Source organism: Pseudomonas sp. Van50 (assembly GCF_055390755.1).
Genome location: NZ_AP024343.1, coordinates 1,656,114 through 1,886,799 on the forward strand (window position 1 = coordinate 1,656,114; position 230,686 = coordinate 1,886,799).

Consider the following 230,686-nt stretch of genomic DNA (forward strand, 5'->3'; position numbering starts at 1 on the left):
GATCATCGCCGCAGAACAGGTCGCTGATGGTCTTGGCCCCATGCTGGATCGCCCAGTAGTTGAGCAGGTCGTAGTTGGTGGTGAACACCGTGCGGTAGCGGCTCAGCTCCTGGTTGAGCGTTGCCAGGGTCGACGGTTGCACCAGCCGCCACGGGATGTGCACCGCGTGCACGGTGTTGATCAGCGCTTCCTTGATCGCGTAATAGCGGTTACGCGGGGCGGCGGAACTGACGGCCAGGGCCTTGTTGACCCGACTGGTGGTTTTCAGCGCCCCGAGCACCTGTTCGAAACTGCGCGTCTGCATCGCGTCGAACACGCTCAGTTCCGACGGGCTCAAGGGTTTCTCCTCGACGGTGCGGGCGTTTTCGAACAGCGAGTCATAGCCGAAATCGTCCCACACCGCGCGGCTGGCCCCATTGCCCACCAGCAGGCCGCTGAAGGCGGTATCGGCGCGCACGGCCTCCCAGTCTTCGAGCCGGGTGTCGTATTCCTGGAAATCGGTCATCGCAAGGATCATCTCAAAACGTGGCAAAGGCAGGCCGCGACTTTATCACGCCCCAGTCTTGAGCCAGATCAAGATACGTCGTGACTACTGGGTCATTCTGTAGGTCCCGCCGATCCGGCCTCTACCAGGAGTGTGACCCCATGAGCAGTACTTTTTTCATTCCCGCCGTGAACATCATGGGGCTGGGTTGCCTGGATGAAGCGATGACCGCCATCCGCAACTACGGCTTTCGCAAGGCGCTGATCGTCACCGACGTGGGGCTGGCCAAGGCCGGTGTCGCCAGCAAGGTGGCCGAACTGCTGGCGCTGCAGGACATCGATTCGGTGATTTTCGACGGTGCCAAGCCCAACCCGAGCATTGCCAATGTCGAGCTCGGCCTGGGTTTGTTGATGGAGAACCGGTGCGATTTCGTGGTGTCCCTGGGCGGCGGTTCCCCCCACGATTGCGCCAAGGGCATCGCGTTGTGTGCCACCAACGGCGGGCAGATCAGTGACTATGAAGGCGTCGACCGTTCGAGCAAGCCGCAATTGCCGCTGATCGCCATCAACACCACGGCCGGCACCGCCAGCGAAATGACCCGCTTTTGCATCATCACTGACGAGACACGCCACGTGAAAATGGCCATTGTCGATCGCAACGTGACCCCGCTGATGTCGGTGAACGACCCGGCGCTGATGGTGGCGATGCCCAAGGGCCTGACGGCTGCCACCGGCATGGATGCGCTGACCCACGCGATCGAGGCTTATGTGTCCACCGCAGCCAATCCGATTACCGATGCCTGCGCCCTGAAGGCCATGACCCTGATCAGCGACAACCTGCGCCTGGCCGTGCGCGACGGCAACGATCTGGTGGCGCGGGAAAACATGGCCTACGCGCAGTTTCTCGCGGGGATGGCGTTCAACAATGCGTCGTTGGGGTTCGTGCACGCCATGGCCCATCAACTGGGTGGTTTTTACGACTTGCCTCATGGCGTGTGCAACGCGGTGTTGTTGCCCCATGTACAGAGCTTCAACGCCTCGGTGTGCGCCGCTCGCCTGAGCGACGTGGCCCATGCCATGGGCGCCGATACACGTGGCTTCAGCCCGGAAGAGGGGGCCCGGGAAGCTATTGCGACGATCCGCAGCCTGGCCCATGACGTGGACATTCCGGCCGGTTTGCGTGACTTGGGCGTGCGCCTCAACGACGTGCCGTTGCTGGCCGCCAACGCCTTGAAAGACGCGTGCGGCCTGACCAACCCACGGGCGGCGGACCAGCGGCAGATCGAAGAGATTTTCCGCAGCGCGTTCTAAGCGACCCGGGGCGGTACGAACCTCACACAGAGCATCGCCGCCGCCCCCAGCAGCGCGCACAACGCCGCCAATGGCCAGGCCTGTTGGCTCAACAACAGGCTGGCCATGGCGCCGATCACCGAAGCCATCAGTTGATGCAGGAATCCGCTCAACGCCATGGCATAAGCGCCGGCCACCGGTGAGCCTTCGTTGGCCAGGGACAGGCTGATGGGGTAGATCAACGATTGACCAAACACCGCGAAGCAATACGGCAGCCAGAAGAGCAGCGCGATGCTGCTCAGGGTGAGGCTGCCTGCCAGCATGGTCATGCTGCCGCCCAGCACCAGTACGATGCCCCAGCCCATCATTCGCCGTTGACCGGTGCGCAGCACAAACGCGTTCACCGCCAGCGCCCCGAACAGGTACGCCGCACTGATCGGCCAGCCCAGCAGGCCGTATTCGATGGCCGACCAGTGGAAGCTTTCCTGCAGGATCAGCGGCGCGGCGGTATTGAAGGCGACGATTACGCCGTACCCCAGCCCACCGGCCAAGGCCGGCAGCAGGAACGCGCGTTGCCGGACTATCTGCCCATAGATCCCCCACGCCGATTGCCCATTGCTGGCGTGCACCAACATCGGGAACCTGGCCCGGGACACCGCCGCTGCCATGGCCAGGCTGATGGCACCCAAACCCTGGAAAATCGCCTCCCAGCCGAAAGCGGCCTGGATCAGCGAGCCCAGGTACTGGCCGATACCGAGGGCAATCACAAAGGCGATCGATATCCAGGACAGGGCCTTGGCCAGCAGGTCGCCGCTGAAACTGTCGCGAATCAAGACCCGCGCCATCACCGAAATACCGCTGGCACCAATGCCCTGAATCAACCTGAGCGCCAGGAACGCCTCCACGCTTGTGCCCAGCGGCAGGGCCAGGTTGCCCAGGCCATACAACCCCAGTGCCGCCAGCAAGACCGGTTTGCGCCCCAAGCGCTGGCTCAGGCTGCCCCACAGCAACATGGGCAGCGCCATGCCGATCAGGTACACCGACAGGCCCCAGGAAACCTGGGACGCATCGGCACCCAGGTCCCGGGCGATAGCGGGCAGGGCCGGCAAGTAGATGCTCATGCCCAGTTGTGCCAGGAAAACGGTGGTGCAGGTAAGGATCAGGGTTGTACGGTTCTTCATCGAGCGTCCTGTCTCAAGGGCGGAGGTCACGCCCGTGGGTCAGCAGCAGTTCGGTGATCGTTTCACAAAACGAGCGAATCACGTCCGGCTCCATGTCGGCGCGCAGGGTAATGCGGATGGCAGCCTTGCCTTGCGGCACCACGGGAAAAAATACCGCCGAGGTGAAATACCCCCGTTCGGCCAGTTCGACCGCCAGGCTGTTGGCCAGGGCCGCTTCACCGCAAGGCACCATACGGATCGCCATGGGGGTGCCGCGCTGTCCGGTCCGCACGAGGCTGTCGAAGAGGCGGATATTAGCCTGCAAACGCTCCTGCAAGGCACTGAATTCGCGGCTGCGGTGCAGGCGGATCGACGCCATGCCGGCACCGATGGCCGCCGCGTTCAGGCTCTGGGACCAATTGCTCGGCCCACCGTAGCGCTGCACCAGCGCCTTGTACCGTTCACAGCCAAACATGACCAGCCCGCCGCTGGCACCGAATGACTTGGCCAGCGAGGCGACGATCAGGGTGCGCTCGTCCACTGCCGGGATGCGCGAACGGACCAGGCCGGCGCCGGATTCCCCGACGGCAGACAGGGCGTGGGAGTCGTCCAGGTAAAGAAACAAGCCATAGCGCTGCTTGAGATACATCAGGCTGTCCAGGTCCGCCATCCCGCCCATGCTGTAGGCGCCGTCGGCCACATACGCCACATCGCGCTGGCGTTTGCACACGTCTTCGATGAAATCCATGTCGTTGTGCGGGCAGGTGATGACCTGGGTTTCATCGGCGCAGGCAGCCTTGCTGTGGTTCATCGAATAATGGGCCTGTTTGTCGAACACCATGACGGGCGCGCGATGGTCGGTGAATGCGCCGCTGGCCAGCAACGGCAGGATCCCGGCGCTTGCCGCACTGCAAGACAGGGCACTGAGGCAACTGGCGCCGAACAGCTCCGACAGTTGGCTTTCGTACTGGTCCAGGATCGCCAGCTTGCAGCGATTCCTTGAGTTGGCGACCCGCAGGGTCCCGGTTTCCCACAGGGCGGTCATGGCCCCGTCCAGCAGCGCGGGGTGATAGTCCAGGCCCAGGTAGGACGTGGTACAGAAGTGATGAAAGGTCCGACCGTATTGGTCGACCAGCACGTTGGGTGTCTTGACCTCGACATTCAGCCCTGAGATTTTTCCGGCCTCGGTGCCCTGCCAATCCTGGTCAGCGAGGGAAATGAGCTTGCGGTAGTTGGTGAAGTAATGAGGTGGTTGAGCAGTCTGGTCCATGGCGCGATTACATTCCTTGGTTGATGGTGCTGTCCGTGGGTGTTGCGAGAGTGGTGTGTTTCCAGACTTTACAGATTGTTGTGCAGGGCTTTGAATCGGCTGTTTCCGGCATGTTTGAGTGTCACTGGGGATTTCCACGTAGGACTTTGCCTAGGACCCTGGCCGGGGAATCCATCGGCACTGTCGGAGCTTGGGAACACCACGGATTTGCCCCAGGCCCGCTGGGTTATCACGCTTTTCTGAAGGTTGCTTGCTGATGCTCTCAGGCCTCGATCATCTGACCCTTGCGGTCACCGATCTGGATCGCAGTGTGGTTTTTATGGCGACCTGGCGTCGCGGCTGAAGACCTGTCGACAGGCACCGTATGCCGGCATGGTGTTTTTTACGGAGCCGTGATGGGCTGGGTCGAGTCGAGTGGCAGCGCCTGCCAGGCGTTTCATCCCCTTAAGTGTGATCGCCTGCGCTATCCTCATCGGTATTGGGCGCGTCGGTCTCGCTCGCTGTACGGCGTCACGAACTGACCATTGCCCGCTTCGCTCACCGTTGCATTATCCGGATGACCTCCAGCCCCATGGACACTTCAAGTTCCGCGCCGCTGGCCAGCTACATCGACCTTCTGCTGGACGCCGTGTGTGCCGTCGACGGTCAAGGGCGTTTCGTGTTTGTCAGTGCCGCCTGCGAGCGCATTTTCGGCTACACCCCGCAGGAGCTGATCGGCCAGCCGATGATCGATCTGGTGCACCCTGCCGATCGCCAGCGGACCCTCGAGGCGGCGCGGGAGATCATGGAGGGCGAGCCCAAGCTCAATTTCGAGAATCGCTACCTGCGCAAGGACGGGCGGGTGGTACACATCCTGTGGTCGGCGCGCTGGTCGCCGGTGGACCAACTGCGCATCGCCGTGGCCCGGGACATCACTGAACGCAAGCAGGCCGAGTCCCGCCAGGCGGCGTTGTATGCGATTTCCGAGGCGGCCCATGCCGCGGCTGACTTGCTGGCGCTGTTCAAGCGCGTCCACCTGATTATCGGTGAGTGGCTGCCGGCGCTGAATTTCTCGGTGGCGCTGTATGACGAACAATGTTCGCAGCTGAACTTCCCCTATCACGTCGATGATCGGGAAGGTCAGCCTGAGTTGCCGGGCACGGTCACCGGGCGTTTGTGCGCCGAGGTGATTCGCAGCGGCCAGCCGATCCTGCTGACGCCCGGTGGCAACTCGTTGCCAGCGGGGTTCGACGACCTGGTGGCGCAGCCGGACGCACCGTGTTGGCTGGGCGTGCCGCTGAATTCGCAGAACGGCACGATTGGCGCATTGATCGTCAAGAGTGCGCCGGACAACGAGCGCTACACCGAACAGGACAAGGAACTGCTGCAATACGTCTGCGCACAGATCACCATTGCCATCGAGCGCAAGCAGTTGCACGCCCGGTTGCAGCACATGGCTCAGTACGATCAGTTGACCCAGGTGCCCAACCGCGAATTGCTCCGTGAACGTTTCAAGTGCGCACTGGCGACCGCCCGCGCTGCATCCGGGCGCATGGCTTTGCTGTATATCGACCTGGACCGTTTCAAACAGGTCAACGACACCTATGGCCACGGAGTGGGCGACATGCTGTTACAGGCGGTGGCCAATCGTATCAAGGGCTGTATCCGCGACACCGACACCGTGGCGCGCATCGGCGGAGACGAGTTCGTGGTCCTGCTGCACAGCATCCAGGCCTTGGAGGATGCCCACAGCGTGCAGGAAAAAATCCACCATGCACTGGCCCAGCCGCTGCGCCTGGACGGGCACTGCCTGAGCATCGAGCCGAGCATCGGCGTGGCCTGTTTCCCCGACCATGGCACTGAAGATATCGCGCTGTTCCGCCACGCCGACGAGGCGATGTACGCCGCCAAACGCCACAATCACCGGGCGTTTGGTATTTGATCGTGCGTCACCGTTCGTCGTGGCGCCAGCACCTTTCTCAAACCTTCAGCGCGTATCCCATTCGAATACAAGACGGGGCCTGCGTGCCCGGCATTAACGAATAAGGAGGGCTGAACCATGCCTGGTTCAAGCAATGTTTATCCGACAAACATTGCTCATGATCGAACGAAGGTGTCTGAAGCAGGTCGCAAAGGTGGGAGAACCACCATCACGACCGTCGATAGAATCCCGTCGAAAGCCGGGTCGGACGTCTCGCTGAATATTCATGGCTGGTTCTGATTCAACGGTGGATAACCCACCAGAACTTTTATTAGAGGAGGGCGCGACCATGAGCCGTATGGCCAGCTTTTTTCGCACCACCAGTCTCGTCGTGCTGATGGGCCTGGGTGCCAACAGTGCCTGGGCCCAATCGCCTGCCGAATTCATCGACGATGCTTCTGCCAAGGGCATGGCCGACATCGAGACAAGTCGCATGGCCCACGCAAAAGCCGAATCCAGGGAGGTCAAGGACTACACCATTATGGTGATCAACGACCGCACCACCGCCAATCAACATCTGGCGAAGATCGCCAAGAAGCTCGACTTGCCTGTCGCCCCCCGGGAGGAAGTGGCCGACAAGGCCAAGGCGTTGATGCCACAGGTCACGGAAGGCGAGTCGTTCGAAGCCGCGTATGCCGCCAGCCAGGTCAAGGCTACCGAGGAGGCCATCGCGCAAATCCAGCAGCAGGCCCAGACCACCGAAGTACCAGAGATCAAGGCCTTCGCCGACGAAACCCTGCCCAAGTTGCAGACCCATCTCGAAATGGCCAGGGCGCTGCAGGCCAGCCGTTGATCTGCCGGATCTGCTTTTACATTCAGGACCGGGGCGCCAGCGTCCCGGTTGATTTTGCCCGCCGAAAAAAGGTCTGACAGCACGCGTGCACAGGCATCAGCACTGGTTCAGGTCGATCTTGTTTTTTTGTTCCAAGCCGTCAAGGCTCTTGGCCTCGTCTTTGCCCATGTCCTGGTAGTGCTTTCTCAGCGCTTCCAGTTGCTTGAGGTCCAGCGACTCGAGGCCGAGCATTGCGTTCTGCGCATCCTTGGTCGCCCGCAATAATTCGTCGACCTTGAGATGCAGGATGTCCGTATCGCGGTTCTGCGTATTCTGGATCAGGAACACCATGAGGAAGGTGATGATGGTGGTCGAGGTGTTGATGATCAATTGCCAGGTGTCGTTGAAACCGAAGAAAGGTCCGCTGGCTGCCCACAGTGCCAACAACACGATGGCCCCCAGGAATGTCTTGGGGCTCCCCGCCCAGAGGGCCAGTTTTTGAGCGATTTTTGCGAACGCCATTGCCGTGTTTCCTTATTGGATGCACCTGTCTGGTGTGACAGCAACGAGGCGGTGAAAATTCTACTTACATTTCAGTCGCCAGCATCCGTCGACGTTCATCGTCCGGCACGATGACCGTCGCAACCATTGCCGCTCTCGCAGGTCACTGCTCAAAGCCCTCGGCATCGGAGTACAACATGAATCTCGCCCGCACTTTTTGCCTTGCCTGCTGCTTGTTCGCCCTGCAAGGCTGTTTCGACAACTCGGATAACGAGACCAAGGACAACACCGACGGCACCAAGTCTTCGGTGCAGATGCAAGAGTCGGGGGCTGAGAAAAAATAGCCCTCTGGCTGAGTCCTGTGGGAGCGAGCTTGCTCGCGATGGCGTCAGATCAGCAGCATCCATGTTGGCTGACAGGGCGCTATCGCGAGCAAGCTCGCTCCCACATACATTCACCGCCCTTAGGACGTCAGCAGCACGCTATCCCTAGGTACCGGACACTCTTGTGTAACGAGATATTGTCGTGCTATCACTCAACGCAAGGACGCTCAGTGCCCAGTTAACTTCCCAATAGGGAGAAGGACCTTGGATGGAGCTCAGCATGGAAGGGCTGCGCCAGCACGCAATTAATCGTAAAAAAATCAACAGATCCCGTTTTTTCAGATCGGGCGGTTGTGCCGTGCCTGAAATTTAATAAATGACACCTTAATCGCCTATTTTTCCAGACGAAATCTCCGCTCAAGCTTCACTGGCCGCAGCCGAAAAGCACCGCAGAGATTCTTGCTTCAGTTTTGTCAACAAACACCGATTTTACGAGACCTCCTCTACCATCCTTAAGCAGGGAAGAAAAAATGGCCGTTATCAATGGAACAGCTGGCGCAGATGCACTAATTGGCACCGCAGGGGATGATGAAATCAACGCTCTGGGCGGCAACGACGTCATCAAGGGTACTGCTGGCGCAGACAAAATTGATGGCGGTGCCGGTTTAGATACTGTTGATTATTCGGCATCGACTGAAGGTATCAGTATAGATTTGCGCCAGGGAACTGGACTTGTTGGACGGGGTGGCGACGCAGAGGGGGATACGCTCATTGGTATCGAAACCGTCATAGGCTCTGCCTTCAACGACGTGCTCTCCTCTGGCCCGTACACCGTAATCCCAACGGTACGGCTGGAAGGGGGGGCAGGCGACGACATCTACAACATCAATCTGGGGCTGACCCCCTACATCATCGAACAGGCCGGTGGCGGCAACGATGAAGTCCGCGTGTCGGTGATCAATGCCAGCGGCACGGTCCTGGCGGCAAACGTCGAGCGCCTGACCTATGTCGGCACTGGCGCATTTACCGGTTACGGCAACGACAGCGACAACATCATTACCGGCGGTTCGGGCAACGACATACTGCACGGCGGCGGGGGAGCGGATCAGCTCATCGGCGGAGTTGGCTACGACGTAGCGGGGTATATCGATAGCAAAGAAGCTGTGACCATCAACCTCAAGACGGGCGTGCATTCCGGGATCGCGACAGGTGATACCTACACCGGTATCGAGGCGATCAGAGGATCGAATTTCAACGACACCTTCGTTGGCGATGGTAGCGGTATGGATTTCGACGGCGGTGCCGGGATCGACACGGTTGACTACTCGGGCTCGACTGCCGGGGTAAACGTCGATATCCGTACCGGGACAGGAACCGCAGGAACGGGCGGAGATGCAGAAGGCACCATTTTAGCGAATGTCGAAACCGTCATAGGCTCTGCCTTCAACGACGTGCTCTCCTCTGGCCCGTACACCGTAATCCCAACGGTACGGCTGGAAGGGGGGGCAGGCGACGACATCTACAACATCAATCTGGGGCTGACCCCCTACATCATCGAACAGGCCGGTGGCGGCAACGATGAAGTCCGCGTGTCGGTGATCAATGCCAGCGGCACGGTCCTGGCGGCAAACGTCGAGCGCCTGACCTACGTCGGCACTGGCGCATTCACCGGTTACGGCAACGACAGCGACAACATCATTACCGGCGGTTCGGGCAACGACATACTGTACGGTGGCGGGGGAGCGGATCAGTTCATCGGCGGAGTTGGCTACGACGTAGCGGGGTATATCGATAGCAAAGAAGCTGTGACCATCAACCTCAAGACGGGCGTGCATTCCGGGATCGCGACAGGTGATACCTACACCGGTATCGAGGCGATCAGAGGATCGAATTTCAACGACACCTTCGTTGGCGATGGTAGCGGTATGGATTTCGACGGCGGTGCCGGGATCGACACGGTTGACTACTCGGGCTCGACTGCCGGGGTAAACGTCGATATCCGTACCGGGACGGGAACCGCAGGAACGGGCGGAGATGCAGAAGGCACCATTTTAGCGAATGTCGAAACCGTCATAGGCTCTGCCTTCAACGACGTACTCTCCGCTGGCCCGTACACCGTAATCCCAACGGTACGGCTGGAAGGGGGGCTGGCGACGACATCTACAACATCAATCTGGGGCTGACCCCCTACATCATCGAACAGGCCGGTGGCGGCAACGATGAAGTCCGCGTGTCGGTGATCAATGCCAACGGCACGGTCCTGGCGGCAAACGTCGAGCGCCTGACCTATGTCGGCACTGGCGCATTTACCGGTTACGGCAACGACAGCGACAACATCATTACCGGCGGTTCGGGCAACGACATACTGCACGGCGGCGGGGGAGCGGATCAGCTCATCGGCGGAGTTGGCTACGACGTAGCGGGGTATATCGATAGCAAAGAAGCTGTGACCATCAACCTCAAGACGGGCGTGCATTCCGGGATCGCGGTAGGCGATACCTACACCGGTATCGAGGCGATCAGAGGATCGAATTTCAACGACACCTTCGTTGGCGATGGTAGCGGTATGGATTTCGACGGCGGTGCCGGGATCGACACGGTTGACTACTCGGGCTCGACTGCCGGGGTAAACGTCGATATCCGTACCGGGACGGGAACCGCAGGAACGGGCGGAGATGCAGAAGGCACCATTTTAGCGAATGTCGAAACCGTCATAGGCTCTGCCTTCAACGACGTGCTCTCCTCTGGCCCGTACACCGTAATCCCAACGGTACGGCTGGAAGGGGGGGCAGGCGACGACATCTACAACATCAATCTGGGGCTGACCCCCTACATCATCGAACAGGCCGGTGGCGGCAACGATGAAGTCCGCGTGTCGGTGATCAATGCCAGCGGCACGGTCCTGGCGGCAAACGTCGAGCGCCTGACCTACGTCGGCACTGGCGCATTCACCGGTTACGGCAACGACAGCGACAACATCATTACCGGCGGTTCGGGCAACGACATACTGTACGGTGGCGCGGGAGCGGATCAGTTGATCGGCGGTGTTGGCTATGACATAGCGAGCTATCTCGACAGCCAAGAAGCCATGACCTTCAACCTCAAGACGGGTGTGTATTCCGGGACCGCGGCAGGTGATACCTATACCGGTATCGAAGTGATCAGGGGATCGAATTTTAACGACGTTTTCTATGGCGGTAGTTCCTCCATGATGCAGGATGGCGCGGGTGGCGTGGATCTAGTCACTTATGAACAGTCTGACAGCGCGGTGACGATCGATCTGACCAACGGTACTGACACAGGGGCGGCTGCTGGCCACACCTACGCCAACATTGAGTTTTTTCAAGGCAGCAATTTTAACGATACGCTATCAGGCTCTGGTCTGAAGGAGATCTTCATTGGTGGAGCCGGGGCAGATGTAATCGATGGTCGCGCAGGTTTCGACAGTGCTTTTTACATTACAAGCACAACAGGCGTCTCGATCAACTTGCAGACTCAAACCAATCAAGGTGGCGATGCCGAAGGTGATGTATTGCTTAACATCGAACACGTGTTGGGCAGTCATTTCAACGATGTCCTGGTTGGAAACACGGGTGTTAATTATCTGGAGGGTGGATTGGGCAATGACGTCATCGACGGCGGGGACGGCGATGATTTCCTCTATGGTGGGCTGACCTCGTGGATAGAACCTTTCAAAGTCGATAGCTCGGCGAATGGGCCACAGGCAGACATCTTGTACGGCGGCGGCGGTAACGACACCATCGTCACGACTGCCAGCGATGAGGGGACTCAAGCCTACGGTGAGGCCGGAAATGACACGATTACTGTGATACATGGCATGGCTGATGGTGGAGAAGGCAACGACCTGCTGACCGGTAGAGGCGTGGGCTTTTCACTGTCAGGAGGTCAGGGGGATGACAGACTGATATTGCAGACCGGCGGTTTTGCTAACGGTGGTGAGGGTGACGATATCTACACCGTCGATACTCCAAAGTTAGTGACGATTCAGGACGACGGTATCAGCAGCGGCGACAAATTGGTTTTGTCATACATCAGCAGCTCTGAACTGTTGACTGATCGCATCGGTGATGACCTTTATCTGCACCGATCAAGTTTCACTCCAGGACAGACACCGCAAGAAGGTGTGCGCCTCAAGGATTGGTATGCAGGTTACGACACTATCGAACAGATCCAGACAGCTGATATGCAACTCGTCAGTCTGTCGGGCATCAAGGGGTTTGCCGATGATCTGTTTGCCTAAACAGCTGAGTCGGCATTTCTTGCCGTTTCATACTGGTCACGGTAGGAAAATGCATTCAATGGCAAACACGCTTTCATAACGAGTCTTGAATGTGTCGCTTTTGCCCGGTATTGCTTGAGCCGGGCAAAAGTGTTCAACCCTCCACCCTGGAGAGAAACGTCGCCCGAATTGACTACAGCGGTGAAGACACACGTTTGAAGACAGGCTGCGGCAGGAAACCAGATGACCTTCCTGATCCCAATACCAAAGGCGATGGTCTAATCGTGGGGTAAGACACAAGCGGGCAAGCTCGCTCCCACGAAGGCTTCAGCGCCCTTGCTGCAATACCTTGAGAGCGGCAGAAGCGAGGAACCCTGACCGGCTTTTTTCTTCAGGGTGGTGCAACACATACTCATCAATGCGATTCAGCAGATAGCCTGGCAACGTGATGTTGAGCTTCTGGGCCTTGCCCAGGTACTTGGTGACATCAATGTCCACCAGCGCCCAAGTGCAGCCGGCATACTTGGGATTAGCCGCATGCAGGGTGACGGTGTTGGCTGGCGGAATTGCCGAACCGTCCTCGGCCAGAATCTCGAAGTGCCCCTCAATGGCCTCGCGGGCCATCGCCATGGCGTCGTCCAGATCGTCGCCTGCGGAGAAGCAACCGGGAATATCAGGCACTTCAACACCCCAGGCGTGCTTGTCATCGCCCAAGGAAATCGCAATCGGGTAAAGCATATTCATCGTCCTCCGGGAACGTCGCGCAATGGGCCGTCTGAAGCAGCGCCTGTTGCAAAATACTGATGGCCGTTTTCTTGAGCAGATCCTTCTTCGGATGAGGAACCGTGACCAACCCCGGTTTGGTCGGGTGCTTGAAGTGATGATGACTGCCCCGAACCCGCACCAGATACCAACCGTCTGCAATGATCTGGCTTATCAAGAATCGGCTATTCACAACACCTCCGCGTGGTGTGCTTGGTGGGTACTATACCTACTGAAATTTAATGATCAACACTATAACCACCAGGAGCGACACTGGTGGGTAGGTGAGCTGATTGGACAGAAGTGTAGAAGCCGCGCCCGGCAAGGGGAGCGGCTAGGTGAGTGGGGATATTTCGGGATGTGAGGAAGGGTAAAAAATATGACCGTGGCGAGGGAGCTTGCTCCCGCTGGGCTGCGTAGCAGCCCAAGTTTCAGCCCAGTTCGCTTCGCTCCAGATCCCGTCCGACCAGATTATCCACAGGCACTAGGCCTGCTGCACAAACGTCAGCCGCACCGCAAACCCAATCAAAAGACTCCCAAACAACCACTGCTGTACGCGCTGGGCCGAAGGGGAGCGTTGAAGCCAGCGCCCAAGCGCGACACCCACCAACGCGTAGGCGCTATCAAACAACAAACCCACGCTGACCAACACCACGCCCAGGGTCGCAAACTGCTCCAGCACCGGTCCGCCCTGTGGATCGATGAACTGCGGCAACAACACCGAGCAAAACAGCAATGCCTTCGGGTTGAGCAAATTGGTCAGCAGCCCACGCCGAATCGCCTGATACCAACGCCGCTTTCCGGCCTCGATACCGGCTCCTTCAAAACTCGGCAACAACGTGGTCCTCAGGCATTGAAAACCGATCCATAACAGGTAGGCAGCCCCGGCCAGGCGTACCGCGTCAAAGGTCCAGGGCGCAGTCTTGAATAATGCCGAAAGCCCCAATGCGGCCAGCGCGACATGACATCCCCGGGCGACGCCCAGGCCCACCGCCGTCGCCAGCGCCGCGCCCTTGCCCTGACGGGCACCGGTTTGCAGCAGCAGGATCATGTCCGGCCCAGGCAGCACATACACCACCATCAAGGCCATCAGGAACAACCAGAGCTCTGCCATGCCACACCCCTTCATAGACGATTCGGTCGTGCCAGTCTATGGCCGAAGGGCTGGGCAGGTGGTTGCGAAGTCAGCTTCTAAAGCTCAGGAAATTGGCATAACCTGCTATGCAATCGTGTTATTCCATTGGGAAATGCCAATACATGAAACTGGATGCCTTCGACCGCAAAATCCTCGCCGCTCTGCAGCGCGATGGTCGCCTGAGCAATGTGCAACTGGCCGAAGAAATCGGCTTGTCCCCGTCACCCTGCCTGCGCCGCGTGCGAATGCTCGAAGACGCCGGTGTCATTCGCGGTTACCAAGCCATCCTGGACCGCGACGAAGTGGGCCTCGGGCTGACGATCTTTGTCGGCGTGAAGGTCGAACGACACAACGACGAACAAGCCGAAGCGTTTCGCCAGGCGGTCACGGCATTGCCGGAGGTGATCTCGGCGTTCCTGGTCTCAGGGGAATCGGATTTTCTGTTGCAAGTGGTGGTGCCGGATCTACGAGCCTACGACCGGTTCCTCACCGGGCGGCTGCTGAAGTTGCCGGGGGTGAGTGACATCCGGAGCAATTTTGCGATTCATACGGTGAAGACGCCGGGAGCGTTGCCGTTGGGGCATTTGCCGGGGGCTGAGCAATGAACGACACAAGTAGGCAGCCAAGACACAAAAAGCCCCGTTGCGAAAAACGCCGAGGCTTTTTGTTTTGTCGTTAGGTGGGAATCTTTGCTGCGAGGTACGCATTGTCTAGCTCCCGTGAAGCGCGGTTGCATGACTCACGTGTTCCCAAGCCCGATCGCTGATTTGCAGCGACGTCTGGAGACGTAGCCATCGAAGGACAAGGGCGACAAGGCAAAAACTCGCCGAAAAGTAAGGTAAGCGCACCCCCTACGCAGTTTTCGGATTCTGCCTACAAATCTCCCGGGGCGTACGCAACTCTCTGAGTTTGCCTACAAATTCAGGGGAGCCGCCCGCTATCCACAACTGCGCGGATAGGAAATAGTGCTCCGTAGACGGACTATTCGATTGGCATTGCGATTGACGTCCGACAGATTTTGCCGGCTGCGTAGAAAGCGACGCTTAGGGCGATGGCTTAAACCCTGGAAGGATGATCAATGCTTCAGAACGACCGCGATAATTTAGAGCTCGATAAACTATTGATCGAAACCCGAAAGTTGTTGGCTGAGACTCGCAAGCTTACGGCCGAAGAAACTAAGCTGAAGCACGAAGCCTTCTGGTACCCATACGCAGTAGGGGCTGGGGTAGTGACCGCCATAGTCGCCTTTACGAGTGTTTGGGTTAAAATCTGAGTGCTGGATCGCAACAATGCGTCAATCTCACACGGCTCAGGATTGCTAGATATGTTTCACTGACCCAGCAGGGCCCCGCGACCTCGGAGGAGAAAAAAGACATGTCCACACATCGAAGTCATCAAGCAAGCATTGAGCAATTGCATCAAGAGGTAGAGGCTTTGGCAGAAGAAATGAGGCGCCCGGCCCCGACCACATTTCGCGTTACGTGGTTGCCGTTCAGCATCGGTGCAGCGTTCGCTCTGACCGTATTTGTCGTCGTCGCTTTTGTCGCTAAGCATGTTTGATGCTCTATCAGCTGAAGTACCTTTTTTTGACGATGCTGAGCGGTAGCCGGCTCAAGGCGTATTCGGCTTGCAAGAGGGGGCTTTCTCGATGACATCGAGGGTGTGGAAATGGGGACGTATTTATTTTGGACGTAGACGGGGAGCCATCTATCTACGCTCGGAGATCACCTCACACTTCCCCGAATATCAGCCATAAAAAACCGGCCACCATGGGCCGGTTTTTTAATCCCCCGTCAAAAAACATACGACGCGGGACCAGAATTCGATTGGAGCGGGTGAAGGGAATCGAACCCTCGTTATCAGCTTGGGAAGCTGGAGTAATGCCATTATACGACACCCGCTCAGAGCGGCTGACTTTGTACCAGATGTGGCCACGGATTTGAAGTTTTTCTTTACGTGCGGCGAGGTCACTCGTCTACGCAAGGCTCAAACCAGAGCGGTCGTTGGCGGGCAAGCCCCTGTGCTGATGGGGGAAGGGGCTTGCTCGCCAGGACTCGGTTTCAGATAGCCAGTGCATGGTAGCCCTGCACGTAGCTATAGCGCGGTCGGCTTTCGTGGTGTTCCGGTGTGAGGAAACCCAGCAAGGCGTTGCGGCTGTCGCGGCAGGCGGCTTTGTGTTCCATGTCCAGGAAGTGCCCGGTGGCTTGCAGCGTGCTGAAGGTGCTGTGCTCGACGTGGTTGGCGAACAGCCTGGCGTCGACGGCCGAGGTGTATTCGTCCCATTCGCCGTTCAGGAACAGTACCGGCACGTTGATTTTCCTGGCCGCGTTGACGTAGCACTGTTGGTCGCTGTGGAGCACGTCGGTGATGTGGAAGTGCATCTGCCCGTACTCATGCTCGGCCAAGCTGCTGACGTGGCGATAGTTGAAGCGCTTGAACAACGGCGGCAAGTGCTTGCCGATGGTGCTGTTGACCAAGTGCCCGACACGGTCGCCGTCCAGGCTGCCCAGGTAATCCACGCCGCGTTCCAGGTAGTCGCGCATCGGCGCGTTGAGCACCGGTGAGAACGAGCTGATCACTGCTTTTTCGATGCGCCTTGGCCGATGGGCCAGGGCGCTCAGCGTGGCGGCGCCGCCCCAGGAAAACGACAGCACGTGCTCGGCGGCGAAGTGATCGATCAGCTCCAGGAGGATCTGCCCTTCGATCTCCTTCGTCAGCATTTTCTCGTGGCGATTGTGAGCCTTGGACTTGCCCGCGTAGGGTTGGTCGTACAGCACGACATTGAATTGCGGGTAGAGGTTTTTGGCGGTCTGTGCAAACGACGCAGTGGTGGCCATTGAGCCGTTGACCAGGATGATGGTCTTTTGTGCGGCGTCTGCGCGATAGAACTCCGTGTAAACCCGATACTGACCCTGTATATCCAGCACAGCGATTTCTGGCCTCATGTCATAAGACTCCTGGCAAGCGGGTATGCGCGCAATGAGATTGCACGGGCAATGTGACAGGTAGGCATACGCCTGGAAGATAAGGCCCATGTCGATCCAAGGAAGACGGTCGACGGGTGTTGTTATAGGCGGGCAGTTTGCCGGGCGGACAAGGCGGAACCTGAGGGTTCCCGCCGGCAAAAAGTTTCTTGGAAGTATGTGGTGACTCATCGGTCACATTTCGGCCGACGGTTTGATTCAAGCAGGGGGCGACCGTTGCGCAAGTACCTGTCGGAAAATTGTTCGACACTTCTGCCGAGCGGTAGCGGGATCAGATGAGCTGGACTTCCTCAGGGCTCAAGGCGCGGTATTGGCCCGGCTCGAGATGGCCGTCCAACGTCAGTGGGCCCATGCGCTCGCGGTGCAGGCGCAGCACCTTGTTGTTGAAGTGGCCGAACATGCGTTTGACCTGGTGGTAGCGCCCTTCAACGATGCTCAAGCGCGCCGATTTTTCCCCCAACAGCGTCAGTTCTGCCGGCTGGGTGGTGAGGTCTTCGAAGGCGAAATACAGGCCTCGGGCGAAGGTGTCGGCGTATTCGGCGGTGATGGTTCGCTCGGTTTCGACGTAGTAGACCTTGGGCAGCTTGGTCTGCGGTTGGGTCAGGCGCCGCGACCAGCTGCCGTCATTGGTGATCAGCATCAGCCCGGTGGTGTTGAAATCCAGGCGTCCGGCGATGTGCAGGTCGTCCTTGTCCGGTTCGTCCAGCCAGTCGAGGACAGTGGGGTGTTGCGGATCGCGAGTGGCACTGACGCAGCCGGGCGGCTTGTGCAGCATGAAGTAGCGCGCCGGTCGGCCGGCTTGCAGCACTTCGTCGTCGACTTCGACGCGACTGAATTCACGTACCGGGGCATGGGGATCGTTGACGGTCTGGCCGTCGATTCGCACCCGGCGCTCCACCAGCAACAGGCGCACTTGTTGGCGATTGAATCGCGGCAGATTGCTGAGGAAACGGTCGACGCGCATGGGCAGTTCAGGCAGGGCAGCGGAGGGTGGGCATCTTACGCGATCGGCTGGGGCTTGGCGCGCAACTGGGCCTGGACCTGGGCGCAGCGTGGGCACAGGCAGGACTGATCACGCAGTTCGGCCGGCAATGCTTCAAGCACGGCCGGATCGATGCTCACGCCATAACACCAGCAGGCCCGGTCGGCGGTTCGTGGGTCGGCCAGGGTGCAGTCGTTGGTGCCGCCGCAGGCCGGGCAAAGGTCGGGTTTATTCATAACTGGAGTGAGGCATGTCCACGCAGGTTCGGTTGCACCCGGTCTGCCGGGCGCGTTGCAACGCATGATCGGTCCGTGACAGCAAGCTGTGCAAGGTATCTTCGTCCTGCAAGGTGGTGAGGCCGAGGCTGACGGTGACCAGCAATTGTTTACCGCTGCAGAAATAGCGCTGCTTTTCGATGTGCTGACGAATTTTCTCCGCGATTTTCAGACCGGTCTGGCCGTCGGTGTCCTTGAGCAGGACGACAAAGGCTTCGGCGCTCCAGCGACAGACGATGTCCGAATGCCGCAGGCTTTCAGTCAGGCTGCGGGCGAACCCGGTCAACAGTTGATCGGTGGCGATATGACCGTGGGTGGTGTCCAGCCGCTTGAAGTCGTCCAGTTCCACCAGCAGCGCCGTCAAGGGTCTGGGCTCGCGCTGGGCTTCGTGCAGGGCTTGCACGGCCAGCAGGTCGAAGCCACGGCGGTTCGGCAATTCGGTCAGGCTGTCGAGGGTGGCCTGGGCGTCGATGCGTTGCTGGTAGTTGTTGATCAGCCGACAAAGAATGGCCAGGACCGCCAGCGTCACGAGCAGGCCGACCAGCAGGTTCACATACAGCGTCTTGAGAATGTGATCGCGTATCGAGGTATGGGCGGCGTAATAGCCCAACAATGAAATGATCAGGAAGCTTGTACCAAGCAACGCCACCACGACCAGCAGCGGCTTGCGCTGGGAATACAACGGCGAACGAAGCGACATGGCGATTCCCTTGGCTAGGACCCAATGGAGTCAGTTTAGTGGCCTTGTGGGAAAAGACAGTCGAATTTGCAGGTTTGTAGGAACGTGGCGAGGGAGCTTGCTCCCGCTGGGCCGAGAAGCGGCCCCGAAAGCGTCTGCTTCGCAGCCGAGCGGGAGCAAGCTCCCTCGCCACCCATCAACGCTATTTCAGACTCTGTAAATAAGCCCGCCATCCTCCCATGTGACTGATGTCCCGTGCGCCCTCCAAACCATACGAATCACAGATGAATCCGCTCTCCCAGCGCCCATCGGCCAGTTGCACCTTGCCCAGTCCCAACGGTGCGGGAATGCCCGTCAGGAACGAGCCCAGTTCACTGCTCGGCAGCTCCCAGACTTCGACCTCGATCGCCACGCCACCTTCACGAACCCGAACCATGCCGGGTCGCAAGGGTGGGCCGCCGGCCAAGGCATGGAGGCGGTAGTGCGGCGAGCTTTGGGTGGCCTCGATCAGCCGGGCACCGCGTTGCTTGAGCTGCCAGTTCAGCGCCAACCCGTCCAGGTGTGCGCCGCACACGACCAGTCGCGCCCGGTCGTGGCGCGCCGGGTGGGCGGGCACGGGCAAGGTCTTGTCCTGTTGACGCTGCAAGGCATCGGCCAGGCTCAAGAGGTATTGATCGGTGAAGGCTCGACCGAACAGCGTCACACCCCAGGGCAAGCCGTTGGTCATGAACGCGCTGGGAACGGCGACGGCGGCGTAGTCCAGCAGGTTCATGAAATTGGTGTAGTAACCCAGTTCCGAGTTGCGTAGCACCGGTTCGGCGGCCAGTTCGGCGAGGGTCACTGGCCGGCCAATGGTCGGTGTGAGTACGCAATCAAGCGCGTCCATGGCCCGGTCGCATTGGGCTTTGAGCGTTTGCAAACGGTAGCGGGCGCGGAAGGTTTGTACGCCATCTACCGTAGGCGCTTTCGCCAATACGGCGCGGATGACGGGCAGTACGGCGTCGGGTTCGTGCTCCATCAATGGGCCGGCAACGCTGTAGCGTTCGGCCACCCACGGGCCTTCATAAAGCAGCCGTGCGGCTTCCAGGAACGGCGACAGGTCCAGTTCCACGGCTTCGCCGCCCAGACGTTCGAGTCGCTCGATGGCCTCCAGAAACAGTTGCGGACCTTCAGGACAGCCGAAAAACGCCAGGTCCTGCTGGCGCGGCACACCGAAACGAAAGCGCCGAGGCGCGCCGAACGAAGAGCCGTCGTTCCACTGCGGGTTGTGGCGGCTGTAGTCGTCTCGAGGGTCTGGACGGGCCGTCAGCGCCAATAGCTGGCTGGCTTCCTTGGCCGTCGCCGTGAAGGTCGTGACGCAGTCCAGCGTGCGACAGGCCGGGACCACGCCCGCCGTGGAGATCAAGCCCAGGGTGGCTTTCAATCCCACCAGATTGTTCAGCGCGGCGGGCACCCGACCGGAGCCGGCGGTATCGGTGCCCAAGGCAAAACTCGCCACCCCCAGGGCCACGGCCAGCGACGAGCCGGCGCTCGAACCGCCTGCCGGATAGTCGGGCAACACGCTGTTGCGGCAGGCGCCGTAGGGCGAGCGGGTGCCATTGAGCCCGGTGGCGAACTGGTCGAGGTTGGTCTTGCCCAGGGGGATCGCGCCCAGTGCCAGCAACTGCTCGACAATGGTCGCCGAGCGTGGCGGCACATAGGCAAACGCCGGGCAGGCTGCCGTGGTCGGAATGCCGGCCAGGTCGATGTTGTCCTTGATGGCAAAAGGTACGCCATACAGGGGCAAGCTTTCCAGGTCGCGGCCTTCCAATGCGGCCAGGTAGGGCTCCAGTTCCTCGACCGTCAGCAGGTGGATGAACAGGTGATAGTCCGGGTTCAGCGCCGCGGCTTTTTCCCGCAGGTCCAACAGCAATTTGCGAGGCGTCAGTTCGCCGCTGCGATAGGCATCGCGCAGGTCGTCCAAGCGAAGCGAAAGGTTCATGGTGTTAATCCTTTGATTGAGTTCAGTCACGTTCCAGCACCACGACGCGCTGTCCGGCGCGCACCGCCGAACCGGCCTGGACGCGCACCTCGCGCACCACGCCGGCCGAGGGCGCAAGCAGCGGGATTTCCATCTTCATCGACTCCAGGATGACCAGCACATCACCGGCGGCCACCCGCGTGCCCACGTCGACCTGCACTTGCCAGAGGTTGCCAGCGATGTGGCTGTCGACGCTCAGTTGACCGTCAGTCAGCTGCGCATCTTCACTTGGCGAGATGGCCGGTTCTTCACTGTCGAAGTGTGCCTGGCCACTGGCGATCCAACGCTCGCGCTCGGCCTCGAAGGCACCTTGTTGCTGGTGGCGGAACGCGGCGATGCTGTCGGCTTCCTGCACCAGGAAACGCTGGTAGTCGGCGAGGTTGAGCTGGCTGTGCTCGATCTTCAGGTCGAAGCGGCCCAGGGGGAATTCGCGGCGGATGTGCAGCAACTCATCGGCGCTGACCGGGTAGAAGCGGATCTGATCGAAGAACCGCAGCAACCAGGGTTTGCCGTCGAATGCGGCGACCTCCCGATAACGATTCCACATCTGCAATGTGCGCCCGACGAACTGATAGCCGCCAGGCCCTTCCATGCCGTACACGCACATGTAGGCGCCGCCGATGCCCACCGAGTTTTCCGCGGTCCAGGTCCGGGCCGGGTTGTATTTGGTGGTCACCAGTCGATGGCGTGGGTCGAGCGGTGTGGCAACCGGCGCGCCGAGGTAGACGTCCCCCAGGCCCATGACCAGGTAGCTGGCGTCAAACACCGTGCGTTGCACCGCGTCGAGGTTGGGCAGGTCGTTGATGCGTCGAATGAACTCCAGGTTGCTCGGGCACCAGGGTGCGTCCTTGCGCACGGTGGTCATGTATTTCTCGATGGCCAGCTGACAGGCCGGATCATCCCAGGACAGCGGCAGGTGGACGATGCGCGACGGCACTTGCAGGTCCTGGGCGGCGCACACGGCGTCCCACTCACCAGCGATGATGCTCAGTAGAGCGGCCAGGGGCAATTGTTCGGGTTGATAGTGCACTTGCAGCGAGCGAATGCCTGGCGTCAGGTCGATCACACCGTGCAATTGTTTGTGTTCCAACGCCTGCATCAAGGCGTGGGCACGAAAGCGCAGCACCAGGTCCAGTTCGGGGGCGCCGATTTCCAGCAGCAGATGAGTGTCGCCGGCCAGGCGAGCAACCAGGCGGGTATCGTCCTGCCCGATATCCAACACCACAGGCGACACAATCCTCTGTGGGAGCGAGCTTGCTCGCGATAGCGGCGGGACATCCAACATCGAAGTCACTGACTGACCGCTATCGCGAGCAAGCTCGCTCCCACAGGGGGCCCATTTCAGGGCCAGTGAGCGCGCGGTCGATATATCCACCGGCACGAATCGCACCTTGTCCCCGGCCTTGAGCTGCCCCAACTGCCAGAGATCCGCTTCGATCACCGTCACCGGACAGACAAAACCGCCCAGGCTCGGTCCGTCGGGACCGAGGATGACGGGCATGTCGCCGGTGAAGTCCACGGCGCCGATGGCGTAGGGGTTGTCATGGATGTTGGAAGGATGCAGCCCGGCCTCGCCACCGTCGGCGCGTACCCATTCAGGTTTCGGCCCGATCAGTCGGACGCCGGTGCGGCTGGAGTTGAAGTGCACTTCCCAGGCAGTGTCGAAGAATGTCTGGATGTAGCGCTCGGTGAAATATTCGGGCGCGCCGTGGGGGCCGTAGATCACGCGGATCTGGCGCACGCTCGGCAGTTCGAGGATCGGCGCGCTGGTTGGCGGCAGCGTCGTGTGCTCATCCAGTGGCGCTAGGTGCAACACGTCGCCGGTACACAATGCTCGTCCGCCATGGCCGCCAAACTGGCCGAGGGTAAACGTGCTTTTACTGCCCAGGTAATCCGGCACTTGTACGCCACCCTGCAGGCACAGGTAGCTGCGCGCCCCGGCACCGGAAATGTTGCCGATGGCGAGGGTGGCGCCGGCAGCGATCGACAGCGGGGTGTTCATCGGTACGGCTTCACCGTCGAGCGTGAGGGCAATCGTCGCACCGGTCACCGCCACCCGGGCATCGCAGTTGAAACGCAGCAGCGGCCCGTTCATGGTGATTTCCAATGCCGCCGCACCTTCTTCATTGCCCAGCAGGCGGTTGCCCAGGCGCAACGAACGGCTGTCCATCGGTCCTGACGGCGGCACCCCCACCGCCCAATAACCGAGGCGGCCGGGATAGTCCTGGACGCTGGTCTGGGTGCCGGGGCTGAGCACTTCAACGGTGTTGGCACGGTAGACCAACGCGTCCAGGCAGCGAGTCCAGGGCTGGCCGTTGGCAAACGGTGCATCGAGGAGAATCTGTTGCAGGTAGGCGCGGTTGGTTTCGACGCCGTACAGCAGGCTTTCGTCCAGCGCTTGGTGCAAGCCCAGGCGGGCCTGTTCGCGGGTTGGCGCCCAGCGAATGACCTTGGCGATCATCGGGTCGAAATAGGGCGGGATCTGGCAACCGGCCTCGACCCAGGTGTCGATGCGCAACTGTTTGCCGTCGGCCTCGGGGAATTTCACGGCGGTCAAAAGCCCAGGGCTTGGCTGGAAGTCCCGGCCTGGATCCTCGGCGTACAAGCGCGCCTGGATCGCGTGGCCCTCGGCTTTTAAACCCTGGCTCAACTCGTTCAGCGGCGGGAGGTCTCCGGCAGCCAGTTGCACCATCCAGCGCACCAGGTCCACGCCCCACACCTGTTCGGTGACACCGTGCTCCACTTGCAGGCGGGTGTTCACTTCCAGAAAGTAAAAGCGCCCGGCGTCGCTGTCGAACACGAATTCCACGGTGCCGGCGCTGCGGTAGTTCACCGCCTGGGCCAGTTGGATCGCCGCTGCGCAGAGTGCGTCGGCCATGCCTTCGGGCAGGTTGGGCGCCGGGGTTTCCTCGAGGACCTTCTGGTTGCGCCGTTGCACCGAGCAATCGCGCACGCCCAGGGCGATCACCTGGCCCTGGCCGTCGCCGAACACCTGCACCTCCAGGTGCCGGGCCTTCTCGATGTATTTCTCGATGAATACTCCGGCGTCGCTGAAGTTGTTCTGGCCCAGGCGCTTGACCGCTTCGAAGGATTCGCTCAGCTCGGCGGCGCTGCGGCACACGCGCATGCCGATGCCGCCGCCGCCGGCCGTGCTTTTGAGCATCACCGGATAACCGATCCGGGTGCCGGCCAACAGTGCGGCGTCGAGGCCGTCCAGCAGTTCGGTGCCTTCGAGCAGGGGCACGCCGTGCTGCCGCGCCAGGTCGCGGGCGGTGTGCTTGAGACCGAACACGCGCAGTTGTTGTGGCGTCGGACCAATGAAGGCGACACCGGCCGCTTCGCAGGCTTCGGCGAAGGCTGCGTTTTCCGAGAGAAAGCCGTAGCCGGGATGAATCGCCGTTGCGCCGCTGCTTTTGGCAATCGCCAGGAGCTTGTCCACCGCCAGATACGTATTGGCCGCCGCGCCTTCGCCCAGGCTGTGGGCTTCGTCGGCCTGCAAGATATGCAGGCTGGCGGCGTCGGCTTGGGAATACACCGCCACGCCGTGGACCTTCAGCTCGCCCAGGGTCCGCAGGATGCGGCAAGCGATGGCGCCACGGTTGGCGATGAGGATTTTTTCGAACATGGCATTGCCCCCTCAGGCATGAGTGCTGCCTGAACTGGGATGCGGGCCGTCCCGCAGTTGTCGATGGCCACCGGGGTCGTCCCAGGTGGCAAACCTCCAAACATCACTGCGCCCCTTGTGGGAGCGAGCTTGCTCGCGATAGCGATGGTCCATCCAACATCGATGTGCCTGACAGACCGCTATCGCGAGCAAGCTCGCTCCCACAGGGGATCAGGGCGTTACTTGATGCATTGCCCCGATCGGCTCTGGCACAGCGTGAACAGCCAGCGACGCAGGCGGGTGAGTTTCAGTTCCATATCAAAAGCTCCGCTGGCGTGGGGTTGTAGGCGTTGCACGGGTTATTCAGTTGCGGGCAGTTGGAGATCAGCACGATCACGTCCATCTCGGCCCGCAGGTCGACGTATTTGCCTGGCGCCGAGATCCCGTCTTCAAAGGTCAGCCCGCCATCGGCGGTGACCGGCACGTTCATGAAGAAATTGATGTTCGGCCCGATATCGCCCTTGCCCAGGCGACCATCGTGGGCGCAGGCCCGCAGGTAGTTGTCACGGCAGCTGTGCATGTAGCGTTTTTCCAGGGCGTAGCGCACGGTGTTGCTTTCCTGGGCGCAGGCGCCGCCGAGGGTATCGTGGCGTCCGCAGGTGTCTTCGACGATGGTCAGCATCGGGTGGCCGAGGTTCGAATAGAGCACGCTGCCGGTGCTCAAATAAACGCTGTTTTGCCGGCGCAGGGTGCGCTGTACGTCGTAGCGTTCCTTGGGGTTGGCCAGGCTGTAGAACAGCGTATCGACCGCCTGGTTGCCTTCCAGGTCGAGGATGCGCAGGGTCTGGCCGGCCTTGACCTCCACCAGCCAGGGTTCCCCGGCGGGAATCGTGGCACGGTAGACAGCGGTGTCGGGTTGCTTGTGTGCGGTGGCGATGGCGAGTGACATGGCAGCGATCCTCAGGCGAACAGGCGGTCGGTGTTGATGAAGCCGCGCTGGTTTTCCGGGCGCGAAAGACGGCAGTGCTCGGCGACGCTGGCGTCGGCATTCATCCAGCTGAGCTTGAGCGGTTGCGGGGCGTATTGCGGGTTCGGGTCCATCGGGTGTTGCAGCGCGGTCAGCACCACCAGGGTGTCCATTGGCGCGTACAGCTCGATGTAGTCGCCAGTCAGGGAGTTGCCCTCGACGAAGTGAAAATTTCCCGCCTCATCGACATCGACCCGGCTGAACAGGTTGAGGGTCATCAGCAGGTCGGACAGGCCCAGGCCCCATTTGCCCAGTTCCACCAACAGGTTGTCGGTGCCGTTGCGAAAGAAGCCGTTGCGCAGTTCCTGGTAGCGACCCTGACCGTATTTTTGTGCGACTTCCTCGGCGCAGAGCACGCCACCCAGGCTGTCGCTCCAGCCGCAGGTGTCGGCGGTGATGGCCGCCAGTACCCGGCCCATGTCCGAGTAGAGGCAGTGGCCGGCGGTGAGCTTGGCGGTGTGTTGGCATTTGAGGCTGTCAGGCAGGTTCAAGCGTTCGGTTTTCTCGTTGGCATTGAGTAGGGTCAGGCTCACGTTGGCCCCGCCGCGCAGATCGGTCAGGCGCAGCAGCTGGCCGCGCTTGAGCACGAACGAACGGTGGCCACCGCCGGGCAGCAGTTCTTCGGCGAAGGGCGTAAACAAGCGGGTCGAGTCGGGCATGGAAAAACTCCTTTCAAGCGATACGCAATGTGCCGGCCAGTTCGGCGGGCAGGGCGTCGACGGCGGCACGGGCGGTGCGGCGGTCGCTGTTCAATGGAATGTCGTAGGTGATGCGGGCGCCATAGGCGCCAGGGGCGTGGGGGTCGACACGGACTTTGTCGAACACCAGCAGGCGCGTGCCGAGGCTGAAACCTTCGGACAGGTCGTGGGTAACCATGAACACGGTCAGGCGGGTTTCGCGCCACAGCTCCAGCAACAGGGCGTGCATGTCCTTGCGAATGCCCGGGTCGAGGGCGCCGAAGGGTTCGTCCAGCAACAGGACCCGGGGCTTCATGATCAGTGCCTGGGCGATGGCCAGTCGCTGCTGCATGCCGCCGGACAGTTGCGCCGGGTATTTATCCAGCGCATGGCCGAGTCCGACCTTGTCCAGCAAGTGTGCGGCGTCTTCCCGGGCCTGGCGCTTGGCACTGCCGAACAGACGGCCCAGCAGCGACGAGCGTGGCAACTCCAGGCCCAGGGCGACGTTGTCCAGCACGGTCAGGTGCGGGAACACCGAGTAACGCTGGAACACCACGCCCCGGCTGGCATCCGGCTCGCCGGCCAAGGGCTCGCCATCCAGGAGAATCTGTCCGCGACTGGCGCGTTCCTGGCCCAGCAGCAAGCGCAGGAAGGTCGACTTGCCGCAACCCGACGCCCCCACCAAGGTGCAGAACTCACCCTCGGCGACGCTCAGGTTCAAGCGCTCGAGCACCACCTGATCGCCGTACTGTTGCCAGACATTGTTCACGGTAATGAAACTCATGCCTTCGCCCCCTCATACCAGGGGAACGCTTGCCGGGTCAGGCGCTTGAGGCCCCAGTCCATCAGCCAGGCGAGCAGGGTGATCCACACCACGTACGGCAAGATCACGTCCATCGCCAGGTAACGGCGCACCAGGAAAATCCGATAGCCCAGCCCATCGGTGGAGGCGATGGCTTCGGCGGCGATCAGAAACAGCCAGGCCGAACCGAGCATCAGTCGCAGGGAAATCAACAGGCGCGGCAGTAATTGCGGCAGCACCACCCGCAGCATCAGGGTCCAGGTCGAAGCGCCGAGAGTCTGGGCCTTGATCAGCAGTTCGGGCGGAATTTCCCGAGCGCGCTGTTCCAGGTCCCGGGCCAGGCACGGTGTGATGCCAATCACGATCAGCATCACTTTCGACAACTCTCCCAGGCCGAAGACGATGAACAGGATCGGCAGGATAGCCAGCGGCGGCACCATCGACACCACGGTGAGCAGCGGCGATAACGGCGCGCCCAATAGCGGCAACGTGCCGGCGGCAATGCCCAGGCACAGCCCGGCCAGGGCACTGATGCCCAGGCCGATGGCCAACCGGCGCAGGCTTGAGGCGGTGTCCTGCCAGAGCAGGTATTCGCCGCTGCGGGCGTCAGCGGTGAAGGCCAGGCGCTTGACCGCATCGGCCATTTGTACGGCGCTGGGCAGCAGTTTGTCGTTGGGGTTGTCCGTCAACCGTTCGGCCGAGCCCATGAAGTAGGCGAACAACACCAGCGCGAATGGCAGGATCACCAGCAACAAGCGGCTGGGACGATCCGGGTAGCGGTTGATCAGGCGCATGCCAGGTCCTCCGGTTTACAGCTTGGCGTCGGCGGCCAGCTGTACGTAGGTCGGGTCAAAGCGCAGCTTGAGGTTGGCCTTGTCGCCGCGGGTCACGCCATTGGCGAACGCCATGCCCACCGCGTTCGTGTCCTTGGCGCCTTCGCCCAACAAGCCGTGCTGGAAGGAGAATTCGGCGACCTTGCCCATGGTGGCGGGCAGTTGTTCGCTGGTGGCAAAACCGAGGGCTTCTTTGGGCGTGGCGAACAGCTTGGTGGTGTCCAGTTGCGCCTGGAAACCTTTGAGGTCGGTGCCCGAGGCTTTGGCCATGTGTTCCAACGCGGCCTGGCTGGCTGGGTTTTTCGCATTCATCAGCGCCACCACTTCAAACCAGGCGCCGGTCAACGCTTTGCCCAGGGCCGGGTTGTCCTGCAAGGTCTGGGTGTTGACCACCATCATGTCCATGATCTCGCCGGGAACCTGGCTGGAATTGAACACTTCGCTCACGCCGGGCTGGGCCTTGATGTCCGAGAGCATCGGGTTCCAGGTGGTGACGGCCTTGACCTGATCGGTGTTGAACGCGGCGGAGATGTCGGCGTCGGAGGTGTTGACGACTTTCAGGTCCTTTTCGGCAAGGCCGACGGAATCCAGGGCGCGGGCCAGCAGGTAATGGGACACCGACAGTTCCACCAGATTGACGTCCATGCCCTTGAGGTCGGCCACTTTCTTGCCCTCGCCCTTGAGGACGATGCCGTCGTTGCCGTTAGAGAAATCGCTGACGATCAGCGCGGTGCTGTCCACGCCACCGGCGGCGGGAATGGTCAGGGCGTCCATGTTGGTCATGGTGCAGCCATCGAACTGACCGGCGGTGTACTGATTGATGGACTCAACGTAATCGTTGAGCTGCACGACATCGATCTTGATGCCGTATTTTTTCGCCCATTTGTCGACGATGCCCTGGCTGCCGGCGTATTCCCAGGGCATCCAGCCGGCGTAAATGGTCCAGCAGACGCTGAAGTGGTCTTTTTGTGCGGCGGCGGATGAAAAGCTCACGAGGGCCGAGAGGGCGGCGAGGAGCAGGGCGGACAGACGAAGCTTGAGCATGGTGGTTCTCCAGTTGATCAAGGGCGGGCAGGAGCAACGCGGCACCGCGAACGGTGGCTTGTCTCCCGGGCTTTTGTCCCGCCGTGTAACCTCAACTGGAGGTCGCCAACTCTCGGACCAGCCACTCGCCAGAAGCGAGCCGGAACCCTAGTCAGCCATTGCAAATTGTGGTGCCGCGAACCTGTGATGACTCCTGCACGGAGTTTGTTAAAGCGAGAGCCGTGCCAACTCCGGCAAAGCCCCGGGCCAGAGAGGGCAGGTGTTGGGGAAGGAGGATCGAGGGCGGATTTGTGCTTGCTTGTGGTGCTCGCGCGCACCGGAAAAGAGCGACGAGGGACATGTTTCCAGTTGTTGCCAGGTCGCACCAGATTCCGATTTTGCTGTCTGAGTAGTTGTCAGTCACACCCTGTTGACTGCCGCCCATCAGCGTCGCTGATGTGGCCCATCCGCGGTCCAGGAGGCCGCCATGTATCGACGACTGCTGCTCATTGCGTTTCTCGGTTTGACTCTTTCGGCCTGCGTGCCTTATTACGACGGAGACTCGAGCTACTACCGTTCCGAGGTCTACACCTCACCGGCGCCGGTCTATTACGGTGGCGGGAGTTATTATTCGGCTCCGCGTGGTTATTACGCCCCGCGGTATTACCAACCGGCGCCGCGCTATTACTCGGCACCGCGTTACTACCAACAAGGCCCGCGCTACTACTCGCCACCGCGAGCGGCGTATCGGTCTTATCCGAATCGGGGCGGCTGGGACGGCCGTGACCGGGGCGGTTGGAGTGACGACCGAGGCGGTCGAGGCGGACGTGATCATCGGGGACGCGGTGGTCATGACGGAAGGGGCGGTCACCGCTGATCCTGGGGCAACAGAAAGCGGCGCATATAGCGCCGCTTTTTTTGTACCTGTCATAAAACCGATGGGATAGCTCTTGTGGGAGCGAGCTTGCTCGCGATAGCGTCGGGTCAGCCAGCATTGATGTGTCTGATATGCCGCTATCGCGAGCAAGCTCGCTCCCACAGGGAGTTGTCCCTGGCTCGTTATTCGTTGGACAAATCCGCCAGCGGATGTCGACCTTCCCACGCCTTGTGAAAGTGCGCTTCGACTGCCGCTTTGGGAACGTGATTGATATCCGGCCAATGCCAGCGTGGCTTGTGGTCCTTGTCGATCAATCGTGCCCGCACGCCTTCGCTGAATTCCGGATGACGACAGCAGTTGAGGCTCAGGGTGTATTCCATCCGGAACACGCCGGCCAGGGACAAATGCCGAGCCCGAGCGATCTGCTCCCAGACCAGATGAGCGGTCAATGGCGAGCCTTCGCTCATGGTCTTGGCGGCCCGGGCGATCAGTGGATCGGGGTGGTCCACCAACAGGCTGAGGGCTTTCCAGGCGCAGCGCACATCGCTGACATCCAGCCACTCATCGATTTTCGGCCGCCGCGGCAGCCATTGGGCCTCGGGCAGTTGGGCGACGGCTTCCTGCTGCAGGGCCTTGAGCAGGCTGTTGAGTTGCATCTCGGTCTGCTCCTGCCAGTTGAGTTGCAGCAGGCCTTCGATCAGGTCGTCCTGTTGTTCATCCAGCAAGAAGCGGTCGGCCAGGCCCAGGTCGATGGCGTCCCGGGCATTCATGTGAGCGCCGGTCAGGCCGAGAAACAGCCCGAGCTTGCCGGGCAGGCGTGACAAGAACCAACTGGCGCCGACATCCGGGTACAGGCCGATGCTGATTTCCGGCATGGCCAGGCGGCTGCTTGGCGTGACGATGCGGGTACTCGCGCCTTGCAGCAGCCCCATGCCGCCGCCCAGGACATAACCGTGGCCCCAGCACAGCAAGGGTTTGGGGTAGGTGTGCAGGTTGAAGTCCAAGCGGTACTCCGCCGCGAAGAATTGTGCCGCCAACGGCGGTACTTCGCCGGGATGAGCGCGGCAGGCCTCCACCAGGCTGCGCACTTCACCGCCGGCGCAGAAGGCCTTGGCGCCATTGCCACGCAACAGCACACAAACGACCTGCGGTTCCCGAGCCCAGGCATCGAGGCGATCACGCAAGGCGTTGATCATCGGCAGGGACAGGGCGTTCAGGGATTTTTCGGCATCCAGGGTGGCGATGCCGATGCGGGCACCGTCGATGCCGGTGAGCTCTTCGAAGTGCAAATTCATCGTGACCTCGATCAGAAATTTGAATGTTCAGTATGACCGCTATGTAGGAAAGTGCCGGTTCTGCGTCAGATCAATTGACAAGCCCTGTAGGCTTTCCTAGGGTGCGCCCATTGTTTTTACCGGATGCAACCATGACTGCTGACGACCGTATCAAACTCGAACCGAGCTGGAAGCAGGCCCTGCGTGCCGAGTTCGACCAGCCCTACATGGCGGAGTTGCGTGAGTTCCTACGCAGTGAATACGCCGCTGGCAAGGAGATCTATCCGCCGGCTTCGCTGATTTTCAACGCCCTCAATTCCACGCCGCTGGATAAGGTCAAGGTGGTGATTCTCGGCCAGGATCCTTACCACGGTCCAGGCCAGGCCCATGGCTTGTGCTTCTCGGTACAGCCGGGCGTGCCGACACCGCCGTCCCTGGTGAACATCTACAAGGAATTGAAGCGCGACCTGAACATCGACATCCCGAGTCACGGCTACCTGCAAAGTTGGGCCGACCAGGGCGTGTTGCTGCTCAACACGACCCTGACCGTGGAGCGCGCCAATGCCAACGCCCACGCCAAAAAAGGTTGGCAGCACTTTACCGACAGGATCATTGAAGTCGTCAGTGAACACCAGCCGCACTTGGTGTTCCTGTTGTGGGGCGCCCATGCCCAGAGCAAGCAGAAGCTGATCGATGCGACCAAGCATTTGGTGCTGACTTCGGTCCACCCATCGCCGCTGTCGGCCCACCGAGGTTTCATCGGTTGCGGGCATTTCAGCCGGACCAACAAGTTTCTCCAGCAGCAGGGCGAGACGCCGATCGATTGGCGGTTGCCGCCAGTTTGAACGGTCGGCAATGAGGGCCCCATCGCGAGCAAGCTCGCTCCCACAGGGTTCAGGGCAACACAACCCCCTGTGGGAGCGAGCTTGCTCGCGATGAAGGCGCCGCGGACGATCAGGCCGAATTCGGCTGGCGCGTCCAATACCTGAACAACGGCTCCGCCAGAAACAGCACGAACAGCAATCGCATCACCTGCAACGCCGTCACCAATGGCACCGACAGTTGCAGCGTCTCCGCCGTCAGGCTCATTTCCGCGATGCCGCCGGGCATCATGCCCAGCGTCAACGAACGCAGATCCAGATGGGTCAAGGTGCTCAAGCCTAGGGCGGCAAGCGTGGCGATCAGCATCGTCAACACCGTGCCAACCAACGTGCGGCCCATGAACGACGGTGCCCGACGAAAGAACTGCCGGTTGAAATGGCAACCCAGCCCGCTGCCGATCAGCCACTGGCCGATCTGGCTGGCGCCGTTGGGCAGGCCGATGTGCAGGTCCCAACCGACGCTCACCGCCGCGCTCACCAGCAACGGCCCGAACAACCACGGGTTGGGTTGGCGCAAGCGTTCCCAAACCCAGGCGAGCAGGGCGCCCGCCGGAAACAGGAGCGCCAGCCACAGCCAGTCCACCGTGGTGGCGTGCTGCGCCGGGGTGCCTTCGCCCAGCAGGTACTTGAAGGCCGCCGGCACGCACAGCACCACTACCAACACCCGCAAGCTCTGGCCCGCGGCGACACGGCTGAGGTCCGCGCCGTTGCGGGCACCGAGGTTGACCATTTCGCCGGAACCGCCGGGCATGCTCGAGAAAAACGCGGTAGCACGGTCCTCGCCGGTGCGACGCATCAGCCAGACACTTACCACGCTGGACACGCTGGTGATCAGCGCGCCGAAAAAAATCAAGCCGAAGTGGCTCAGGACCTGTTCCATCACCACTGGGGTGAAGTGCAGGCCGATACCGATGCCCACCACCCATTGGCCGCATTTACGGCCGCCGGGGATTTCCGCCAATTGCCACGGCGTCAGGCAGCGCACCAGGATGATCGCCAGCAACGAGCCGACCATCCAGGGCAAAGGCCAGCCGATCAGGCTGGCCAGGTAACCGCCGGCCAGACCGACCAGCGGTGTTCCCCACCATTGTTTGAACGTCGCTTCAGACATTGGCCAGGGCGCGACGTTGTGCGACGCGGCGACGCCAGATCCGCAGCAATGGCATGAACAGCATGATCGCCGTCAGGATCCAGCAGCCGAAGGTGATCGGGCTCGACCAGAGGATTTCCAGCGCACCGTTGGAGATCGACAGCGCACGACGCAGGTTCTGTTCCATCAGACCGCCGAGAATGAAGCCCAGCAGGACCGGCGACAGCGGGAAATCCAGCTTGCGCAGGATGTAGCCGAAGATACCAATGCCGATCATCAGGAACAGGTCGAACGTCGTGGCATGTACTGCGTAGACGCCGATGCCGGTGATGATCGCGATGACCGGTACCAATGCCCAGTTCGGCACGGCCAGGATGCGGGTGAAGATGCGGATCATCGGGATGTTGAGGATCACCAACATGATATTGGCGACGAACAACGAGGCAATCAGGCCCCAGACAATGTCCGGCTGTTGCTGGAACAGCAGCGGACCCGGCGTGATGTTGTACAGCGACAGTGCGCCGATCATCACCGCCGTGGTGCCCGAGCCGGGAACACCGAGGGTCAGCATCGGCACCAGCGCCCCGCAGGCTGCGCCGCCAATGGCGGTTTCCGGAGCGGCGAGGCCACGTTTGTCACCCTGGCCGAACTTGCCACTGGCACCGGCGATGCGCTTCTCGGTCATGTAGGCTACGGCACTGGCCAGGGTCGCCCCGGCACCGGGCAACACGCCCATGATGAAGCCGAGTACGCCGCAACGCAGGTTCACGACGAAGACCGACGCCGCTTCCTTGAAGTTGAACATCATCCGCCCAGTGGCTTCCACCGCTTCCTGGCCGCGATGGGTTTTCTCCAGCAGTAACAGGATTTCACTGATGGAGAACAAACCCAGCACCAGCACGACGAACTGGATGCCATCGGTCAGATGGATGTTGTCACCGGTGAAGCGGTAGACGCCGCTGTTGGCATCGATCCCGACACTGGACAGGAACAGACCGATCAGCGCCGCAATGAACGTCTTGAGCGGTCGGTCACCGGCCATGCCGCCGAGGCAGACAATGGCGAACACCATCAGGACGAAATATTCCGCCGGTCCGAACGCAATCGCCCATTTGGCCAGCAACGGCGCGAACAGCACCATGCCGCAGGTGGCGATGAACGCGCCGATGAACGAACTCCACGCCGACAGCGACAACGCCACCCCGGCCAGGCCCTGGCGAGCCATCGGGTAGCCGTCGAGGGTGGTCATCACGGTGGAGGCTTCCCCCGGGATGTTGAGCAGGATCGAGCTGATGCGCCCGCCGTATTCGCAACCCAGGTACACCGCCGCCAGCAGGATCAGCGCCGACTCCGGCGGCAGGCCCAGGGCGAAGGCGATCGGGATCAGCAGCGCTACACCGTTGATCGGGCCCAGGCCCGGCAGCAGGCCGACCACCGTGCCGATCAGCGTACCGCTCAATGCGGTGACGAGGTTGTAGGGGGTCAGTGCAACGCCAAAACCCTGGCCGAGATAATTCAGGGTATCCATATCAATTCTCCAGGACGTCGAGCAGGCCCAGGGGCAGCGGCACGTCCATCAGCTTGTCGAACAACAGATAAAGACCGATGGCCATCAGGCTGATGATCACCACGCTCGGCACCCAGCGCCCGCCATACAGGCGCGCCATCGGCACGCCGATCAGGATGCTGGCGACAATGAAGCCCAGGGGTTCGAAGGTCCCGGCGAATACCAGCAACAACGCCACACAGATGCCGATCTTCTGCAGGGTTTCACGGTCCAGTTGCGGGTCTTCGTCGCTGTGCACGATAGGGGTCGGACGAAACAGCATGTACAGCAGCGCCAGGCCCATCAGCCCCAGCATCAGCAAGGGAAAGGCGCGCGGGCCGACCGGTTCGTAGGAAAAAGCGGCCTGATACGGCCAGGCCATCAGCGCGAGGCCGATGCAAACCAGCAGCAGCACCGCGGCAAAAATACGTTGGATGGTGAGCATGACTAACTCCTGGGCGGCGCCGGTGATGCCAGCGCCGCCACGCGAACAGAGACGGTTACTGGATCAGGCCGAACTCTTTGGCCAGCACCTTGTAATCAGCCACTTGCTTCTTCACGTAGGTGTCCAGCTCCGGGCCGGTCATGGCAAACGGGAACAGCTCGCGCTGGTCACGCAACTTGGCGAACTCTTCGGAAGCCAGCAGCTTGTCGAACGCGTCTTTCCACCAGGCGTAGTCTTCATCGCTGACTTTTGGCCCGAGGTAGAAACCGCGGACCACCGGCCAGACGATGTCATAGCCTTGCTCGCGGGCGGTGGGGATGTTTTTCATCTCCGGCTCGTCGATGCGCTTCTCGGCAAACACCGCCAGCAGGCGCATGTCGCCGCTCTGGATGTGGGGCATGGAGTCGGAAATATCGGTACTGCCGACCTGGATGTGGCCGCCGAGCAGCGCGGTGGCGATCTCGCCGCCGCCTTCGAGGGCCACGTAACGCAGGTCGCGGGGGTTGATGCCGGCGGCCTTGGCGATCAGGGCGGTCTGCATCCAGTCCTGGCTGCCGACGGTGCCGCCGGAACCGATGACCACCGACCCCGGATCTTTCTTCAGGGCCTGTACCAGATCGTCGAGGTTCTTGTAGGGCGAATCGCTTTTCACCGCGATGGCGCCATAGCTGGTGCCGACCGCGGCCAACCAACGCACGGCGCTTTCATCGAAACGACCGAACTTGCCCTGGGCCAGGTTCAGCAACGAGCCGCTGGACCAGGCCACCAATGTGCCGGCGTCGGCCGGACGCTGGGCGACCACTGCGTTGTAGGCTACCGCGCCGACGCCGCCGGGCATGTAGGTGACGCGCATTGGCTTGGTCAGCAGTTTCTGGTTGACCAGCGCGCTTTGCACCAGCTTGCACGTCAGGTCGAAGCCGCCGCCAGGGGAAGCCGGGGCGATGCATTCGGGGCGCTTGGGTTCTTTGGACGGATCAGCGGCGAGCAACTGCCCGGCGAACATCAGGCATCCAGCGGCCAAGGCTATTTTACGCAGTGATAGATTCATCATCGTCTCCACAGGAGTTGTTGTTGTTGTGTGTGGTGCAAATTTGGTGTCGATGGGTTCCCGGCCTGGTCGTCGCTGATAGCGGACGCAGGTTGTTGCCAGGGAGTTCGGGATTGAAGGCGTAGGAAGACGCTGGACCGAGGAGCGGCGGCATCGGCCACGCGGGTCTGATTGAAGCGGGAAGGGCGAGCAGGCATTGGGGCCTGGAGCTGTAGGGACAGCATGGTGAATACTCCGCTTTTATTGTTCTTATTTGGCGAAAACGCTTCGAGGCGTTTTTCGTTCGCGATGTGCGTCGCGGCGGGCAGTCGAAACCGTCCGTGGGAGGACTCTAACTGTCCAACCTTTCGCTAACCTTTCAGTAGGCTTTCATGATTCTTTTGCCTTCACAGCGGCGGACTCGGCTGTAAACTCCGCGCCAAAGAATGGCGTCGACCATCCCTGAATCGAGGAATAACCCATGCGTGTTCTGCTCGTCGAAGACCATCTGCAGCTCGCCGAAAGCGTTGCCCAGGCGCTCAAGAGCACCGGTTTGACCGTGGACGTGCTACACGACGGCGTCGCGGCCGACCTGGCCTTGAGCAGCGAGGAATATGCCGTGGCGGTGCTCGATGTCGGGCTGCCGCGCATGGACGGTTTCGAGGTGCTGGCGCGCCTGCGGGCTCGCGGCAAGACTTTGCCCGTGCTGATGTTGACCGCCCGCAGCGACGTCAAGGACCGCGTCCATGGCCTCAATCTCGGTGCGGACGACTACCTGGCCAAGCCATTCGAGCTCACTGAGCTGGAGGCCCGGGTCAAGGCCCTGTTGCGGCGCAGCGTACTGGGCGGCGAACGCCAGCAGCGCTGCGGCGGGCTGGTCTATGACCTGGACACCCGCCGTTTTACCCTCGACGATGAATTGCTGACCCTGACATCCCGTGAGCAAGCGGTGCTGGAAGCGTTGATTGCCCGACCGGGGCGGGTGATGAGCAAGGAGCAACTGGCGGCCCAGGTGTTCGGCCTGGACGAAGAAGCCAGCCCGGACGCCATCGAAATCTACGTCCATCGCCTGCGCAAGAAACTCGACGGCCATGCGGTCGCGATCGTGACGTTCCGCGGCTTGGGCTACCTGCTGGAAAACCGCAATGCATAAGCCCGACAGCCTGCGCTGGCGGCTGCTCTGGAACCTGGCGTTGCTGCTGGTGGTGCTGATGCTCGCCAGCGGCCTGAGCGCCTACTGGAACGGCCGCGAAGCGGCGGACACCGCCTATGACCGGACCCTGCTGGCCTCGGCCCGGACCATCGCCGCAGGCCTGTCCCAGCGCGACGGCAGCCTCAGCGCAGATGTGCCCTACGTGGCCCTGGACACCTTTGCCTACGACAGTGCCGGACGCATTTATTACCAAGTCAATGACATCGACAAGAAGTTGATTTCCGGCTACGAAAACCTTCCCGGCCCGCCGCCCGGAACACCCCGCACGGACGATTACCCGGCGCTGGCGCGCTTCTATAACGCCCAATACCAGGGGCAGAGCGTGCGGGTGGTGAGCCTGCTCAAGGCGGTGAGCGAGCCGAACATGAATGGCATGGCGGAAATTCGCGTGGCCGAGACCGAAGAGGCGCGGGTCAGCATGGCCCGTGGCCTGATGGCCGACACGCTGTTGCGCCTGGGCATGCTGGCCGTGGGCGCGCTGCTGTTGGTGTGGTTTGCGGTCAGTGCGGCGTTGCGCCCGTTGGAGCGCTTGCGCACGGCGGTGGAGGAGCGCCAGCCGGACGATCTGCGGCCGTTGCCGCTGGTGGAGGTGCAGCACGAATTATGGCCGCTGGTGCGGGCCCTCAACCATTTCACCGAACGCCTGCGCGGGCAGTTCGAGCGTCAGGCTCAGTTCATCGCCGATGCCGCCCATGAACTGCGTACACCGCTGGCCGCGCTCAAGGCGCGCCTGGAGCTGGGGTTGCGCGCCAGCGAGCCGGCGACCTGGCGTGAAACCCTGGAAACCGCGGCTCAGGGGACCGATCGATTGACCCACCTGGCCAACCAGTTGCTGTCCCTGGCGCGGGTGGAAAATGGCGCCCGGGCCATTGCCGAGGGCGGCGCACAGTTGCTCGATCTCAGCCAGTTGGCCCGTGAGCTGGGCATGGCCATGGCCCCGCTGGCCCATGCCCGAGGCGTGGCACTGGCCCTGGAAGCCGACGAGCCGGTATGGCTGCGGGGCGAGCCGACCTTGTTGAACGAGCTGTTGAGCAATCTGGTGGACAACGCCCTGGCCCACACACCGTCCGGCGGCAACGTGATCCTGCGGGTCACCCCACCGGCGGTCCTGGAAGTCGAGGACGACGGGCCAGGCATTCCGTTGCATGAGCGGGACCGGGTGTTCGAGCGCTTCTATCGACGCAACCAGCAAGTGGCCGGTTCCGGGCTGGGGTTGGCGATCGTCGGCGAAATCTGCCGCGCGCATCTGGCGCAGATCACCTTGCATGACGGGCAGGAGCGCGGGCTGAAGGTGCGGGTGAGCTTTATTCCTGGATCAGACTGAGCCAGAGCAGAACGCCGTTGTGGCGAGGGAGCTTGCTCCCGCTGGGTTGCGCGCGGCGCTAAAAGCCTTGCGCCTGCTGCGCAGTCGAGCGGGAGCAAGCTCCCTCGCCACAAAAGCATCTGCTGACCACAGCATGCTCGGAGACGTCTACATGGCCTCAGACGTCTCTAATAAAACATCGACCGCGCTTCTTCGATATCCGCGCACCGGGCCTTGTTCTCCGGGTCGATGCCCAGTTTCTTGAAGGCTGGGACGCCGAATACATCAATCTTGCTCAGAGGATGGTCGGTGTCCTTGTAGCAATACAGCGCAGCGACCTGCACCAGGTCGACATAATCGATTTGCTTGGAGTCGCGGTTGAAATCCAGATACAACCCCGGCAGCTTCACCAGCCGCTCCGGAAATTCCCAGACGCTGAGCAATTTGTCCCCCAGCACCGGGTGAATCGTTTCGATGACATGGTTGAGGCTGACCGGATCCGACAGTAACTCATTATTGTCCTGTGCATACGTGAGGATCGGCAGCACGCCGATCTGATGCACCAGCCCACCCAACGCGGCCTGGTCGGGCTTGAGTTGGGTGTAGCCGCGACACAACGCATAGCTGACGCCGGCGATCTCCAGGCTTTTGCGCCAGACTTCGCGCATCTTCAGTTCCACCACCTCGGAACGGGCATGGAAAATCTGCTCCATCACCAGGCCAATGGCCAAGTTGCTGCTGTAGTTGACGCCCAGTCGAGTGATGGCCGTGTGCAGGTCAGTGACTTCCTGGGTGGCGCGCAACAGCGGGCTGTTGACCACTTTTATCAGGCGTGCCGAAAGGGCTGTATCGCGGCCGATCACTTTGCTCAGGTTGCTGACGCTGATTTCCGGGTCTTCGGCGGCCCGGCGAATCTGCATGGCCACTTCCGGTAATGTTGGCAGAACCAGGTCATCGTTATCGATGGCCTGCACCAAATCCCGTTGGACCTTATCCGCCAAATCGCTCATTTCGGTTCTCTAGGGTGTTGCGACAAATGCTGCGATCAGCGCTGGATTTCGCGGTCGCGGTCCAGTTCGTAAGGCAGGTCCAACAATTGAAGGCGAGGGCCTTCCAAGGCACCGAGGTGCAGATTGTTATCTTCTGCAGCTTCGGCCTGTAATACCGCCAGCAGTTCAATGTTTCCTTCGCCGCGGGCGGCAATCACCACTTCGCCGATGGAACTGCCATGAGTGGGGGAGAACAGCGCCGTGCCAGGTTCCGGCAGTTCGCTGGCGTCCAGTTGCAGGCGATACAGGCGCCGCTTGAGCTTGCCCAGGTATTGCATGCGGGCGACGATTTCCTGGCCGGTGTAGCAACCTTTCTTGAAGCTGACGCCGCCGACGGCTTGCAGGTTGAGCATCTGTGGGATGAACAGTTCGCGGGTGGTCGGCATGACCTGGCCGATCCCGGCACGGACCTGGCCCAGCAGCCAGGGGTTCAGGTCCGCCTCGGCCAGTTCGGCGCCCAGGCGGGTTCGCAGTGCCTGTGCCTGTTCGGCGGGGGCCCACAGCTCGGCGCGGCCGGGAGAAACGCGGATGGCGATCAAGGCTTCATGGCGCACCACGCTGTCGGTGTCGCTCGGCAGTTCGAGGCCCAGGCCAGCCAGGGCATTGTCGGCATTTTCCAGGCCGAAGCGAACCCAGGCGGCGCTTTCGTCGGTGAGCTTGGATTTGGAGAACACGGCGTATTTTTTCAGGTCCGCCAATTGCGGTTCGAGCAGTTGGGTGGCCATGGCCATCAACACACCGTCGCCTTCGAGCAGGATGCGGAAGCTCGATTGCATCCGGCCTTTCTGCGTGCAGCGGGCGCCGAGGCTGGCCCGGCTGTCGCTGAGGTAGTCGAGGTTGCAGGTCAATTGGCCTTGCAGGAATTTGCTGGCATCCACGCCGCGGACCGCGAGGACGCCTTCGTGGGACAGGGTGCAGAAAAAAGCGAAATCAGCCATGGGTCATCGCAGGGTAAAAAGTCTGGTAGACATCATAAGGGGACGCCCTTGAAATGGGTAGTTCACAAAGGATCGGTGGTGCCAGACCAAAGCCGTCTGTTGCGCTGTGGCGAGGCCTGTATACTTGCGCTCTATTTGAGGAGCGCTCCATGGTCGAAGATGTTGAACTGAATCGCCTCTACTGGCACAGCCGCCGCGGCATGCTTGAACTGGACGTGTTGCTGGTGCCGTTCGTGAAAGAGGTTTACCCCCATCTCAATGAAGTGGACCGTGCGTGCTATGTCCGCCTGCTCGAATGCGAGGATCAGGACATGTTCGGCTGGTTCATGGAGCGCAGCGAATCCGAAGACCCCGAGTTGCAGCGCATGGTCCGGATGATCCTGGACCGTGTCCAACCCAAGTAATGACTTCGAATGCCGCTGGCAGGCCTCTGGGCAACTGCTGGCGGCCTATCTGCTGGCCCAGGTGTTCGCCCTGGGTTCGTTGTTGCTGTTGTCCATCGCGTCCTGGTGCGCCGCGCTTGGCATTATCGTGTGCCTGGCCCATGGCGCCTGGGTGATCCCCCGACATGTCGTGCTGACCCATCGCCGGGCCTTTTGCGGGTTGCGTCGCAATGCCGCGGGCTGGCAGCTCTGGAGCCGGGCCGATGGCTGGCGGGCTGTGCAGTTGCGCCCCGATAGCCTGGCGCTGCCGCTGATCATCGTGCTGCGTTTCCGATTGCAGGGTGAGCGGCGGGTCCGATCGCTGTGCGTGCTCCGCGACGCGCTGGCGCCGGATGTCCATCGGCGCCTGCGGGTGCGGCTCAGGTTCAGTCGGCGTAGGTGGGCGGCACCAGGATAGTGTCCAGTGCCTCGGGTAGCAGGTTCGGGTAGTCGAGGGTGTAATGCAGCCCCCGGCTTTCCTTGCGTTCCATGGCCGAGCGAATCATCAGTTCCGCCACCTGGGCCAGGTTGCGCAGTTCGATCAGGTCGCGGCTGACTTTGTAGTTGCTGTAGAACTCGTCGATCTCATCCAGCAGCAAGCGCACCCGGTGCTGTGCCCGTTGCAGGCGCTTGTTGGTGCGCACGATGCCCACGTAGTCCCACATGAAGCGCCGCAGTTCATCCCAGTTGTGCGCAATGATCACGTCTTCGTCCGAGTCGGTGACCTGGCTGGCGTCCCACGAGGGCAGGGCGGCCGGAATGGCGATCTGCGGCAATTGCTCGAGGATGTCTGCCGCCGCCGAGCGGGCGTAGACGAAACATTCCAGCAGCGAATTGCTGGCCATGCGATTGGCGCCATGCAGGCCGGTGAAGCTGGTTTCGCCAATGGCATACAGGCCAGGCACGTCGGTGCGGCCGTGTTGGTCGACCATCACGCCACCGCAGGTATAGTGCGCCGCCGGCACCACCGGGATCGGTTGCTTGGTGATGTCGATGGAAAACTCCAGGCAGCGCTCGTACACCGTCGGGAAGTGGCTCTTGATGAAGGCTTCAGGCTTGTGGCTGATGTCCAGGTAGACGCAATCGATACCCAGGCGCTTCATTTCGTGGTCGATGGCCCGGGCGACGATGTCACGCGGCGCCAGTTCGGCACGCGGATCGAAACGTTGCATGAAGCGTTCGCCGTTGGGGAGCTTCAAATGGGCCCCTTCGCCACGCAGGGCCTCGGTCACCAGGAAGCTCTTGGCCAGCGGGTGATAGAGGCAGGTGGGGTGGAACTGGTTGAACTCCAGGTTCGCCACCCGGCAACCCGAACGCCAGGCCATGGCGATGCCGTCGCCGCAGGCGCCGTCGGGGTTGCTGGTATACAGGTAGACTTTCGCCGCGCCACCGGACGCCAGGACGACGAAGCGCGCGCCGTAGGTGTCGACTTCGCCGGTGCCGCGATTGAGCACATAGGCGCCGAGGCAGCGGTCACCGTCCAGGCCCAGGCGTTTTTCGGTGATCAGGTCGACCGCGACGCGCTGTTCCAGCAATTCGATGTTCGGCCGTAGTCGCGCCTGGGCGAGCAGGGTCTTGAAGATCGCCGCGCCCGTGGCGTCGGCCGCGTGGATGATGCGCCGATGGCTGTGGCCGCCTTCGCGGGTCAGATGGAACTCGAAACCGCCGTCTTCGGTGCCCGATTGTTCGTCACGGGTAAACGGCACGCCCTGGTCGATCAGCCACTGGATGGCTTCCCGGCTGTGCTCGACGGTGAAACGCACCGCTTGCGGATCGCAAAGGCCACCGCCGGCGTTGAGGGTGTCGTCGACATGGGATTCAATGGTGTCGGTATCGTCCAGCACGGCGGCGACACCGCCCTGGGCCCAGAAGGTCGAACCGTTGGCCAGGTCGCCCTTGCTCAGCACTGCGATGCGCAAATGCGCAGGCAAGGTCAGCGCCAGGCTCAATCCGGCGGCTCCGCTGCCGATTACCAGAACATCGTGTTGAAACTGTTGGCTCATTCGAATGGTTTCCGCTCAAGGCGACCCGGGTCGGGGTTGGCGCCAGACACCGCTTCAACGGGTCGGGCAGCCACGCAGCCCACTAGTATATAGAGGGGGGGATCGGCACAATAGCCGGGCCTTCATGGCAATGTGAAACCAGTGTGACAGGAAAGCGACACGCTTCGTCGGATCATCCTTTTGGCTTTGAGTCGACAAAGGCGGCCGTTTCGAGGACAGAACGCTGTTTATCGCGGCATGGTTGCCTGAAATTCAGTTCATGGCGATGTAAATAGCGGGAACTTTTGCCAAGCGCCTACGTTCAATAGACGGTTGTCTGCAAAAGGGAGCAGCGTCGGGTTGGTGCAATATTTCGATTGAAATCTCTGCCGACAGACCCGATGACAGATTATTCGCGCAGCCGGGGAATCTCCTGCTGCGTTTTTCGTGCGTGCCGAGATCAGAGCGCGCCGGAAACTTGCTTGGAAGGGGGAGAACTTTTGCGAAAAGCCCGAGTCTATGTTTGCAAGCCCGGTCAATTAGTAATGCAAGCCTCCTTCGAGCTTATCGAGGAGTGTTCATGCTAACCCAGGAAGAGGATCAGCAGCTGGTCGAGCGGGTCCAACGCGGCGACAAGCGAGCTTTCGATCTGCTGGTGCTGAAATACCAGCACAAAATTCTCGGGTTGATCGTGCGTTTTGTGCACGACACCCATGAAGCGCAGGATGTTGCTCAGGAAGCCTTCATCAAGGCCTACCGCGCACTTGGTAATTTCCGCGGGGACAGCGCGTTTTATACGTGGCTTTACCGCATCGCCATCAACACGGCGAAAAACTATCTGGTTTCACGCGGCCGCCGGCCGCCGGATAGCGATGTAAGTTCTGAAGATGCCGAGTTCTATGATGGCGATCATGGCCTCAAGGATCTCGAATCACCGGAACGTGCGTTGCTGCGGGATGAGATTGAAGGCACCGTCCATCGAACCATCCAGCAATTGCCTGAAGATTTGCGTACGGCTTTAACTTTACGTGAGTTCGACGGTCTGAGTTACGAAGACATTGCGAGCGTCATGCAATGTCCTGTGGGCACCGTGCGCTCCCGGATTTTCCGCGCTCGGGAGGCCATCGATAAAGCCCTGCAACCCTTGTTGCAGGAAAACTAGAGACAGCGGCGACAGCCAAGAGAGGAACGCCATGAGTCGTGAAGCCCTGCAGGAATCGCTGTCCGCAGTTATGGACAACGAAGCGGACGAACTTGAATTGCGTCGGGTATTGAATGCCTTCGACGATGTTGAAACACGTGAGACCTGGGCTCGTTACCAGATCGCCCGGGCTGTCATGCACAAGGATTTGCTGCTTCCACGCCTGGACATCGCTGCGGCCGTTTCTGCTGCATTGGCTGACGAAGCCGTACCGGCAAAAGCTTCACGCGGACCATGGCGTAGCCTGGGACGTCTGGCGGTAGCCGCGTCGGTCACCGTTGCCGTACTGGCCGGTGTGCGCCTGTACAACCAGGATGAGATTGCCGGCGTGCAAATGGCGCAGCAGTCCAACCAGCCTGGCTTGGTCGCTCCACAGGTCAAGGGCCCAGCGGTATTGGCCGGCTACAGCGAAGGTTCGGAAACCGCAGGCCCGATGGTCAACGGTGTGCTGCAAGGCCAGCCTGGCTGGCATGATCAGCGTCTGCCCAACTACCTGCGTCAGCATGCCCAGCAAGCTGCCTTGAAAGGTACCGAAAGCGCGCTGCCTTACGCCCGTGCCGCCAGCCTGGAAAACCGTTAATAAGGAAAACCATTGCGCGCCATACCTCTATTCACGCTTCTGCTTGGTGGCTGGTGTGCGATTCCAGCCCATGCCGATGAGGCTCAGGACTGGTTGAGTCGCCTGAGTCAAGCCGAGCAACAGCAGAGCTTCCAGGGCACTTTCGTTTACGAGCGCAACGGTAGTTTTTCTACGCATAACATCTGGCATCGCGTCCAGGATGGCAAGGTCCGCGAGCGGTTACTCCAGCTCGACGGCTCGGCACAGGAAGTCCTGCGCATTGATGGGCATACTCAATGCGTCAGCGGCTCCTTGATCGCGGGGTTGGGCAATACGCCGGACGGCACTTCACGTGCGCTCGATCCGCAAAAACTCAAGAATTGGTATGACCTTGCCGTCATAGGCAAGTCGCGCGTGGCCGGGCGTCAAGCGGTCATCGTGGCGTTGACGCCCAAGGACCAGCATCGTTATGGCTTCGAGCTGCACCTGGACAAAGAGACCGGCCTGCCGCTCAAGTCCTTGTTGCTCAACGACAAGGGCCAGTTGCTCGAACGTTTCCAGTTCACTCGCCTGAACGTCGCCGTGCCCACGGACGGTGACCTGCAAGCCAGCGCCGAATGCAAGGCTGTCGCGCAGGAACCCGGCAAGGCCGTTGCGGTGAAAGCCGCCTGGCACTCGGACTGGTTGCCGCCCGGCTTTGAACTGACCAGCAGTGCCATGCGCAAGGACCCGGACACCCAGATCCAGGTCAGCAGCTTGATGTACGACGATGGCTTGGCGCGCTTCTCGGTGTTCCTGGAGCCGTTGAACGGTGCCAACGCCACCGATACCCGTACTCAACTCGGTCCGACGGCTGCCGTCTCCCGCAGGCTCACCACGCCCCAAGGCGAAATGATGGTCACGGTGGTCGGCGAGATTCCTATCGGTACGGCGGAACGGATCGCGCTTTCCATGCGCTCCGACGTCACTGCGACTCAATAGCCGGCTGACGGCGCGGGTGGTTCGATTGTGCGAGAGGCTGATGACGCCAGGGCTTGATCGAAATGCCGAAACTTCCTGTCAGCATTTTCATTTGCAAAACCCCAGCTTTTTTTCTATAGGTCAGAGCCGCTCGGCTCTGGCCTTGTCTGTTCCCGGAACAAAAATACCGGCGTATCTTTCCCTGGTATTCCTTGCTCCATATCGCTTAACCATGCTCGTCGTAACGGGAGCCGTATGTCGATACCACGCTTGAAAACCTATCTCTCCATTTTTGCCACCGTGCTTGTGCTCGGCCAGGCCGTTCCTGCCGTGGCGGTCGAATTGCCTGACTTCACACAACTGGTCGAGCAGGCTTCACCCGCCGTGGTGAACATCAGCACGACCCAGAAGCTGCCGGATCGCCGCGTATCGGACCAGCAGATGCCAGACCTGGAAGGCCTGCCGCCGATGCTGCGGGAGTTCTTCGAGCGTGGCATGCCACAACAGCCCCGTTCACCCGGCGGTGGTCGTCAGCGCGAAGCCCAGTCCCTGGGGTCGGGCTTCATCATTTCACCTGATGGCTACATCCTGACCAACAACCATGTGATCGCCGATGCCGACGAAATCCTGGTTCGCCTGGCCGACCGCAGCGAGCTCAAGGCCAAGCTGATCGGCACCGACCCACGTTCCGACGTGGCGCTGTTGAAAATCGAGGGCAAGGACCTGCCGGTGCTCAAGCTGGGCAAATCCCAGGACCTGAAAGCCGGCCAATGGGTCGTTGCCATCGGTTCGCCGTTCGGCTTCGACCACACCGTGACCCAGGGTATTGTCAGCGCCATCGGTCGCAGCCTGCCGAACGAAAACTACGTGCCGTTCATCCAGACCGACGTACCGATCAACCCGGGTAACTCCGGTGGCCCGCTGTTCAACCTCAACGGTGAAGTGGTCGGCATCAATTCCCAGATCTACACCCGTTCGGGCGGCTTCATGGGCGTGTCCTTCGCGATTCCGATCGACGTTGCCATGGACGTGTCCAACCAACTGAAGAGCGAAGGCAAGGTCAGCCGTGGCTGGTTGGGTGTGGTGATCCAGGAAGTGAACAAGGACCTGGCCGAGTCGTTCGGGCTGGATAAACCCGCCGGTGCGCTGGTGGCGCAGATCCAGGAAGGTGGCCCGGCTGCCAAGGGCGGTCTGCAAGTGGGTGACGTGATCCTGAGCATGAATGGTCAGCCGATCGTCATGTCCGCCGACCTGCCGCACCTGGTGGGAGCCCTCAAGGCTGGCGCCAAGGCCAATCTGGAAGTGATTCGCGAGGGCAAGCGCAAGAATGTCGAGTTGACCGTCGGCGCCATTCCTGAAGAGGGCAAGGAGCTGGATTCGCTGCCCAAGTCCGGCGTCGAGCGCAGCAGCAACCGCCTGGGCGTGGCGGTGGCCGAGCTGACCGAAGAGCAGAAGCGCACCCTGGAGCTCCAGGGCGGTGTGGTGATCAAGGAAGTGCAGGACGGTCCTGCCGCGTTGATCGGTCTCCAGCCGGGCGACATCATCACGCACCTGAACAACCAGGCCATCGGTTCGGCCAAGGAATTCACCGACATTGCCAAGGCATTGCCGAAGAATCGTTCAGTGTCGATGCGAGTCCTGCGCCAGGGGCGTGCGAGCTTCATCACCTTCAAGCTGGCCGAATGATCGGTTAGCCGCTGAAAAAAACCGCCTCGAAAGAGGCGGTTTTTTTATGCCTGGCGAATGCTCAGCCCATCATGTCCTTGACCATGCGTTCCTGCTCCATGAGTTCCCGCTGGCGGGCATCGATGCGCGACGACAGGGGGAAGTTGGTGCCGGCGCGTCGTTTGGCGAAGTCCAGTTGTTGAATGGCCTGACGGTAGTCGCCCACCAGGGCGAAGTACTCGGCACGGGCCTGATGCAGGCCAATGATGTTGCCTGACAGCCCGCGGGTCTCGGCCACCATGTACCAGACGTCCGGATCGTCCGGGCGCGACTTGAGCAAGGTTTCCAGGGCTTTCTCGGCATCGGCGGGGCGGTTCTGCTTGAGCAGCAGGTCGACGCGTACCTGGTTCAGCGGATAGTTGCCGGGGTACTGGCTCAGCATCCGGTCGACGCGGGATTGAGCGTCGGCCAGTTTGTTGCTGGTGATGTCCAGGTCCACCTGGGCGAGGTTGTAGATGATCTCGTTGGGCGATTTGGCCAGCAACGGCTTGAGATTCTCCCGTGCGTCATTCAACTGGCCGCCCTTGATTTGCGCGATCGCCAGGCCATAGCGGGCCACGTCGTTCTTCGGGTTCTCATCCAGCTGTGCCCGGAAGCGCTTGGCGCCCAGGCCCGGGGTTTCTTCGTAGGTCAGCTGGACCCGCGCGCGAATCAGTTGATAGCGCACACTGTCTTCGATGCCGCCCGGCTTGGCCTGTTCGGCGCGGTTGCGGGTATCGGCGATCCGCGATTCGGTCACCGGGTGAGTCAGCAGGAATTCCGGCGGCCTGGCGTCGAACCGGTACTGGCGCATCAGGCGCTCGAACATGGTTGGCATGGACCGAGGGTCGTAGCCGGCCTTCTCGAGGTTCTGGATACCGATGCGATCGGCTTCCTGTTCGTTCTGGCGCGAGAAGCGCCGTTGTTCCTGAATGGCGGCGGCCTGGGTTCCGGCGATGGCCGCGATCCCGGCGTCACCGCCACCGGCGGCGGCAATCACGATGCCAGCCAGCAGTGCCGCCATCATCGGCACCTGCATGCGTTGCTGGGCTTCGACGCCGCGGGCGAAGTGGCGCTGTGACAAGTGCGCCAGTTCGTGGGCCATGACCGAAGCGTATTCGCCTTCGGTCTGTGCGTTGAGGAACAGGCCGCCGTTGACCCCGACGATGCCGCCCGGTGCGGCGAAGGCGTTGAGCTGCGGGCTGTTGATCAGGATGAATTCCAGGCGCCGGTCGTTGACCTGGCTGGTTTCCACCAGCTTGTAGACGCTGGTTTCGACGTAGTCCTTGAGCTGTGGATCGTTGAGCTGTGAAACCTGGCTGCGCAGCAGGGCCAGCCAGGCGCGGCCCAGTTGGTGCTCCTGTTCTGGCGAGACGATGGCAGAACTGGCATCGCCAAGTGACGGCAAGTCGTCGGCGAAGCCCGGTGAGGCAAGCAGGCAAGCGAGCGTCAGCAGGGTGGGGCGCAGAAATGTCATGCACGAAGCCTTAGTTGACAAAGACCCTACTGTAGCCGGACACCGGGCCCGGGACCAGATATTCTAGGCCGCTCAACGACCTGCCGCGGAGCGAACCCATGACTGATGCTGTAGCCCACGATGCCGAACTGGACGCCAGCGGCCTGAATTGTCCGTTGCCGTTGCTCAAGGCCAAGCTGGAACTCAACCGCCTGGCCAGCGGCAGTGTGCTCAAGGTCATCGCCACGGATGCGGGCTCGCAACGTGACTTTCGCACCTTCGCCCGATTGGCCGGTCATACGCTGCTGCGTGAAGAAGACGAAAACGGCGTCTACCGTTACTGGCTGAAAAAGGCCTGAAAAAAACCGATAGCGTCTCTTAAGGATTTTTAATGTTCAAAGTGCTACGCGATTGGATTCAGCGCTACTTCTCCGATGAAGAGGCGGTGGTTCTGGCAGTGCTGCTGTTCCTGGCGTTTACCGCCGTGCTTACCTTGGGCGGCATGTTGGCGCCGGTGCTGGCGGGAATGGTGCTGGCGTATCTCATGCAGGGGCTGGTCACGACGCTGGAGCGCTTGCGGCTGCCCGGCACTGCGGCAGTCGGGCTGGTGTTTGCCCTGTTCATGGGCGTGCTGGTGGTGTTTATCGTGGTAATCGTGCCGTTGCTCTGGCACCAGTTAGTGACCTTGTTCAACGAGTTGCCGGGGATGCTCGCCAAGTGGCAATCCCTGCTATTGCTGCTACCTGAGCGTTATCCGCACCTGGTGTCCGATGAGCAGGTGTTGCAGACCATCGAAGTGGTGCGCGGCGAGATTGGCAAGTTCGGCCAATGGGCTCTGACGTTCTCGCTGTCCAGCCTGCCGCTTCTGGTCAACATCATGATCTACCTGGTGCTGGTACCGATCCTGGTGTTCTTCTTCCTCAAGGACCGGGAAATGATCGGGCGTTGGGTGCGTGGCTACCTGCCTCGTGAGCGGGCGCTGATCACCCGAGTGGCCCAGGAGATGAATCGGCAGATCGCCAATTACATTCGCGGAAAAGTCATCGAGATTTTCATCTGCGGCGGCGTGACCTATATCGGTTTCGTGACCATGGGGCTCAATTACGCCGCCCTGCTGGCGCTGCTGGTGGGCATTTCAGTGGTGGTGCCTTACGTCGGCACCGTGGTGGTGACCGTGCCGGTGGCCTTGATTGCGCTGTTCCAGTGGGGCTGGAGCGATCAGTTCATCTACCTGATGGCGGTCTACGGGATCATCCAGACCCTGGACGGCAACGTGCTGGTCCCGCTGCTGTTCTCCGAGGCGGTGAACCTGCATCCGGTGGCGATCATTTGTGCGGTGCTGCTGTTTGGCGGGCTGTGGGGGTTCTGGGGGTGTTCTTTGCGATTCCCCTGGCGACGCTGTTCAAGGCGGTGCTGGATGCGTGGCCGAGCAAGGAGCCGGTTGTCGCGCCGTTGTTGTAGCTTTGACTGATGGGGTGAGGCGGATGGCCTCATCGCGAGCAAGCTCGCTCCCACACGGGATAAGTGGTGTTACTCAATCCAGTGTGGGAGCGAGCTTGCTCGCGATAGCGCCAGTAAAGGCAGCGAAAGTTTCAGCCCTTGTTGAGCGCCTGGGCCGCCGCCAACACCGCATCCACATGCCCCGGCACCTTCACGCCACGCCATTCCTGGCGCAGCACGCCGTTCTTGTCGATCAGGAAGGTGCTGCGGTCAACGCCCAGGTATTCCTTGCCGTAGAGCTTTTTCAGCTTGATCACGTCGAACAGCTGGCAGACCGCCTCGTCCTTGTCGCTGATCAGTTCGAACGGGAACTCCTGCTTGCACTTGAAGTTCTCGTGGGACTTGAGGCTGTCCCGGGAGACGCCGAACACTTCGGTGTTGGCGGCCTGGAACTGCGCGTACTGATCGCGAAAGCCCTGGCCTTCGGTGGTGCAACCGGGAGTGCTGTCCTTGGGGTAGAAATAGATCACCACCTGCTTGCCCTTGAGGGCGGCGAGGCTGATGGTCTGCCCGCTGGTGGCGGGCGCCTGGAAATCGGTAACCGGCTGGTCGACGGCAACGGCCATGAACGCTTCCTTACATTGGGTTTTGTGGGCGCCACGGTTCGATCAGGGCATCCAGGTTCATCGCATCGGCGAAGTCCAGGAACTGATCGCGCAGCCAACTGATCTGGGTGCCGGCGGGCAGGGTCACGGTGAACGTGGCGTTGAGCATGGTGCCGCCGGTCTGCGGGGCCTGGTAGGTGTCGCAGGTCAGGTTTTCCAGCTCGACGTGATGGTCCATGAAGAACTGGCACAGCTCGTTGATGATGTCCGGACGGTAGGCCGAGCTCACGTAGGCCACGTAGGGCAGGGCCTGTGGACGGTTCTCCAGGGCGGCGCTGCGCACGACGTTGACGGTAAAGGCATGCTTCTTGGCCAGCACCGGCAGGCCGCCTTCCAGGCGCGCCAGGGCGTCCCAGCTGCCGGAGATCTCCAGCACGAGTGCACTGCATTCGCCATGACGGGTCAGGCGTGAGGTTACGACGGCGCAGCGATTTTCATGGCTGGCGCGGCACAGGACGTTAGTCAGCTCCATGGGGTTGGCGCCAAGGGCACTGATAACAAGGAATTGTTCGCGGACTGTGGGGGTGGACATGCAGCATTCCTAAAGCGATGAGCGGTCGGTACCTTTGCCGCTCGACACAGCGCCCGGCCCGGGAAAACGAACGGCTCAAGCCTTTTGTCCGGGGTTGCGCTGCATTCCGCGACAGCGGGAATGCACCAGGACAAACCCGGGATCGGGGCTTGTGGCGTCGAAAACGGAGGCTGGAAACCGGCGTATGAGCTTGTCGGTACCGATCAAAGCCTGAAGGGTAGCGAAAACCATCGCCCAGGGGAATGGTAGTTCGCTTGTACAAGCATCTTGGCGCCAGTACCATTACCGCTCTCTTTTTCCGGCAGGAGCGGTTTCATGATTGCGGGCAGTATGGTGGCACTGGTCACACCCATGGATGCACAAGGGCATCTTGACTGGGCCAGCCTCAGCAAACTCGTGGACTTCCACCTTGAGAACGGCACCCATGCCATTGTCGCCGTCGGTACCACCGGCGAGTCGGCAACCCTCGACGTCAATGAGCACATCGAAGTCATCCGTGCCGTGGTCAAGCAGGTCAACGGTCGCATCCCCGTCATCGCCGGTACTGGCGCCAACTCGACTCGCGAAGCCGTCGAGCTGACCCGCAACGCCAAGGAAGCCGGTGCCGACGCCTGCCTGCTGGTCGTCCCGTACTACAACAAGCCGACCCAGGAAGGCCTGTACCAGCACTTCAAGCACATTGCCGAAGCCGTCGACATCCCGCAGATTCTCTATAACGTTCCCGGCCGCACCTCCTGCGACATGCAGGCCGAGACCGTGATCCGCCTGTCCACCGTGCCGAACATCATCGGCATCAAGGAAGCCACCGGCGACATGAAGCGCGCCAAGGCCATCCTCGATGGCGTGAGCAAGGACTTCATCGTGCTGTCCGGGGATGATCCGACAGCGGTCGAGCTGATCCTGCTGGGTGGCAAGGGCAACATCTCCGTCACCGCCAACGTTGCCCCGCGCGAAATGGCCGACCTGTGCGAGGCCGCGCTCAAGGGCGACGCCGAGACCGCACGGGCCATCAACGAAAAACTGATGCCGTTGCACAAGGACCTGTTCATCGAGGCCAACCCGATTCCGGTGAAGTGGGCCTTGGTCGAAATGGGCCTGATGCACGAAGGCATCCGCTTGCCACTGACCTGGCTGAGCACCCCCTGTCACGAACCGCTGCGGCAGGCCCTGCGCCAGTCCGGCGTCCTGGTTTAATTGAGGAAGTACAACGCATGAAGCGAATGGCCGGACTTTCCGCACTTGCCTTGATTATCTCCAGCACCAGCGGCTGCGGATGGATCTGGGGGCCGGAAGGTTACTTCCGCGACCGTGGTAGCGATTACCTGCAAGCGCAACAGACTGCACCGATGCAACTGCCGCAAGACGTCAACATCGCCAAGCGCCTGGATCCGCTGCTGCCGATTCCGCGCAACGTCGCGGACGACAGCGTCAAGGGCGAGTACATCGTTCCACGTCCGCAGCCGCTGTCGGCCGTGGCCGACGCCAGCGACTACACCCTGCAGAAGAGTGGCGATTCCAGCTGGGTCATGGGCCAGCATCCGCCAGCCGAAGTCTGGCCGGTGGCGATCCAGTTCTTCCAGGACAACGGTTTCCGCCTGGACGAACAGCGCCCGCAAACCGGCGAGTTCACCACCACCTGGCAGCGCTCCGATGAACTGTCCGCCGCCATGGCCAAGCGCCTGAGCGCCGCCGGTGTCGCGGCCGACAGCGAAACCCGCGTGCGGGTGCGTATCGAGCCGGGCGTGCAGCGCAACACCAGTGAAATCTACGTGGTCAGCGCCGAGCGTCCTGCCGGCAGCACCGCCGACGTGGCCTTCACCAACCGTTCGGTCAATACCGGCCTCGACGCTGCCCTGGTGGACGACATGCTTGCCAGCATGAGTCGTACCGCGGAGCAGGGCGGTTCGGTCTCGATGCTGGCGTCCAAGGAATTCGATGCGCCGAGCCGCGTCAGCCTGAGCGAAGACGGCAGCGGCAACCCGGTGCTCAACGTCGGCTCCGACCTGGACCGTGCCTGGTCGAGCGTTGGCCGTGCGCTGGAACAGGGTGAGTGGCGCGTTGAGGACATCAACCGCAGCCTGGGCCTGTACTACATCAACCTCGCCGAGAAGGCCGAGAAGAAAGACGACAAGCCCGGCTTCTTCAGCGGCCTGTTCGGCAGCAAGCCGGACAAGGAAGAGATCGAAGCCCGCGCCGAGCGTTACCAGGTTCGCCTGAGCAAGGTCGGCGAAAGCGTCCAGGTCACTGTCGAGAAGAACATCAACACCGTGGCGCCGGCCGATGTGGCCCGCAAGGTATTGAGCGTGATTCAGGATAACCTGGGCTGATCCGATGCGTTTCGCCGTTCTCGGCAGCGGTAGCCAGGGCAACGGCACGCTGGTCGCCAGCGCTGGTACGTACGTGTTGGTCGATTGTGGTTTCTCCCTGCGGGAAACCGAGAAACGCCTGTTGCGCCTGGGTGTGCACCCGGCGCAACTGAGCGCGATACTCGTGACCCACGAACATGCCGACCACGTGCATGGCGTGGGTTTGCTGTCTCGGCGCTACAATCTGCCGGTGTACCTGAGTCGTGGGACACTGGCAGGCCTGCGCAAGCCCATCGAGCCAGCCGGCTTCGTGGTCGGTGGCGAGCAACTGCGTATCGGTAGCCTGGACATCAGCGTGGTCAGTGTGGCGCACGATGCCCGGGAACCGACGCAATATGTGTTCAGCGATGGTGAACGACGTTTCGGGTTGTTGACCGACCTGGGGTCGTACTGCAACAGGGTGATGGACAGTTACCGGGACCTCGATGCATTGATGATCGAGTCCAACCACTGCCGTGACATGCTGGCCCGTGGTTACTACCCGTACTTCCTCAAGCAGCGGGTCGGCGGGGAACACGGACATTTGAACAACCACCAGGCCGCGTTCCTGGTGGCCGAGTTGGGCTGGCAAGGCCTGCAACACCTGGTCCTGGCCCATCTGAGCAGCAAGAACAACCTGCCGCAGCTGGCCCGGCAATGTTTCGTCGACACCCTCGGGTGCGACCCGGACTGGCTGCAACTGGCCGATCAAGATTCAGGGCTCGACTGGCGACATATCGCCTAGCCCACTACTTAGCAAGCGGAGCCCATCATGGAAAAACGTGAAGAACTCTACCGCGGCAAAGCCAAGTCGGTTTACAAGACCGACGACGCTGACCGCTTGATCCTGCTGTTTCGCAACGACACCTCGGCGTTCGACGGCAAGCGCATCGAACAGCTGGACCGCAAGGGCATGGTGAACAACAAGTTCAACGCCTTCATCATGCAAAAACTCGAAGCCGCCGGCGTGCCGACCCAGTTCGACAAGCTGCTGGGCGACAACGAATGCCTGGTCAAGAAGCTGGACATGATCCCGGTCGAATGCGTCGTGCGTAACTACGCCGCCGGCAGCCTGGTCAAGCGCCTGGGCGTGGAAGAGGGCATGAAGCTCAACCCTTACACCTTCGAGCTGTTCCTGAAGGACGACGCCAAGGGCGACCCGTTCATCAACGAATCCCACGTCGTGGCATTCGGTTGGGGCACCACCGAGCAACTGGCCCGCATGAAGGAATTGTCCCTCAAGGTCAATGAAGTGCTGACCAAGCTGTTCGACGACGCCGGCTTGCTGCTGGTGGACTTCAAGCTTGAATTCGGCGTGTTCAGCGACGGTTCCATCGTCCTGGGCGACGAATTCAGCCCGGACGGCTGCCGCCTGTGGGACAAGGACACCAAGAAGAAGATGGACAAGGACCGCTTCCGCCAGGGCCTCGGTGACGTCATCGAAGCCTACGAAGAAGTCGCCCAGCGCCTGGGTGTACCGCTGTAATCGACGCAAGCATCTGATAGCACGGAAAAAATTTCGCTCGGGGGTTCGCTTCCGGCGAATGTGCTGGTATGATGCGCGCCACTGGAGAGATGCCGGAGTGGCCGAACGGGACGGATTCGAAATCCGTTGTACTGGCGACAGTACCTAGGGTTCAAATCCCTATCTCTCCGCCATTATTGAATACGACTAAGCCCCTGAAATGGTTGAACATTTCAGGGGCTTTTTCGTTTCTGGCGTTTTGTCGCGTATGGCGAACGCGGCGACATGGATTGTGCGGCAGTACTGCGAGCGTGAACGTCGGGGCGCGGATCGCCTGACCTATGATTTGCGCCGCGATTTAAAGACTGGGACAGGCCACAGTTTTGAGTTCACTCATCATCAGATCGTGATCTGTTCCCATTTCTTCCCCCCCCCGGATTGAGAATACGGAGGGATGACCGGCATCAGTATCTTGATTTCTAGTATCCAACTGGATACGGTCCGCCGATTAATTATCTCATTCAGCAAACGCAGACGTTTACTGCTTGGCATTCATCGGTTCGTGATCTGCGAGCAAAAATCGCTATCGCCCCCCGCATTGATCGTGCCGCAGCGGGTCACCTGGGCGATGTGAAACCTGTCGGTGATGGTGTTTCAGAGTTGCGTGTGGATGTAGGCGCTGGCTACCGGGTCTATTTCACCCTGCGCGGTGGAGTGGTCATCGTGCTACTGGCTGGGGGCGACAAGTCTTCACAGAGTGCTGATATCCGGCGAGCGAAGAAATTGGCAAAGGAGATTTGAGCGTGAGCCAACACCTGACGACATTTGACATGGCCGCACTACTCGATAGCGACGAAGCGATCAGTGAATACCTTTCCCAGGTGTTGGCTGATGGTAATAGCGAGGAGTTTCTCCGAGCGATCGGCTATGTAGCCAAGGCCCGAGGCATGGCGCAGATCGCTAAAGACTCCGGCATGGGACGAGAAAGCTTGTACAAGGCGTTCGCCCCCGGATCAAAACCGAGATTCGATACCGTACTCAAGGTCATTCATGCGCTAGGCATCGATCTTCATGCGCAGCCTGGGCATGCGGCTAATCATTCACCTGTCTGAAGAGTGGATTAGAGCGGAGACTGGGAACAGACCACGATCGTGAGTTCATCTGTAATCAGCCTGCCTCTAATCGTGGTCTGTCCCCGCTTTCTTTCTGCTTTCTTGCCGCTTTCCTCAGTGGGTTACCAAGCCCTGTCGCTGAATGTTCAGCGACATTCAGAGCGTAACGCGACAGAAAATCTCCGGCGAGAGGCTTAGGACCAGAATAGTTCTTTTGGTGGGGGGCAGAAGTTTCTACGTGAGGACTGAATGGTCGGATAGGGCATGGCATCGGAACGCTCAGCGTTGCCTTGGTTTAATCCTTGCCTGGCTCTCCTTATATTTCGAACTGTTTGGGTATCCAGCATGGACGAAAATCCAGTATCGAGCCAACCTAACAAAGTAGTAGCGTTAAGCCTCTATTGGCCCATTCGGGAAAATGGCTACGGAGCTAGGAAATGGAATTTATAGAACGCTTGAACGCAATGTCGGCGAAGGTGAATCAGTTAGCATCAACAATCCAAACTGAGGAAGCGACTAAGACTGCTTTTGTAATGCCATTCATTCACACGGTGCTTGGCTATGACGTTTTCGACCCATCCGAAGTCGTGCCCGAATATATATGTGATATTGGTACAAAAAAAGGCGAAAAAATTGATTACGCGATCTTAAAAAATGGCCAGATTCAGATTCTTATTGAGACTAAAAAAATTGGCGAGTCGCTAAATATAAATCATGCTAGCCAGTTATTCAGATATTTCCATGTCACTACCGCAAGGATATCGATTTTAACAAACGGCAGATTCTACAGATTCTTCACTGATTTAGATGCTCCAAACAAAATGGATGAAAAACCATTTTTGGAGATAGATCTTTTAGATGTCGACGAACACGTGATACCTGAGCTGCAAAAGCTTACAAAATCAGCGTTTGACGTTGAGTCAATCATTAACGCGGCAGGCGAATTAAAGTACGTAGGACAGATAAAAAGAGAGATGGCCTCTCAGTTCACCCAGCCCGACGATGATTTTGTGCGGTTCTTTGCTTCTCGAATCTATGAAGGTGTGATCACTCAAAAAGTAAGAGAGCAGTTCGCGCTTCTTACCAAAAAGGCTGCATCTCAGTTCCTAAACGACCAAATTAACGATCGCCTGAAGTCCGCAATCAGCGGCGTTCCGCTACCGACTCCGGCGGAGCGGGTTGTATCCGAGAGCCAGCCCGAAACAAATGATGCGCCTGAAGATCGAGTCCTTACTACGATGGAGGAGCTGGAGGGCTTTCATATCATAAAAGCGATAGTGCGAACAGTAATCGACTCGAAACGGATCGCACACAGAGACACTCAGAGCTACTTTGGGATCTTGTTGGACGATAACAATCGAAAGCCAATCGCTAGACTCCACTTTAATAGAAGCCAAAAATATTTAGGTGTTTTTGATAGGGACAAAAATGAAACTCGACATCCTATTGATTCACTCGATCAAATTTATGACTTTTCGGACTCCTTAAAAGAGACGATTACTTATTATCACGGGCAGTCTTGAAATAATAAATTCCAGTTTTTTGCCTAAAGCCAAGGACTGGAATATACGATTTACGCCGATGACTGTTTGAGGAACAGACGCATAGCTGTGGTCGGTCCCCGTTTTCCATTTTTTCAAAAAAGGCAGAAGTTTTTACGGGTGGTAACCAGGCCTTTGTATAGGAAACTTGCCAGTGATTACAAATTTATCGAACACTTTTTGACCATCACGTGCAGCTTGCCGAACGTCAAGAAATGTCAGCTCATCGTGTGTGACTTTCTTGTGCGGTTTGTCGACTTTTTTGTAGTAGTCATCGGAGCCTCCGAGATATGTGTATTCATGCTGATCGGCTTATGTGATTAATCGAGTCCGGGCAAACTGGAGGGTTTTGGTGCCATCGAACCGTGCTAGTCTCGACGAAATGGGCCTCGTGAGAGGCCCTTTGAACTAGGCCGGCTCTGCGTCCAAGCGTCGGGCTATGACATCGAGTACGTCGCAACCATCCCTCAATGGAATGCAGCACAGTTGTGCAAAGTCCTGGAGGACCACTGAGTCACTCGGAATGTCTCCTCGCATGGCGAGGTTCTCTAACAGCTGAGTGACCGCGCGAATTCTATAGCCTGCCGTATCAAGCAGGATGTGCAAGGGGACGGAGGTATCGACGAAGAGGGGTTGATCGTCGGCATTACTGGTAAGAGCCATGTATCTATTCATTTTTTAAATTCCATTTGATTGATGACCTTCTTAGTCGTCGCCAAACGAATAAGGTGGTAGCTGTACGCAGGTTGGCGAACCGGACAAATAGAAAAACCGGTAGATCCGAAGATCTCCCACGCACAGCTACCGAAAAGCAGCATATTGCGCACGGTAGCGTTCCGCAATCCGCGAGAGGTTCCTGCATATTTGTCATGGGTCGCCAAACCCAAGCCGCTCTTACGAACGACACTTGGACTATAGAGCCCTTCTGGAGAAATCATCAATCAGATGATGAGTCAGAAAATTCTTTAAATTATGTGGGCGAGAAATGTCAGAAAATTCCCCGCAGCAGTTGCCTTCCCCCGCCTTTTTTATCCCGCCCAACCCCCTCCGCGATCTGCATAACCTCGGTGTCTGCCAGGCCCAAAGCTTTGTAACAATTAGACTAATGGTCTATAGCTGAAGACAAGGCTGCCGATAGGCAGGTATTCCCCGTGTAAGGAGTGACACCATGCTGCGGTTTTTTGCCGATCTGGGCTTTCGCTGGAAAATCACCCTTCCGATCGCATTCCTGGCTGTGTTGTTGGTGTTGATGGGGTGGTCGGGCATGCGTGGTATCGGTCAGGTGACCGAATCGAGCACGCAACTGACCAAGCGTTATCTGCCGGCGATCAGCCTGTTGCTCAACGCCGACCGTGATCTTTATCAGGCTTTCGTCGCCGAGCGCAGTCTGCTTGATGGTCATGCAAGCGAGCATTTGAAAGCGCTGAGCGCCAGTCATGGCGAGAATGCGAAGCAGGCTTATGACCGCGTGCAAAAATATGCCGCGATGCAACCCGGTGCCGAAGCACAGGCATTGGTCAGTCAGTTCAATGACAGCTTCGGGAAATGGATGCAGGTGTCGCGACGGGTCCTCGAGCTGTCTGTAGGCGATCCGCAGGGTGCCAGCGCGCTGAGTTTTGGTGATAGTGAGCGCCTGTTCGAAACCATGCGCGACTCCATCGACAAGCTGGGTGAGCTGGAAGATGCGGCGTCGCATCGCGAAGGCGACGCCGCGATCGATAACGGCAAGGCAGTTGGGATGCAACAGGGTGCGATTCTGCTGGTCGGCCTGCTCAGTTGCATCCTGGTGCTTTTCGTTCTGCCACTTGTGGTGCTGAGTCCAATGCGTCGACTGCTGCACCGCGTCGAGCAGATTGCCGAGGGTGGTGGCGATTTGAAAGGGCGTCTGGAGGTACGTTCGGCCGATGAGTTGGGTCAGCTCAGCGGAGCCTTCAACCGTTTTCTCGACAAGCTGCAACCGTTGATCGCCGAAGTTGGGCGGGTCACCGGGGAGGTTGACTCCGCAGCGCGCGCCATGGCTGATATGGCCGCCACGAATGACCGGTTGATCAGCAGCGAGCATGCGGCGCTCGATCAGGTCAGTACCGCCGCCACCCAGATGAGCGCGGCGGTGCACGAAGTGGCGCATAACGCGGCGAACGCCTCGGGCGCCGCGCAACAGGCGAGCAGTCAGTCTCGTGACGGCGCCGAGGTGGTCAGCAGCACCATCGAGTCGATCCGCCAGTTGGCCCAGGAAGTGGAGAGCGCTTCGGGCACGATCGAGGCACTGGCCCAGGAAACTTCCAGTATCGGTGCGGTGCTCGAAGTGATCCGTGGCATTGCCGAACAGACTAACCTGTTGGCGCTGAACGCTGCCATCGAAGCCGCGCGGGCCGGTGAGCAGGGCCGTGGTTTTGCCGTGGTGGCCGACGAAGTGAGAGCGCTTGCGGCGCGCACACAGGATTCGACCAAGGACATCCAGGTTCGCATCGAGCGGTTGCAGAGCGGTGTCGCCAAGGCTGTACAAGCCATGCATGTGGGCAGCAGCAAGGCCCGGGACAGTGTCGAACGAGCCGCGGGCGTCGATCAGGTGCTCAGCGGTACCGGCGGTTCGATCCAACGGATCAACGACATGGCCGCGCAAATCGCCAGTGCATGTGAGGAGCAGAGCAGCGTCACTGAGGAAATAGCCCGCAATATTTCTGACATCCGTGATCTGTCCAACGAAGCGGCATCCAATTCTGCCCAGAGCATGCAGGCCAGCCAACAGCTGTCCAGCCTGTCGAGAAACCTGGCAGAACTGACCGGCCGTTTCCGCACCTGAAGCAGGGTGTCGTGTCCACTGACGAGCAACTGCAAGCCCTGCATCAGGACGGGGTCGTCCTGATGCCCGGCGTGTTGAATGCCCGGCAGATCGCCGACCTGCGCCATGCCATTGACCAGTTGAAGCCCCTGCATTGGGACTACAGCGGCGTCATCGATCATTACAAATGTGTGTTCAATCGCGATCCGTTCTGGCTGCCCTTCCTGGATGTGGCCGGGGTGATCGAGCTGGCCGAGGCGGCCCTGGGCGATGATTGCCATGTCATCGGCCAGACGGCCTGGCGCTGCCATCCCGGTTTACCGGGGCGCCGTTGCACCTGGATTATCTGGCGATGCAATTGCCGCCAGGGCTGTTGGCCGACCCTGCCTTTGAACTGCCTATACAGGTTTTTACCGCGCAGTTTTACCTGGATGACATCGACGCCGACTTGAGCCCGACACAGGTCATTGCGGGCAGCCACAAGGCCGGCCGGGCACCGGTGAAGGGCGAAACGCAGTGGCAAGGGCACCCCGCGCAGCCGGTGCTGTGCCGGGCGGGCGATGTGTTGATACTGCGCAGTGAGTTATGGCACGCCGGCAGCGACAACCGGACCGCCGACCGTACGCGATACATGCTCCAGGTGCACTACGGTCGGCGGATGGTCGCGCAGAAGTTCTCGCCCTATCTGCACTGGCAGTTCAACCCTGTGGTCTTGGCCGCCGCGACATCTCGTCAGCGGCGGTTGTTGGGCCACCACCAGGAGGCTGAATACGATTGAGCCTGGCTCAGTCAGATCCAGACATCGTTGACCGCCGTTCGCTCATTGGTTTCTTCGCCGGTATTGATCACGCCGCGAGGCTCGATCAACAGCAGCTTCACTTCCTGGGCGGCGCTGGGCTTATGCTCCACACCTTTTTTGACCACGTACATCTCGCCCGGGCCAATCGTCACCGCGCCGTCGCGAAAGTCGATACGCAGTTCGCCCTCCAGCACGATGAAGGTTTCATCCGTATCGGCGTGGGCGTGCCAGATGAAGTCGCCTTCGAGCCGGGCGATCTTGAATTGGTAGTCGTTCATTTCGGCCACGACTTTCGGCGTCCACTGTTCCTGGAACAGGGTGTATTTCTGGGCGAAGTTGATGGGGGCGTAACGGGTCATCGAGGCATCTCCTTGGTGGGGTGGTGCGTCCTACTTTATGGTTCGAGCCAGTGTGCGTATTGGATGATCGTGCAGCTTTTTGCGCCGCGCAGTCGCTGTCCTAGCGTCGCATGTTCAGCCAGCGTGCCGGTGAAATACCGAAGGCTTGTGTATGCAACCGGGTCATGTGGCTCTGATCGAAAAAACCACAGGCCAGGGCCACTTCGCTCAGTGGCGTACCGTGGAAGGCCAGGCGTCGGGCTTCGCTCAAGCGGCGCTGGGTGATGTAGCGATAGGGGCTGGTGCCGTACAGCGCCCGGAAGTCCCGGGACAGACTCCATCGGTCCCTGCCGCTTGCCTGCACCAGATCGTCCAGGGTGATCACCTGGTCGAGGGCATCGTGGATGAACAGGCGGGCACGTTCTGCCGCCGGGTAGTCGATCAGCCGCCGTCCGCGCCTGTTGCCCGCCGCAACGTCGAGGGCCTGGGCCACATCGTAGATGGCGTCCTCTTCCTCCAGCGGGTCGAGGGGATGATCCAGGCTGTTCAACAATCGACGGGTCGCGATGTTGAGGCGGGGATCGCTGGACAATCCACCTTCGATGAAAGGCAGCGGCTTGCCCCCCAGCACCTGCTGGATCACCGACGGTTCTATATAGAACATCCGGTAACGAAAGCCATCGCGGGTCCCCGCTTCGCCATCGTGCACTTCGTCCGGGTGCAGGACGATGGTGCCGCCGGGCTGGCTATGACGCTTGCTGTGGCGATAGTTGAAGCTCTGGACGCCGGAAAGCGTGATGCCGATGGCGTAGGTGTCATGGCGATGGGTGGTGTAGCCATGCCCACTGAAATAAGCCTCGATGCGTTCCATTTTCCTCGATTCGGGCGCCCGCACCAGCCAGTCGCGGTTGTGGGTGGATCGAGTCATTGCACCGGCCTCCTGTTTTCGTCCGTATACCCTACCTGCCTGGCAACCATCGTCACAGCAAAAAGCAGAAGCGATGTAGGCGCTGTCGAGTGCAACGAGGCTGCGATCTTTCTCCAGACACTTGAATCTCAAGCGAAAGATCAAGATCAAAAGATCGCAGGCTTCGCCAGCTCCTACAGACCCCGCTTGGCGGTGCTCAGATCTCTTTCACGGGCGTCTCGTCATGGACGTTCTTGATCAACCTGACGGCATGAAGGCAGTCACTCTTGTTCACATAGGCTTCGCCACTGGCGATCGTTTCGTGGTTGCCGGCTCTCAAGCGCCAGCGCCATTGGCCTTTTCCGGTGCTCGGGTTGCCTCGGGTCTGTCGATAGATTTCAAAATACATCGGTTCGCTCCCTGCGATTCATTCACTCAAGACATGCGTTGAACATGTGGCTGCAAGCCTAGCCAAGTGGTTGGTTTTGGCTATGGGAAATTCGTTTCCATTGGTTATCAAATATTGCTGGGCATGAGCGCTGGCCGGGAATTTGACCGTTACAGTGTGAAAAGTCATGTTGCGAATATGTGGTCGGCTTAAGTTCTGACTGGATCCTTGCGTTGCCCTGCCTGGTCCTGCTTAATACGGTTCGACGCCTAGGGCCGGAAGCCCGATGGGACTGAAAACACTATAAGAAAAAGAGCCATCAAGTGACTGAATATCCAGGAGCGGATCTGCAAGGTCGTCTAGCGCTTTCGCTTGTCATTCCGGTCTATAACGAAGCCCAGTCCATCGATTTGTTCATGGCCAGGATCGACCAGGTCTTTGCCCATGAATCGCTGGTGAGCCTGGAACTGGTGTTCGTCAACGACGGCAGCGTGGACGATACGTTGGCGCTGCTGCTGGACAGGCAGAAGGCCGACCCGCGTATCCGCATCGTCGACCTGAGTCGCAACTTCGGCAAGGAGGCAGCGTTGAGCGCGGGCCTGCAAGCCGCCCGTGGCCAGGCGGTGGTGCCGATCGACGTCGATTTGCAGGATCCTCCCGAAGTGATCCTGGACATGATCGCCCATTGGCGCAACGGCGCCGAAGTGGTGCTGGGGCATCGGATCAATCGCGATTCCGACTCCTGGGCCAAACAGGTTTCCGCCAACGGGTTCTACCGGCTGCACAATAAAATCGCCGACCACAAGCTGCCGGAGAATGTCGGCGATTTCCGCTTGATGGATCGCTGTGTGGTCGATGCCCTTCTAACCCTGCCCGAATCGCGCCGCTTCATGAAAGGGCTGTTTGCCTGGGTGGGGTTCCGGACCACCCACGTGGACTACGTCAGGCCGGAGCGGTCCGCCGGTGAAAGCAAGTTCAATGGCTGGCGCCTGTGGAATTTTGCCCTGGAAGGCATCACCAGCTTCAGCACCGAACCGCTGCGTATCTGGACGTACCTGGGGCTTTGCGTCTCGCTGGTGTCCTTTGCATTTGCCATGTTCATCGTGTTGCGGACCCTGATTTCCGGGGTCGACCTGCCGGGCTATGCCTCGCTGATGGTCGCGGTCACGTTCCTGGGCGGACTGCAACTGATCGGCATCGGCGTGTTGGGGGAATACCTGGGCCGCACCTATATCGAATCCAAGCGTCGGCCGGTTTTCCTGGTGCGGCGCATCTATGACGCCAAGGACTGACCATGGATCTCAAGGAAACCGACATCCTCGGTCCCGATATCGAGCAGCATTGGTACTACCGATCGAAAGCGCGGGCCATGCTCCACATGCTCAAGGGCACCTCGGCCAGTACGTTGCTGGACGTGGGCGCCGGCTCGGGCTTTTTTTCCCATCACCTGCTGACCCATACCCCAACGGCCCAGGCCTGGTGCGTGGACATCAGCTATCCGGCCGACTCCGACGCCAGCACCGCCGGTAAACCGGTCCGCTACCGACGCGCCATCGACACGTTGGACGCCGACCTGGTGTTGCTGATGGACGTGTTGGAGCACGTGGATGATGATGTGGGCCTGCTCAAGGCCTACGTCGACAAAGTGCCGTCCGGTAGCCGCTTCCTGATCACCGTGCCGGCGTTCCAGTTTCTCTGGAGCGGGCATGACGATTTCCTCGAGCACAAGCGCCGCTATACCCTCAAACAACTGGAAAGCGTCGTGGCGCAGGCCGGTTTGCAGGTCCAGCAAGGGGCGTATTACTTCGGCCTGGTATTTCCCATTGCCGCCGGCCTGCGCCTGTTGCAGCGCAAAACCTCCGGGGCACCGGCCAAGTCGCAGCTTGCGCGGCATCATCCGCTGGTCAATGGCGTGCTGAGGACCCTGTGCAGCCTGGAGCGTCCATTCATGGGGGCCAATCGTATCGCCGGCCTGACGGTGTTCTGCCTGGCGCAGAAGCCGTGACCTGGACGCACTCGCCGCTGCTGCGACGTGCCTTGCGCTTTGCCATGACCGGCCTGCTCGTCACCGCGGTCCATGTGGTGGCTGCCGTGCTGTTTGTGCACTTGATCCTGGCCAACCCGCCACTGGCCAACGGTTTCGCCTTTGTCGTGGCGACCGTGGTGTCGTACCTGATCAACACCCTCTGGAGCTTTTCCAGCCGCTTGCATGGCCGCACCCTTGGCCGTTTCGTCGTGGTATCGATCGGCGGGTTCGGGCTGGCGATGCTGGTGGCCTGGGTAGCCCAACGTGTCGGCCTGGATTACCTGGCGGGCATCGCGGCCGTGGCGCTGATCATCCCCGTGTTCACCTTCATCCTGCATAATTTCTGGACGTATCGATGACCGTTCGCGGCAAGCATCACCTGGTTTCCTTGTTGCCCATACTGCTGGGTACGCTGGCGTTCCTGCTGGTGATCGGCCCGCGGGTGCTGGACCCGACGAACATCGCCTGGTTGGGGGAGGGGGATGCGGCGACCCATTACATGGGCTGGGCGTTTTTCCGCAGTTCGCCCTGGACCTTTCCGTTGGGCACGAACCCTTCCTATGGGTTGGAATTGGGCAACGGCATCATTTTTTCCGACTCCAATCCGCTGCTGGCATTTGTGTTCAAACCCTTCAACGCATGGCTTCCCGAGACGTTCCAGTATTTTGGCCTGTGGTTGCTGGCCTGTTTCATCCTGCAAGCCTGGTTCGGCTGGAAACTGGTCGGCCTGCTGACGCCGTCGCTGTGGATCAGGTTGTTGGGTACCGGGTTGCTGGTGTTTTCGCCGCCGATGTTTCTGCGCATGGGCGGGCATCTGTCGCTGTCCGGGCATTTCCTGATCCTGGCGGCCTTGTACCTGGCGCTGCGGCCCGGTGTGCAAAAACGCCGCCTGGCCTGGGGCGGGCTGTTGGCCGCCACAGCGCTGGTACACGCTTACCTGTTGGCCATGGTGGCGTTGATCTGGCTGGCCGACCTTGCCAGTCAGGCCAGCAAGGGCCGAGTGTCCCGGCGCGATGCCTGGATCGAGCTGGGTGGCTTGTTTTTGCTGGTTGCGTTCTGTTGCTGGCAGGCGGGTTATTTCAGCGTGGGTGGCGGGACCGTGGCGGGGGGTTATGGATTGTATCGCTTGAACGTGATGTCGCTGGTCAACCCCAGCGGCTGGTCACACACCTTGCGCGACATGCCCCAGGGCCCGGGGACTACGAAGGTTTCAACTACCTGGGATTGGGTGTCCTCATGCTGGCGATCTGCGCTGGCGTGGCATTGCTGCAAGGCAACACCGGTTTGGCGAATGCCGTGCGCCACAGGCGACTGTTGCTGTTGGCATTGATCGGGCTGACGCTGTTTTCGCTGACCAACCACGTCGGCATCGGCATGCTGAATATGCACTACTGGCTGCCCAAACCCCTTGAACTTCTGGCAAACGTCTTTCGCGCGGCCGGTCGAATGTTCTGGCCCGTGTTCTACGCCATCGTATTTGTCGTCATCTTCGCGGTGATCCGCGGCAACAAGCCACGGGCAGCGGTGTGTCTGCTGGCCATCGCCCTGGTGGTGCAAGTGCTGGATACCCGCGCGGGATGGGCCGGCCTGCGCCAGAGCCGGATGGTGCCGGCGGCCTCGAGTTGGCCCACGGCCATGAACGATCCGTTCTGGGCCAGCGCGGCCGGTCATTATTCGAAAGTCCGGACGCTGTTGCCGCAGAACCAGCCGGACAACTGGCTGCTGACCAGCCAATACGCCCTGGCGCATGGCCTGGAAACCGATGGTGTGTACCTGGGACGCATGAGCGACCGGGCGATCGAGCGAGCCCAGCGACACGCCGATCAGATGCTTGCCAGCGGCCAGTACGCAGCCGATTCGTTGTACATCCTCGACCCTCGCGCCGCGCTCCAGGCGGCGAAAACCGTCAACCGCCAAACCGACCTGTTGACCCGTATCGACGGCCTCGTGGTGTTGGCGCCGGGCTGGAAAACCTGCGCCCAATGCCCGCCGGTTGCCGACGAGACGCTGGACGTGCAGGTCAAGCTCGGTGAGCGCCAGGTGTTCAGCCGAATCAATGCCATGTTGGCCGAGGGCTGGGGGCGCGTCGAAGAGTGGGGCACCTGGTCGGAAGGGCCTGAGGCTGAGGTTGTTTTGCGCATACCGCCAGAAGCGCGGGCCATTTCGATCGAAGCGGCGGCGTTCGTGCAGCCCTCGCACACGCGCCAGCGGGTGGAGGTCTTGATCAACGGTGTTGAAGCGCTGTCGACGCAGTTCACGCGCTTGCAGGACAACACCCTTGAACTGCCCCTGACACCGCTCATTCGTGAAGCGATTGGCGCGGATGGGCGGTTGCGCGTGCATTTCCAGTTGCCTGATGCCATCAGTCCCAAGGCGCTGGGGCTGGGGAGCGACGAGCGAGTCATGGCGCTGGGGCTGAAATCGCTGATTGTGAGGTAGGGCTTTTTCATTGTGGCGAGGGAGCTTGCTCCCGCTCGGTTGCGCAGCAACCGCAAAATCTTGGGGCCGCTTCGCAGCCCAGCGGGAGCAAGCTCCCTCGCCACAAAAGCAGGGTGCCTCTCCCAATTTCTTCGACGGTATTGCACAGGCGCTTCGCCTTTTTGCGCATAGACGTGCAGCCCCCGGCGTTTCTACACTGCATCCAGTCAAGGAATCGGGGGGCAGGGGATGAACCGCAACGAATTGCGCAAGGCCGACATCAACCTGATGGTGGTTTTCGAAACGTTGATGCTTGAACGCAACGTGACGCGGGTGGCGGAAAAATTGTTCCTGGGCCAGCCGACCATCAGCTCGGCCCTCAATCGCTTGCGCAAGATGTTCAACGACCCACTGTTCATTCGCGTCGGCCACCGCATGGAGCCGACGGCCCGGGCCGAGGAAATCATCCAGCATCTCTCGCCGGCGCTCGATTCGCTGTCGGTGGCTTTGAGCCTGACCCACGATTTCGATCCCGCCAACAGCACCATGACGTTTCGTATCGGCCTGTCGGACGACGTCGAGTTCGGCTTGTTGCCGCCGCTGTTGAGCAGCCTGCGGCAAGAGGCGCCGCAAATCGTGTTCGTGGTCCAGCATGTCGATTACTGGCGCATCCCCGATTTGCTGGCGTCAGGCGACATCACCGTGGGCATCAGCCAGACGCGCGGCCTGCCGGCCAACGCCAAGCGCAAACTGTTGCGACACATTCAACCCCGCGTGTTGCGTGCCGATGCATCGGACACGCCGCTGACCCTGGACGAGTACTGCTCGCGACCTCATGTGCTGGTGTCCCATACCGCCAACGTCGCCGGGTTCGCTGATGAATGGCTGGCCGAGATCGGACGCACGCGCCAGGTCGTGCTGTCGGTGCCGCAATACAGCGCATTGCCGGCGTTGCTGGCCGGCACCGACTTGATCGCCAGCCTGCCGGACTATACCGCCGCTGCCATGGCCGCCTCGGGGCAACTGTTCAACGAGCCCTTTCCCTTCAAGACCCCGACCCTGGATTTGTCCATGGTCTGGCTGAGCCATGTCGACAGTGACCCGGCCGAGCGCTGGTTGCGATCGCGCCTGGAGGCCTTCATGGGCGAACGCGTGCCCCTGGCAGAGCCCTGACACCGGCCTGGAGCGAAACAAAACCTGCCTGAACGCATAAAGTCGAGGTAAGGTTGTGACGACTGAAACCCCCTCGTCATATTTTCGAAACGGAGTCGAACACATGCCTCACCTGCACATGGAATACACCGCCAACCTGCCCGAGCTGAAGGCCGAGGTCGCACTGCTGCGCCTGAACAATGCACTGGTGGCCTCCGGTCAGTTTTCCGCCGAGCACGACATCAAGAGCCGGGCCGTCAAGCTCGAGACTTTTCGAGTGGGCACAGGAATAGGCGAGCGGGGTTTCGTGCACGTGAAGCTGGCCTTGCTCAGCGGACGCTCGCCGGAAATCAAGAAACAATTGGCCGATAGCCTGCTGGCGGTGATCCAGGACCTGGGGCCATGGCCGGCCGAAGTCAGCGTGCAACTGTGCGTGGAAATCCTCGACATCGATCGGGAGCCGTATGCCAAGGCCTTGATCGGTCAATGACGATCAGGTGTCGCGTGGGGCGCAGGCCTTGATGATCTGTTCGCGTAGCCAGGCGTTGGCACTGTCCTGATCGAGGGCCAGGCTCCACTGCATGTTCAAGGTAAACCCTGGCAGCCCCCTGGGCGCTTCGTGGTGATTGAAAATCGCCTCGTTGGCCAGCAGTTTCTGGATGCGGCGGGGCAGGGTCAGGATGAAGTCGGTGCCGGTGATCATCTTCAGTGCGGCACTGTAGCTGTTGGCGCGAGCGGCGATTTGCCGGTGATGCGCCTGCTGCGACAGCCAGCCATCCACCATGTTGGTCGCTGACGTCCAGGGTGTCGGAAACACGTGTCGGCGCTGTACGAACGATTGAAGGCTCAGTTGCGTCTCAAGCGGCGTCGCCCGTTTATCCACGACGCAGACCAGGTCCTCCTGCAACAGCTGCCGGGATTTGAAATCGGTATGGTTGCTGTGGAAGTTCGGGCCGAAGCAGATCACCAGGTCCAGGCTGCCGTCCCGTAGCTCTTCGGCGGGAATGTCGGCTTCGAGCTTGTGCACGTTCACCACCACCGGCAGATTGGCGTAATCGAAGCCTTGCAGCAGTTGCGGCAGGATCAGGTGTTCGAAATATTCCGGTGCGCAGATATTGAAGGTAATGGCTTGCCGGGCCGGATCAAAGGTTGGCCTACCGGCATGGCACAGGTTGATGCTTTGCAAAATGCCGCGCACATGATCGTACATGCCCTCGGCCTTGTAGGTGGGGCGCATGCCAGTGCGGGTGTTGATAAACAGTTCGTCTTCGAAACAGGTTCGCAGTTTCTTGAGGCAATAACTGACGGTTGACTGGCTGACGCACAATGCCTCGGACACGCCGGTGACACTGCTTTGCTCGTACACGGCGCTAAACACCATGAGGTCCTGCATGTCGAGCTTTCTGAGGGAGTTACTGTTCAGCATCCGTTCTGTCTCTCGCTGTGCTCCTTGCGCGGATCTTGCGCAAACCAGGCTGACGATCCTAACGGAACGATGGTGCCAAGAGAATGCCGGGCAGGCGCTTTCATGGTCGGGAACGGGACAGATAATGTAGGGAACACGACGTGTCGATCAACGACCGATTCGTTTGCCTATGTTTAGTTTGCGCCGATCCAAGCTCCAGCAAATCCAGGTTTAACCGTCCAGGGGGCCGTGGGACGCTTGTTCGATGTGTTTCCTGTGATGCGCTCATGGACGGTTCGCCCCTGGCATTCCAATACCCTTCATACGCCGCAGTCGATCCGGTCGGCCGGTTCACGCCTGCCATGGCCCCAGCCCTGAGTGCGCTGCCTTCCGAGCTGGCCTTTTGGGCGCTCTGGCATTGCCGGCATGCGCGCCCTCCAGATACTCGAGTTTCCTGTTGATCACTCATCGTGCTCGCACAACGGCGAGCACGCATTGACGGCGCTTTGTCGCCCGTCCGACATGGAAATACGAGCCTTCCCATGAGCCTTGCGAAAATTTCTTTTGCACCCGTGCAAGACGCCCAGGCGTTCCTCGCGCAGAACCCCGATATCGAGCTGTTCGAGTTGTTCATTCTCGATAACAACGGCGTGCCTCGGGGCAAGTTGTTGCATCGGGACGAGTTGCTGGCGGTCTACGAAAGTGGCCGGCCACTGCCCAGTACGATTCTCGGGCTGACCATCAATGGCGACGATGTGGAAAACTCCGGGCTGGTGTGGGACGTCGGTGACATCGATTGCCGCGCCTATCCCATCAGTGGCAGCTTGCAACGCATGCCGTGGCGATTGATTCCCACGGCCGCGGTGCAGGTCAGCATGCATCCCCAGGAAGGTGGACCGGCGACCATCGCCGATCCGCGTTATTTGCTCAGCCAGGTGATCGAGGCCCTGCAGGCCGACGGTTATTACCCGGTGATGGCAGCGGAACTGGAGTTCTATCTGCTGGATGCGCACCGCGACAACCAAGGCCGGCCGCAGCCAGCACGGGACGCCGACGGTGGACGACCGCATGCCACCCAGGTTTATGGTTTGCGCGAGCTGGAGCAGATCGAGCCGTTCCTGGCCGACCTGTACGCCGCATGCAAACTGCAAGGCATCCCGGCCCGGACCGCCATTTCCGAATACGCACCCGGGCAAGTGGAGATCACCCTCGAACATCGCAGCGATGCCTTGCAAGCCATGGATGAAGCGGTGCGCTACAAACGACTGGTCAAGGGCGTGGCCCACAAGCACGGCATGCAGGCGTGTTTCATGGCCAAGCCATTCGATCACTTGGCGGGCTCCGGCATGCACATGCATGTCAGTCTGGCGGACCGTGATGGCCACAACCTGTTTGCCAGTGAAGCCGGCGACGGCACGCCGTTGCTGCGCCATGCAGTGGGCGGGATGCTCGACACCTTGCTCGATTCGCTGCTGATGTTTTGCCCGAACGCCAACTCCTACCGGCGATTCCAAAGCAACAGCTACGCGCCGCTGGCGGCGACCTGGGGCGTGGACAACCGCACCGTGAGCCTGAGGGTGCCGGGTGGCCCGGCATTCTCGCGGCACATCGAGCATCGTATCTGCGGCGCCGATGCCAACCCTTACCTGGCTGCGGCGGCGATATTGGGCGGCATTCATCACGGCATACGTGAACAGTGCGATCCCGGGAAACCTGTGGAAGGCAACGGCTATGCCCAGGTGATCGAACCGCTGCCCACCGACTGGCTCACTACCCTGCGTGCTCTCGAGACTTCGGCCTGGGCGCGGCAGGCGTTTGGCGAGGCGTTTCTGGATGTTTATCTGGCGGTCAAGCGCGCCGAATACCGTCAGTTCATGGGGGAAGTCGGCGAGCAGGATTGGCGCTGGTATCTGCATCAGGCCTGAAACAGGTGCCTGGCGGGATCCTTAAATAATTATTTAATAGCAACTTTTTCACGAAAAATTGATGGTGGGCTACCTAAAGTTTGTGTTGCCGTAGGAAACGATTTTTTCATGTTTACTGCGGCACTTCTTTTTAAAAGAGCAACTTCAGGAAACCGTCAACCATCATGCTGACTATTAAAGCCGTGCGCCCCGAGTGGGTGACGCTGGCCGCCAGTGCCTTTTTGTTAGTGGGCTTCAACATCGTGCTCTGGCAACACTTGCTGGCGATCACCACGGCTGACGCTCGGGGCCTGCTGATGTGCGCGGCGTTTGGCCTGATGATTTTCTGCGCGTTCAACCTGGTGTTGACGCTCGTGGCCTTCCGTCCGCTGCTCAAGCCCGTACTGATGCTGCTCTTCCTGATCAGCGCTGGCGTGGCATATTTCATGGCCCAATACGGTGTACTGATCGACGCCGGCATGTTGCGCAACTTCGCTGAAACCAATGCCACGGAAGTCCGTGACCTGTTGTCGCTGAAGTTGTTTGTCTATATCTGTTTGTTGGGTGTCTTGCCATGCTGGTTGTTGTTCAAAACCCCAATCAACTACCGTCGTTGGCCCAAGGAATTATTAAGTAAGTTGCTGGTCGGCGTGGCTTCGGCCGCCGTGATCGGCCTGGTCGCCCTGGCCAACTACCAAGGCCTGTCTTCATTGTTTCGTAACCACCACGAATTGCGGTTGATGGTCGTGCCGAGCAACTACATCGGTGCTTCATTCGGGTACTTGCGTGAGCAGGTCGCGTCGGCCAAGCAGCCGTTCATCACCGTGGGCGAAGACGCGAGCCGCAACCCGGCCTGGCAAACCCACGGTCGCAAATCCCTGACTGTCCTGGTGGTGGGCGAAAGTGCCCGGGCCGAGAACTTCGGCATCCTCGGCTATAACCGCGACACCACGCCGACACTGGACAAGGAGGCCGGCCTGATCGCCTTCACCGACGTGCATTCCTGCGGCACCGAAACCGCCGTGTCGGTGCCCTGCATGTTTTCCAACATGGGACGCAAGAACTACGACGCCAGCAAGGCCAGGAATGAAGAGGGCTTGCTGGACGTGCTCAAGCGCGCCGGGCTGGAGGTGATCTGGCGAGACAACCAGTCCGGCTGCAAGGGCACCTGCGATCGGGTCACGCTGCAGGATCTCAGCAATCTCAAGGACCCGGCCTTGTGCGCCAACAGTGAATGCCGCGACGAGATCCTGCTCCAGGGCCTGCAGCACTTCATCGATACGCTCGACAAGGACACGGTCCTGGTGCTGCACCAGATGGGCAGCCACGGGCCGGAGTACTTCAAGCGCTATCCCAAGGAGTACGAGCATTTCACCCCGGTGTGCGAAAGCAACGCGCTGAACAATTGCAGCCGCGAGAGCATCGTCAATGGCTACGACAACACGCTGGTGTACACCGATCACGTGCTGTCGACCCTGATCGACCTGCTGCGGGCCAACCAGGACAAGGTCGATACGGCCATGCTGTACCTGTCGGACCATGGCGAGTCCCTGGGCGAATACAACCTGTTTCTCCATGGCACGCCCTACATGCTCGCCCCGGAGCAACAGAAACACGTGGCGATGCTGGCCTGGTTCTCCGACAGCTACCAGAAGTCTTTTTCGGTCGACACCCATTGCCTGCAACTGAGCCGGGAAAAGCCCTTGAGCCAGGACAACCTGTTCCACTCGATGCTCGGGCTGCTGGAAGTCAACAGCCAGGTCTACAACCGGGACCTGGACCTGTTCGCCAACTGCCGCGGCGCGGTCATCGACGGCGTGCTCGCCCGGGAATGATCGCTTCCACCTTTTTTTCACGCCGGGTTGTTTAACCTGTTCCCATTCATTCCCCAAGAGCCGTTTGTATGTCCGGGCAGCCCCCTTCCACCGTCGAGCTTGAGTTCGCCAGGCAACACGACCGGGAACACGCACAAGTGTGCTGCCAGCCGGCGCCTCGGCGTTTGCGCCTGGCGTTCTGGCGCGACGAGCACATGGTGCGCAATGCCCTGAAGGTGGCGGGCGAGCCGGGGCTGGTGCTGGATGTGGCCTGTGGGGCGGGGCGGTTCTGGCCAGTACTGGCCGAGCATGCCAACCGAGTGATCCTGGCGGCGGACCCGTCGCCGGACATGCTCGAACATGCGCTCACCCACCATGGCGGCGCATTGCTCCAGCGGGTCAAGACCTTTCCGAGTTCGGCGTTCACCCTCGGTCTGTCGGCCAACGCGGTGGATTGTATTCTCTGTCTGCAACTGTTTCGCCACGTCAGTGCCAGCGAGCATCGCCTGGCGCTATTGCGCGAGTTTCATCGGGTCAGTCGCGACACGGTGATCGTTTCGGTGCAAATCGAAGGACGCCTCAAGATCGGCCAGGCCCCGCGACGGAGCCTGGCCGACAAGGCTGATATCGAAGCCGAGTTCCGCCAGGCCGGTTTCAGCGTGCTTTGGTACCAGGATTTCCTGCCCGGTTTTGCCCTGACGCGTGTTTATGTGTTGCGTAAGACCGGTTAACTCTTGATGTAGGACTATTCTTGCTTTTTCGCAGGCGATTTCTCTCAGGCGGCTGCTCTATGGATGCTCGCAATCGCCAGCGGCGATATATACTGCGCGCCATTCTTCAAGGGAGAGCCGTGTGGCCATCGATATTCACTGGATTCGCGACAACGATAGCCTCGGTCAGTTTTGCGCCGAGTGGCAGCAGTTGCCATTCGTCGCCCTCGATACCGAATTCATGCGGGTCGACACCTTTTATCCCATTGCCGGTTTGCTGCAGATCGGCGACGGCAAGCGTGCCTACCTGATCGACCCCTTGACCATCGACAATTGGCAGCCCTTGGCCGCCCTGCTGGAAAACCCGGCGGTGCTCAAGGTGCTGCACGCCTGTAGCGAAGACCTTGAAGTGCTGCTGCGCCTCACTGGCAGCCTGCCCGCGCCGCTGTTCGATACTCAACTGGCCGCCGCCTACCTGAACCTGGGTTTCTCCATGGGCTATTCGCGGCTGGTGCAGGAAGTACTGGGCATCGAGTTGCCCAAGGGCGAGACCCGTTCCGACTGGTTGCAACGGCCCCTGTCCGAGACGCAGATCAGCTACGCGGCAGAGGATGCCGTGCATCTGGCAGAGGTTTTCGTACAACTGCGCCCGAAGCTTTCCGACGAAAAATACCGCTGGGTCCTGGAGGATGGCGCCGAACTGGTGGCCAACCTGCGTCGCGAAGTCGACCCGTACGAGGTCTACCGCGAGGCCAAGCTGGCCTGGAAGCTGTCCCGGGCTCAATTAGCCGTGCTGCGCGAGTTGTGCGCCTGGCGCGAGCGCGAGGCGCGGGCCCGTGACCTGCCGCGTAACCGCATCATTCGCGAGCATTCGCTGTGGCCCCTGGCCCGCACCCAGCCGGATAACCTCGGCGCACTGGCGAAGATCGAAGACATGCACCCGCGTACCGTGCGCCAGGACGGCCAGTTTCTGCTGGACTTGATCCAGCGCGCCGCCAGCATTCCGCCCGAGCAATGGCCGCCGGCCGTGGCCGAGCCGTTGCCCATCGAGGCGTCCGCCCTGGTCAAGCGCCTGCGGGCGTTGGGACAGGCTGAAGCCGAGCGCCTGGAGATTGCCCCGGAGCTGATGCTGCGCAAGAAAACCCTCGAAGCGCTGATCAAGAGCGGCTTCCCCGAGGGCCCTTACCAATTGCCCGATTCGCTGCGTGGCTGGCGCCGCGAATTGATGGGCCAGGCGCTGCTCGACAGCCTGGCCACTGCCGGAGAACAGCCTTGAAACGTATCTGCTCCATCTACCGCAGCTCGAAGAAAAACGAGATGTACCTGTATGTGCTCAAGAGCGATGCCTTGAAGCGTGTGCCCGAGCCCCTGATGGCCGCCTTTGGCAAGGCGATCCATGCCTTCGACCTGGTGCTGAGCCCCGAGCGGGAGCTGTCCCGGGAAGACATCAACAAGGTGCTGGAAAACCTCGACACCCAGGGCTATCACTTGCAGATGCCGCCGGCCGAAGACGAGTACATCGAGCATTTGCCCGAAGAGTTGCTGCGCCGCAACGACCCGGTCTGACGGTAGTGGGGGCGCCTGTCCTGGGTGCCTTTTGCAACACTGGAATGGTTTATTGACGACGATCGCAGGGATGGAGCGACACTCTGTCGGCGCTCGTCTGCATTGTTTTTGAAAGGTTTGATTCATGCGCGTTCTGATTGCCGAACACGATCACGCGGTGTATGCCCAGCTTCTGCGTCAGGCTGCACCCGATATTGAAGTCCTGACCAGCGGCGATTCCGCCGAACTGTCGCGACTGGCCACCGATTGCCCGGTCTGGCTCGGCCAGCCTGATCTGCTGGCCACCCTGTTGCGTCAAGGCCACCAGCCCCGTTGGCTGCAATCGACCTGGGCGGGTATCACGCCGTTGCTGGCCGATGGCTTGAGCCGCGATTACCGCCTGACCCGTGCGGTGGGCATTTTTGGCCAGGTGATGGCTGAGTACGTGCTCACCTACATGCTCGGCCATGAGCGCGAGGTGCTGGCCCGTTTGGTCAGTCAGGTCGAGCGCAAGTGGGACAACCGCCAGGGTCAAGGCCTGGCCGGGCGCAAGGTGTTGATCGTCGGGACGGGAGACATCGGCCAGCGTGTGGCGCAGTTCCTGATGCCGTTCGGGGTGCAGTTGTATGGCATCGCCAGCGAAGCCAGGACGTTGGCACCGTTTATCGAAGTCGGGGCGTTGAAGGACTTGCCTCGTCTGGTGGGCGACATGGATTACGTGATCAATTTGCTGCCCAATACGCCGGATACCCATGACATCTACGACGCGGCGCTGTTCAAGCAATTCAAGCCGAGCGGGTTGTTCATCAACGTCGGCCGCGGCGTGGCGGTGGTGGATGCGGACCTGGTGCAAGCCCTGAAGGATGGGCACCTGGCCGGTGCGGTGATCGACGTTTGCCGCCAGGAGCCATTGCCACAACGCCATCCGTTCTGGACTGCCTGGGGGCTGCTGCTGACCGGCCACAGCTCGGCACCGACCTCGCCACCGATGATGGTGCAATTGTTCCTGGAAAACCTGCGGGCCTACCAGGCGGGCGAAGCGCTGCGCGGGGAAGTGGATTTCAGCCGGGGTTACTGAAGCCCATTTTCAGTGGTCACAAAAAATGTGTTCGCCACAGATCAAAATGTGGGAGCGAGCTTGCTCGCGATGGTGGAGTGTCAGTCGACATCAAAGTGGCTGACCTGACGCTATCGCGAGCAAGCTCGCTCCCACAGTGGGTTTTCAGCGGTCACAAAATAGGGTTACAGGGTGAAGTCGCCTTCGGCCACCAGTTCGCTCAATGGCCGGCGCGGGCTTGGGACTTCGCGGGCCTGGAGGTATTCGGCCAGGGTCGACTTGTCCCCCAGCTTGCCAATCGCCACGGCGGCGTGCAGGGCGTAGCCTTCCGGGATCTTCAGTTCCTTGCGGGTCAGTTCCTGGTCGAAACCGGCCATGCCATGGGTGTGCCAGCCGCTGAGGCTGGCTTGCAACGCCAGGTGGCCCCAGGCCGCGCCGGTGTCGAAGGTGTGGGTCTGCGCCGGGGTTTCCTCGGTGGCACCGGGCACCGCGAAGGTGGTTTTCGAGACGACGATCACCAGCGCCGAGGCGTGTTGGGCCCAGCCGCGGTTGAACTCGTTGAGCAAACCCAGGAAACGCTCCCAATTCGGCGTGTCGCGCCGTGCGTACAGGAAGCGCCAGGGTTGTGAGTTGTAGGCCGAAGGGGCCCAGCGAGCGGCTTCGAAGAAGCTCAGCAAGGTTTCTTCGGTAATGCTTTCACCGGTAAACGCGCGGGGCGACCAGCGTTCGATGAACTGAGGGTGGATCGCGTAATCGGCAATGCGGGAATTGGCGCTCATGGGCTCACCTGGCTCGAGTTTGGAAAGACAATGCAGCAAGCTACGTCCCGCTGCCCGGCCTGACAAGCCCCTGCCTACCGACAGTCGCCAATGCTTGGCCTGAGGAGGTCCCGGCACTAGACTGTCGGCCTTTCACCACCTGATGTTGATGCTTGAGCCATGGCCGCCAAAGTCGAACCGTTCTGGATACGCAAAACCCTCGATCAGCTCGATACACAGGAGTGGGAATCGCTGTGCGACGGCTGTGGCCTGTGCTGCCTGCAAAAGCTCGAAGACGAAGACGACAACAGCGTCTACTACACACGCATCGCCTGCAAACTGCTGGACCTGAAAACCTGCCAGTGCACCGACTACCCTAATCGCCGTGAGTTCGTGCCCGATTGCATCCAGCTCACACCGGGCAAGGCCGATGAGTTCAAATGGCTGCCGCCCACCTGCGGTTATCGGCTGGTCAGCGAAGGCAAGGACTTGCCGTTGTGGCACCACCTGGTCTGCGGTGATCGAGAGGCCGTGCACCACGAACGCATTTCCCAGTCCGGGCGCATGCTGGCCGAAGGCAGCGTGCCGGAAGACGATTGGGAAGATCATCTGATTTTCCGCGCCGGCTGAACCACCGGGCGGCGCACCACCAGGGAGAACCCATGGCTGCAGGATTGAAACGGATGCTGGCAGCCGGGCTGCTGGCGGTGTGCGGGCCGCTGTGGGCGGCGCAGAAAGTCGACCTGGATTATCACGTGCACCTGTTGCCACAGAGCGATCAGGCCGAGGTGCGCCTGACCCTGGCCCGGGGGGCGGCGGTGCGCAGCCTGGATTTCGACCTCGGCGACGGCAGCCGCTACAGCGATTTCAAGGCCGACGGCCAATGGCAGCTCACCCCCGGCAAGGAGGCGCGTGGCGTCTGGCGTCCGGCCGCCGACAAGGCCAGCCTGAGCTACCGTGTGCGCATCAGCCATGCCCGCAAGAACGCCACCTTCGAAACCCGCATGACCCCGACGTGGGCGTTGCTGCGCGGCGACGATCTGGTGCCGGCGGCCAAGCTCGACCAGCAGGATGGCGTCGAACTGGTGGCCCGTCTTGAGGTGGAATTGCCCGACGGCTGGAAAAGCATCGAGACCCCCTGGCCGCGTATCGGCAAACAACGTTTTCGCATCGACAATCCCTCGCGTTTGTTCGATCGCCCCACTGGCTGGATGCTCGCCGGCAAACTGGGCAGCCGCCGCACACGCCTGGGCGAAACCGAAGTGACGGTGGCCTCGCCCCAGGGCCAGGGCATGCGCCGGATGGATGTGCTGACACTGCTGACGTTCGTCTGGCCGCAGGTACAGGCGCTGGTGCCGCGTCATCCGGCCAAGTTGCTGATCGTCGGTGCCGGTGATCCGCTGTGGCGTGGTGCCCAGGCCGGCCATGACTCGATTTACCTGCACAGCCGTCCGCCGCTGGTCAGCGAGCGGGGCAGCAGCCCGTTGTTGCGGGAGTTGGTGCAGGCGCTGGCCCGGGTCAATGATCAGGATCGTAGCGACTGGATCAGTGAGGGGCTGACCGAGTACTACGCCATTGAACTGCTACGCCGCGCCGGCGGCCTGAGTGATGAGCGCTACCAGACCTTGAACGACCGGCTCGCCCGCGAGAGCAAGGGCGTCACCACTTTGCGCGGCGAGCAGATCGGCCCGGCGACGGTGGCCAAGGCGGTGCTGCTGTTGCAGGAACTGGACCGCGAGATTCGCCTGAAAACCCGCAACAAGCGTTCGCTGGATGATGTGTTGCAGGGGGCGATGCGCTTGGAAACGGTCGATACCCAGGAGTTTGTGCAGCTCAGTGAGAGCGTTCTGGGTGGGGCCTCTACTGTGCTGGATACCCGGTTACTTCAGTGACACCGCTTTCGCGAGCAAGCTCGCTCCCACATTGGATTTTCGGCGTTCACAAAACCTGTGGGAGCGAGCTTGCTCGCGAAGGGGCCATCAGCGGCGCTGCAAAAATCAGAGCCCAACCTTTGGCGAAACCAGTGAATCGTTCCCCGTCACCGTAGCCGTGCCAGTCGCCGCCTCGGCATTGGCCTTCAAACGACTCAGTTCTTCACCGGCCTCCTCGATACGGGTGCGGGCGCTGTGCAGATTCTGGCGATTCTTCTCCAGCAGGCTCTTGGCCGAGCAATGCCCGGTGATCCCTCGCGCGAGCGCCAGGCCACCGATCGCCAGTTGAGCCAGGCCGATCACCCCGCCACGACGCAAGCCCTTGCCCATCATCAGCACACCGCCGGCCAGCGAGCCAATGCGTTCCCAGCCGTGCACGTTTTGTGGCGGATGGGATTGGAAAGGGGTGCTCTCGATGGGCTCGAACGGATTGTTATCGCTCATGATCTGTCTCCAGTATGGGGTTGGTATAAAACTGACTGCCCGCGCGATTGCGTTGTTCAATCGAGTTTTGCACCGATCAGCGGAATTGCGGCCCCGAACGGGTGTTGTTGCCTTTGGCCATGCGGTCGTACAGCACGACGTTGACGGTGGCGGCCAGGTTCATGCAACCGGTGGTGGGGATGTACACCACGTCCTCGCACCAGTCGCGGATGTCCTTGTCCAGCGAGCCGTCCTCCGGGCCGAAGATGTACAGCGCCCGGTCCGGGTGGGTGTATTCGGGCAGGGGGCGAGCGCCTTCCACCAGTTCCACAGCCACTGGCACACAGCCCAGTGGCAGGATTTTCTTCAGGTCGTCGATACCGATCAGCGGGATGTCGTAGTGGACTTTCTTGGTGTCGGTGACGAAGTCGGCGGCGCGCTCATAGCGCTTGCCGGTGTAGAACACCGACGCCACGCCGTAGCAGCCGGCGGCACGCATGACCGAACCGACGTTTTCCGGTGACTTGGGGTTGAACAGACCGATGCAGCTATAGCGTTTGTTGGCCACGGGCGGGGTGCCTTTGGGGAAAAGGCGCGATTATACGGGGAATGGGGGAGGGTGGTCAGGTTCGAGATGTGTGGTGTTTATTTGATCGCCTTCGCGAGCAAGCTCGCTCCCACATTGGATTTTCGGCGTTCACAAAACCTGTGGGAGCGAGCTTGCTCGCGATGGCGGCCTGACAGGCTGTAATTACTCGTCTTTCTTCATCAACCCGGCCAGCGCGGCGAAGGGGTTGTGGGTCGCCTTGGCGATTTTCGGGGTGCTCAGGGAGCCGTCGCCGAAGTATTGCTGGTCGGTGTAGCGCGAGTGTTCGTTGTCGTGGCAGTACAGGCACAGCAGTTCCCAGTTGGAACCGTCCTGGGGGTTGTTGTCGTGGTTGTGGTCGCGGTGATGAACGGTCAGTTCGCTCAGGCGCTTGCCGGAAAACTCACGGGCGCAGCGGCCACAGACATGGGGGTACATTTTCAGGGCTTTGTCGCGGTAGCCCATCTCCCGGTCGCGCTGAGCATCGGCGAGGATGCGGTCCAGCTTGGCGGTGTTGGACGGTGGCGTTGACGAACTCATGGGTTCACCTTTGTAAATAAAGACTGATGACGGTTGGGCACAGTTTAGCTTAGCCCTTGAGTTTCTCGGCAATCCAGATGGTGTGGCGGGTGCCTTTGTTGCCGTGGGCGAACACTTGCACTTCTTCGGCCTTGAAGCCGGCTTTCTTCAGCTTGTCGGAAAACTGCCGGTCAGCGCTGGCCGACCACACCGCCAATACGCCCTTGGGCCGCAGGGCCTTGGCGCAGGCGGCCAGGCCTCCGGCCGAATACAGCCAACTGTTGGCTTTCTGGGTCAGGCCTTCCGGGCCGTTGTCGACGTCCAGCATGATCGCGTCGAACCCTTGGGGCTCGGCTTGCAGCACCTTGGCCACGTCTTCCATGCGGATCACCGTGCGCGGGTCTGCCAGCGGTCGCCCGGCTTTTTCACCCAAGGGGCCACGGTTCCACTCCACTACCCCGGGCACCAGTTCGGCCACCACCACTTCGGCGGTCTTGCCCAGGTGCTTGAGGGCCGAGGCGAGGGTGAAGCCCATGCCGAGGCCGCCGATCAGCACGCGGGAGCCAGGACGACCGGCGACCTTGCGGCAAGGAATCTCTGCCAAGGCGTCTTCGGAACCGTGCATGCGGGTGTTCATCAACTGCCCGCCGTCGCCGCCCTGGATCTTGATGACGAAGTCTTCGCCGTACTCGAACAGGCACAGGGCACCGCCGTTATCAGGGATGGGTGTGGTGTCGAGCAGAACGAAACGTTTCATGGAGATCTCGTAGGAGGGCAAACCGCGCGGTAACGACTAGCCTTAAAGCAGACAATAGCCACGGAGCCATTGATGAAGTGCATCATTCTAACGGCCATTGCCCTGGCGGCGCTCTCAATAAGTTGCGCCCAGGCTCAGCAACCGACGATTCCGGTCAACCCGCCCAGCATCCCCGGCTCGCCGGGCACCGCCACCCCCATGCCGTATCCGCCGGTCACGCCCAACGGGGTACCCAAGGCGGGCACCGGAAGCGGCGGGCCGCCCTTGCTGCCGCCCATTGAAATGCCCAAGCCGCCCAAGGACCAGCCGATACCGGGCATGGAGCCGAAGCCGGTGAAGGCCAAGTCGCCGGGGGGTAAATCGACAAGACGACGCAATAACCTGTGGGAGCGAGCTTGCTCGCGATAGCGGTGTGTCAGTCGACTTCAATGCTGGCTGATCCGCCGCTATCGCGAGCAAGCTCGCTCCCACAGGGTTTATGTGTTGTTGTCAGACCTGCTGCGACAACAACTGCCCGTCGGCCATGCGCAGGCGCTTGGACAGGGAGACGGCGAGGGCGCGGATGATCTTGGCGGCGATCTTGGGGGCGTCGTTGAGCATTTTTTCCAGGGAATCCTTGCCCAGGTTCAGCAACTGGCAATCACTGGCGGCGATGCAACTGGCCGAGCGCCGTTCGCCATCGAGCACGGCCATTTCACCGAAGGCCCGACCGCTGCGCAGCGTGGCGATGGTCACGGGTTGGCCGTCGGGACCGGTTTTCTGCACGGCCACCTGGCCGGTGTGGATGATGCACATGAAGCTGCCGGCATCGCCCTCGTGGAAAATCGCTTCGCCCTCGGCGATGGCGCTGATGCTGAAATAGCCCGACGCCGCGGCGAAGTCGACGGGCAGCAACTGGTCGAACAGACCGCAGTCCATCAGCCAGTCGCGGATTTCTTTGTTCAGTAAGGTCGGTTCTGACATGTCGTCACGGTCTTTTTCTTGTGTTTGCTACGGGTTTGGATTGAAGAGGAACCCTTTTGGGAGCGAGCTTGCTCGCGATAGCGATGTGTCAGTCAACATCAATACTGACTGATCCGACGCCATCGCGAGCAAGCTCGCTCCCACAATTATTTGATCTGGGATGCCCAGCGCATGGAGCTAAGACCTGGCCATCCCACAGAGTTCCTCAACCCAACCCCAAAACCTTCAAGACAAATGCATATTCGAGCGCTACGTCACGCAATCCCTGGTAGCGCCCGCTCATTCCGCCGTGGCCGGCGCCCAGTTCGGTCTTGAGCAACAGGGGGTTGTCGTCGGTCTTGGTGGCGCGCAATTTCGCCACCCACTTGGCCGCTTCCCAGTACTGCACGCGACTGTCGTTGTAACCGGCGATCACCAGCAACGCCGGGTAGGCCTGGGCGCGGACGTTTTCGTACGGGGCGTAGGCCCGGATCCGATCATAAACGTCCGGCTCCTCAGGATTGCCCCATTCGTCGTATTCGGTGACGGTCAGCGGCAGGTCCGGGTCGAGCATGGTGTTGAGCACATCGACGAACGGCACCTCGGCAATCGCGACCTTGAACAGCTCCGGGCGTTGATTGAGCACTGCGCCGATCAGCAGGCCACCCGCGCTGCCGCCGCTGATCGCCAATTGTTCGGCGGTGGTGAAGCCGTTGGCGATCAAATGCTCGGCACAGGCGATGAAGTCGCTGAACGTGTTGTGCTTGTGTTCCTGTTTGCCGGCGCGATACCAGGCTTCCCCCAGCTCGCCGCCGCCCCGCACATGGGCGATGGCAAACGCCACGCCGCGGTCGAGCAGGCTCAGCCGCGCATGGGAAAACCATGGGTCGAGGCTTTCGCCGTAAGCGCCGTAGCCGTATAGGTACAGCGGCACCGGCCGGCCGAGGGCCTCGCGCTTGACCACCAGGCTGATGGGCACTTGTGTGCCGTCTGGCGCCGTCGCCCACAGCCGTTGACTGACGTAGGCATCGGCATCGAACGGGCCCAGCACCGGGGTCTGCTTGAGTACGACCTGTTCGCCGCTGGCCAGGTCCAACTGACGGATCTGTGCCGGACGGTTCAGGGCCTCGTAGCGCAGGCGAATGCGATCGCTGACGAATTCCAGGCTGTTCTGCACATGCAGGCTGTAGGCCGCGTCCGGCAACTGCACCCGATACGCCGGCAAGTCCTGGGGATGCACCTCGATGATCGGCAGGCCGCCCTCACGCAGGCTCAAGGTCATGGCCCTGGCGTTCAGGCTCAGGCCGTCGATCATCACCGTATCGCTGTGGGGGATCAGGTTCTGCCAGTCGGCCTCGGTCGGCGCCACGCCAGTGTCGGCGGCCTGGTACAGGGCGAAGTTGATCCCGTCGCGGTTGCTGCGGATCAACCAGGTCCATTGGCCATCGAGCAGGCCGTGGTCGACGTCGTATTCGTGGTTTTCCAGGCGTGGCGCCAGGCAGGTGAAGGGTTGTTGCGGTTGCGCGGCGTCCAGTACCCAGACTTCGCTGGTGGTCTTGCTGCCCAGGGACAGGATCAGTTGCTTTTCCGAGCTCGAACGATAGCAATGCAGGAAGAAACGCCCGTCCGGCTCATGGAACACTTCTTCGGCGGCGGTGCCGTCCAGGCGATAGCGCCAGAGTTTGTGGGGGCGGTGGGTGTCGTCCAGTTCACCAAAAAACAGCGTCAGGCTGTCGTTGGCCCAGGTCATGCTGCCGTCGCAATTGTCGAAGGACAGTTCACTGATCTTGTCGTTGGACAATTCCTTCACGAACAGGGTGTAGATCTCGTCGCCCGTGGTATCCAGGCTGTAGGCCAGGCGCTGGTGGTCGGGGCTGATGCTGAAGGCGCCCAGGGCAAAGAATTCGCCGCCGGCCAGCGCGTTCGGGTCCAGCAGCAGTTGTTCGTGGCTTTCGTCCACGCTCAGGCTGTCATCGGCCGGGCGTGGGCAGCGGTAGTGGCGCGGGTATTCGTCACCGGCCGTGGTGCGGGTGTAATACAGGTACGGGCCCCAGGGTGAGGGCAGTGACAGGTCGGTCTCGAGGATCCGGCCCTTGATTTCCTGGAACAGGGTTTCGCGCAGTTCGGCCTGATCGGCGAGTTGCGCCTCCTGATAGCTGTTTTCCGCCTTGAGGTAGTCGAGCACGGCGTCGGTGTCGCGCTCCTGCAGCCAGGCGTACGGGTCAACACCGGCGTCCCTGCGGGCAATCGGGGCGTTGGAAACGTGGGCAGATAGGGACATGAAAGGCTCTCGAACGTTGTACGAAAAGGGACACGCGGCCTGGACAGAACCCACCACACAGGCCATTCGCCAGACGCCGGGGCAGCCTGACGCGCGAAAAGCCGTTACTATAAGCGTCTCTTTGCCTGCCTTGCCATGGACACCATGACCGAGAATGACTATCTGATCGCCTGGGGCCTCTATGCCTTCGCTGCCCTGGGCTGCCTGCTGGTGTGGATGCGCATGACCCGCTGGATGTGGCGCTGGTTGCGCGAACCGCTGCGCTTGCTGATGGCGGTGTTGCTGTTCAGCCCCACCGTCGTCGACCCGGTGAAGGACAAAGTCGCCCCGGCCTTGGCCATTGTCGCCCTGGATATCCTGTTCAAGGTCGGCAACAACGTCTGGCGGGCGGCGTCCGATCTGCTCATGTACGGCATGATCGCCTTCGGCCTCTACCTGGTGATCGTGCTGATCCGCTTCCCCATCGAGCGCGCCGCCAACGCACGCAAGGAACGGGCGGCCGCCGCCAAAGCCGCCGCCGCGGCCGATGAGCCAGAGGACGAACCACCGTTCGGTGTGGCCGGTGATGACCGCTACGGTCGCCCGCCTGTGCCGAGCAACCCCCAGCGTTCGCGTATCGAACCGCGCCTGTAAGCAGGCCTGCCCCTTGAAGCGAGAGTTCGAGCATGTGTGAGTTACTGGGCATGAGCGCCAATGTGCCGACCGACATCGTGTTCAGCTTCACCGGGCTGATGCAGCGCGGTGGCAAGACCGGGCCGCACCGGGACGGGTGGGGCATCGCCTTCTATGAAGGTCGTGGCCTGCGCCTGTTCCAGGACCCGGCCGCCAGCAGCGAATCGGAGGTGGCGAATCTGGTGCAGCGCTATCCGATCAAGAGCGAAGTGGTGATCGGGCATATTCGCCAGGCCAACGTCGGCAAAGTCTGCCTGTCCAACACCCACCCGTTCGTGCGTGAGTTGTGGGGGCGCAACTGGTGTTTTGCCCACAACGGCCAGCTTGCCGATTTCCAACCGGGCGTGAGCTTCTACCGCCCAGTGGGCGACACTGACAGCGAAGCGGCCTTCTGCGATCTGCTCAATCGCGTGCGCCAGGCCTTTCCGGAGCCGGTGGAGGTAGAACAGCTGCTGCCGTCGTTGATCGAGGCCTGCACCGAATACCGCAGCAAAGGCGTGTTCAACTGCCTGCTCAGCGATGGCGACTGGCTGTTCTGCTATTGCTCGACCAAACTGGCCCAGATCACCCGTCGCGCGCCGTTCGGCCCGGCGCGGCTCAAGGACGTGGATGTGATTGTCGATTTCCAGGCGGAAACCACGCCCAACGACGTGGTCACGGTGATCGCCACCGAGCCCTTGACCGAAAACGAAACCTGGACCCGCTACGAACCGGGCCAATGGAGCCTGTGGCGACGCGGCGAATGCGTCAGCCACGGCCGGACCGAATAAGGACGTCACGCTATGTTGCTCAGTTATCTACGGCTGGTGTTGTTCGCGGTGGGCCTGTTGGTTGGGGTCCAGGTGCCGGGCTTCATCAATGATTACGCCAAGCGGGTCGAAGCTCACCTGATCGAGGCGCAGACCGGCCTGCAAGGTTTCCAGGGCACCGCCAACCAGTTCTTCAAGGGCGACATGCAGGCCCTGGTGGCCCATTACCGCGCCAGCGAGGACCCGATCTTTCGCAGCGATGCCGACAGCCTGAACACCTTGCTCGTGCGCCAACAGGCCCTGGACAAACAATTCCAGGCCATGCAGGGCCCGTGGTACATCCGCCTGCTGCAAGTGGCCCTGGCCGCCGATCCGGACATCCGCAAGGAAACCTGGAACGGCTACAGCTACCAGATCCTGCTGACCCCCGAAGCCATGATCTGGGGCATCAGCGGCGCGATGTTGCTGTCGTTCGGCCTGGAATGCCTGTTCCGCCTGATCGACTGGGTGGTGTTGGGCGGCAAGCGCTTGCGTCAGAGCCGGCCGATTGAAGAGCGGGATTTGCGCGGGTTGTAAAGCCGTAGCTGGCTTCTGTGGCGAGGGAGCTTGCTCCCGCTGGTCTGCGCAGTAGACCCAAACCTGCTGGATAACATCAACCTGACACTGCGCGGTGCCTGGTTTTGGGACCGCTGCGCGGTCCAGCGGGAGCAAGCTCCCTCGCCACAAGCCTGTTCAGCCAGACCAATCGATGCACCTAATCAAGTTTTTCTTATGACCCAGCCAGGGTTTTATTCGTTGGACGGGATCGGCCGCGCGCTCAAGAATCGGGGCAACGGTCTCCACGTCAGCGTCGTCGAGACTCACAACAATAAAACCGTGGAGAACCACCATGAGTGCACCCGACACGCTCGGCGTCCCCCAACCCCAGGCCCGTTCTGGCCCGTTCGATTGGTATCGCAACATCAACCAGCAGGAACGTCGCACCTTCTGGAGCTGCAAGATCGGCTACGCCCTGGACGGCATGGACACCCAGATGCTCAGTTTCGTGGTACCGACCCTGATCGCGATGTGGGGCATCACCACCGGCCAGGCAGGCCTGATCCACACCAGCACCTTGATCGCCTCGGCCATTGGCGGCTGGGTGGCGGGCATTCTCTCCGACCGGATCGGTCGGGTGCGCACCCTGCAACTGACGGTGCTGTGGTTCGCGTTCTTCACTTTCCTGTGCGGCTTTGCCCAGAACTACGAACAACTGTTGATCGCTCGCACATTGATGGGTTTCGGCTTCGGCGGCGAATGGACCGCCGGTGCGGTGTTGATGGGCGAGGTGATCCGTGCCAAGGACCGTGGCAAGGCGGTGGGCATGGTGCAGTCGGGCTGGGCGCTGGGCTGGGGCATGACGGCGATCCTGTATGCGCTGCTGTTCTCGGTGCTGCCGCCGGAAGACGCCTGGCGCGCACTGTTCATCCTCGGCATCGTACCGGCAGTGTTCGTGATTTTCGTCCGCCGACTGGTCAAGGATCCGGAAGTCTATAACCAGACCAAGGCCCGGCTGACGCCGGAAAACCCAGCGAAGTTCTACGAAATTTTTGCCCCCGGCATTCTCTTCACCACCCTTCGCGCCTCGCTGCTGACCACCGGTGCCCTGGGCGGTTACTACGCCATCACGTCCTGGCTGCCGACGTTCCTGAAAAATGAGCGTGGCCTGAGTGTATTGAGCACCGGCGGCTACCTGGCGATGGTGATCGTGGGTTCCTACGTGGGCTATGTCATCAGTGCGTACCTGTCGGACATCCTGGGGCGCAAAAAGAACTTCGTCCTGTACGCCGTCGGCTCCTTCACCATTGTCCTGCTGTATACCCAGGTGCCGGTGAGCAATAACGTGATGCTCTGGCTGGGCTTCCCCTTGGGGTTCTTCGCGTCGGGCATGTTCAGCGGCATGGGCTCGTTCCTCACCGAACTGTTTCCTACGCGCATTCGTGGTTCGGGCCAAGGCTTCTGCTACAACATTGGCCGGGCGGTGGCGGCATTGTTCCCGCTGTTGATCGGTATTCTGAGCCAGAAGGTGCCGCTGAGCGTGGGTATCGGGGCGTTCGCTGCGGTGTCCTATGGCGTGGTGATCCTGGCGGCCCTGAGCCTGCCGGAAACCCAAGGCAAGCAGTTGGAAGCCGAGTAACTGATAACCTGTGGGGCACGTGCCCCACAGTTAAACAAAGAAAGAATCTACAGGAGCGTTCACCGTGAACCGCCTGCTATTGAACTGCGACATTGGCGAAAGCTTCGGCAGCTGGACCATGGGTCTGGACGCCGAGGTGATGCCCTTCATCGATTGCGCCAACATCGCCTGCGGCTTCCACGCCGGCGACCCGAGCATCATGCGCAAGACCGTCAGCCTGGCCCTGAGCCACGGCGTGCGGATCGGCGCGCACCCGGCCTATCAAGACCTGGCGGGCTTCGGCCGCCGTTCCATGGCCTATGGTGCCCAGGAATTGCAGGACTTGCTGCATTACCAGATCGGCGCCCTCGACGGCATCTGCCGGGCCCAGGGCGGGCAGGTCAGCTACGTCAAACCCCACGGCGCGATGTACAACGACATGATGGCCAACCCGGCGCAACTGCGCGCGGTGATCCAGGCTGTCGCGGCCTATGATCGGCAACTGCCGCTGATGCTCATGGCGACCCGGGACAACAGCGCCGCCCAGGCCTTGGGCGACGAGTATGGCCTGACCCTGTGGTTCGAAGCCTTTGCCGATCGCGCCTACGACAGTGCCGGCCGCCTGGTTTCGCGGCAAGCGCCGGGCGCGGTGCACCACGATCCCGAGGTCATCATCGGGCAGGCCCTGACCATTGCCCGCGGCGATGCGTTGACCGCCAGTGATGGCAGCGCCTTGCACCTGAAGGCCAATACCTTGTGCGTGCACGGTGACAACGCCAGCTCCGTGGCGGCCGTGCAACGCATCCGCGAAGCCCTGGACCGGCAGCGTGCGCCATGAAACCACGCTTGGAAGTGGTGGCGGTGGACTGCCTGATGGTGCGCCTGTTCGACGAGATCGCCGAGGCCAACATGCCCTGGATGCTCGCCGCCAGCGAGCGCCTGCGAGCGGTGTTTGCCGAACACCTGATCGATCTGGTGCCGTCCTACACCACCTTGATGGTGCACTACGACTTGCTCGCCCTGGACCCGGCCCAGGCCCGCGAATTGATCGGTGAGGCGCTGCATGACCTCTCCCCGGATGCCCGGTCCGTCGGCCAATGCCACGTGCTGCCGGTGTGGTACGACCTTAGCGTCGGGCCGGAACTGGCGCTGCTGGCGAGCCGCAGCGGCTTGACGGTCGCCCAGGTGATCCGTCGCCACAGCGAACGCGAGTACCAGGTGTTTGCCCTGGGCTTCGCGCCCGGCTTCGCCTTCATGGGGCTAGTGGACGAAGCATTGGCTGCACCGCGCCTCGACACGCCGCGCAAGCGCGTGGCCGCGGGCAGTGTCGGCATCGCCGAACGCCAGACCGCGGCGTATCCGGTGGTGTCGCCCGGCGGCTGGAACCTGATCGGTCGCACCCCGGCCAAACTGTTTGATCGTGAGCGCGACGGCTACAGCCTGATGCAGCCGGGGGACACGGTGCGTTTTGCCCCCGTGGACCACGCCGAATTCATCGCACTGGGTGGCGACGACACACCGCTGGAGGCCCAGGCATGAGCCGGTTGTTGATCGAGGCCAGCACACCGCTGTGCCTGTTGCAGGACGTCGGCCGCTTCGGCGTGAGGCACCTGGGCGTGACCCAGGGCGGGGCGGCGGACTGGCTGTCGATGGCCTGGGCCAATTGGATGCTCGGCAATGGCCTGGACGCGGCGGTGGTGGAGATTACCCTCGGCGGTTTTACCGTGGTGGCCGAAGAGGATTGCGTGCTGGCGCTGGCCGGGGCGGACCTGGGCGCGCGAATAGACGGCCAGGGCGTGGCGTCGTGGCGCTTCTTCAGCCTGCGCAAGGGCCAGGTGCTGGCGCTCACCCAGCCGGTGCTCGGTGCCCGGGCCTACCTGGCAGCCCCTGGCGGTTTCAATGCGCCTGCGGTGCTGGGCAGCCGGGCGACGGTGGTGCGCGAGGAACTGGGTGGCCTGGATGGAAGGGGGCGGGCGCTGAGTCGCGGCGCGCACTTGAGCTATTCAGGCACGGCGACGCCGCGGCCCATGCCGCACACGCGGATTCCGGATTTCCAGCAAGCGCAGCCGCTGGACCTGATCCTGGGGGCGCAGAATGGCGCGTTTAGCGGACAGAGTCTGTTCGACGCGTTCAACACCCCGTGGACGCTGGACAGTCGCGCCGACCGCATGGGCATGCGCTTGCTGGGCACGGCGCTGGAGTATCAGGGGGCGGCGATGATTTCCGAAGGTATCCCCCTGGGCGCTGTGCAGGTGCCGCCGGACGGCCAGCCGATCGTGCTGCTCAATGACCGGCAAACCATCGGTGGTTATCCACGCCTGGGCGCCTTGACCCCATTGGCCCTGGCCCGGTTGGCGCAATGCTTGCCGGGGGCGCAGGTGCGGTTGCGACCGGTGGTGCAGGAGGTTGCGCATCGGCAGCAGGTGGAGTGTTTGCGTAGTTTTCTCGACCGCTAAAAGCATCGCGAGCAAGCTCGCTCCCACAGGGGTCTTATGTACGACGAAGATCCCGTGTGGGAGCGAGCTCGCTCGCGATGAGGCCTGAACAGGCAACCAAAATCTTACTTGGAAAGAAACCGCATCCCTTCCTCCAACCCCCGCAAGGTCAGCGGATACATCCGGTCTTCCACCAACTCGCGCACGATGTTGGTCGAGGCGGTATAACCCCAGGTGTCCTTGGGGTACGGATTGATCCAGATGAGCTTCTTGTACTTCTCCATGAAGCGCTGCATCCACACATAACCGGCTTCTTCGTTCCAGTGTTCGACGCTGCCGCCGGCCTGGGTGATTTCATAGGGGCCATGGCGGCGTCGCCGATGAAGATCACTTTGTAGTCGGCACCGTACTTGTGCAGCAAATCCTGGGTCGAGGTGCGCTCGGAAGTGCGGCGCAGGTTGTTCTTCCACACCGATTCGTAGACGAAGTTGTGGAAGTAGAAGTACTCCAGGTGCTTGAACTCGGTCTTGCAGGCCGAGAACAGTTCTTCGCAGATCTTCACGTGGGCATCCATCGAACCACCGATGTCGAACAGCAGGAGCAACTTGACGGTGTTGCGTCGCTCCGGGCGCATCTGGATGTTCAAGAGGCCGGCGTCCCGGGCGGTGTGGTCGATGGTGCCGTCGATGTCCAGCTCTTCGGCCGCACCCTGGCGGGCAAATTTGCGCAGCCGGCGCAGGGCGATCTTGATGTTGCGGGTGCCCAGTTCAACCTGGTCGTCGAGGTTCTTGTACTCGCGCTGGTCCCAGACCTTCACGGCCTTGCCCTGGCGCTTGCCGGCGTCGCCGACCCGAATGCCCTCGGGATTGAAACCACCGGAGCCGAACGGGCTGGTGCCGCCGGTGCCGATCCACTTGTTGCCACCGGCATGGCGTTCCTTCTGTTCTTCCAGGCGCTTCTTGAATTCTTCGATCAGCTTGTCCAGGCCGCCCAGGGACTGGATCTGCGCCCGTTCCTCATCGGTCAGCGAGCGCTCGAATTCCTTGCGCAACCAGTCCTCGGGGATCAGCGCCTGGAGGTGATCGTCGAGTTTCTCCAGGCCGTTGAAGTAGGCGGCGAACGCCCGGTCGAACTTGTCGAAATGCCGTTCGTCCTTCACCAGGATCGCCCGGGACAGGTAATAGAACTCGTCCATGTCGGCGAAGATCACCCGCTGTTTCAGCGCGTTGATCAGGTCCAGCAGTTCACGCACCGACACGGGCACCTTGGCGGCACGCATCTCGTTGAACAGGTTAAGCAGCATGGCAATCGCCCTCGCTCTTGTGGGACGAAGAGGATCAGCGGGTGCCGCGACGGCTCATGAACGCCAGGCGCTCGAGCAGTTGCACGTCCTGCTCGTTCTTGACCAGGGCGCCGGCCAGCGGCGGGATGGCCTTGGTCGGATCACGCTCGCGCAGCACCGCTTCGCCGATGTTGTCGGCCATCAGCAGCTTGAGCCAGTCCACCAGTTCGGAAGTGGAGGGTTTTTTCTTCAGGCCTGGCACCTTGCGCACGTCGAAGAACACGTCCAGCGCTTCGCTGACCAGGTCCTTCTTGATGTCCGGGTAATGCACATCGACGATTTTCTGCAGGGTGACGCGGTCGGGGAAGGCGATGTAGTGGAAGAAGCAGCGGCGCAGGAAGGCGTCCGGCAATTCCTTTTCGTTGTTGGAGGTAATGATGATGATCGGGCGCTGCTTGGCCTTGATGGTTTCGTCGGTCTCGTAGACGTAGAACTCCATCTTGTCGAGTTCCTGCAGCAGGTCGTTGGGGAACTCGATGTCGGCCTTGTCGATTTCGTCGATCAGCAGGATCACCCGCTCCTCGGACTCGAAGGCTTCCCAGAGCTTGCCCTTCTTCAAGTAGTTGCGCACGTCGTGGACCTTGTCCACGCCCAGTTGCGAGTCCCGCAGGCGGCTCACCGCGTCGTACTCGTACAGGCCCTGGTGAGCCTTGGTGGTGGACTTGATGTGCCAGGTGATCAGGCGCGCGCCGAAGGACTCGGCCAGTTGCTCGGCGAGCATGGTCTTGCCGGTGCCCGGTTCGCCCTTGACCAGCAATGGCCGCTCCAGGGTGATGGCGGCGTTCACGGCCAGTTTCAGGTCATCGGTGGCCACGTAGGCGCTGGTGCCTTCGAACTTCATCTGCAATTCCTCGAACGGTGTCGCCGGCCTGGCGAGGCGGGGCGCGCGAAATAGATATCGTGCCCGACTATAACGCGAGGCCCCGCCGACTGTGAACGCAGACGCTGTATTCAGTCTCTGAATGGGGCGTCACATGTTGACTCAGTCTCGGCTGCTTGCCAGTGGGCAATTGGCTGGAATGCATCGGTGGTCATGATCCGCTCTTGGTGGCGAGGGATATCATGGGGCCAAGGCCACAGGCCTATTCGGTCGAAGGCGGTGGCTGTTCATAACGGGCGTTGAAGGCCTGGACGAAACCGTTGCGCAGGATCTGCAGGAAGGCTTCGAAGGCGCTGATGTCCTGCTGATGAACGTTGCCGCTGAGTTCCACCCGGGTGGCGAACTGGTTCTTGCGCTGGTTCTTGAGGGCTGTCTCACCCGTGCCGACCAGCGCTTCCCAGACCGAGCGGAAGATGTTCTTGTTCTTGTTTTCCACGTCCTGCTGCCAATCGAACACGTCGACATCACGCAGCAGTGGCTTGATGTAGCCGCGGAGTCGGGCGTTGTCGGCTTCGGCCTCGACCACCAGGTCGCCGTGGCCGGCATTGAAATCGAACTTGCCATAGGCTGCGGCGAAGTCGTTCAGGCGCTTGAGTTCGATGTTCGTGGCCCGTAGGCGGAAATCGAAGTCCTCGAAGTTGCTCAACGGGTCGAAGGTGGCTTGCATTTCCAGGGGCGCATGTTCGGCCACCAGGGCCTTGCCCTCGAAGCGGGCGTCGCGCTTGCCTTCGGTGTCGACCACGTTGGTCAGGTTGTAGAAGCTGGCGTTGACGTCGGTGGCCCGCAGGTTGACCGGTGGCTTGGAGTTGAAATTGCGAAAGGTGACCTTGCCATCCCTGATGCGTACTTCGTTGAAGGTGATGGGCAAGAGTTTGCCCAGTTGCTCGCGCCAGTTGGTGCCCCGGCCGGTCTGGGAGTTCTGCCGGTTGGCTCCGCCGTCGACGAAGTTCACCTCTGGACGGGTGAATTCCACCTCGGCCACCACCGCGTGGTCGTACCACAGCGAGTGCCAGCTCACCGACAGGTCCACCAGCGGTGCGCTGACGAACGGCACCGGGACCTTGCCGTCGACCTTGACGATTTCCAGGCCGTTGATCCGGTAGGCACCGCGCCACAGGGCCAGGTCCACATCGGTGATCTGGCCGCGATAATCACCCATGTTGGCCAGTTTGTCGTTCAGGTAGTCGCGTACCAGGTACGGCAGGGCGAAATGCAAGGCCACCAGCACCGCGACGAGGGTGGCGAACACCCACAGTGGCCAGCGATATCGACGCTTCATGTCAGTCAGTCTCCAGCGTTTGTTGGGGGAACGCCTCCTAATGCCATTGACTGTCGCAACAACGGGAACGTTCGGTGCAACTGGACGCCCATGGGCAACAGGCATACCTTTAAAGGCTTAAATTCTCGCCGCATCAAGGACCCAGCCATGAGTCGTATATTCGCTGACAACGCCCATTCCATCGGCAATACGCCACTGGTACAGATCAACCGCATTGCGCCGCGCGGTGTGACCATCCTGGCCAAGATCGAGGGGCGCAACCCAGGGTATTCGGTCAAGTGCCGGATCGGCGCGAACATGATCTGGGACGCTGAAAGCTCGGGCAAACTCAAGCCGGGCATGACCATCGTCGAACCGACCTCGGGCAACACCGGGATCGGCCTGGCCTTCGTGGCCGCTGCCCGTGGCTACAAGCTGATGCTGACCATGCCGGCCTCCATGAGCATCGAGCGCCGCAAGGTGCTCAAGGCCCTGGGGGCGGAGCTGGTGCTCACCGAACCGGCGAAGGGCATGAAGGGGGCCATCGAGAAGGCCGCCGAGATCCTGGCCAGCGATCCGTCCAAATACTTCATGCCGCAGCAGTTCGATAACCCGGCGAACCCGGCGATCCACGAAAAAACCACTGGCCCGGAAATCTGGAACGACACCGACGGCGCGGTGGATGTGCTGGTGGCGGGCGTGGGCACCGGCGGAACCATTACCGGGGTTTCGCGGTATATCAAGAACACCTGTGGCAAACCGATCTTGTCGGTGGCGGTCGAACCTGAGGTTTCGCCGGTGATTACCCAGGCGATGGCGGGCCATGAGATCAAGCCCAGCCCCCACAAGATCCAGGGAATCGGTGCCGGGTTCGTGCCGAAGAACCTCGACCTGTCGATCGTCGACCTGGTCGAGCGGGTCACTGACGACGAGTCCAAGGCCATGGCCCTGCGCTTGATGCAGGAGGAGGGCATCCTCTGCGGGATTTCCTGTGGTGCGGCGATGGCCGTGGCTGTGCGCCTGGCGGAAAAACCGGAAATGCAGGGCAAGACCATCGTCGTGATCCTGCCGGATTCGGGCGAGCGGTACTTGTCGAGCATGTTGTTCAGTGATTTGTTTACCGAGCAGGAGACTCAGCAGTAACGGTGAATTCACAGGTGTAGCGAGACGCTTTTGTGGCGAGGGAGCTTGCTCCCGCTCGACTGCGAAGCAGGCGCCCGCAATCCAATGCGGCTCGCCAAATCGCAGGGGCGCGCTCCGCACGCCAGCGGGAGCAAGCTCCCTCGCCAAAAAAGCCCTCGCCATCGTAGGTTGAATGATTGTTCGATGCGTCAGCCAAGGTTCAGGCGGCGCATGTTAGAAAGTGTTTATTGCGTTTCACTCAACAGAGAATGTTGCGTCAGACGGTTTTTACCCGGGCCTGGAGTGGTTAACATGGCCCTCGGCTACGTCGGGCAGTAGGCGTCGCGTCAGTTGTTTTGGACAAGGAGTTATAAATGACCGTTTCGTTTGTCGCCAAGGCCTCGGTGTTGCTGTTGTTCCTGGGCAGCACGCTGTATGTGCATCTGCGCGGTAAGGCGCGTTTGCCGGTATTGCGCCAGTTCGTCAACCACTCGGCGCTGTTCGCCCCCTACAACGCCTTGATGTACCTGTTCTCCGGCGTGCCCTCGAAGCCTTACCTGGATCGCAGCAAATTCCCCGAACTGGATGTGCTCAAGGACAACTGGCAAGTCATTCGCGACGAGGCCATGCACCTGTTCGACGAGGGTTACATTCGTGCCGCCGAGAAGAACAACGACGCCGGTTTCGGCTCGTTCTTCAAGAAAGGGTGGAAGCGTTTCTACCTCAAGTGGTACGACAAACCGCTGCCGTCGGCCGAGTTGCTCTGCCCCAGGACGGTCGAGCTGGTCAGTCGGATTCCCAACATCCGGGGCGCGATGTTTGCCCTGTTGCCCGGTGGCAGCCATCTGAATCCACATCGAGACCCCTTCGCCGGTTCGTTGCGTTATCACCTGGGGCTGTCCACGCCCAATTCCGATGACTGCCGGATCTTCGTCGACGGTCAGATCTACGCCTGGCGCGACGGCGAAGACGTCATGTTCGATGAGACCTATGTGCACTGGGTCAAGAACGAAACCCCACAGACCCGCGTAATCCTGTTCTGCGATGTCGAGCGGCCCCTGAAAAGCCGGCTGATGACCCGCCTCAACCGCAGCATCAGCGCGTTCCTCGGCCGCGCCACCGCGCCGCAGAACCTGGAGGATGAACACGTCGGCGGCATCAACCGGGCCTATGCCTGGAGCAAGTCGTTCAGTGACGGCATCAGCGGCCAGGTCAAGCAGTTCAAACGCAAGCATCCCAAGGCCTACCGGGTGATGCGGCCGGTGTTGGCGGTGGCGGTGCTGACGGCGCTTGGCTATTGGTTGTTCGTTTAAACATTGCGTAGTCCATCGAGCGCTGGTTATAGTCAGCGCTCTTCGGGTTTTCGAACTCACTCTTCAAGAGATCGGCTCATGCCTGCATCCCCTGTCATCGCGGTCGTGGTTCCAGCGTTCAACGCTGGCGTCGTGCCGTGTGGGAATCAGCAGCCTGCGCAGATCGGTCAATACCCCCCACCTGTCAGTAGCTCATCGGTGTACGCCGTCGTATCACCGCCGGGTGTTGGCATTCAGGGCTGATCGGCAACGGTTGCCATCCCCTGTGCCCGCCCGAAAAAAACTACTGGACTTCAGCTTCGGCTGAGTTGGCTTTTTGCCTGACTACAGGTGGTATCCATGTTTTCCCTTTCCAAAAACGCCTTATTGGCGGCAGCTTCCACGAGCCTGTTCGTTTTGCTGTGGAGCAGCGGGGCGATCTTTTCCAAGCTGGGCCTGGCCCACGCTTCCCCCTTCGCTTTTTTGCTGATCCGTTTTGCCATCGCGCTGTTCGCGTTGGTGCTGTTGATCCCCATGCTCAAGTTCAAGCTGCCCAAGACCGGCAAGCCGATGCTGTACGCGGTGACCACCGGGCTGGTGCTGCTGGGCGCCTATCAGATCTTCTATTTGTTGGCCCTGCAGATGAACGTCACCCCCGGAGTGATGGCGACGCTGATGGGCGTGCAGCCGATCCTGACCGTGGTGCTCATGGAACGTCAGCGTTCCTGGTCGCGGATGTTCGGCCTGGTGCTGGGCTTGGTCGGGTTGGTCATGGTGGTGTACCAGGGCATCGGCCTGGCCGGCATGTCCCTGGCTGGGATGGTGTGCGGGTTGCTGGCACTGGTGAGCATGACGGCCGGTTCCATCATGCAGAAGCGCATCACCGATAACCCACTGGGCACGCTGCCGGTGCAGTACCTGGCCGGGTTGGTGTTGTGTGCGGTGTTCGTGCCGTTCCAGCCGTTTCACTTCGAATACAGCACGGGGTTCTTCGTGCCGGTGTTGTGGATGGCGCTGGTGGTGTCGGTGCTGGCGACGTTGCTGCTGTACCGTTTGATTGCTCGGGGCAACCTGGTGAATGTCACCAGCCTGTTCTACCTGGTGCCGGCGGTGACGGCGATCATGGACTACCTGGTGTTCGGCAACCGGCTGGCGTTGTTGAGCTTGCTGGGGATGGTGCTGATCATCGTGGGGTTGGTGTTTGTGTTTCGTAAGAGTCGCTGACCTTTAGAGGCTCGCTGACTGAACAACCGCTATCGCGAGCAAGCTTTGCTCCCACAGGTCATGTGTAATCCTTGTGGGAGCAGCTTTGCTCCCACAGGTCATATGTAGTCCTTGTGGGAGCAGCTTTGCTCCCACAGGTCATATGTAGTCCTTGTGGGAGCAAGGCTTGCCCGCGATGGCCTATTCAGCCACACCGAAGGATTACCGGGCAGATGCTTCAGCCGGTTTCACCACCCCAGGTTTCAACACCAACCACAACGCCGCCGCAATCAACACCCCGCCATACAAATGCGCCATCCCCAACGGCTCGTCCAGCAGCAACGCCCCCCACAACACGCCGAACGGCGGGATCAGGAACGTCACGGTCATGGATTTGACCGGGCCGATGGAGCTGAGCAAGCGGAAGTAAAGAATGTACGCCAGCGCGGTGCACACCAGTCCCAGACCCAGCAGTGACAACCAGACGCTCCAGCCCCCCCAGCTGGCCGGCGGCTGGCTGATGACGCTGTAACCAAACAGCGGCAGCAAGAACACCGTGGCACCGAACATGCTGCCCAGGGCCGAGAGGCGGCTGTCCAGGCCTCCTTGGTGATCGAGCCAGCGCCGGGTGAGGAAACCGGCAAAGCCATAGCAGGTCGTGGCCAGCAGGCAGGCGAGGGCGCCCATCAACAGTTGCAGGTCGAAGGCCACCGGGCCGGCGCGGGTCAGGATGCCAACGCCGAGCAGCCCGAGGAAGACACCGCTGACCTTGGCCGGGGTCAGTTGTTCGCTGAAGAACAGGCCGCCGATCAATACCCCCATCAATGGCGTGGTGGCATTGAAAATCGCCGAATAACCGGCCGGCAGCACCTGGGCCGCCAGCGAATAAAACGTGGCCGGAATGCCCGAGTTGATCAGGCCCAGCACCATCACGACTTTGAGCTTGCCGCGAAAATTCCAGTCGACGCGCATCAGGGCCAGGATCACCAGCAGCCCGACGAAGGCGATGGACACGCGAAAGAATGCAGTGGGGAGGGTGCCAATGACAGGGGCGATGATGCGCATGAACAGGAAGCTGGCCCCCAGATGGCGGCCAATGACAGTAAACGCAGGATATCGACGAGGTTCACGAGCCACTCCTTCCTTGATGGGGTGGCAAGTGTCGCCGTCCTGCATAGCGATGGCAATGGTTGCGTTGGCGCGTGATTGGCCTCTAAGCTCAGTCGCCAATAACAAGCATGACCCGCCGAGGTTTACCCTATGCCGCAGCCATGGCCCGCCCTCGAAATCGCCCGTTCGATCCTCGACGGCTTCGACGATTATCGTGAGCATTTTCGGCAGATCACCGACGGCGCCCGCGCCCGGTTCGAGCAGGCCCTGTGGCTGGAGGCCCAAGCGGCGTCGGCGGCGCGGATCAATTTGTATGAAGAAAAAGTCTTCGAAACCGTCGCCAGGCTGCACAAGGCCTTCGATGACGAAACACTGATGGATGTGGGCTGCTGGCCGCTGGTCAAAAGCGCCTACATCAGCCTGATCGACCTGCGTTTCGACGATGAACTGTCGGAAACCTGGTACAACTCGATCTTCTGCGGGCTGTTCAGCCACGACCTGATCAGCGACGGCACCATGTTCATCCACACCACCCGCCCCAGCCTGCGCCGGGCCCGTGCCGCCCAGACCCGCACCTACAAGCCCCAGGGGCAGTTGGACCGGATGCTGGCCAGCGTGTTCGCCGATTACCGGTTCAGCGAGGACTACGGCGACCTGCCAGGCGACCTGCAGCGCCTCGAGGCGCAGTTGCGCGAGAACCTGCCGGACTGGGTCTGCAAGGACCCGGAACTGACGGTGGAGCTGTTTTCCTCGGTGCTCTACCGCAACAAGGGCGCCTACCTGGTGGGCCGGATCTTTACCCGCGACGACCAATGGCCGCTGGTGATCCCGCTGCTGCACCGCGAGGGCCGGGGTATCCAGATCGATGCGCTGATCACCGACGAGGCGCAGGTGTCGATCATCTTCTCGTTCACCCGCTCGTACTTCATGGTGGACGTGCCGGTGCCGGCGGAATTCATCGGCTTTCTCAAGCGCATCCTGCCGGGCAAGCACATCGCCGAGTTGTACACCTCCATCGGTTTCTACAAGCACGGCAAGTCCGAGTTCTACCGGGCGCTGATCAACCACCTGGCGAACACCGACGACCAGTTCATCATGGCCCCGGCGTGCGCGGGATGGTCATGAGCGTGTTCACCCTGCCGGGCTTCAACACGGTGTTCAAGATCATCAAGGACCGCTTCTCGCCGTCGAAAAACGTCGACCGGGCCACGGTGATCGAGAAGTACCGACTGGTGAAAAGCGTCGATCGGGTCGGGCGCATGGCCGATACCCAGGAGTTTGCCGATTTCCGCTTTCCCCTGAGCAAATTCGAGCCGGCCTGCCTGGAGGAACTGTTGGAAGTGGCGCCGTCCACGGTGTCGGTGGAAGGCGAGACGGTGCTGATCCGGCACTGCTGGACCGAACGCCGGATGACGCCCCTGAACCTCTACCTGGAAAACGCCAACCCGGACCAGGTGCGCGAGGCGCTGGAAGACTACGGTCTGGCGATCAAGCAACTGGCGGCGGCGAATATCTTCCCCGGCGACATGCTGCTCAAGAACTTCGGCGTGACCCGCCACGGTCGCGTGGTGTTCTATGACTACGATGAAATCTGCTTCCTCACCGAAGCCAATTTCCGCCACATCCCCGAGCCCCGTACCCCGGAAGATGAAATGGCCTCCGAGCCCTGGTATTCCATCGGGCCGCTGGACGTGTTTCCCGAAGAATTCCCCCCGTTCCTGTTCGCCGACGCCGGGCAGCGCAAGCTGTTCGACCAGTTGCACGGCGAGCTGTACAACGCCGACTACTGGAAAAGCCTGCAAGAGGCGATCCGGGCGGGGAAGGTGATCGATGTGTTCCCGTATCGGCGCAAGGACCTGGACAACGAATAAGCGCCAAGCTCCCTCGCCACAAGCAGCCTTGACGCAAATCCCCTGTGGGAGCGAGCTTGCTCGCGATAGCGGTGTATCAGTCGACATCAACGCAGGCTGAACCACCGCTATCGCGAGCAAGCTCGCTCCCACAAGGGGGTGGCGCTGGGCTGCTTTGCGTGTTCGGCGCAATGGCTGCAAATCTGCGACAATCCGCCCCCTGCACAAACCGACGACCCTTGCGTACCTGATGACTGACCAAGCCCCCGCTATCGACAAGCTGCTGAAAAACCTCGACCACGCCATGCTCGCCGACCGTCACCGGTTGCGGCGCCAGTTGCTCGAGCTGCGCAAGACGCCCGACGAGGCCAAGCTGGCCCAGTGGGTGACGCGCATGCAGGCGTCGTGCGACCAGGTGCTGGCGCGCAAGGCCAGCCTGCCGGTGATCCGCTATGACGACAATCTGCCGATCGCCGCCAAGCGCGACGAAATCAAGGAGGCATTGCTCAAGCATCAGGTGCTGATCATCGCCGGCGAAACCGGGTCGGGCAAAACCACACAGTTGCCGAAGATCTGCCTGGAAATCGGTCGCGGCCAGTACGGCTTGATCGGCCACACCCAGCCGCGCCGGATCGCCGCCCGCAGCGTCGCAAGCCGTGTCGCCGAAGAGCTGACCACGCCGTTGGGGGCGTTGGTGGGGTATCAGGTGCGATTCGAGGACCAGAGCGACGCCAACACCCTGATCAAGCTGATGACCGACGGCATCCTGCTGGCCGAGACCCAGAACGACCGCTACCTCGAGCGCTACGACACGATCATCGTCGACGAAGCCCATGAACGCAGCCTGAACATCGACTTCCTGCTCGGCTACCTCAAGACCCTGCTGCCGCGTCGCCCAGACCTTAAAGTGATCATCACCTCGGCGACCATCGACCTGGAGCGTTTCTCCAAGCACTTCGATGACGCGCCGATCGTGGAAGTCTCGGGCCGCACCTTCCCGGTGGACACCTGGTATCGCCCGCTGACCCTGGAGCAGGACGAGGAGGGCAACCGGGTCGAGGACGACTTGACCGTCGACCAGGCGATCCTTGCCACCCTCGATGAAATCGCCGCCTACGAGCGCAGCGAGCGCCGCAGTCCCGGGGATGTGCTGGTGTTCCTGCCGGGCGAGCGGGAGATTCGCGACGCCGCGGAGATGCTGCGCAAGGCCCAGCTCAAGCACACCGAGATCCTGCCGCTGTATGCGCGTTTATCGCCGGCCGAACAGCAGCGGATTTTCCAGTCCCACCCGGGCCGTCGCGTGGTGCTGGCGACCAACGTCGCCGAAACCTCGCTGACCGTGCCGGGTATCCGCTACGTGATCGACAGCGGTACCGCGCGCATCAGCCGCTACAGCTATCGGGCCAAGGTCCAGCGCTTGCCCATCGAGGCTATTTCCCAGGCCAGCGCCAACCAGCGCAAAGGCCGTTGCGGGCGGGTCGAGCCGGGGATTTGCGTGCGGTTGTACAGCGAGGAAGATTTTCTTGGGCGGCCGGAGTTCACCGATCCCGAGATCCTGCGCACCAACCTGGCGGCGGTGATCCTGCAGATGCTGCACCTGCGCCTCGGCGAAATCACCGACTTCCCGTTCATCGAGCCGCCGGACGGCAAGGCCATCAGCGACGGTTTCAACCTGCTGCAAGAGCTCTCGGCGGTGGACCGCAACAGTCAGCTGACCCCGCTCGGTCGGCAGTTGGCGCGCTTGCCGGTGGACCCGCGCATGGGCCGCATGCTGCTGGAAGCGGCGAAGCTGGGCAGCTTGCAGGAAGTGCTGATCGTCGCCAGTGCCATGTCGATCCAGGACCCGCGCGAGCGTCCGCCGGAGCGCCAACAGGCGGCCGACCAGGCCCACGCCCAGTGGAAGGATCCGGATTCGGACTTCGCCGGGCTGGTCAACCTGTGGCGCGGTTTCGAAGAGCAGCGCCAGGCCTTGACTGCCAGTCCGCTGCGCAACTGGTGTCGCAAGAACTTCCTCAATTACCTGCGCCTGCGCGAGTGGCGCGATTCCCATCGCCAGTTGAGCCTGATCTGCCGCGACATGCAGTTGAGCCTCAACAAGGACCCGGCCGACTACCCGAAGCTGCACAAAGCGGTGCTCTCGGGCCTGCTCAGTCAGATCGGCCAGAAAACCGAAGACGGTGATTACCTCGGTGCCCGTCAGCGGCGCTTCTGGATTCATCCGTCGTCGGGCCTGGGCAAGAAGCGTCCGCAGTGGCTGATGACCGCCGAACTGGTGGAAACCACCAAGTTGTACGCGCGCATGGTGGCCAAGATCGAGCCGGACTGGATCGAGCCGCTGGCCGGGCACCTGATCAAGAAAAACCACTTCGAACCCCATTGGGAGAAGAAGCGCGGGCAAGTGGTGGCCTATGAGCAGATCACCTTGTTCGGGCTCATCGTCGTCGGTCGGCGGCCGGTGCACTACGGTCCAGTGGACCCGGTGGTGTCCCGTGAGCTGTTCATCCGCGAGGCGCTGGTGCGCGGCGAAATCCAGTCCAAGGCCAAATGCCTGGGCGCCAATACCCGCTTGCTGGAGCAGCTCGACGAACTGGAAGCCAAGGCCCGCCGCCGCGACATCCTGGCGGACGAGGAAACCCTGTTCGCGTTCTACGACGCCCGTTTGCCGGCCGAGATCCACCAGACCGCGACGTTCGACAGCTGGTACCGGATCAACAGCCAGAAAGACCCGCAATTGCTGATCATGCGCGAGGAAGACGTGTTGGCCCGCGAGGCCAGCGAGGTCACCGCCACGCAGTACCCCGACACCTTGCGCGTCGGTGACCTGACCTTGCCGCTGAGCTATCACTTCGAGCCCAACCATCCCCGCGACGGCGTGACCTTGCGTGTGCCGGCGCCGTTGTTGCCGATGCTGCCGCCGGAACGCCTGGAATGGCTAGTGCCGGGGATGATCGAGGCCAAGTGCATCGCCCTGGTGCGCAACCTGCCCAAGGCCTTGCGCAAGAACTTCGTGCCGGTACCGGACTTCGTCAAGGCGGCGCTGCAACGTATCACCTTCGCCGAGGGCTCGTTGCCGCAGTCCCTGGGCCGTGAGCTGCTGCGCATGACCGGGGCGCGGGTCAGCGACGAAGCCTGGGCCGAAGCGGCCCAGCAGGTGGAAAGCCATCTGCGCATGAACCTGGAAATCGTTGACGGCCAGGGCAAGTTCCTCGGCGAGGGCCGCGACCTGGCCGAGCTGACAGCACGCTTTGCCGAGGCCAGCCAGGCGGCCTTGGCCGTGCCGCAAACGGCAAAAAGCCAGGCACCGGTGGAGGCGAAGGTCTTCGCGCCGGTGGCCGAGAAAACCCAGCAGAAGATCGCCGGGCTGTCGATGACGGTCTATCCGGCGCTGGTGGAAGAGGGCGGCGTGGTCAAGGAAGGGCGTTTCCCGACCCCGGCCGAAGCCGAATTCCAGCATCGCCGCGCCTTGCAGCGTTTGCTCATGCAGCAATTGGCCGAATCGGCCAAGTTCCTGCGTGGCAAGCTGCCGGGGCTGACGGAGCTGGGCCTGCTGTACCGCGACTTGGGGCGCATCGACGGCCTGGTGGAAGATATCCTGCTCGCCAGCCTCGACAGCTGTGTGCTCGAAGGTGAAGCGAGCCTGCCCCGCGACGGCGCCGCCTTGGCTGCCCTGGCCGAGCGCAAGCGCGGCGGCTGGACCGAACACGCCGAACGCCTGGCAAAGCTGACCCTGGACATCCTCAAGCTCTGGCATGGCTTGCAAAAACGCTTCAAGGGCAAGATCGACCTGGCCCAGGCCGTGGCGCTGAACGACATCAAGCAGCAGCTCAGTCACCTGGTGTACCCGGGCTTCGTGCGGGAAACCCCGCATCAGTGGCTCAAGGAGCTGCCGCGCTACCTCAAGGCCATCGAGCAACGCTTCGAGAAGCTGGGCAGCCAGGTGCAGAAAGACCGGGTCTGGAGCGGCGAACTGTCGAACCTCTGGGCCCAATACCAGGCCCGCGCCAGCAAACACGCCCAGGAAGGCAAGCGCGACCCGCAACTGGAGTTGTACCGTTGGTGGCTGGAGGAATACCGAGTGTCGTTGTTCGCCCAGCAACTGGGTACCAAAGTGCCGATTTCCGACAAGCGCCTGGGCAAGCAGTGGGGGCTGGTGGAGGGTTGATGGCCAAGCCACCAAACCCTTGTGGGAGCGAGCTTGCTCGCGATAGCGGTTGATCAGTCAACATCAATGCAGGCTGAACCACCGCTATCGCGAGCAAGCTCGCTCCCACAGGTTTTGTGTCGTAAGTCAGGGAGAATGGGCCAAACCCCCGCGTTTATGGCAAACTTCGCGCCTATAAATGCCGGTCCCGTGGTTTTGAGCTTCAAGGCCTCGGGCGGATCCGGAATAAAGCGATGCCAGGGCTGCTTCCCCGGATGGGAAAAGTCCCTTTGTGTATTGGTACGTCGGTGCCAATACTTTCTGCCTGAACAGATCAGAGACACGACCCATGCATAACGTCGTCATCAGCGGCACCGGCCTGTACACCCCGGCCAACAGCATCTCCAACGAAGAGCTGGTGCAATCTTTCAATACCTATGTCGCGCAATTCAACGCCGACAACGCCGATGCCATCGAGCGGGGTGAAGTCGAGGCATTGACCGAATCCAACGCCGCGTTCATCGAAAAGGCCTCGGGCATCAAGAGCCGCTTTGTCATGGACAAGGACGGCATTCTCGATCCGCAACGCATGACCCCACGCCTGCCCGAGCGCTCCAACGACGAGTGGTCGGTGCTCTGCGAAATGGCCATCGGCGCTGCGAAACAGGCCCTGGAGCGGGCCGGGCGCACGGTCGCCGACATCGACGGGGTCATCGTCGCCTGTTCCAACCTGCAGCGTGCCTACCCGGCCATCGCCATCGAAGTCCAGGAAGCCCTGGGCATCGAAGGTTTCGGTTTCGACATGAACGTGGCCTGTTCCTCGGCGACCTTCGGTATCCAGGCCGCGGCCAACAGTGTGCAACTGGGTCAGGCCCGGGCGATCCTGATGGTCAACCCGGAAGTGTGCACCGGCCACTTGAACTTCCGCGACCGCGATAGCCACTTCATCTTCGGCGACGCGGCCACTGCCGTGATCATCGAGCGGGCGGACCTGGCGACCTCGCCGTACCAGTTCGACGTGGTCAGCACCAAGCTGCTCACCAAGTTCTCCAATAACATCCGCAACAATTTCGGTTTCCTCAACCGCGCCGCAGAAGAGGGCATCGGCAGTCGCGACAAGCTGTTCGTCCAGGAAGGCCGCAAGGTGTTCCGCGACGTTTGCCCGATGGTGGCCGAACTGATCGGTACCCACCTGGAAGAAAACCAGCTGAACGTTGGCGACGTGAAACGCTTCTGGCTGCACCAGGCCAACTTGAGCATGAACCACCTGATCGTGCGCAAATTGCTGGGACGCGAAGCCACCGAGGCGGAAGCCCCCGTGATCCTCGACCGCTACGCCAACACCAGTTCGGCCGGTTCGGTGATTGCATTCCACAAATACCAGGATGACCTGCCCAGCGGCTCGGTTGCCGTCCTCAGCTCCTTCGGTGCCGGTTATTCGATTGGCAGCGTGATTTTGCGTAAGCATTGATCTGGTCTGGCTCAGCTTTGATCTGTGCCTTTTCAGTTTCTATCTGGGTTGGTTCAGCTTTTGTGGCGAGGGAGCTTGCTCCCGCTGGGCTGCGCAGCGGCCCCAGGATTTTGCGGTTGCTGCGCAACCGAGCGGGAGCAAGCTCCCTCGCCACAGAAAAATCATCAGTCCTTCCAGGCAATGGGGTGTTGAATGACGGTCACCGACGACACCCTTCTGCTCCAACGCCTCCTGGCGGGTGAGCAGCAGGCCTACAGGGAACTGGTCAGCGCCTACCAGAGCCCGATGCGTGCCGTGGCCTATGCCATTGTCGGCAGTCGCCATGTCGACGAAGTGGTGCAGGACGCCTGGTTGTCCGTGGTGCGCAATCTCAGTGGTTTCCAGGGGCGTTCCAGCCTCAAGACCTGGCTGTTGACCATCACGGCCAACGCCGCCAAGGGGCGCTACAAGCAGAACCGCCGGGAAGTGCTGCTCGATGACCTCCCGGCCCCCCACGGCACTCTCGGCGATGACCGTTTCGCCGCGGACGGCCATTGGCTGCTGGCGCCGTTCGCCTGGCACCAGGACACGCCCGAAGCGTTGCTCACGATGAGTGAATTGCGTGATTGCCTGGAGCACACGTTGCTCAGCCTGTCGGAGCTGCAAGGCAGCGTACTGACCCTGCGGGAACAGCAAGACCTGGAGTTGGACGAAATCTGTAATCTGTTGGGTATCTCGCTCTCCAATGTCCGTGTGCTGTTGCATCGTGCCCGACTGAAGGTCTTCGCGACTGTTGAACATTTCGAGGAAACCGGCGAATGCTGACCTGCAAGGAACAAGTGGCGCGCTCCAGCGATTATCTCGATGGACAATTGAGCTTTCGTGAGCGCCTGATGGTGCGTCATCACCTGATGTTCTGCCCCAATTGCCGACGCTTCATCCGCCAGATGCGCCTGATGCAGGCGACCCTCAAAAAACTGCCGCAACCCCCGATCCCCGACCTGGACCAGCTCGCCGAGAAACTCGCCGCCGAGCGTCGCAAAAACATCCGCTGACCCCGGAGAAACCACCCACCCTTGTGGGAGCGAGCTCGCTCGCGATGGCGGTATGTCAGTGAAAGATTTGTTGCCTGATACGCCGCCATCGCGAGCAAGCTCGCTCCCACAAGGGGCTTGCCGTTGTGCTGGTTATTCCCATTCGAAGTAAAAAGTTCCGTTGTCATAAAATCTTTATGTGATAGCAACTCGCCTGACACAACCGGTCGCCAACATCCCCTCCCAACACCAGCGGGCCCAGTTCCGCGTGTTTTCTAACGCATAGACTACCAACAGGGGAATTCTTCGATGATCCGTAAGCACTTCGCAGGTGTTGCCGCCAGCGCACTGGCAATGGCAGTAACCGCCCAGGCTTTCGCCGGCACCGTCACCACCGATGGCGCCGATATCGTGGTCAAAACCAAGGGCGGCCTTGAGGTCGCTACCACTGACAAAGAGTTCAGCTTCAAGCTCGGTGGTCGTTTGCAGGCTGACTACAGCCAGTTCGACGGTATCTACACCGACAACGGCAAATCGGCCGATGCCGCTTACATCCGTCGCGGCTTCCTGGAACTGTCCGGCGTGCTGTACACGGATTGGGCCTACACCATCAATTACGATTTCGCCCACAACAGTGGCGATTCCGACAACGGCTACTTTGACGAAGCGTCCCTGGCCTACAACGGCTTCAAGCCCGTGTCGATCAAGGTCGGTCGCTTCGACCCCGACTTCGGCCTGGAAAAAGCCACCAGCTCCAAGTGGGTGACCGCGCCCGAGCGTAACGCTGCCTACGACCTGATCGACTGGGCCAACAGCCACCAGAACGGCCTGGGCATCCAGGCCTCCAGCACCTTCGCCGATTCGTTCTATGCCTCGGCCGGCGTGTTCAGCAAGGACACCGACGACACCGACGGCGACAGCGTCAAGCAAGTCAACGGTCGCTTCGTCTTCGCTCCGATGCACGAAGCTGGCAACGTGCTGCACTTCGGTCTGAACGTAGCCTCCCGTGACGTTTCGGACACCGCGTTCGATGCACGTTATCGCTCCCGCCTGGGCATGCGTGGCGTTGAAACCCTGGGTGGCAACGATGCCGGTCCCAACGGCAACCGTCCGGTCCTGGGCGGCGCCAATAACTCGCCGGCCGGCTCGTACGACACTGACACCGCCTTTGGCCTGGAAGCCGCTTTCGCCATGGGTCCAGCGTCGATCCAGGGTGAATACATCTCCCGCAAGACCAAGGCTGACAGCGACGCCTTCGAAGACCTCAAAGGCCACGGCTTCTACGTCCAGGGTGCCTACACCATCACCGGTGAGTCCCGTGGCTATAAGGTCGGCAAATTTGACGCGATCAAGCCTCAGAACAAATCCATCGGCGCCTGGGAAGTGTTCTACCGCTTCGACAGCATGACCGTCGAAGACGACAACATCACCACTGCCTCGGCGACCCGTGAAGTGGGCGATGCCGAAGCCAAGGTGCACAACCTGGGCGTGAACTGGTACGCCAACGAAGCGGTGAAAATCACCGGTGCCTACGTCAAGGCCAAGACCGACAAAGTCACCAACGCCAATGGCGATGACGATGGCGACGGTTTTGTTGTCCGTGCCCAGTACGTGTTCTGAATCGCGCTGACTTGATACAGAGCTTTTTCTTCATCCGTTAATGCTCCTTTTCAACCCCGCCCCTGGCGGGGTTTTTTTATGTGCGCTCGGTCAGGATCGGCGATACTCGCTTCATCCGTCGTCTGGCTCTCGAGGAATCGCATGCCGCTTCACGTCTTGGACAGCCTGTCCGCCATCGCGCCGCACGAGTGGGACGCGTTGGTGCCCGCCAACCAGCCTTTCCTGCGCCATGCCTTCCTCGGCACCCTGGAAGACAGCGCCAGCCTGGGTCCGCAATCCGGTTGGCAAGCCGAGCATTTGTTGCACATTGAAAACGGTCAGCTGTTGGCGGCCTTGCCCAGTTACCGCAAGTGGCATTCCTACGGTGAATACGTGTTCGACCACGGCTGGGCCGACGCTTGCGCCCGCGCCGGCATCGATTACTACCCCAAGCTGTTGACGGCGGTACCGTTCAGCCCGGTCAGTGGTCCGCGACTGTTGGCGGCGCGGGTGGAGGACGGTCTGGCGTTGCTGGACAGCGTGCCCGGATACCTGGAAATCGAAGGGCTTTCCAGTGCCCACATCAACTTCACCGATGCCTTCACCGACGCGGCACTTGCCGGGCAAGAAGGCTGGCTGCAGCGGATCGGCTGCCAGTATCACTGGCAAAATCGCGGTTATCGCGACTTCCAGGATTTTCTCGATGCCCTCAGTTCCCGCAAGCGCAAGCAGATGCGCAAGGAGCGCGAACAAGTGGCGGGGCAGGGCATCGCGTTCGACTGGCTCGAAGGTCATCAGTTGGACGAGGCACAGTGGGATTTTGTCTACGCCTGTTACGCCAACACCTACGCGATACGACGGCAGGCGCCCTACTTGACCCGGACATTCTTCAGCCTGCTGGCCGAACGCATGCCCGAGGCCATTCGTGTGGTGCTGGCCAAGCAAGGTTCACGGCCGGTGGCGATGGCGTTCAGCCTGGTGGGCGGCGACAGTTTCTATGGACGGTACTGGGGCTGCCTGGCGGAGTTCGACCGGCTGCACTTCGAGACCTGTTTCTATCAAGGCATGGACTACGCGATTGCCCATGGCTTGCAGCGCTTCGATGCCGGCGCCCAGGGTGAGCACAAGTTGATTCGCGGGTTCGAGCCAGTGATTACCCGCTCATGGCATTACTTGCGTCATCCGGGGTTGAAAGCGGCGGTGGCGGATTTTCTCGTGCGCGAGCAGGAGGGGGTTCTGGCGTACGCCGAAGAGGCCAGGACGGCACTGCCATATCGGCAGGGTTGATATCCCAAGGCTGATACCAAACCCCGTGGGAGCAAAGCTTGCTCGCGATGAGGTCGGCGCAATCCTTTATAGATCGAGTCGCCTGTTTCGCGAGCAAGCTTTGCTCCCACAGCCCAGTGCTGCGGACTGTTTGATCTATTCAATCGATCCCCACGAACCCACCCGTCTGATGCTGCCACAGCCGCGCATACAACCCACCGTGGGCGAGCAATTCGGTATGGCTGCCGGTTTCGGCGATGCGGCCATTTTCCAGCACCACCAATCGGTCCATCCGGGCGATGGTGGAGAGGCGGTGGGCGATGGCGATCACCGTCTTGCCTTGCATCAGGGTCTCGAGGCTTTCCTGGATCGCGGCTTCGACTTCCGAGTCCAGTGCTGACGTCGCTTCGTCCATGATCAGAATCGGTGCGTCCTTGAGCAGCACGCGTGCGATAGCGATGCGCTGGCGCTGGCCGCCGGACAGTTTCACCCCGCGCTCACCCACATGGGCATCGAAGCCGGTGCGGCCTTCGGCGTCCGACAGCAATGGGATGAATTCATCGGCCCGGGCCTTGTGCACGGCTTCCCAGAGTTGCGCATCGGTGGCGTCGGGTTTGCCGTAGAGCAGGTTGTCGCGAATCGAGCGATGCAGCAGCGAGGTGTCTTGGGTGATCATGCCGATGCGTTCGCGCAGGCTTTCCTGGCCGACTTCGGCGATGTCCTGGCCGTCGATGAGGATGTGCCCGCCTTGCACGTCATAGAGGCGCAGCAGCAGGTTCACCAAGGTGGATTTACCCGCGCCGGACGGGCCGATCAGGCCGATTTTCTCGCCAGGCTCGATGGTCAGGTTGAGGTCGCCGATGACCCCGCTTTTCTTGCCATAGTGGAAGTCCACATGCTCGAAACGCACTTCGCCCCGGGCCACCGCCAGGGGCTTGGCCTGGTCGCGGTCGGTGACGCTGACCGGCTGGGCGATGGTCTGCAGGCCGTCCTGGACCATGCCGATGTTTTCGAAGATGCCGTTGACCACCCACATGATCCAACCGGACATGTTGACGATGCGGATCACCAGCCCGGTCGCCAGGGCAATGGCGCCCACGCTGATCAGCGACTGGGTCCAGAGCCACAGGGCCAGCGCGGTGGTGCCGACGATCAGCAGCCCGTTCATGCTGGTGATGACCACGTCCATGCTGGTCACCACGCGGCCAGCCAACTGGGCTTTTTCGGTCTGCTCCTGGATGGCTTCGCGGGCGTATTGCTGTTCGAAATTGGTATGGGCGAACAGCTTCAGGGTGGTGATGTTGGTGTAGCCGTCGACGATCCGTCCCATGAGTTTGGAGCGGGCATCGGACGACACCACCGAGCGCTCCTTGACCCGTGGCACGAAATAGCAGAGTGCGCCAATGTAGGCGGCAATCCACATCAGCAGCGGGATCATCAGGCGCCAGTCGGCTTCGGCGAACAGCACCAGGGAACTGACGGCGTAGATCAGCACGTGCCACAGGGCATCCACTGCCTGGACCGCCGAGTCGCGCAGGGAGTTGCCGGTTTGCATGATGCGCTGGGCGATGCGCCCGGCGAAATCGTTCTGGAAGAAATTCAGGCTCTGCTTGAGCACGTAGCTGTGGTTCTGCCAGCGGATCAGGCTGGTCATGCCGGGGCTCAGGGTCTGGTGCACCAGCAGGTCATGCAGGGCCACGAAGATCGGCCGGAAGACCAGCGCCACCACGGCCATCCAGGCCAGCTCCAGGCCATGGACCTTGAAGAAGTCCACATTGGGCGTGCCTTGGGTCAGGTCGATGATGCGGCTCAGGTAGCTGAACAGCGCCACTTCGATCAGCGCGCCGATCAGGCCCACCACCAGCAGCACCACGAAGCTGGGCCAGACCTGTTTCAGATAATAGGTGTAGAAGGGCAGGACGCGGTTCGGCGGGGCCGAGCTCGGGGCGTCGCGGAAGATGTCGATCAGTGTTTCGAAGCGGCGAAAAACCATCTGTAAATGCCCTGGCAGGGGCTCTCCTTTTTGCTAATGGGCGGTGCGGGATGACCGCGCCGCCCAGGCTTGCCGTGTGCCGCTTCAGTCGATGCGCTTGGCCGACTTGATGAGCACAGGGTCGATCGGCACGTTTTGCATGCCTTGCTTGGTGGTGGTCTGGGAGTTGACGATGATGTCCACCACGTCCATGCCCTTGACCACCTTGGCGAACACTGCGTAGCCGGCGTCACGGCCCGGATCGAGGAAGGCGTTGTCGGCCACGTTGATGAAGAACTGGCTGGTGGCCGAGTCCGGGTTGGACGTGCGCGCCATCGACAAGGTGCCGCGAACGTTGTGCAGGCCATTGCTGGCTTCGTTCTTGATCGGTGCCTTGGTGTCTTTCTGTTGCATCTGTGCGGTAAAGCCGCCGCCCTGGGCCATGAAGCCCGGGATCACGCGGTGGAAAATCGTGTTGTTGTAGAAACCACTGTCCACGTACTCAAGGAAGTTCTTGGTACTGATGGGGGCCTTGACCGGGTCCAGTTCGATTTCGATCTGGCCGTTGGTGGTTTCCAGCAATACATGGGGGCCTTGGCGGGCGTGGCGGCCATCAGGTTGGCGGCAAACAATGCGGTGCCGGCGGCGAGGGCGATTTTTTTCAGCATGGGGTCAGAGATCCTGAGTGGTGGAATCGGTTGCGGTCAAAAAGTCGAGCAGGGTTTGGTTGAAGCGTTCGGGTTGATCCAGCGGGGTAGCGTGCCGTGAATCGGCGATGACCACCAGACGTGCATTGGGCAGCCGCTTTACATAGGCTTCTTTCAGCGCCACCGGGGTGTAGTCGTGGTCGGCGCAGATGACGAGGGTTGGACAGGCGACCTGTGAAAGTCGTTCCTGAACGCCCCACCCCACGATTGCATCGAAGCTGGCGAGATAAGCACGTTTGTCGTTCTTTGCCCAGCGCCGGGCCATTTCCAGGCGTAACTCGGTTTGCTCGGGCTTGGGAAACAGCTTGGCGCCCAGGGCCTTGCCGATGGTTTCCAGGCTGAGCAGGCGCATCAGGCTCCAGCGCTTGAACCATTGCCAGCAATCATCGGGCGTGCGGACTTTGACTTCGGGAGCACTGTTGACGATGCACAGGCTCCTGACCCGTTCGGGCTCATCCACCGCCAATTGGAAACAGATCATGCCGCCCATGGACCAGCCCACCAAATGCACCGGGCCCAGGTCCAGGTGATCGATCAGGGCGCTCAGGTCGGCACTGAAACCTTCGATGCTGTAGCGCTCGCGGGGTTTGTCGGAGCGGCCATGACCGCGTACATCCATCACGATCAGGCGGTAGCGGGCGGACAATGCCGGGATCTGCTTTTCCCAGTCGCGGGTGCTGGAGCCCAGCCCATGGACCAGCACCAAAGGCGTGCCGTGGCCGTATTCCTCGTAGTGCAGGTCGCAACCTTCGTGTGCAAAATAGGCCATCGGCGAAATCCTTGTCAGGCTTGTTCAGGGGCGGCGAACGGCGCATCCAGCGGCGCGGTGTCGAAGGTGCGCAGCAATTCGATCAGGATTTGCGTGGCCGGGCCCAGGGGTTTTTCCTTGTTCGAGAAAAGATAGAAGGTCGAGTTGCGGCTACCTCCCTGTTCCAAGGGTAGACGCTTGAGCACGCCTTCCTTGAGTTCCCGTTCGATCATGTGCCGGGGCAGCCAGGCGAAGCCCAGGCCGCTGCCGACAAAACTCGCGGCGGTGGCCAGGCTGCCCACGGTCCAGCGCTGTTCGGCGCCGAGCCAACCGACGTCGCGAGGCTGCTGGCGGCCGGAGTCGCGGATGACCACTTGCAACTGGCTTTCCAGGTCCTGGAAGTTCAGCTCGCGATTGAGACGGTGCAGGGCATGCTCGGGATGGGCCACCGCGATGAACTCCACGTCGCTCAACTCCGCACCCAGGTAACCGGGAATGCTGAAGCCGCTGATGGCCAGGTCGGCCACGCCTTCGAGCAGCACTTCTTCGACACCCGACAACACTTCTTCGCGCAGCCGCACCCGGCAGCCACGGCTTTGCGGCATGAAAGCGGTCAAGGCGCGAACGAGGCGGGCGTTGGGGTAGGCCGCGTCGACCACCAGGCGCACTTCCGCTTCCCAGCCTTGCTCCATGTGGTGGGCCAGGTCTTCCAGTTGGCTGGCCTGTTTCACCAGTTGCCGCGAGCGGCGCAGCAGCACCCCGCCGGCTTCGGTCAACACGGCCTTGCGTCCATCGATGCGCAGCAACGGCACACCGAGTTGGTCCTGCATGCGGGCCACGGTGTAGCTCACGGATGACTGGGAGCGATGCAGCACTTCGGCGGCCTGGGCGAAACCGCCGTGGTCGACCACTGCCTGCAGGGTGCGCCATTGATCCAGGGTCACGCGGGGCGCTTTCATATCGGGCTCCTCTTGTCCTAAGCTGGCGGTCCCTTGGTGGAGACTGCCGAATGAAGAAAATCTGTTGTGTGGTGCTGGCCTTGCTGCCACTGACTGCGTTTGCCTACCCGATCGATGTGGAGAAACACCTCAACGGCCTGAGCATCGACTACACCGCCTATGACACCGATGCCGACATCGGCTCTATCCAGGTCAACAACTACGGCAGCACCGACGCGGCCTGCACCGTGGTGTTCAACAACGGTCCCGAGGCACCGCGCACCCGCAAGATCGAAGTCGCCGCCGGCAAGTTCAAGAACGCCACGGCCAAGTTCAACCGCAACATCATCAAGCTGCGCATCAAGCTGACCTGTCAGCCGAAATAGTCCGGCAGCGGGGCAAGTGATCATGCCTGCTCCGCTTATAAACGAAAATATCGATGCATTACAGCAGTTATTTGCGCTTTTTCATCGATATGCTCACGTTTAACCTTCACTCCATCGACTGACAACATTCTCAGATGGAGCCTACAAGCCATGTCCCGCGTTCTGATCATCGAAAGCAGTGCCCGCCAGCAAGACTCGGTTTCCCGTCAACTGACCCAGACTTTCATCAGCCAGTGGAAAGCTGCGCACCCGGCCGACGACATCACTGTCCGCGACCTGGCCATCAACCCGGTGCCGCACCTGGATGCCAATCTGCTGGGCGGCTGGATGAAGCCTGTCGAGCAGCGCAACGACATTGAAAACGCCTCGCTGGAACGCTCGAACCAACTGACCGATGAACTGCTGGCCGCCGACGTCCTGGTGATGGCTGCACCGATGTACAACTTCGCCATTCCCAGCACTTTGAAGGCGTGGCTCGACCATGTGCTGCGTGCCGGCGTGACGTTCAAATACACCCCACCGGTCCCCAGGGCCTGCTGGCCGACAAGCGCGCCTTCGTGCTCACCGCCCGGGGCGGCATTCACGCCGGTGGCAGCACCGACCATCAGGAACCCTACCTGCGCCAAGTCATGGGCTTCATCGGCATCCACGACGTGACCTTCATCCATGCCGAAGGCATGAACCTGGGTGGCGAGTTCCAGGAGAAGGGTTTGAATCAGGCCAACGCCAAATTGTCCCAGGTCGCCTGATCCGTTAATCCTCGGGTAATCGCCAGGTGGTCTAGTGACCTGGCGCTTCCCTTCAAACCGTTTTGCGCATCGAACCTCCCTTTGCACTTATTGCTCCTGAGTGCATCAGCCCGATTGAACGCTTTAGCGAGATCGGGCTTTTTTTTGCCCGCGATTTACTGGCCGCTGAATGATCCTGTGGGAGCGAGCTTGCTCGCGATAGCGGAGTATCAGTCAGCTGCTATGTCTCTTACCCACCGCCATCGCGAGCAAGCTCAGCTCCCACAGGGTTTGGCGGTGACCGCGAGACTGTGCTCACCACACCGCCCCATGTGGGAGCGAGTGAACTCGCCCCCAAAGCTCAAAACCGCTATCTTCGCCGCCATCCGAAACGAGGGGCGTATGGGCTATCTACTTTTTGTGACATTGATCCAGGCATTTTCCTTCAGCCTGATCGGCGAGTACCTGGCCGGGCATGTGGACAGTTACTTCGCTGTACTGGTACGGGTCCTGTTGGCCGGGCTGGTGTTCATTCCGCTGACCCGCTGGCGTCAGGTGGAGCCGTCGTTCATGCGCGGCATGCTGTTGATCGGTGCCTTGCAGTTCGGCGTGACCTACGTCTGCCTGTACCTGAGCTTCCGAGTATTGACGGTGCCCGAGGTGCTGCTGTTCACCATCCTTACGCCCCTGCACGTGACCTTGATCGAGGATGCGCTGAACCGCCGCTTCAATCCCTGGGCGTTGATCGCGGCGCTGGTGGCCGTGGCCGGTGCGGCGGTGATTCGCTACGACCGGATCAACCCGGATTTCTTCATGGGCTTCTTGCTGCTGCAACTGGCCAACTTCACCTACGCGGCCGGGCAGGTGCTCTACAAACACCTGGTGGCCCGTCATCCGAGCGACCTGCCGCACTACCGGCGTTTCGGCTATTTCTATCTCGGCGCGCTGATGGTGGCGTTGCCGGCATTCCTGCTGTTCGGCAAGGCCAATTTCTGGCCAGAAGCGCCGTTGCAATGGGGCGTGCTGGTGTTCCTCGGCCTGGTTTCCACCGCGCTGGGGTTGTACTGGTGGAACAAAGGCGCCTGCCTGGTCAACGGCGGGACGCTGGCGGTGATGAACAACCTGCACGTGCCGGTGGGGCTGCTGGTGAACCTGCTGATCTGGAACCAGCACGAGGCGTTGGGGCGATTGCTGCTGGGTGGGTCGGTGATATTGGCGGCGGTGTGGATCAGTCGGTTGGGGATCCGCCAGCCTCAGCCTTCACCCTGATCCCCTTGTGGGAGCGAGCTTGCTCGCGATGGCGGAGTGTCAGTCAGCATCTATGTTTCTGATACACCGTCATCGCGAGCAAGCTCGCTCCCACAGGGGATCTGTGGTGGTTTCAGATCACCTGCTTCTGCGGCTCCGGCAGGTGGCTCGCCCCTAGCACCGCCGGCAACAATCCCGAGCGCAAGTCCATGCCGCTGGGCTGCTGGTACAGGTTCAACCCGAACTCCGGCATCACCGCCAGCAGGTAATCGAAAATATCCCCCTGGATGCGCTCGTAATCCGCCCACGCCGTGGTGCGGGTGAAGCAGTAGATTTCCAGCGGGATGCCCTGGGCGGTGGTCTGCATCTGCCGGACCATGCAGGTCATGTTCGGCTGGATCTCCGGGTGGCTCTTCAAATAGGCCAGGGCGTAGGCGCGGAAGGTGCCCAGGTTGGTCATCCGTCGACGGTTGGCCGACATGGCCGCGACGTTGCCCTGGGCTTCGTTCCAGGCCTTGAGCTCGGCCTGCTTGCGGCCGATGTAGTCGGTCAGCAGGCGCACCTGGGTCAGGCGCTGTTCTTCCTCGTCATGCAGGAAGCGCACGCCGCTGGCGTCGATGAACAGGCTGCGCTTGATCCGTCGCCCACCGGACTGCTGCATGCCGCGCCAGTTCTTGAACGACTCGGACATCAGTCGCCAGGTCGGGATCGAGACGATGGTCTTGTCGAAGTTCTGCACCTTGACCGTGTGCAGCGTGATATCCACCACATCACCGTCGGCGCCGACCTGGGGCATCTCGATCCAGTCGCCGACCCGCAGCATGTCATTGCTGGTCAATTGCACGCTGGCAACGAATGACAGCAGGGTGTCCTTGTAGACCAACAGGATCACTGCCGACATCGCACCCAGGCCCGACAGCAGCAACAACGGCGAACGGTCGATCAGCGTGGCGACGATGATGATCGCGCCAAACACATACAGCACCATCTTCGTCAGTTGCACGTAGCCCTTGATCGAGCGGGTACGCGCATGTTCGGTGCGGGCGTACACGTCCAGCAGGGCGCTGAGCAGGGCACTGAGGCTCAGCACCATGAACAGGATGGTGAACGCCAGGGCGACGTTGCCCAGGAAAATCATGCTGGTCTTGCTCAGTTCCGGCACCAGGTGCAGGCCGAACTGGATGATCAGTGACGGCGTCATCTGCGCCAGGCGATGGAAAACCTTGTTCTGGCGCAGGTCGTTGACCCAGTGCAGGGCCGGTTGGCGCCCGAGCAGTTTGGCCGCGTGCAGGATCAGGTAGCGCGCCACCCGTCCCAGCACCAGGGCGATGACCAGCAGCAACATCAGGGCGAGGCTGGAGTGCAGGAGCGGGTGCTGGTCAAGGGCACCCCAGAGGTCTTGGATGTTGACCCAGAGTTGTTTGATGTCCATGGACGAAACGGTTCTTCTATAAAGACGCGACGGGGCGATTAGAGCATTTAAGCCCGTTCAAGTGACCGTTGATGACAAATCGGCTTATAAAAATGCACTGATTTACCGCCGTTTGTATAAAGAAACTCGGCCTTCGCGCTCGAAACCGTTACCCTATGCAGCTGTTTTTTTGCATTTCTTCGAGGTAGCACCCGTGTTTTCCCAATTCGCCCTGCACGAACGCCTGCTCAAAGCCGTGGCCGAGCTTAAATTTGTCGAGCCAACGCCGGTGCAGGCAGCGGCTATTCCGCTCGCGCTCCAGGGGCGTGACCTGCGGGTGACGGCGCAGACCGGCAGCGGCAAGACCGCCGCGTTCGTGCTGCCGATCCTCAACCGCCTGATCGGCCCGGCCAAGGTCCGCGTCAGCATCAAGACTCTGATCCTGCTGCCGACCCGCGAACTGGCCCAGCAGACCTTGAAGGAAGTGGAGCGTTTCTCGCAATTCACCTTCATCAAGTCCGGCCTGATCACCGGCGGCGAAGATTTCAAGGTCCAGGCTGCGATGCTGCGCAAGGTGCCGGACATCCTGATCGGCACGCCGGGGCGGATGATCGAGCAGTTGAACGCTGGCAACCTCGACCTTAAGGAAGTCGAAGTGCTGGTGCTGGACGAGGCCGACCGCATGCTCGACATGGGCTTTGCCGAAGACGTGCAGCGCCTGGTGGACGAATGCGTCAATCGCCAGCAGACCATGCTGTTCTCCGCCACCACCGGCGGTTCGGGCTTGCGCGAGATGATCGCCAAGGTGCTGAACAACCCCGAGCACTTGCAGCTCAACGCGGTCAGCCAGCTGAACTCCACCACCCGCCAGCAGATCATCACCGCCGACCACAACCAGCACAAAGAACAGATCGTCAACTGGTTGCTGGCCAACGAGACTTACGAAAAAGCCATCGTGTTCACCAACACCCGGGCCATGGCCGACCGCATCTACGGTCGCCTGGTGGCCCAGGAATACAAGGCGTTCGTGCTGCACGGCGAGAAAGACCAGAAGGACCGCAAGCTGGCCATCGACCGCCTCAAGCAGGGCGGCGTGAAAATCCTCGTCGCCACCGACGTCGCTGCCCGCGGCCTGGACGTGGATGGCCTGGACATGGTCATCAACTTCGACATGCCTCGCAGCGGCGACGAGTACGTGCACCGCATCGGTCGCACCGGCCGCGCCGGTAACGATGGCCTGGCGATCTCGCTGATCTGCCACGGCGACTGGAACCTGATGTCGAGCATCGAGCGCTACCTCAAGCAGAGCTTCGAGCGCCGCACCATCAAGGAAGTCAAAGGCACCTACGGCGGACCGAAAAAGGTCAAGGCCTCGGGCAAGGCCGTTGGCGTGAAGAAGAAAAAGGTCGACGCCAAGGGCGACAAGAAGAAAACCGGCGCCAAGGCCCCGACCAAGCGCAAGACCGCCAACCGCCCGAAGACCGACGCCCCGTCGCTGGTCAGCAAGGACGGCATGGCCCCGCTCAAGCGCCGCAAGCCGGAAGCGCCTGCGGCTGAGTGAAGCCGCGGTAGTGCTTCATGAAAAACCGGACCTTGGGTCCGGTTTTTTTATGGGTGAAACTAAAATCCAAGCTTGGCGCAGACCCCTGTGGCGAGGGGGATTTGTGGGAGCAAAGCTTGCTCGCGACACAGACGCCTCGATTTCTGAAAGACCGCATCGCCTTCATCGCGGGCAAGCCTTGCTCCCACGAATGTACCCTCGCCACAAAAGCAGGCTGTGCTCGGCTGTGGCTAATCACCCAGCCTTCTTCTCTGCTTGCTTCAACTCTTGCAGACGCTTATCGATCAACTGGCACTTATCCGGCACATCCTTGCTGGCGGTCTCCAGGTCCATGGCCTGCAACTCATCATTGATTTCCTTGGCCTTGGCCGGGTTCTGTTCGGTGAGCTTGGTCACTTCCTGCGCCAGTTGTTCACGCTTGGCGGTCGCTTCCTCTGGCGTGCAAGTGGCCCAGGCGGGCAGGGCGCAGGCCAGGGCGGTGGCGAGGGTCAGTTTCAGGAAAGTCTTCATGGGGTGGGCCTCGTATTCCTTATTGGGCAGGTAATGGGTTGAGGCCGGCGTTGGTCGGAAAGTTCATTTGCTAGAGGCTGTGAGGGCCTGTGTGTTCGTTTCGTAGGAGATTTCCAGCCCCGTACCGGATCTTTCATACCGGCGCACGAGAGGGGTCTGATTTCAGACGAACGGATCCAATAGTCGCCTCAAAACTCAGGCAAATAGTTGACGTCAAAATGATGGCTAACTAATATCGCGCCACTATTTTGATGTCACTTTTCACTCGAGGGATCGAACATGTCCTCACCCGTCTTTTGGGCGAGGTTGTGCGTGGCTTTGCTGTGCCTTTCTCCGCTGACCCTGGCTCACGCCGCCCCCACTCCAGGCGACACGGACCTGATCCGCGAGCGCCAGAACCGTTTGCTCGAAGAGCAGCGTCGTCGCCTGGAGGAACTCAAGGACCTGCCCGGCCAGGAGGCGAAGCCGGCCCAGCCGACCGCATCTGTCGATACCCGTTGCTTCCCCATCAAGACCATCGAACTCAAAGGCGCCAACAGTCTTTCCACCAGCGAGCGTGAGCATCTGCTCAAGCCCTACATCGGCCAATGCCTGGGTGTGCCGCAGCTTAACGAACTGCTCAAAGTCATCACCGACCACTACATCGAAAAGGGGCTGGTCACCAGCCGTGCTTATCTGCCGCAGCAGGACCTGTCCGGTGGAAATCTGAGCGTGCTGGTGGTGGAAGGGCGACTCGAAGGCCTGAAGGGGGCCGAGAACAGCAAGCTATCGGAGCGTGAACTGGCGATGGCGTTTCCCGGCAAGGCCGGTGACCTGGTCAACCTGCGGGAGATCGAGCAGATGGTGGATCAGCTCAATCGCCTGCCGTCGAACCAGGCCAAAATGGAGCTGACCCCCGGCCAGGAAGTCGGTGGCAGTGAAGTAAATGTCACCAACGAGCCGAAAAAGCCCTGGCGCGCCGGTCTGTCGCGCAGCAACGACGGTCAGCGCAGCACCGGCGAGCAGCAGTGGGGCAGCAGTTTCGAGTGGGACAGCCCGCTGGGCCTGGCCGACCAGTTGATGTTGCGCGGCGGTCACGATGGGATGACCGACCACCAGCACACCTCCAACAACGCCATGCTTTATTACAACCTGCCCTGGGGTTGGTGGAACGTCAGCTACACCTACAGCCAGAGCGAATACCGCTCGCAGATCCCGGCCAACGGTTTCAACTTCAAACAGACCGGCGACAGCCAGAACCATCAGTTGCGGGTCGAGCGGGTGATCCATCGCGATGCGCTGAGCAAGACTTCCCTCAACACCGGCCTTTCGTACCTGCGTACCAACAACTTCATCGAAGGCAGCAAGCTTCGCGAGAGCAGCAATCGCATCAGCGAGGCGCAGTTCGGGATCAACCACGGACGGCGAGTCGGCAGTGCTTTCGTCAACCTCGACCTGGGCATGCAGGAGGGCATCGGTGCCTTGGACGCCCAGGGCGATCACGACCCGGGCCCTGGCGTACCGGATGCGCGCTATCGCAAGTACACCGCCACCGCCAGCTACCTGCAGCCTTTCAAGTTGTGGGACGAGTCCTTCAGCTTCAGCAGCCTGATGACCGGCCAGCGCAGCGAAGACGTGCTGTTCAGCCCGCAGCGCATGAGCCTGGGCGGGCAATCATCGATCCGTGGCTACAAGGACCAATCACTGTCCGGCGACAGCGGCGGCTACTGGCGCAACGACCTGCGCTGGAGCCGCCCGGTAGCGCTGGAGTGGCTGCGCCCGGTGTTCGCCGAATACGGCACCAGCCTCGGCTATGACCAGGGCGTGATTCGCGGCGACCGCTACAACGGCGGCCAGCACGGGCGCATGTCGAGCAACTCGCTGGAGCTGTTCGCCCGTGGTGAGCACCTGAGCGCCAGCGTCACCTTCGCCCACTCCCTGGAACGCCCGGATGCCCTCACCGAGCGCGAAGCGCCGATCTACTTCCGCATGGACGTACTCCTCTAAATTTTGCTGCAACGAGACCTGAACATGGACGACCGCCAACACGCCTTCCTGGCCCGCCAACCTTCCGCAGCCCTGCAAGCCCGTGACCGCTTCTGGGGCATGCCCAAGCGTGGCCTGGCGTTCCTGTTGGCCAACGTCATGTTTTGGCAGCCGATGTGGGCCCAGGCCGATGGCATCGTCGTCAGCGCCCCGGGCACCGGCCTGGACCGGGCGGGCAACGGCGTGCCCATCGTCAATATCGCCAAGCCCAACGGCAATGGCCTGTCGCACAACCAGTTCACGGACTACAACGTCGGCAGCAACGGCGTGATCCTCAACAACGCCACCGCCCGCACCCAGTCCACGCAACTGGGCGGGATCATTATCGGCAACCCGAACCTCAACGGCACGGCCGCCACCACCATCCTCAATGAAGTCAACGGCGGCAACCCCAGCCAGTTGCGCGGCTACACCGAAGTGGCCGGGCAATCGGCCCGCGTGATCGTGGCCAACCCCTACGGCATTACCTGCAACGGCTGCGGCTTCATCAATACCCCAAAGGCGACCCTGACCACTGGCAAGCCAATCATCGAGAACGGCCAGGTGAGCCGCTATCAGGTCGATCAGGGCAGTGTCGCCATCGAAGGCGCGGGCCTCAACGCCAACAACGTCGACAGTTTCGAAATCATCACTCGCAGCGCCAAGATCAACGCTGAGATCCAGGCGAAAAACCTGACGATTGTTGCCGGCCGCAATGATGTCGACGCTGACACTTTGAGCGCTACAGCCCGCGCCAACGACGGCAGCGCCAAGCCGCAGTTGGCGATCGACTCCTCGGCTCTGGGCGGGATGTACGCCGGCGCGATCAAGCTGGTGGGCACCGAGGCCGGTGTCGGGGTGAAGCTGGACGGGCAGTTGATTGCCAGTGGCGGGGATATTCAGTTGGATGCCAACGGCCACCTGAGCCTGGCGCAGACCTCGGCCACCGGCGCGGTCAACGTCAAAGCCGCGAGCCTTGATGCCCAAGGACCGGTTTACGCCGGCACCACATTGAAGGCCCAGACCCAGGGCAACCTGAGCAACCAGCAGAGTCTTGCGGCGCGGGACAGCATCACCCTGAGCGCGGGTGGGCAACTGACCAACAACGGCATTATTGAGGCCGGGGTCAATGCGAATAACACCCGTAATGCGGCGGGGGATGTGAGCCTGGAGGCGCAGAGTCTGAGTAACAACGGTAAGAGCGTCGTTGCCAGCCGTAACCTCACAGTCGACGTTGCGCAGACGCTGAGCAACAAGGGTGGGACGCTGAGCGCCGGGCAGACCACCACGGTCAACGCCGCGACCCTGGACAATCAAAGTAAAGGACGGGTGCTCAGCAGCAATACGCTGAACGTCACCGCCAACACGCTGCTCAACACCCAGGGCACGGTCAGCAGCAACGGCAACCTGACGGCCAATGTCAGGCAGTTGAATAACAACGGTGGCGAATTCACCGGCTTGAGCGGCGTTACGTTGCGCGTTGCTTCGCTGGACAACGTAGCGGGTCTGGTCGCGGCAGGGCAGGGGTTGGATATCAACGCCAGCGGCCAAGTGAACAACCGCAGCGGCCGGCTCACTTCAAGCAAGAGCGTACAGCTCAGCGCTGCGTCGCTGGATAACACCGCAGGCCGTTTGCTCAGTGACGGTGCGCTCACCGCCCGCATTTCGGCGCAATTGCTGAATCAGGCGGGATTGCTGTCCTCGGCCGGACTGCTGACCCTCAACGCGGCGAGCCTGGACAACCGTCAGAGCGGCGTTGTCACCACAACCCAGGCCGCCAGCCTCAATGTAGGCAAGTTGGATAACCGCGGCGGTGAGCTGTCGAGCCAGGGTGTCCTGGCGCTGGCCGGCACCGAGCTGGACAACAGCAACAGCGGCAAAGTAATTGCCTACGGTGATCTGCGCCTGACGCTCGAACGCCTGACCAACCAAAGCCTCGGATTGATCTCGACCCGAGGCGTCCTGGCGGTCAACGCCGGCCAACTCGACAACCGCCAGGGGTCGCTGTATGCCCAGCGAGGGATGAACCTGGACCTGCGCGGGCAACTGCTCAACGCCCAAGGCAGCCTCAAAAGTGACGCCACCGCCAGTGTCAAAGCCGCCGGGATCACTAACGATGCGGGCCAACTGACCAGCATCGGTGCGTTGAGCATCGACAGCGCCGCGACCCTGAACAACCTGGGTGGCAGCCTGATCAGCGGTGACACGCTGTTGCTGAAGGCCGGTCAGGTGAACAACACCTCCGGTCGCATCGCCAGTGCCAAGGCCCTGAATGCCAGCGTCACCGGGCTGGAGCAACAGAATGGCCAATTGGTCAGCAACACCAGCCTTTCCCTCGACCTCAACCATGGGCAATTGAACAACCAGGGCGGGCTGATCAGCACCCCCGGCGCGCTGCTGTTGAACAACCTCGCCGCCGTGAACAACCGCGAGGGTGAGATCTCCAGCGACAAAGCCTTCAGCCTGAATGCAAACAGCCTGGACAACAGCGCTGGCAAGGTCGTCAGCAAGCAGGGCCTCAACCTGACCATCGCCCAGGCGTTGAACAACGCCCAAGGATTGGTCTCGGCCAATGGCCTTGCCGTGCGCGCCGCCAGCCTGGACAACAGCAGCGGCACCTTGAGCAGCGACGCCGACCTGAGCGTGAACGTCGACGCAACGTTGACCAACCTGGAAGGCGAAATTTCCAGCGCCGGCCTGACCCGGCTCAACGCGATGACCCTGAACAACCGCAACGGTCAGGTACTGGGCGATAACGCCTTGAACATCAGCCTTGGCGGCGCGCTGGACAACCGCGATGGCGTGCTCGGTTCGGGCAAGGTCGTGGACATCCAGGCCGCGAGCCTGAACAACGGCAACGCCGGTCAGGTGATCAGCGACGGCAGCCTGAGCGCACGCATCAGCGGCCTGCTGGACAACCAGAGCCAGGGCGAAGTGATCGCCAAGGGCGCACTTGACCTGCAAACCGGTAGCCTCGACAACCGTGGCGGTCGTCTCACCGGGGTCGACCTGCTGACCGTGCGCAGCGATTCCCTCGACAACCGTGGCGGCAACATCCGCGCCGACAAAGCGTTGCAACTGACGGTCGCGCAACTGGACAACCGCAGCAACGGGATCATCACCGGCAAGGCCGGCGTCGGTGTCGAAGTCACGCGGCTGGACAACCGCGGTGGTCTGCTGAGCAGCGTCGGCCCGCTGAACTTGAAAGCCAATGAGGTGCAAAACGCCCTTGGCCGTATCTCCAGCCAAACCGACCTCACCGCGCTGATCGATACCTTGCAACAGCAGGGCGGCGCGCTGGTCTCACAAGGCAACCTGAGCCTGACCGGCAGCGTTCTGGATAACCGCAACGGTGGCTTGGTCGGCACCACAAAAGCGCTGGATTTGCAGGTTGGGCAGATCGATAACCGGGCGGGCGAACTGTCCGCAGGGCTGGACGTCCAGGTCGGCGGTCAACGGCTGCAGAACAGCGACGGCGGCAAACTGATTGCCGGCAGCGCGCTTGAATTGAAAGTTGCGCAACTGATCAACCAGACCAAGGGCCTGATCCAGGCCCAAGGCCGCCTCATGCTCACGGGCAATACGCTGGACAACAGCGGTGGCGCACTCAGTAGCCTGAGTGCTTTGGTGATCACACTCGACAACGCATTGTTGAATAACACAGGCCTGATCAGCAGCGAAGGTGAACTGACCGTCAACGCCGGCAGCCTCGATAACGCCGCTGGCAGTCTGGGCAGCGCCGGCGCGTTGTCCATCGTCAGCCAGGGCGGGCTGATCAACCAGGGCGGCTCCATCAGCACCGACGCCGGGCTGAGCCTCAAAAGCGCCAGCCTGGACAATAGCCAGAAAGGCCTGATCTCGAGCAGCGCCGCCACTGAGGTTCGCACTGGCGCTTTCAATAACAGTCAAGGCGGTCGCCTGACCTCGGGCAACACCCTCAAGCTCACCGCCGCTCAGGTGAACAACGCCGCCGGCCGTATCGCCAGCAGCCAGGCTCTGACTGCATCGGTCACCGGGCTGGATCAACAGCAAGGGGAGTTGTTCAGCAACACCAGCGTCAGCCTGGACATGAACCAGGGCCAGTTGAACAACCAGGGCGGCCTGATCAACGCCCCGGGCCTGTTGCTGCTGAGCAACCTCAAGGACGTCAACAATCAGGGCGGTGAAATTTCCAGCCGGCTAGCATTCACCCTGGCGGCGCGGAATCTCGATAACAGCGGCGGCAAACTGCTCAGCAATCAAGGCCTGGTCCTGAGGACAGCCCAGGCCCTGAACAATGCCAAAGGGATCATCTCGGCCGCGTCCGTGGACAGCCACAGCGCCAGCCTGGATAACAGCGATGGCTTGATCAGCAGTCTCGATCAGCTCGATTTGAACGTAGATACGCTGCTCGACAACCAGCGCGGTTCGCTGATCGCCGACGGCGCGCTGACGTTGAACGCTGACCGCCTGGACAACCGTGCCGCCAACATCGCCGGCAAAGCCGGGCTCAACGCTACCGTCACCGCGCTGGATAATCGTCAAGGTACGCTGGTCAGCACCACGGACCTGACGTTGCAAGCGTCGAGCCTGGACAACCGCCAGGCCGGTTTGATCGGTGCTACAAAAGCGCTGGATATCAACGTTGACGACCTCGACAACCGCGGCGGCGAGCTGAGCGGTAACACCAGCGTCGCACTGGTGAGCAAAAACCTCGACAACAGCGACAGCGGCCAGGTATTCGCTGGGCAGGCGCTGAAGCTCACCGTGGACAAGCTGCTCAACCGGACCAAGGGCTTGCTCAGTGCCAAGACGCAATTGAGCCTTGAGGGCGGTTCGCTGGACAACAGCGGCGGCTATCTGGTCAGCCAGCAGAACCAGCGCATCGACCTCAGTGGCGACCTGATCAACACCCAGGGTCAAATCAGCAGCGAAGGCACCCTGGACGTCAGCGCCGCCAACCTGACCAACACCGACGGCAGCCTGTCCAGCGCCGCCAACCTCACCGTTAAAAGCCTGGGCCGCCTCGATAACCAAGGCGGCGAACTGGTGACCGACGGCGCGTTGCTGCTCACCAGCACGGCGCTGGACAACCGTCAGCAGGGCAGTATCAGCGGCAAAGGCGCGGTGAACGTCTCTACCGGCGCGTTCAACAACAGCCAGAACGGACGCCTGAACAGCGGCAGCACGCTGAACCTCAATGCGGCCCAGGTCACCAACCAGGACGGCGGCCGCATCGGCAGCCAGGGCGCACTGACTGCCTCGGTTTCCGGCCTGGATCAACAGGGCGGCCAGCTGTTCAGCAACACCTCGCTGAGCCTGGACATGAACAACGGCCAGCTCAACAACCAGAACGGCCTGATCAACGCCCCTGGTACGTTGCTGCTGAAAAACCTCCTCGGCGTGAACAACCAGGGCGGTGAAATCTCCAGCGCCCAAGCCTTCACCCTGGCGGCACAAAACCTCAACAACGATGGCGGCCGGCTGCTCAGCAACCAGGGCCTGACCCTGCGCATCGCCCAGGCGCTGAACAACGTCAAAGGCATGATCGGCGCGGCCAGCGTCGATGTCCTTGCGCAAAGCCTGAACAACAACGGCGGCACCCTGACCAGCCGTGGCAAGCTCGACCTGACGGTTGGCCAACAATTAGACAACCAGGCCCAAGGCCTGATCAGCGCTGCGCAGTTGCTGACACTCAACAGCGGCAATTTGAACAACCAGGGTGGCAGCGTGCTGGCGGGCGGTGCATTGGTCCTCAACGCCATGGCCCTGAACAACAGCGCCAACGGCCTGATCAATGCCCAATCCAGACTCACCCTCGGCGCCGATTCGCTGGACTCCAGCGACGGCGGCGAAGTGTCGGCCAAAGGCGATCTGAACCTGACCCTGGCCGCGCTCAGCCAAAACGGTGGACGTCTATTGGGTGAACAAGCCGTGACGCTGAACCTCGGCGGTCATGACCTGAACAATCGCAACGGCCTGATCACCGCCAAAGGTTTGCTGACCGTCAACGGCCTGCGCAACCTTGATAACCAGGGTGGCGAAATCTCCAGCAGCCAGAGCTTCAACCTCAGCGGCCAGACGATCGATAACAGCGGCGGCAAGCTGATCAGCAGTCAGAACCTGAGCCTTGATGGCGATAGCCTGGTCAACCAGAACGGCTTGATCTCTGGATGGCAAGGGCTGCAGGTCAACGGCTCCAATCTCGACAACCGCAACAACGGCACGCTTTCCAGCCGCAATGGAGACGTCGGCGTCACCCTCAGCGGGGCACTGCTCAACAGCGCTGCCGGTGCTCTGGTCGGCCAGAAAAAACTCACTGTCAGCGCCACCAGCCTGGATAACCGGGGCGGGATTCTGTCCAGCGGTGGCGACCAGACCCTGACCGTCACTGGCGGTTTGCTGAACAACGCCCAAGGCGGCTTGATCGACAGCGGCGCCATTCTGGTCATGAACGCCATGACCCTGGGCAACGTCGGCGGTACTGTCAACGCACAAAAAGCCTTGAACTTCACCGGTACCTCCCTGGACAACAGCGGCGGCAACCTGATCGGTAATGCCGCCGTGACCCTGGACCTGCTCGGTGCCCTGACCAACATCAGTGGCAAGATCGCCAGCGTCGGCCCGCTGCGGGTCGAGCGCGCCACGCAGATCAACAATCAGGGCGGCCAGATCGCCAGCCAAGGCCTGTTGACCTTGCTCACCAGTGGCTTGGACAACCGCAATCGCGGCACCGTCGCGGCCAATGATTTGTTGGTCCTGAATACCTCCGGCGCCGTCCAGAATGATGCCGATGGCTTGATCTACAGCCAGAACGGCGGCGTGGAAATCGACGCGGCCAGCCTTACCAACGGCAAGGGTGTGGTGCAAAGCCAAGGAGGGTTGAAACTCACTGTCGATACGGACATCGATAACCAGAGCGGTCGAATCCAAGCCAAGGCCGGCGATGTGAGCGCAACGGGTCGCCATTTCGATAACCGTGGCGGCGTGCTCGCCAGCCTGCAAGGGATGCTCACCACCCAACTGACCGGCGTGCTGAAAAACGGCTACGACCTGAACAACAACCGCCAGGGCGGCATCACCCAGGCCCAGCGCCTGAACCTGACCGCACGCGGCGGCCTCGACAACTACGGCGGGCGCATCTCCGCACAGACCGGCGATGCCACCGTCACCACCGGCAATTTCGACAACCGCAACGGCGGCCTCTATGCCAAAGGCAAGGTCAACGTCAGCGCCAACGATTTCGACAACAGTGGCGACAACGACGGCCAGATCGCCGGCAGCCAGATCGACCTGGACCTCACCGGCGCGTTGAACAACCGCCAGGGGATTATCGAGAGTGACAGCACCCTGGCGATCAAGGCCGCGAGCCTGGATAACCAGACCGGGCAGTTGCGTGCCTTGGGTGGGAGCGGTACGACCAACTTTCAGATTGGCGGCCTGTTCGATAACCGCAATGGCACGCTGGAGACCGCCAACAATGGCCTGATCCTCAACGCCACCAACTTCCAGAACCTGGGCGGCAGTCTGTTGCATGTGGGCAGCGGCGACTTTGATATCTCCACCGCCAACCTCACCAACGCCGGCGGCAGCCTCGTCACCCGTGGCGGGTTGACGCTGACTGCCAAAAACTGGACCAACAGCAGCGTCATCCAGGCCGGGCGACTGACCGTCAATGTGGACAACCTGACACAGACCGGGACTGGGCAGTTGCTGGCTTCTACCAGCCTGGAGGGGAATGGGGAAAATTGGAGTAATGATGGGCTGATTGCCAGTGATGGTTCGATCAGTCTGGTGTTGGGGGGAAGCTACGGAGGCAGCGGACGGATGTCGAGCCTCGGTGGTATCGACCTGACCGCAGCGCAACTGAATTTGGGCGTGACTTCCAGCATCGCTGGCGGTGGCGACACCACGGTAAAGATCGGTGGACAACTGACCAATGCCGGGCGTCTGACCTCCAGCGCAAACCTGACCGTCCAGGCCGGGAACCTCGTCAATTCCGGAACCCTGGGTTCGGCCCGGAACCTCGTACTGAAAACTCCTTCGCTGCTCAATGACCGCGGGTTGGTATTCAGCGGTGCGGACATGACGCTGGGCGTGAGCAATTTCACCAACCAGAGCGGTGATCTCTACGGGTTGGGTAATGTGGTGATCGGTGGCTATGGCGCCGCCGCACGAGCCGCCAGCGTGAACAACGTCTCCGGCTCAATGGAGAGCGGCGGCACATTCACGATCAACGCCGATGGGTTCCAGAACCGTACCGAGGGCGCGGTGGCGTCTGGTGGGCGCAAGCTGATTTCGGGGTTTATCGCCAATATATGTAATGACTGCAAAGGGGACTATTACACCTTCACGCTGGCGGCCCGTGAGGTCTTTGAAAGTGTTGACAACGACACCAGTGCCTCGTCGCTGCTGACGGCCGGCAAGGATTTCGTGTTCCAAGGCAGCAGCTTTCTCAACAGTAAAAGTACGGTGAGCGCTGGCGGCAATATCAACATCGTGGCCGACAACGTACAGAACATCGGCGCGCAGAACGGAACCATCGAGCGCACGCGCATGTATCAAGTCGCAGGTATGAGCGACGGCGGTACCGGGCGGTTTTTCGCTAACGTCCTGACTCCTTACAACCAGCGCAATAATCCTGATTTCCCGTATGTCTATTACCTTGACCTGGACGGGAATATTCACAAGGCCATCCCCAAATCGACTCGCTACAGGGAAGGGGGGCGAGACGGTGAAACGCTTTCCGTGGTGACTCTTACAGATGTCGATACAGGGGCCGCTGTCAAAACACGTGGAGACTACAACCTCGTACTGTCTGGGCTCAGCTACGGTTTCGAGAACACCACGCAATCCCAGTACGACCCGAACAACCTGCTTCAGATGCCAAATCTGGATCAGTACAACCTTCTTAGTGACATCGAAATCGCCAAAGACAGTTCCGGCGCCGCAAGTACAGTCGGCAGCCGTAACGCCGTCATCCAGGCCGGCGGTAACGTCTCGATCACCGCAACCAAAGACCTGCAGAACAGCGTCATCCATGAGGACTACACCGCCAGTGGTGGTACCAATAAAGTGGCGGACACCCAGGCAAGCGGAACCGGCACCACGGTCGTAAGAATCAACAATCAGCTGCCACCTGATCGCGCCCAGCAGCAGGTAAACCCGCTGAGCCTTCCTGGTTTCGCCTTGCCCTCCGGGCAAAACGGTCTGTTCCGCTTGAGCGGCCAAGGTGGTTCGGCTCAACAGGCCACCCAGGCCAGCACCGGCTCGCAAAACTGGAGCATGGGCAGCGCCTCGATCAGCACCCGCCAGCGCCAACAAGACCTGCCTGATGCTCAAGCCCGTGATGTCCAGGTCGGTGCTATCGCGGCGGTGGGCACCAGTGATCGGCAACTGGCTCTGATCACTCGTCAAGCCAACGACAGCAACGTGGGAGCCAGTACGCTTAACGTCAGTGCGCCCGTGGAAGGCAGCCACTCGCTGCCAATGCCAAGTCGCAACAGCGGCGTTGGCATCGGGACTCAAGTGGCCGCCGTGAATGTCACGGGTACCAACCTGCTCCCAACGGCACAGGTCGTCCCACAGGTGGGCAATGCGGTGAATACGCCAGTCGCCAGCCAGGCGGTCGTGCGCGTTCAAGGTGTACCGGAGACTTCCTTCAAGTCCAATCCGCAGAAGTACCTGATCGAGACCAACCCCGTACTCACCGACCTCAAGTCGTTCATGAGCTCGGACTACCTGCTGCAAAACCTCGGCTACGACCCGGACCAAAGTGCCAAACGCCTGGGCGATGGTCTCTACGAACAGCGCTTGATCCAACAAGCGGTCGTTGCCCGCACCGGCCAGCGTTTCATCGACGGCCAGACCAGCGACGAAGGCTTGTTCAAGTACCTGATGAACAACGCCATCGCCAGCAAGCAGGAGCTCGGCCTGTCGGTGGGCGTGACGCTGACTTCGGAACAAGTCGCCGCGCTGACCCACGACATCGTCTGGCTCGAAGAGCACGAAGTGAACGGCGAAAAAGTCCTGGTGCCGGTGTTGTACCTGGCCCAGGCCGAAGGCCGCCTCGGGCCTACCGGTGCGCTGATCGCCGGTAATGACGTGACGCTGATCGCCGGCCAAAACCTCGATAACGTCGGCACCCTGCGCGCCGCCAACAACCTGTCGGCGACCGCAGGCAGCGACCTGGTCAACAGTGGCTTGATCCAGGCCGGTAATCGTCTGGACCTGTTGGCGGTCAACAACATCGCCAACCAGGCCGGTGGGATCCTCGCCGGGCGTGACGTCAGCATCAAGGCGGTGATGGGAGACGTCGTCAACGAACGTACCGTGACCACCGCAAACTACAGCCGGCGACAGGACTTCATGGACAGCGCCGCCCGTATCGAGGCTGCCAATGATCTGGACATGGGCGCCGGGCGCGATATCAAGAGCGTCGGCAGCGTCATGGTCAGTGGGCGTGACACCACGATCGATGCCGGTCGGGACGCGATCATTGTCTCAGCCCAACAGGAAAGTGCCAGCAACAATGGTGTCCGCAAAAGCGCGGTGACGCAGTTCGGCTCCAGCGCCCAGGCAGGCCGTGACTTGGTCGTGAACGCTGGCCGGGATCTCAACGTCATCGCCAGCCAACTCGGGGCCGAGCGCAACGTCGCACTGACCGCCGGGGAGAATATGACCATCTCCTCCGCGGCCGACGAAACCCACTCTTATTCCAAAACGAAAAAAGTCACCATCCAGGAAGATCACGTCAAACAGATCGGCAGCGCCATCACCGCTGGCGGTGACGTGACGATGGGGGCCGGAAAAGACATGGCCATCATTTCCAGCCGCATCAGCGCCGGGGACGAGGCTTATCTGGTGGCGGGTGAGAATCTCGACGTGCTGGCGGCGCAGGACAGTGACTATTCGCTGTACGACAAGAAGAAAAAAGGTAGCTGGGGGAAAAAGCAGACCAAGCGTGATGAAGTGACGAAGGTCACGAACGTGGGGAGTGAAATCACTGCGGGGGGCGATTTGACGTTGGTTAGTGGGGATGACCAGCGGTATCAGGCTGCGAAGTTGAACAGTGGGAATGACCTGACAGTACAAAGTGGTGGTTCGATCACTTTCGAAGGTGTGAAGGACCTGAGTCAGGAAAGTCATACGAAGAGCAGTTCCAGCATGGCCTGGAATTCCATGAAGGGCAAAGGCCACACGGACGAGACCTTGCGCCAGAGCCAGTTGGTGGCTAAGGGCGAATTAGTCATCAAAGCGGTCGATGGCTTGAATATTGATATCAAGCGCATTGATCAGAAAACCGTCAGCCAAACCATTGATGCAATGGTAAAGGCCGACCCTGAACTGGCTTGGTTGAAGGAGGCTGAAAAGCGGGGCGATGTTGATTGGCGTCGGGTGGAAGAAATTCACCAAAGCTTCAAGTATTCAAACTCGGGCCTTGGTGTCGCCGCTCAAATGGTCTTGGCAATCGCGCTGGCGGTGGTCACGGGTGGAGCTGGCGCAGGCCTGATTGGGGCCGCCGGAGGGACCTTCTCGGCAGGTTTCGCCAATGCTGTTCTGATCGCCGTGGAAACCAACGCAGTGAACAGCGCCATTAGCAACAAAGGTGATTTGGGCGCAGTTCTAAAAGACACCACCAGCAGCGAAAGCCTCAAAGGCTATGTGGTTTCAGGGATGCTGGGGGGCATTGGAAACAGCCTCGGCTACGATCCGACCAAGTTAGGATTCAACTGGGATAGTGCAGGGCAAGTTGTCCTGAAGACAGGGGCGGACACCTTGGTCCAAACCGCCATCCAAGGTGGCAGTCTGGGCGATAACTTCGTTAACAACCTGTTGGGTGCCGTTATTGATATTGGCGGGGCGGTTGCCGCCAATAAAATTGGCAACCTGAATTTGGCTGAAGGCAGCCCGACCAAAGTCGCCGCCCACGCCTTGGTCGGTGGTTTGAAGTCGATGGCCATGGGCGGTGATTTTAAAACGGGAGCCTTGGCAGGAGGCGCCAACGAAGCGCTCGTACAATACTTGGCGGACTTGGTGCTACCTGAGGGCTATGACCCAAATCGACCGGGAGGCGAGCAGGATAAAGCCAACCTGTTGGCGATGTCGCAGTTGCTTGGTGTGCTCACAGCGGTGGTTTCAGGCAGCGATCCGCGCATCGCGGCAGACATCGCCGCCAACGCCACCCAATACAACTACTTGAATCATTCCGATCTCGAGCGAGCGGCCAACCAGTTGCAGGGGTGCAGTGACAGTAAATGCATAGACGAGGCCTATACCACATACCATAAGTTAAGCGAACAACAGACGCAGGAGGCACTAGTTAGCTGTGCTCAGAACCCAGCAAGCTGTCCGGTTATCTCTAAGCAGGTTGCCGAGGCACAAGCCAAGACTGAACAGCTCCGTGACCAGATGGACTCTGCATCACCCGAAGCCCGTAAGGTCTATGAACTGTTGATTGCGGAAAACAACGAGTTCCAGAACCTGTTGGCAGGGGTGACCACAGAAAATGCGACCCAAGCAGTGGCAGACATTCTTGTTTCGGAATGGGGGGTGAGTCCGGAATATGCTAAGGCTATTGTCGATGGCACTGTGACGCTGGCGGTTGGATTGGCTGCGGGTCGGGCTGGGGGGGAGGGGCAAAAACATCTCCAACTAGCAATTCAACCGCAGGCGACAAAGGCCCTTGTTGCTTTGCAGCCGGGACGATGGTCTCAACGCCACAGGGCGACCGAGCCATCGAGACACTGAAAGTCGGTGACATGGTATGGAGCAAACCGGAAAAAGGCGGCAAGCCTTTTGCGGCAGCGATCCTCGCCACTCATCAGCGTAGCGACCAGCCAATCTACCGCCTCAAGCTCAAAAACGTGCGTAACGATAGAACCGCGCAAGGCGAAACACTGCTGGTTACGCCTAGCCATCCATTTTACGTACCGGCCAAACGGGACTTCATCCCCGTTAGCGACCTGAAGCGTGGTGACCTGTTGCAATCGCTGGCCGACGGCGAGACCGAAAATACGTCATCGGAAGTCGCGTCCCTGGAGCTTTACTTGCCAGTGGGCAAAACGTATAACCTGACGGTCGACATCGGCCACACGTTCTATGTGGGAGAACTCAAGACTTGGGTGCATAACACTGGGCCTTGTAAGCTGCCCGAGAGTGGGGGAGGTGGTGGTGCAGGGAATACTAATGCTCCCAATACGCCGAGGTTCATTGCGGATTCTGCCGGTAACACTATTGATTTAGATTATACCAAGGGACTCAGGGAAACGAATGTGACGGTTACGGGAACGCGTGGTGGTGTACAGTATCCCTTGCAAGGACAAACGCCTAACTCTTACGCCAACTTAGGAAATGGGCATGTTGTTGTCTATGGTCCTGAGGGGCGTGCACTTTATGATGTGTCTAGCTCTCGGATTAAGGTAGTCGAATGGAACCAAGCACCCAATGGAGAATATTTCCCCAAGAAGGGAAGTGACACAAAAGCTTTTGAGGGAAATGTTCCGCAGTCTGTTCTTAATAGCTTAGGGTTGAACTGATGAAGAGTTGTCAGGGTAATATTTCCAAAGATTCGTTGAATCTGTTTGCTTCGGATATTGGTTCCGGGGAATTTTTTTCGTACGTAGGGAACTTGGTTTCATTGGAGCAAGCAATTTCTGTTTTAGGTTTGCTTTCTCCTGATTTTATTGAGTTAGAAGGTCACGTTTTCTGGCTGCCTAACGCTCAGCAATACGACCCGCAAAAATTTCCTTTGAAGGGGTTGGTCGAGACTGAAGCTGGTGTGTTGAAACAAAGTTCATCACGTAGAGACGTTGAACGATACAAAAATATTTTTTCAATAAATCAGTTCTTTTCAAAGTGGGAAGATGCGCCGGGTAGGCCAGTATTTAAGGTCGGTCTGTCGGAGGAGGATTATCGCCTTTGTCATATATTTGCCGAGCAGATCACCAGATATTGGAGGAAGGCGTTATCGGATTGCTTTCCGGAGAAGGTGTTTCAGTTTGAAATTGCTGATGATCTTCTCGATGAATATGGGGTTTGTCTGACATTTTGGCAGGTAACCTCCGAGTAAAAAGTGGCGCAGAAGGGTCCAAAATAGGGACATAAAAGGGGGGCAGATTTATTTACAAAAAAAGGGGACAGATTTATTTTTTGATTTATTGCCACGCTGAAAGCTTCCATGGAGGAGGAGTCAAATATGCCCAGGATGGGACGTATTGTTTTACCGAATTACCCGCATCACGTAGTGCAGCGAGGCCATAACCGGCAGGTGGTGTTTGCGGCGGCAGAGGATTATCAGCGCTATCTCTCTGACCTGCGCGAGCTAAAAGATGCGTTCGGGGTGAAGGTCTACGCCTATTGCTTGATGACGAATCATGTCCATTTGTTGCTAGCTCCTGGGGAGTCAACCGCTGGATTGGGGCAATTAATGAAAGCACTGGCTGCCCGTGCGACACGCTATCGCAATCGATTGGAAGGGCGCTCAGGCACCTTGTGGGAAAGTCGTTACAAATCCAGTGTGGTGCAGTCGGATTCATATTTGCTCGCTTGTAGTCGTTACATTGAATTGAATCCTGTGCGCGCTCGCATGGTCGCCAACGTCGCAGACTATGCATGGTCGAGCTATCGAAGTCGGGTAGATGATGAGTCTGGTGGGGGCTGGTTAGATGCTGATCCATGCTTCATGGCCTTGGGTGATACCTCGATGGAGCGGCGGCTTCGGTATGAAGAGTTTGTACGCCAAGCCATTCCGACTGATCAGCTTCGATTAATCCGCGATGCTTTGCAGCGAGGTCAACTGACGGGTACAAGCCGTTTCGTAGATGAGGTCGAGCGGATTGTGGGTGTGCGGGTAGAGCAGCGAGGGCAGGGGCGGCCGAGGACTGAGCCGGGAAAATAAATCTGTCCCCTTTTCTCTGAAAAGGGATTCAGAAGGTTCCTGGTTTTGGAGAGGTAGATGACTTCTTTGCATCACAATCGGCTAACCTCAACAAAAAACTGGGAACAAAAATTGGTGAGGGTCGCCTGCCCTATGAAACAAGCAGGGCCGGTGTAGAGCAGGCTAAAACGACGGTTAAAGAAACCTTAGAGAACGTTACGTCTGTGAGTCCATTGATCCCCAGCTCAACTGTGCGAGGAAATTATGACCTCATTCATGTGTACAGCTCCAAGACTAATAGCACCGTAAGTCTGCGAGTGTTGCTAGATGGAAAGTACGAGTTTGATACATTGATTCCAGAGAAATCATCTAAATTTTAATGTGGAGGGCGAAAAGCTGTGCTGATCAATGAGGTATTGCGCGATGTCAGATTTCGCTCATTTTTTATGAGTGGAAATTTGGTTTGTGAATTTTTGGTATTGTATTTTAAGTTTTCTAAATCTGGGTGGGTGTCACTAACAATTGGCGAGGGCGTGTCAAGGTTTTTAAAGTTAAATTCAGAACCGGAATTGCTGGAGTTGTCTGAAATAGATGATGAGTTTGCGTACCCGATTAAGTCGTTAAGCGGGTTGGATAAGTATCTAGGATTGAAAATTTTGTCGGTATATGAGTACAGGATTAGTGATGTCGATGAAGGTTGCGTTGGAGTGTATTTGAATTTCGGAGGCTGCGGGCTTAGTGTGATTGAGTCTAATGAGTGTCTGTCAGTTGTAGATGATGTGGTTAAATTTTCTGATAGTAAGATTTCGCTTCGTAAAATGAGAGTTTAGTTGGTGCAAAAGGCACACTGAATACATATTTGCTTGACGAGTTAACCGCTAATGGTGTGAAATTCACCCCGGAGAATATCATCGCAACGACTCGTGACTCTAGCGGGAAAATTGTATTTCTAGAGGCCGGAAACTCAAAAGCCGGATTGCAACATTTCATTGAGGAACATGGAAGTCAGTTCGCTCAGATGGGTGTGTCGGCAAAAGGGGACACCCATTAGCCGGTCTCAAGTCAAGGCTAAAAGCCAACTTGCCCTGCAGCTTTTAACTGCTGGGTTCCCCCTTATCCCAACCTGCCTGGTTGAACCTGTCGTACCCGTTTTCTCATCAATGGCTACGACCGAGTCGTGCCTGACACCCATATGGATCAAGCGGTAGCGATAAATCTTGCACCGCCCTGGCAGTGAACTGCCCCAGAGAAACGTTGGTGCCGCCAATGTGTCCAAAACGTGTCACAGAGCTGTGGCTCGTGCGCAACACGCACGTCCAGTCTCGGTTGGCTCTCTTGGCAGACGACCCGGTTACAACACACTCAGGCGGTGATGATCGGACGCCACTCAGATTTCGTGGTTCATGCCCAGTCCCTTTTTGGTTGGCCGATCATCACCCCACTCGCCTTCAGGCGAAACAGCGTTTAGCGTCGAAAGGCTGTTTCTCCTTCAGAATGTGGTAACTCGCACGCGCCAGCTTGTGAGCCAGTGCTTTGGTCGCCACCACACCATTTGTCTTGGCTTTCTTTTTCTCGAAAAATCGCTTGGCATCTTCGCTGAATCGCCGGGCAAAATTGGCCGCTTCAATGAAGCTCCAGATCAGGTAAGCGTTGCCGTTTTTAGCGTTGCCTTCACCTTTCTTTTTACCGTTGGAGTAATGGGCACTCTCTACGCACCGAGCATAGGAAGCAAAGTTACCTACCTGCGCAAAACGTCCGATATCACCTGTTTCCAGCATGATCACCGTCGCGAGCACTTCACCTACCCCCGGCATCGTTTTCAGCAAGGAATACTCAGGTCGTAATTTGACCTGTTGAAGCAGTCGGCTCTCCAGGCCAGCGATTTGGACCTCAAGCGCCTGGATAACGGCAACATTGGCCTTCATCGCCAAGGCTACATCCGTTGACAGGCCCAGCCTGTCAACGGATGTAGCCGAAAAGCCTTTGACCTCATTACAGCTGAAGCTATGCCCAAGCTGGCGTGCCGCAATGTTTTCAACGGCCAGGATGTGCTGGGTTCTTGTACGTACCAACTGAATTCGTTTACGCGCCAAATCTCGTAGCGCTCGTTCGTGCGGTGGATGAATATAGCCCATCGGCAGAATCCCTAGGCGCAGCAAATGCGCGAGGAATGCCGCATCATCCTTATCGTCCGAATGCTTTAAACCGTCATAGCGTTTCATTGCCACCGGGTTCGCCAATTTGACGTCCAAACCCACAGCCATAAGGCCGTCGACCAGCCAATACCAGTTGTACGTTGACTCAACCACCACGCCAACCAGCTCGTCACGGTGTGGTTCGAGGAGTGAGAGAATCGGCTTAAGCTCATTGGGACAGCGTCGGCTAATCAGGACTCTGTCCGCTTCGTCGGTTACCACCACAACGCTGTTGTCCGAATGCAGATCTATGCCACAGAATTTCATCACGGCCTCCTCAGCAAAAGTCTAAGTTCGCACCTTGAATTTTGCGCCACCTCTGTGAGGTGGGGAGGCCGGCCAGATGATTCTCAGATTTATTTGATTTTTTGCTACGCTGAAAACTTCCATGGAGGAGGAATCAAATATGCCCAGGATGGGACGTATTGTTTTACCGAGAAAATGGGGCAGATTTATTTAGGTCAGGAAAATAAATCTGTCACCTTTCCTGTTCTGAACATTGAAGGGATTAAGAATCCGGTAACGAAAATTAGATTTATTGGAGAGTAAAATTGACAATTCGGAAGGTTGATTTTATTGAGCTGTCTCGCTTAATTGGTGAGCTGTCAGGAATGGTTGATTTTAAAAAGGATCTGCCTACGAATTTGTTTGTTGGAAATGGCTTTAAGTTTTGGTTTTTTGAGAGGCCATTGCTAGATTTTGTTGACGTGTTTAGTGAGTTGGTTTCAGAAAGTCTCTCAAGTTTTGGGGGGGATGTATTTATTAAATTTTCAGGAGAGGAGTTTTTGGTCGATAGCTGTTTTGCTATCAATGGAGATGCTGTTGATGCGGACGCCTCTTGGGTTAGCGATAATTTTGAGGATTTTTTTGGTGGTAGGGTTGGTTATCCAGTGGTTTTGTTTAATGGGGCATTTGACTGGGTCGCTTTTGAAAGTTTGCGTGAAGAGTTTGGCGTGATTGCTGTTAAGGTGTCGAGTTTTCAGAATGGTTTTTTCGAATATTTGGAATCAAATTTCATTTCCTGTGATGGACTTTCAAAAATGTCATCCTCTAGCTCTGTAGAGGGTTTGATTGCAAAGGCCTTTGAGTTTTCATATTGCCGAAAAAAATGAGATTGCGGTTCTTCAGGGGCAGACCACAGATCTGTGTAGGTTTTAGATCTAAGGCTTGGTTTGTACCCAAAAGGAAAATGAAAAGGAAAATGGGGACAAAGGAAAATGGGGACAGATTTATTTAGGTCAGGAAAATAAATCTGTCCCCTTTTTTCTGCATCACCGGAAGCTCGTAAGGCCTATGAGCTGTTGATCGCAGAAAACAATGAATTTCAAAATATTTTAGGAGTAGTGACCACGGAGCACGCGACCAAGGCGGCGGCGGATGTCTTGATTTCGAAATGGGGAATACGTCCAGAGTATGCCAAGGCTATTATGGATGGCACGATGACCCTGGCGGTTGGATTGGCTGGTGGTAGGGGTGGTTCGGGGGGGGCTGGGGGAAATGGCGGAAGGCCAAAAGGGACCGGGACTGTATTTGATTCAATAAAGGGAACACAAGAAGTTTATCCTGGCTCTGTAATTCCAAAGTCTTTTGAAATGAAGCTGCCTAATGGTCAAACAGTATGGGTGCACGGGAACGCAACGGAACATATGGCAGAGTATGCCGCCTCAAAAGCCATCACTCACACTCCAGAAGCAGTACGGTTAACAAGTCAGGTTCAGCTGGAGAGCTTTCAGGCAGCGGTTAACAGTGCTACTAAAACCAAAATGCCCTATGGTGAGAGGATTAGCGTGGACGGTTGGCAGCTAGAGTTCAAACCGCCTAGGGCGGAAGGCGAACTACCGGCCATAATACACGCCAGATATACAGGAGCTTACTAGGTGGATATTTATATAGAAGGGCCGATTCGGGTATCTATAATTGTGCCTGAGTTTGATGAGCGAGTTCCGTCCATGAGGTTTTCTGTGGAGGTGTTTGTTGAGAAGTTTGATTGTTCGGTTTTGATAAAAAAAACTTGCTGGGTGGAGTGCGCAATATTTGACTCATTCATTGAGTCGCTTAGACGGGGGTGTGGGGCGCGTATTGAAGATATGGATAAAGAGTTTTCTCTAGTTGTTGATGCTGGAAATGGTAAGTTGATCTGGTCTTGCATTAAGAAAGATATTGCTGGTAATACAATAGCCGCTAATGGGGAAGAGGGTTTGTTGGAGGGTGCTAAGGAGCGGATTTTACAGGCGTTTGAAGGGTATCCGAGGTGGTGGTGATGTGAAGAAAAAGGGACAGATTTATTTTTGATTTTTTGCTACGCTGAAAGCTTCCATGGAGGATGCATCAAATATGCCCAGGATGGGAGGTATTGTTTTACCGAATTACCCGCATCACGTAGTCCGAAGAAAAGAAAATGGGGGCAAGTATAGAAAATGGGGGTAGATTTATTTAGGTCAGGAAAATAAATCTGTCCCCTTTTTTTTGAGAAATAAAATTCCTAATTGGGAAACCATGATGGCTGTCAAGTTTTTTGATGAAATAGTTCGCGATTCATTTGGTCTATGGATATCTGCTCTTTTTAGCACAATTGGTTCATGGAACCCTGAATTTACATTTGAACAGCGAAAAGATGCGTTTTTTTACATGATTGAGTATCTGCTGGTTAATGGTAAGATAAAATTCATTAAGCCCGGGGCTGATTGCTATGTTTCCCCAGATAATCCCTGTCCAAAGCTTTCTATTTACGATGAAGCAGCTCATTGGGATTTAGATGTGAAGAAGATTGTGTCTTACCTAAGAGATTGTTGGCCAGAAAGTGCAGAATCTGAAAATGATAGCGAGCTAACAGTTTATTTTTATGAAATTCCAGGAGTGATTTGGATTGATGAGAGCGGGTGTTTTTTTGCATCGTAAAGTATTCAAAAATGGGACACCCATTAGCCGGTCTCAAGTCAAGGCTAAAAACCAATTCCCCCAGCAGCTTTGAACTGCTGGGTCTCCCTTATCTCAACCTGCCTGGTTGACCCCGTCGTATCTGTTTTCTCATCAATGGCTACGACCGAGTCGTGCCTGACACCCATATGGATCAAGCGGTAGCGATAAAACTTTGTCTAATGATCGACATGAAATTTCATGAGGATTTATGCGTTATTTTTATCTTGCTATCTTTTTTTGTCTGGCAATGCTCTTGTCGGCCTGCAACACAACCCCCTACGGCAAAGCCACCATCTATTATGACCGTGAGCAGTTTTCTGCTCAGCTCGTCAAAGATTTTCCGGAGCTGACCGACCCAATTCTTCAGCATGGGCGCTGCTCACTGATTATTTCAACACCAGGTTCAAATACTGGAGCTTATTATTTTTGCACTTACGCGCTGACTGCAAATACCCTTTATATACAGGAGTGGGACGCCAAAGCACTGATGTATGTAGAGATCGTTCATGTGGGTATTTCGAAGCTTCAGAAGGTTGCATTGCACACTTTTTTTCGGACCAAACAGCTCCAATTGACCGAGGAACGACGTCAATTGGCGTTGAGCGTGACCACTGACGGCGGCGAGTTTATCAATGGAGCAGCCACCGAAAGTCTGTTTGAGGCAATAAAGAGCAAAGGGGTGCCAGTGGCGAAAAGCGAGGGCTTGATCAATTCCCCCAGGTCGGCTTCGCCAGTGGTAATTCCGGTTTTTATAAAAAAATATCGTTAAGTACCAACGTACGAACGGGCGACCATAAGTCGCCCGCCGTTCGTCTACTCCGCTACCTGCGCCCGCAACCGTCTCCCAATCACATCCATCACGTCACATCCGTCGCGCAGAGATATCGTCAGTAGTTTGCAAAAATCAGAAAGCACCACCGTATCGGAGCTGATATCCGAGCGGAAAGCGATGTTTTCCAGCAGTTGGGTCACGGCGCGGATGCGGTAGTCGGCGGTTTCGAAGAGGACGTCCAGCGGGGCTTCGGTGTCGATGAGCAGGGTGGCTGGGGTGCAGTCGATTCCGGTGATGGGCATGTATCTGGTCATATTCAGAGCCTCGAAAATTAATGAGTCTCTCTGTGGATCGGGTCGCCAAACCCGGTCGCTTCTTAGGCGACAACGGACTATAGACCGCCCCGTTCCAGAGCCACAAGACGCCACTTTCCGAGCTTTGTGTAGGACCTTTAGCCCTGCATCAGTCGGTTTTTTGGGCTGCCGCGGGTCAGGCACTGCAGGCGACTGCTGTGCAGTCGAGCGGGAGCAAGCTCCCTCGCCACAGGGATCGCGCTCGACTTGTGCGGGTTGGCGCATCAGCCATGACAGCAACTATGTGGCTTGGCCTCTTCATATTTATCGTGATGCCGCACCCAATCCATGATTTCGTCTTCGTTGCGGCCCTTGGGCGTCAGGTCGAGGTAGTTGTAGGTGCCGACCAGGATGTCGAGGCCGCGGGCGTAGGTGGAGTAGGTGTGGAAGATGTCGCCGGCTTCGTTGCGATAGAAGACGCTCAGGCCGGGGAGTTCGCTTTCGGTGGTGTCGGTTTTTTCGTAGTTGTAGGTGGCTTTTCCACCGGCGCTGTCTTCGGTTTTGAAGCTGACGCCGAAGTCGTAGTTGAAGTCGCAGCCGTTGGACGAGACCCAGTCGAACGCCCAGCCCATGCGGCGTTTGAACGCCTGGAACTCGGTAAAGGGGGCGCGGGAGACGGCGACCACAGCCACGTCATGGTGGGCTAGGTGTTGGTTGGCGCCGTCGATGTGGTCGGACAGGAACGAGCAGCCATCACAGCCTTCTGTCCAGCCGGGGCCGAACATGAAGTGGTAGATGATCAGTTGGCTGCGGCCGCCGAACAGGTCGGCCAGGCTCAGTTCACCGTGGGGGCCTTGGAAGCGGTAGGGTTTGTCGATTTTTACCCAGGGCAAGGCGCGGCGTTCGGCGCTGAGTTTGTCCCGTTCGCGGGTGAAGGCTTTTTCGTGGGCCAGGTGTTGGCGGCGGGCGGCGAGCCATTCTTCTCGCGAAACGATTGGATGATTCTCTACGTTCATGGTGATTTCTCCTGCATGGCAGAGCTGCTGAGTGGATGCTTCAGCAACTGGTCGTTTGGCCTTCGATGAATTCGACAGGCCGTTGGTCGGCTCAAGGCAGTGACCACCCGGAAACCCGGCTGAACGGCAGCGCAGCACCTCGGTCACAACCTAGGTAGGCATCTCACTCTTCAGAGGATGGACCAGGATGACGACTTACAACTGGGACTTGATCGAAAAGTTGTTGCACGAAGTGCAGAACGGCGCCGGCCACAGTTTTACGCCTCGGCCTTATGCAGAGCAGTACGCGGCAGAGAAAACTGCTGCAGGCGAGGAGATCGAGAACCTCGATCATCTGAAAGCGGTCGCCGGGGAGTATGAAAAATTACTGCTGGAGCGTGGCTATATCGAGCCGCGGCCGGAGGAAGAGGGCGGTAATGGCGAGAACTTCGTGCTGACGCCCCGTGGCTCGCGGTTGTTGAGCCTGATCGACAGCAGCATTCCGGGCAATGATCATCCGCGCCAGGTGCTGGATGAGCAGGAAGATGCGCTGGATGAGTTTACGTTTGATGATTTGGCTTCGAAGGCGCAGATCGCTTAGGAACCAGGCACAAACCTTGTGGGAGCGAGCTTGCTCGCGATAGCGGTCTGGCATTCAACAGATGTATTGCCTGTTCAATCGCTATCGCGAGCAAGCTCGCTCCCACACTTCCCACACTTCCCACACTTCCCACACTTCCCACACTTCCCACACTTCCCACACTTCCCACATTGGAGCTCCAACATTGGATCTTCAGTGGTTTTAAGAGCGTGCTGCTTTCAGGCACTTCAAATCAGTGAAATCCTTCTTCACCCCGTCGATTTTCTTCAGCAGTCGCTCGCGCTGGGGCGGGGTGCTTTCGGCCATCAGGTCCACCAGCAGGCTGCGGGCCTGGGCTTCGGTTTTGCTGAAGGCTTCGCGGTAGGCGGGCGTCCAGAGGCTTTCGCGGTTGACCAGCAACTGCTCGATGCGTTTCGGGAAATCGGGGCTGTGGCGTTGGGCCACGGCTTCGCTGAACTGGTTTTGCCAGTGGGCGCGGTTGGCGATCCATTGCTGGTTCTGATCGCCCAGGGCGGTGGACCAGGCGACCACCCGCTGGCGCTGGGCGTCGTTGAGCGGGCCGAGCCAGTCGTTCAGGCGTTTGACCATGCGCTCGCTGCGCTCCTGGATCTGCTCCTGCAATGTCGGCTTGAGGTATTGCTGCTGGCGTTTGCGCTGGTCTTTGACGAAAGAGGCGTCCATGTCGTCGACTTGTTCGTCACTCAGGCCTTGCAGCAATTCGATGGCCGAGGGGGTGATGGCCTGGGCGGTTTCGGCGATGGCGGCCTTGGCTTCCTGGGTCCGTTGTTGCAGGGCTTCGTCGGTCACCTGATTGGTTTGCACCATGGTTTTCAAGCGATCCAGCCAGTCGACGTAGCCGGGCAATTGCGTCGTGCAGTGCCAGGTCAGGTGTTCCTTGAGGCGTTCGTTGAACCAGTCTTTTTGCTCGCCTTTGATCTCCAGATAATCGTTGAGGGTCCAGGGGATGATCAGGTCGAGGTTGCGGTAGGCCAGGCCTACGCGGCTGCAGGCGGTCAGCGTCAGCAGCAGGGCAATGAACAGGGCGGTGCGGGTCAACCAGCGCGACATGAGCGAGTCCTTGCAAAAGCGTAGGTGCTTTGTTGGAGCATGGCAGGCACGCAGCAGTTCAGCCGATCGAATACGTAACGCTTAGTAAAAAGGATGGGCCATCTTGAGGGTCAGCAGGCTGTCGCATTCGCTGTTGTGGCCGGAATACGCCGAGCAACTGCTGCCGCTGAGGCTTGAGTCGCTGTAGATCAGGTCCAGGTCGAGGCCCTTCCACGGACGGGAAATTTTCAACGACCAGTCGCTGAAACTGCCTACATAACCGTTCTCGACCGAGACCGGCGTATTGAGCTGGTGGGTGGTGTATTTGGCGCTGATGCCAATGCCGAACGGCACGTTGCCGCCCAGGTCGGCGAACAGCGTGCTGTTCTGTTTGTCTGGATCGTTGCTCAGGGCCGCGCCGAAACGGCTGCCGAGCACGGTCAGGCCGCCGTAGAACTCCTGGCTGTCGAGGGTCTCGACGGTGGGGTAGCTGTAGTGGATCAGGCCGACTTCGTAGCCCAGGGTCTGGTCGAAGGGTTGTTTAAAGCCTATGTAGGAATCCACCTCCAGATCAGCGGACACGCCGGCGCTGGGTGACCACTGGCCAACATACCAACCGCTGTCGTGGCTCAGGTCCAACCCACCATGAAACGAACCGGTGCTCGACGGTGTGACCAGGCCCTGGGCCATGCTGCGGCTGGGGGTGGTACCCAGTTTGAGGTCGAAGTCGCCGAGTTCGCGTTGGAACACCTGCCCCTGGGCGAGGGAGCACGTCAGCAGGCTGATCGCCAGCGCAACAATAGGAATACGCATGCTTCACTCCATGAAATAGCGAGGAGCAGGAACTAAGCTGAAACGCTTGAGCTAGAGAGGTGCAAGGATACCGGCGAATGATCGGCAGTGAAGGCCGTTCGTCGATTCATGGGAAATGGATAGGGCGGGGGAGGGTTCCAGTCCAAGCGCTTCGAAGCTCAAAGCGCTTTGGGACCAGGTGACGCGCAGGTTACTTCTTGCCCAGGCTGATCTGCTTGGACGGGCCGAATGTCTGGCCGCTGACGCCTTTGGCAATTTGCTGGATCTCGCCGCCGGACTTGAGGAACGCAGCGATCTGGTCGTTGATCGACTCGCTGGTTTCAACGGCTGGAGCTGGCTTTGCTTTGCTGTTGGATGCTTTTACGCGCATGACGGCCATTAACCTGTAGATAATTAATTGGGCCAGGCATCGTACAGGAAATACTTGACAATTGCTTGGCAAATATCCTTCTGAATTATCGCTGGCGTGACGGGAATAATCAGCCGTTATCCGGCAATAATTGCCCTAAGCCTCTGTTTTAAATAACAACCGTGTGAAGAATATTGTGCCGGGCGTGGACGGCATGCACCGTCACCGGCCTGACGAATGGCTGTGTCTCGGACGAAAACCCAGGAAAATCAACGGTTGGGCCGGGCCTTCCAGGCAAACCTTGCCGGCGGCCACGAATCGCGCCGCAAAACCGGGTAGAATGCCGCCCACGCAATGAGGGTATTGGAAATGGCTTTAGTCGGGCGCTACAACAGTTTGCAAGTGGTTAAACACACTAACTTCGGTTTATATCTGGACGGCGGTGCGGACGGCGAAATCCTGCTGCCCAATCGATATATTCCCAAGGATATTCCCAGTGAAGATGAAGACTGGCTCAATGTTTTCATTTATCTGGACAGCGACGATAAATTGATCGCCACCACGGAAAAACCCAAGGTTCAGGTCGGTGAGTTCGCCAGCCTGAAAGTGGTTGAGGTCAACAGCATCGGCGTGTTCCTGGACTGGGGCCTGCCCAAGGACCTGTTGCTGCCGTATTCCGAAGAAAAGCGCCAGATGACCGCCGGCGAATACTGCGTGGTGCACGTCTACCTCGACAAGCACACCCGTCGCATCACCGCCACGGCGCGCCTGGATCGTTATCTGGACAAGACCCCGGCCAACTACACGCCGGGCCAGGAAGTGGATTTGCTGGTCGCCGAAGCCACCGACATGGGGTTCAAGGCGATCATCAATAACAAGCACTGGGGCCTGATCCACAAGAATGAAATCTTCAAGTTCATGCGCGCTGGCATGCAGGAAAAAGGCTTCATCAAGGAAATCCGCCCGGACGGCAAGATCAGCCTGAGCCTGCAGCCGGTGGGCCAGGAAGCCGCCACCAGCCTGAACGCCAAGATCCTCGCCAAGTTGCGAGAGAACAACGGCACCCTGGCGGTCAGCGACAAGAGCGACCCGGCGCTGATCAGCAGCCTGTTTGGCGTGAGCAAGGGCAACTTCAAGAAGGCCATTGGTGCGCTGTACAAGAATGGGCAAATTGTCATTCATGCTGATCGCATTGAATTGAGCTAACTGCACACAATTCCTGTGGCGAGGGAGCTTGCTCCCGCTGGGCTGCGAAGCAGCCCCAAACCAGGTGCACTCAATCCAAGCTGACACACCGAGGTGGCATGTTCGAAGGGGCCGCTTCGCGCCCCAGCGGGAGCAAGCTCCCTCGCCACAGGTTGACCTTCGCTGTATACAAAATCCTGCACCTTTAGCATGCACCCGCGCCCTGTTCGTGGGCGTATGCCTGTTCCTGCGCGGTGTTCCTCTGCGCCACACACCCCGGTTTGTCTCACATCCTGCGCCTATGGCACGCATTCTGCGTAGCAACGCGTATACAAACCATGCCGGCTCCCGTGCGCAGTATGGTGAGCAGGTCGCTACGGGGGCACGGCGGTACTCAAAGGAGCCCCGCAATGTCCGAGCAATTGCCCAACGGCTACAGCCCCCGCCTCTATAACGAGGACCTGGGCCCGCTGCCGCAGAAATGGAATTGGTACAACATCTTCGCGTTCTGGATGAGTGATGTGCACAGTGTGGGCGGTTATGTCTTCGCCGCCAGTCTGTTCGCCTTGGGCCTGGCGAGTTGGCAGGTGCTTATCGCCTTGCTCGGCGGGATCTGCATCGTGCAGTTGATCGCCAACCTGGTCGCCAAGCCGAGCCAGCAGGCGGCGGTGCCGTACCCGGTGATCTGCCGGCTGGCGTTCGGGGTGTTCGGGGCGAATATTCCTGCGGTCATTCGCGGTTTGATCGCCGTGGCCTGGTACGGCATTCAGACGTACCTGGCCTCCAGCGCGCTGATCATCGTGGTGCTGCGGTTTTTTCCTTCAATGGAGGTTTACGCGACGCCGCATTTTGCCGGTTTGTCCTACCTGGGTTGGTTCGGTTTCCTCAGCCTGTGGTTTGTCCAGGCGCTGGTGTTCTGGACCGGCATGGAATCGATCCGTCGTTTCATCGATTGGGCCGGGCCGGTGGTGTACGCCGTGATGTTCCTGTTGGCCGGCTGGATCGTGTGGAAGGCCGGTTGGAGCAACATCAGCTTCACCCTGGCGGAAAAGTCCTTGTCCGGCTGGCAGGCGTTCGGCCAAGTGATCGTGGCGACGGCCCTGGTGGTGTCGTACTTTTCCGGCCCGACCCTGAATTTCGGCGATTTCAGCCGTTACTGCCGAAGCATGTCTGACGTGCGCCGGGGTAATTTCTGGGGGCTGCCGGTGAATTTCCTGGCGTTCTCCCTGGTCACCGTGGTGATTGTTTCCGGGACCTTGCCGGTGTTCGGTGAAATGCTCCACGACCCGATTGCCACCGTGGCGCGCATCGACAACGACGTGGCGGTCTTGCTGGGGGCCTTTGCCTTCGTGACCGCCACCATCGGCATCAACATTGTCGCCAACTTCGTCTCGCCGGCCTTCGACTTCGCCAACGTCGCCCCCAGCAAGATCAGTTGGCGCGCCGGCGGCATGATCGCGGCGGTGGCCTCGATTTTCATCACGCCGTGGAACCTGTTCAACAACCCCGAAGTGATCCACTACACCCTGGACGTGCTGGCGGCGTTCATCGGCCCGTTGTTCGGGATCCTGCTGGTGGATTACTACCTGATCAAGAAGCAGCAGATCGACGTCGATGCGTTGTTCAATGACGGGCCCAGCGGGCGCTATTACTACAGCGGCGGCATCAACTGGACGGCGGTCAAGGCGTTGATTCCGGCGACGCTGATGGGGGTGGCGATCACCTTCACCCCCGTGCTGCAACCGATGGCCAACTTTGCCTGGTTCACCGGTTGCTTCCTCGGCGGGGTGTTGTATTTCGCCTTGGCGCGACGCGAGCCGGCCACGCAGTCGAGCAAGGCGTTCAGCCCGGCCGGCCAGGCCTGATCAACGCAGGGCGCTCTGGGCGCAAGGGCTCGCCGCGCCCCGGCTGGCGGGCCGCAGCAACAAGCCACCGGCCAGCACCAGGCCGCTGCCGGCAATGATCAGCGCCGGTTGCAGGCCGCCACTGAAATGGCTGCTCAGCGCCGCCAGCAGTGGCCCGCTGAGTTGGCCCACGGCAAAACAGGCGGTCAACAGGCCAGCGTTGCGCTGGGTGGCGTGGGGCGCCAGTTCCCGGGAGCGCAGCATCACCAGTTGCATGCAGGCCAGGAACGGCGTGCCACACAGGATCACCCCCAGGGCCAGCCCCGGCCCGCTGCCCAGCAGGCAGGCAAATACCCCGGCGGCTTGCAGCCAGAGCGTACCGATCAACCAGCGGCCGGTGGTGTTCGGGTTCGGCCGCCGCCGGCTGACCAGCAATACGCCGCTGGCGGCGGCCATGCCGAAGCAGGGCCAGAACAGATCGGCCAGCCATTGGCCGTGGAACTGCGCCGAGGCCATTTGCGACAGGAACGTCGCCGGAATGATGTAGCCCACGCCGTACAGGGCGTACACCACGCCCAATCGTGCGATGCCCGCGTTCGGCGAAGGGGCGGTCGGCCCTGCGACAGGTGCTGCGGCTGCCGGCTGCGGCAGGATCGGCAAGATCACCAGCAACATCGCCAAGGCCACGCCGGCATACACCAGCCACAGGGTGGCGGAGGTCTGGCCCAGCAGGTTCGAACCCAGGGCGAGCAGGCCGGTCAGGAAAATCCCCAGGCCCGGGCCGGCAAACACCAAGGCACCGAGCCGTGGCCGTCCCACCGCCGCAGCCAAGGGTTGGCTCAGGGTGGTGATCATCACCATCACCCAGGCGCTCGCCACGCCGGTGCCGAAACGCAGCGCCAGGTGCGGCCAGAAGCCCCAGGCCCAGAACGACGCCAGGGTCAGCAGCACGCACAGCCACAGGCCGCCGAGCAACCGCCGTCGCACCTGTTCCGGCCGACGGGCGAACATGGCGTCCAGCGCGCCAAGGAAGTATCCCAGGTAATTGGCGGCGGCAATCAGACCGGCGGCGGTCAAGTCGACCTGACCTTCGCCGATCAAGTGAGGTAACTGGGGCGTCAGGGCGAAGCGGCCGATGCCCATGGCCATCATCAGCGCGATGAAACTGCCGAGCAGGCGAATTAGAGGTGACATGGTCGTTCTCCGGTGTCGGGGCGAATGACCGTCAGGCTAGGACTGATTGACTTTCATTAAAAATGAATAATAGTGAGTAACTTGTTCTTTTTTGGAGAAGGTCATGGAGTTCAGCCAACTGCGGATTTTCCAGGCCGTGGCCGAGGAAGGTTCCATCACCCGGGCCGCCGAGCGCCTGCACCGGGTGCCGTCGAACCTGTCGACCCGGCTCAAGCAGCTTGAAGAACAGCTGGGTGTGGACCTTTTCCTGCGGGAGCGTCAGCGTTTGCAGTTGTCGCCGGCAGGAAAAGTCCTGCTGGACTATGCGGCCAAGCTGTTCGCCTTGCATGACGAGGCCCATGCCGCCGTGCAGGGCGGTCAGCCGGCCGGGGATTTCCTGCTGGGCACGATGTACAGCACGGCGGCGACGCATTTGCCCGACCTGCTGGCGGCTTATCACCGGGCGTATCCGGCGGTGAACCTGCAAGTGCAATCGGGCCCCAGTGGTGAACTGCTTGAAGGCCTGCTCACCAACCGGCTCGACGCGGCACTGGTGGACGGCCCGCTGGAGCTGGCGGGGCTGGATGGCGTGCCGTTGTGCGACGAGCGGTTGGTGCTGATTACCGAGGCCGATCACCCGCCGGTACGCAGTGCCCTGGATGTGCAGGGCCGCGCGGTGTTCACGTTCCGGCGTGGTTGCTCGTACCGGATGCGATTAGAGGCCTGGTTTGCCCATGATCACGCGACCATGGGCCGGGCGATGGAAATCGAGTCTTATCAGGGGATGCTGGCATGTGTGATCGCCGGGTCCGGGGTGGCGTTGATGTCCGAGTCGATGCTGGCCAGCCTGCCGGGCCGCGAGCGGGTATCGGTGCATTCGCTGGCCGAGCCGTTCGCCAGCGCCACCACCTGGCTGATGTGGCGCAAAGGCATGGTCGGAGCCAACCTGAACGCCTGGATCGAGTTGCAACAACAGGCCTGGCCGCGGGGGCCAATGCTCACGGCGCAATCGGCTTGAACTCCGGGAGGTGGATTTGGATCAATTCAGTAACAGATCATTGCAAACTGAGACGAGCATTGCGTAGAACATCGGACTATTATCAGTGCGAAGGGGCCACAGAAATCTGCCGCTCGCACCACCCTGAGGGGCACCACGATGAAAGAGAAAATCCAGAACTGGCTTCACGACTTGGGTGTCGCGCTTGGCCTGATCGAACCGCCGATGCAACCGGTACCGATCCGCACCGATGACGAGCAACGCCGCCGCCAACCGCGCCGCCGGTAAATACACCACCGAATTTGGAGAGATCGCAGTTCCGGACCATTTCAATTGAGATGGCCCGGAACTGCGATCTTTTTATTTCCGAAGACAGAATCTGTGGGAGCGAGCTTGCTCGCGATAGCGGTAGACCGGCATGCATTCATGTTGAATGTACCGCCGTCATCGCGAGCAAGCTCGCTCCCACAGGGATCTCATTGCCGAGCGTTGGCGGTCAAACCGCCTTGGCCACCGTACTCGGCCGTGGCGACAACACGCTCACCAGCACAAAACTCACCAGCGCCACGCTCAGGCTGTAGTAGATCGGGGTGTTGGCGTCCAGGCCGTCCTTGAGCATGAAGAACAGCGCGGTCAAGAAGCCCAGCGACATGCTGGTGATCGCCCCGGCAGTGGTGGCGCGTTTCCAGTAGATGGCGCCGATCAGCGGGATCAGCATGCCGCCCACCAGCAGGTTGTAGGCCAGGGTCAGGGCGCTGATGACGTCGCTGACCACCAGGGCGATCACCAGGACCACCGCCCCCATCAGCAGGGTCGCGATGCGGTTCTCGTGGACGTCGCCACTGCCGCTCTCACGGCCCTGGCGCAGACGGGGCAGCAAGTCCTGGACCACCGTGGTGGACGCGGCGAGCAGGCCCGCTGCGGCGGTGGACATCAAGGCCGCCAGGGCCGCGGCGATCACCAGGCCGCGAATGCCGTTGGGGAGGCTGGTCTGCACCACGCTGGCGAAGGCGTTGTTGACGTTCTCCAGGTCCGGCAGCAACACCTTGGCCGCCATGCCGATCAACGCCCCGGCCAGGCCATACAGCACGCAGTACAGGCCGGCGGCGGTGCCGGCCACTTTGGCCACGCCTTCGCTGCGGGCGGTGAACACGCGCTGCCAGATGTCTTGGCCGATGAAGATGCCGAAGAAGTAGATCAGGAAGTAGGTGAGGATGGTGTCCCAGCCAATCGCGGTGAAGTCGAAGTAGCTGGCCGGCAGTTTAGCCACCATGGCATCCCAGCCGCCCGCGTCACTGATGGACATTGGCATCAGCAGGAACACCAGGCCGACGGTCATGATCAGGAATTGCACGATGTCGGTGAGGGTCAGCGACCACATGCCGCCGATGGTGGAATACAGCACCACCACGCCACCGCCCACCAGGATCGACACCCAGAACGGCAAGCCGAACAACACCTGCATCACGGTGCCGATGGCAATGGTCGAGGTGGCGCCGATCATCAGTGCGTAAACCAGCATGATCAGCGCACTGGCCTGGCGCGCCGCCGGGTTGTAGCGGCGTTCCAGCACTTGGGTCACGGTGTAGATCTTGAGCTTGAGCAACGGCTTGGCGAGGAACAGGCTCAGGCCGACGATGCCCAGGCCGATGGCGCCGCACAGCCAGAACCCGGAAATACCGTAGACGTAGCCCAGGCGCACGGTGCCGATGGTGGATGCGCCGCCCAGGACGGTGGCGGCCATGGTGCCTAGGTAAAAGCCCGGGCCGAGGTTGCGCCCGGCGACGAGGTAGTCGTCACGGGTCTTGGCGCGGCGCATGCCGTACCAACCGAGGGCGATCATGCCGGCGGCGTAGATGAGAACGACGATTAAGTCCAAAGCCATGGTGGCGTGTCTCCGATTGTTTTTTTTATAGGAAGTCGGGGTGATGTCGGGTGACGCTTTTGTGGCGAGGGAGCTTGCTCCCGCTCGGTTGCGAAGCAATCGCTATTTCGGGAGCGCTCCGCACTGGAGCGCCAGCCCGGTCCAGCGGGAGCAAGCTCCCTCGCCACAAAAGCTCCCAGCCTCAGGTGTTGCATTTACAGCCAGGTGATGCGTTCACCTCGGGTCAGACGGTCTGCCCGAGCTGCGGTTTATCGATGGACGCCGAATCGTTCCTACGCGGATCATCCGGCCCATACACCGCCGCCGGCTCTGGGAACAACCCAAGCAGCACCAGGTACACCACCGAGGCCAGGCCCAGGGTCACCGGCAGGCTGATGTCGATCCCGCCGGCCAATTCCCCCAGCGGCCCGACGAACTGCCCCGGCAGGTTGACGAAGCACAACCCCACCAGCGCACTGGGGATCCACGCCCCCAGGCCGCGCCAGTTCCAGCCGTGGCTGAACCAGTAGCGCCCGCCGGTTTCACCGCGGGTGAACACTTGCAGGTCATCCGGGCAGTAGAAGCCGCGGCGCACCAGCAGGCCGATGATCATGATCACCATCCACGGTGTGGTGCAGGTGATGATCAGCACGGCGAATGTGGATACGCTCTGCACCAGGTTCGCCGCGAAGCGCCCGATGAAGATGAAGGCAATCGACAGCACGCCGATCAGCAGCGTGGCCTTGACCCGCGACAGCACCCGTGGGAACACGCTGGACATGTCCAGCCCGGTGCCATACAGCGACGTGGTGCCGGTGGACATGCCGCCGATCACCGCGATCAGGCACACCGGCAGGAAGAACCACCCCGGCGAAACCGCCAGCAGCCCGCCCACGTAATTGTTGGCCGCGATGTAGTCCGGCGCCTTGATCGCCACGATGGTGGCGGTGGCGAGGCCGAACAGGAACGGGATCAATGTCGCCAGTTGTGCCGCGATCACGGCCAGCATGATGCGGCGCTTGGGCGTGTTGCGGGGGATGTAGCGCGACCAGTCGCCCAGGAACGCTCCGAAGGAAATCGGGTTGCTCATGGCTACCAGCGCCGCGCCGATGAAGGCCGCGTAGAAGCCCGGCTGGCCGAGGCTGACCGTGCCGGCGAACTGGCTGTCGAAGGTCGGTGCGAAGGCGAAAATGCCCAGCAGGAACAGCAGGCTGGCGGCCCACACGGCAATGCGGTTGACCCACAGCATGAAGCGGAAGCCGTAGATGCACACCGTCAACACCAGCAAGGCGAACAGGCCGTAGGCCAGGCCCAGGCTCAGGTCGGTTTCCGGCACGCCGACCAGCCGCTTGGCGCCGCCGATCAACGCATCGCCCGAGCTCCACACCGACAGCGAGAAAAACGCGATGGCGGTCAGCAACGAGAGGAACGAGCCGACGATGCGCCCGTGCACGCCGAAGTGCGCACCGGAAGACACCGCGTTGTTGGTGCCGTTGAGCGGGCCGAACAGGCCCATCGGCGCGAGAATGATCGAACCCACCAACACCCCCAGCACAATCGCCCAGACCCCGGCCTGGAACGACAAGCCGAACAGCACCGGGAAACTGCCGAGCACGGCGGTGGCGAAGGTATTGGCGCCGCCGAAGATCAGGCGAAACAGGTCGCCCGGGCCGGCAGTGCGTTCGTGGTCCGGGATCTGTTCGACCCCGTTGGTTTCAATGTGCGTAAGGCTTTTATCGTTATTGTTATGCATGATCTGCTCCGATCATCGAGGCGCGTTCATCGAATGTGAATGTCGCCTGTTGCTAAGGGGATGGCAGCCCTTCCGGCATTGCGGACAAGTGTTCGTGACAGGCCAGCCACAGGCCTTGTTGTTCTTGGCGAAACACAATGGTTTCGCGCTCCTGGCTAAAGTGAAGCTCCCCTTGCATGCGCAGCTCGGTGGCCACGTCATGGATGAAAATCGCCACGTCCCCTTGCAGGCTGACGAAGGCGTTGCTCGAGGTGCAGTTGAGCACTTCGAAGCCATCCTCGGACCGCCAGCGATCCCACAACGCCTGGTAGGCATCGCGTGACAGCAGGGGCTGTTCAAGGGTGTGGAACACGAAACTCGCATCGGCCGTGAACGCACCGAAGTAGGCGTCGCGGTCATTGCGGGCGAAGGCCGACACCAGCTCGGCGGCGGCCTTGAGGATTTGATCTCGATCGTTCATGGCCGCACCTCAGCGATGAACCACGCCGGGCAGTACGCAGAGCATCTCGTACAGCAGGTTGGCGCCCAGCAGCGAGGTGTTGCCGGTGGTGTCGTACGGCGGCGAGACTTCTACCAGATCGCAACCGACCAGGTCGAGGCCCTGGCAGCCCCGGACGATTTCGATCGCCTGGATGGTGGTCAGGCCGCCGATTTCCGGGGTGCCGGTGCCGGGCGCCCAGGCCGGGTCGATGCCGTCGATGTCGAAGCTCAGGTACACCGGGCCGCCGCCGACTTTCTCGCGCACTTCGGCCATCAGTGGAGCGAGGGATTTGTGCCAGCACTCTTCGGCCTGGACCACACGAAAGCCCTGGTTGCGGCTCCAGTTGAAATCGTCGGCGGTGTAGCCCTGGGCCCGCAGGCCGATCTGCACCACGCGGTCGCAATCGAGCAGGCCTTCCTCCACGGCGCGGCGGAAGGTGGTGCCATGGGCGATCTTCTCGCCGAACATGTGGTCGTTCACATCGGCGTGGGCGTCGATGTGCACCAGGCCGACCTTACCGTGTTTCTTATGGATCGCCCGCAGGATCGGCAGGGTGATGGTGTGATCGCCCCCAGGGTCAGGGGGATGACGTTGTGTTCGAGGATCTTGTGGTACGACTCTTCGATGATCCGCACCGCGTCCAGCAGGTTGAAGGTGTTGATCGGCACATCACCGATGTCCGCCACCGACAATGAGTCGAACGGCGCGGCGCCGGTGGCCATGTTGTAGGGGCGGATCATCACCGATTCGGCGCGGATCTCGCGAGGGCCGAAACGGGTGCCGGCGCGCAGGGAGGTGCCGATGTCCAGCGGTACGCCGATGAAGGCCGCGTCCAGGCCGGCAGCGGTCTGCAAATGGGGGAGTCGCATCATGGTGGCGATGCCGCCGAAGCGCGGCATTTCGTTGCCGCCCAGTGGTTGGTGAAGAATCTTGTCCACAGGTAGGGCCTCATCGTTGTTTTACTTATCAGGGACCGATTCTGCGAAAAGCCGTTGCCGTGAAGAATCGCTGGCGGCAAATACTTAGTTCAGATTTTTCTAAACTAATGGCGGGCGGGGCGATAGACTCGCGACTGATCTGTTGAGGTTAAATGGTGGGTGCAAGCCTGTGGGAGCAAGGCTTGCCCGCGATGAAGTTCATGCGGTTTCCCCTGGAACCGAAGCGCCTGCATCGCGAGCAAGCTCTGCTCCCACAGATAAATCCCCTCGCCACAAATGTGCAGTGACCGCCTGTATGGAGACATCCCAATGGCCAACGCTCTACCCGACCTGAAACTGCTGCGCATTTTCGTCAGCGTGGTCCGGCACCAGGGGTTCGCCAATGCCCAGCACGAGCTCAACCTGTCCACGTCGGCCATCAGCACCTACATGAGCCAACTGGAGTCGGCCCTGGGCCTGGTGCTGTGTCATCGCGGCCGGGGCGGGTTCAGCCTGACCAGCAAGGGCGAGCTGTTCCATCAGGAAACCCTGCGCCTGCTGGGCGAACTCGAAGGGTTCGAGCAGTACGCCGCCGCGCTCAAAGGGGAACTGCGCGGTACGTTGAACCTGGGGGTGATCGACTCCACCGTCAGCGACAAGGCCTTGCCGTTCGCCGAAGCCATCGGTGCCTACAGCCAGGAACATCCGGCGGTGCATTTGCATCTGTCGGTCATGAGCCCTTACGAGCTGCAACTCGGCGTGCAGGACAATCGCCTGGACCTGGCCATCGGTGCGTTTTCCACGCGCATGAGCGGGCTGGTCTACATGCCGCTGTACCGTGAACAGCATTGGTTGTATTGCAGCAACCGCCACCCGTTGTTCAACGAGCGGCGCATTCCCGAGCAGGTCATCACCCAACAGCGCATGGTCGGGCGCGGTTACTGGAGCCAGGCCGAACTGGCCCGCCACGGCTTCAAGCACAGCGCGGCGACGGTGGAGAGCATGGAGGCGCAGTTGATCCTGGTGCTGTCCGGTGCCTACGTCGGCTACCTGCCTGAGCACTACGCCCAGGCCTGGGTCGACAAGGGCGACTTGCGCGTGCTGCTGCCAGCGACCTTCGGCTATCAGGCGCCGTTTTCGATGATCGTGCGCCGTGGTCGCAGCCGTGAGCCGCTGATCCAGACGTTCCGTGATTTGCTCAAAGCTCAACTGAACCAGGCCTGACCATGTCCAGAATCCAATGCCCGCGTTGCCACAGGCCACAAAGCCATTGCCTGTGCCCGCTGATCCCCAGCCTCGACAGCCGCACCCGCGTCTTGCTGTTGCAGCATCCCAGTGAAGTGAACCACGCCTTGAATACCGCCCGGCTGGCGGCGTTGGGACTCAATAATGCCGAGTTGATCGTGGGTGAGGTGTTCGAGGATTTGCCCCGGCTGCTGAACCCACCGGGTTATCAGGCGCGGTTGTTGTTTCCTGGCGACGAGGCGCTACCGTTGCAGACCTGCGCCCCGTCCGATGAGCCGATCTTGCTGGTCGTCCCGGATGGCACCTGGCGCAAGGCGCGCAAGCTGCTGCACCTCAACCCGTTGCTGGCGGCACTGCCGAGAGTGACCCTGGCCGAAGGCGCTGTGTCTCGTTACCGCTTGCGCAAGGCGCCCGGGCCGGGGGCGTTGTCGACGGTGGAGGCGATAGTCCAGGCGTTGCAGGTCCTGGAAGCGCCGGCGAGTTTCGAGGCGTTGTTGAGGCCGTTCGAGGCCTTGATCGAGGGGCAGATTGCGGCGATGGGGGAGCAGACGTTTCGTCGTAATCATGCTGAAAAATAGGCGGTGTGGCTGCCGGCCTCATCGCGAGCAAGCTCGCTCCCACAGTGGATTTATGCGCGCTGGAGCCCCCCCTGTGGGAGCGAGCTTGCTCGCGATAGCGATCGACCAGGCACCAAAGATCCCTGCCAAAGTCTACCGCTCGCGCATCGCCTCGGTCCGCGCCTTCAACACCGGTTTAAGCAAGTAATCCAAGACACTTTTCTCCCCGGTAATGATATCCACCGTCGCCACCATTCCCGGAATGATCAATAACGGCTTGGCATCCCCGCCCAAATGGTTTTTGTCGGTGCGCACCTGGATGAGGTAGAAGCTGTTGCCCTTGTCATCGGTGATGGTGTCGGCGCCGATCAGTTCGAGCCTGGCGCTCAGCCCGCCATAGATCGTGTAGTCGTAGGCGCTGAACTTGACCATGGCTTTCTGGCCCGGGTGCAGGAACGCCACGTCCTGGGGGCGGACCTTGGCTTCGATCAGCAGGTTGTCTTCCAGGGGCACGATTTCCACCATGTCGTTGCCCGGCTGCACCACGCCGCCGATGGTGTTGACCTTCAGTTGCTTGATCACCCCATGCACCGGCGAGACCACCGTCGTGCGGGTCACGCGGTCGTCGATGGCGATGCTCGAGGCGGTGATTTTCGACAGTTCGGTACGTTTCTCGTTGAGGTCCTTGGCCGCCTCGGAGCGGAAGGTCTGTTCCGATTCGTCGATCTTGCTCTTGATCTCGTTGATCGCCGATTCGGCCCGGGGAATTGCCAGGGTGGTGGCGTTGAGCGAACCGCGGATTTCCACCGCGCTGCGTTTGAGCCGCAGGATTTCCACCGGCGACACCGCCCCGGTGCGCACCAGCGGCGCGGACATGTTCATTTCTTCCTGCAGCAAGGCCAGGGCGGAGCTGAACTGGCCTTGCTTGGAGCGAAACTCCGCCAGCTCCTGGGTCTTCTGCCGCAGCTGTTCGGTCAGGGTCCGTTGTTCGCTGGCCAGGCGCCGCTGGCGCTGTTCGTACAGCGAACGCTCGTCCTCGGCCACTTGCGGGGCCTTGGCGATCACCTCATCTGAAAGCTTGAAGGGCCGGCCCTCGGCCTCGGCCGACAGGCGTTCGACCTGGGCGGTCAAGGCATAGCGGTCGGCTTCGCTTTCGCCCTTGTTCGATTGATATCGCGTGTCGTCCAGGCGCAGCAGGGTGTCGCCCTTGTTCACCATCTGGCCTTCGCGCACGAATATCTCGGTGACGATGCCGCCCTCCAGGTTCTGGATCACCTGGATCTTGCTCGACGGAATCGCCTTGCCTTCGCCGGTGGTGACTTCCTGCAAGACCGCCAACTTCGCCCAGACCAGCCCGGTGATGATCAACCCGGCGGCCAGCCACACGGTAACGCGCGAGCGCCGGGGCGAATCCTGCAGCGTGGCGCCGGCGGTTTCCGGCATGAACTCGCTTTCGGCGCTTTTGCTGAAACTGCCGAAGTAGCTTCGGGCGGTTGAATCCGGTGTTTGGGCAGACATGGGCGGTACCCGTCAGTTGAGTGAAATAAGCCGAACACATACCCGTGGCTTGAGAGGGTTATCTGTGGGAGCAAGGCTTGCCCGCGATGAAGCTAATGCGGTCTCATTGGAACCGAGGCGCCTGTATCGCGGGCAAGCCTTGCTCCCACAGGTGCTGTGCTGACAGTTAGAGCGGCTTAAACCGCCGCAGAGCCTACCCGTCCCTTGCGCAAGGCATCGATGACCGCTTCCTTCGGCCCGTCCGCCACGATCCGGCCGTTATCCAGCACCACCAACCGGTCCACCAGGCTCAGCATCGAGGTGCGGTGAGTGACCAGCAGCACCGTCTTGCCCTGTACATGGGGGTGAAGCTTCTGCCGCAGGACGTCTTCGCTGGTGTTGTCCATGGCGCTGGTGGGTTCGTCCAGCAGCAGGATCGGCGGGTCGAGCAACAAGGCCCGGGCCAGCAGCACGGCTTGGCGTTGGCCGCCGGACAGCAGTTGCCCGCGCTCGCCCACCGGGCGGTCGAAACCTTGGGGATGCTGGCGCGCCAGTTCGGTGACACCGGTCAGTTCCGCCACTTCCAGCATGCGCGCATCGCTGATGTAGCGCGCGCCCAGGGTGAGATTGTCCCGCAGGCTTCCGGCCAGCAGCGGCAGGTCATGGGCGACGTAGCCGATCTGTTGGCGCAGGTCGGCGACGTCCAGTTGCCGCAGGTCCAGGCCGTCCAGCAGCAACTGGCCTTCCTCCGGTGCATAGAAACCCATCACCAGGCGTGCCAGGGTGCTCTTGCCCGAGCCACTGCGGCCGATGATCCCGACCCGTTCGCCGGGCTTGAGGCTGAAACTGATATTGGTCAGCGCCGGGGCGCTCTGGCCGTTGTAGTGGAACGTCACGCCGCTGACGTCCAGGGCACCCTGCAATTGGGTACGGTCCAGGGGCCGCTGCTTGACGTCTCGCTCCTGGGGCAACGCCATCAAGGCATCGGTGCTGCGCATGGTGAGCTGGGCTTGCTGGTAGCGGGTGATCAGCCCGGCGATCTGCCCGAGCGGGGCGAGCACCCGGCTGCCGAGCATGTAGGTCGCCACCAGCGCACCGACGCTGAGGTTGCCGGCAATGATGCTGTAGACCCCGGCGACGATGGTCGCCATGCCCGCCAGTTGTTGCAGGAACAACGTGCCATTGGTCGCCAGTGCCGAGAGGTTGCGGGCGTGGCTGTCCAGGCGGGTGAGGGCGCCGTGAGTGCTTTCCCATTGATGCTGGCGCTCGCTTTCGGCGCTGCAGGCCTTGAGGGTTTCCAGGCCGCCGAGGGTTTCGATCAGCAGGGCCTGGCGCTGGGCGCCGAGGGCCAGGCTTTTTTGCACGGTGTCGCGCAGGCGCACCTGGATGATCATGGCGAAGATGATGGTGATCGGAAACGCGATCACGGGAATCACCACCAGCCAGCCGCCCAGCAGGCCGATCACGACGAGCATCAGCAGGGCGAAGGGCAGGTCGATCAGGCTGGTGAGCGTCACCGCCGTGAGGAATTCGCGCAGGCCCTGGAAGTCGTGGATGCTCTGGGCGAAGCCGCCGATGGTCACCGGCTTGGCCTTCATCGCCATGCCGGTGATGCGTTCGAACAGGGTGGCGGACAGAATCACGTCGGTTTTCTTGCCGGCAGTGTCCAGCAGATGGGCGCGCACCACCCGCAGCACCAGTTCGAAGCCGGTGCCGATCAACAGCCCCACGGCCAGCACCCACAAGGTGGACGTGGCCTGGTTCGGCACCACGCGGTCGTAGGTCTGCATGACGAACAGCGGCACCATCAGCCCCAGCAGGTTGATCAGGAAACTCGCCAGGATCGCGTCGCTGTACAGCCAGCGCGACAGTTTCAAGGTGTCGCGAAACCACGCCTCGACCCGGGGTACCAGGGGCGAGCGCAGGTCTTCGAGTTCATGGCGCGGCCGGGCGAATAGCGCCTGGCCGCTGTAATCGGTGGTCAGTTCCTCGCGGCTGACCCACTGCTCGCCGCCATCGGCTTCGCTGGGCAGGATCAGCGCCTTGCCATCCTCGCCCCAGCGCCGTAATACCGCGCAACGGCCCCCCGCCAGGATCAGCATCACCGGCAGGTTCAGGGGGGAGATGTCCGCCAGCTCACGACGCAACAACCGCGCCTGCAAGCTCGCCCGGGCCGCTGCGCGGGGCAGCAGGTCCAGGCTCAAGCGTTGGTGCGCCATAGGGAGCCCGGCGCTGAGGCTGGCGCGGCTGACCGTCGCGCCATGGAGTTTGCAGAGGATCAACAGGCCGTCCAGCAAGGGATCATCGAAGTTCAGGCGCGGATCGGCGCCGGGGGTTGTGGGTTCCATGCTGGTCACAGTGTTCGCTCCCATTTTTTTGGAGGGGGCTACTTCAGTTCCGGCAGCCGTGCCTGATTCTTGACTTCGGTCTGCGCGACCGCATCGGCCGGCAGCACGATCCGTTGTTTGTGCAACAGCAGGCCCATGTTCGCCAGCACCCGGTACATCGAGTACTCCTCGGTGTAACGCACCTCGGTGTAGCGACGGTTGGCGTTGTACAACTCGTTTTCGCTGTCGAGCAGGTCGAGCAGGGTGCGCTGGCCGAGACCGAACTGATCCTGGTACGCGGCCCGCACACGGGCGGTGGTGTCGGCGTATTCGCGGGCGGTGGGGGTCTGTTTGCGGGCGTTGAGCATCGCGTTCCAGGCCAGGCGGGTGTCTTCGTTGAGCTGGCGCAGGGCGTTGTTGCGGATGTCCATGGCCTGGTTGATCTGGTGGGCGTTGGACGCCAGCCGCGCCTTGTCGCTGCCCCCGCGGAACAGGTTGTAGTTCATCACCACGCCCACACGCCAGTTGTTGTCGTGGCCTTCTTCGCCGCCGAGGTTGTTGTTGGCGCCCACCGCCGCTTCGGCATCGAAGCGCGGGTAGAACGGCGACTTCGCCACTTCATATTGGCTCTCGGCGGACTGTATGTCGGCCTGGGCCGATTTCAGGTACGGGTTGTTATCCACCATGCTTTGCTGGGCTTCGCGCAGGTCGGCGGGGATTTCGCCTTTGGTCGAGGGCGGCGCCTCCAGCTCATCGGGCATGCGTCCGACCACGCTGTAGAAGTTCGCCTCGGCGTCCGCCAGGTCCACCTGGGCGGTGTCGAAGTTGTTTTCCGCCAGGGCCCGACGGGCATTGGACTGGTCGGAGTCGGCCGTACTGCCCACCCCACGCTCGGTGCGCAGGCCGATCTGGTCGTTGACCCGCAGGTGCGCCTGCAGGTTGTTCTTGGCCAGGGTCACCAGCTCGCGCCGCTTGAGCACTTCCAGGTAGACCTCGATGGTACGCAGCGCCAGATCCTGGGCGGTGCCCTGGGCGTAATAGGCCCGGGAATTGACCACGCCCTGGGTGCGCTGCACTTCATTGGCGGTGTTGAACCCGTCGAAGATCATCTGCCGCAGGCGCAGCTCCGATTGGGTGTAGGTCAGGATATTGGTGTGGTGGTTGCCCAGGGCACGGGTGTTGGTGTTGTCGCTGTAGCCCCGGCCGTAACCGGCATTGAGATCCACCGATGGGAAAAAGCCCCCTCTGGCGACCTTGACGTCTTCATTGGCCGACAGACGGCTGTCCACCCGTTGTGCCAGTTCCGGGTGAGTCGCGATGGTGCTCTGGATCGCCTCGGTCAACGACATGGCCTGCGCCTGAGAAGAGCAGGCCATGGCCAGCAAAACCGCGCTGCAGAGGGGGGTTAGAACGCGCATGGGGTGCATCTCCTGAGGTCTGTAGTGCTTCGCTTGTCGCCAAAATATTGACGTATTTAAGATCAAAACCGTTTCAACCTTGTAACAACACAGCTAAGAACATCCTGAGCAAAACCTAAGAAGAATTTCTCATAAGGATTATTTCGAAAAAAACTTATGTGCTTGAAAAAAACCGGCACATTGTTCAAAGCGAAAGCCTTTGAATCTGCGGGTTCTGACGGCTTTTAGGCGTCAATAAAAGTTTCATGCAGATTTTTAAGCGACGTGAAGAAGTGCCGAAAGGGCGATGTGAGAAGCGGTTTTTGGTGACGGTTTTTTGTCGTTTAGGCGAATTGCCAGCACCTTCTGCTTTCGCGAAAGCTGGCAGATTTTCCAGCTTTTGGGGTCGCCAAACCTGAGGACGAATTCTTCACCCAGACAGGTGCCGATTGCGGTCGGCAACGGAGGAAATGCACATGGCAGCGCTCATAGGTATCGTCAGCAAAGTGGTCGGGCAAGTTTTCGCAGAAGCGGCCGGTGGCCTGCGGCGGCCTTTGGTCGAAGGCGATCGGCTCTATGCCGGCGAACACCTGATCACCGGTGCCGAAGGGGCCGTGGCTGTGCATCTGCAGAACGGCCAGTCGTTGACCCTGGGCCGCGAAAGCAACCTGACCCTGACCCCGCAGCTGCTGGCCAACCATGCGCCTCATGTCGACACGCCCGACACGACGACGCCGAGCGACGCGCAACTGACCGACGTGCAAAAGCTGCAGCAAGCCATCGCCGCCGGTGCCGACCCGACCCAGACCGGTGAAGCCACGGCCGCCGGACCCGAAGGTGGCAACCCGGGTGGTGTAGGCGGCGGGCACAGTTTTGTGCTGTTGGAAGAAGTCGGCGGGGAGGTCGATCCGCTGATCGGTTTTCCGACGGCCGGGTTCAACGGGATTCCCGAGTTTCCACAGCTACGCTTGGCCGGTGACCCGGATAACACCGGCGACGATGCAACCCCACCGGTAACCCCTGAGACGCCGGACAACCCCGTGACCCTCGACGGGGTCAATGTCGAGGGCGGCGAACTGACCACCAACGAGGCCAATCTGGCCGATGGTTCGGCCAGCAATCCGGGGGCGCTGGTGCAAAATGGCACCTTTACGGTATCCGCGCCTGACGGGCTGAGCAGCCTGAGCATCGGCGGCATCAACGTGATCAGTGGTGGCGTGCCCGCGGGCTTTCCTCAAACCATTACGTCGGCGCTGGGCAACACGTTGACCATCACGGGCTATGACCCCGGCACGGGGGTGGTCAGTTACACCTACACCCTGACAGACAATGAAACCCATCCTGCCGGCGGTGGTGCCAACAACATTACCGAGCAGTTCCCCGTGGTGGCCGTCGACACCGACGGCGACACGGCCACCGGCACCCTGGACGTCAACATCACCGATGACGTGCCCCAGGCGATCGACGACAGCCACGCGAACACCGCGTCGGAAACCCTGGTTACCCTTACCGGCAACGTATTACCCAACGACCACCAGGGCGCCGACCGGATCCCCACCGGCCCCGACAGCGGGCCGATCATTGGCGGGACGTTCACCGGCACCTACGGCACCCTGGTGCTCAACCCCAACGGCACGTACACCTACACCCTGAACACCAGCGACCCGCAATTCGTCGCGTTGCATGGCGGGGGCAGCGGTACCGAGACGTTCACCTACACCCTGACCGATGCCGATGGCGACACCAGCACCGCGAACCTGGTGCTGCAAGTACACAACAACGACGATCCGGTGATCATCACCGGCCTCGACACTGAAGGTGGCGAGCTGTCGTTGCAGGAAAAAAACCTCAGCGACGGCAGCAGCCCGGACGCATCGGCCCTGACCCAAAGCGGCACGTTCACCGTGACCGCGCTGGACGGCGTGCAGACCCTCAGCGTGGGCGGTATCAACGTCGTCATCGGCGGCGTGGCGGCGGGTTTCCCACAATCGATTACCACTGCGCTGGGCAACACCCTGACCATCACTGGCTACAACGCCAGCACCGGTGTGGTCAGCTACAGCTACACGCTGCTGGACAACGAAGCCCATCCCAACGCCAACGGCGCCAACAGCGTTAGCGAACAGTTCGCCGTAGTCGCCACCGACGATAACGGCACCACAGCCAACGGCAACCTGGACGTAAACATCGTCGACGACCTGCCCAAAGCCGTGGACGACAGCAACGCCAGCACGGCTTCGGAAACCCACCTGACCCTGACCGGCAGCGTTCTGACCAACGACACCCAAGGTGCGGATCACGTGGCGTCCGGCCCAATCACGCCCGGCACTTTTACTGGCACCTACGGCACCCTGGTGCTCAACGCCGACGGTTCCTACACCTACACCCTCAACACCGCTGACGCCGATTTCAAAGGTTTGCACGGCGGCGGCAACGGCAGTGAAACCTTCACCTACACACTCACTGACGCCGATGGCGACACCAGCACTGCGAACCTGGTGCTGCAAGTGCACAACAACGACGACCCGGTGATCATCACCGGCCTCGACACCGAGGGCGGCGAGCTGTCGTTGCAGGAAAAAAACCTCAGCGACGGCAGCAGCCCGGACGCATCGGCCCTGACCCAAAGCGGCACGTTCACCGTGACCGCGCTGGACGGTGTGCAGACCTTGAGTGTTGGCGGTATCAATGTGGTTGTAGGCGGCGTGGCGGCGGGTTTCCCGCAGTCCATCACCACTGCGCTGGGCAACACCCTGACCATCACTGGCTACAACGCCAGCACCGGTGTGGTCAGCTACAGCTACACCTTGCTGGACAACGAAGCCCATCCAAACGCCAACGGTGCTAACAGCGTTAGCGAACAGTTCGCGGTCGTCGTCACCGATGACAACGGCACCACGGCCAACGGCAACCTGGACGTGAACATCGTCGACGACTTGCCCAAAGCCGTAGATGACAACAACGCCAGCACGGCCTCGGAAACCCACCTGACCCTGACCGGCAGCGTCCTGACCAACGACACCCAAGGCGCGGATCAGGTGGCGTCCGGCCCAATCACGCCCGGTACCTTCACCGGCACCTACGGCACCCTGGTGCTCAACGCCGACGGTTCCTACACCTACACCCTCAACACCGCGGACGCCGATTTCAAAGGTTTGCACGGCGGCGGCAACGGCAGTGAAACCTTCACCTACACACTCACTGACGCCGATGGCGACACCAGCACTGCGAACCTGGTGCTGCAAGTGCACAACAACGACGACCCGGTGATCATCACTGGCCTCGACACTGAAGGTGGTGAGCTGACGGTCCAGGAAAAAAACCTCAGCGACGGCAGCAGCCCGGACGCATCGGCCCTGACCCAAAGCGGCACGTTCACCGTGACCGCGCTGGACGGCGTGCAGACCCTCAGCGTGGGCGGTATCAACGTCGTCACCGGCGGCGTGGCGGCGGGTTTCCCACAATCGATTACCACTGCGCTGGGCAACACCCTGACCATCACTGGCTACAACGCCAGCACTGGCGTGGTCAGCTATAGCTACACCTTGCTGGACAACGAAGCCCATCCCAACGCCAACGGCGCCAATAGCGTTAGCGAACAATTCGCCGTTGTGGTTACCGACGATAACGGCACCACGGCCAACGGCAACCTGGACGTAAATATCGTCGACGACTTGCCCAAAGCCGTGGACGACAGCAACGCCAGCACGGCTTCGGAAACCCACCTGACCCTGACCGGCAGCGTCCTGACCAATGACACCCAAGGCGCGGATCACGTGGCGTCCGGCCCAATCACGCCCGGTACCTTCACCGGCACCTACGGCACCCTGGTGCTCAACGCCGACGGTTCCTACACCTACACCCTGAACACCGCGGACGCCGATTTCAAAGGCTTGCACGGCGGCGGCAACGGCAGCGAAACCTTCACCTACACCCTGACCGATGCCGATGGCGACACCAGCACTGCGAACCTGGTGCTGCAAGTGCACAACAACGACGACCCGGTGGTCATCACCGGCCTCGACACCGAGGGCGGTGAGCTGTCGTTGCAGGAAAAAAACCTCAGCGACGGCAGCAGCCCGGATGCATCGGCCCTGACCCAAAGTGGCACGTTCACCGTGACGGCGCTGGACGGCGTGCAGACCTTGAGTGTTGGCGGTATCAACGTCGTCACCGGCGGCGTGGCAGCCGGTTTCCCACAATCGATTACCACTGCGCTGGGCAACACCTTGACCATCACTGGCTACAACGCCAGCACTGGCGTGGTCAGCTACAGCTACACCTTGCTGGACAACGAAGCCCATCCCAACGCCAACGGCGCCAACAGCGTTAGCGAACAGTTCGCCGTAGTCGTCACCGACGATAACGGCACCACGGCCAACGGCAACCTGGACGTGAACATCGTCGATGATTTGCCGACCGCCCATGCTGATGCCGCCTCGGTGGATGAGGGCGGGACGGTCAGTGGCAACGTCCTGAACAACGACGAAGGCGGTGCCGACGGGCCGGCCGCGAGTGGTGCCGTGATTGGCGTGCGCGCTGGCAACGACACCTCGACTCCGGCGATCGGTGGCTTGAACACCCAGATCAATGGCACCTACGGCTACCTGACCCTGGACGCCAACGGCAACGCCGTCTACCACAGCAACCCGAACACCGTCAGCGCCCCAGGCGCGACCGATGTGTTCACCTACACCGTGCGTGACGCCGACGGCGATGAGAGCACCACCACCATCACCATTGATGTCCACGATATCTGCCTTGTCGCCACACCCGAGCACGAAATCAGCGTCTACGAAAAAGCCCTCGACCTGAACCAGGATGGCCAGGACCTGGCCCCCGGCACCGTCACCGGCAGCGCCCCGAATGCCACCAGCGAAACCGCCAGCGGCAGCCTCGTCGGCTCGATCAGCGGTGCTGTGGGCGCAGTGACCTTCGCGCTGGTGGGCAACGCCACCGGTGCCTACGGTCAACTGTCGCTTCAGCCCGACGGTTCGTATACCTACACCCTGACGGCGCCAGCCACGACTACGCCTCACGCCAACGATGGCCCGAACGTGTTGAGCGAAAGCTTCACTTACCAGGCCACGGACTCGTTGGGCAACACGGTCACCAGCACCATCGTCATCGACATCGTCGACGACGTGCCCAAGGCCCATGCCGATTTGGCCTCGGTGGAGGAAGGCGGCACGGTCAACGGCAATGTGCTGGACAACGACGTGCTGGGCGCGGACGGTGGCATGGTGATCGGCGTACGCGCCGGCAGCGACACCTCGAACCCGGCCGTCGGTGGCCTCAACAGCCAGATCAATGGCACCTACGGCTACCTGACCCTGGACGCCAACGGCAATGCCGTTTACCACAGCAATCCGAACACCGTCAGCGCCCCCGGTGCGACCGACGTGTTCACCTACACCGTGCGCGATGCCGATGGCGATGAAAGCACCACCACCATCACCATCGATGTCCACGAAAGCTGCCTCGTCGCCACGCCCGACCACGAAATCAGCGTCTACGAAAAAGCCCTCGACCTGAACCAGGATGGCCAGGACCTGGCACCCGGTACCGTCACCGGCAGCGCCCCGAATGCCACCAGCGAAACCGCCAGCGGCAGCCTTGTCGGCTCGATCAGTGGAGCCGTTGGCGCAGTCACCTTCGCGCTGGTGGGCAACGCCACCGGTGCCTACGGTCAACTGTCGCTTCAGCCCGACGGTTCGTATACCTACACCCTGACCTCGCCAGCCACCACCACGCCTCACGCCAACGATGGCCCGAACGTGCAGAGCGAAAGCTTCACCTACCAGGCCACGGACTCGTTGGGCAACACGGTCACCAGTACCATCGTCATCGACATCGTCGACGACGTGCCCAAGGCTCACTGCGATGTCGCCTCGGTGGTGGAGGGCGGCACGGTCAATGGCAACGTGCTGGACAACGACGTACTCGGTGCCGACGGTGGTGCAGTCATCGGCGTACGTGCGGGCAACGACACCTCGAATCCAGCCATCGGCGGCCTCAACAGCCAGATCAATGGCACCTACGGCTACCTGACCCTGGACGCCAACGGCAACGCCGTCTACCACAGCAATCCCGATGCTGTCGGCGCCCCAGGCGCGACCGATGTCTTCACCTACACCGTGCGTGACGCCGATGGCGATGAAAGCACCACCACCATCACCATCGATGTACACAACAGCTGCCTCGTCGCAGAAACCGACCATGACGTGACCGTCTACGAAAAAGCCCTGGACCTGACCCAGGACGGCCAGGACCTGGCCCCCGGCACCGTCACGGGCAGTGACCCGAGCGCCACCGGTGAAACCGCCAGCGGGACCTTGGTCGGCTCGGTCAGCGGTGCCACGGGCGCCGTCACCTTCACCCTGGTGGGCAATGCCAGCGGTACCTACGGTCAGTTGCTGCTCCATCCTGATGGGTCGTACACCTACACCTTGACCTCGCCGGCCACGACCACACCCCATGCCAACGATGGCCCGAACGTGCTGAGCGAAAGCTTCACCTATCAGGCCACGGACGCCCTGGGCAACAGCACCACCGGCAGCCTGGTGGTCAGCATCGTCGATGACATACCAAAGGTCGTTGCGTCCGAGCGTTCGGTGACGGCGGTGGAGGTCGATTCGAACCTGCTGATCGTGCTTGATGTGTCCGGCAGCATGAAAGACGATTCCGGCGTGCCGGGACTCTCGCGTATGGATCTGGCCAAACAGGCGATCAGCGCCTTGCTCGACAAATACGACGACATGGGCGACGTCAAAGTCCAGCTTGTGACCTTCAGTGGCAGTGCCACCGACCAGAGTGCCGTGTGGGTGGACGTGGCAACTGCCAAGACGCTGATCGCTGCGCTGAGCGCGCACGGTGACACCAATTACGATGCGGCCGTGGCGATGGCCAAGACCGCGTTCGCAACCCCCGGGCAACTGACCGGCGCCCAGAACATTGGTTATTTTTTCTCCGATGGCAAGCCGACCTTGGGCGAAATCGGCTCGGCAGACGAGGTCGCGTGGAAAGCCTTTCTCGATGCCAACGGCATCAAGAATTACGCCGTCGGCCTGGGCAGCGGCGCCAGAAACGTCAATCTCGACCCGTTGGCCTATGACGGCAGCACCCACACCGACACCAATGCGGTGGTGGTCACCGACTTGAACCAGCTCAACTCGGTGCTTTCCGGTACCGTGCAAGGCGCGCCGGTCACCGGCAACCTGCTGGGCGAGGGGGGCTCGTTTGGCGCCGATGGCGGGTTTATCAAAAGCCTGGTGGTCGATGGCACCACGTACAGCTATGACCCGGCGGCCAACGGTGGCCATGGCGCGCTGACCGCCAGCGGCGGGCTCAACCATGGCTCCTTCAATACAGCCACCAACACATTGAGCATCGCCACCGACCACGACGGCACCCTGGTGGTGAACCTGGATACCGGTGCGTTCAGCTACACCTCCCAGACGGCCACCAGCACCTTGATCACCGAGCACATCGGCTACACCGTCAGCGACCATGACGGTGACCTGGCGAGCTCCAACCTGGTGATCAACGTCGTGCCCAACCGCCCACCGATCGCTGCCGACGACAACATCATCACCAACGTGCTGTCGGGCAACATCGTGATCCCGGGCGAGTTGCTGCTGGGTAACGACAGCGATGCCAACGGCGATCCGCTCACCGCGTCACCCACCAGTTTCAATACCGGTTGGGTCGCCAAAGGCGCGGACTTCACCGGCAGCACCGGCACGGCCAGCTTCACCGGCAACAACGTGCAGTCGATCAACCTCAGCCGCAGCGCTTTCGTCGCCAATACCGCGAGCATGACGGCGATGTTGGTGGTCAGCGGTGCATTGGGGATGGTGTCCAATAACAACACCAACGATGAAGACCGGCTCAACATCAGCCTTAAACAGGGCGAAACCCTCACCTTGGACCACAATCTTTCGGCCGGTCGCATCGCGATGGAGTATTCACTCAACGGCGGGCCATTCATTGCGATCAACGACGGGGCTTCCTTCACCGCGGCAGCGGATGGCAATTACCAGATCCACGTCACCAACATCGCCAATCCCGGCGGCGGTAATTCCAACACTGCGGAGAACTATCAACTGACCCTCACCGTCGACTATGCCGGGGCGCAAGACAAAACACCGGATTACCACGGCAGCTACACCGCCAGCGACAACCACGGCGGCAGTGACAGCGCAGCGGTAGGCATCAGCTATCAGGCGGGCCATACCCTGACGGGCACCAGTGGCGACGATGTGCTGTTGGCCGGCAACGGCGACAACATCCTCAACGCTGGCGACGGCAACGACGTACTTAGCGCCGGTTCGGGCAACAACACCCTGAACGGTGGGGCAGGCAATGATCTGCTCTACAGCGGCACGGGCAACGACCTGCTCGATGGCGGTACGGGCAACGACACCGTCAGCTACGCCCACGCCACGTCGGCAGTCACGGTGAACCTGGGCCTTTTGGCGGCGCAGAACACCCTGGGCGCGGGCACCGATACATTGAGCCACATCGAAAACCTCGTGGGCTCGAACTTCAACGACACCCTCACCGGCGACGGGGCCAGCAACCGCCTCGACGGTGGTCTGGGCCATGACGTGCTCAATGGCGGTGGCGGCGACGACCTGCTGATCGGTGGCCTGGGCAACAACACCCTCACCGGCGGCAGCGGCGCCGACACCTTCCAATGGCAGGCGGGCAATAGCGGCCACGACGTGATCACCGACTTCACCCCCGGCATCGACAAGCTCGACCTGTCCCAGCTGTTGCAAGGGGAGAATGGCAGCGCGGCGTCACTGGATGATTACCTGCATTTCAGCGTGAGCGGCAGCGGGGCGTCGGTCATCACCAGCATCGACGTCAGCGCCATCGCCGGCGCTACGCCGAACCAGACCATCGACCTGGCCGGCGTCAACCTCGCCAGTCACTACGGCGTCGCGCCAAGCGCGGGGGGAATCATCGGCGCAGCGGACACGGCGACCATCATCAATGGGATGTTGAATGATCATTCGTTGAAGGTGGATACGGTGTGAGGTGAGCTGAAACGACAAACCCCGCCATGTCCAATTTGGACATGGCGGGGTTTCTACATTCCAGGTTGGGATTGCCTGGTCTCAGATGAGTATTGATCGGTGCCTCTCTGTGGGAGCGGGCTTGCCCGCGAAGACGGCGGCACATCCACCATCACCATCCGAGACACACCGCTTTCGCGAGCAAGCTCGGCTCCCACAGGACTCGCGGTGTGGGCCGGATTCCGAGGGCATGCCGGCGCGCGCGGTAGGCGCTGTCGAGCGGCGCGAGGCTGCGATCTTTCCCCAGACACTTGAGTCTCAAGCGAACCAGCTCCTACAGAGCCCAGCGGGAGCATCTGCAGGGTTGGCTTAGGGCCTGCGCAGTGTTTTCTGCCTGAGGATATAAATCGTCACCAATACCGCACTGGTGAGCATGAACCCCCGCGCCCACGGCAGCGGCACCAGGTAGCAGGAAAAGAGAATGCTCGCCCACATCAATCCGATGGCATAGACCTTGCCCTTGAGCGGGATGCCGTTGCCGCTGAGGTAGTCGCTGATCCACGGGCCGAGGCGGGGATGTTCGACCAGCCATCGGTAGAAGCGCGGCGAACTGCGGGCGAAGCAGGCCGCGGCCAGCAGCAGGAAGGGGGTGGTGGGCAGTACGGGAACGAAAATGCCGATGACTCCCAGCACCACGCTCAGCCAGCCGATGGCCAGTAGAGCGTAACGCAGGATCAGCGGGCGGTTGCCGACTGGCGAGGGCACCCGGTCACTCAGTGGTGGCGAGGCTTGAGGATCGCCGGTTTCTCGTCCGGGGCGTTGCACAGCAGGTACAGGGCGGTGAGGGCTTCGGGGATCTGGACGATCATGTCGTCCATCAGGTTCGCGTCGGCGGCGATGTCGGAAAATTCCGGTTGCTCGTCGAACAGGCCCGAACCCACCATGATCGGCAGGAGCATTTCGCTGACTTCCTCTTCGGCGGTTTCGAACCAGGCGGCTTCGCGCAGGAACACGCCTTCCATGAAGCCGATGCACCAGCCACGCAGTTCCGAGTCGTCCGGGTCATCGCCCAGGTCCAGTTCGCATGGCAGCTCGAATTCTTCGTCGGAGGCCAGTTGACGGGCGATATGGGCCTTGAGGCCGACCAGGGTGGCTTCGATTTCGGCGCGCTGGGCTTCGTCGCTGTAATGCGGTTCTTCGGCGAACAGGGCGTCGATCCACTCACGATCCGGCACCGTTTCGGCGCAGATCGACAGGGCGGTCAGATAGCCGTGAGCGGCCACGTAGTCCAGCGCTTCCTCGTGCAGCTCATCGGCGTCGAGGAAGACTTGCAGGCGGGTCAGTTGCTCAGCGAAGGACATTACGGGCTACCTTGGGGAATAAACAATGCGGGAATTCTAGGCCTTCTTGAGCGTACAGGCCAGCCGCGTGGCGTATTTGCCTTGTCGGTGAGGGCTGAACTGCGCGCATGCCTGGCACATATCGCCCGTGGCGAGGGAGCTTGCTCCCGCTGGGGCGCGTAGCGGCCCTGTTTTTTGGGGGCGGCTTCGCCACCCAGCGGGAGCAAGCTCCCTCGCCACAGGTTCGTGCCTCGTCCAGCACTCGCTTCAAGCACCTCTTGTCAGCAGCCCCCTTTGCGGCGAAGGCCTCGGGTATACTGCCGCGTTTTGTGATGCCCTGCGGCGTCCCGCCGGTTCGAAACGCGCACTTACGATTTGCCGGTGCAGCGTTTGCGATTCTGAACCAGCCTTGCAGGGATGTTTCGGTGATTTTTGGAGTTTCTATGCTCGAACAGGCTCAACGCGTCCTCAAGGACATCTTCGGCTACGACAGTTTCCGTGGCCGCCAGGGTGCCATTATTGAGCGCGTGGCCAGCGGTGGCGATGCCTTGGTGCTCATGCCCACCGGCGGCGGCAAGTCCTTGTGCTTCCAGGTGCCGGCGCTGCTGCGCAACGGCCTGGCGGTGGTGGTTTCGCCGCTGATCGCGCTGATGGACGACCAGGTCGCGACCCTCGAGGAACTGGGGGTTGCCGCCGCTTCACTGAATTCCACCCTCAGTGCCGAGCAACAGCGGGACCTGGCGACGCGGATCAAGCGCGGCGAAGTGAAAATGTTGTACCTGGCCCCGGAACGCCTGGTGCAGCCGCGCATGCTGGCGTTCCTGCAGAGCCTGGAAATCGCCCTGTTCGCCATCGACGAAGCCCACTGCGTGTCTCAATGGGGTCACGATTTCCGACGTGAATACCTGCAACTGGGGCAATTGGCGGAACTGTTCCCTGACGTGCCGCGCATCGCCCTGACCGCCACCGCCGACAAACGTACCCGCGAGGAAATCGTCGAGCGTCTGCACTTGCAGGAGGCCGAGCGGTTCCTGTCCAGCTTCGACCGTCCCAACATTTTCTACCGCATCGTGCCCAAGGAGCAGCCACGCAAGCAACTGCTGGCGTTCCTCGCCGAGCGCCGCAGCGATGCCGGCATTGTCTATTGCCTGTCGCGCAAAAAGGTCGATGAAGTGGCGGCGTTCCTGTGTGAACAGGGGTTCCCGGCGTTGCCGTATCACGCCGGCCTGCCCAACGACCTGCGGGCCTACCACCAGAAGCGCTTCCTCAACGAGGAAGGCCTGATCATGGTGGCCACCGTGGCGTTCGGCATGGGCATCGACAAGCCCAACGTGCGGTTTGTCGCACACCTGGACTTGCCCAAGTCCCTCGAGGCGTACTACCAGGAAACCGGGCGTGCCGGCCGTGATGGCTTGCCGGCCGATGCCTGGATGGCCTACGGCCTGCAAGACGTGGTGATGCTCAAGCAGATGCTGCAAAACTCCGAAGGCGATGAGCGCCACAAGCGTCTGGAGCAGCACAAGCTCGACGCCATGCTCTCGTTGTGCGAAGAGACCCGCTGCCGGCGCCAGACCCTGCTGGCCTATTTCGACGAAGACATGCCCCAGCCTTGCGGGCACTGTGACAACTGCGTCGATGGCGTGGAAACCTGGGACGCCACCGAACCGGCCCGCCAGGCCTTGTCGGCGATTTTCCGCACCGGCCAGCGCTATGGCGTCGGGCACCTGGTGGACGTGTTGCTGGGCAAGGACAACGAGAAGATCCGCAACTTCGGTCACCAGCACCTCTCAGTGTTCGGCGTGGGCAAGGCGCGCACCGAGAGTGAGTGGCGCTCATTGTTCCGGCAACTGGTGGCCCGCGGCCTGGCAGACATTGACCTGGAAGGCTACGGTGGCCTGCGCTTGTCCGAAACCTGCCGGCCCTTGCTCAAGGGCGAGGTTACCCTCGAACTGCGCCGCGACCTCAAGCCGGCCACGGCGATCAAGAGCAGCAAGAGCCAGGCCAGCCAATTGGTCCGTGGCGAAGAGCGCGATCAATGGGAAGCCTTGCGCACCTTGCGTCGCAAGCTGGCCGAGGAACACGGCGTGCCGCCGTACGTCATCTTCCCCGATTCGACGCTGCTGGAAATGCTCCGCAGCCAGCCCACCTCCCTGGCGGAAATGGCCCGGGTCAGCGGCGTGGGGGCGCGCAAGCTGGAGCGGTATGGCGAAGCCTTCCTCCAGGTCCTGGGGGGCGAGGTCGAAGCGCCGAAAGCGGTGGCCGATGTGCGCCACGAGCTCATCACGCTGGCCCGGGCCGGCATGACCCCGCTGCAGATCGCCGGGCAATTGCAGTGCTCGGAGAAAAACGTCTACACGATGCTGGCCGAGGCCATCGGCAAACAGCAGTTGTCCCTGGAACAGGCACTGGATTTGCCCGAGGAACTGATGGGCGAGGTACAGGACGCGTTCCTGGACGGCGAGGGCGAGTTACCGCCGGTGTCCGAAGTCGCCGCGCTGTTTGTCGGACGGGTGCCCGAAGGTGTGCTGTATTGCGTCAGGGCTGCGTTACAGTCGGAATTTGAAGTCTGATCAGTGAGTTGCGCTCCTTTAACGATTCAGTACAAGGCGAACCTTGCTTGAATCCAAAGCTCATGCTTAGCTGACTAATAATTAGTTTTTCTCTATTTCAGATCTGATGAGTTTTTTATGCCGTTAACCGATCAACACCGTTTTGGCATGCAGTTGGCGCAAATGTCTCGAGGCTGGCGCGCCGAACTGGACCGCCGCCTGGCCGGGCTGGGCCTGTCCCAGGCGCGCTGGCTGGTGCTGCTGCACCTGGCCCGTTTCGAACAGGCGCCGACCCAGCGTGAACTGGCCCAGAGTGTCGCCGTCGAAGGCCCGACCCTGGCCCGGTTGCTCGACAGCCTGGAGACCCAGGGGCTGGTGCAGCGCCAGGCTGTGGCCGAAGACCGTCGGGCCAAGAAAATCGTGCTCTGCGCACCGGCCCTACCGTTGATTGAACAGATCGAAACCATTGCCACGCAATTGCGCCGGGAGCTCTTCGAAGGTGTCGACGAGGCGGACATGCGCGTGTGCATGCGGGTTCACGGCACGATCCTGGCTAACCTGGAAAAATCCTGAGGCAGATCCCTGGCGTCAGGCTTTTGAGATTCGCCGGTTAGCGAACTATAACCAGTACTAGGCGTTCCTATTGGGAGCGTTTACGCCGCGGTTGGTTCTGGTAATCGAAAGGGATGCCCATGCTTGAAAGTTTGCAGTCCACGTTGCGCAGTTGGGTCAACGTGTCGATCGTCGTGGGTGCCTTGGGGTTTCCGGCCTTGGCGTCCGCGCTGGGCCTTGGCGAGATCACGCTCCATTCCGCCCTGAACCAGCCGTTGCGCGCCGATATCGCCCTGGTCGATGTGGCCGGAATCAGTGAAGGGGATCTGTCGGCCAGCCTGGCGAGCCCGGACGACTTCAGTCGTGCGGGGGTGGAGCGGGTATTCTTTCTCAGCAACCTGCGCTTTACGCCGGTATGGCGGGGTGAGCGCAGCTTCATTCGGGTGACGTCCAGCAAGCCGGTGGAAGAGCCCTTTCTCAATTTCCTGGTGCAGCTCAATCAGCCCAATGGGCGCCTGCTGCGCGAATACACTGTGCTGATCGACCCACCGGGCTCACCGGGTATCGTGCCGGCCCGTGACGAACCGTCCACGGCCCCGCAGCCTGCGACGCCGAGCCAGGCCACTCCGGCCATCAAGCCGCCCCCGGCGGTACAGGGCAAGCGTTACACGGTCGTGCAGGGAGACAACCCCTGGGTGATTGCCCAGCGCCTGCATGACGCCGGCAGCAACGCGTCGGTCAATGAGTTGATGCAAGGGATCCAGGCCCTGAATCCCGGCAGCGACCGGCTCTCCATCGGCCAGCGCCTGTTATTGCCCGACTCGGCCGTGCTGCCGACAGCGGCTGCATCCACCGCTGGCCAGGCCGCCGCGACCGATGAGCAGTTGGCCGCCAGCGTGCTGCAGAGCCAGGAGCAGCAGAAGACCATCGAGGCTCTGCAGGCGCGGCTCCAGGCCCAGGACGAAGAAATCGCCGGCCAGCGCAAGCAGATCAGCGAATTGCAGACCCGGCTGGCCGAGACTCCAGCCCCCGTTGCGTCGGCGCAACCGCAACCGGCGCAGCCTGCATCGGAGCCGGCACCGGACGTCTCCCCCGTGACCGAACCGGTTGCAGAGCCAGAGAGCATCAATTGGACATGGGTGGCGGGATTGGTGGCCCTGTTGGGGTTGCTCGCATTGTTACTGTTCATTCGGCGTCGCCAGCAGCAGGACGAGTTGGAGCCGATGACCGAGCGCCCCGAGCCGATGCTGGAGGCGGGTGACGAAACCTTCGCATCAATCCCCGAGACGGAGCCGTCCGAGGCCGCGAACTCGTTCAACAACGGTGATGCGCCCCAGGGGGATGTGCTGGAGGGCGTCGGGATCTACCTGACCTACGGCCGTTTCACCGAGGCCGCCGGGCTGTTGCGCGCGGCATTGCTGGCCGAACCGGAGCGCACCGACCTGGGCCTCAAGTTGTTGGAGGTATTGGGCAAGCAGGGCGATGTCATCGGTTTCCAGGCCCAGGAACATCATCTGCTGGCACAAGGCGTCGATGCCGGAACGCTGGAGGATATCCGCGGGCGCTATCCCAAGGTTGCCTTGATCACCGCACCGATAGTGGAACAGGCGCAACCCCAGGTACCGGTTCTTGCGCCTGAACGTGAACAGGCACCCAGTGACGAGTTCGAATTGGACCTGGACGCACTGTCCATGGACACCAGCTGGGACCTGGCGGATGACCAGGGCACCCTCGCTGAAGAAAAACCAGCGACGCCACTGGCCGACAACCGTGTCGAGGGCTTGTCGCTTTCAGGTTTCGACGAACCGGAGTTGCAATGGGAAGCCCCCCTGGAAACCGAGTCGCTGGACGATGATTTCCTCGATGGCTTTGCCGATGAAGAGCAGGCGCTGGAATTTGAGCCGCTGGCCCTTGAACCTGTTTCCCTGGACACCCTGTCCCTCGAACCCCAGGTTCCGGAACATTCGGTCAAGCTGGAACAGGCACAGAACTGCATCGACGATGGCGACCTGAAGACCGCCGTCACTCTGCTTGAAGAGCTGCTCGAAGAGGGGGACGAACCCCTCAAGCACACCGCCCGGGTGCTGCTGGCGGGGATTCGCTAAGCGCCATCGAGGTTGTAGCGGCTGGCCTTATCGCGAGCAAGCTCGCTCCCACAGGAATCTGCGCCTCCTTGCGGGAGCGAGCTTGCTCGCGATGACGGCCTGTCAGGTTATCAATCCAGCCCGGGCAAACACCCAGCCCCTCAAAACGTCTGCCCCAGGTTCAGGTACACCGCCTGTTCATCGTCGTCGTTGAAGCCATAGCTGAAGTTCAATGGCCCCAACGGTGTATCGAAACCGAGGAAAATGCTGGCGGCGTTGATGTAGCCACTGTCGAATTCATTATCGTTGTTCCAGGCCCGGCCGCGTTCCAACGAGCCGCCGATGTACAACGGGAAATCCAATGGCAGGTAGGCCCGCGGTGTGAGGCGGCGGTAATACACGGCACGCATCAGGCTCATGTTCTGTCCGGACACCCCATCTTCGCGAAAGCCGGACAATTGCCGCGCGCCACCGAGCACAAAGCTGGAGGTCACGACCTCCGCGGTGTCCAGGGTGCGGCCGTAGCGCCCGCCCAGGATGAAGGTGTCCGGGCCGCTGCTAAGCGCCTTGTCCAGTTTGAATTCCCACTGGCGGTAGCGCTGGTCGGAGCCCAGCCCCGGTTCGTATTGGCGCCAGCTCAGGCCGATGTCTTCCCCTTCATGGGGGAAATACACGCTGTCGAGGGAATCGAATGAATACTTGAGTTCGTAGAAACCTTCGTTGAAATTCTCGCTGGGCTGGTCGTGGTCGCCGATGCGCACATCCGCCTTGCCCCAGGCCTGGCCGACACCGAAGCGGATTTCGCCGCTGTTGCCGATCTGGCGGCCCACGTTGAGCCCGAAGCCGTAACGTTCGACGCGATACTGGGCCACCGGATCGTTGTCCAGGATGGACTCCACATTGCGCGATTCGAATTGCCCATAGGGGGCAATGAAGTAGCGCGAGCCGACGTCCAATGGCTGGTAGAACTCGCTGTACAACTCCTGCTTGTCGCCGATCTGCGCCCGGGTCAGCCACTCGGCGCCCAGGCGATTGATGCCGTTGACCCGATAGCTGGCCCCCAGGTTGAAAGCGCTGTCGCCGCGCATATCGTCCGACAGGCTCAGCCCCAGCCGCAGGTAGTCGGTGCCGGTGCGTCGGCCCCGGGCGCTGATCACCAAGGTGTGGTCCGGGCCCTTGTGGACCACACGGTATTGCACCTGTTCGAAGTAGTCCAGGCCGTACAGCGTGCCCATGTCGGTCTGCAGGCGGCCCAGGTCCAGCGGCTCGCCGATCTGCTGGCGAATGTAGTAGCGAATCACGTCATCGCCGACTTTCGAGTCGTTCTCTACGCGAATGGCGGTGATGACCGGTGTGCGTTCGCTGGGGGCGCGGGCGGCCATGAGTTCGGCGTCGGGCGCCTCGGAAGGACGTAGAGGGGCCAGGCGTGCCTCGAGTATCCGGGTGGCGCGATAGCCGGCGTCGATCATGTCCTGGGCCCGGCCGAAGTCGGTGGAGCCGAAGCTCGCCAGGGCCGGCTGGATCAATACGTCGCTTTTTTTCAGGGTGGCCAGTTGTTCTTCAGAGTTGCGCCGGGTCATCAGGGTGGTCGACTGGTTCAACACATCCACCACCGTGACCAGTTGCTTGCGAGTGCGCAGTGGCGTGCCGATGTCGACCACGATGGCCACGTCCACGCCCATGTCCCGGGCCACATCCAGCGGGATATTGTCGGCCATGCCGCCGTCCACCAGCAGCCGGCCGTCCAGCTCCACCGGGGCGAACACCGCTGGGATCGACATGCTGGCGCGAATGACCTTGGGCAGGTGGCCTTTGCGGAACACGACTTTTTCGCCTGTGGCGATGTCGGTGGCGACGGCGCGAAACGGGATCGGCAGTTTGTCGAAGTCCCGCGTGTCGCTGGCGTGGGCCAGCAGGCTTTCGAGCAGCAGGGCCAGGTTCTGGCCCTGGATGACCCCCAAGGGCAGGCCGAGGCTGCCATCGTCGCGAAAGCTCAGTTTCTGTTTCACCAGGAAGTCGCGGTCATCCTGCTTGCGCCGGAACGGCACGTTCTTGCGTGGCGGCGCATCGGACAAGGCCTGTTGCCAGTCGATGCCCAGGGCGAGTTTTTCCAGCTCGTCGATCTTGTAGCCCGAGGCATACAGCCCGCCGATCACTGCGCCCATGCTGGTGCCGGCAATGGCATCGATCTTGATGCCTTGCTCCTCCAGGGCCTTGAGCACGCCGATGTGGGCCAGGCCCCGCGCCGCGCCGCCGGACAGCACCAGGCCGATTTTCGGGCGTGGCGTTTCGACGGCGGGCTGGTTGGCATGGCCGGACAGGGGCAACAGCAGCAGAAGCAGGAGGGGGAGCAGGCGGCGCATCGTCTATCTCGGGGCGGGCGATCAAAGGCAGGTATTATAACGACGCCTTCGAACCCAGGAGTTCACCCGCAATGACCGAACACAAGCCCGAAGTTGTCATCACCTATTGCACCCAGTGCCAATGGCTGCTGCGCGCCGCCTGGCTGGCCCAGGAACTGCTCAGTACCTTCGGCGACGACCTGGGCAAAGTGTCCCTGGTGCCGGGCACCGGCGGTGTGTTCCACATCAGTTGCGACGGTGCGCAAATCTGGGAGCGTAAGGCCGATGGTGGTTTTCCCGAGGCCAAGGTCCTCAAGCAGCGGGTCCGCGACCGGATCGATCCGGAGCGGGACCTGGGTCACAACGACCGGGTTCAGTGAGACGCGGCTTGGGCGCCCACCTCCGGTTTCTTCGAACCGCCCAGCTGGCTCGAGATCACGATGGCCGCGATGATCACCACGCCGCCTAGCAGCATGCGCAGCGTCGGGCGTTCGTCGAACAGCCACCAGGCCATGGCGATGCCGTAGACCGGTTCCATGGCGAAGACCACCGCCGCCGTGCGGGCCTTGATCACCGCCAGGCTGGCGACGAACAGGCTGTGGGCCAGGCCGGTGCAGAACACGCCGAGCAAGCCGATCCACAACCAGTCGAGGGGGCGAACGTCGCTCAGTTGTGGCGCGGCCATCGGCAACAGGCACAACCCGACCACCACGTTCTGGCACAGCGCTGCCTGCACGGGCGGTACATGCGCGGAGCCGGCACGGTTGGTCAATGACAGCAGTGAAAACAACAGCCCCGAAGCCACGGCCCAGAGCAGGCCGGTGGTGGCACCGCTGGCCAGGTCGAAGTTCGGCGTGACCAACACCAGGCCGACGCTCACCAGCACCACCAGCCAGATTTCATTGGCGCGAATCCGCTCACGGAAGATCAGCCCCTCGAGCAATACCGTGAAGGCCGGGAAACTGGCGAACCCCAACGTGGCGATCGCCACGCCGGCCACCTTCACGGCGATGAAGAAACTCACCCAGTGCCCGGCCAGCAACAGGCCGCCCAGCAGCAATCGCCGGCCATCCTGTGCCCGCAGTTTCTGCCAGCGGCTGCTGCTGGCGAACCGGGCGAACATCGCCAGGGCCAGCACGGCGAAGACAGCGCGACCGAACACGATGACCGCTGGCGAAGCCGCGGCGAGTTTGCCGAAGACACCGGTCAGGCCAAACATGAGTGCACCAATGTGCAGGGCGCCGAGGGCGGTACGGGGCGTCATTTCAATCCTTTCGACAGACAGTGGGGCAACTGGCGAGTGTCTTCTGTGGGAGCGAGCTTGCTCGCGAAAGCGGTGATTCAGGCAATGCAGATATTGACTGACAGATAGCAATCGTCGGATTGCCGCCCGGAGCAAGCTCCCACAGGACCGCCGCGTCACGGATGTCAGTATTTAAGCGTGGGTGAGGCGGCTATGTCTGTCGCGATCCTAGCGATTTTTAGCGCGCCTCTAGCGCTGACGCCGCAGCTTGCCCGGCGAGGCGCCGAATTCCCGCAGCACCGCTGCGGCGAAAGCACTCTGGGAGCTGTAGCCGACCCGGTGGGCGATCTCGCCGATGGGCAGGTCCGACTCGCGCAACAACGCCACGGCCTGGTGCAAGCGGCGGCTGCGGATGTACTCCATCGGGGTTTGTCCGCACTCGGCGATGAAGCGCGCATGCAGGCGGGCGCTGGAAAGGCCGGCGACCCGCGCCAGGTCCGCCACTTGCAGCGGGTAGGCGGCGTTCTGGTCGATGTGGGCGTTGAGTGCGGCGTAGGGCAGGCGCCGGCCACCGAGGGGGCGCTGGCGAACGTCATTGAGACTCGCCAGTAGTAGCACCGCGCCTTGCTGGGCGATCACCGGGTCGTCCACCCGGCTGCCTGCCAGCCAACTGACCAACTGGCTTTGTCCCGGGTCCAGGGGCAGGCGAGCGGTGGCATCGAGCAAGCGGCGGCTGGCGTCGGCGTGATCCCCCAGGCATTGCCCGACCCAATCGTCACTGGGCACATCCAGCACCAGGCAGCGACTGCCCTGGGGACTGCCGCAGGCATGATGGGCACCGGCGGGTACTACCACGAAACTCTGTTGCACCACCTGGCTGCCACGCCCTTCGACCTCGAAATCCAGCGCGCCGGACAACCCGAACACCAGTTGCGCGTGGTCGTGGCTGTGGACAATCAAATCGTGGCTGTAATGGCGTAGCGTGAGGATCGGTCTCATCGCGGTCTCCCGTCTCAGGCCGCCAGCATACACCGAGGGCGCACCGCCCCGCGCTGTCATGTAATGGACTTGTGTTTGTCATGGGCCATTAACCGCTGGCGTGCACAGTGGCGAAAACGATCAGAGGGTTGCCCAATGACCAGCGCCGAGCTCGCCAAACCCAGCCGCAAGCAGCGTGTTCGCACCCTGTGGATTTCCGATGTGCACTTGGGCACCCGGGATTGCCAGGCCGAGCACTTGTCGCAGTTTCTCAAGGGCTACCACGCCGACAAGATCTACCTGGTGGGTGACATCATCGATGGTTGGAAACTGCGCGGCGGCATGTATTGGCCCCAGGCCCACACCAACGTCATTCGTCGCTTGCTGACCATGAGCAAGCGCGGCACCGAAGTGATCTACGTCACCGGCAACCATGACGAATTCCTGCGGCGCTATTCGAAGCTGATCCTGGGCAATATCCAGTTGGTGGACGAAGCGGTGCACGTCACCGCCGATGGTCGGCACTTGTTGGTGATCCATGGCGACCAGTTCGATGTCATCACCCGTTACCACCGTTGGCTGGCGTTCCTTGGGGATTCGGCCTACGAGTTCACCCTCACGCTGAACCGCTGGCTCAACCATTGGCGAGCGCGTTATGGCTACGGCTACTGGTCGTTGTCGGCGTACCTCAAGCACAAGGTCAAGACCGCCGTCAGCTTCATCAGCGATTTCGAAGAAGCCATCGCCCACGAGTGTGTGAAGCGCGAACTGCATGGCGTGGTCTGTGGACATATCCACCACGCCGAGATGCGCATGGTGGGCGAGGTGGAATACCTCAATTGTGGCGATTGGGTCGAATCCTGCACGGCGCTGATCGAGCATTGGGACGGGTCGATCGAGCTGTATCGGCTGGCGGAAGCCCAGGCGCGGGAGGCGCTGCTCAAGGCTGAGTTGAAAGTGGCCGAGCCGGTTTAGACCGGTCTGATGCTTTCGCAAGCAAACATATAACCCCCTGTGGCGAGGGAGCTTGCTCCCGCTGGGCTGCGCAGCAGCCCCCAAAAACAGGGCGGCTTCGCCACCCAGCGGGAGCAAGCTCCCTCGCCACGGGTTTTGCTGTGTCTGTCAGGCCGGTATGTCAGCCATCGCCGCCTTGTAGATCGATTGCTTCGGCGTGGCAAAGACCCTTTCCAGCATCGGCTCGAAGAAACTCAACGGCAGGGTGTCGTATTCGGCATCGAATGCCGCCGCGTCGTACTTCGCACAGAACTCAATGGTCGCCTGGTATTGCGGATGGCCACTGAATTGCTCGCGCAGGTGCCGGTCCATGCCCAGGTGATGGAAGAAGTAATAGCCCTGGAAAATCCCGTGCTTCTCCACCATCCACAGGTTTTCGGCGCTGACGAAGGGCTTGAGGATCGCCGCGGCGATGTCCGGGTGGTTATATGAACCCAAGGTGTCGCCGATGTCGTGGAGCAGGGCACAGACCACGTATTCCTCGTCCCGCCCGTCCCGGTAGGCACGGGTGGCGGTTTGCAGGGAATGAGTCAGGCGATCCACCGGGAACCCGCCGAAATCGCCGTCCAGCAGCTTCAAGTGGGCCAGGATCCGGCCCGGCAATTGCCGCGCGTAGGCGCTGAAGTCGGCCGCGATGATCGCCCAGTCTTGTCGGGTGCCTTCTTTCATGTGGGTAAAGCGTGCGTGGTTGCTCATCGGCAGTCCTTGTTAGAACGCGACCTTGCCCAGCAGCATGTCGCGGTACATGACGAAATCGCCGAGCAGGCTGTAGAGCGGATGCTGGAAGGTGGCGGGACGGTTCTTTTCGAAGAAGAAGTGCCCGACCCAGGCGAAGCCGTAGCCGGCCACGGGAAGGGCGAGCCACAGCCACCCGTTACCCACGACCAGAGCGAGGGCGAACACCAGGATAACCAGGGAGGTGCCGATGAAATGCAGTCGCCGGCAGGTGCTGTTGCTGTGTTCGCTGAGGTAATACGGGTAGAACTCGGCGAAGCTATTGAATCGTTTAGCGTTTCCCACGACGGCTGGCTCTGTGGTTATTGTTCCGGTACTTGAAGTCTAGAACCATCAATCGCTACGGCCAGTGACAATCAGCGCCACTTTAGTATCCTTCGCAAATCCAGCCGTACCCTGCGGCTCGTCATGCAAGTAAAACGTCATGAGCGAACGAACCACTTCTTCAAGCTGGGCGATGGGGATTGTCAAGGCGTTGGAAATGGACGGCCTGAATTGTCGGATGCTGTTCAAGCAACTGGGGCTGGACTTCGATGCGCTGGACGATCCGGATGCGCGTTTCCCCCAGGACTCGATGACCCGGCTCTGGCAACGGGCGGTGGAGTTGTCGGGTAACCCGGCCATTGGCTTGAACATGGGCAAGGTGGTGCGCCCGGCCTCGTTCCATGTGGTTGGCTACGCCTTGATGTCCAGTCGCACCCTGGTGGAGGGTTTCCAGCGGTTGGTGCGTTACCAGCGGATCATTGCCGAAAGCGCCGATTTGAGTTTTCGCCAGTTGGAAGAGGGCTACGGGCTGATCCTGACGGTGCATGGCGACCATCTGCCCCCGACCCGTCAAAGTGCTGAAGCGTCCCTGGCGTGTGCGCTGGCCCTGTGCAGTTGGTTGACCGGGCGCACCCTGCACCCGGTGAAGGTGTTGCTCCAGGGCGCGGAACCGTTGGACCTGGCGCCTTATCACCGAGCCTTCCCCGCGCCACTGGTGTTTGGCGCGCCTTATGACGCGCTGATCTTTGAGCGGGCCGACATGGAGGCGCCGCTGCCGACGGCCAACGAAGCCATGGCACAGCTTCACGACCGGTTTGCCGGGGAGTACCTCGCGCGTTTTTCGGAAAGCCGCGTGACCCACAAGGCGCGACAAGTATTGTGTCGGCTGTTGCCCCAGGGGGAACCCAAGCGAGACGTGGTGGCGCAGACGTTGCACCTGTCGCAGCGCACCTTGCAGCGGCGCTTGCAGGAAGAGGGCACCAGTTTCCAGAACCTGCTCGAAGACACCCGTCGTGAACTGGCCGAGCAGTACCTGGCGCAGCCAGGCATGACGCTGCTGGAAATCGCCTATCTGCTGGGGTTCGCCGACCCGAGCAATTTTTTCCGGGCCTTTCGCCGCTGGTTCGACACCACGCCCGGCGAATACCGGGCGCGACTGGCAAGCCAGCCTGAACCGGTCAGTGGCGCCAGAACGCCGGGATACACAGCACGAACACCGTGATGATCTCCAGCCGGCCCAGCAGCATGCCCCCGGACAGAATCCACTTGGCCGCGTCCGGCAGCGGTGCGAAGTTGCCGGCTGGCCCGATGGTTTCCCCCAGTCCCGGGCCGACACCGGACACGGTACTGGCCGCGCCGGTCAGGGCCGTCATCCACTCCACGCCCAGCAGCGACAGCAGCAGGGCGATCACGCAAATGGTGATGGCGAAGAAGAACGAGAACGTGAGGATCGAGCGGACGATTTCTTCGTCGAGGCGATGACCGTTGTACTTCTGCTTGATCACCGCACGGGGGTGGATCAGTTGGTTGAGGTTGGCCCGAAGCAGGATGTAGGCGACCTGGAAGCGGAAAATCTTGATCCCGCCAGCCGTCGAGCCTGAACAGCCGCCGACGAACCCCAGGTAGAAGAACAGCATCAACGAGAAATTGCCCCACAGGCTGTAGTCGCCCAGGGCGAAGCCGGTGGTAGTGACGATGGACGTCGCGTTCAGCGCCACGTGCCGCAGCGCGTCCAGCCAATGCAGGTCGGTGGTCGCCCAATACCAGGTGCCGAGTACCAGCCAGGTCACCAGCAGCACGCCGATGAGCCCTTGGACCTGCTGGTCCTTGATCAGCGCCCGGCGATTGCCGCGCAGCGTCGAGACATACAGGGCAAACGGCAGGCTGCCGAGGATCATGATGACGATGGCGACCCAGTGCACCGCCGGCTGGGTCCATTTGGCCAGGGACAGGTCCGAGGTGGAGAACCCGCCGGTGGAGATCGCCGACATCGAATGGTTGATGGCATCGAACAGGCTCATCCCGGCCCACCAGAGCGCCAGGGTGCCGAGGATGGTGATGCCCACGTAGGACGCCACGATCAGCCGCGCCACCATATGGGACCGGGGCATGACTTTTTCCGAGCGGTCCGACGACTCGGTCTGGAACAGCCGCATGCCACCGATGCGCAGCAGCGGCAGGATCGCCACCGCCATGCCGATGAAGCCGATACCGCCGAGCCAGTGCAGCAGCGAGCGCCACATCAGGATGCCCGGGGACATGGTGTCCAGGCCGCTCAGGACGGTGGCGCCGGTGGCGGTGATGCCCGACATGCTTTCGAAGAACGAATCCGTATAGCTGATGTGCTGGGTCAGCAGGAAGGGCAGGGCGGCGAAGATACACACCACCAGCCAGCTGCTGACGGTCAGCAGGTACATGTCCCGCGGACGCAGGTGGATGTGTTCCGGGCGCCCGGGAAGCACCAGTGCCAGGCCGGCGACGAAGGTAATCATGCTCGACCAGAGGAACGACGGCAGGTCGCGGGTGCGCTCGAAGACCAACAGGGTGGCCATGGGCACGACCATGAAGATCGCCAGGGTGATCAGGAAGATGCCGATGATGAAACCAATGATCCGCAGGGTCGGCAACGCCATGAAGTCCGCTCAGGCTGTAAAGGGAAGGGCGCCATTCTACCCGCGACAAGCGGCATGTAAACCGGCAGCCGGCGGCGCTTCCCGCTAGAATAGCCAAACATTTTTTCAGGAGGTGGCCGATGCAGGCTCTCGACGCTTTGCTCAATCGTGTTTCTGTCCCGCGCCTGGTGGAGCCGGCACCCACGCCGGAACAGCGCGAACTCATGTTCGCCGCGGCCATGCGGGCGCCGGATCACGGCCAGTTGCGGCCTTGGCGCTTTCTGACGGTCGAGGGACAGGCGCGGCATCGCATGGGCGAACTGCTGGCCGAAGCGGCGAAATTCAATGACCCGCTCGCCCCTGAAGCCGTCGTGGAAAAAGCCCTCAACGGCCCATTGCGCGCGCCGCTGGTCGTGGTGGTGATTGCCCGTCTGCAGGACCATTTCAAAATCCCGAAATCCGAGCAACTGTTGGCGGCCGGCTGTGCGGCCCATGGCATCTTGCTGGCCGCGTATGCCCAAGGGGTGGGTGGGGTGTGGCGTACCGGTGAACTGGCGTATTCGCCGCATGTGGCCAGGGGGCTTGGCCTTGAAGAGGGGGAAGAGGTGATCGGTTTCCTCTACCTGGGCACACCGCAGAAAGAAGCGCGCCCCGCGCCCCAGGAAGATCTCGGGCAGTTTGTCCAGGAGTGGACGGGCTCGTAACGCCTCAAGGGCGGCGGATGACTTCGGGTGTGTTTGATCCACTGTGGCGAGGGAGCAAGCTCCCTCGCCACAGGGAAAGTGCCCGGCCTTGGGTTACTTGCAAGCGTCGGCAATCGCCTCGGCCAGCAGGTCCAGGCGCGTGGCGTCGATGCCGGCCACGTTGGCCCGGCCGGTGCCGACCATGTAGACACTGTGGCGCTCGCGCAGGTGCTTGACCTGTTCCGGCGTCAGGCCAGTGTAGGAAAACATCCCGCGTTGCACGCCGATATGGGCAAAGCGCTCGCGCAAACCATGGCATTCGAGGGCTTCCAGCAAACCGCTGCGCAATTGCGCGATGCGCAGGCGCATGGCCTGGACTTCATCGGCCCACAGGCTTTTGAGTTCCGGGTCGCCGAGGATGGTCGCCACGACGGCCGCGCCATGGTCCGGCGGTGTCGACCAGAGGTTGCGGGCAATGTTTGCCAGTTGGCTGCGGACGTCCACCAGCTTCTCGCCATCCCGGGCGCAGACGATCAACGCACCGGTGCGGTCGCGGTACAGGCCGAAGTTCTTCGAACAGGAACTGGTGACCAGCACTTCCGGCAGGGCCTGGGCAAACAACCGGACCGCCCAGGCGTCCTGCTCCAAGCCATCGCCGAAGCCCTGGTAGGCAAAGTCGATCAGCGGTAGCAGGTCGCGGCTGCGCACCACCTCCAGCACCTGGCGCCATTGCTCATGGGACAGGTCGAACCCGGTGGGGTTGTGGCAGCAGGCGTGCAGTAGCACCACATCGCCTTTGGGCACCTGGTTCAAGGTCGCCAGCATCGCCTCGAAATCCAGGCGATTATCAGCGCCCACGTAGGGGTAATGACTGGCCTTGACCCCGGCCGCGGCGAAAATGGTTTCGTGGATCGGCCAGGTCGGGTTGCTCAGCCATACGCCACGGCCCGGTAGGCACTGGGCGATGAAGTCGGCGCTCAGGCGCAGGGCGCCGGTGCCGCCCGGTGTCTGGGTGGCGCCCGCGCGTTTTTCGCTGATCAGCGGCGAGTCGGCGCCCAGCACCAGCTCATTGATCAGTTGGCCGAACGCGGCGTCACCATGACCGCCTATGTAGGTCTTGGTGGTCTGGCGTTCCACCAGTCGCTGCTCGGCCCGTTTCACCGACTCAAGAATCGGTGTCAGGCCCTGGGCGTCCTTGTAGACACCCACGCCCAGGTCGAACTTGCTCGGGTTGCTGTCCGCCCCGTAGGCCTCCATCAGGCCGAGGATCGGGTCGCCGGGTACCCGGCCGATGGCATCGAAATGCATTACTTGCGGCCCTCGGCGGTCTTGGCCACGTCATCGGTGCGGGTGGCCATGATGAAGTCGTTGCGGTGCAGGCCCTTGATGGAGTGGCTCCACCAGGTCACGGTGACTTTGCCCCATTCGGTGAGCAGACCAGGGTGGTGGCCTTCGGCCTCGGAGATCTCGCCGACGGCGTTGGTGAACGCCAGGGCGTGCTTGAAGTTCTTGAACAGGAAAACTTTTTCCAGCTGCATGACACCGTCGCGCACTTCGATGTTCCAGTCGGGGATCTGCTTGATCAGCACCGGCAGTTCTTCGTCGCTGACTTGCGGGGCATCGGCGCGGCAGGCTTCGCAATGGGCTTGGTTCAGAGTGTTCATGGTGTGTTCCTGGATCGAATATTTGGAAAGCGTCGATGCACCCACGCTAAAGCAAAGCAGCGTCGTGCAACAGACTCAATTGGGATTAAAAGAGGCGGTTCACGCCGCTTTTGGTGGGAATTTCGGGGCATGCAAGCCCAGCTCCCGACCGCGCTTGACCATGCCCATGATGTCTTCGTGAGCCAGGTCGAACAGACGCTTGAGTTCGGGCAGCACGAAATACACCGGTTGCAGGATGTCGATGCGATACGGCGTGCGCATGGCTTCCAACGGATCGAAGGCCTGGTGTTCCGGCTCGTCAGACAGGCAGTACACGGTTTCCTTGGGCGAAGACAGGATGCCGCCGCCGTAGATGCGCCGGCCCTGCGGGGTCTGCACCAGGCCGAACTCGATGGTCATCCAGTACAGGCGCGCCAGGTAAACCCGTTCTTCCTTGGATGCCTGCAGGCCGAGTTTGCCGTAGGTGTGGGTAAATTCCGCGAACCAAGGGTTGGTCAGCAGCGGGCAGTGGCCGAAGATCTCGTGGAAAATGTCCGGCTCCTGCAGGTAATCCAACTCTTCCCGGGTGCGAATAAAGGTCGCCACAGGAAACTGTTTGCTGGCGAGCAATTCGAAGAAGGTCTGGAAGGGAATCAGTGCTGGCACCCGGGCGACTTGCCAGCCCGTGGTCTGGCCCAGCACCTTGTTGATTTCGTCCAGTTGCGGGATACGGTCGTGGGGCAGGCCCAGCTTGTCGATGCCATCCAGGTATTCCTGGCACGCACGACCTTCGATGACTTTCAGCTGGCGGGTGATCAGCGTGTTCCACACCGCGTGTTCTTCAGCGGTGTAGTGGATAAAACCTTGCGCATCGGGCTCGCGGGCCACGTACTGCGTCTGCTTCATGCTGCTCTCCTGCTGATTTCCCTCAGGGGGATGATGTGTTTGTTGTTATGTCCAGCGCTGCAATAGAGATAGCGCGAAGCAGGGATACGTGCAGTAGGGGTGAGCCAGCTAGCGGGGCCAAGAATGGCTCACTTCGTAAACTTATCGTTACACAATTGCCTATACTTCGGCAGTATCAGGATTTTTGAGTGGGAAACGGCCTACAGCTGTCACATAATCTTGACAACTATTTGTGTGCCTAGACAAAAAGCCCTACGCAAAACCCCGTGGCGAGGGAGCTTGCTCCCGCTGGACTGCGCAGCAGTCCCAAAAACAGGGCCGCTTCGTAGCCCAGCGGGAGCAAGCTTCCTCGCCACAGGTGTGTGTCGGGGCTTGAATGGCGCGTCTCTCTCATCCAAACCCGGGCCTTTCCATGCGCATCAAAGTCCATTGCCAGAACCGCATCGGCATCCTGCGGGACATCCTCAACTTGTTGGTGGAATACGGCATCAACGTCGCCCGAGGGGAGGTCGGTGGTGAGCATGGCAACGCGATCTACCTGCACTGCCCAAACCTGATCAACATCCAATTCCAGGCACTGCGTCCGAAATTCGAAGGCATCGCCGGGGTGTTTGGCGTCAAGCGCGTAGGACTGATGCCCAGTGAGCGTCGGCACATGGAACTCAACGCCTTGCTCGGCGCCTTGGAGTTTCCGGTGCTGTCCATCGATATGGGGGGCTCCATCGTCGCGGCCAACCGGGCGGCGGCGCAGTTGCTCGGGGTGCGTGTCGACGAGGTGCCGGGCATCCCGCTGTCCCGCTACGCCGAGGATTTCGACTTGCCGGAACTGGTGCGCGCCAACCAGTCGCGTATCAACGGCCTGCGGGTCAAGGTCAAGGGCGATGTGTTCCTGGCGGACATCGCGCCACTGCAATCGGAACACGACGACAGCGAAGCCATGGCCGGTGCGGTGCTGACGCTGCACCGGGCCGATCGGGTGGGCGAGCGGATCTATAACGTGCGCAAGCAGGAGTTACGCGGCTTCGACAGTATTTTCCAGAGTTCGAAAGTGATGGCGGCGGTGGTCCGTGAGGCCCGGCGCATGGCCCCGCTGGACGCGCCGCTATTGATAGAAGGCGAAACCGGCACTGGCAAGGAACTGCTGGCGCGCGCTTGTCACCTGGCGAGCCCGCGCGGGCAATCGCCATTGATGGCACTCAACTGCGCCGGGCTGCCCGAGTCCATGGCCGAGACCGAACTGTTCGGCTACGGGCCGGGGGCCTTCGAAGGCGCCCGGGCCGAAGGCAAGCTCGGCCTGCTGGAACTGACCGCCGGAGGAACGCTGTTCCTCGACGGGGTCGGGGAGATGAGCCCGCGCCTGCAAGTGAAATTGCTGCGCTTCCTGCAGGACGGTTGCTTCCGGCGTGTCGGCAGCGATGAAGAGGTGTACCTGGACGTCAGGGTGATCTGCGCCACCCAGGTCGACTTGTCCGAACTCTGTGCCCGGGGCGAATTCCGTCAGGATTTGTACCACCGCTTGAACGTGCTTTCCTTGCACATCCCACCCCTGCGCGAATGCCTCGATGGCCTGGAGCCGCTGGTGGAACATTTCCTCGACCAGGCCAGCCGCCAGATCGGTTGTGCACTGCCCAAGCTGGCCCCGGCGGCAATGGACCGCCTCAGTCACTACCACTGGCCGGGCAATGTCCGACAGCTGGAAAACGTGCTGTTCCAGGCCGTTTCCCTGTGCGACGGCGGGAAGGTGAAGGCCGAGCATATCCGTCTGCCGGACTACGGCGTGCGTCAGCCCCTTGGCGATTTTTCCCTTGAAGGTGGGTTGGACGAGATCGTTGGGCGTTTCGAGAAAGCCGTGCTGGAGCGCCTGTATTCCGAGCACCCGAGCAGCCGGCAATTGGGCAAGCGGTTGGGGGTTTCCCATACGACCATCGCTAATAAATTGCGTGAGTATGAGGTCGGCAAAGACGCACCGTAAGGCAACCGATTATCGGGGTCACCGGGAGTTGGCCGATTTTTTGCTGGGGTACCTCCACATCAAGAGTCAGCTGTCGGTTTCATGGCGTTGCAGCCCGCCGATATAGACCGCGATGCAACGCCGCGTCAGAGGAGCTCCCGAGCCGTGTGCCATTTTTCAGTCACCCGAGTAGTGTACCCATGGCCGATTCCATTACCGTTACCAGCCCGCTGCTACCTCCTCTGGAAGAGTTCACGCCTTACCTGCAGCGAATCTGGGACAGTAAGCGCCTGACCAATGGCGGACCCTTCCACCAACAACTGGAACAGGAGTTGGCCGAATACCTCGGGGTCGAGCATCTGTCGCTGTTTTCCAACGGCACCCTGGCTTTGGTGACCGCGCTCCAGGCCTTGCGCATTACGGGTGAAGTCATCACGACGCCTTATTCGTTCGTGGCCACCTCCCACTCGCTGCTGTGGAACAACCTCAAGCCAGTGTTCGTGGACATCGACCCAGTGACCAAGAACCTCGATCCACGGCGTATCGCCGAGGCCATCACTCCGGCGACATCGGCGATTCTTCCGGTCCATTGCTATGGCATTCCCTGTGATGTCGAGGGCATCCAGGCCGTCGCCGATACCTACGGACTCAAGGTTATCTATGACGCCGCACATGCCTTCGGGGTCCGGCATAACGGCGCAAGCGTTCTCAACAACGGCGACCTGTCGATCCTCAGCTTCCACGCCACTAAGGTCTTCAATACATTTGAAGGCGGCGCCATCATCTGCCGTGACGAAAAAATCAAGCAGCGTATCGATTACCTGAAGAATTTCGGTTTCGCCGATGAAGTCACGGTCATGGCTCCCGGTATCAACGGGAAGATGAACGAACTGCAGGCGGCGTTCGGAGTGCTGCAGTTACGCTACATCGATGAGGCCCTGAACCGTCGGCAAAAGGTGTTTGAGTATTATCGGAGCGCCCTGGAGGGCATTCCCGGTATCAGCCTGCTGGAGCAACCGCAGGGGCTGGACTGGAATTTCGCTTATTGTCCGATCCTGGTCGATGGTGAGCGGTTCGGGGTGAGTCGGGATGAGCTGTACGACCGCTATCGCGCCGAAAACATTCTCGTGCGCCGGTATTTCTACCCGCTGATATGCGAGTTTCCAATGTATCGCGGTCTTCCCAGTTCGGACCTCTCCCAATTGGGCAATGCCTACAACGTGTCCCGCCAGGTACTTTGCCTGCCGATCTATCCGGATCTCGATCCGCAGACCCAGGCGCGAATCATCGAGGTACTGCTCAGGGCCCGGGTGGCATGAGCCAGGCCAATACCTCGAAGAAGTGCGGCCCTGCAGCTGACGAGCAGTACCGGGTTGCGCTCATGCAACCTTATTTCCTGCCATACCTGGGTTATTTCCAGCTGATCGCCGCTGTCGACTGTTTTGTCATCTACGACAATGTGCAGTTCATCAAGAACGGCTGGATCGAACGCAACCGTTATCTGCTGGAGCAGGAGCCGAAGTGGTTCCGTGTACCACTGAGCAAGGGCAGTCACACTCAGCAGATCATGGAAAAACGTATTGCCGAGACGTTCGATCCTGGCGATATCCTCAACAAGCTGAGTTTCGCCTATCGCCGCGCGCCCCACGCTCCGTACCTGCTGGCGTGGCTGGAAGCGCTGCTGGTCGAACCGGCTTCGAGCATTGCCGAGCTCAACGAACGAATCCTGCGAGCCTGCTGCGCGCTGATAGGGTTGCAAACACCGATCATGCGCTCCAGCGATCTGTCGATTTGCGCGGACAGCAAAGCCCAGGATCGGGTACTCGAAGTGGTCCAGGCCTGCGCCGGCACTCACTACCTCAATCCTGTCAATGGCGGTCACCTCTACCAGGCCGAGGTATTCCAACAGGTTGGTATTACCCTTGAGTTGCTCAAGGCGACCTTGCCCGACTACCGGCAGGGAGGGCGTGAACAACCCTTCGTGCCCGGCCTGTCGATTCTCGACGTCTTGATGTACAACGACGCGCAGACCGTAGGGGCCTGGGCCAAAGGTGGAGAAATTGTCCGTGCCTGAAGCCATCGGCGGTTATTTCGAACTGGAACTGCGTAAAGGACATAATCCTTACCCGCAGGCCGTTGCCTTCAACTCGGCCCGCTCGGCCTTCAAGGCTCTGGTAATGGCGCGCAGCCTGCGCCGGGTTCATTTGCCTTTTTACATCTGCGATGTCATGCAGGACGTGCTGCGCGGATCCGGCATCGAGGTGTTGCGCTATGCATTGACCGAACGGCTTGAGCTGCAGGACTTCCCAGCCCTGCAAGCCGATGAGGCACTGCTGTTCGTCGATTACTTTGGACTCAAGGCCGACTACATCGGCCAAGTACTCGCTGTTCGCTACGGCGAGCAATTGATCGTGGATAATTCCCAGGCGCTGTTTTCCCGGCCGCAGCCTGGGATTGCAACCCTGTATTCACCCCGTAAGTTCGTCGGCGTTGCCGATGGTGGCTGGCTGGTCAATGCGCCCGCTGATCTGCCGCAAGCGCCGACCAGTCGCTCGCAGGGGCGTTTTGCCGCGCTGCTGGGGCGTCTTGAAGACCCTCCACAACATCACTATGCAAGCTTCCAGGCATTGGAACAGGCATTGGAGAGCGATGGCATCAAGGCCATGGCCGCCAGTACCGCGCGCCTGCTCGACAGTATCGATTACCACGAAGTTGCCAGGCGCAGGATAGACAACCTGGCGCATTTGCGCGGGCGCCTGGACCACCTCAACCGCTTTGCCGTCTGGCCCGCGCAGCCCGTTGCCGCATTGTGTTACCCGCTGCTGGTCAAGTCCGCCGAGACGGCGCTCCGGCTACACGCTCAACTGCTGGACCAACACATCTATATACCCAGCTATTGGCGTGAAGTGCTGAGCAGCCCAACGGCGCCGCCCATAGAAAAGGATTGGGCACAGTGCTTGCTGCCGCTGCCGATCGACCAGCGATACAACGTCGATGACATGAATCGTCTCGCCGACGCCATCCTTCAGAACACGGGGAAATCATGAGCATTCTAGGTCAACGCATCCTGCTCAGGGCGCTGGAGCTCGAGGACTTGCCGCTGTTGCATCAGTGGTCCAACGACGAAGCCCTCTGGAGTCTGCTGGGTGGCTGGCATTTCCCCACATCGCGGGAAGCACAACGGGACTGGCTGCTGGGTCTCAAGAACGACTCGCTCAACCAGCGCTTCGGTATAGAGGTCCCGGGCCATGGCCTGATCGGTACGGCGAACCTGGTCAGTATCGACTGGAAAAACCGCACAGCCGAACACGGCATGATGATCGGTGATCCCTCCCTGCGCGGCCAAGGCCACGGCACCGACGTGATCGCCACGGTGATGCGCTATGCCTTCGACGAACTGGGTCTGAGTCGTCTCTCGACCACCATCATCGAGTACAACGCAGCGTCGCTGGCGACCTACACGCGCAAGACCCCTTGGGTCATCGAGGGCGTACAGCGCCAGTGGTACTACCGCAAGGGCCAGCGTTGGGATCGCATCATGCTTGGCGTGAGCGCCGAGGAGTATCGCGTATGGCAAGCTGCGCGGGGGGACAGCCTGTGAATCCGATCTTGCAGGAGCTGCAAGCGAACGGCTACGTCTGCCTGCCCTCGCTGATTACCGATCCGTTGCTCGACCAGCTGCGTGAAGACCTGGCGTGTGCCATAGACCGTTGCCGTCGGGTACAACTGGAGAACGGTATCACTCAGCGAACCGAGCAGACCGCGCACCATATACTTGCGCCAGACACCCGTTTCGTCGAATTGCTCGATCGATTCGCCGAATGGGGGATCGTCGACGTCCTGCGGCATATGCTGGGCGGTGCTGCGATTCTCAATTCGTTCGGCGGCCTGAACAACCTGAACAGCACTGATGCCTACGTGCGTAACGTGCACCGGGACGTGCGTTCCTGGTCAGCCGAGTCCATGCAGATGGCCCAGGCGCTGGTATTGCTCGACGACTTCACCATCGACAACGGCGCAACCCTGTTTCTGCCAGGCTCGCACTCCGCTCCTGAAAAACCCGACCCTCAGGTATTCGAGGCTCAGGCCCGCAAGGCCTTGGGCAGCGCCGGTTCGATCTACTTGTTCGACTCACGTATCTGGCATGCCGCCGGCGTCAATCGTACCGACCAGCCACGACGCTGCCTGACATTGACCTTCACGCGAAGCTATTTCAAACCGCAGTTCGATTATTGCCGAGCTTTGGGCGAAGACTTCTGCCGCTCGCAAACACCGAGCATGCAACAACTGCTGGGGTGGTATGCCCGTACTCCCTCGACCCTCCATGAGTGGTACCAACCTGAAGAACATCGTTTCTACAGGAAAAGCCAGGAATAACGCCATGTCCGTACGTGATTACAACAAAGAGTTTCAGGATAACGCTCATCGCAGCTACTTCTACGACTTCGATGCGCGCCTGCGACGCTACATGCTGGACAGCTTCGGCCCCTGGCTGGCGGAGGGACCGACCCTGGAAATGGGCTGCTTCGAGGGGGCTTTTACGACACTGTTCGCAGAGCGCTTTGCCGACCTGACGGTCATCGAGGCGGCCAGCGACCTGATTGACGTCACCCGGAAAAAGGTCGGCTCAGGCGTCAAGTTCGTCTGCAGTACCTTTGAAGAGGCCGAGCTGGAGCCGCGCTTCGATAACATTTTCCTGATCCACACCCTGGAGCACCTCGACGACCGCCAGGCGGTGCTCAAGCGCGTGCGGAACTGGCTCGCTCCCGGCGGTCGCCTGTTCATCGCCGTACCGAACGCCAATGCCCCTTCGCGGCAGATCGCCGTCAAGATGGGCTTGATCGAACACAACAGTGCCGTGACCGAAGGCGAGCGGCTGCATGGCCATCGGATCACCTACACCCTCGACACCCTCGATCACGAAGTACGCAGCGCCGGTTGGCAAGTGAGTCACCGTGGCGGGGTGTTCTTCAAGCCATTGGCCAACTTCCAGCTGGACAAGGCCCTGGAAACCCAATTGATCGATGACCGCTTCATGGATGCCTGCCATGCGCTGGGGATGGTCTATCCAGACCTGTGTGCCAGTGTCTTCGTCATTTGTGAGCAGCCCTCCAGCCCCAAGGCAACCATATGATCACCCCATCCGTGCATGGCAAGCCGCGTCACCCTTACTACATTGGTGCCCCTAACTATCGGGAGACCTCTTCGGGGGTATGCGTGCTGCACTACCTGTGCCACGTCCTGAACCTGTCCGGCTACGAGGCCTATGTCACCCCATGCCAGGTCAACCCGAAACTGCGCACGCCGATCCTGACCGATGAAGTGCGGCGGCACCATCGGTCAATCGGCTTGGCGCCGATTGCGGTCTATCCCGAAGTGATGGACGGCAACCCGGTTGGCGCTCCAATCGTGGCGCGTTATCTCCTCAATCGCGAAGGCTTTCTCACCGGCCGTGCGATCAGCGTGCAGAAGTCAGACCTGTTCTTTTATTACACCCAGGATTTTGGCGGCGACGGCCAGAGCAGCAACTTGCTCCTGTTGCCCGTCATCGACTCGGAGTTGTTTTCGCCGCCAACCGAGCCGGTGCAGCGTAGTGGCAACTACCTGTATCTGCACCGCTTCGACAAGACCAAGGTCGACTATTCGCTGCTGCCGGACGATATCGAAGTCCTGAGCATGGCCAACCCCAAGACCCTGGCCGAGCTGGCGCAGATTTTCCGAACCGCTTCAACGCTTTACAGTTACGAGATCTCAGCGACGTGCACCGAAGCCATGCTCTGTGGCTGCCCGGTTATCTACATGCCCGGCGGTCACGTCAAGACCCAGCCTTTCGTCGAGCAGTTTGGTGATGCGGGCTCGGCGCTCTATGGCGAGGTGGGCGGGCTGGAGCGCGCCCGCGCAACCGTGATGCAGGCGCGCAGGCGCTGGCTGGACCTTGAAAAGGCCTTTTGGCCTCAGTTGGAGCGTTTCATCGATATCACTCAGCAAGCTGCCATCCAGCATGCCATTGATGTCCGCGTACCTTCCGTCAAGGACTGGCTGCGCAACCGCGTACTGACGCCGATCCAGCAGCAACTTGTCGACAAGCGTCGTCAACAACTCAGCGGACAAACCAGCCTGACGCTGTTGGTGCGCGATCCCCTGGGCGATTTCAATGCCTTGAGCGATACCCTGGAAAGTCTTGCGTTGTGGCGATCACGCTCATCGATCAGCTTGCGCATGGTGGTCCTGAGCACCTCGCCATCGCCTGTCAATCTGCCCGACAGCCTGCACTGGCTGACATGCGTCAACCCGGGGGCCTTCGAACTGAACGAGATTCTGCAGGCAGACGACAGCGACTGGATCATGCTGCTGACGGCTGGCGATGAGGTCCTGCCCGCCGGTACGTTGATGCTCGATCTGGAACTGCCGGGTGCCGATGGCTGCCGAATGATCTATTGCGATGGCATGTATCGCTCGGAGAATGGTGCTCAAGCGGTTTTTCGACCTGATATCAACCTTGACTACCTCTTGAGCCTGCCATTGGCCATGGCCAGCCATTGGCTGATCCGTCGCGGGCTGGCGCTGGAGGTTGGCGGTTACGACCCGCAAGTGCCCGCAGCACTTGAATTGGACTTGATCCTGCGACTGATCGAAAGCGGTAGCATGAACGGCATTGCCCACCTGAGCGAACCGCTTGTGGCAAGCAACACCCCCCACCTTGTCGATAACCCGGACGAGCGCCTTGCCCTGCAACGGCACCTGGACAATCGCGGCTACGCGAACGCCAGGGTCCTGCAGGAACCGACCCGCCATTACCACATCAAGTACGGTCATGATCAGCAGCCCTTGGTGTCGATCCTGATTCCTACCCGGGACCAGTTGCCACTCTTGCAGCGCTGCGTGGACAGCCTGTTGTCGAAGACCCGCTACCCCTATTTCGAGATCATTCTGATCGACAATGGCAGCGAGACCGAAGAGGCGCTCACCTGGCTGAGCGAGATGGAGTCGATTGGCGGTGACAAGATCCGTGTCATCCGCTTCTCCTCTGCGTTCAACTTCAGCGCTATGAACAATTTGGCGGTCAGCCGTGCGCGTGGCGAGTACCTGGTGTTGTTGAACAACGATACGGCAATCATTCGCGAAGATTGGTTGGACGAGTTGCTCAATCACGCCTTGCGCCCGGAAGTTGGGGTCGTCGGCGCCAAGCTGATTACTCCGGCGGGCACCGTGCAGCATGCAAGCCTGATCACTGGCCTGCGCGGCCCCGCCGGCAGCCCTTTCATCGATCAGGCTGCCAACGGCGGCGGTTACATGCAGCGCCTGTTGGTCGACCAGAACAGCAGTGCGGTCAGTGCGGCCTGCCTGATGATCCGCACAGCGATCTATCTGGAAGCCGGTGGTATGGACGACGCGCAGTTCCAAGTCACCTGCAACGATCTGGACCTGTGCCTGAAGGTGGCGAACCTTGGCTACCTGAATGTCTGGACACCCCATGCCGTGCTCTTGCATGAGGGTGAAGCGACCTGGTCAAGCGTCGGCAAGGACCCACTCAACCAGCAACGCTTCGCCATGGAACAAGAGCAGGCCTTGAGCAAATGGTTGGGCGTCTTGGCCAATGATCCCGCCTACAACAGCAACCTGTCGTTGCGCGGTTCCGGCTTCGAACTGGAAGCTATCAACGAGTTGACCTGGCGCCCGCTGTCCTGGCGACCGCTTCCGGTGGTGCTGGTACATCCTGCGAAGTCGGCAAAAGTCGCCAATCTACGAGTTGTCGAGCCGTTCACTGCTTTGCGTGACTGCGGCAAAATCGAAGGTTGCATCAGCAGTAGCCTGTTACCGGCAACGACGCTTGCGCGCTACAACCCCGATATCATTGTCTTCCAGCATCAGAACGACCCGCTGCGTCTGGAGCAGATGCAGCGCATCAATACCCTCTCAAAAGCCTTCAAGGTCCTTGAGTTGGATGCATTGACGCCAGCGATCCCTGGGTGGGCGACTTCACTGCAACAAGCGGCAAGCCTGGTCGACCGCATCATTGTGGCGACGCCTGCGATGGCTCAAGCCTGTGCCGGACTGCACCGCGATATTCGCGTCCTTCAAACGCGTCTGGATAGCAGATGGCGCAACCTCCCCAATGTGCGCCAGACGTTTGACATTCCTCGCATAGGCTGCGATATCGACCCGGCGCAGCCCTTCGTTCAGCCGTTGATCATCGAGCTGATGCAAGCGCTGGCCGGTCAGGTGGAGTGGGTACTGTGGGGTGATGTGCCAGCGTATCTGCGACCGCTCGCCAGCGAGGTTCATGATGACGTTCACGACAATCCCGATGTCATGGCAAGCCTCAATCTGGATATTGTCCTCGCGCCTCGGGGCTTCGGCCAGGCAGGCGAAGGCGCAAGTTCGCTGGATCATCTGCAGTATGGCGCTTGCGGCTACAGTGTGATCGGCAGCGATACCGCCGATTACCCGGGTGATCTCGCCATCACGCGCGTGGCTGACAGCCGGGAACAATGGCTGGAGGCAATTCGTGATCACCTGGCTGATCGGCAAGCCTCACGGCGCCAAGCCGCGCGACTGCGCGAGCAAGTGCTGGACAACTGGGTCTTCGACGATGCCTATGCGGCGCAATGGATCAAGGGGTGGATGCCTGACTGACGCAGACCTCAGAGGCGGCAGGGGAGTGCACCCAGCCGCCCCCGGGGGGCAAGGGCCGACACTTGCCACTTACCGGCATAACCGCGCCGGTTTTTCGTCTTCGATACATCTCCACAAGCCCACCAACCCCCTCAAGCCCTTTGTTTACAGGCCTGCGTGGCATCAGGGGGAAGTTGGTCTGCAAATTGCTTGAGGCTGTGCAACACAGCAGTGGACGGCAAACGTCCGGCATGCAGAGGAACGACAGTGGACAAGTACCTTTATGTGGCAATGACCGGCGCCAGCCAGAACGCACTGGCGCAGCGGGCCCATGCCAACAACCTGGCGAACATCTCCACCAATGGCTTTCAGAAAGACCTGGAGCAGGCGCGCTCGATGCCTGTATTCGGTGACAGCTTTCCGGCGCGGGCCTTTGCCCTGTCCGAGCGTCCCGCTACTGACTTCACCCCGGGTGCGCTGGTGGAAACCGGTCGTGATCTCGATGTCGCGGTGAGCGGGCCGGGCTGGATGGCTGTGCAGAACCCCGACGGCGGTGAAAGCTACGTGCGCACCGGCAGCCTCAATGTCGATGCCCTGGGCGTACTGCGGGCCGGCAACGGCATGCCGGTGATGGGCAACGGCGGTCCGATCGCCGTGCCGCCGGAACAGAAAATCGAAATCGGCCAGGACGGCACCATCAGCATTCGCGCCATGGGTGAAGGCCCGCGGGTGATGGCTGAAGTGGACCGCATCAAGCTGGTCAACCCGGACCTCAAGAACATGACCAAGGGCCTGGACGGCTCGATCCGTACCAAGGACGGCCAGCCGGCGCCCATCGATGCCAACGTGCAGTTGGTGTCGGGTTTCCAGGAGGCGAGCAACGTCAATGCCGTGGATGAAATGACTTCGGTGCTGGCCCTGGCCAAGCAGTTCGAGCTTCACGTGAAGATGATGAACACCGCCAAAGAAGGCGACGAGGCCATGGCTCGGGTCTTGCAGATCTAACCATTAATTAAAGCGTCGCGCCGAAAAACAGGCGTACGAGGAGAATCGAATGCTTCCGGCTCTATGGGTTGCCAAAACAGGTCTGTCCGCCCAGGACACCAACCTGACGACCATTTCCAACAACCTGGCGAACGTTTCGACCACGGGTTTCAAACGTGATCGCGCCGAGTTCCAGGACCTGCTGTATCAGGTAAAACGCCAGCCTGGCGCCCAGTCGACCCAAGACAGCGAATTGCCGTCGGGCCTGCAAGTGGGTACAGGTGTACGCATTGTCGGCACCCAGAAGAACTTCAACGCCGGCAGCCTGCAGACCACCGAGCAGCCGCTGGACATGGCCATCGACGGTCGTGGTTTCTTCCAGATCCTGCAGCCGGACGGCACCACGTCCTACACCCGTGACGGTACGTTCCACCTCGACTCCAACGGCCAGATCGTCAACGCCAGCGGTTTCGCCCTGGAGCCGGCGATCATCATTCCGAACGATGCCCAGACCTTTACCGTGGGCCGTGACGGCACCGTGTCCATCACCGTGGCGGGCAACCCGGCCGCCCAGGTGATCGGCAACCTGCAGACCGCCGACTTCATCAACCCGGCCGGCCTGCAAGCGGTGGGCAACAACCTGTTCCTGGAAACCGCTGCCAGTGGCGCGCCGCAAGTCGGCACCCCGGGCCTGAACGGTTTCGGCACCACGCTGCAGAACACCCTGGAAACGTCCAACGTGAGCACCGTCGAGGAGATGGTCAACATGATCACCACCCAGCGTGCCTACGAGATGAACTCCAAGGTGATCTCCACCGCCGACCAGATGCTCTCGTTCGTTACGCAGAATCTGTAATCGTCACAACGCCCGTCATTACGTAGACAGGGCGGCCCCAGGGTCGCCTGCAACACCAAGAGGTAGGGTCATGAAACGCTTCGTATCTGTTCTGGCACTGAGTGGCATCACCGCACTCGCGGGCTGTGTCGCGCCGACACCCAGGCCCAATGACCCGTATTACGCTCCGGTGTTGCCGCGTACGCCGTTGCCGGCCGCCGCCAACAATGGCTCGATCTACCAGGCCGGCTTCGAGCAGAACCTGTACAGCGACCGCAAGGCTTTCCGGGTCGGTGACATCATCACCATCACCCTGAACGAGCGGACCCAGGCCAGCAAGAACGCCAACTCGCAGATCGACAAGACCAGCGAGACCAGCGTCGGCTTGACCTCGTTGTTCGGCTCCAGCCTGACCACCAACAACCCGGTCGGTGGCGGCGACCTGAGCCTCAACGCCGGGTACAACGCTGACCGCGCCACCAAGGGCGACAGCAAGTCCGGCCAGAGCAACAGCCTGACCGGCTCGATTACCGTGACCGTCGCCGATGTGCTGCCCAACGGCATCATCGTCGTGCGCGGCGAGAAGTGGCTGACCCTCAACACCGGTGACGAACTGGTGCGCATCGCCGGCATGGTTCGCGCCGACGACATCGCCACCGACAACACCGTTTCGTCCACCCGTGTGGCCGATGCGCGCATCACCTATTCGGGCACCGGTGCCTTTGCCGATGCGAGTCAGCCAGGCTGGTTCGACCGTTTCTTCCTCAGCCCGAAGTTCCCTTTCTAGGTGGCCCAGTTGAATCTTAAGCAGCTGTTGATAGGTGCCCTGGTGATGTCCGCGGCCTTTACCGCTCAGGCCGAGCGTTTGAAGGACATCGCCAGCATTTCCGGTGTGCGCTCCAACCAGTTGATCGGCTACGGCCTGGTCGTGGGCCTGAACGGCACCGGCGACCAGACCACCCAGACCCCGTTCACCCTGCAGACCTTCAATAACATGTTGTCGCAGTTCGGCATCAAGGTGCCGGCCGGCTCTGGCAACGTGCAGTTGAAAAACGTTGCGGCGGTGTCGATCAGTGCCGATCTGCCGGCGTTCGCCAAGCCCGGCCAGCAAGTGGATATCACCGTTTCGTCCATCGGTAACTCCAAGAGCCTGCGTGGCGGTACGTTGCTGCTGACGCCGCTCAAGGGTATCGACGGTAACGTCTACGCCATCGCCCAGGGCAACCTGGTGGTGGGCGGTTTCGATGCCGAGGGTCGCGACGGTTCGAAGATCACCGTCAACGTTCCGTCGGCCGGCCGCATCCCCGGCGGTGCGTCGGTGGAACGTGCGGTACCGAGCGGTTTCAACCAGGGCAACAGCCTGACGCTGAACCTCAACCGTTCCGACTTCACCACCGCCAAGCGTATCGTCGACAAGATCAACGACATGCTCGGCCCAGGCGTGGCCCAGGCCATCGACGGTGGGTCGATCCGTGTCACCGCGCCGCTGGATCCGAGCCAGCGGGTCGACTATCTGTCGATCCTGGAGAACCTCGAGGTCGATCCGGGCCAGGCGGTGGCGAAAGTCATCATCAATTCGCGCACCGGCACCATCGTGATCGGCCAGAACGTCAAGGTTTCCCCGGCCGCCGTGACCCACGGCAGCCTGACCGTGACCATCACCGAAGACCCGATCGTCAGCCAGCCGGGCCCATTGTCCAACGGCCAGACCGCCGTGGTCCCGCGTTCGCGGGTCAATGCCGAACAGGAAGCCAAGCCGATGTTCAAGTTCGGCCCGGGTACGACCCTGGATGAAATCGTCCGGGCGGTGAACCAGGTCGGCGCGGCGCCGGGCGACTTGATGGCCATTCTCGAAGCCTTGAAACAGGCCGGCGCGTTGCAAGCCGACCTGATCGTGATTTGAGGACCGAGCCATGGATATGCGCAAGGGCGCTTTGATCAGCGGAGATTCAGGTTCCTACTCGGACCTAAACCGTCTGAACCAGCTCAAGGTCGGCGACAAGAACAGCGACGGCAACCTGCGTAAAGTGGCGCAGGAATTCGAGTCGCTGTTCCTTGGCGAAATGCTCAAGTCCATGCGTTCGGCCACCGAGGCCTTGGGCAAGGACAACCCGATGAACACGCCGGAAGCCAAGCAATACCAGGAAATGTACGACCAGCAGTTGGCCGTTTCCATGTCCCGCGAGGGCGGCGGTATCGGCCTGGCCGATGTGCTGCTGCGCCAGATGTCGAAGAACAAGCCACTGGCGCCCGGTGAGGCGGCGACGTTGTCGGCGGCCAAGCAGCAAGAGGCCCTGGACAAGGTCGCCAAGGCGCCGGTCCCGACGCCGGTGGCGGCCGGGACCTTGCCCACCGACGGTCCGTTGTCGCGTACCAGTGGCCAGCGTCCGTTGTGGGCTTCGCGGGCCGTAAGTGCGCCGCAAGGTGCCGAGGGCGTCCACCGCAACGACATGGAACTGCTCAACCAGCGTCGCCTGGCCCTGCCGCCGAAACTGGCCGACCGCCTGCTCGCCGGGCTGGTGCCTTCGGCCTCGGCCAATGTCGATGTCCCTGCGCAGAACCTGCTGCCGGATCGTGCCATCGCCGCCGTCAAGCCGGCCACCGGCGAACTGGCCAATGGCGACTGGCTGGCCGCGCTCAAGGCTTCCGAGCAGAAAGGGGACATGCAGGTCTATGGTCGTGCCGTGGCCCAGCCACCGCTGGCACCGGCGCGCAAGGCCTTCCGCGATGCCGATGAATTCGTCAACGCCATGCTGCCAATGGCCAAGGAAGCCGCCGACCGCATCGGTGTCGACCCCCGTTACCTGGTGGCCCAGGCCGCCCTGGAAACCGGTTGGGGCAAGTCGGTGATGCGCCAGCCCGATGGCAGCAGCAGTCACAACCTGTTCGGCATCAAGGCCAGCGCCAATTGGAAGGGCGATTCGGCACGGGCGATCACCAGCGAATTCCGCAATGGCGCGATGGTCAAGGAGACGGCCGAGTTCCGTTCCTACGCCTCGTATCGCGACAGTTTCCATGACTTGGTCAACCTGTTGCAAAGCAACAGTCGCTATCAAGATGTGCTGAAGTCGGCCGATAACCCCGAACAGTTTGTACGCGAGTTGCAGAAGGCTGGTTACGCCACCGACCCGCACTACGCCAGCAAGATTTCGAACATAGCCCGGCAGATGACGAGTTACCAAAACTACGCTTCTGCAGGCGCCACCACGACTTTATAAGGTCTGAACCATGAGTTTGCTCAATATAGGGATGTCGGGTCTGTCAGCAAGCCAGACTGCGTTGGTGACCACGGGTAACAACATTGCCAACGTCGATACCGCTGGGTATTCGCGTCAGCAGACCGTGCAGACCACCAAGGCGTCGAACCAGTACGGCAACGTGTTCATTGGTTCCGGCACGACCCTGGCCGATGTGCGCCGGGTGTACAACGCCTTCCTTGAAGCACAACTGAAAACCACCACGTCGCTCAACAGTGACGCGGCGGCCTACCAAGGGCAGATCACGCCGCTCGACTCCCTGCTGTCGGACAGCGGCACCGGTCTCAACGGCGCACTGACCAAGTTTTTCGCCTCGGTGCAGAACGTCAACGCCAAGCCGGGTGACGATGCATCCCGGCAGTTGCTGCTCAGCGATGCCCAGGCCTTGAGCAACCGTTTCAATTCGATTTCCAACCAGTTGACGGAGCAGAGCCAGAACATCAATGGCAACCTGTCGAACATGGTCGACCAGGTCAATAACCTGGCGGCCACCGTTGCGCAGTTGAACAAGAAAATTTCCGAAGTCTCCAACGCCGGTGGCGCCCCCAACGACCTGCTCGATGCCCGCAGCGAAACCATTCGCCAACTGTCGACCTTCACCGGCACACAGGTTGTCGAGAGTGGCAACAGCCTGGATATCTACCTGGGCTCCGGTCAACCGTTGGTGATGGGCAACATCGTCAATACCCTGGAAGCGGTGCCTGACAAGAACGATCCAGGGCGCATGGGTATCCAGCTCAACAGCGGTTCCAGCTCCATGGACCTGACGTCGGTGCTTACCGGCGGCGAGATCGGTGGCCTGATGCGTTACCGCAGTACCGTGCTCGACCCGGCCATGAACGAGCTGGGGCGCGTGGCCCTGGTGGTCGCCGACCAGATGAACAGCGTCCAGGCCTCGGGCATCGACATGAACGGGGCCTTCGGCTCCAACCTGTTCACTAGCATCAACAGCGCCACGCAGATCAGCCAGCGTAGCGTTGCGTCGTTGAACAACAGCGCCGGCTCCGGCAACTTCAACATCGCCATCAAAGACTCCGGCAAACTGACCACCAACGACTACAAGGTGACGTTCACCAGCGGCACGGACTACACCGTCCAGCGCCTGCCGGACGGCACCTCGATGGGCGCGTTCAACACCGCAACCACGCCACCGCCGGTGATCGACGGTTTTTCGATGACGTTCGCCAACGGCACCGCCGTCGCCGGCGACTCGTTCAAGCTCACGCCGACCCGCAACGCGGCGACCAACATCAAGACCGAGATGACCGACTCCAAGCGGCTGGCGATTGCCGCGCCGTTGGGCGCCGCCATCGTGCCGGGGGGCAGCGGCACACTGACCATCCCGGCCAGCGGCCAGCCGAGCATGACCACCAAGCTGGACATCTACGACGCAGCCACCACGACCATCATCCAGAACGGCATCAAGAACTCCATGCCGGTCAAGGTGGTGTTCGGCGCGACGTCCGCCGATGGCACCAGCCAGGCTTATCAATTGCTCGATGCCAAAGGTGTCCAGATCAGCAATGGCACGATCAAGCCCGGCGAAAGCAACACCTTGAGCCTGAGTGTTCCGCTCAAGGACGCCAGTGGCAACCCGATCATGGATTCGTCCGTGCCGCCGGTACAACGCACCGTCACGTTCGACATGTCCATTGCCGGTGCTCCATCCAACGGCGCCTCGATCAATGTCAGCCTCAGCCAGGCCGGTAGCCTGGACAACCGTAACGGTACTGTCCTGGCCGGTTTGCAGACGGCCAAGACCGTAGACACCGGTTCGGCCAGCAAGGGTATTTCCCTGAACGATGCCTACGGCAAGCTGGTGGAAGGCGTCGGCGCCAAGGCCGCCCAGGGCAAGCTCGACAGCGCCGCCACTGGGGCGATCCTGGACAATGCCAAGACCGCCCGCGATTCGCTGTCGGGTGTGGACCTGGATGAAGAAACCGGCAACCTGGTCAAGTTCCAGCAGTACTACACCGCGTCTTCGCAGATCATCAAGGCGGCGCAGCAAATCTTCAGCACATTGATCAACAGCCTTTAAGGAGCCGTAGCCCATGCGCATTTCTACCTCTCAGTTCTACGAAAGCACGGCTGCGAACTACCAGAAAAACTTCGCCAAGGTGGTCAAGACCAGCGAGGAAGCCAGCAGCCTGGTGCGCGTGAACACCGCCGCGGACGATCCGGTGGGCGCCTCGCGCTTGCTGCAACTGGGCAACCAGGCTTCGATGCTTTCCCAATACGAAACCAACGTCACCACCATCAAGGCGACCCTGGGCACGACCGAAGCGGTCATGACCAGCATCGGCAACGTGCTGCAGCGCGCCAAGGAATTGGCCGTCAGTGCCGGTAACGCCGCCTACACCGACGCGGACCGTAAAGCGGTTGCCTCGGAATTGGGGTCGATCGAAGATCAGTTGCTGAGCCTGATGAACACCAAGGATGAAAACGGCAAATACATCTTCTCCGGTTCCAAGGGCGATGTCGTACCGTTCACCCGCAACGGCGATGGCACCTACAGCTACAACGGCGACCAGGTGACCCTGGATCTGCCGATTGGCGACACCATGTCGATGGCCACCAACAGCACCGGCTGGGAAGTGTTCCAACAGGCTGTCAACACCAGTCGCACCCAAGTCACCATGACTGCGCCGGCGGTGGATGATGGTCGCGTGGTACTGACCAACGGCCAAGTGTCGTCCAGCGTGACCTACAACAGCCAGTTCCGCAGTGGCGAGCCGTACGCAGTGGAGTTCGTCAGCGGCACCCAATTGAAAATCACCGACTCGGGTGGCAACGATGTGACCGCCGAAGCCAGCAAGGGCGGGGTCATCGAGCCTAGTAACCAGATCGGGCAGACGGTGAGCTTTCGCGGTGTCGACTTGACCTTGAACGTCAACCTTCAAGCAGGCGATGTTGCAGGCACGGTCTTGCCCGGCCATACCTTCACCCTGGCTGCCAAACCCGATTCGTTCACCCCGGCCCGCAGCCCGGGCAACAGCACCGCGACCCAGATCACCGGTAGCGCAATCACTGATCCGACGGCCTACCACGCCAGCTTTCCGACGGGGGCGGCGGTGCTGAAGTTCACCAGCGCCACGGATTTCGACCTGTACGCCGCGCCACTGACCGCTGACAGCAAACCGGTGTCCAGCGGTACCCTGGCGGGCAACGTCGCCACCGCTTCCGGCGTGAGTTTCACCCTCAATGGTGCCCCGGCCGCCAACGATCAGTTCAGCATCGCGGTCAATACCCACGAGACGCAGAACATCCTGGACACCGTGAACCAGTTGCGGACTGCTTTGAGCACGCCGGCCGATGGCGACAACATCGCCATCCAGAAACTGAACGCGTCACTGGCTTCGGCGATCGGTAACCTGGCCAGCGGCACTGACCAGTTGACCAGTGCATTGAGTTCGGTCGGTGGTCGTGGCCAGTCGCTCGATACCCAGAGCGATACCAATCAGAGCTTTGTCCTCGCCAACTCGCAGACCCAGTCGGCGATTCGTGATTCCGACCCGGCCGAAGTGATGACGCGCTTGACCTTGCAGCAGACGATGCTGCAGGCGTCGCAGTTGGCGTTCAGCAAAATCACGCAATTGGGATTGTTCAACAAAATCTGATCCAGGGCAGGGACCGTGACGCTATAAGCGGTCCCTGACCCGTTCCTCTATACGATTCAGGACGTCCTGCTCTCGCCTGAGTTGACGCCCAACGGTTGAGAGCCATGCGTGTGAAATCAGCTCCTCTTGTCAGCATTGCCATCCCCGCGTACCACCCACGCTTTTTCCGCCTCGCCTTGCAAAGCGCGCTCGAGCAGACCTACGAGAACCTGGAGATTGTCATCTGCGACGACTGCCGCACCGATGCAATCGAGCAGATTGTCCAGGAAGTGGGCATGGGCTCCACAGTTACGGTGCGTTACCTGCGCAACCCGACCCGGCTGGGGTTCCAGCAGAATCTGTTGCGCTGTCTTGAAGAGTCCCGGGGCGAGTTCATCAAGTTCCTGTGCGATGACGACCAGTTGCTGGCGTTCTGCGTCAGCCAACAGGCGGCCATCTTGCAGGAGCATCCTCAAGTATCGCTGGTGATCAACAAGCATCATTTAATCGATGCCGACAACTATGCCTTGCCGGTCCGCGTTGAAAATACGGGCATCACGCAGTTCGATGCGTTGTTCAACGGCAACGACATGCTGGCGTATTTTGAAAAGACCACCCGTAATATTCTCGGTGGTTTGAGTGGCGCATTGATGCGTCGCACAGATGTCGACGCCCTGCTGCCAGCGTTGGCGCGGCCCGGCGAAGGCTTCGAGGCTGTCCTCGATTTTGCCTTGTTCATCTGCCTGTTGCGCCGGGGCAATCTGGTCCAGCTTTATGCCGAGGGAAGCGGCCAGCGGTTGCACCCCGAGCGCCTCGAGCGTCAGCACAAGATGGTTGAGGCTGCCACGGTAGAGCTGACCTGGCTCAAGGAAATGCTGGCTCAGCGCAGTGGCGAGCCGGCGCCAGCCAGTGGCTGGGTGCGTTACCAGTCGCTGGGACAGCCCAAGGAGCCAGGGGCGCCCGAGTGGGAAGAAATCAACGTTTATTCAGTCATTGCGACTCGCCAGGGCGTCATCGGCTCGCAAGTCGGCACGGACATCGAAAGCTACGCAGACCTCTATGCGCAGTGGCTGACATGTCGACGTTTCAGTCCATTGCGCAAGCAAGTCTTGTCCCGGCAGATTGCCCGCTGGGCCTATCGACCGATGATCGTTCCCGTCATCATCGATGAGCAAGATGATCCTTATGCGCTGGGTATTACCCTGCAGAGTATCGCTGCCCAAGCCTATGCCTGCGAATCGGTGCTGTTGCTGTCCAATGGGCGCCAGGCCGTGGACAACCATGTCCTGCGCCTTGGCCTGCAAGCGGACTGGGCGCAGCAGCTCAATGGGCTGTTGCCTCAACTGGACGGCGCCGACTGGTTCTACCTGCTGCGTGCCGGCGATCGCTTGACGGAGTCTGCGCTGCTGATCATGGCCGATCGGATTGTCAGCTCGCCGGCTGCTGCTTGTCTCTACAGCGATGAAGGTGCGCTGGTGGATGAGAAGTCGGTGGAGCCGATCTTCAAACCCGACTTCAATCTCGACCTGATGCGCGCTTATCCCTATGTTGGTCGGACACTGGCTTTCGAGCGTGCCCGATTTGTGGCCTCGGGTGGATTCGATTCGAGCCTGGGCGAGCTGGCACCCCATGACTTGATCTGGCGGCTGGTGGAAACGGACGGGCCACAGGTCATTGGCCACATTCCTGAAGTCCAGGTCGAGTCGACGTTTTCGTTTGCCCAATGGCTGTCGTTGCCGGAAGTCATCGAGCAAAACGTCCGGCTGATCGAAGCTCATCTACAGCGTATCGGCGTGCCTTACCGGCTTCACCCAGGACCGCTACTGGCGTTGGTCCCGCGCATCGAATACCTGTTCGCCGAGCGCCCCCTGGTGTCGATCGTCATCAGCGTCAAGGATGACCTGGGCGCGCTGGAGCGTTGCGTCAACAGCCTGATCAGCACGACTGCGTACCCGCATTACGAAATCATCATTGTCGATAACGCCAGTGAAAACGCCGAGCTGCAGCATTGGCTGCGGGCCATGGCCGAGCTGGGCAGTGAAAAGTTGCGAATATTCCTGCACCCGCAAAGCAGCAGCGAAGCAGTGATCCGCAACTTCGCCGCGCAGCATGCCCGCGGTGAATACCTGTTGTTGCTCAACCCCAATTGCATCGTGCTGGAAGCCGCCTGGCTGGATGAGTTGCTCAATCATGGACAACGTCCCGAGGTCGGTATCGTGGGGCCTCGCACACTCAACCAGCAAGGCCGGGTCATCGACGCCGGCATGATCATGGGGCTGGGTGGGTTGGCGGGCAGGGCCTTCGTCAACGAATCGGTCGCGTCTGGCGGCTATATGCAACGCTTGCAGACGGTACAGAACTGGAGCGCTGTCGGCGATCACTGCCTGTTGGTGCGCAAGCAGGTTCTGGAGGAGGCCGGTGGGTTCGATGAGTCGATCACAACACAGCGCATCAACGCTCTGGAGTTATGCCAGCAGGTCGGAAAAAACGGCTACCTGATCGTCACCACGCCTTACAGTGATGTCGTGCTGGTGTCCGGCGTGGAAGCCAGTCGCGATCCTTCGTGGAAGCAGCGGTTGGAGCTCGAACAAGAGGCGTTCTATCAGCGCTGGTTGCCCAGGATTGCCAACGATCCTGCCTACAACCGTAACCTGACCCTGATCGGCAAAAGCTTCTGCCTCGAGCCCGGACCACGCACCGGCTGGAATCCATTGATCACCCGCAACGTCCCTTCGATCCTGGGGCTGGCGGTCAATACCTCGGCGGTGGGGCATTACCGCGTCAGCCAACCGTTATTCGAACTGGAAGCGGCTGGGCGAGTCGTGGGGCGTGTTGCCTACGATACGCCCTCGATCATCGACATCGAGCGCCAGTCACCGGATGTGATCATCCTTCAGGGTCGCTACAACGTGGGTAAGTTCAAGGACATCACTCAAGTCAAGACTTACTCCAACGCCATGCGCATCTACGAATTGGATGACTACATCGCCAGGGTCCCGGAAAAAAACGAACACCGCCGCAATATGCCGGACAATCTCGAGGACTTGCTACGCCAGGGGATCGGCCTGTGTGATCGGGTGGTAGTGTCCACTCATCCGTTGGCGGATGCTTTGTCGAGCATGCATCACGATATCCGCGTGGTACCGAACATGCTGGCTGCCGGCCTGTGGAACCAGCTCAGAAGCCAGCGTGCAACCTCCAGCAAGCCGCGTATCGGCTGGGGCGGCGGCACCAGCCACCGTGGCGACCTGGAGCTTATTGCCGATGTCGTTCGGGAATTGGCCGACGAAGTCGAATGGGTGTTCTTTGGCATGTGCCCCGATTTGCTCAAGCCTTATATCCATGAGTTTCATCCGGGCGTGAGCCTGGCGGCTTATCCGGCGAAGCTGGCCAGCCTGAACCTCGACCTGGCCTTGGCGCCGTTGGAGTTCCATATCTTCAACGACTGCAAGAGCAACCTTCGCCTGCTGGAATACGGTGCGTGCGGCTATCCGGTCATTTGTTCGGATACCGAGGCTTACCGGGGGCACCTGCCTTGTACCCGGGTCCTCACCAACAGTACCGAAGAATGGCTGGAGGCAATCCGTATGCACCTGGCGGATCCGATTGCCAGCTACCGGATGGGCGACGAATTACGTGAAGTGGTGCTGCGCGACTTTATCTTGCGCGGCGATAACCTGCAGTACTGGGCCAATGGTTGGCTACCGGATTGAGAGTTTCAACTCACGAAACTCCCGGTGTCGCTGATGCGGTCACCCCACTTGTTAAGGAATGAATATGCAAAGCAATGTCCCAACAGGATCGACTGCGCCGTTGAATGAACGGTTTACCCTGGTGCTGCTCGCTCACGACCAGTCGACTGCCCTGCGGCGGGCGTTGCGCCATTACCGCGACAGTTCGTTCGCCGTACTGGTGATCGACTCGTCGAGCCTGGTCGACGCTGATATCAAGGCAGCGTTCCCCGGTGTGCAATACCTGCACGCGCCCACGGCCATTGGTTTCGGCGATAAGGTTCGCCAGGCTGTCGAGCGCGTCGCCACGCCTTATCTGGCGATGGCCGATGCCGAGAGTTTTCTGTTGCCCCAGGCGCTTGAACAAGCGTTGAGTTTCCTGGAAGCGCACGTTGAATACAGCGCCTGTCAAGGCTACAGCCTGGCGTTCGAGGCCCATGCCGATCGTGTCGACTATTACTTGCTCGATCACAAGGGCTGTGAGGATTATTCCGGCCCATCGGCCGAAGCCCGGCTGGCCGTGTTTGCCGAGGATTGCCCGTCCCTGGTGAATGCCCTCACGCGCACTGAAACCCTGCGGCGCAGTTACGCTGCGTTGCCTGCCGGTTTTGATTCGCGGTTGCAGGAGGCTGGCCATTGCTATGGGGTGGTGGCGGATGCCAGGGTTCGCTTGCTGGACATCCCTTATGGCCTGCATGAACGTAGCCGCGTGGCGAAGCCACAGAATCTGGTTGCCACGGCGCCAGGCTCCGTGGACTTGCGTGCGGTCGCTGAGCAGGAGCGTTTTGCCACGGCCTTGGCCGGTGCGTTCGGTACGGATAACTCGGTGCGGGACTATGCCAAGGCCATCGTCAAGAAACTGGACGAGCGTTCAGTGCCACAGACCAGGAAACTGTTCGAGTCGATTTGGGATTCGCGGCGTGGCGAGCCGGTCCGTCGTTTCGAACCGACGCAATACGTTGAGATGCCGTTCTATAACCAGGCTTTTTTCGACGTGCTCACTTCGCTGGAATTCCTGCTGCATGCGGCGCCAAGCGGGCAGGTGCAGTTGAAAGAGCTGGAAGCCGTCATGCTCAAGCAGAAGGAACTGTCTCGCCCCCAGCGCAACACCAGCGCCGAGCCGCTTGATGAACAGCTGGCGAGGGCTTTCCTGAGCTATGCGTTCAACCAGGATCTGGTGAAGCAACTGCTGGAGGTCATGCAGGCCAAAGGTGACAAGCGCTACGTGCAAATGCTCCAGGCCTGGGACCAACGGCTCAAGGCGGCGGCGTTTGAAAATACCGCGAGGCTGTTCGACGTCACACGCTCCGGTCAATTGCTGCGCTGGCTCGAGGCGCGTGAACCGAGCGCCAGTGAAGCCCGGAAAGTGTCCAAGTACCTGGCCGCTCGCAACGGTGGCCCGACGTTTGGCATTTTGATCCTGGACCTGGACGCCGACATCTTCAAGATGCAGGCAACCTTCGACAGCGTGATCAATGGCTATTGCCGGGCGTTCAAAATTGTCGTGTTCACCACTGGTGAGCTGCCGAGCGAGACTACACCGCAGAACGTCCTGCATTTCGTCAAAGTCAACGAAAGCAATTACATCGACAAAATCAATCAGGTTGTCAGCCAGAGCGATTGCGATTGGATGGTCATGGCCGAGGCCGGCGATGAATTGACGCCCGGCGGGCTGTTCCGCGCGGGTGTGGAATTGCTGGCCGCGCCGCACTGCCAGGCCGTGGCAATGGACGAGTTCCAGCGTCAGCCTGACGGGACTCTGGCCGATGTCTTCCGGCCTGGGTTCAACCTTGACTTGCTGCAAAGCGCTCCGGCGTTGATGGCCCGTCATTGGCTGGTACGCCGGGAGACGTTGGTTAAACTCGGCGGTTATTCGCGCGAGTTCAAGAGCGCGATGGAGTTCGACCTGCTGCTGCGTCTTATCGAGCGGGACGGCCTGGAGGGGCTTGCCCATCTGGATGAGCCGCTGCTGATTTGCCAGGCACCTCCAGTGGAAGACAACGTCGATGAGCGCAAGACGTTGCTGCGTCATCTGGCGGTTCGCGGTTATCAGGCCGATGTGAGCGCGGTCGTGTCGGGCACGCATAAAATCGACTACCGCTTTGCCGAGCGCCCCATGGTGTCGATCATTGTCCACGGTGCCTGTGACCTGACGACCCGACAACGCTGCCTGCTCAGCGTCCTGCAGCGCACGCGATATCAGCGCTACGAGGTGTTGCTCTGCGCCGCCGCGGCAGACAATGCTGTGCTGCGTACCTGGCTCCAGGGGCAGGGGCACCAGGCAAGTCGTGTTCGCTTGTTGGATATCGAACCAGGCACGGCGACGGGCGCATTGATCAACGCTGCCAGCCAGGAGGCCAAGGGTGACTATCTGGTGACGCTGGCGGCAGACGGTGAAGTGGTCAACGTCAACTGGATCGAATCGCTGCTTAACCAGGCCTTGCGTCCGGAAGTCGGCGTGGTCGGTGCCAAGCTGGTCGAGCGCGACGGACGTATCACCCAGGCGGGCCTGATTCTGGGCTTGAACGGCGAAGTCGGCTCGGCATTCGTGGGCGAGCCGAAGGCTGCCAGAGGCTACATGAACAGGTTGGTCGTCGAGCAGAACTGTTCGGCGGTGTCGTTTGCCTGCCTGATGATTTCCAAGCAACTGTTCGAAGCGGCTGACGGCATAGACAGCGATTTGTTCGACGATGCCTTGGGTGATGTGGACCTGTGCCTCAGGGTCGGCCAGGCCGGTTACCTGACGGTATGGACGCCGCATGTGCAGGTTATCCAGTCCGGCGTGCTGGCGAGTACGCCACAGGCGTGTGCGGCGCTACGTGAGAAGTGGTCCGGGGTGTTCGCTCAGGATCGGTTCTATAACGCCAACCTGGCGCTGCAAGGCGCTGGTTTCGCCCTGGGGCCGGTGCGCAACGTACCCTGGACCGACTTGCTGGCATAACCCCGCCTTCCGAGGCGAGCCATCGACGCTGGCAGGTAAAACCTGCCGGCGCTCTCGCCCAATTGCACCGCCATCCTCAAGATTTCTGTCCAGTACCCAATACTGTCGCGGGAAATGACACGGCTTAGTTTGTCATGAAAAAATGCCCCTTCAGGACAAAACAGCGTGACGCATAGGTCATAAAGTGCATCTTCACTGTATTGTATTCCCCGGAGTGGAGGCCTGTTCGTTCGCCTGATAAGGCGTCCGCCCTTGGAAATCAACCATTTTTGACGCGCCCCTGAGCTTTCGGGGGTGAACCTAGTCGCAGTTCATGATCGGGAAGCCATGATGATTGGCATAAAAAGCATAGCGAGTTATGTGCCGACCGCTGGTGTGGATAACTACGCTCAGGGTGCCAAATTCGAGAAGGATGAAGAGTTCATCCTTGGCAAGATCGGTTCGGCGTTCCTGCCGCGCAAAGACGCTGACCAGGAAACTTCGGACCTGTGTGTCGAAGCAGTGAATGCATTGTTCGCCAACAATCCGCAGCTTTCGCGCGAATCCATCGACGCGTTGATCGTTGTCACCCAGAACGGTGATGAAGAAGGGTTGCCGCACACGGCCGCCATCGTGCAGGACAAGCTCGGGTTGCCGACCCATGTGGCGGCGTTCGATATATCGCTGGGCTGCTCGGGCTATGTATACGGCATTTATGCCCTGAAAGGCTTCATGGAGGCCGCAGGGTTGAAGAACGGGTTGCTGGTGACCGCCGACCCGTATTCGAAAATCGTCGACCCTGAAGACCGCAACACCACCATGTTGTTCGGCGATGCCGCTACGGCTACCTGGATGGCCGAGGGCGCCAGCTGGCAGTTGGGCAAGGCCAAGTTCGGCACCGACGGTTCCGGCGCGCCACACCTGAAGGTCAGCGACGGGGTGTTTTTCATGAACGGTCGCCAGGTGTTCAACTTTGCCTTGCTGAAAGTACCGGCTCATTTGCACGAACTGCTGGACGAATCCTCATTGCAAGCCAGCGACATCGACGCATTCTGTATCCACCAGGGCAGTGCGGCGATTGTCGATGCCGTGGCAAGGCGTTTCGAGGGGGAGCCTGAGAAATTCATCAAGGACATGGTCGAGACCGGCAATACCGTGTCGTCGAGCATTCCGCTGCTGCTGGAAAAGCATGTTCTGGATGCTGACTGGAAGCGCGTGGCGATCAGTGGTTTCGGTGTGGGCCTGTCGTGGGGCTCGGCGATTCTGTATCGCGATTGATCGAAACACGTCCTTCCAATAGCGCTTCAGGTTGACCTGGGGCGCTTTTTTTTGCCCGCGACATTGTTCTGCGGTTTATTGACGCCATTTTTCGGACCTTCCCCCATGGCTAAACCCTTGTTTCACAAGGGGTGGCAGTCTGCTAGCAAATTTTTTGAAAAAAGCCCTCAAGCAAGTTCCCAATCCGACGATAACTATTACGAAGGTTCTCTAGGCCACACCCGGCGGTTGCCAGGGCCGGAAGCCGCAGTACCCAACCAACGAGGAATTCGTCATGGCTTTAACAGTAAACACTAACGTCACATCGTTGAACGTTCAGAAGAACCTGAACAAGGCTTCCGATGCTCTGTCCACTTCGATGACCCGCCTGTCTTCCGGCCTGAAAATCAACAGCGCCAAAGACGACGCCGCCGGCCTGCAGATCGCTACCCGTATGACCTCGCAAATCCGCGGTCAGAACATGGCGATCAAAAACGCCAACGACGGTATCTCCATGGCGCAGACCGCTGAAGGCGCGATGCAGGAGCAGACCAACATTCTGCAACGTATGCGTGAACTGGCCATCCAGTCCCGTAACGACAGCAACAGCGCAGATGACCGTATCGCTCTGAACAAAGAGTTCTCGCAGATGAGCGACGAACTGACCCGTATCGCCAACAGCACCAACCTGAACGGCAAGAACCTGATGGACGGCACCGCGAGCACCATGACCTTCCAGGTCGGTGCTGAAAACGGTTCTGACAACCAGATCACCCTGACTCTGAGCGCCAGCTTCGACGCCGCAACCCTGGGTGTTGACTCGGCAATCACCATCGTTGGTTCCGACAGCGCTACTTCGGAAACCAACTTCTCGGCCGCCATGGATGCAATCACCAGCGCGATCGACACCATCAACAGTGCTCGTGCCGACCTCGGTGCTGCCCAGAACCGTCTGAACAGCACCATCTCCAACCTGCAGAACATCAACGAAAACGCCAGTGCTGCACTGGGTCGCGTACAAGATACCGACTTCGCTGCTGAAACTGCACAACTGACCAAGCAGCAGACTCTGCAGCAAGCGTCTACCTCGGTTCTGGCCCAGGCCAACCAACTGCCATCCGCTGTACTGAAGCTGCTTCAGTAATAGCTGGATGAGTTTTAGCGGGGGAGTGCGCTTGCGTGCTCTCTCGCTTTTTCCGTTCAAGAGGTGATGGACATGGATATGAGCGTGAAGCTGAACTTGTCTTATCCAGCGGTGAAGCCGGCACCTACAGTGGCCGACAAGCCCGTGGAGAAGCCTCAAGCCGACGTTGCTACCGTGACCCCGGTCAAGGAAGCTCCTAAGGACGCTGCCGCCGAGCAGGACAAACTCAAGAAGGCCGTTCAGGAAATCGAGAAGTTCGTCCAGTCGGTCAAGCGCAACCTGGAGTTTTCTATTGACGAGCCTTCAGGCAAAGTAGTGGTCAAGGTGATTGCCAGTGGTTCCGGTGAAGTGATTCGCCAGATCCCGAACGAAGAAGTTCTGAAACTGGCCAACAGTTTGAATGATGCAAACAGCTTGTTGTTCAGCGCCGAAGCCTGACAACCGGCACGAATTTTGTTGTTATGTTCTTTTGGGCGTTGTAAAGGTCAAAAGGCCGGCGACACACTGAAGGGAGTCCCACATGGCAAGTCCAATTCTACCTGGCTTGGGTCTAGGCTCTGGCCTTGATACTACCGCGATCGTCAAGGTACTGGTCGATTCCGACAAGGCCGCCAAGCAAGGTCAGATCACCCGAGCGACGACGAAGACTAACGACAGTATCTCCGGGGTGGGAACCCTGAAGTCGTTGCTGGCGGCGTTCAAGACCGCCATGAAGGACTTGTCCAGCACCACGACCCCGCAATTCTCGGGTTTTGCTGCCACATCCTCCGCCCCAGGTGTTGTCACGGCTACCGCCGGCAACTCGGCGGTGAATGGCACTTACGCAATCAAAGTCACAAACCTTGCCACGGCATCCAAGGTCACTTCGGCGGCCTTTGCCGGGGGACGACCAGTGCCATCCCCAGCGGCACGCTGACGATCGCGCAAAAGGGGGTCAACTACAACCTCAATGTGCCGGATGGTTCGACCTTGCAGTCGGTTCGCGACGCGATCAATGCTGACACTTCGCTCAAGGCCGCTGGCGTCAGTGCCAACATTGTGACCGACTCCTTCGGTTCGCGCCTGGTACTGGGTTCCACCACTACCGGGGCGGGTTCTGATATCTCGGTGAGCGGCATCGCGGGGCTGGAGATTGATGGAACGAATGTCGTAGGTGCCGGCAATACTCCACTGACGGCTACCTCGGCGGGTGCCATCGGTGCTTTGGCCCTGGATGCCAATTTCTCTGTCGATGGCATGGTGCTGACCAGCAAGAGCAATACGGTAAGCACGGCGATTTCCGGATTGACGTTGAATTTGGTCGGAGTGGCAGGCGACGGCACTTCAACCCTAACGGTGGCGCCGAACAACGACGGCCTGAAAGCCTCGATCCAGAAATTCGTCGATGCCTATAACGCGATCGCCAATAGCGTCACCGCACTGACCAAGCCGTCGCTCGACAGTGATGGGAAGCTGACGGTGTCGGCAAAATTGACGGGTGATGCGTTGCCTCGCGCGCTGCTGGCATCGATTCGAACGCCTTTGTCGGAAACCGGCGCTGGCGACAAGCTGACGTCGTTGGCCCAGTTGGGTATTACCACCGATCAGAAGACGGGCGCATTGAACTTCGACACCACCAAGTTCAGCGCGGCGATGAACGACAAGAAGCTCAGCGGTGAAGTCCAGACGTTGTTCACGGGCACCAATGGCCTGCTGGAGCGCATGGGCAAGGCGATCGAACCCTACAGCCAGACGGGTGGTATCCTCGATCAACGGAGCACGACGCTGACCAGGACCCAGACCCGCCTGAAGAACGATCAGGAGGCCCTGGATCGCCGGGTCGTGACCCTGACCGCCACGCTGACCAAAAAGTACAACGACATGGACGCCTTGGTCGGCAAGTTGAAGGCCACTGCCAGCAATATCACCTCGATGTTTGAAGCAATGACGGCGCAACAGAAAAACAGCTGATTTTCGACGGATGCAAAAAGCCCGGCAACGTTTTGACAACGTTCCGGGCTTTCGGCTTTTCGGTCTAAAGTTTTTTGACGCAGCGTCGATACGCTGTTTATACGAACCGAAGTTTTTTGATGAGGTAGAACATGAATCCGATGTTAGCCCTTCGCCAATACCAGAAGATTGGCGCCCAGGCGCAAACCTCCGAAGCAAGTCCCCATCGTCTTGTACAGATGCTCATGGAAGGGGGGCTGGATCGTATCGCCCAGGCCAAGGGCGCGATGGAGCGCAAGGATATTGCAAACAGAGGCATCCTGATCAGCAAGGCCATCGGCATCGTCGGTGGTTTGCGTGAAGGCCTGGACCTGGAAAACCAGGCCGAGTCGGTCGCTGAATTGGATGCTCTTTACGCTTACATGATGAAACGTCTGGCCGAAGCCAACGTCAAGGCCGATCCGAAGATCCTCGACGAAGTCGCCGATCTGCTTCGCACGGTCAAGGAAGGCTGGGACGCCATTGCCGCACCTGGTCCGCAATTCTAAGGAGCACGCTCATGAGTCTTGTCCTGCAGCGAATCGAACAAACCCGTGATGCCTTGGTCGATGCCTTGGCCGAGCGAAACTGGGAAGCCATCGGTCAGTTGGACCTGGCTTGCCGTTCCTGCATGGAAGATGTCCTGGGCGAGTCCCAGGTGGACGAGGCGGCGTTGCGGATCAATCTTGAGGAATTGCTGGGGGTGTACCGGCAATTGCTGGAGGCGGCGACAGGAGAGCGTCAGGCGATCGTCGACGAGATGCAACAGATCCATCAAGCACAGAACGCCGCAAAGGTTTACCATCTGTTCGGTTAATGCTCAGTTAATCCGAGTCCGTTGCGCCATAAATTTGACTGTGCACGGTTTTTTGACTTAACTAGTAGCTGTTTACAGATTTAAGGCGTCTACAGGCATGACAAGTCTGCAAGCGTCTAGCTTGCCCCCTAATTTCGGGCATTGGGTTGACTAGGGAAGTTGCTATTGCATGTGGCGTGAAACCAAAATTCTCCTGATCGATGACGATAGCGTCCGCCGCCGCGACCTGGCGGTGATCCTGAATTTTCTTGGCGAAGAAAATTTACCCTGCGGAAGCCATGATTGGCAGCAGGCTGTCGGCTCATTGTCGTCCAGTCGTGAAGTCATCTGTGTCCTTATCGGGACCGTAAATGCTCCCGCAACGCTTTTGGGCTTGCTAAAGACACTCTCAACCTGGGATGAGTTCCTTCCGGTTTTGTTAATGGGCGAAAATTCTTCCCTTGACTTGCCTGAAGACCAGCGTCGCCGGGTACTTTCCACGCTCGAAATGCCGCCCAGCTACAGCAAGCTGCTCGATTCGCTGCACCGCGCGCAGGTTTATCGCGAGATGTACGATCAGGCTCGTGAGCGCGGCAGGCATCGCGAACCCAACCTGTTCCGCAGCCTCGTCGGCACCAGCCGGGCGATCCAGCACGTGCGCCAGATGATGCAGCAGGTCGCCGATACCGACGCCAGCGTGCTGATCCTGGGTGAGTCGGGCACCGGCAAGGAAGTGGTCGCGCGCAACCTGCATTACCACTCCAAGCGCCGCGAAGCGCCATTCGTGCCAGTCAACTGTGGCGCGATCCCGGCCGAGTTGCTGGAAAGCGAACTGTTCGGCCATGAGAAAGGCGCCTTCACCGGCGCGATCACCAGCCGCGCCGGGCGTTTCGAACTGGCCAACGGCGGTACGCTGTTTCTCGATGAGATCGGCGACATGCCGTTGCCGATGCAGGTCAAGCTGTTGCGGGTCCTGCAGGAGCGCACCTTCGAGCGTGTGGGCAGCAACAAGACCCAGAGCGTCGATGTGCGCATCATTGCCGCTACGCACAAGAACCTCGAGAGCATGATCGAGGTCGGCAGTTTCCGCGAAGACCTCTATTACCGCCTCAATGTTTTCCCGATCGAAATGGCGCCACTGCGTGAGCGTGTCGAAGACATCCCGTTGCTGATGAACGAACTGATCTCGCGCATGGAGCACGAAAAGCGCGGTTCGATCCGCTTCAATTCGGCGGCGATCATGTCCCTGTGTCGCCATGGTTGGCCGGGCAACGTCCGCGAGCTGGCCAACCTGGTGGAGCGCATGGCGATCATGCACCCGTACGGGGTGATCGGCGTGAACGAGTTGCCGAAGAAGTTCCGCTATGTCGACGACGAAGACGAACAGATGGTCGACAGCCTGCGCAGCGACCTGGAAGAGCGGGTGGCGATCAACGGTCACACGCCGGACTTCACCGCCAATGCCTTGTTGCCACCCGAAGGCCTGGACCTCAAGGATTACCTGGGAGGCCTTGAACAAGGGCTGATCCAGCAGGCGCTGGACGATGCCAACGGTATCGTGGCCCGCGCGGCAGAACGCCTGCGCATCCGTCGTACCACCCTGGTGGAGAAGATGCGCAAGTACGGCATGAGCCGTCGCGAAGGAGATGAACAGGCGGATGATTGACGCCTGTTTTCCAACCGCCTGATTCTTAGGCGGTTTTTTTTCGGCACGGGTATTGCTACAGCCCTCGCAACGTTCCGTTTAACTGACGGTCAGCCAAGCGAGAGAGCACGATGACCCAAGCCGCCCAGATGTCTCCTGTCCCCGAACCGGGACACATGCCGTCCGCCGAACAGGCAGGCCGGCTTGGACTTGAGCAGGCGTTTTCGCTGTTCAGCCAGATGTCCAGCCAACTCACTGATTCCTACAGCCTGCTCGAAGCCCGGGTCACCGAGCTCAAGGGCGAGTTGGCCGTGGTCAGCGCCCAGCGCATGCAGGAGCTGGCGGAAAAGGAGCGCCTGGCCAATCGTCTGCAAAATCTCCTCGACCTGTTGCCCGGTGGCGTGATCGTCATCGACGCCCACGGCCGTGTGCGCGAAGCCAACCCGGCGGCCTGCGAGTTGCTCGGCCTGCCCTTGGAAAGCGAACTGTGGCGGCACGTCATCGCCCGCTGCTTTGCGCCCCGGGACGACGACGGCCATGAAGTGTCCCTCAAGGACGGCCGGCGCCTGTCCATCTCGACGCGCTCGCTGGACGCCGAGCCTGGGCAGTTGGTGCTGCTCAATGACTTGACTGAAACCCGTCACCTGCAAGACCAGTTGGCTCGCCACGAGCGCCTGTCTTCCCTGGGGCGGATGGTGGCCTCGCTGGCCCACCAGATTCGTACGCCGCTTTCCGCCGCGCTGCTCTATGCCAGTCACCTGACCGAGCAGCAATTGCCGATGGAAACCCAGCAACGCTTCGCCGGGCGCTTGAAAGAGCGCCTGCACGAACTGGAGCACCAGGTGCGCGACATGCTGGTGTTCGCTCGCGGCGAGCTGCCGTTGACCGACCGTGTCACCCCCAAGGCCTTGTTGCAATCGCTGCAGGCCGCGGCGTTGACTCATGTGCAGGAGTTGCCGATCCGCTGGCAGTGCGACAGCCATGTCGGTGAAGTGTTGTGCAACCGCGACACACTGGTGGGCGCGGTGTTGAATCTCATCGAAAACGCGATCCAGGCCAGCGGCGGCGACGTTCGGCTGAAAGTGCACTTGTACACACGCGACAACACCTTGCGCCTGTCTGTCAGTGACAACGGCAGCGGTATCGAGCCGGCCGTGCTGGCGCGCCTGGGCGAGCCATTCTTCACCACCAAGACCACCGGCACGGGCCTGGGCCTGACCGTGGTCAAGGCCGTGGCCCGCGCTCATCAGGGAGAATTGCAATTGCGCTCGCGGTTGGGCCGTGGCACTTGTGCGACGGTGTGCTTGCCGCTGTTTTCCAATGCGCCAGGGGTGGAGTGAAAGCAATGGCGATCAAGGTGTTGCTGGTTGAGGATGACCGGGCCCTGCGCGAAGCGCTGGCCGACACGCTGGTGCTGGCCGGGCACGACTACGCCGCCGTCGGTTCGGCGGAAGAGGCGCTGCAGGCGGTGGGCCGCGAAGCGTTCAGCCTGGTGGTCAGTGACGTCAACATGCCGGGCATGGACGGTCATCAATTGCTTGGCCTGTTACGGGCCCGTCAGCCGCAACTGCCGGTCTTGCTGATGACCGCTCACGGCGCCGTCGAGCGAGCGGTGGACGCCATGCGTCAGGGCGCTGCGGATTACCTGGTCAAGCCGTTCGAGCCAAAAGCACTGCTGGACCTGGTCGCGCGCCATGCCTTGGGCAGTCTCGCGGTCGAGGGCGAAGGCCCGGTGGCCATCGAACCGGCCAGCGCGCAACTGCTGGAATTGGCCGCACGGGTCGCTCGCAGTGATTCAACCGTGTTGATTTCCGGCGAGTCCGGTACGGGCAAGGAAGTGCTGGCCCGCTACATCCATCAACAATCCCGGCGTGCCGGGGAGCCGTTCATTGCCATCAATTGCGCGGCGATTCCCGACAACATGCTCGAGGCGACACTGTTCGGCCACGAAAAGGGTTCGTTCACCGGCGCCATCGCGGCCCAGGCCGGCAAGTTCGAGCAGGCCGACGGTGGCACGATCCTGCTCGATGAAATTTCCGAAATGCCGTTGGGCCTGCAAGCCAAGCTGCTGCGGGTATTGCAGGAGCGGGAAGTGGAGCGGGTGGGGGCGCGCAAGCCCATCAGCCTGGACATTCGCGTGGTGGCGACCACCAACCGCGACCTGGCCGGCGAAGTGGCGGCGGGGCGTTTCCGTGAAGACCTCTATTACCGTCTGTCGGTGTTCCCGCTCGCCTGGCGTCCGTTGCGCGAGCGCACCGCCGATATCCTGCCGCTGGCCGAGCGCCTGCTGAACAAGCACGTCAATAAAATGAAGCACGCGGCGGCCCGGCTTTCAGCCGAGGCCCGGGCCTGCCTGGTCGCCTACCCGTGGCCGGGCAATGTCCGAGAGCTGGATAACGCCATTCAGCGGGCCTTGATCCTGCAACAGGGCGGTTTGATCCAGCCGGAGGATTTCTGCCTGGCCGGTCCGGTGGCCTGCGCGCCATTGCCCGCATTGGCGCCGGCACCGACCGCAACCCCCGTGCCGCCGATGGACGTCGAGGGCGATTCGGTCGGCGCCTTGGGCGATGACCTGCGGCGTCGCGAGTTCCAGATGATCATCGACACCCTGCGCGCCGAACGCGGTCGTCGCAAGGAGGCCGCCGAACGCCTGGGGATCAGCCCGCGCACCCTGCGCTACAAGTTGGCGCAAATGCGTGATGCCGGTATGGATGTCGAGGCTTATCTGTTCGCCAGTTGAACAAGCACCAATACCCCCTGTGGGAGCGAGCTTGCTCGCGATAGCGGTGGGTCAGTCAAGTCGAGGTCGGATGTGATGGGTTATCGCGAGCAAGCTCGCTCCCACAATGGGATTGCGCGCGCATTTGTTTTCTATCGCCATGGAGCTGGCACCCTTGTTGCTAATACCTGAATACCCGCTGAGTAAGTGTCAAAAAAATGCGGGCCGCCAGAGAGAGTAGACCATGAGCCAAGGTATTGAATTTAATCGGTTGATGTTGGACATGCGGGCCATGCAAATGGACGCCATGGCCCAGCCTAAATCGGTCGCGGTCCCCCAGGTGGGTGGCAGCAGCTTTTCCGACATGCTCGGTCAGGCCGTCAATAAAGTGAACGATACCCAGCAGGCGTCGAACCAGTTGGCCAGTGCTTTCGAGATTGGCAAAAGTGGCGTCGACCTGACGGACGTAATGATCTCCTCGCAGAAAGCCAGTGTCTCGTTTCAGGCGCTGACCCAGGTTCGCAACAAACTGGTTCAAGCCTACCAAGACATCATGCAGATGCCGGTTTAAGGAAATTATTGAGTCATGGCAGAAGCAGCCGTTGATAACGTTCCAGCCAAGGCCACTCCGGTAGACGGCAAACCGCCGTTGTTCGGCCTGTCCTTCCTGGAAAATCTCTCCGAGATGACCATGCTGCGTCAGGTGGGCCTGTTGGTCGGCCTGGCTGCCAGCGTGGCGATTGGTTTTGCCGTGGTGCTGTGGTCCCAGCAACCGGACTACCGTCCGCTGTATGGCAGCCTGGCGGGCATGGACGCCAAGCAAGTCATGGAGACCCTGGCTTCCGCCGACATTCCTTACACCGTCGAACCCAATTCCGGCGCCTTGCTGGTCAAGGCCGATGACGTCGCTCGTGCGCGCCTCAAGCTCGCCGCGGCCGGCGTGACGCCGACCGATGGCAACATCGGTTTCGAGATCCTCGACAAGGACCAGGGCCTGGGCACCAGCCAATTCATGGAAGCGACCCGTTATCGTCGCGGCCTGGAAGGTGAGCTGGCGCGGACCATTTCCAGCCTGAACAATGTCAAGGGTGCCCGCGTGCACCTGGCGATTCCGAAAAGCTCGGTGTTCGTGCGCGATGAGCGCAAGCCCAGTGCTTCGGTATTGGTCGAGCTGTATTCGGGCCGTTCCCTGGAGCCAGGCCAGGTCGTGGCCATCGTCAATCTGGTGGCGACCAGCGTACCCGAACTGAGCAAGTCGCAGATCACCGTGGTCGACCAGAAGGGCAACCTGCTGTCCGACCAGGCGGAAAACTCCGAACTGACCATGGCCGGCAAGCAATTCGATTACAGCCGTCGCATGGAAGGCATGCTGACCCAGCGGGTGCACAACATCCTGCAACCGATCCTGGGTAACGATCGCTATAAAGCCGAAGTGTCGGCCGATGTCGACTTCAGCGCCGTCGAGTCCACTTCCGAGCAGTTCAACCCGGACCAGCCGGCGTTGCGCAGCGAGCAGTCGGTAAATGAACAACGTACCGCCAGCAATGGCCCGCAAGGCGTCCCGGGTGCCCTGAGCAACCAGCCGCCGTCGCCGGCCAGTGCGCCGCAAACCACCGGTGGCGCCACGGCGGCCGCCGGCATGGTGCAGCCAGGCCAGCCGCTGATCGATGCCAACGGCCAGCAGATCATGGACCCGGCCACCGGCCAGCCGATGCTGGCGCCGTACCCGGCCGACAAGCGTCAGCAGTCGACCAAGAACTTCGAGCTCGATCGTTCCATCAGCCACACCAAGCAACAGCAGGGCCGTTTGAATCGCCTGTCGGTCGCGGTGGTGGTGGACGATCAGGTCAAGGTCAACCCGGCCAACGGCGAAACCAGCCGTGCGCCATGGAGCGCCGATGAATTGGCGCGCTTTACCCGCCTGGTGCAGGACGCCGTCGGTTTCGACGCCAGCCGCGGCGACAGCGTCAGCGTGATCAACGTGCCGTTCTCCCTGGAGCGCGGTGAAGTGGTCGCCGATATTCCATTTTATTCGCAACCCTGGTTCTGGGATGTGGTCAAGCAAGTACTGGGTGTGCTGTTCATCCTGATACTGGTGTTCGGCGTGCTGCGTCCGGTGCTCAACAACATCACCAATGGCGGCAGGAACAAGCAGTTGGCCGGCTTGGGTGATGTGGAG

183 protein-coding genes, 2 tRNA genes, 14 pseudogenes and 1 riboswitch (2 of these 200 only partly in view) are annotated in these 230,686 nt (G+C 60.7%); of the genes and pseudogenes, 122 read left to right on the forward strand and 77 right to left on the reverse strand.

Features of this window, described 5'->3' with window-relative positions:
- On the reverse strand, positions 1-505 hold the 5' portion of the coding sequence (locus ACZ5M5_RS07305) for a DUF4917 family protein (RefSeq protein ID WP_464738832.1). It extends 515 nt beyond the left edge of the window; the window shows 505 of its 1,020 coding nt (coding positions 1-505); the start codon lies at positions 503-505; its stop codon lies beyond the left edge, outside the window.
- A gap of 140 nt (positions 506-645) precedes the next feature.
- Between ACZ5M5_RS07305 and yiaY the strand changes: the two genes are divergently transcribed.
- Positions 646-1,794, forward strand: coding sequence for an L-threonine dehydrogenase (gene yiaY / locus ACZ5M5_RS07310; protein ID WP_060738795.1), 1,149 nt, complete (start codon positions 646-648; stop codon positions 1,792-1,794).
- Here yiaY and ACZ5M5_RS07315 read toward each other — a convergent pair.
- Together ACZ5M5_RS07315 and ACZ5M5_RS07320 are read right to left on the reverse strand one after the other, a co-directional pair.
- Positions 1,791-2,954, reverse strand: a complete 1,164-nt coding sequence (locus ACZ5M5_RS07315; RefSeq protein ID WP_464738833.1) for an MFS transporter — start codon at positions 2,952-2,954, stop codon at positions 1,791-1,793. The two genes, yiaY and ACZ5M5_RS07315, sit on opposite strands and share 4 nt — an antisense overlap.
- A 13-nt stretch (positions 2,955-2,967) precedes the next feature.
- Positions 2,968-4,203: an aminotransferase class I/II-fold pyridoxal phosphate-dependent enzyme gene (locus ACZ5M5_RS07320; protein ID WP_103310321.1), complete on the reverse strand. Its 1,236-nt coding sequence runs from the start codon at positions 4,201-4,203 to the stop codon at positions 2,968-2,970.
- A gap of 256 nt (positions 4,204-4,459) precedes the next feature.
- Here ACZ5M5_RS07320 and ACZ5M5_RS07325 point away from each other — a divergent pair.
- The 3 genes and pseudogenes from ACZ5M5_RS07325 to ACZ5M5_RS07335 all read left to right on the forward strand — a co-directional run.
- Positions 4,460-4,543, forward strand: a pseudogene (locus ACZ5M5_RS07325) (glutathione transferase); the annotation flags it as partial.
- Positions 4,544-4,774: 231 nt separating this feature from the next.
- Entirely contained in the window at positions 4,775-6,124 is a 1,350-nt protein-coding gene (locus tag ACZ5M5_RS07330) for a sensor domain-containing protein (protein ID WP_060738792.1), read from the forward strand.
- Between the two features lie 328 nt (positions 6,125-6,452).
- On the forward strand, positions 6,453-6,956 hold the full coding sequence (locus tag ACZ5M5_RS07335) for a DUF4142 domain-containing protein (RefSeq protein ID WP_060738791.1): 504 nt from the start codon (positions 6,453-6,455) through the stop codon (positions 6,954-6,956).
- 96 nt (positions 6,957-7,052) lie between these two features.
- On the opposite strand, the gene ACZ5M5_RS07340 is transcribed toward ACZ5M5_RS07335, so the two are convergent.
- The gene (locus ACZ5M5_RS07340; RefSeq protein ID WP_060738790.1) at positions 7,053-7,457 is read right to left on the reverse strand and encodes a low affinity iron permease family protein; all 405 of its coding nucleotides are present in this window, start codon (positions 7,455-7,457) and stop codon (positions 7,053-7,055) included.
- 176 nt (positions 7,458-7,633) lie between these two features.
- Here ACZ5M5_RS07340 and ACZ5M5_RS07345 point away from each other — a divergent pair, with 176 nt between their 5' ends.
- The 3 genes from ACZ5M5_RS07345 to ACZ5M5_RS07355 all read left to right on the forward strand — a co-directional run bounded on the left by ACZ5M5_RS07345 (position 7,634) and on the right by ACZ5M5_RS07355 (position 12,020).
- Entirely contained in the window at positions 7,634-7,780 is a 147-nt protein-coding gene (locus ACZ5M5_RS07345; protein WP_170866878.1) for a hypothetical protein, read from the forward strand.
- A gap of 509 nt (positions 7,781-8,289) precedes the next feature.
- The gene (locus ACZ5M5_RS07350) at positions 8,290-9,942 is read left to right on the forward strand and encodes a beta strand repeat-containing protein (protein WP_464738834.1); all 1,653 of its coding nucleotides are present in this window, start codon (positions 8,290-8,292) and stop codon (positions 9,940-9,942) included.
- 47 nt (positions 9,943-9,989) lie between these two features.
- Positions 9,990-12,020 (forward strand): calcium-binding protein, encoded by a 2,031-nt coding sequence (locus tag ACZ5M5_RS07355; protein ID WP_464738835.1) that lies wholly within the window; start codon positions 9,990-9,992, stop codon positions 12,018-12,020.
- Between the two features lie 306 nt (positions 12,021-12,326).
- Here ACZ5M5_RS07355 and ACZ5M5_RS07360 read toward each other — a convergent pair whose 3' ends face one another.
- The 3 genes and pseudogenes from ACZ5M5_RS07360 to ACZ5M5_RS07370 all read right to left on the reverse strand — a co-directional run bounded on the left by ACZ5M5_RS07360 (position 12,327) and on the right by ACZ5M5_RS07370 (position 13,875).
- Positions 12,327-12,737, reverse strand: a complete 411-nt coding sequence (locus tag ACZ5M5_RS07360; protein ID WP_464738836.1) for a type II toxin-antitoxin system HicB family antitoxin — start codon at positions 12,735-12,737, stop codon at positions 12,327-12,329.
- A 40-nt stretch (positions 12,738-12,777) separates the two neighbouring features.
- Positions 12,778-12,954: pseudogene (locus ACZ5M5_RS07365) on the reverse strand (type II toxin-antitoxin system HicA family toxin); the annotation flags it as partial.
- A 291-nt stretch (positions 12,955-13,245) separates the two neighbouring features.
- The gene (locus ACZ5M5_RS07370) at positions 13,246-13,875 is read right to left on the reverse strand and encodes a LysE family translocator (RefSeq protein WP_464738837.1); all 630 of its coding nucleotides are present in this window, start codon (positions 13,873-13,875) and stop codon (positions 13,246-13,248) included.
- Positions 13,876-14,018: 143 nt separating this feature from the next.
- Between ACZ5M5_RS07370 and ACZ5M5_RS07375 the strand changes: the two genes are divergently transcribed.
- A complete protein-coding gene (locus ACZ5M5_RS07375) occupies positions 14,019-14,501 on the forward strand; it encodes an Lrp/AsnC family transcriptional regulator (RefSeq protein WP_060743072.1) in 483 nt (160 codons plus the stop codon).
- Positions 14,502-14,974: 473 nt separating this feature from the next.
- Complete coding sequence (locus ACZ5M5_RS07380) at positions 14,975-15,169, forward strand: hypothetical protein (protein ID WP_025212339.1); 195 nt, start codon at positions 14,975-14,977, stop codon at positions 15,167-15,169.
- Between the two features lie 554 nt (positions 15,170-15,723).
- Here the strand turns inward: ACZ5M5_RS07380 and ACZ5M5_RS07385 are convergent.
- The 12 genes and pseudogenes from ACZ5M5_RS07385 to ACZ5M5_RS07440 form a co-directional block, all read right to left on the reverse strand.
- Positions 15,724-15,797: transfer RNA gene (locus ACZ5M5_RS07385), tRNA-Gly, on the reverse strand.
- Positions 15,798-15,956: 159 nt separating this feature from the next.
- Complete coding sequence (locus tag ACZ5M5_RS07390; RefSeq protein WP_103310310.1) at positions 15,957-16,841, reverse strand: alpha/beta fold hydrolase; 885 nt, start codon at positions 16,839-16,841, stop codon at positions 15,957-15,959.
- Between the two features lie 310 nt (positions 16,842-17,151).
- Positions 17,152-17,844, reverse strand: coding sequence for a pseudouridine synthase (locus ACZ5M5_RS07395; protein ID WP_464738838.1), 693 nt, complete (start codon positions 17,842-17,844; stop codon positions 17,152-17,154).
- A gap of 35 nt (positions 17,845-17,879) precedes the next feature.
- On the reverse strand, positions 17,880-18,098 hold the full coding sequence (locus ACZ5M5_RS07400; protein ID WP_060738783.1) for a cysteine-rich CWC family protein: 219 nt from the start codon (positions 18,096-18,098) through the stop codon (positions 17,880-17,882).
- A pseudogene (locus ACZ5M5_RS07405) lies at positions 18,091-18,708 on the reverse strand (GGDEF domain-containing protein); the annotation flags it as partial. The gene ACZ5M5_RS07400 and the pseudogene ACZ5M5_RS07405, both read right to left, overlap by 8 nt.
- Before the next feature lie 310 nt (positions 18,709-19,018).
- Positions 19,019-20,797 carry an allophanate hydrolase gene (gene atzF / locus ACZ5M5_RS07410; RefSeq protein ID WP_060738781.1) on the reverse strand — a complete coding sequence of 593 codons (1,779 nt, stop codon included), beginning with the start codon at positions 20,795-20,797 and terminating at the stop codon, positions 19,019-19,021.
- A 22-nt stretch (positions 20,798-20,819) separates the two neighbouring features.
- The gene (gene uca, locus ACZ5M5_RS07415; protein ID WP_464738839.1) at positions 20,820-24,461 is read right to left on the reverse strand and encodes an urea carboxylase; all 3,642 of its coding nucleotides are present in this window, start codon (positions 24,459-24,461) and stop codon (positions 20,820-20,822) included.
- A 286-nt stretch (positions 24,462-24,747) separates the two neighbouring features.
- Positions 24,748-25,389 carry an urea amidolyase associated protein UAAP2 gene (locus ACZ5M5_RS07420; protein WP_042732480.1) on the reverse strand — a complete coding sequence of 214 codons (642 nt, stop codon included), beginning with the start codon at positions 25,387-25,389 and terminating at the stop codon, positions 24,748-24,750.
- A gap of 11 nt (positions 25,390-25,400) precedes the next feature.
- Complete coding sequence (locus tag ACZ5M5_RS07425) at positions 25,401-26,126, reverse strand: urea amidolyase associated protein UAAP1 (protein WP_072347100.1); 726 nt, start codon at positions 26,124-26,126, stop codon at positions 25,401-25,403.
- Positions 26,127-26,139: 13 nt separating this feature from the next.
- The gene (locus tag ACZ5M5_RS07430; RefSeq protein WP_060738778.1) at positions 26,140-26,928 is read right to left on the reverse strand and encodes an ABC transporter ATP-binding protein; all 789 of its coding nucleotides are present in this window, start codon (positions 26,926-26,928) and stop codon (positions 26,140-26,142) included.
- Positions 26,925-27,740, reverse strand: a complete 816-nt coding sequence (locus ACZ5M5_RS07435) for an ABC transporter permease (protein WP_060738777.1) — start codon at positions 27,738-27,740, stop codon at positions 26,925-26,927. Before ACZ5M5_RS07435 ends, ACZ5M5_RS07430 begins: the two co-directional genes overlap by 4 nt.
- A 15-nt stretch (positions 27,741-27,755) precedes the next feature.
- Complete coding sequence (locus tag ACZ5M5_RS07440; RefSeq protein ID WP_103311044.1) at positions 27,756-28,823, reverse strand: putative urea ABC transporter substrate-binding protein; 1,068 nt, start codon at positions 28,821-28,823, stop codon at positions 27,756-27,758.
- A gap of 60 nt (positions 28,824-28,883) precedes the next feature.
- A riboswitch (guanidine-I (ykkC/yxkD leader) is annotated at positions 28,884-28,985 on the reverse strand.
- A gap of 304 nt (positions 28,986-29,289) precedes the next feature.
- On the opposite strand from ACZ5M5_RS07440, the gene ACZ5M5_RS07445 reads away from it, so the two are divergent.
- On the forward strand, positions 29,290-29,679 hold the full coding sequence (locus ACZ5M5_RS07445) for a hypothetical protein (protein WP_464738840.1): 390 nt from the start codon (positions 29,290-29,292) through the stop codon (positions 29,677-29,679).
- Between the two features lie 182 nt (positions 29,680-29,861).
- Here ACZ5M5_RS07445 and ACZ5M5_RS07450 read toward each other — a convergent pair whose 3' ends face one another.
- A complete protein-coding gene (locus ACZ5M5_RS07450; RefSeq protein WP_464738841.1) occupies positions 29,862-30,974 on the reverse strand; it encodes an enoyl-CoA hydratase/isomerase family protein in 1,113 nt (370 codons plus the stop codon).
- A gap of 131 nt (positions 30,975-31,105) precedes the next feature.
- Here ACZ5M5_RS07450 and ung point away from each other — a divergent pair, with 131 nt between their 5' ends.
- The gene (ung, locus tag ACZ5M5_RS07455; protein ID WP_060738774.1) at positions 31,106-31,798 is read left to right on the forward strand and encodes a uracil-DNA glycosylase; all 693 of its coding nucleotides are present in this window, start codon (positions 31,106-31,108) and stop codon (positions 31,796-31,798) included.
- A 109-nt stretch (positions 31,799-31,907) separates the two neighbouring features.
- Here the strand turns inward: ung and ACZ5M5_RS07460 are convergent, their stop codons facing one another.
- The 4 genes from ACZ5M5_RS07460 to ACZ5M5_RS07475 are packed head-to-tail and all read right to left on the reverse strand — an operon-like array spanning position 31,908 to position 35,963.
- On the reverse strand, positions 31,908-32,945 hold the full coding sequence (locus ACZ5M5_RS07460; RefSeq protein WP_060738773.1) for an AbrB family transcriptional regulator: 1,038 nt from the start codon (positions 32,943-32,945) through the stop codon (positions 31,908-31,910).
- A complete protein-coding gene (locus ACZ5M5_RS07465; protein WP_464738842.1) occupies positions 32,938-34,452 on the reverse strand; it encodes a tripartite tricarboxylate transporter permease in 1,515 nt (504 codons plus the stop codon). Before ACZ5M5_RS07465 ends, ACZ5M5_RS07460 begins: the two co-directional genes overlap by 8 nt.
- A 1-nt stretch (position 34,453) precedes the next feature.
- A complete protein-coding gene (locus tag ACZ5M5_RS07470; RefSeq protein WP_060738771.1) occupies positions 34,454-34,915 on the reverse strand; it encodes a tripartite tricarboxylate transporter TctB family protein in 462 nt (153 codons plus the stop codon).
- Positions 34,916-34,970: 55 nt separating this feature from the next.
- Entirely contained in the window at positions 34,971-35,963 is a 993-nt protein-coding gene (locus tag ACZ5M5_RS07475; RefSeq protein WP_060738770.1) for a Bug family tripartite tricarboxylate transporter substrate binding protein, read from the reverse strand.
- Positions 35,964-36,423: 460 nt separating this feature from the next.
- Here ACZ5M5_RS07475 and ACZ5M5_RS07480 point away from each other — a divergent pair, with 460 nt between their 5' ends.
- Positions 36,424-37,095, forward strand: a complete 672-nt coding sequence (locus ACZ5M5_RS07480; RefSeq protein WP_003198779.1) for a response regulator — start codon at positions 36,424-36,426, stop codon at positions 37,093-37,095.
- Positions 37,088-38,479 carry a sensor histidine kinase gene (locus tag ACZ5M5_RS07485; protein WP_060738769.1) on the forward strand — a complete coding sequence of 464 codons (1,392 nt, stop codon included), beginning with the start codon at positions 37,088-37,090 and terminating at the stop codon, positions 38,477-38,479. The genes ACZ5M5_RS07480 and ACZ5M5_RS07485 overlap by 8 nt, the downstream gene beginning before the upstream one ends.
- 167 nt (positions 38,480-38,646) lie before the next feature.
- On the opposite strand, the gene ACZ5M5_RS07490 is transcribed toward ACZ5M5_RS07485, so the two are convergent.
- Both ACZ5M5_RS07490 and ygfZ read right to left on the reverse strand, forming a co-directional pair.
- Positions 38,647-39,468, reverse strand: coding sequence for an HDOD domain-containing protein (locus tag ACZ5M5_RS07490; RefSeq protein ID WP_060738768.1), 822 nt, complete (start codon positions 39,466-39,468; stop codon positions 38,647-38,649).
- 35 nt (positions 39,469-39,503) lie between these two features.
- Positions 39,504-40,445, reverse strand: a complete 942-nt coding sequence (gene ygfZ / locus ACZ5M5_RS07495; RefSeq protein ID WP_464738843.1) for a CAF17-like 4Fe-4S cluster assembly/insertion protein YgfZ — start codon at positions 40,443-40,445, stop codon at positions 39,504-39,506.
- 149 nt (positions 40,446-40,594) lie between these two features.
- Here ygfZ and ACZ5M5_RS07500 point away from each other — a divergent pair, with 149 nt between their 5' ends.
- Entirely contained in the window at positions 40,595-40,849 is a 255-nt protein-coding gene (locus ACZ5M5_RS07500) for an FAD assembly factor SdhE (RefSeq protein ID WP_003184348.1), read from the forward strand.
- A complete protein-coding gene (locus ACZ5M5_RS07505; RefSeq protein ID WP_060738766.1) occupies positions 40,833-41,285 on the forward strand; it encodes a protein YgfX in 453 nt (150 codons plus the stop codon). Before ACZ5M5_RS07500 ends, ACZ5M5_RS07505 begins: the two co-directional genes overlap by 17 nt.
- Here ACZ5M5_RS07505 and nadB read toward each other — a convergent pair.
- Complete coding sequence (gene nadB / locus ACZ5M5_RS07510) at positions 41,254-42,870, reverse strand: L-aspartate oxidase (RefSeq protein ID WP_060738765.1); 1,617 nt, start codon at positions 42,868-42,870, stop codon at positions 41,254-41,256. The two genes, ACZ5M5_RS07505 and nadB, sit on opposite strands and share 32 nt — an antisense overlap.
- 559 nt (positions 42,871-43,429) lie before the next feature.
- On the opposite strand from nadB, the gene rpoE reads away from it, so the two are divergent.
- From rpoE to ACZ5M5_RS07530, 4 genes are all read left to right on the forward strand, one after another.
- Positions 43,430-44,011 carry an RNA polymerase sigma factor RpoE/AlgU gene (gene rpoE, locus ACZ5M5_RS07515; RefSeq protein WP_003172477.1) on the forward strand — a complete coding sequence of 194 codons (582 nt, stop codon included), beginning with the start codon at positions 43,430-43,432 and terminating at the stop codon, positions 44,009-44,011.
- 31 nt (positions 44,012-44,042) lie between these two features.
- The gene (locus ACZ5M5_RS07520) at positions 44,043-44,630 is read left to right on the forward strand and encodes a sigma-E factor negative regulatory protein (protein ID WP_046065129.1); all 588 of its coding nucleotides are present in this window, start codon (positions 44,043-44,045) and stop codon (positions 44,628-44,630) included.
- Between the two features lie 12 nt (positions 44,631-44,642).
- Positions 44,643-45,590 (forward strand): MucB/RseB C-terminal domain-containing protein, encoded by a 948-nt coding sequence (locus tag ACZ5M5_RS07525; protein ID WP_060738764.1) that lies wholly within the window; start codon positions 44,643-44,645, stop codon positions 45,588-45,590.
- A gap of 234 nt (positions 45,591-45,824) precedes the next feature.
- Positions 45,825-47,255 (forward strand): DegQ family serine endoprotease, encoded by a 1,431-nt coding sequence (locus tag ACZ5M5_RS07530; protein WP_060738763.1) that lies wholly within the window; start codon positions 45,825-45,827, stop codon positions 47,253-47,255.
- Positions 47,256-47,316: 61 nt separating this feature from the next.
- On the opposite strand, the gene ACZ5M5_RS07535 is transcribed toward ACZ5M5_RS07530, so the two are convergent.
- Positions 47,317-48,750 (reverse strand): M48 family metalloprotease, encoded by a 1,434-nt coding sequence (locus ACZ5M5_RS07535; RefSeq protein WP_103309779.1) that lies wholly within the window; start codon positions 48,748-48,750, stop codon positions 47,317-47,319.
- 98 nt (positions 48,751-48,848) lie between these two features.
- On the opposite strand from ACZ5M5_RS07535, the gene ACZ5M5_RS07540 reads away from it, so the two are divergent.
- On the forward strand, positions 48,849-49,088 hold the full coding sequence (locus tag ACZ5M5_RS07540; RefSeq protein ID WP_053120054.1) for a sulfurtransferase TusA family protein: 240 nt from the start codon (positions 48,849-48,851) through the stop codon (positions 49,086-49,088).
- A 32-nt stretch (positions 49,089-49,120) separates the two neighbouring features.
- A pseudogene (locus ACZ5M5_RS07545) lies at positions 49,121-50,190 on the forward strand (AI-2E family transporter).
- Between the two features lie 131 nt (positions 50,191-50,321).
- Here the strand turns inward: ACZ5M5_RS07545 and ACZ5M5_RS07550 are convergent.
- Both ACZ5M5_RS07550 and ACZ5M5_RS07555 read right to left on the reverse strand, forming a co-directional pair.
- Entirely contained in the window at positions 50,322-50,795 is a 474-nt protein-coding gene (locus tag ACZ5M5_RS07550; RefSeq protein ID WP_024616115.1) for a peroxiredoxin, read from the reverse strand.
- A gap of 10 nt (positions 50,796-50,805) precedes the next feature.
- The gene (locus ACZ5M5_RS07555) at positions 50,806-51,366 is read right to left on the reverse strand and encodes a glycine cleavage system transcriptional repressor (protein WP_060738760.1); all 561 of its coding nucleotides are present in this window, start codon (positions 51,364-51,366) and stop codon (positions 50,806-50,808) included.
- Positions 51,367-51,681: 315 nt separating this feature from the next.
- On the opposite strand from ACZ5M5_RS07555, the gene dapA reads away from it, so the two are divergent.
- The 8 genes from dapA (at position 51,682) to ACZ5M5_RS07595 (ending at position 57,811) form a co-directional block, all read left to right on the forward strand.
- Entirely contained in the window at positions 51,682-52,560 is an 879-nt protein-coding gene (gene dapA, locus ACZ5M5_RS07560) for a 4-hydroxy-tetrahydrodipicolinate synthase (RefSeq protein WP_060738759.1), read from the forward strand.
- Between the two features lie 17 nt (positions 52,561-52,577).
- Complete coding sequence (gene bamC / locus ACZ5M5_RS07565; protein ID WP_060738758.1) at positions 52,578-53,693, forward strand: outer membrane protein assembly factor BamC; 1,116 nt, start codon at positions 52,578-52,580, stop codon at positions 53,691-53,693.
- A gap of 4 nt (positions 53,694-53,697) precedes the next feature.
- Positions 53,698-54,456 carry an MBL fold metallo-hydrolase gene (locus ACZ5M5_RS07570; protein ID WP_103309781.1) on the forward strand — a complete coding sequence of 253 codons (759 nt, stop codon included), beginning with the start codon at positions 53,698-53,700 and terminating at the stop codon, positions 54,454-54,456.
- A gap of 27 nt (positions 54,457-54,483) precedes the next feature.
- Positions 54,484-55,197 (forward strand): phosphoribosylaminoimidazolesuccinocarboxamide synthase, encoded by a 714-nt coding sequence (purC, locus tag ACZ5M5_RS07575; RefSeq protein ID WP_057449754.1) that lies wholly within the window; start codon positions 54,484-54,486, stop codon positions 55,195-55,197.
- Between the two features lie 83 nt (positions 55,198-55,280).
- Positions 55,281-55,370 (forward strand) — tRNA-Ser (locus ACZ5M5_RS07580).
- 313 nt (positions 55,371-55,683) lie between these two features.
- Positions 55,684-55,977, forward strand: a complete 294-nt coding sequence (locus ACZ5M5_RS07585) for a type II toxin-antitoxin system RelE/ParE family toxin (protein ID WP_192263467.1) — start codon at positions 55,684-55,686, stop codon at positions 55,975-55,977.
- 2 nt (positions 55,978-55,979) lie between these two features.
- Complete coding sequence (locus tag ACZ5M5_RS07590; RefSeq protein ID WP_464738844.1) at positions 55,980-56,288, forward strand: addiction module antidote protein; 309 nt, start codon at positions 55,980-55,982, stop codon at positions 56,286-56,288.
- Between the two features lie 437 nt (positions 56,289-56,725).
- Positions 56,726-57,811, forward strand: coding sequence for a type I restriction endonuclease (locus ACZ5M5_RS07595; RefSeq protein WP_464738845.1), 1,086 nt, complete (start codon positions 56,726-56,728; stop codon positions 57,809-57,811).
- A gap of 426 nt (positions 57,812-58,237) precedes the next feature.
- Here the strand turns inward: ACZ5M5_RS07595 and ACZ5M5_RS07600 are convergent, their stop codons facing one another.
- The gene (locus ACZ5M5_RS07600; protein ID WP_464738846.1) at positions 58,238-58,504 is read right to left on the reverse strand and encodes a short-chain dehydrogenase; all 267 of its coding nucleotides are present in this window, start codon (positions 58,502-58,504) and stop codon (positions 58,238-58,240) included.
- A 493-nt stretch (positions 58,505-58,997) separates the two neighbouring features.
- Between ACZ5M5_RS07600 and ACZ5M5_RS07605 the strand changes: the two are divergent.
- From ACZ5M5_RS07605 to ACZ5M5_RS07615, 3 genes and pseudogenes are all read left to right on the forward strand, one after another.
- A pseudogene (locus ACZ5M5_RS07605) lies at positions 58,998-59,774 on the forward strand (MCP four helix bundle domain-containing protein); the annotation flags it as partial.
- 78 nt (positions 59,775-59,852) lie between these two features.
- Positions 59,853-60,632, forward strand: a complete 780-nt coding sequence (locus ACZ5M5_RS07610; RefSeq protein WP_373419643.1) for a methyl-accepting chemotaxis protein — start codon at positions 59,853-59,855, stop codon at positions 60,630-60,632.
- A 62-nt stretch (positions 60,633-60,694) separates the two neighbouring features.
- Positions 60,695-61,389: pseudogene (locus tag ACZ5M5_RS07615) on the forward strand (phytanoyl-CoA dioxygenase family protein).
- 11 nt (positions 61,390-61,400) lie between these two features.
- On the opposite strand, the gene ACZ5M5_RS07620 reads toward ACZ5M5_RS07615, so the two are convergent.
- From ACZ5M5_RS07620 to ACZ5M5_RS07630, 3 genes are all read right to left on the reverse strand, one after another.
- Entirely contained in the window at positions 61,401-61,769 is a 369-nt protein-coding gene (locus tag ACZ5M5_RS07620; protein WP_060738754.1) for a cupin domain-containing protein, read from the reverse strand.
- Between the two features lie 100 nt (positions 61,770-61,869).
- Positions 61,870-62,676 (reverse strand): AraC family transcriptional regulator, encoded by an 807-nt coding sequence (locus ACZ5M5_RS07625; protein WP_060738753.1) that lies wholly within the window; start codon positions 62,674-62,676, stop codon positions 61,870-61,872.
- Between the two features lie 196 nt (positions 62,677-62,872).
- Positions 62,873-63,064, reverse strand: a complete 192-nt coding sequence (locus tag ACZ5M5_RS07630) for a YegP family protein (RefSeq protein WP_060738752.1) — start codon at positions 63,062-63,064, stop codon at positions 62,873-62,875.
- A 302-nt stretch (positions 63,065-63,366) separates the two neighbouring features.
- Here ACZ5M5_RS07630 and ACZ5M5_RS07635 point away from each other — a divergent pair, with 302 nt between their 5' ends.
- The 7 genes and pseudogenes from ACZ5M5_RS07635 (at position 63,367) to ACZ5M5_RS07665 (ending at position 69,129) form a co-directional block, all read left to right on the forward strand.
- The gene (locus ACZ5M5_RS07635; protein WP_060738751.1) at positions 63,367-64,335 is read left to right on the forward strand and encodes a glycosyltransferase family 2 protein; all 969 of its coding nucleotides are present in this window, start codon (positions 63,367-63,369) and stop codon (positions 64,333-64,335) included.
- Positions 64,336-64,337: 2 nt separating this feature from the next.
- Entirely contained in the window at positions 64,338-65,048 is a 711-nt protein-coding gene (locus ACZ5M5_RS07640; RefSeq protein ID WP_060738750.1) for a class I SAM-dependent methyltransferase, read from the forward strand.
- Between the two features lie 44 nt (positions 65,049-65,092).
- The gene (locus ACZ5M5_RS07645) at positions 65,093-65,428 is read left to right on the forward strand and encodes a GtrA family protein (RefSeq protein ID WP_060743069.1); all 336 of its coding nucleotides are present in this window, start codon (positions 65,093-65,095) and stop codon (positions 65,426-65,428) included.
- Positions 65,425-66,581 (forward strand): annotated as a pseudogene (locus ACZ5M5_RS07650) (DUF6311 domain-containing protein); the annotation flags it as partial. The gene ACZ5M5_RS07645 and the pseudogene ACZ5M5_RS07650, both read left to right, overlap by 4 nt.
- 123 nt (positions 66,582-66,704) lie before the next feature.
- Positions 66,705-67,508 (forward strand): DUF6311 domain-containing protein, encoded by an 804-nt coding sequence (locus tag ACZ5M5_RS07655; protein ID WP_464739334.1) that lies wholly within the window; start codon positions 66,705-66,707, stop codon positions 67,506-67,508.
- Between the two features lie 228 nt (positions 67,509-67,736).
- Complete coding sequence (locus ACZ5M5_RS07660; RefSeq protein WP_103310561.1) at positions 67,737-68,660, forward strand: LysR family transcriptional regulator; 924 nt, start codon at positions 67,737-67,739, stop codon at positions 68,658-68,660.
- A 103-nt stretch (positions 68,661-68,763) separates the two neighbouring features.
- A complete protein-coding gene (locus ACZ5M5_RS07665; RefSeq protein WP_060738747.1) occupies positions 68,764-69,129 on the forward strand; it encodes a 5-carboxymethyl-2-hydroxymuconate Delta-isomerase in 366 nt (121 codons plus the stop codon).
- Positions 69,130-69,132: 3 nt separating this feature from the next.
- Here the strand turns inward: ACZ5M5_RS07665 and ACZ5M5_RS07670 are convergent, their stop codons facing one another.
- Positions 69,133-70,065 (reverse strand): LysR family transcriptional regulator, encoded by a 933-nt coding sequence (locus ACZ5M5_RS07670; protein ID WP_103310563.1) that lies wholly within the window; start codon positions 70,063-70,065, stop codon positions 69,133-69,135.
- 536 nt (positions 70,066-70,601) lie between these two features.
- On the opposite strand from ACZ5M5_RS07670, the gene ACZ5M5_RS07675 reads away from it, so the two are divergent.
- The 6 genes from ACZ5M5_RS07675 to ACZ5M5_RS07700 all read left to right on the forward strand — a co-directional run bounded on the left by ACZ5M5_RS07675 (position 70,602) and on the right by ACZ5M5_RS07700 (position 77,095).
- Complete coding sequence (locus tag ACZ5M5_RS07675; RefSeq protein ID WP_464739336.1) at positions 70,602-71,969, forward strand: glutamine synthetase family protein; 1,368 nt, start codon at positions 70,602-70,604, stop codon at positions 71,967-71,969.
- A 164-nt stretch (positions 71,970-72,133) separates the two neighbouring features.
- Complete coding sequence (locus ACZ5M5_RS07680) at positions 72,134-73,783, forward strand: phosphoethanolamine transferase (RefSeq protein WP_464738847.1); 1,650 nt, start codon at positions 72,134-72,136, stop codon at positions 73,781-73,783.
- A gap of 68 nt (positions 73,784-73,851) precedes the next feature.
- Entirely contained in the window at positions 73,852-74,493 is a 642-nt protein-coding gene (locus ACZ5M5_RS07685) for a class I SAM-dependent methyltransferase (protein WP_103310567.1), read from the forward strand.
- Positions 74,494-74,614: 121 nt separating this feature from the next.
- The gene (rnd, locus tag ACZ5M5_RS07690; protein WP_060738742.1) at positions 74,615-75,748 is read left to right on the forward strand and encodes a ribonuclease D; all 1,134 of its coding nucleotides are present in this window, start codon (positions 74,615-74,617) and stop codon (positions 75,746-75,748) included.
- Entirely contained in the window at positions 75,745-76,038 is a 294-nt protein-coding gene (locus ACZ5M5_RS07695) for a YcgL domain-containing protein (protein ID WP_053120094.1), read from the forward strand. Before rnd ends, ACZ5M5_RS07695 begins: the two co-directional genes overlap by 4 nt.
- A gap of 124 nt (positions 76,039-76,162) precedes the next feature.
- Positions 76,163-77,095: a D-2-hydroxyacid dehydrogenase gene (locus ACZ5M5_RS07700; RefSeq protein WP_060738741.1), complete on the forward strand. Its 933-nt coding sequence runs from the start codon at positions 76,163-76,165 to the stop codon at positions 77,093-77,095.
- A 164-nt stretch (positions 77,096-77,259) separates the two neighbouring features.
- Here the strand turns inward: ACZ5M5_RS07700 and ACZ5M5_RS07705 are convergent, their stop codons facing one another.
- The gene (locus ACZ5M5_RS07705; RefSeq protein WP_464738848.1) at positions 77,260-77,853 is read right to left on the reverse strand and encodes a nitroreductase family protein; all 594 of its coding nucleotides are present in this window, start codon (positions 77,851-77,853) and stop codon (positions 77,260-77,262) included.
- A gap of 159 nt (positions 77,854-78,012) precedes the next feature.
- Here ACZ5M5_RS07705 and ACZ5M5_RS07710 point away from each other — a divergent pair, with 159 nt between their 5' ends.
- Both ACZ5M5_RS07710 and ACZ5M5_RS07715 read left to right on the forward strand, forming a co-directional pair.
- Entirely contained in the window at positions 78,013-78,462 is a 450-nt protein-coding gene (locus ACZ5M5_RS07710) for a YcgN family cysteine cluster protein (RefSeq protein WP_060738739.1), read from the forward strand.
- Between the two features lie 32 nt (positions 78,463-78,494).
- On the forward strand, positions 78,495-79,724 hold the full coding sequence (locus ACZ5M5_RS07715) for a hypothetical protein (protein WP_464738849.1): 1,230 nt from the start codon (positions 78,495-78,497) through the stop codon (positions 79,722-79,724).
- Positions 79,725-79,829: 105 nt separating this feature from the next.
- Here ACZ5M5_RS07715 and ACZ5M5_RS07720 read toward each other — a convergent pair whose 3' ends face one another.
- The 4 genes from ACZ5M5_RS07720 to ACZ5M5_RS07735 form a co-directional block, all read right to left on the reverse strand.
- Positions 79,830-80,207, reverse strand: a complete 378-nt coding sequence (locus ACZ5M5_RS07720; protein WP_103310572.1) for a YgaP family membrane protein — start codon at positions 80,205-80,207, stop codon at positions 79,830-79,832.
- A 76-nt stretch (positions 80,208-80,283) separates the two neighbouring features.
- On the reverse strand, positions 80,284-80,754 hold the full coding sequence (locus tag ACZ5M5_RS07725) for an RNA methyltransferase (RefSeq protein ID WP_003198862.1): 471 nt from the start codon (positions 80,752-80,754) through the stop codon (positions 80,284-80,286).
- A 183-nt stretch (positions 80,755-80,937) separates the two neighbouring features.
- Positions 80,938-81,312 carry a YajD family HNH nuclease gene (locus ACZ5M5_RS07730; protein ID WP_003184246.1) on the reverse strand — a complete coding sequence of 125 codons (375 nt, stop codon included), beginning with the start codon at positions 81,310-81,312 and terminating at the stop codon, positions 80,938-80,940.
- Between the two features lie 49 nt (positions 81,313-81,361).
- The gene (locus ACZ5M5_RS07735) at positions 81,362-82,048 is read right to left on the reverse strand and encodes a spermidine synthase (RefSeq protein WP_018607541.1); all 687 of its coding nucleotides are present in this window, start codon (positions 82,046-82,048) and stop codon (positions 81,362-81,364) included.
- A 72-nt stretch (positions 82,049-82,120) separates the two neighbouring features.
- Between ACZ5M5_RS07735 and ACZ5M5_RS07740 the strand changes: the two genes are divergently transcribed.
- Complete coding sequence (locus ACZ5M5_RS07740; protein ID WP_464738850.1) at positions 82,121-82,456, forward strand: hypothetical protein; 336 nt, start codon at positions 82,121-82,123, stop codon at positions 82,454-82,456.
- A gap of 81 nt (positions 82,457-82,537) precedes the next feature.
- On the opposite strand, the gene ACZ5M5_RS07745 is transcribed toward ACZ5M5_RS07740, so the two are convergent.
- Both ACZ5M5_RS07745 and ACZ5M5_RS07750 read right to left on the reverse strand, forming a co-directional pair.
- Positions 82,538-83,011, reverse strand: coding sequence for a cyclic nucleotide-binding domain-containing protein (locus tag ACZ5M5_RS07745; RefSeq protein ID WP_057449793.1), 474 nt, complete (start codon positions 83,009-83,011; stop codon positions 82,538-82,540).
- A 205-nt stretch (positions 83,012-83,216) separates the two neighbouring features.
- Positions 83,217-85,271 carry a S9 family peptidase gene (locus ACZ5M5_RS07750; protein WP_464738851.1) on the reverse strand — a complete coding sequence of 685 codons (2,055 nt, stop codon included), beginning with the start codon at positions 85,269-85,271 and terminating at the stop codon, positions 83,217-83,219.
- Between the two features lie 135 nt (positions 85,272-85,406).
- On the opposite strand from ACZ5M5_RS07750, the gene ACZ5M5_RS07755 reads away from it, so the two are divergent.
- The 7 genes from ACZ5M5_RS07755 (at position 85,407) to ACZ5M5_RS07785 (ending at position 91,303) form a co-directional block, all read left to right on the forward strand.
- Positions 85,407-85,904 carry a hypothetical protein gene (locus tag ACZ5M5_RS07755; RefSeq protein WP_053120114.1) on the forward strand — a complete coding sequence of 166 codons (498 nt, stop codon included), beginning with the start codon at positions 85,407-85,409 and terminating at the stop codon, positions 85,902-85,904.
- A gap of 32 nt (positions 85,905-85,936) precedes the next feature.
- Entirely contained in the window at positions 85,937-86,713 is a 777-nt protein-coding gene (locus tag ACZ5M5_RS07760; RefSeq protein ID WP_053120116.1) for a class II glutamine amidotransferase, read from the forward strand.
- 12 nt (positions 86,714-86,725) lie between these two features.
- Positions 86,726-87,268 (forward strand): DUF2937 family protein, encoded by a 543-nt coding sequence (locus tag ACZ5M5_RS07765; protein ID WP_003184238.1) that lies wholly within the window; start codon positions 86,726-86,728, stop codon positions 87,266-87,268.
- A 313-nt stretch (positions 87,269-87,581) separates the two neighbouring features.
- A complete protein-coding gene (locus ACZ5M5_RS07770) occupies positions 87,582-88,868 on the forward strand; it encodes an MFS transporter (protein WP_060738732.1) in 1,287 nt (428 codons plus the stop codon).
- A 64-nt stretch (positions 88,869-88,932) separates the two neighbouring features.
- Complete coding sequence (locus ACZ5M5_RS07775) at positions 88,933-89,685, forward strand: 5-oxoprolinase subunit PxpA (RefSeq protein ID WP_464738852.1); 753 nt, start codon at positions 88,933-88,935, stop codon at positions 89,683-89,685.
- Entirely contained in the window at positions 89,682-90,386 is a 705-nt protein-coding gene (pxpB, locus tag ACZ5M5_RS07780) for a 5-oxoprolinase subunit PxpB (RefSeq protein WP_464738853.1), read from the forward strand. The genes ACZ5M5_RS07775 and pxpB overlap by 4 nt, the downstream gene beginning before the upstream one ends.
- Entirely contained in the window at positions 90,383-91,303 is a 921-nt protein-coding gene (locus ACZ5M5_RS07785; RefSeq protein WP_464738854.1) for a 5-oxoprolinase subunit C family protein, read from the forward strand. Before pxpB ends, ACZ5M5_RS07785 begins: the two co-directional genes overlap by 4 nt.
- A gap of 104 nt (positions 91,304-91,407) precedes the next feature.
- Here ACZ5M5_RS07785 and ACZ5M5_RS07790 read toward each other — a convergent pair.
- The 3 genes and pseudogenes from ACZ5M5_RS07790 to ACZ5M5_RS07800 form a co-directional block, all read right to left on the reverse strand.
- A pseudogene (locus tag ACZ5M5_RS07790) lies at positions 91,408-92,585 on the reverse strand (vWA domain-containing protein).
- Positions 92,586-92,619: 34 nt separating this feature from the next.
- Positions 92,620-93,465, reverse strand: a complete 846-nt coding sequence (locus ACZ5M5_RS07795; RefSeq protein ID WP_003184225.1) for an AAA family ATPase — start codon at positions 93,463-93,465, stop codon at positions 92,620-92,622.
- A 241-nt stretch (positions 93,466-93,706) separates the two neighbouring features.
- On the reverse strand, positions 93,707-94,783 hold the full coding sequence (locus tag ACZ5M5_RS07800) for a DUF748 domain-containing protein (RefSeq protein WP_060738727.1): 1,077 nt from the start codon (positions 94,781-94,783) through the stop codon (positions 93,707-93,709).
- Between the two features lie 147 nt (positions 94,784-94,930).
- Between ACZ5M5_RS07800 and cysK the strand changes: the two genes are divergently transcribed.
- The 3 genes from cysK (at position 94,931) to ACZ5M5_RS07815 (ending at position 98,400) form a co-directional block, all read left to right on the forward strand.
- Complete coding sequence (cysK, locus tag ACZ5M5_RS07805) at positions 94,931-95,905, forward strand: cysteine synthase A (protein ID WP_053120124.1); 975 nt, start codon at positions 94,931-94,933, stop codon at positions 95,903-95,905.
- Between the two features lie 353 nt (positions 95,906-96,258).
- Positions 96,259-97,197 (forward strand): aspartyl/asparaginyl beta-hydroxylase domain-containing protein, encoded by a 939-nt coding sequence (locus ACZ5M5_RS07810; RefSeq protein WP_464738855.1) that lies wholly within the window; start codon positions 96,259-96,261, stop codon positions 97,195-97,197.
- A gap of 339 nt (positions 97,198-97,536) precedes the next feature.
- Positions 97,537-98,400 carry a DMT family transporter gene (locus ACZ5M5_RS07815; RefSeq protein ID WP_060738725.1) on the forward strand — a complete coding sequence of 288 codons (864 nt, stop codon included), beginning with the start codon at positions 97,537-97,539 and terminating at the stop codon, positions 98,398-98,400.
- A gap of 201 nt (positions 98,401-98,601) precedes the next feature.
- On the opposite strand, the pseudogene ACZ5M5_RS07820 reads toward ACZ5M5_RS07815, so the two are convergent.
- Positions 98,602-99,509, reverse strand: a pseudogene (locus ACZ5M5_RS07820) (DMT family transporter).
- 130 nt (positions 99,510-99,639) lie between these two features.
- On the opposite strand from ACZ5M5_RS07820, the pseudogene aceK reads away from it, so the two are divergent.
- The 7 genes and pseudogenes from aceK (at position 99,640) to ACZ5M5_RS07855 (ending at position 110,850) form a co-directional block, all read left to right on the forward strand.
- Positions 99,640-101,360: pseudogene (gene aceK / locus ACZ5M5_RS07825) on the forward strand (bifunctional isocitrate dehydrogenase kinase/phosphatase).
- 229 nt (positions 101,361-101,589) lie between these two features.
- Positions 101,590-105,501, forward strand: a complete 3,912-nt coding sequence (gene hrpA, locus ACZ5M5_RS07830; RefSeq protein WP_464738856.1) for an ATP-dependent RNA helicase HrpA — start codon at positions 101,590-101,592, stop codon at positions 105,499-105,501.
- Positions 105,502-105,829: 328 nt separating this feature from the next.
- Positions 105,830-106,951: a beta-ketoacyl-ACP synthase III gene (locus ACZ5M5_RS07835; protein WP_192263426.1), complete on the forward strand. Its 1,122-nt coding sequence runs from the start codon at positions 105,830-105,832 to the stop codon at positions 106,949-106,951.
- Positions 106,952-107,143: 192 nt separating this feature from the next.
- A complete protein-coding gene (locus ACZ5M5_RS07840; RefSeq protein ID WP_060738720.1) occupies positions 107,144-107,755 on the forward strand; it encodes an RNA polymerase sigma factor in 612 nt (203 codons plus the stop codon).
- Positions 107,749-107,985 (forward strand): anti-sigma factor family protein, encoded by a 237-nt coding sequence (locus ACZ5M5_RS07845; protein ID WP_103310148.1) that lies wholly within the window; start codon positions 107,749-107,751, stop codon positions 107,983-107,985. Before ACZ5M5_RS07840 ends, ACZ5M5_RS07845 begins: the two co-directional genes overlap by 7 nt.
- 288 nt (positions 107,986-108,273) lie before the next feature.
- Complete coding sequence (locus tag ACZ5M5_RS07850; RefSeq protein ID WP_192263427.1) at positions 108,274-109,584, forward strand: OprO/OprP family phosphate-selective porin; 1,311 nt, start codon at positions 108,274-108,276, stop codon at positions 109,582-109,584.
- A gap of 141 nt (positions 109,585-109,725) precedes the next feature.
- Entirely contained in the window at positions 109,726-110,850 is a 1,125-nt protein-coding gene (locus tag ACZ5M5_RS07855; protein ID WP_464738857.1) for a GNAT family N-acetyltransferase, read from the forward strand.
- A 139-nt stretch (positions 110,851-110,989) separates the two neighbouring features.
- Here the strand turns inward: ACZ5M5_RS07855 and ACZ5M5_RS07860 are convergent, their stop codons facing one another.
- The 4 genes and pseudogenes from ACZ5M5_RS07860 to ACZ5M5_RS07875 form a co-directional block, all read right to left on the reverse strand.
- A complete protein-coding gene (locus ACZ5M5_RS07860; RefSeq protein ID WP_060738716.1) occupies positions 110,990-112,822 on the reverse strand; it encodes an ABC transporter ATP-binding protein in 1,833 nt (610 codons plus the stop codon).
- Positions 112,823-112,906: 84 nt separating this feature from the next.
- Positions 112,907-113,469 (reverse strand): annotated as a pseudogene (locus ACZ5M5_RS07865) (peptidylprolyl isomerase).
- Between the two features lie 4 nt (positions 113,470-113,473).
- Positions 113,474-114,277 carry an alpha/beta fold hydrolase gene (locus ACZ5M5_RS07870; RefSeq protein WP_464738858.1) on the reverse strand — a complete coding sequence of 268 codons (804 nt, stop codon included), beginning with the start codon at positions 114,275-114,277 and terminating at the stop codon, positions 113,474-113,476.
- 14 nt (positions 114,278-114,291) lie between these two features.
- Positions 114,292-115,215, reverse strand: a complete 924-nt coding sequence (locus ACZ5M5_RS07875; RefSeq protein ID WP_060738713.1) for a LysR family transcriptional regulator — start codon at positions 115,213-115,215, stop codon at positions 114,292-114,294.
- A gap of 50 nt (positions 115,216-115,265) precedes the next feature.
- Here ACZ5M5_RS07875 and ACZ5M5_RS07880 point away from each other — a divergent pair, with 50 nt between their 5' ends.
- The 3 genes and pseudogenes from ACZ5M5_RS07880 to ACZ5M5_RS07890 all read left to right on the forward strand — a co-directional run bounded on the left by ACZ5M5_RS07880 (position 115,266) and on the right by ACZ5M5_RS07890 (position 117,577).
- Positions 115,266-115,580 (forward strand): hypothetical protein, encoded by a 315-nt coding sequence (locus ACZ5M5_RS07880; RefSeq protein WP_060738712.1) that lies wholly within the window; start codon positions 115,266-115,268, stop codon positions 115,578-115,580.
- A 150-nt stretch (positions 115,581-115,730) separates the two neighbouring features.
- A pseudogene (locus ACZ5M5_RS07885) lies at positions 115,731-116,329 on the forward strand (FMN-dependent NADH-azoreductase).
- Positions 116,330-116,710: 381 nt separating this feature from the next.
- The gene (locus tag ACZ5M5_RS07890; protein ID WP_103309823.1) at positions 116,711-117,577 is read left to right on the forward strand and encodes a carboxylate/amino acid/amine transporter; all 867 of its coding nucleotides are present in this window, start codon (positions 116,711-116,713) and stop codon (positions 117,575-117,577) included.
- Positions 117,578-117,689: 112 nt separating this feature from the next.
- Here the strand turns inward: ACZ5M5_RS07890 and ACZ5M5_RS07895 are convergent, their stop codons facing one another.
- Positions 117,690-118,988: a mechanosensitive ion channel family protein gene (locus ACZ5M5_RS07895; protein WP_060738710.1), complete on the reverse strand. Its 1,299-nt coding sequence runs from the start codon at positions 118,986-118,988 to the stop codon at positions 117,690-117,692.
- 193 nt (positions 118,989-119,181) lie between these two features.
- On the opposite strand from ACZ5M5_RS07895, the gene ACZ5M5_RS07900 reads away from it, so the two are divergent.
- The gene (locus ACZ5M5_RS07900; RefSeq protein ID WP_060738709.1) at positions 119,182-120,528 is read left to right on the forward strand and encodes a DEAD/DEAH box helicase; all 1,347 of its coding nucleotides are present in this window, start codon (positions 119,182-119,184) and stop codon (positions 120,526-120,528) included.
- Between the two features lie 234 nt (positions 120,529-120,762).
- On the opposite strand, the gene ACZ5M5_RS07905 is transcribed toward ACZ5M5_RS07900, so the two are convergent.
- A complete protein-coding gene (locus ACZ5M5_RS07905) occupies positions 120,763-121,038 on the reverse strand; it encodes a hypothetical protein (protein ID WP_464738859.1) in 276 nt (91 codons plus the stop codon).
- A 279-nt stretch (positions 121,039-121,317) separates the two neighbouring features.
- Between ACZ5M5_RS07905 and ACZ5M5_RS07910 the strand changes: the two genes are divergently transcribed.
- From ACZ5M5_RS07910 to ACZ5M5_RS07930, 5 genes are all read left to right on the forward strand, one after another.
- A complete protein-coding gene (locus tag ACZ5M5_RS07910; RefSeq protein ID WP_464738860.1) occupies positions 121,318-123,024 on the forward strand; it encodes a ShlB/FhaC/HecB family hemolysin secretion/activation protein in 1,707 nt (568 codons plus the stop codon).
- A 24-nt stretch (positions 123,025-123,048) separates the two neighbouring features.
- Positions 123,049-135,771: a two-partner secretion domain-containing protein gene (locus ACZ5M5_RS07915; RefSeq protein ID WP_464738861.1), complete on the forward strand. Its 12,723-nt coding sequence runs from the start codon at positions 123,049-123,051 to the stop codon at positions 135,769-135,771.
- The gene (locus tag ACZ5M5_RS07920; protein WP_464738862.1) at positions 135,729-136,559 is read left to right on the forward strand and encodes a polymorphic toxin-type HINT domain-containing protein; all 831 of its coding nucleotides are present in this window, start codon (positions 135,729-135,731) and stop codon (positions 136,557-136,559) included. The genes ACZ5M5_RS07915 and ACZ5M5_RS07920 overlap by 43 nt, the downstream gene beginning before the upstream one ends.
- Entirely contained in the window at positions 136,559-137,092 is a 534-nt protein-coding gene (locus ACZ5M5_RS07925; protein ID WP_092177183.1) for a hypothetical protein, read from the forward strand. The genes ACZ5M5_RS07920 and ACZ5M5_RS07925 overlap by 1 nt, the downstream gene beginning before the upstream one ends.
- Before the next feature lie 126 nt (positions 137,093-137,218).
- Positions 137,219-137,920 carry a transposase gene (locus ACZ5M5_RS07930; RefSeq protein WP_464738863.1) on the forward strand — a complete coding sequence of 234 codons (702 nt, stop codon included), beginning with the start codon at positions 137,219-137,221 and terminating at the stop codon, positions 137,918-137,920.
- Between the two features lie 1,427 nt (positions 137,921-139,347).
- Here ACZ5M5_RS07930 and ACZ5M5_RS07935 read toward each other — a convergent pair.
- Positions 139,348-140,361: an IS110 family RNA-guided transposase gene (locus tag ACZ5M5_RS07935; RefSeq protein ID WP_464738864.1), complete on the reverse strand. Its 1,014-nt coding sequence runs from the start codon at positions 140,359-140,361 to the stop codon at positions 139,348-139,350.
- Positions 140,362-140,645: 284 nt separating this feature from the next.
- On the opposite strand from ACZ5M5_RS07935, the gene ACZ5M5_RS07940 reads away from it, so the two are divergent.
- From ACZ5M5_RS07940 to ACZ5M5_RS07960, 5 genes are all read left to right on the forward strand, one after another.
- Positions 140,646-141,206, forward strand: a complete 561-nt coding sequence (locus ACZ5M5_RS07940) for a hypothetical protein (protein ID WP_464738865.1) — start codon at positions 140,646-140,648, stop codon at positions 141,204-141,206.
- A 189-nt stretch (positions 141,207-141,395) separates the two neighbouring features.
- Positions 141,396-141,971, forward strand: coding sequence for a hypothetical protein (locus ACZ5M5_RS07945; RefSeq protein WP_464738866.1), 576 nt, complete (start codon positions 141,396-141,398; stop codon positions 141,969-141,971).
- Positions 141,972-142,355, forward strand: coding sequence for a hypothetical protein (locus ACZ5M5_RS07950; protein ID WP_464738867.1), 384 nt, complete (start codon positions 141,972-141,974; stop codon positions 142,353-142,355).
- 238 nt (positions 142,356-142,593) lie between these two features.
- Positions 142,594-142,992 carry a hypothetical protein gene (locus tag ACZ5M5_RS07955; protein WP_464738868.1) on the forward strand — a complete coding sequence of 133 codons (399 nt, stop codon included), beginning with the start codon at positions 142,594-142,596 and terminating at the stop codon, positions 142,990-142,992.
- A gap of 229 nt (positions 142,993-143,221) precedes the next feature.
- The gene (locus ACZ5M5_RS07960; protein WP_464738869.1) at positions 143,222-143,782 is read left to right on the forward strand and encodes a hypothetical protein; all 561 of its coding nucleotides are present in this window, start codon (positions 143,222-143,224) and stop codon (positions 143,780-143,782) included.
- A 44-nt stretch (positions 143,783-143,826) separates the two neighbouring features.
- Here ACZ5M5_RS07960 and ACZ5M5_RS07965 read toward each other — a convergent pair whose 3' ends face one another.
- Together ACZ5M5_RS07965 and ACZ5M5_RS07970 are read right to left on the reverse strand one after the other, a co-directional pair.
- Positions 143,827-144,099 carry a hypothetical protein gene (locus tag ACZ5M5_RS07965; RefSeq protein WP_060738700.1) on the reverse strand — a complete coding sequence of 91 codons (273 nt, stop codon included), beginning with the start codon at positions 144,097-144,099 and terminating at the stop codon, positions 143,827-143,829.
- 263 nt (positions 144,100-144,362) lie between these two features.
- Positions 144,363-145,094, reverse strand: coding sequence for a DUF899 domain-containing protein (locus tag ACZ5M5_RS07970; RefSeq protein WP_464738870.1), 732 nt, complete (start codon positions 145,092-145,094; stop codon positions 144,363-144,365).
- Positions 145,095-145,281: 187 nt separating this feature from the next.
- Here ACZ5M5_RS07970 and ACZ5M5_RS07975 point away from each other — a divergent pair, with 187 nt between their 5' ends.
- Positions 145,282-145,674 carry a transcriptional regulator gene (locus ACZ5M5_RS07975; protein ID WP_464738871.1) on the forward strand — a complete coding sequence of 131 codons (393 nt, stop codon included), beginning with the start codon at positions 145,282-145,284 and terminating at the stop codon, positions 145,672-145,674.
- A 201-nt stretch (positions 145,675-145,875) separates the two neighbouring features.
- Here ACZ5M5_RS07975 and ACZ5M5_RS07980 read toward each other — a convergent pair whose 3' ends face one another.
- The 3 genes from ACZ5M5_RS07980 to ACZ5M5_RS07990 form a co-directional block, all read right to left on the reverse strand.
- Positions 145,876-146,742, reverse strand: a complete 867-nt coding sequence (locus tag ACZ5M5_RS07980) for a DUF6279 family lipoprotein (RefSeq protein WP_464738872.1) — start codon at positions 146,740-146,742, stop codon at positions 145,876-145,878.
- A gap of 81 nt (positions 146,743-146,823) precedes the next feature.
- On the reverse strand, positions 146,824-147,534 hold the full coding sequence (locus tag ACZ5M5_RS07985) for a TorF family putative porin (protein WP_103311234.1): 711 nt from the start codon (positions 147,532-147,534) through the stop codon (positions 146,824-146,826).
- Between the two features lie 190 nt (positions 147,535-147,724).
- Entirely contained in the window at positions 147,725-147,913 is a 189-nt protein-coding gene (locus ACZ5M5_RS07990) for a hypothetical protein (protein WP_018607615.1), read from the reverse strand.
- 339 nt (positions 147,914-148,252) lie between these two features.
- Here ACZ5M5_RS07990 and ACZ5M5_RS07995 point away from each other — a divergent pair, with 339 nt between their 5' ends.
- The gene (locus ACZ5M5_RS07995; RefSeq protein WP_060738695.1) at positions 148,253-149,089 is read left to right on the forward strand and encodes a CvfB family protein; all 837 of its coding nucleotides are present in this window, start codon (positions 148,253-148,255) and stop codon (positions 149,087-149,089) included.
- 389 nt (positions 149,090-149,478) lie between these two features.
- The gene (locus ACZ5M5_RS08000; RefSeq protein WP_060738694.1) at positions 149,479-150,933 is read left to right on the forward strand and encodes an NCS1 family nucleobase:cation symporter-1; all 1,455 of its coding nucleotides are present in this window, start codon (positions 149,479-149,481) and stop codon (positions 150,931-150,933) included.
- Here ACZ5M5_RS08000 and ACZ5M5_RS08005 read toward each other — a convergent pair whose 3' ends face one another.
- Positions 150,934-152,106 (reverse strand): MFS transporter, encoded by a 1,173-nt coding sequence (locus ACZ5M5_RS08005; RefSeq protein ID WP_060738693.1) that lies wholly within the window; start codon positions 152,104-152,106, stop codon positions 150,934-150,936.
- A 103-nt stretch (positions 152,107-152,209) separates the two neighbouring features.
- Between ACZ5M5_RS08005 and ptrR the strand changes: the two genes are divergently transcribed.
- A complete protein-coding gene (gene ptrR / locus ACZ5M5_RS08010) occupies positions 152,210-153,103 on the forward strand; it encodes a putrescine utilization regulator PtrR (RefSeq protein ID WP_060738692.1) in 894 nt (297 codons plus the stop codon).
- A 138-nt stretch (positions 153,104-153,241) separates the two neighbouring features.
- Positions 153,242-153,370 (forward strand): PA1414 family protein, encoded by a 129-nt coding sequence (locus tag ACZ5M5_RS08015; protein WP_003198971.1) that lies wholly within the window; start codon positions 153,242-153,244, stop codon positions 153,368-153,370.
- A gap of 208 nt (positions 153,371-153,578) precedes the next feature.
- Here the strand turns inward: ACZ5M5_RS08015 and ACZ5M5_RS08020 are convergent, their stop codons facing one another.
- The 4 genes and pseudogenes from ACZ5M5_RS08020 to speB form a co-directional block, all read right to left on the reverse strand.
- Positions 153,579-154,967 carry a sodium:solute symporter family protein gene (locus ACZ5M5_RS08020; protein ID WP_464738873.1) on the reverse strand — a complete coding sequence of 463 codons (1,389 nt, stop codon included), beginning with the start codon at positions 154,965-154,967 and terminating at the stop codon, positions 153,579-153,581.
- Positions 154,968-155,190: 223 nt separating this feature from the next.
- Positions 155,191-156,702 (reverse strand): purine-cytosine permease family protein, encoded by a 1,512-nt coding sequence (locus ACZ5M5_RS08025; RefSeq protein WP_464739338.1) that lies wholly within the window; start codon positions 156,700-156,702, stop codon positions 155,191-155,193.
- A gap of 49 nt (positions 156,703-156,751) precedes the next feature.
- Entirely contained in the window at positions 156,752-157,159 is a 408-nt protein-coding gene (locus ACZ5M5_RS08030) for a YybH family protein (RefSeq protein WP_103310824.1), read from the reverse strand.
- Positions 157,160-157,168: 9 nt separating this feature from the next.
- A pseudogene (speB, locus tag ACZ5M5_RS08035) lies at positions 157,169-158,118 on the reverse strand (agmatinase).
- A gap of 309 nt (positions 158,119-158,427) precedes the next feature.
- Here speB and ACZ5M5_RS08040 point away from each other — a divergent pair.
- Together ACZ5M5_RS08040 and ACZ5M5_RS08045 are read left to right on the forward strand one after the other, a co-directional pair.
- On the forward strand, positions 158,428-159,321 hold the full coding sequence (locus ACZ5M5_RS08040; RefSeq protein WP_003184133.1) for a LysR family transcriptional regulator: 894 nt from the start codon (positions 158,428-158,430) through the stop codon (positions 159,319-159,321).
- 2 nt (positions 159,322-159,323) lie between these two features.
- A complete protein-coding gene (locus tag ACZ5M5_RS08045) occupies positions 159,324-159,920 on the forward strand; it encodes a tRNA-uridine aminocarboxypropyltransferase (RefSeq protein ID WP_103310827.1) in 597 nt (198 codons plus the stop codon).
- A gap of 132 nt (positions 159,921-160,052) precedes the next feature.
- Here ACZ5M5_RS08045 and ACZ5M5_RS08050 read toward each other — a convergent pair whose 3' ends face one another.
- From ACZ5M5_RS08050 to ACZ5M5_RS08060, 3 genes are all read right to left on the reverse strand, one after another.
- On the reverse strand, positions 160,053-161,417 hold the full coding sequence (locus tag ACZ5M5_RS08050; protein ID WP_103310828.1) for an HlyD family type I secretion periplasmic adaptor subunit: 1,365 nt from the start codon (positions 161,415-161,417) through the stop codon (positions 160,053-160,055).
- A 176-nt stretch (positions 161,418-161,593) separates the two neighbouring features.
- A complete protein-coding gene (locus ACZ5M5_RS08055; protein ID WP_464738874.1) occupies positions 161,594-163,753 on the reverse strand; it encodes a type I secretion system permease/ATPase in 2,160 nt (719 codons plus the stop codon).
- 29 nt (positions 163,754-163,782) lie between these two features.
- The gene (locus ACZ5M5_RS08060) at positions 163,783-165,141 is read right to left on the reverse strand and encodes a TolC family outer membrane protein (RefSeq protein WP_060738685.1); all 1,359 of its coding nucleotides are present in this window, start codon (positions 165,139-165,141) and stop codon (positions 163,783-163,785) included.
- A gap of 455 nt (positions 165,142-165,596) precedes the next feature.
- On the opposite strand from ACZ5M5_RS08060, the gene ACZ5M5_RS08065 reads away from it, so the two are divergent.
- Positions 165,597-174,164 (forward strand): retention module-containing protein, encoded by an 8,568-nt coding sequence (locus ACZ5M5_RS08065; RefSeq protein ID WP_464738875.1) that lies wholly within the window; start codon positions 165,597-165,599, stop codon positions 174,162-174,164.
- Between the two features lie 348 nt (positions 174,165-174,512).
- Here the strand turns inward: ACZ5M5_RS08065 and ACZ5M5_RS08070 are convergent, their stop codons facing one another.
- Both ACZ5M5_RS08070 and ACZ5M5_RS08075 read right to left on the reverse strand, forming a co-directional pair.
- Positions 174,513-174,908, reverse strand: coding sequence for a YbaN family protein (locus ACZ5M5_RS08070; protein ID WP_103307884.1), 396 nt, complete (start codon positions 174,906-174,908; stop codon positions 174,513-174,515).
- Positions 174,909-174,916: 8 nt separating this feature from the next.
- A complete protein-coding gene (locus ACZ5M5_RS08075; RefSeq protein WP_060738682.1) occupies positions 174,917-175,504 on the reverse strand; it encodes a UPF0149 family protein in 588 nt (195 codons plus the stop codon).
- A 422-nt stretch (positions 175,505-175,926) separates the two neighbouring features.
- Here ACZ5M5_RS08075 and recQ point away from each other — a divergent pair, with 422 nt between their 5' ends.
- From recQ to ACZ5M5_RS08090, 3 genes are all read left to right on the forward strand, one after another.
- On the forward strand, positions 175,927-178,053 hold the full coding sequence (gene recQ, locus ACZ5M5_RS08080; protein ID WP_103307883.1) for a DNA helicase RecQ: 2,127 nt from the start codon (positions 175,927-175,929) through the stop codon (positions 178,051-178,053).
- A gap of 117 nt (positions 178,054-178,170) precedes the next feature.
- Entirely contained in the window at positions 178,171-178,605 is a 435-nt protein-coding gene (locus ACZ5M5_RS08085; protein ID WP_003199001.1) for a MarR family transcriptional regulator, read from the forward strand.
- Positions 178,606-178,724: 119 nt separating this feature from the next.
- Complete coding sequence (locus ACZ5M5_RS08090; RefSeq protein WP_464738876.1) at positions 178,725-180,689, forward strand: FimV/HubP family polar landmark protein; 1,965 nt, start codon at positions 178,725-178,727, stop codon at positions 180,687-180,689.
- Positions 180,690-180,829: 140 nt separating this feature from the next.
- Here the strand turns inward: ACZ5M5_RS08090 and ACZ5M5_RS08095 are convergent, their stop codons facing one another.
- Positions 180,830-183,031 (reverse strand): patatin-like phospholipase family protein, encoded by a 2,202-nt coding sequence (locus tag ACZ5M5_RS08095; protein ID WP_464738877.1) that lies wholly within the window; start codon positions 183,029-183,031, stop codon positions 180,830-180,832.
- A gap of 71 nt (positions 183,032-183,102) precedes the next feature.
- On the opposite strand from ACZ5M5_RS08095, the gene ACZ5M5_RS08100 reads away from it, so the two are divergent.
- A complete protein-coding gene (locus tag ACZ5M5_RS08100; protein ID WP_060738678.1) occupies positions 183,103-183,390 on the forward strand; it encodes an Rdx family protein in 288 nt (95 codons plus the stop codon).
- Here ACZ5M5_RS08100 and ACZ5M5_RS08105 read toward each other — a convergent pair.
- Together ACZ5M5_RS08105 and ACZ5M5_RS08110 are read right to left on the reverse strand one after the other, a co-directional pair.
- Positions 183,384-184,274: a DMT family transporter gene (locus ACZ5M5_RS08105; RefSeq protein WP_192259403.1), complete on the reverse strand. Its 891-nt coding sequence runs from the start codon at positions 184,272-184,274 to the stop codon at positions 183,384-183,386. The genes ACZ5M5_RS08100 and ACZ5M5_RS08105 overlap by 7 nt on opposite strands.
- A 228-nt stretch (positions 184,275-184,502) precedes the next feature.
- Positions 184,503-185,252 carry a helix-turn-helix transcriptional regulator gene (locus ACZ5M5_RS08110; RefSeq protein WP_464738878.1) on the reverse strand — a complete coding sequence of 250 codons (750 nt, stop codon included), beginning with the start codon at positions 185,250-185,252 and terminating at the stop codon, positions 184,503-184,505.
- 135 nt (positions 185,253-185,387) lie between these two features.
- On the opposite strand from ACZ5M5_RS08110, the gene ACZ5M5_RS08115 reads away from it, so the two are divergent.
- Positions 185,388-186,206 (forward strand): UDP-2,3-diacylglucosamine diphosphatase, encoded by an 819-nt coding sequence (locus ACZ5M5_RS08115; protein ID WP_060738675.1) that lies wholly within the window; start codon positions 185,388-185,390, stop codon positions 186,204-186,206.
- A gap of 147 nt (positions 186,207-186,353) precedes the next feature.
- On the opposite strand, the gene ACZ5M5_RS08120 is transcribed toward ACZ5M5_RS08115, so the two are convergent.
- Together ACZ5M5_RS08120 and ACZ5M5_RS08125 are read right to left on the reverse strand one after the other, a co-directional pair.
- On the reverse strand, positions 186,354-186,941 hold the full coding sequence (locus tag ACZ5M5_RS08120; protein ID WP_060738674.1) for an HD domain-containing protein: 588 nt from the start codon (positions 186,939-186,941) through the stop codon (positions 186,354-186,356).
- Between the two features lie 12 nt (positions 186,942-186,953).
- Positions 186,954-187,265 carry an Mpo1-like protein gene (locus tag ACZ5M5_RS08125; protein WP_464738879.1) on the reverse strand — a complete coding sequence of 104 codons (312 nt, stop codon included), beginning with the start codon at positions 187,263-187,265 and terminating at the stop codon, positions 186,954-186,956.
- Positions 187,266-187,404: 139 nt separating this feature from the next.
- Between ACZ5M5_RS08125 and ACZ5M5_RS08130 the strand changes: the two genes are divergently transcribed.
- The gene (locus ACZ5M5_RS08130; protein WP_081015311.1) at positions 187,405-188,466 is read left to right on the forward strand and encodes an AraC family transcriptional regulator; all 1,062 of its coding nucleotides are present in this window, start codon (positions 187,405-187,407) and stop codon (positions 188,464-188,466) included.
- Here ACZ5M5_RS08130 and ACZ5M5_RS08135 read toward each other — a convergent pair.
- A complete protein-coding gene (locus ACZ5M5_RS08135) occupies positions 188,423-189,877 on the reverse strand; it encodes a TrkH family potassium uptake protein (protein ID WP_464738880.1) in 1,455 nt (484 codons plus the stop codon). The genes ACZ5M5_RS08130 and ACZ5M5_RS08135 overlap by 44 nt on opposite strands.
- Before the next feature lie 119 nt (positions 189,878-189,996).
- On the opposite strand from ACZ5M5_RS08135, the gene ACZ5M5_RS08140 reads away from it, so the two are divergent.
- Positions 189,997-190,560, forward strand: a complete 564-nt coding sequence (locus ACZ5M5_RS08140) for an NAD(P)H nitroreductase (RefSeq protein WP_464738881.1) — start codon at positions 189,997-189,999, stop codon at positions 190,558-190,560.
- 93 nt (positions 190,561-190,653) lie between these two features.
- Here the strand turns inward: ACZ5M5_RS08140 and ACZ5M5_RS08145 are convergent, their stop codons facing one another.
- The 3 genes from ACZ5M5_RS08145 to phhA all read right to left on the reverse strand — a co-directional run bounded on the left by ACZ5M5_RS08145 (position 190,654) and on the right by phhA (position 193,088).
- Positions 190,654-191,847, reverse strand: a complete 1,194-nt coding sequence (locus ACZ5M5_RS08145) for an amino acid aminotransferase (protein WP_464738882.1) — start codon at positions 191,845-191,847, stop codon at positions 190,654-190,656.
- Positions 191,847-192,203 carry a 4a-hydroxytetrahydrobiopterin dehydratase gene (locus ACZ5M5_RS08150; protein ID WP_464738883.1) on the reverse strand — a complete coding sequence of 119 codons (357 nt, stop codon included), beginning with the start codon at positions 192,201-192,203 and terminating at the stop codon, positions 191,847-191,849. The genes ACZ5M5_RS08145 and ACZ5M5_RS08150 overlap by 1 nt, the downstream gene beginning before the upstream one ends.
- A 99-nt stretch (positions 192,204-192,302) precedes the next feature.
- Positions 192,303-193,088 carry a phenylalanine 4-monooxygenase gene (phhA, locus tag ACZ5M5_RS08155; protein WP_060738668.1) on the reverse strand — a complete coding sequence of 262 codons (786 nt, stop codon included), beginning with the start codon at positions 193,086-193,088 and terminating at the stop codon, positions 192,303-192,305.
- Positions 193,089-193,500: 412 nt separating this feature from the next.
- Here phhA and ACZ5M5_RS08160 point away from each other — a divergent pair, with 412 nt between their 5' ends.
- From ACZ5M5_RS08160 to fliF, 28 genes and pseudogenes are all read left to right on the forward strand, one after another.
- Entirely contained in the window at positions 193,501-195,060 is a 1,560-nt protein-coding gene (locus tag ACZ5M5_RS08160; protein WP_060738667.1) for a sigma-54-dependent transcriptional regulator, read from the forward strand.
- A 179-nt stretch (positions 195,061-195,239) separates the two neighbouring features.
- A complete protein-coding gene (vioA, locus tag ACZ5M5_RS08165; protein WP_060738666.1) occupies positions 195,240-196,358 on the forward strand; it encodes a dTDP-4-amino-4,6-dideoxy-D-glucose aminotransferase VioA in 1,119 nt (372 codons plus the stop codon).
- Between the two features lie 62 nt (positions 196,359-196,420).
- A complete protein-coding gene (locus tag ACZ5M5_RS08170) occupies positions 196,421-197,113 on the forward strand; it encodes a WbqC family protein (RefSeq protein ID WP_177431669.1) in 693 nt (230 codons plus the stop codon).
- Positions 197,100-198,086, forward strand: coding sequence for a hypothetical protein (locus ACZ5M5_RS08175; protein ID WP_203225776.1), 987 nt, complete (start codon positions 197,100-197,102; stop codon positions 198,084-198,086). The genes ACZ5M5_RS08170 and ACZ5M5_RS08175 overlap by 14 nt, the downstream gene beginning before the upstream one ends.
- The gene (locus tag ACZ5M5_RS08180) at positions 198,083-198,640 is read left to right on the forward strand and encodes a GNAT family N-acetyltransferase (protein WP_060738663.1); all 558 of its coding nucleotides are present in this window, start codon (positions 198,083-198,085) and stop codon (positions 198,638-198,640) included. The genes ACZ5M5_RS08175 and ACZ5M5_RS08180 overlap by 4 nt, the downstream gene beginning before the upstream one ends.
- Entirely contained in the window at positions 198,637-199,416 is a 780-nt protein-coding gene (locus ACZ5M5_RS08185; protein ID WP_060743068.1) for a phytanoyl-CoA dioxygenase family protein, read from the forward strand. The genes ACZ5M5_RS08180 and ACZ5M5_RS08185 overlap by 4 nt, the downstream gene beginning before the upstream one ends.
- Positions 199,417-199,420: 4 nt before the next feature.
- Positions 199,421-200,173, forward strand: coding sequence for a class I SAM-dependent methyltransferase (locus tag ACZ5M5_RS08190; protein ID WP_060738662.1), 753 nt, complete (start codon positions 199,421-199,423; stop codon positions 200,171-200,173).
- Positions 200,170-203,676: a glycosyltransferase family 2 protein gene (locus ACZ5M5_RS08195; protein WP_464738884.1), complete on the forward strand. Its 3,507-nt coding sequence runs from the start codon at positions 200,170-200,172 to the stop codon at positions 203,674-203,676. Before ACZ5M5_RS08190 ends, ACZ5M5_RS08195 begins: the two co-directional genes overlap by 4 nt.
- A gap of 246 nt (positions 203,677-203,922) precedes the next feature.
- Positions 203,923-204,660, forward strand: coding sequence for a flagellar basal body rod protein FlgF (locus ACZ5M5_RS08200; protein ID WP_060738660.1), 738 nt, complete (start codon positions 203,923-203,925; stop codon positions 204,658-204,660).
- Positions 204,661-204,709: 49 nt separating this feature from the next.
- Entirely contained in the window at positions 204,710-205,495 is a 786-nt protein-coding gene (gene flgG, locus ACZ5M5_RS08205) for a flagellar basal-body rod protein FlgG (protein WP_053146447.1), read from the forward strand.
- Positions 205,496-205,565: 70 nt separating this feature from the next.
- On the forward strand, positions 205,566-206,261 hold the full coding sequence (gene flgH / locus ACZ5M5_RS08210) for a flagellar basal body L-ring protein FlgH (RefSeq protein WP_060738659.1): 696 nt from the start codon (positions 205,566-205,568) through the stop codon (positions 206,259-206,261).
- Between the two features lie 45 nt (positions 206,262-206,306).
- Positions 206,307-207,377 carry a flagellar basal body P-ring protein FlgI gene (locus ACZ5M5_RS08215; RefSeq protein ID WP_161798353.1) on the forward strand — a complete coding sequence of 357 codons (1,071 nt, stop codon included), beginning with the start codon at positions 206,307-206,309 and terminating at the stop codon, positions 207,375-207,377.
- 10 nt (positions 207,378-207,387) lie between these two features.
- Positions 207,388-208,692 (forward strand): flagellar assembly peptidoglycan hydrolase FlgJ, encoded by a 1,305-nt coding sequence (flgJ, locus tag ACZ5M5_RS08220; RefSeq protein WP_464738885.1) that lies wholly within the window; start codon positions 207,388-207,390, stop codon positions 208,690-208,692.
- A gap of 10 nt (positions 208,693-208,702) precedes the next feature.
- Positions 208,703-210,769: a flagellar hook-associated protein FlgK gene (gene flgK, locus ACZ5M5_RS08225; RefSeq protein WP_464738886.1), complete on the forward strand. Its 2,067-nt coding sequence runs from the start codon at positions 208,703-208,705 to the stop codon at positions 210,767-210,769.
- A gap of 13 nt (positions 210,770-210,782) precedes the next feature.
- Positions 210,783-212,348 carry a flagellar hook-associated protein 3 gene (locus ACZ5M5_RS08230; RefSeq protein ID WP_464738887.1) on the forward strand — a complete coding sequence of 522 codons (1,566 nt, stop codon included), beginning with the start codon at positions 210,783-210,785 and terminating at the stop codon, positions 212,346-212,348.
- A 110-nt stretch (positions 212,349-212,458) separates the two neighbouring features.
- Positions 212,459-216,040, forward strand: a complete 3,582-nt coding sequence (locus tag ACZ5M5_RS08235) for a glycosyltransferase (protein WP_464739340.1) — start codon at positions 212,459-212,461, stop codon at positions 216,038-216,040.
- A 64-nt stretch (positions 216,041-216,104) separates the two neighbouring features.
- Positions 216,105-218,999, forward strand: coding sequence for a TIGR00180 family glycosyltransferase (locus ACZ5M5_RS08240; protein ID WP_060738655.1), 2,895 nt, complete (start codon positions 216,105-216,107; stop codon positions 218,997-218,999).
- 330 nt (positions 219,000-219,329) lie between these two features.
- The gene (locus ACZ5M5_RS08245) at positions 219,330-220,256 is read left to right on the forward strand and encodes a ketoacyl-ACP synthase III (protein WP_027912745.1); all 927 of its coding nucleotides are present in this window, start codon (positions 219,330-219,332) and stop codon (positions 220,254-220,256) included.
- A 274-nt stretch (positions 220,257-220,530) separates the two neighbouring features.
- Complete coding sequence (locus ACZ5M5_RS08250) at positions 220,531-221,379, forward strand: flagellin domain-containing protein (RefSeq protein ID WP_053178496.1); 849 nt, start codon at positions 220,531-220,533, stop codon at positions 221,377-221,379.
- A 72-nt stretch (positions 221,380-221,451) separates the two neighbouring features.
- Positions 221,452-221,817: a flagellar protein FlaG gene (locus tag ACZ5M5_RS08255; protein WP_464738888.1), complete on the forward strand. Its 366-nt coding sequence runs from the start codon at positions 221,452-221,454 to the stop codon at positions 221,815-221,817.
- A gap of 82 nt (positions 221,818-221,899) precedes the next feature.
- Positions 221,900-223,329, forward strand: a pseudogene (gene fliD, locus ACZ5M5_RS08260) (flagellar filament capping protein FliD).
- 131 nt (positions 223,330-223,460) lie between these two features.
- The gene (fliS, locus tag ACZ5M5_RS08265; protein WP_060738652.1) at positions 223,461-223,856 is read left to right on the forward strand and encodes a flagellar export chaperone FliS; all 396 of its coding nucleotides are present in this window, start codon (positions 223,461-223,463) and stop codon (positions 223,854-223,856) included.
- Between the two features lie 11 nt (positions 223,857-223,867).
- Positions 223,868-224,164 carry a flagellar protein FliT gene (gene fliT, locus ACZ5M5_RS08270; protein WP_003199075.1) on the forward strand — a complete coding sequence of 99 codons (297 nt, stop codon included), beginning with the start codon at positions 223,868-223,870 and terminating at the stop codon, positions 224,162-224,164.
- A 169-nt stretch (positions 224,165-224,333) separates the two neighbouring features.
- Entirely contained in the window at positions 224,334-225,809 is a 1,476-nt protein-coding gene (locus ACZ5M5_RS08275) for a sigma-54 dependent transcriptional regulator (protein WP_003199076.1), read from the forward strand.
- A gap of 110 nt (positions 225,810-225,919) precedes the next feature.
- On the forward strand, positions 225,920-227,128 hold the full coding sequence (locus ACZ5M5_RS08280; protein WP_464738889.1) for a sensor histidine kinase: 1,209 nt from the start codon (positions 225,920-225,922) through the stop codon (positions 227,126-227,128).
- A gap of 5 nt (positions 227,129-227,133) precedes the next feature.
- Positions 227,134-228,528 carry a sigma-54-dependent response regulator transcription factor FleR gene (gene fleR, locus ACZ5M5_RS08285; RefSeq protein ID WP_103307871.1) on the forward strand — a complete coding sequence of 465 codons (1,395 nt, stop codon included), beginning with the start codon at positions 227,134-227,136 and terminating at the stop codon, positions 228,526-228,528.
- 223 nt (positions 228,529-228,751) lie between these two features.
- Positions 228,752-229,078: a flagellar hook-basal body complex protein FliE gene (gene fliE, locus ACZ5M5_RS08290; protein WP_003199082.1), complete on the forward strand. Its 327-nt coding sequence runs from the start codon at positions 228,752-228,754 to the stop codon at positions 229,076-229,078.
- Positions 229,079-229,093: 15 nt separating this feature from the next.
- Positions 229,094-230,686, forward strand: partial view of a flagellar basal-body MS-ring/collar protein FliF gene (fliF, locus tag ACZ5M5_RS08295; protein ID WP_060738649.1) — the 5' portion only. It continues 192 nt past the right edge of the window; the window shows 1,593 of its 1,785 coding nt (coding positions 1-1,593); its start codon is at positions 229,094-229,096; the stop codon falls past the right edge of the window.

Excerpts from the sequence above, each read along its gene's own strand:
- yiaY (WP_060738795.1), top strand. The coding sequence starts at position 646 with ATGAGCAGTACTTTTTTCATTCCCGCCGTGAACATCATGGGGCTGGGT.
- ACZ5M5_RS07315 (WP_464738833.1), bottom strand. The coding sequence starts at position 2,954 with ATGAAGAACCGTACAACCCTGATCCTTACCTGCACCACCGTTTTCCTG.
- ACZ5M5_RS07320 (WP_103310321.1), bottom strand. The coding sequence starts at position 4,203 with ATGGACCAGACTGCTCAACCACCTCATTACTTCACCAACTACCGCAAG.
- ACZ5M5_RS07330 (WP_060738792.1), top strand. The coding sequence starts at position 4,775 with ATGGACACTTCAAGTTCCGCGCCGCTGGCCAGCTACATCGACCTTCTG.
- ACZ5M5_RS07335 (WP_060738791.1), top strand. The coding sequence starts at position 6,453 with ATGAGCCGTATGGCCAGCTTTTTTCGCACCACCAGTCTCGTCGTGCTG.
- ACZ5M5_RS07340 (WP_060738790.1), bottom strand. The coding sequence starts at position 7,457 with ATGGCGTTCGCAAAAATCGCTCAAAAACTGGCCCTCTGGGCGGGGAGC.
- ACZ5M5_RS07345 (WP_170866878.1), top strand. The coding sequence starts at position 7,634 with ATGAATCTCGCCCGCACTTTTTGCCTTGCCTGCTGCTTGTTCGCCCTG.
- ACZ5M5_RS07350 (WP_464738834.1), top strand. The coding sequence starts at position 8,290 with ATGGCCGTTATCAATGGAACAGCTGGCGCAGATGCACTAATTGGCACC.
- ACZ5M5_RS07360 (WP_464738836.1), bottom strand. The coding sequence starts at position 12,737 with ATGCTTTACCCGATTGCGATTTCCTTGGGCGATGACAAGCACGCCTGG.
- ACZ5M5_RS07370 (WP_464738837.1), bottom strand. The coding sequence starts at position 13,875 with ATGGCAGAGCTCTGGTTGTTCCTGATGGCCTTGATGGTGGTGTATGTG.
- ACZ5M5_RS07375 (WP_060743072.1), top strand. The coding sequence starts at position 14,019 with ATGAAACTGGATGCCTTCGACCGCAAAATCCTCGCCGCTCTGCAGCGC.
- ACZ5M5_RS07380 (WP_025212339.1), top strand. The coding sequence starts at position 14,975 with ATGCTTCAGAACGACCGCGATAATTTAGAGCTCGATAAACTATTGATC.
- ACZ5M5_RS07390 (WP_103310310.1), bottom strand. The coding sequence starts at position 16,841 with ATGAGGCCAGAAATCGCTGTGCTGGATATACAGGGTCAGTATCGGGTT.
- ACZ5M5_RS07395 (WP_464738838.1), bottom strand. The coding sequence starts at position 17,844 with ATGCGCGTCGACCGTTTCCTCAGCAATCTGCCGCGATTCAATCGCCAA.
- ACZ5M5_RS07400 (WP_060738783.1), bottom strand. The coding sequence starts at position 18,098 with ATGAATAAACCCGACCTTTGCCCGGCCTGCGGCGGCACCAACGACTGC.
- atzF (WP_060738781.1), bottom strand. The coding sequence starts at position 20,797 with ATGAACCTTTCGCTTCGCTTGGACGACCTGCGCGATGCCTATCGCAGC.
- uca (WP_464738839.1), bottom strand. The coding sequence starts at position 24,461 with ATGTTCGAAAAAATCCTCATCGCCAACCGTGGCGCCATCGCTTGCCGC.
- ACZ5M5_RS07420 (WP_042732480.1), bottom strand. The coding sequence starts at position 25,389 with ATGTCACTCGCCATCGCCACCGCACACAAGCAACCCGACACCGCTGTC.
- ACZ5M5_RS07425 (WP_072347100.1), bottom strand. The coding sequence starts at position 26,126 with ATGCCCGACTCGACCCGCTTGTTTACGCCCTTCGCCGAAGAACTGCTG.
- ACZ5M5_RS07430 (WP_060738778.1), bottom strand. The coding sequence starts at position 26,928 with ATGAGTTTCATTACCGTGAACAATGTCTGGCAACAGTACGGCGATCAG.
- ACZ5M5_RS07435 (WP_060738777.1), bottom strand. The coding sequence starts at position 27,740 with ATGCGCCTGATCAACCGCTACCCGGATCGTCCCAGCCGCTTGTTGCTG.
- ACZ5M5_RS07440 (WP_103311044.1), bottom strand. The coding sequence starts at position 28,823 with ATGCTCAAGCTTCGTCTGTCCGCCCTGCTCCTCGCCGCCCTCTCGGCC.
- ACZ5M5_RS07445 (WP_464738840.1), top strand. The coding sequence starts at position 29,290 with ATGTATCGACGACTGCTGCTCATTGCGTTTCTCGGTTTGACTCTTTCG.
- ACZ5M5_RS07450 (WP_464738841.1), bottom strand. The coding sequence starts at position 30,974 with ATGAATTTGCACTTCGAAGAGCTCACCGGCATCGACGGTGCCCGCATC.
- ung (WP_060738774.1), top strand. The coding sequence starts at position 31,106 with ATGACTGCTGACGACCGTATCAAACTCGAACCGAGCTGGAAGCAGGCC.
- ACZ5M5_RS07460 (WP_060738773.1), bottom strand. The coding sequence starts at position 32,945 with ATGTCTGAAGCGACGTTCAAACAATGGTGGGGAACACCGCTGGTCGGT.
- ACZ5M5_RS07465 (WP_464738842.1), bottom strand. The coding sequence starts at position 34,452 with ATGGATACCCTGAATTATCTCGGCCAGGGTTTTGGCGTTGCACTGACC.
- ACZ5M5_RS07470 (WP_060738771.1), bottom strand. The coding sequence starts at position 34,915 with ATGCTCACCATCCAACGTATTTTTGCCGCGGTGCTGCTGCTGGTTTGC.
- ACZ5M5_RS07475 (WP_060738770.1), bottom strand. The coding sequence starts at position 35,963 with ATGAATCTATCACTGCGTAAAATAGCCTTGGCCGCTGGATGCCTGATG.
- ACZ5M5_RS07480 (WP_003198779.1), top strand. The coding sequence starts at position 36,424 with ATGCGTGTTCTGCTCGTCGAAGACCATCTGCAGCTCGCCGAAAGCGTT.
- ACZ5M5_RS07485 (WP_060738769.1), top strand. The coding sequence starts at position 37,088 with ATGCATAAGCCCGACAGCCTGCGCTGGCGGCTGCTCTGGAACCTGGCG.
- ACZ5M5_RS07490 (WP_060738768.1), bottom strand. The coding sequence starts at position 39,468 with ATGAGCGATTTGGCGGATAAGGTCCAACGGGATTTGGTGCAGGCCATC.
- ygfZ (WP_464738843.1), bottom strand. The coding sequence starts at position 40,445 with ATGGCTGATTTCGCTTTTTTCTGCACCCTGTCCCACGAAGGCGTCCTC.
- ACZ5M5_RS07500 (WP_003184348.1), top strand. The coding sequence starts at position 40,595 with ATGGTCGAAGATGTTGAACTGAATCGCCTCTACTGGCACAGCCGCCGC.
- nadB (WP_060738765.1), bottom strand. The coding sequence starts at position 42,870 with ATGAGCCAACAGTTTCAACACGATGTTCTGGTAATCGGCAGCGGAGCC.
- rpoE (WP_003172477.1), top strand. The coding sequence starts at position 43,430 with ATGCTAACCCAGGAAGAGGATCAGCAGCTGGTCGAGCGGGTCCAACGC.
- ACZ5M5_RS07520 (WP_046065129.1), top strand. The coding sequence starts at position 44,043 with ATGAGTCGTGAAGCCCTGCAGGAATCGCTGTCCGCAGTTATGGACAAC.
- ACZ5M5_RS07530 (WP_060738763.1), top strand. The coding sequence starts at position 45,825 with ATGTCGATACCACGCTTGAAAACCTATCTCTCCATTTTTGCCACCGTG.
- ACZ5M5_RS07535 (WP_103309779.1), bottom strand. The coding sequence starts at position 48,750 with ATGACATTTCTGCGCCCCACCCTGCTGACGCTCGCTTGCCTGCTTGCC.
- ACZ5M5_RS07540 (WP_053120054.1), top strand. The coding sequence starts at position 48,849 with ATGACTGATGCTGTAGCCCACGATGCCGAACTGGACGCCAGCGGCCTG.
- ACZ5M5_RS07550 (WP_024616115.1), bottom strand. The coding sequence starts at position 50,795 with ATGGCCGTTGCCGTCGACCAGCCGGTTACCGATTTCCAGGCGCCCGCC.
- ACZ5M5_RS07555 (WP_060738760.1), bottom strand. The coding sequence starts at position 51,366 with ATGTCCACCCCCACAGTCCGCGAACAATTCCTTGTTATCAGTGCCCTT.
- dapA (WP_060738759.1), top strand. The coding sequence starts at position 51,682 with ATGATTGCGGGCAGTATGGTGGCACTGGTCACACCCATGGATGCACAA.
- bamC (WP_060738758.1), top strand. The coding sequence starts at position 52,578 with ATGAAGCGAATGGCCGGACTTTCCGCACTTGCCTTGATTATCTCCAGC.
- ACZ5M5_RS07570 (WP_103309781.1), top strand. The coding sequence starts at position 53,698 with ATGCGTTTCGCCGTTCTCGGCAGCGGTAGCCAGGGCAACGGCACGCTG.
- purC (WP_057449754.1), top strand. The coding sequence starts at position 54,484 with ATGGAAAAACGTGAAGAACTCTACCGCGGCAAAGCCAAGTCGGTTTAC.
- ACZ5M5_RS07595 (WP_464738845.1), top strand. The coding sequence starts at position 56,726 with ATGGAATTTATAGAACGCTTGAACGCAATGTCGGCGAAGGTGAATCAG.
- ACZ5M5_RS07600 (WP_464738846.1), bottom strand. The coding sequence starts at position 58,504 with ATGAATAGATACATGGCTCTTACCAGTAATGCCGACGATCAACCCCTC.
- ACZ5M5_RS07610 (WP_373419643.1), top strand. The coding sequence starts at position 59,853 with ATGGCCGCCACGAATGACCGGTTGATCAGCAGCGAGCATGCGGCGCTC.
- ACZ5M5_RS07620 (WP_060738754.1), bottom strand. The coding sequence starts at position 61,769 with ATGACCCGTTACGCCCCCATCAACTTCGCCCAGAAATACACCCTGTTC.
- ACZ5M5_RS07625 (WP_060738753.1), bottom strand. The coding sequence starts at position 62,676 with ATGACTCGATCCACCCACAACCGCGACTGGCTGGTGCGGGCGCCCGAA.
- ACZ5M5_RS07630 (WP_060738752.1), bottom strand. The coding sequence starts at position 63,064 with ATGTATTTTGAAATCTATCGACAGACCCGAGGCAACCCGAGCACCGGA.
- ACZ5M5_RS07640 (WP_060738750.1), top strand. The coding sequence starts at position 64,338 with ATGGATCTCAAGGAAACCGACATCCTCGGTCCCGATATCGAGCAGCAT.
- ACZ5M5_RS07645 (WP_060743069.1), top strand. The coding sequence starts at position 65,093 with ATGACCGGCCTGCTCGTCACCGCGGTCCATGTGGTGGCTGCCGTGCTG.
- ACZ5M5_RS07655 (WP_464739334.1), top strand. The coding sequence starts at position 66,705 with ATGAACGATCCGTTCTGGGCCAGCGCGGCCGGTCATTATTCGAAAGTC.
- ACZ5M5_RS07660 (WP_103310561.1), top strand. The coding sequence starts at position 67,737 with ATGAACCGCAACGAATTGCGCAAGGCCGACATCAACCTGATGGTGGTT.
- ACZ5M5_RS07665 (WP_060738747.1), top strand. The coding sequence starts at position 68,764 with ATGCCTCACCTGCACATGGAATACACCGCCAACCTGCCCGAGCTGAAG.
- ACZ5M5_RS07670 (WP_103310563.1), bottom strand. The coding sequence starts at position 70,065 with ATGCTGAACAGTAACTCCCTCAGAAAGCTCGACATGCAGGACCTCATG.
- ACZ5M5_RS07680 (WP_464738847.1), top strand. The coding sequence starts at position 72,134 with ATGCTGACTATTAAAGCCGTGCGCCCCGAGTGGGTGACGCTGGCCGCC.
- ACZ5M5_RS07685 (WP_103310567.1), top strand. The coding sequence starts at position 73,852 with ATGTCCGGGCAGCCCCCTTCCACCGTCGAGCTTGAGTTCGCCAGGCAA.
- ACZ5M5_RS07700 (WP_060738741.1), top strand. The coding sequence starts at position 76,163 with ATGCGCGTTCTGATTGCCGAACACGATCACGCGGTGTATGCCCAGCTT.
- ACZ5M5_RS07705 (WP_464738848.1), bottom strand. The coding sequence starts at position 77,853 with ATGAGCGCCAATTCCCGCATTGCCGATTACGCGATCCACCCTCAGTTC.
- ACZ5M5_RS07710 (WP_060738739.1), top strand. The coding sequence starts at position 78,013 with ATGGCCGCCAAAGTCGAACCGTTCTGGATACGCAAAACCCTCGATCAG.
- ACZ5M5_RS07715 (WP_464738849.1), top strand. The coding sequence starts at position 78,495 with ATGGCTGCAGGATTGAAACGGATGCTGGCAGCCGGGCTGCTGGCGGTG.
- ACZ5M5_RS07720 (WP_103310572.1), bottom strand. The coding sequence starts at position 80,207 with ATGAGCGATAACAATCCGTTCGAGCCCATCGAGAGCACCCCTTTCCAA.
- ACZ5M5_RS07730 (WP_003184246.1), bottom strand. The coding sequence starts at position 81,312 with ATGAGTTCGTCAACGCCACCGTCCAACACCGCCAAGCTGGACCGCATC.
- ACZ5M5_RS07735 (WP_018607541.1), bottom strand. The coding sequence starts at position 82,048 with ATGAAACGTTTCGTTCTGCTCGACACCACACCCATCCCTGATAACGGC.
- ACZ5M5_RS07740 (WP_464738850.1), top strand. The coding sequence starts at position 82,121 with ATGAAGTGCATCATTCTAACGGCCATTGCCCTGGCGGCGCTCTCAATA.
- ACZ5M5_RS07745 (WP_057449793.1), bottom strand. The coding sequence starts at position 83,011 with ATGTCAGAACCGACCTTACTGAACAAAGAAATCCGCGACTGGCTGATG.
- ACZ5M5_RS07750 (WP_464738851.1), bottom strand. The coding sequence starts at position 85,271 with ATGTCCCTATCTGCCCACGTTTCCAACGCCCCGATTGCCCGCAGGGAC.
- ACZ5M5_RS07755 (WP_053120114.1), top strand. The coding sequence starts at position 85,407 with ATGGACACCATGACCGAGAATGACTATCTGATCGCCTGGGGCCTCTAT.
- ACZ5M5_RS07760 (WP_053120116.1), top strand. The coding sequence starts at position 85,937 with ATGTGTGAGTTACTGGGCATGAGCGCCAATGTGCCGACCGACATCGTG.
- ACZ5M5_RS07765 (WP_003184238.1), top strand. The coding sequence starts at position 86,726 with ATGTTGCTCAGTTATCTACGGCTGGTGTTGTTCGCGGTGGGCCTGTTG.
- ACZ5M5_RS07770 (WP_060738732.1), top strand. The coding sequence starts at position 87,582 with ATGAGTGCACCCGACACGCTCGGCGTCCCCCAACCCCAGGCCCGTTCT.
- pxpB (WP_464738853.1), top strand. The coding sequence starts at position 89,682 with ATGAAACCACGCTTGGAAGTGGTGGCGGTGGACTGCCTGATGGTGCGC.
- ACZ5M5_RS07785 (WP_464738854.1), top strand. The coding sequence starts at position 90,383 with ATGAGCCGGTTGTTGATCGAGGCCAGCACACCGCTGTGCCTGTTGCAG.
- ACZ5M5_RS07795 (WP_003184225.1), bottom strand. The coding sequence starts at position 93,465 with ATGAAGTTCGAAGGCACCAGCGCCTACGTGGCCACCGATGACCTGAAA.
- ACZ5M5_RS07800 (WP_060738727.1), bottom strand. The coding sequence starts at position 94,783 with ATGAAGCGTCGATATCGCTGGCCACTGTGGGTGTTCGCCACCCTCGTC.
- cysK (WP_053120124.1), top strand. The coding sequence starts at position 94,931 with ATGAGTCGTATATTCGCTGACAACGCCCATTCCATCGGCAATACGCCA.
- ACZ5M5_RS07810 (WP_464738855.1), top strand. The coding sequence starts at position 96,259 with ATGACCGTTTCGTTTGTCGCCAAGGCCTCGGTGTTGCTGTTGTTCCTG.
- ACZ5M5_RS07815 (WP_060738725.1), top strand. The coding sequence starts at position 97,537 with ATGTTTTCCCTTTCCAAAAACGCCTTATTGGCGGCAGCTTCCACGAGC.
- hrpA (WP_464738856.1), top strand. The coding sequence starts at position 101,590 with ATGACTGACCAAGCCCCCGCTATCGACAAGCTGCTGAAAAACCTCGAC.
- ACZ5M5_RS07835 (WP_192263426.1), top strand. The coding sequence starts at position 105,830 with ATGCATAACGTCGTCATCAGCGGCACCGGCCTGTACACCCCGGCCAAC.
- ACZ5M5_RS07840 (WP_060738720.1), top strand. The coding sequence starts at position 107,144 with ATGACGGTCACCGACGACACCCTTCTGCTCCAACGCCTCCTGGCGGGT.
- ACZ5M5_RS07845 (WP_103310148.1), top strand. The coding sequence starts at position 107,749 with ATGCTGACCTGCAAGGAACAAGTGGCGCGCTCCAGCGATTATCTCGAT.
- ACZ5M5_RS07850 (WP_192263427.1), top strand. The coding sequence starts at position 108,274 with ATGATCCGTAAGCACTTCGCAGGTGTTGCCGCCAGCGCACTGGCAATG.
- ACZ5M5_RS07855 (WP_464738857.1), top strand. The coding sequence starts at position 109,726 with ATGCCGCTTCACGTCTTGGACAGCCTGTCCGCCATCGCGCCGCACGAG.
- ACZ5M5_RS07860 (WP_060738716.1), bottom strand. The coding sequence starts at position 112,822 with ATGGTTTTTCGCCGCTTCGAAACACTGATCGACATCTTCCGCGACGCC.
- ACZ5M5_RS07870 (WP_464738858.1), bottom strand. The coding sequence starts at position 114,277 with ATGGCCTATTTTGCACACGAAGGTTGCGACCTGCACTACGAGGAATAC.
- ACZ5M5_RS07875 (WP_060738713.1), bottom strand. The coding sequence starts at position 115,215 with ATGAAAGCGCCCCGCGTGACCCTGGATCAATGGCGCACCCTGCAGGCA.
- ACZ5M5_RS07880 (WP_060738712.1), top strand. The coding sequence starts at position 115,266 with ATGAAGAAAATCTGTTGTGTGGTGCTGGCCTTGCTGCCACTGACTGCG.
- ACZ5M5_RS07890 (WP_103309823.1), top strand. The coding sequence starts at position 116,711 with ATGGGCTATCTACTTTTTGTGACATTGATCCAGGCATTTTCCTTCAGC.
- ACZ5M5_RS07895 (WP_060738710.1), bottom strand. The coding sequence starts at position 118,988 with ATGGACATCAAACAACTCTGGGTCAACATCCAAGACCTCTGGGGTGCC.
- ACZ5M5_RS07905 (WP_464738859.1), bottom strand. The coding sequence starts at position 121,038 with ATGAAGACTTTCCTGAAACTGACCCTCGCCACCGCCCTGGCCTGCGCC.
- ACZ5M5_RS07910 (WP_464738860.1), top strand. The coding sequence starts at position 121,318 with ATGTCCTCACCCGTCTTTTGGGCGAGGTTGTGCGTGGCTTTGCTGTGC.
- ACZ5M5_RS07915 (WP_464738861.1), top strand. The coding sequence starts at position 123,049 with ATGGACGACCGCCAACACGCCTTCCTGGCCCGCCAACCTTCCGCAGCC.
- ACZ5M5_RS07920 (WP_464738862.1), top strand. The coding sequence starts at position 135,729 with ATGGTCTCAACGCCACAGGGCGACCGAGCCATCGAGACACTGAAAGTC.
- ACZ5M5_RS07925 (WP_092177183.1), top strand. The coding sequence starts at position 136,559 with ATGAAGAGTTGTCAGGGTAATATTTCCAAAGATTCGTTGAATCTGTTT.
- ACZ5M5_RS07930 (WP_464738863.1), top strand. The coding sequence starts at position 137,219 with ATGCCCAGGATGGGACGTATTGTTTTACCGAATTACCCGCATCACGTA.
- ACZ5M5_RS07935 (WP_464738864.1), bottom strand. The coding sequence starts at position 140,361 with ATGAAATTCTGTGGCATAGATCTGCATTCGGACAACAGCGTTGTGGTG.
- ACZ5M5_RS07955 (WP_464738868.1), top strand. The coding sequence starts at position 142,594 with ATGGCTGTCAAGTTTTTTGATGAAATAGTTCGCGATTCATTTGGTCTA.
- ACZ5M5_RS07960 (WP_464738869.1), top strand. The coding sequence starts at position 143,222 with ATGCGTTATTTTTATCTTGCTATCTTTTTTTGTCTGGCAATGCTCTTG.
- ACZ5M5_RS07965 (WP_060738700.1), bottom strand. The coding sequence starts at position 144,099 with ATGACCAGATACATGCCCATCACCGGAATCGACTGCACCCCAGCCACC.
- ACZ5M5_RS07970 (WP_464738870.1), bottom strand. The coding sequence starts at position 145,094 with ATGAACGTAGAGAATCATCCAATCGTTTCGCGAGAAGAATGGCTCGCC.
- ACZ5M5_RS07975 (WP_464738871.1), top strand. The coding sequence starts at position 145,282 with ATGACGACTTACAACTGGGACTTGATCGAAAAGTTGTTGCACGAAGTG.
- ACZ5M5_RS07980 (WP_464738872.1), bottom strand. The coding sequence starts at position 146,742 with ATGTCGCGCTGGTTGACCCGCACCGCCCTGTTCATTGCCCTGCTGCTG.
- ACZ5M5_RS07985 (WP_103311234.1), bottom strand. The coding sequence starts at position 147,534 with ATGCGTATTCCTATTGTTGCGCTGGCGATCAGCCTGCTGACGTGCTCC.
- ACZ5M5_RS07990 (WP_018607615.1), bottom strand. The coding sequence starts at position 147,913 with ATGGCCGTCATGCGCGTAAAAGCATCCAACAGCAAAGCAAAGCCAGCT.
- ACZ5M5_RS07995 (WP_060738695.1), top strand. The coding sequence starts at position 148,253 with ATGGCTTTAGTCGGGCGCTACAACAGTTTGCAAGTGGTTAAACACACT.
- ACZ5M5_RS08000 (WP_060738694.1), top strand. The coding sequence starts at position 149,479 with ATGTCCGAGCAATTGCCCAACGGCTACAGCCCCCGCCTCTATAACGAG.
- ACZ5M5_RS08005 (WP_060738693.1), bottom strand. The coding sequence starts at position 152,106 with ATGTCACCTCTAATTCGCCTGCTCGGCAGTTTCATCGCGCTGATGATG.
- ptrR (WP_060738692.1), top strand. The coding sequence starts at position 152,210 with ATGGAGTTCAGCCAACTGCGGATTTTCCAGGCCGTGGCCGAGGAAGGT.
- ACZ5M5_RS08015 (WP_003198971.1), top strand. The coding sequence starts at position 153,242 with ATGAAAGAGAAAATCCAGAACTGGCTTCACGACTTGGGTGTCGCGCTT.
- ACZ5M5_RS08020 (WP_464738873.1), bottom strand. The coding sequence starts at position 154,967 with ATGGCTTTGGACTTAATCGTCGTTCTCATCTACGCCGCCGGCATGATC.
- ACZ5M5_RS08030 (WP_103310824.1), bottom strand. The coding sequence starts at position 157,159 with ATGAACGATCGAGATCAAATCCTCAAGGCCGCCGCCGAGCTGGTGTCG.
- ACZ5M5_RS08040 (WP_003184133.1), top strand. The coding sequence starts at position 158,428 with ATGGCCAACGCTCTACCCGACCTGAAACTGCTGCGCATTTTCGTCAGC.
- ACZ5M5_RS08045 (WP_103310827.1), top strand. The coding sequence starts at position 159,324 with ATGTCCAGAATCCAATGCCCGCGTTGCCACAGGCCACAAAGCCATTGC.
- ACZ5M5_RS08050 (WP_103310828.1), bottom strand. The coding sequence starts at position 161,417 with ATGTCTGCCCAAACACCGGATTCAACCGCCCGAAGCTACTTCGGCAGT.
- ACZ5M5_RS08060 (WP_060738685.1), bottom strand. The coding sequence starts at position 165,141 with ATGCGCGTTCTAACCCCCCTCTGCAGCGCGGTTTTGCTGGCCATGGCC.
- ACZ5M5_RS08065 (WP_464738875.1), top strand. The coding sequence starts at position 165,597 with ATGGCAGCGCTCATAGGTATCGTCAGCAAAGTGGTCGGGCAAGTTTTC.
- ACZ5M5_RS08075 (WP_060738682.1), bottom strand. The coding sequence starts at position 175,504 with ATGTCCTTCGCTGAGCAACTGACCCGCCTGCAAGTCTTCCTCGACGCC.
- recQ (WP_103307883.1), top strand. The coding sequence starts at position 175,927 with ATGCTCGAACAGGCTCAACGCGTCCTCAAGGACATCTTCGGCTACGAC.
- ACZ5M5_RS08085 (WP_003199001.1), top strand. The coding sequence starts at position 178,171 with ATGCCGTTAACCGATCAACACCGTTTTGGCATGCAGTTGGCGCAAATG.
- ACZ5M5_RS08090 (WP_464738876.1), top strand. The coding sequence starts at position 178,725 with ATGCTTGAAAGTTTGCAGTCCACGTTGCGCAGTTGGGTCAACGTGTCG.
- ACZ5M5_RS08095 (WP_464738877.1), bottom strand. The coding sequence starts at position 183,031 with ATGCGCCGCCTGCTCCCCCTCCTGCTTCTGCTGCTGTTGCCCCTGTCC.
- ACZ5M5_RS08100 (WP_060738678.1), top strand. The coding sequence starts at position 183,103 with ATGACCGAACACAAGCCCGAAGTTGTCATCACCTATTGCACCCAGTGC.
- ACZ5M5_RS08105 (WP_192259403.1), bottom strand. The coding sequence starts at position 184,274 with ATGACGCCCCGTACCGCCCTCGGCGCCCTGCACATTGGTGCACTCATG.
- ACZ5M5_RS08110 (WP_464738878.1), bottom strand. The coding sequence starts at position 185,252 with ATGAGACCGATCCTCACGCTACGCCATTACAGCCACGATTTGATTGTC.
- ACZ5M5_RS08115 (WP_060738675.1), top strand. The coding sequence starts at position 185,388 with ATGACCAGCGCCGAGCTCGCCAAACCCAGCCGCAAGCAGCGTGTTCGC.
- ACZ5M5_RS08120 (WP_060738674.1), bottom strand. The coding sequence starts at position 186,941 with ATGAGCAACCACGCACGCTTTACCCACATGAAAGAAGGCACCCGACAA.
- ACZ5M5_RS08130 (WP_081015311.1), top strand. The coding sequence starts at position 187,405 with ATGAGCGAACGAACCACTTCTTCAAGCTGGGCGATGGGGATTGTCAAG.
- ACZ5M5_RS08135 (WP_464738880.1), bottom strand. The coding sequence starts at position 189,877 with ATGGCGTTGCCGACCCTGCGGATCATTGGTTTCATCATCGGCATCTTC.
- ACZ5M5_RS08140 (WP_464738881.1), top strand. The coding sequence starts at position 189,997 with ATGCAGGCTCTCGACGCTTTGCTCAATCGTGTTTCTGTCCCGCGCCTG.
- ACZ5M5_RS08145 (WP_464738882.1), bottom strand. The coding sequence starts at position 191,847 with ATGCATTTCGATGCCATCGGCCGGGTACCCGGCGACCCGATCCTCGGC.
- ACZ5M5_RS08150 (WP_464738883.1), bottom strand. The coding sequence starts at position 192,203 with ATGAACACTCTGAACCAAGCCCATTGCGAAGCCTGCCGCGCCGATGCC.
- phhA (WP_060738668.1), bottom strand. The coding sequence starts at position 193,088 with ATGAAGCAGACGCAGTACGTGGCCCGCGAGCCCGATGCGCAAGGTTTT.
- ACZ5M5_RS08160 (WP_060738667.1), top strand. The coding sequence starts at position 193,501 with ATGCGCATCAAAGTCCATTGCCAGAACCGCATCGGCATCCTGCGGGAC.
- vioA (WP_060738666.1), top strand. The coding sequence starts at position 195,240 with ATGGCCGATTCCATTACCGTTACCAGCCCGCTGCTACCTCCTCTGGAA.
- ACZ5M5_RS08170 (WP_177431669.1), top strand. The coding sequence starts at position 196,421 with ATGCAACCTTATTTCCTGCCATACCTGGGTTATTTCCAGCTGATCGCC.
- ACZ5M5_RS08180 (WP_060738663.1), top strand. The coding sequence starts at position 198,083 with ATGAGCATTCTAGGTCAACGCATCCTGCTCAGGGCGCTGGAGCTCGAG.
- ACZ5M5_RS08190 (WP_060738662.1), top strand. The coding sequence starts at position 199,421 with ATGTCCGTACGTGATTACAACAAAGAGTTTCAGGATAACGCTCATCGC.
- ACZ5M5_RS08195 (WP_464738884.1), top strand. The coding sequence starts at position 200,170 with ATGATCACCCCATCCGTGCATGGCAAGCCGCGTCACCCTTACTACATT.
- flgG (WP_053146447.1), top strand. The coding sequence starts at position 204,710 with ATGCTTCCGGCTCTATGGGTTGCCAAAACAGGTCTGTCCGCCCAGGAC.
- flgH (WP_060738659.1), top strand. The coding sequence starts at position 205,566 with ATGAAACGCTTCGTATCTGTTCTGGCACTGAGTGGCATCACCGCACTC.
- ACZ5M5_RS08215 (WP_161798353.1), top strand. The coding sequence starts at position 206,307 with ATGTCCGCGGCCTTTACCGCTCAGGCCGAGCGTTTGAAGGACATCGCC.
- flgJ (WP_464738885.1), top strand. The coding sequence starts at position 207,388 with ATGGATATGCGCAAGGGCGCTTTGATCAGCGGAGATTCAGGTTCCTAC.
- flgK (WP_464738886.1), top strand. The coding sequence starts at position 208,703 with ATGAGTTTGCTCAATATAGGGATGTCGGGTCTGTCAGCAAGCCAGACT.
- ACZ5M5_RS08230 (WP_464738887.1), top strand. The coding sequence starts at position 210,783 with ATGCGCATTTCTACCTCTCAGTTCTACGAAAGCACGGCTGCGAACTAC.
- ACZ5M5_RS08240 (WP_060738655.1), top strand. The coding sequence starts at position 216,105 with ATGCAAAGCAATGTCCCAACAGGATCGACTGCGCCGTTGAATGAACGG.
- ACZ5M5_RS08245 (WP_027912745.1), top strand. The coding sequence starts at position 219,330 with ATGATTGGCATAAAAAGCATAGCGAGTTATGTGCCGACCGCTGGTGTG.
- ACZ5M5_RS08250 (WP_053178496.1), top strand. The coding sequence starts at position 220,531 with ATGGCTTTAACAGTAAACACTAACGTCACATCGTTGAACGTTCAGAAG.
- ACZ5M5_RS08255 (WP_464738888.1), top strand. The coding sequence starts at position 221,452 with ATGGATATGAGCGTGAAGCTGAACTTGTCTTATCCAGCGGTGAAGCCG.
- fliS (WP_060738652.1), top strand. The coding sequence starts at position 223,461 with ATGAATCCGATGTTAGCCCTTCGCCAATACCAGAAGATTGGCGCCCAG.
- fliT (WP_003199075.1), top strand. The coding sequence starts at position 223,868 with ATGAGTCTTGTCCTGCAGCGAATCGAACAAACCCGTGATGCCTTGGTC.
- ACZ5M5_RS08275 (WP_003199076.1), top strand. The coding sequence starts at position 224,334 with ATGTGGCGTGAAACCAAAATTCTCCTGATCGATGACGATAGCGTCCGC.
- ACZ5M5_RS08280 (WP_464738889.1), top strand. The coding sequence starts at position 225,920 with ATGACCCAAGCCGCCCAGATGTCTCCTGTCCCCGAACCGGGACACATG.
- fleR (WP_103307871.1), top strand. The coding sequence starts at position 227,134 with ATGGCGATCAAGGTGTTGCTGGTTGAGGATGACCGGGCCCTGCGCGAA.
- fliE (WP_003199082.1), top strand. The coding sequence starts at position 228,752 with ATGAGCCAAGGTATTGAATTTAATCGGTTGATGTTGGACATGCGGGCC.